The 224,045-nt window shown below is 67.2% G+C and carries 209 protein-coding genes and 4 pseudogenes (2 of these 213 only partly in view); 115 read left to right on the forward strand and 98 right to left on the reverse strand.

Annotated elements, in window-relative coordinates:
- Together CTP10_RS27875 and CTP10_RS27880 are read left to right on the forward strand one after the other, a co-directional pair.
- Window positions 1–927 carry the end of an MMPL family transporter gene (locus tag CTP10_RS27875; protein ID WP_116319410.1) on the forward strand. Its footprint begins 1,716 nt before the window's first position, so 927 of the gene's 2,643 nt are visible here — the last part of the coding sequence; its start codon lies off the left edge, out of view; it ends in the stop codon at window positions 925–927.
- A gap of 32 nt (window positions 928–959) precedes the next feature.
- Window positions 960–1,760 carry an MlaA family lipoprotein gene (locus CTP10_RS27880; protein WP_116319409.1) on the forward strand — a complete coding sequence of 267 codons (801 nt, stop codon included), beginning with the start codon at window positions 960–962 and terminating at the stop codon, window positions 1,758–1,760.
- A gap of 19 nt (window positions 1,761–1,779) precedes the next feature.
- Here CTP10_RS27880 and CTP10_RS27885 read toward each other — a convergent pair whose 3' ends face one another.
- Window positions 1,780–2,220 carry an FKBP-type peptidyl-prolyl cis-trans isomerase gene (locus CTP10_RS27885; protein ID WP_116319408.1) on the reverse strand — a complete coding sequence of 147 codons (441 nt, stop codon included), beginning with the start codon at window positions 2,218–2,220 and terminating at the stop codon, window positions 1,780–1,782.
- 221 nt (window positions 2,221–2,441) lie between these two features.
- Here CTP10_RS27885 and CTP10_RS27890 point away from each other — a divergent pair, with 221 nt between their 5' ends.
- The 3 genes from CTP10_RS27890 to CTP10_RS27900 all read left to right on the forward strand — a co-directional run bounded on the left by CTP10_RS27890 (window position 2,442) and on the right by CTP10_RS27900 (window position 4,752).
- Window positions 2,442–3,767, forward strand: coding sequence for a tetratricopeptide repeat protein (locus CTP10_RS27890; RefSeq protein WP_116319407.1), 1,326 nt, complete (start codon window positions 2,442–2,444; stop codon window positions 3,765–3,767).
- Window positions 3,768–3,861: 94 nt separating this feature from the next.
- Window positions 3,862–4,224: a DUF6152 family protein gene (locus tag CTP10_RS27895; RefSeq protein WP_116319406.1), complete on the forward strand. Its 363-nt coding sequence runs from the start codon at window positions 3,862–3,864 to the stop codon at window positions 4,222–4,224.
- A 15-nt stretch (window positions 4,225–4,239) separates the two neighbouring features.
- Window positions 4,240–4,752 (forward strand): DUF6644 family protein, encoded by a 513-nt coding sequence (locus tag CTP10_RS27900; RefSeq protein ID WP_116319405.1) that lies wholly within the window; start codon window positions 4,240–4,242, stop codon window positions 4,750–4,752.
- 100 nt (window positions 4,753–4,852) lie between these two features.
- Here the strand turns inward: CTP10_RS27900 and copD are convergent, their stop codons facing one another.
- The 4 genes from copD to CTP10_RS27920 are packed head-to-tail and all read right to left on the reverse strand — an operon-like array spanning window position 4,853 to window position 9,113.
- Entirely contained in the window at window positions 4,853–5,788 is a 936-nt protein-coding gene (gene copD, locus CTP10_RS27905) for a copper homeostasis membrane protein CopD (RefSeq protein ID WP_116319404.1), read from the reverse strand.
- A gap of 9 nt (window positions 5,789–5,797) precedes the next feature.
- Window positions 5,798–6,184 (reverse strand): copper homeostasis periplasmic binding protein CopC, encoded by a 387-nt coding sequence (gene copC / locus CTP10_RS27910; protein ID WP_116319403.1) that lies wholly within the window; start codon window positions 6,182–6,184, stop codon window positions 5,798–5,800.
- A 41-nt stretch (window positions 6,185–6,225) separates the two neighbouring features.
- Window positions 6,226–7,245 carry a copper resistance protein B gene (locus tag CTP10_RS27915; protein WP_376790661.1) on the reverse strand — a complete coding sequence of 340 codons (1,020 nt, stop codon included), beginning with the start codon at window positions 7,243–7,245 and terminating at the stop codon, window positions 6,226–6,228.
- Entirely contained in the window at window positions 7,245–9,113 is a 1,869-nt protein-coding gene (locus CTP10_RS27920) for a copper resistance system multicopper oxidase (RefSeq protein WP_116319401.1), read from the reverse strand. Before CTP10_RS27920 ends, CTP10_RS27915 begins: the two co-directional genes overlap by 1 nt.
- 168 nt (window positions 9,114–9,281) lie before the next feature.
- On the opposite strand from CTP10_RS27920, the gene CTP10_RS27925 reads away from it, so the two are divergent.
- Both CTP10_RS27925 and CTP10_RS27930 read left to right on the forward strand, forming a co-directional pair.
- Window positions 9,282–9,974, forward strand: a complete 693-nt coding sequence (locus CTP10_RS27925; protein ID WP_116319400.1) for a heavy metal response regulator transcription factor — start codon at window positions 9,282–9,284, stop codon at window positions 9,972–9,974.
- A complete protein-coding gene (locus tag CTP10_RS27930; RefSeq protein ID WP_116319399.1) occupies window positions 9,971–11,392 on the forward strand; it encodes a heavy metal sensor histidine kinase in 1,422 nt (473 codons plus the stop codon). Before CTP10_RS27925 ends, CTP10_RS27930 begins: the two co-directional genes overlap by 4 nt.
- Window positions 11,393–11,606: 214 nt before the next feature.
- Here CTP10_RS27930 and CTP10_RS27935 read toward each other — a convergent pair whose 3' ends face one another.
- From CTP10_RS27935 to CTP10_RS27945, 3 genes are read right to left on the reverse strand one after another with little or no spacing between them, the layout of a single operon-like run.
- Window positions 11,607–14,060, reverse strand: coding sequence for a CHASE2 domain-containing protein (locus CTP10_RS27935; RefSeq protein WP_116319398.1), 2,454 nt, complete (start codon window positions 14,058–14,060; stop codon window positions 11,607–11,609).
- A complete protein-coding gene (locus CTP10_RS27940; protein ID WP_116319397.1) occupies window positions 14,038–15,714 on the reverse strand; it encodes a FecR domain-containing protein in 1,677 nt (558 codons plus the stop codon). The genes CTP10_RS27935 and CTP10_RS27940 overlap by 23 nt, the downstream gene beginning before the upstream one ends.
- Entirely contained in the window at window positions 15,707–16,435 is a 729-nt protein-coding gene (locus tag CTP10_RS27945; protein WP_116319396.1) for a response regulator transcription factor, read from the reverse strand. The genes CTP10_RS27940 and CTP10_RS27945 overlap by 8 nt, the downstream gene beginning before the upstream one ends.
- A gap of 914 nt (window positions 16,436–17,349) precedes the next feature.
- Between CTP10_RS27945 and CTP10_RS27950 the strand changes: the two genes are divergently transcribed.
- From CTP10_RS27950 to CTP10_RS27965, 4 genes are all read left to right on the forward strand, one after another.
- Window positions 17,350–17,553: a cold-shock protein gene (locus tag CTP10_RS27950; RefSeq protein WP_029045406.1), complete on the forward strand. Its 204-nt coding sequence runs from the start codon at window positions 17,350–17,352 to the stop codon at window positions 17,551–17,553.
- 295 nt (window positions 17,554–17,848) lie between these two features.
- Window positions 17,849–18,721, forward strand: coding sequence for a presqualene diphosphate synthase HpnD (gene hpnD / locus CTP10_RS27955; RefSeq protein ID WP_116319395.1), 873 nt, complete (start codon window positions 17,849–17,851; stop codon window positions 18,719–18,721).
- Between the two features lie 88 nt (window positions 18,722–18,809).
- Window positions 18,810–20,855: a squalene--hopene cyclase gene (shc, locus tag CTP10_RS27960; RefSeq protein WP_233528115.1), complete on the forward strand. Its 2,046-nt coding sequence runs from the start codon at window positions 18,810–18,812 to the stop codon at window positions 20,853–20,855.
- Window positions 20,852–21,532: a phosphorylase gene (locus tag CTP10_RS27965; RefSeq protein WP_116319609.1), complete on the forward strand. Its 681-nt coding sequence runs from the start codon at window positions 20,852–20,854 to the stop codon at window positions 21,530–21,532. The genes shc and CTP10_RS27965 overlap by 4 nt, the downstream gene beginning before the upstream one ends.
- A gap of 15 nt (window positions 21,533–21,547) precedes the next feature.
- On the opposite strand, the gene CTP10_RS27970 is transcribed toward CTP10_RS27965, so the two are convergent.
- Complete coding sequence (locus tag CTP10_RS27970; protein ID WP_116319394.1) at window positions 21,548–22,804, reverse strand: Hsp70 family protein; 1,257 nt, start codon at window positions 22,802–22,804, stop codon at window positions 21,548–21,550.
- Between the two features lie 119 nt (window positions 22,805–22,923).
- A complete protein-coding gene (locus tag CTP10_RS27975; protein WP_116319608.1) occupies window positions 22,924–24,168 on the reverse strand; it encodes a GGDEF domain-containing protein in 1,245 nt (414 codons plus the stop codon).
- A gap of 506 nt (window positions 24,169–24,674) precedes the next feature.
- Between CTP10_RS27975 and CTP10_RS27980 the strand changes: the two genes are divergently transcribed.
- A complete protein-coding gene (locus CTP10_RS27980) occupies window positions 24,675–24,908 on the forward strand; it encodes an IclR family transcriptional regulator (protein WP_199414577.1) in 234 nt (77 codons plus the stop codon).
- 202 nt (window positions 24,909–25,110) lie between these two features.
- On the forward strand, window positions 25,111–25,476 hold the full coding sequence (locus CTP10_RS27985; RefSeq protein WP_116319392.1) for a helix-turn-helix domain-containing protein: 366 nt from the start codon (window positions 25,111–25,113) through the stop codon (window positions 25,474–25,476).
- A gap of 11 nt (window positions 25,477–25,487) precedes the next feature.
- Here CTP10_RS27985 and CTP10_RS27990 read toward each other — a convergent pair whose 3' ends face one another.
- The 7 genes from CTP10_RS27990 to soxC all read right to left on the reverse strand — a co-directional run bounded on the left by CTP10_RS27990 (window position 25,488) and on the right by soxC (window position 32,095).
- Window positions 25,488–26,258 (reverse strand): class I SAM-dependent methyltransferase, encoded by a 771-nt coding sequence (locus CTP10_RS27990; RefSeq protein WP_116319391.1) that lies wholly within the window; start codon window positions 26,256–26,258, stop codon window positions 25,488–25,490.
- A 55-nt stretch (window positions 26,259–26,313) separates the two neighbouring features.
- Window positions 26,314–27,225, reverse strand: a complete 912-nt coding sequence (locus tag CTP10_RS27995) for an ABC transporter permease (protein ID WP_116319390.1) — start codon at window positions 27,223–27,225, stop codon at window positions 26,314–26,316.
- A 27-nt stretch (window positions 27,226–27,252) separates the two neighbouring features.
- Entirely contained in the window at window positions 27,253–28,104 is an 852-nt protein-coding gene (locus CTP10_RS28000) for an ABC transporter ATP-binding protein (protein ID WP_116319389.1), read from the reverse strand.
- Between the two features lie 2 nt (window positions 28,105–28,106).
- Window positions 28,107–29,117 (reverse strand): ABC transporter substrate-binding protein, encoded by a 1,011-nt coding sequence (locus CTP10_RS28005; protein WP_116319388.1) that lies wholly within the window; start codon window positions 29,115–29,117, stop codon window positions 28,107–28,109.
- Window positions 29,118–29,195: 78 nt separating this feature from the next.
- Entirely contained in the window at window positions 29,196–30,122 is a 927-nt protein-coding gene (locus CTP10_RS28010) for a TauD/TfdA dioxygenase family protein (protein ID WP_116319387.1), read from the reverse strand.
- A 160-nt stretch (window positions 30,123–30,282) separates the two neighbouring features.
- Entirely contained in the window at window positions 30,283–30,867 is a 585-nt protein-coding gene (locus CTP10_RS28015) for a c-type cytochrome (protein ID WP_116319386.1), read from the reverse strand.
- Window positions 30,854–32,095 (reverse strand): sulfite dehydrogenase, encoded by a 1,242-nt coding sequence (gene soxC, locus CTP10_RS28020; RefSeq protein ID WP_116319385.1) that lies wholly within the window; start codon window positions 32,093–32,095, stop codon window positions 30,854–30,856. The genes CTP10_RS28015 and soxC overlap by 14 nt, the downstream gene beginning before the upstream one ends.
- Window positions 32,096–32,331: 236 nt before the next feature.
- On the opposite strand from soxC, the gene CTP10_RS28025 reads away from it, so the two are divergent.
- The 6 genes from CTP10_RS28025 to CTP10_RS28050 all read left to right on the forward strand — a co-directional run bounded on the left by CTP10_RS28025 (window position 32,332) and on the right by CTP10_RS28050 (window position 38,447).
- Window positions 32,332–33,486, forward strand: coding sequence for an ABC transporter substrate-binding protein (locus CTP10_RS28025; protein ID WP_233528114.1), 1,155 nt, complete (start codon window positions 32,332–32,334; stop codon window positions 33,484–33,486).
- Between the two features lie 4 nt (window positions 33,487–33,490).
- Window positions 33,491–34,333, forward strand: coding sequence for an ABC transporter permease (locus tag CTP10_RS28030; RefSeq protein WP_116319384.1), 843 nt, complete (start codon window positions 33,491–33,493; stop codon window positions 34,331–34,333).
- A gap of 13 nt (window positions 34,334–34,346) precedes the next feature.
- Window positions 34,347–35,144 carry an ABC transporter permease gene (locus CTP10_RS28035; protein ID WP_116319383.1) on the forward strand — a complete coding sequence of 266 codons (798 nt, stop codon included), beginning with the start codon at window positions 34,347–34,349 and terminating at the stop codon, window positions 35,142–35,144.
- A gap of 36 nt (window positions 35,145–35,180) precedes the next feature.
- A complete protein-coding gene (locus tag CTP10_RS28040) occupies window positions 35,181–35,969 on the forward strand; it encodes an ABC transporter ATP-binding protein (protein ID WP_116319382.1) in 789 nt (262 codons plus the stop codon).
- Window positions 35,970–36,011: 42 nt separating this feature from the next.
- Window positions 36,012–36,968 (forward strand): TauD/TfdA dioxygenase family protein, encoded by a 957-nt coding sequence (locus tag CTP10_RS28045; protein WP_116319381.1) that lies wholly within the window; start codon window positions 36,012–36,014, stop codon window positions 36,966–36,968.
- Between the two features lie 204 nt (window positions 36,969–37,172).
- A complete protein-coding gene (locus CTP10_RS28050) occupies window positions 37,173–38,447 on the forward strand; it encodes an O-acetylhomoserine aminocarboxypropyltransferase/cysteine synthase family protein (RefSeq protein ID WP_116319380.1) in 1,275 nt (424 codons plus the stop codon).
- Window positions 38,448–38,484: 37 nt separating this feature from the next.
- Here the strand turns inward: CTP10_RS28050 and CTP10_RS28055 are convergent, their stop codons facing one another.
- The 3 genes from CTP10_RS28055 to CTP10_RS28065 all read right to left on the reverse strand — a co-directional run bounded on the left by CTP10_RS28055 (window position 38,485) and on the right by CTP10_RS28065 (window position 40,138).
- A complete protein-coding gene (locus tag CTP10_RS28055; RefSeq protein ID WP_116319379.1) occupies window positions 38,485–39,474 on the reverse strand; it encodes a lysylphosphatidylglycerol synthase domain-containing protein in 990 nt (329 codons plus the stop codon).
- A complete protein-coding gene (locus tag CTP10_RS28060) occupies window positions 39,474–39,731 on the reverse strand; it encodes a hypothetical protein (protein ID WP_199414576.1) in 258 nt (85 codons plus the stop codon). Before CTP10_RS28060 ends, CTP10_RS28055 begins: the two co-directional genes overlap by 1 nt.
- Before the next feature lie 65 nt (window positions 39,732–39,796).
- Entirely contained in the window at window positions 39,797–40,138 is a 342-nt protein-coding gene (locus tag CTP10_RS28065) for a hypothetical protein (RefSeq protein WP_116319378.1), read from the reverse strand.
- Between the two features lie 179 nt (window positions 40,139–40,317).
- Between CTP10_RS28065 and CTP10_RS28070 the strand changes: the two genes are divergently transcribed.
- From CTP10_RS28070 to CTP10_RS28090, 5 genes are all read left to right on the forward strand, one after another.
- On the forward strand, window positions 40,318–41,133 hold the full coding sequence (locus tag CTP10_RS28070) for a MetQ/NlpA family ABC transporter substrate-binding protein (protein ID WP_116319377.1): 816 nt from the start codon (window positions 40,318–40,320) through the stop codon (window positions 41,131–41,133).
- Between the two features lie 201 nt (window positions 41,134–41,334).
- Entirely contained in the window at window positions 41,335–42,420 is a 1,086-nt protein-coding gene (gene pdhA / locus CTP10_RS28075; protein WP_116319376.1) for a pyruvate dehydrogenase (acetyl-transferring) E1 component subunit alpha, read from the forward strand.
- Between the two features lie 46 nt (window positions 42,421–42,466).
- Window positions 42,467–43,444 carry an alpha-ketoacid dehydrogenase subunit beta gene (locus CTP10_RS28080; protein WP_116319375.1) on the forward strand — a complete coding sequence of 326 codons (978 nt, stop codon included), beginning with the start codon at window positions 42,467–42,469 and terminating at the stop codon, window positions 43,442–43,444.
- A gap of 35 nt (window positions 43,445–43,479) precedes the next feature.
- On the forward strand, window positions 43,480–44,598 hold the full coding sequence (locus CTP10_RS28085) for a dihydrolipoamide acetyltransferase family protein (protein WP_116319374.1): 1,119 nt from the start codon (window positions 43,480–43,482) through the stop codon (window positions 44,596–44,598).
- A 156-nt stretch (window positions 44,599–44,754) separates the two neighbouring features.
- Window positions 44,755–44,949, forward strand: coding sequence for a ribbon-helix-helix domain-containing protein (locus CTP10_RS28090; protein WP_116319373.1), 195 nt, complete (start codon window positions 44,755–44,757; stop codon window positions 44,947–44,949).
- Between the two features lies 1 nt (window position 44,950).
- On the opposite strand, the gene CTP10_RS28095 is transcribed toward CTP10_RS28090, so the two are convergent.
- Entirely contained in the window at window positions 44,951–46,660 is a 1,710-nt protein-coding gene (locus CTP10_RS28095; RefSeq protein WP_116319372.1) for a SulP family inorganic anion transporter, read from the reverse strand.
- A gap of 299 nt (window positions 46,661–46,959) precedes the next feature.
- Between CTP10_RS28095 and CTP10_RS28100 the strand changes: the two genes are divergently transcribed.
- Together CTP10_RS28100 and CTP10_RS28105 are read left to right on the forward strand one after the other, a co-directional pair.
- Window positions 46,960–47,397 carry a universal stress protein gene (locus CTP10_RS28100; RefSeq protein WP_116319371.1) on the forward strand — a complete coding sequence of 146 codons (438 nt, stop codon included), beginning with the start codon at window positions 46,960–46,962 and terminating at the stop codon, window positions 47,395–47,397.
- An 86-nt stretch (window positions 47,398–47,483) separates the two neighbouring features.
- On the forward strand, window positions 47,484–48,140 hold the full coding sequence (locus tag CTP10_RS28105) for a peroxiredoxin (RefSeq protein ID WP_116319370.1): 657 nt from the start codon (window positions 47,484–47,486) through the stop codon (window positions 48,138–48,140).
- 358 nt (window positions 48,141–48,498) lie between these two features.
- Here the strand turns inward: CTP10_RS28105 and CTP10_RS28110 are convergent, their stop codons facing one another.
- On the reverse strand, window positions 48,499–49,455 hold the full coding sequence (locus CTP10_RS28110; RefSeq protein WP_116319369.1) for a chemotaxis protein: 957 nt from the start codon (window positions 49,453–49,455) through the stop codon (window positions 48,499–48,501).
- 246 nt (window positions 49,456–49,701) lie between these two features.
- Between CTP10_RS28110 and CTP10_RS28115 the strand changes: the two genes are divergently transcribed.
- The 8 genes from CTP10_RS28115 to CTP10_RS28150 are packed head-to-tail and all read left to right on the forward strand — an operon-like array spanning window position 49,702 to window position 57,085.
- Window positions 49,702–50,604, forward strand: a complete 903-nt coding sequence (locus CTP10_RS28115) for a GntR family transcriptional regulator (RefSeq protein ID WP_116319368.1) — start codon at window positions 49,702–49,704, stop codon at window positions 50,602–50,604.
- Window positions 50,601–52,370 carry a fumarate reductase/succinate dehydrogenase flavoprotein subunit gene (locus CTP10_RS28120; RefSeq protein WP_116319367.1) on the forward strand — a complete coding sequence of 590 codons (1,770 nt, stop codon included), beginning with the start codon at window positions 50,601–50,603 and terminating at the stop codon, window positions 52,368–52,370. The genes CTP10_RS28115 and CTP10_RS28120 overlap by 4 nt, the downstream gene beginning before the upstream one ends.
- A gap of 24 nt (window positions 52,371–52,394) precedes the next feature.
- Window positions 52,395–52,640: a 4Fe-4S dicluster domain-containing protein gene (locus CTP10_RS28125; RefSeq protein ID WP_063237363.1), complete on the forward strand. Its 246-nt coding sequence runs from the start codon at window positions 52,395–52,397 to the stop codon at window positions 52,638–52,640.
- 50 nt (window positions 52,641–52,690) lie between these two features.
- On the forward strand, window positions 52,691–54,115 hold the full coding sequence (locus CTP10_RS28130; protein ID WP_116319366.1) for an ABC transporter substrate-binding protein: 1,425 nt from the start codon (window positions 52,691–52,693) through the stop codon (window positions 54,113–54,115).
- Between the two features lie 14 nt (window positions 54,116–54,129).
- Window positions 54,130–54,975 carry an ABC transporter permease gene (locus CTP10_RS28135; RefSeq protein WP_116319365.1) on the forward strand — a complete coding sequence of 282 codons (846 nt, stop codon included), beginning with the start codon at window positions 54,130–54,132 and terminating at the stop codon, window positions 54,973–54,975.
- Window positions 54,972–55,790: an ABC transporter ATP-binding protein gene (locus tag CTP10_RS28140; RefSeq protein WP_116319364.1), complete on the forward strand. Its 819-nt coding sequence runs from the start codon at window positions 54,972–54,974 to the stop codon at window positions 55,788–55,790. Before CTP10_RS28135 ends, CTP10_RS28140 begins: the two co-directional genes overlap by 4 nt.
- A 27-nt stretch (window positions 55,791–55,817) precedes the next feature.
- The gene (locus tag CTP10_RS28145) at window positions 55,818–56,816 is read left to right on the forward strand and encodes a HEAT repeat domain-containing protein (protein ID WP_116319363.1); all 999 of its coding nucleotides are present in this window, start codon (window positions 55,818–55,820) and stop codon (window positions 56,814–56,816) included.
- Window positions 56,813–57,085 (forward strand): gamma-butyrobetaine hydroxylase-like domain-containing protein, encoded by a 273-nt coding sequence (locus tag CTP10_RS28150; protein WP_367395060.1) that lies wholly within the window; start codon window positions 56,813–56,815, stop codon window positions 57,083–57,085. The genes CTP10_RS28145 and CTP10_RS28150 overlap by 4 nt, the downstream gene beginning before the upstream one ends.
- 12 nt (window positions 57,086–57,097) lie before the next feature.
- On the opposite strand, the gene CTP10_RS28155 is transcribed toward CTP10_RS28150, so the two are convergent.
- The 8 genes from CTP10_RS28155 to CTP10_RS28190 all read right to left on the reverse strand — a co-directional run bounded on the left by CTP10_RS28155 (window position 57,098) and on the right by CTP10_RS28190 (window position 69,453).
- Complete coding sequence (locus CTP10_RS28155; RefSeq protein WP_116319361.1) at window positions 57,098–60,667, reverse strand: ImcF-related family protein; 3,570 nt, start codon at window positions 60,665–60,667, stop codon at window positions 57,098–57,100.
- Complete coding sequence (locus CTP10_RS28160; protein ID WP_233528113.1) at window positions 60,648–61,817, reverse strand: hypothetical protein; 1,170 nt, start codon at window positions 61,815–61,817, stop codon at window positions 60,648–60,650. The genes CTP10_RS28155 and CTP10_RS28160 overlap by 20 nt, the downstream gene beginning before the upstream one ends.
- A 119-nt stretch (window positions 61,818–61,936) precedes the next feature.
- On the reverse strand, window positions 61,937–62,203 hold the full coding sequence (locus CTP10_RS28165) for a PAAR domain-containing protein (RefSeq protein ID WP_116319357.1): 267 nt from the start codon (window positions 62,201–62,203) through the stop codon (window positions 61,937–61,939).
- Complete coding sequence (locus CTP10_RS28170; protein WP_147316208.1) at window positions 62,200–62,766, reverse strand: hypothetical protein; 567 nt, start codon at window positions 62,764–62,766, stop codon at window positions 62,200–62,202. The genes CTP10_RS28165 and CTP10_RS28170 overlap by 4 nt, the downstream gene beginning before the upstream one ends.
- Entirely contained in the window at window positions 62,766–65,123 is a 2,358-nt protein-coding gene (locus CTP10_RS28175) for a glycoside hydrolase family 19 protein (RefSeq protein WP_271815855.1), read from the reverse strand. Before CTP10_RS28175 ends, CTP10_RS28170 begins: the two co-directional genes overlap by 1 nt.
- Window positions 65,124–65,125: 2 nt before the next feature.
- Window positions 65,126–67,456 (reverse strand): type VI secretion system Vgr family protein, encoded by a 2,331-nt coding sequence (locus CTP10_RS28180; protein ID WP_271815856.1) that lies wholly within the window; start codon window positions 67,454–67,456, stop codon window positions 65,126–65,128.
- Between the two features lie 574 nt (window positions 67,457–68,030).
- Entirely contained in the window at window positions 68,031–68,291 is a 261-nt protein-coding gene (locus CTP10_RS28185; protein ID WP_116322394.1) for a MoaD/ThiS family protein, read from the reverse strand.
- Window positions 68,292–68,304: 13 nt separating this feature from the next.
- Window positions 68,305–69,453 (reverse strand): glycosyl hydrolase, encoded by a 1,149-nt coding sequence (locus CTP10_RS28190; protein WP_233528322.1) that lies wholly within the window; start codon window positions 69,451–69,453, stop codon window positions 68,305–68,307.
- 223 nt (window positions 69,454–69,676) lie between these two features.
- Here CTP10_RS28190 and CTP10_RS28195 point away from each other — a divergent pair, with 223 nt between their 5' ends.
- Genes CTP10_RS28195 through CTP10_RS28205 form a run of 3 tightly spaced genes read left to right on the forward strand, consistent with a single transcriptional unit; the run spans window position 69,677 to window position 70,647 of the window.
- Window positions 69,677–69,856: a glycosyl hydrolase gene (locus CTP10_RS28195; protein ID WP_116322396.1), complete on the forward strand. Its 180-nt coding sequence runs from the start codon at window positions 69,677–69,679 to the stop codon at window positions 69,854–69,856.
- A 17-nt stretch (window positions 69,857–69,873) separates the two neighbouring features.
- Window positions 69,874–70,005, forward strand: a complete 132-nt coding sequence (locus CTP10_RS28200) for a hypothetical protein (protein ID WP_271815857.1) — start codon at window positions 69,874–69,876, stop codon at window positions 70,003–70,005.
- Between the two features lie 9 nt (window positions 70,006–70,014).
- On the forward strand, window positions 70,015–70,647 hold the full coding sequence (locus tag CTP10_RS28205) for an N-acetyltransferase (protein WP_116322397.1): 633 nt from the start codon (window positions 70,015–70,017) through the stop codon (window positions 70,645–70,647).
- A 26-nt stretch (window positions 70,648–70,673) separates the two neighbouring features.
- Here CTP10_RS28205 and CTP10_RS28210 read toward each other — a convergent pair whose 3' ends face one another.
- Window positions 70,674–70,907, reverse strand: coding sequence for a hypothetical protein (locus CTP10_RS28210; protein WP_116322398.1), 234 nt, complete (start codon window positions 70,905–70,907; stop codon window positions 70,674–70,676).
- A 478-nt stretch (window positions 70,908–71,385) separates the two neighbouring features.
- Between CTP10_RS28210 and CTP10_RS28215 the strand changes: the two genes are divergently transcribed.
- The gene (locus CTP10_RS28215) at window positions 71,386–72,780 is read left to right on the forward strand and encodes an NCS2 family permease (RefSeq protein WP_116322399.1); all 1,395 of its coding nucleotides are present in this window, start codon (window positions 71,386–71,388) and stop codon (window positions 72,778–72,780) included.
- Between the two features lie 127 nt (window positions 72,781–72,907).
- Here CTP10_RS28215 and CTP10_RS28220 read toward each other — a convergent pair whose 3' ends face one another.
- Window positions 72,908–73,318, reverse strand: coding sequence for a VOC family protein (locus CTP10_RS28220; protein ID WP_116322400.1), 411 nt, complete (start codon window positions 73,316–73,318; stop codon window positions 72,908–72,910).
- 276 nt (window positions 73,319–73,594) lie between these two features.
- On the opposite strand from CTP10_RS28220, the gene CTP10_RS28225 reads away from it, so the two are divergent.
- Entirely contained in the window at window positions 73,595–73,909 is a 315-nt protein-coding gene (locus tag CTP10_RS28225; protein WP_116322401.1) for an H-NS histone family protein, read from the forward strand.
- A gap of 90 nt (window positions 73,910–73,999) precedes the next feature.
- On the opposite strand, the gene CTP10_RS28230 is transcribed toward CTP10_RS28225, so the two are convergent.
- Window positions 74,000–74,596, reverse strand: a complete 597-nt coding sequence (locus CTP10_RS28230) for a hypothetical protein (protein ID WP_233528323.1) — start codon at window positions 74,594–74,596, stop codon at window positions 74,000–74,002.
- Window positions 74,597–75,111: 515 nt separating this feature from the next.
- Between CTP10_RS28230 and CTP10_RS28235 the strand changes: the two genes are divergently transcribed.
- Window positions 75,112–76,122, forward strand: a complete 1,011-nt coding sequence (locus CTP10_RS28235) for an AraC family transcriptional regulator (protein ID WP_116322403.1) — start codon at window positions 75,112–75,114, stop codon at window positions 76,120–76,122.
- A gap of 75 nt (window positions 76,123–76,197) precedes the next feature.
- On the opposite strand, the gene CTP10_RS28240 is transcribed toward CTP10_RS28235, so the two are convergent.
- Window positions 76,198–77,118: a LysR family transcriptional regulator gene (locus tag CTP10_RS28240; RefSeq protein ID WP_116322404.1), complete on the reverse strand. Its 921-nt coding sequence runs from the start codon at window positions 77,116–77,118 to the stop codon at window positions 76,198–76,200.
- A gap of 131 nt (window positions 77,119–77,249) precedes the next feature.
- Between CTP10_RS28240 and CTP10_RS28245 the strand changes: the two genes are divergently transcribed.
- A complete protein-coding gene (locus CTP10_RS28245; protein ID WP_116322405.1) occupies window positions 77,250–78,494 on the forward strand; it encodes an MFS transporter in 1,245 nt (414 codons plus the stop codon).
- A gap of 27 nt (window positions 78,495–78,521) precedes the next feature.
- On the opposite strand, the gene CTP10_RS28250 is transcribed toward CTP10_RS28245, so the two are convergent.
- On the reverse strand, window positions 78,522–79,742 hold the full coding sequence (locus CTP10_RS28250; protein WP_116322473.1) for an NnrS family protein: 1,221 nt from the start codon (window positions 79,740–79,742) through the stop codon (window positions 78,522–78,524).
- Window positions 79,743–80,010: 268 nt separating this feature from the next.
- Here CTP10_RS28250 and CTP10_RS28255 point away from each other — a divergent pair, with 268 nt between their 5' ends.
- The 23 genes from CTP10_RS28255 (at window position 80,011) to CTP10_RS28365 (ending at window position 106,556) form a co-directional block, all read left to right on the forward strand.
- Window positions 80,011–81,291: an MFS transporter gene (locus CTP10_RS28255; RefSeq protein ID WP_116322406.1), complete on the forward strand. Its 1,281-nt coding sequence runs from the start codon at window positions 80,011–80,013 to the stop codon at window positions 81,289–81,291.
- 53 nt (window positions 81,292–81,344) lie between these two features.
- Complete coding sequence (locus CTP10_RS28260) at window positions 81,345–82,730, forward strand: NarK family nitrate/nitrite MFS transporter (RefSeq protein WP_116322407.1); 1,386 nt, start codon at window positions 81,345–81,347, stop codon at window positions 82,728–82,730.
- A 187-nt stretch (window positions 82,731–82,917) separates the two neighbouring features.
- Window positions 82,918–86,667 (forward strand): nitrate reductase subunit alpha, encoded by a 3,750-nt coding sequence (locus CTP10_RS28265; protein ID WP_116322408.1) that lies wholly within the window; start codon window positions 82,918–82,920, stop codon window positions 86,665–86,667.
- Window positions 86,664–88,214 (forward strand): nitrate reductase subunit beta, encoded by a 1,551-nt coding sequence (gene narH / locus CTP10_RS28270; protein WP_116322409.1) that lies wholly within the window; start codon window positions 86,664–86,666, stop codon window positions 88,212–88,214. The genes CTP10_RS28265 and narH overlap by 4 nt, the downstream gene beginning before the upstream one ends.
- 27 nt (window positions 88,215–88,241) lie before the next feature.
- A complete protein-coding gene (narJ, locus tag CTP10_RS28275; RefSeq protein ID WP_116322410.1) occupies window positions 88,242–88,907 on the forward strand; it encodes a nitrate reductase molybdenum cofactor assembly chaperone in 666 nt (221 codons plus the stop codon).
- A gap of 46 nt (window positions 88,908–88,953) precedes the next feature.
- Window positions 88,954–89,637, forward strand: coding sequence for a respiratory nitrate reductase subunit gamma (narI, locus tag CTP10_RS28280; RefSeq protein ID WP_116322411.1), 684 nt, complete (start codon window positions 88,954–88,956; stop codon window positions 89,635–89,637).
- A gap of 16 nt (window positions 89,638–89,653) precedes the next feature.
- Window positions 89,654–90,406: a peptidylprolyl isomerase gene (locus CTP10_RS28285; protein ID WP_116322412.1), complete on the forward strand. Its 753-nt coding sequence runs from the start codon at window positions 89,654–89,656 to the stop codon at window positions 90,404–90,406.
- Window positions 90,407–90,435: 29 nt separating this feature from the next.
- Window positions 90,436–91,134, forward strand: coding sequence for a carbonic anhydrase (locus tag CTP10_RS28290; RefSeq protein ID WP_116322413.1), 699 nt, complete (start codon window positions 90,436–90,438; stop codon window positions 91,132–91,134).
- Window positions 91,131–91,706, forward strand: a complete 576-nt coding sequence (mobB, locus tag CTP10_RS28295) for a molybdopterin-guanine dinucleotide biosynthesis protein B (protein ID WP_116322414.1) — start codon at window positions 91,131–91,133, stop codon at window positions 91,704–91,706. The genes CTP10_RS28290 and mobB overlap by 4 nt, the downstream gene beginning before the upstream one ends.
- Before the next feature lie 204 nt (window positions 91,707–91,910).
- Window positions 91,911–94,796 carry an AMP-binding protein gene (locus tag CTP10_RS28300; protein ID WP_116322415.1) on the forward strand — a complete coding sequence of 962 codons (2,886 nt, stop codon included), beginning with the start codon at window positions 91,911–91,913 and terminating at the stop codon, window positions 94,794–94,796.
- Between the two features lie 75 nt (window positions 94,797–94,871).
- A complete protein-coding gene (locus tag CTP10_RS28305) occupies window positions 94,872–95,888 on the forward strand; it encodes a TerC family protein (RefSeq protein ID WP_116322416.1) in 1,017 nt (338 codons plus the stop codon).
- A 10-nt stretch (window positions 95,889–95,898) separates the two neighbouring features.
- Window positions 95,899–96,324 (forward strand): universal stress protein, encoded by a 426-nt coding sequence (locus CTP10_RS28310; RefSeq protein ID WP_116322417.1) that lies wholly within the window; start codon window positions 95,899–95,901, stop codon window positions 96,322–96,324.
- A 275-nt stretch (window positions 96,325–96,599) separates the two neighbouring features.
- Window positions 96,600–98,285, forward strand: a complete 1,686-nt coding sequence (locus CTP10_RS28315) for a nitrite reductase (RefSeq protein ID WP_116322418.1) — start codon at window positions 96,600–96,602, stop codon at window positions 98,283–98,285.
- A 71-nt stretch (window positions 98,286–98,356) separates the two neighbouring features.
- The gene (locus tag CTP10_RS28320) at window positions 98,357–98,698 is read left to right on the forward strand and encodes a c-type cytochrome (protein ID WP_116322419.1); all 342 of its coding nucleotides are present in this window, start codon (window positions 98,357–98,359) and stop codon (window positions 98,696–98,698) included.
- Window positions 98,680–99,072, forward strand: a complete 393-nt coding sequence (locus CTP10_RS28325; RefSeq protein WP_116322420.1) for a c-type cytochrome — start codon at window positions 98,680–98,682, stop codon at window positions 99,070–99,072. The genes CTP10_RS28320 and CTP10_RS28325 overlap by 19 nt, the downstream gene beginning before the upstream one ends.
- Entirely contained in the window at window positions 99,000–100,241 is a 1,242-nt protein-coding gene (locus tag CTP10_RS28330; protein ID WP_271815858.1) for a cytochrome D1 domain-containing protein, read from the forward strand. Before CTP10_RS28325 ends, CTP10_RS28330 begins: the two co-directional genes overlap by 73 nt.
- An 8-nt stretch (window positions 100,242–100,249) precedes the next feature.
- Window positions 100,250–101,236, forward strand: a complete 987-nt coding sequence (gene ahbB, locus CTP10_RS28335) for a siroheme decarboxylase subunit beta (protein ID WP_116322422.1) — start codon at window positions 100,250–100,252, stop codon at window positions 101,234–101,236.
- A 2-nt stretch (window positions 101,237–101,238) separates the two neighbouring features.
- Entirely contained in the window at window positions 101,239–101,721 is a 483-nt protein-coding gene (locus CTP10_RS28340) for an AsnC family transcriptional regulator (protein ID WP_116322474.1), read from the forward strand.
- Complete coding sequence (ahbB, locus tag CTP10_RS28345) at window positions 101,721–102,236, forward strand: siroheme decarboxylase subunit beta (RefSeq protein WP_116322475.1); 516 nt, start codon at window positions 101,721–101,723, stop codon at window positions 102,234–102,236. Before CTP10_RS28340 ends, ahbB (CTP10_RS28345) begins: the two co-directional genes overlap by 1 nt.
- A complete protein-coding gene (gene nirJ / locus CTP10_RS28350; protein WP_116322423.1) occupies window positions 102,236–103,399 on the forward strand; it encodes a heme d1 biosynthesis radical SAM protein NirJ in 1,164 nt (387 codons plus the stop codon). The genes ahbB (CTP10_RS28345) and nirJ overlap by 1 nt, the downstream gene beginning before the upstream one ends.
- Window positions 103,396–104,895: a nitrite reductase gene (locus tag CTP10_RS28355; RefSeq protein ID WP_116322424.1), complete on the forward strand. Its 1,500-nt coding sequence runs from the start codon at window positions 103,396–103,398 to the stop codon at window positions 104,893–104,895. The genes nirJ and CTP10_RS28355 overlap by 4 nt, the downstream gene beginning before the upstream one ends.
- Before the next feature lie 33 nt (window positions 104,896–104,928).
- The gene (gene cobA / locus CTP10_RS28360) at window positions 104,929–105,690 is read left to right on the forward strand and encodes a uroporphyrinogen-III C-methyltransferase (RefSeq protein ID WP_116322425.1); all 762 of its coding nucleotides are present in this window, start codon (window positions 104,929–104,931) and stop codon (window positions 105,688–105,690) included.
- Between the two features lie 92 nt (window positions 105,691–105,782).
- Window positions 105,783–106,556 (forward strand): AraC family transcriptional regulator, encoded by a 774-nt coding sequence (locus CTP10_RS28365; protein WP_116322426.1) that lies wholly within the window; start codon window positions 105,783–105,785, stop codon window positions 106,554–106,556.
- 46 nt (window positions 106,557–106,602) lie between these two features.
- Here CTP10_RS28365 and CTP10_RS28370 read toward each other — a convergent pair whose 3' ends face one another.
- From CTP10_RS28370 to CTP10_RS28380, 3 genes are read right to left on the reverse strand one after another with little or no spacing between them, the layout of a single operon-like run.
- Entirely contained in the window at window positions 106,603–107,070 is a 468-nt protein-coding gene (locus CTP10_RS28370) for a RidA family protein (RefSeq protein WP_116322427.1), read from the reverse strand.
- Entirely contained in the window at window positions 107,067–107,948 is an 882-nt protein-coding gene (locus tag CTP10_RS28375) for a PhzF family phenazine biosynthesis protein (protein WP_116322428.1), read from the reverse strand. The genes CTP10_RS28370 and CTP10_RS28375 overlap by 4 nt, the downstream gene beginning before the upstream one ends.
- 16 nt (window positions 107,949–107,964) lie before the next feature.
- A complete protein-coding gene (locus CTP10_RS28380; protein WP_116322429.1) occupies window positions 107,965–108,951 on the reverse strand; it encodes a Bug family tripartite tricarboxylate transporter substrate binding protein in 987 nt (328 codons plus the stop codon).
- Window positions 108,952–109,120: 169 nt separating this feature from the next.
- On the opposite strand from CTP10_RS28380, the gene CTP10_RS28385 reads away from it, so the two are divergent.
- Entirely contained in the window at window positions 109,121–109,585 is a 465-nt protein-coding gene (locus CTP10_RS28385) for a potassium channel family protein (protein WP_116322430.1), read from the forward strand.
- A 25-nt stretch (window positions 109,586–109,610) separates the two neighbouring features.
- Here the strand turns inward: CTP10_RS28385 and CTP10_RS28390 are convergent, their stop codons facing one another.
- From CTP10_RS28390 to CTP10_RS28405, 4 genes are all read right to left on the reverse strand, one after another.
- The gene (locus CTP10_RS28390; RefSeq protein WP_116322431.1) at window positions 109,611–110,375 is read right to left on the reverse strand and encodes a DUF4410 domain-containing protein; all 765 of its coding nucleotides are present in this window, start codon (window positions 110,373–110,375) and stop codon (window positions 109,611–109,613) included.
- A gap of 232 nt (window positions 110,376–110,607) precedes the next feature.
- Window positions 110,608–111,939: an ATP-binding protein gene (locus tag CTP10_RS28395; protein ID WP_116322432.1), complete on the reverse strand. Its 1,332-nt coding sequence runs from the start codon at window positions 111,937–111,939 to the stop codon at window positions 110,608–110,610.
- Between the two features lie 14 nt (window positions 111,940–111,953).
- Window positions 111,954–112,667, reverse strand: a complete 714-nt coding sequence (locus CTP10_RS28400) for a response regulator (RefSeq protein WP_116322433.1) — start codon at window positions 112,665–112,667, stop codon at window positions 111,954–111,956.
- A 220-nt stretch (window positions 112,668–112,887) separates the two neighbouring features.
- Window positions 112,888–113,886 (reverse strand): hypothetical protein, encoded by a 999-nt coding sequence (locus tag CTP10_RS28405; RefSeq protein WP_116322434.1) that lies wholly within the window; start codon window positions 113,884–113,886, stop codon window positions 112,888–112,890.
- Window positions 113,887–114,138: 252 nt separating this feature from the next.
- On the opposite strand from CTP10_RS28405, the gene CTP10_RS28410 reads away from it, so the two are divergent.
- On the forward strand, window positions 114,139–115,053 hold the full coding sequence (locus tag CTP10_RS28410; protein ID WP_116322435.1) for a sterol desaturase family protein: 915 nt from the start codon (window positions 114,139–114,141) through the stop codon (window positions 115,051–115,053).
- A 90-nt stretch (window positions 115,054–115,143) separates the two neighbouring features.
- On the opposite strand, the gene pobA is transcribed toward CTP10_RS28410, so the two are convergent.
- Complete coding sequence (gene pobA / locus CTP10_RS28415; protein WP_116322436.1) at window positions 115,144–116,313, reverse strand: 4-hydroxybenzoate 3-monooxygenase; 1,170 nt, start codon at window positions 116,311–116,313, stop codon at window positions 115,144–115,146.
- A gap of 127 nt (window positions 116,314–116,440) precedes the next feature.
- On the opposite strand from pobA, the gene CTP10_RS28420 reads away from it, so the two are divergent.
- Entirely contained in the window at window positions 116,441–117,349 is a 909-nt protein-coding gene (locus tag CTP10_RS28420; RefSeq protein WP_116322437.1) for a helix-turn-helix domain-containing protein, read from the forward strand.
- Between the two features lie 4 nt (window positions 117,350–117,353).
- Here the strand turns inward: CTP10_RS28420 and pcaDC are convergent, their stop codons facing one another.
- The 4 genes from pcaDC to pcaH form a co-directional block, all read right to left on the reverse strand.
- Window positions 117,354–118,529 (reverse strand): bifunctional 3-oxoadipate enol-lactonase/4-carboxymuconolactone decarboxylase PcaDC, encoded by a 1,176-nt coding sequence (gene pcaDC, locus CTP10_RS28425; RefSeq protein WP_116322438.1) that lies wholly within the window; start codon window positions 118,527–118,529, stop codon window positions 117,354–117,356.
- 19 nt (window positions 118,530–118,548) lie between these two features.
- Window positions 118,549–119,916 (reverse strand): 3-carboxy-cis,cis-muconate cycloisomerase, encoded by a 1,368-nt coding sequence (locus tag CTP10_RS28430; protein ID WP_233528330.1) that lies wholly within the window; start codon window positions 119,914–119,916, stop codon window positions 118,549–118,551.
- Between the two features lie 127 nt (window positions 119,917–120,043).
- Window positions 120,044–120,613: a protocatechuate 3,4-dioxygenase subunit alpha gene (gene pcaG, locus CTP10_RS28435; RefSeq protein ID WP_116322440.1), complete on the reverse strand. Its 570-nt coding sequence runs from the start codon at window positions 120,611–120,613 to the stop codon at window positions 120,044–120,046.
- 4 nt (window positions 120,614–120,617) lie between these two features.
- Window positions 120,618–121,319 carry a protocatechuate 3,4-dioxygenase subunit beta gene (gene pcaH / locus CTP10_RS28440; protein WP_116322441.1) on the reverse strand — a complete coding sequence of 234 codons (702 nt, stop codon included), beginning with the start codon at window positions 121,317–121,319 and terminating at the stop codon, window positions 120,618–120,620.
- Window positions 121,320–121,414: 95 nt separating this feature from the next.
- On the opposite strand from pcaH, the gene CTP10_RS28445 reads away from it, so the two are divergent.
- A complete protein-coding gene (locus tag CTP10_RS28445; RefSeq protein ID WP_116322442.1) occupies window positions 121,415–122,368 on the forward strand; it encodes a LysR substrate-binding domain-containing protein in 954 nt (317 codons plus the stop codon).
- 4 nt (window positions 122,369–122,372) lie between these two features.
- On the opposite strand, the gene CTP10_RS28450 is transcribed toward CTP10_RS28445, so the two are convergent.
- Entirely contained in the window at window positions 122,373–123,752 is a 1,380-nt protein-coding gene (locus CTP10_RS28450) for an MFS transporter (protein WP_116322443.1), read from the reverse strand.
- 452 nt (window positions 123,753–124,204) lie between these two features.
- Between CTP10_RS28450 and CTP10_RS28455 the strand changes: the two genes are divergently transcribed.
- A complete protein-coding gene (locus CTP10_RS28455) occupies window positions 124,205–124,414 on the forward strand; it encodes a DUF2905 domain-containing protein (RefSeq protein ID WP_063237407.1) in 210 nt (69 codons plus the stop codon).
- 28 nt (window positions 124,415–124,442) lie between these two features.
- Here CTP10_RS28455 and CTP10_RS28460 read toward each other — a convergent pair whose 3' ends face one another.
- Together CTP10_RS28460 and CTP10_RS28465 are read right to left on the reverse strand one after the other, a co-directional pair.
- Window positions 124,443–126,395: a methyl-accepting chemotaxis protein gene (locus CTP10_RS28460; protein ID WP_116322444.1), complete on the reverse strand. Its 1,953-nt coding sequence runs from the start codon at window positions 126,393–126,395 to the stop codon at window positions 124,443–124,445.
- A 237-nt stretch (window positions 126,396–126,632) separates the two neighbouring features.
- Window positions 126,633–127,658 carry a LysR family transcriptional regulator gene (locus tag CTP10_RS28465; protein ID WP_116322445.1) on the reverse strand — a complete coding sequence of 342 codons (1,026 nt, stop codon included), beginning with the start codon at window positions 127,656–127,658 and terminating at the stop codon, window positions 126,633–126,635.
- Between the two features lie 134 nt (window positions 127,659–127,792).
- Between CTP10_RS28465 and CTP10_RS28470 the strand changes: the two genes are divergently transcribed.
- A complete protein-coding gene (locus CTP10_RS28470) occupies window positions 127,793–129,025 on the forward strand; it encodes an MFS transporter (RefSeq protein WP_116322446.1) in 1,233 nt (410 codons plus the stop codon).
- A gap of 12 nt (window positions 129,026–129,037) precedes the next feature.
- Here the strand turns inward: CTP10_RS28470 and CTP10_RS28475 are convergent, their stop codons facing one another.
- Window positions 129,038–130,954 carry a sensor histidine kinase gene (locus CTP10_RS28475; protein WP_116322447.1) on the reverse strand — a complete coding sequence of 639 codons (1,917 nt, stop codon included), beginning with the start codon at window positions 130,952–130,954 and terminating at the stop codon, window positions 129,038–129,040.
- Between the two features lie 11 nt (window positions 130,955–130,965).
- Window positions 130,966–131,649, reverse strand: coding sequence for a response regulator (locus tag CTP10_RS28480; protein WP_116322476.1), 684 nt, complete (start codon window positions 131,647–131,649; stop codon window positions 130,966–130,968).
- Between the two features lie 708 nt (window positions 131,650–132,357).
- Between CTP10_RS28480 and CTP10_RS28485 the strand changes: the two genes are divergently transcribed.
- On the forward strand, window positions 132,358–133,587 hold the full coding sequence (locus CTP10_RS28485; protein WP_116322448.1) for a BON domain-containing protein: 1,230 nt from the start codon (window positions 132,358–132,360) through the stop codon (window positions 133,585–133,587).
- Window positions 133,588–133,700: 113 nt separating this feature from the next.
- The gene (gene xth, locus CTP10_RS28490) at window positions 133,701–134,510 is read left to right on the forward strand and encodes an exodeoxyribonuclease III (protein ID WP_116322477.1); all 810 of its coding nucleotides are present in this window, start codon (window positions 133,701–133,703) and stop codon (window positions 134,508–134,510) included.
- A 13-nt stretch (window positions 134,511–134,523) separates the two neighbouring features.
- Here xth and CTP10_RS28495 read toward each other — a convergent pair.
- Window positions 134,524–135,376, reverse strand: a pseudogene (locus CTP10_RS28495) (LysR substrate-binding domain-containing protein).
- Window positions 135,377–135,571: 195 nt separating this feature from the next.
- On the opposite strand from CTP10_RS28495, the gene CTP10_RS28500 reads away from it, so the two are divergent.
- A complete protein-coding gene (locus CTP10_RS28500) occupies window positions 135,572–137,035 on the forward strand; it encodes an amidase (protein WP_116322449.1) in 1,464 nt (487 codons plus the stop codon).
- A gap of 121 nt (window positions 137,036–137,156) precedes the next feature.
- Window positions 137,157–138,143 carry a Bug family tripartite tricarboxylate transporter substrate binding protein gene (locus tag CTP10_RS28505; protein ID WP_116322450.1) on the forward strand — a complete coding sequence of 329 codons (987 nt, stop codon included), beginning with the start codon at window positions 137,157–137,159 and terminating at the stop codon, window positions 138,141–138,143.
- 54 nt (window positions 138,144–138,197) lie between these two features.
- Here CTP10_RS28505 and CTP10_RS28510 read toward each other — a convergent pair whose 3' ends face one another.
- Window positions 138,198–138,974 carry an NAD(P)H-dependent oxidoreductase gene (locus CTP10_RS28510; protein ID WP_116322451.1) on the reverse strand — a complete coding sequence of 259 codons (777 nt, stop codon included), beginning with the start codon at window positions 138,972–138,974 and terminating at the stop codon, window positions 138,198–138,200.
- Between the two features lie 98 nt (window positions 138,975–139,072).
- On the opposite strand from CTP10_RS28510, the gene CTP10_RS28515 reads away from it, so the two are divergent.
- A complete protein-coding gene (locus CTP10_RS28515; protein ID WP_116322452.1) occupies window positions 139,073–139,966 on the forward strand; it encodes a LysR family transcriptional regulator in 894 nt (297 codons plus the stop codon).
- A gap of 108 nt (window positions 139,967–140,074) precedes the next feature.
- On the forward strand, window positions 140,075–140,470 hold the full coding sequence (locus tag CTP10_RS28520; protein ID WP_116322453.1) for a nuclear transport factor 2 family protein: 396 nt from the start codon (window positions 140,075–140,077) through the stop codon (window positions 140,468–140,470).
- 24 nt (window positions 140,471–140,494) lie between these two features.
- On the opposite strand, the gene CTP10_RS28525 is transcribed toward CTP10_RS28520, so the two are convergent.
- The gene (locus CTP10_RS28525; RefSeq protein WP_367395058.1) at window positions 140,495–140,923 is read right to left on the reverse strand and encodes a RidA family protein; all 429 of its coding nucleotides are present in this window, start codon (window positions 140,921–140,923) and stop codon (window positions 140,495–140,497) included.
- 132 nt (window positions 140,924–141,055) lie between these two features.
- Here CTP10_RS28525 and soxR point away from each other — a divergent pair, with 132 nt between their 5' ends.
- The gene (soxR, locus tag CTP10_RS28530) at window positions 141,056–141,571 is read left to right on the forward strand and encodes a redox-sensitive transcriptional activator SoxR (RefSeq protein ID WP_233528325.1); all 516 of its coding nucleotides are present in this window, start codon (window positions 141,056–141,058) and stop codon (window positions 141,569–141,571) included.
- Between the two features lie 9 nt (window positions 141,572–141,580).
- On the opposite strand, the gene CTP10_RS28535 is transcribed toward soxR, so the two are convergent.
- Window positions 141,581–141,970 (reverse strand): c-type cytochrome, encoded by a 390-nt coding sequence (locus CTP10_RS28535; RefSeq protein WP_116322480.1) that lies wholly within the window; start codon window positions 141,968–141,970, stop codon window positions 141,581–141,583.
- 156 nt (window positions 141,971–142,126) lie between these two features.
- Here CTP10_RS28535 and CTP10_RS28540 point away from each other — a divergent pair, with 156 nt between their 5' ends.
- Together CTP10_RS28540 and CTP10_RS28545 are read left to right on the forward strand one after the other, a co-directional pair.
- Complete coding sequence (locus tag CTP10_RS28540) at window positions 142,127–142,537, forward strand: hypothetical protein (RefSeq protein ID WP_116322454.1); 411 nt, start codon at window positions 142,127–142,129, stop codon at window positions 142,535–142,537.
- Window positions 142,538–142,673: 136 nt separating this feature from the next.
- Complete coding sequence (locus CTP10_RS28545; protein ID WP_116322455.1) at window positions 142,674–143,339, forward strand: DsbA family oxidoreductase; 666 nt, start codon at window positions 142,674–142,676, stop codon at window positions 143,337–143,339.
- Between the two features lie 39 nt (window positions 143,340–143,378).
- Here CTP10_RS28545 and CTP10_RS28550 read toward each other — a convergent pair whose 3' ends face one another.
- The gene (locus CTP10_RS28550; RefSeq protein ID WP_116322456.1) at window positions 143,379–144,521 is read right to left on the reverse strand and encodes a 3-deoxy-7-phosphoheptulonate synthase; all 1,143 of its coding nucleotides are present in this window, start codon (window positions 144,519–144,521) and stop codon (window positions 143,379–143,381) included.
- 148 nt (window positions 144,522–144,669) lie between these two features.
- Window positions 144,670–145,140 (reverse strand): helix-turn-helix domain-containing protein, encoded by a 471-nt coding sequence (locus tag CTP10_RS28555; RefSeq protein ID WP_116322457.1) that lies wholly within the window; start codon window positions 145,138–145,140, stop codon window positions 144,670–144,672.
- A 161-nt stretch (window positions 145,141–145,301) separates the two neighbouring features.
- Here CTP10_RS28555 and CTP10_RS28560 point away from each other — a divergent pair, with 161 nt between their 5' ends.
- Complete coding sequence (locus CTP10_RS28560; RefSeq protein WP_116322458.1) at window positions 145,302–145,517, forward strand: DUF2188 domain-containing protein; 216 nt, start codon at window positions 145,302–145,304, stop codon at window positions 145,515–145,517.
- A gap of 44 nt (window positions 145,518–145,561) precedes the next feature.
- Here CTP10_RS28560 and CTP10_RS28565 read toward each other — a convergent pair.
- The 3 genes and pseudogenes from CTP10_RS28565 to CTP10_RS28575 all read right to left on the reverse strand — a co-directional run.
- Window positions 145,562–146,259: pseudogene (locus CTP10_RS28565) on the reverse strand (TonB-dependent receptor); the annotation flags it as partial.
- Window positions 146,238–147,449, reverse strand: a complete 1,212-nt coding sequence (locus CTP10_RS28570; RefSeq protein ID WP_116322459.1) for an acyl-CoA dehydrogenase family protein — start codon at window positions 147,447–147,449, stop codon at window positions 146,238–146,240. The gene CTP10_RS28570 and the pseudogene CTP10_RS28565, both read right to left, overlap by 22 nt.
- A 13-nt stretch (window positions 147,450–147,462) precedes the next feature.
- Window positions 147,463–148,215, reverse strand: coding sequence for an SDR family NAD(P)-dependent oxidoreductase (locus CTP10_RS28575; protein ID WP_116322460.1), 753 nt, complete (start codon window positions 148,213–148,215; stop codon window positions 147,463–147,465).
- A 135-nt stretch (window positions 148,216–148,350) separates the two neighbouring features.
- Between CTP10_RS28575 and CTP10_RS28580 the strand changes: the two genes are divergently transcribed.
- Window positions 148,351–149,016, forward strand: coding sequence for a GntR family transcriptional regulator (locus CTP10_RS28580; protein WP_116322461.1), 666 nt, complete (start codon window positions 148,351–148,353; stop codon window positions 149,014–149,016).
- Window positions 149,017–149,085: 69 nt separating this feature from the next.
- Here the strand turns inward: CTP10_RS28580 and CTP10_RS28585 are convergent, their stop codons facing one another.
- Window positions 149,086–149,961, reverse strand: a complete 876-nt coding sequence (locus CTP10_RS28585) for a LysR family transcriptional regulator (protein WP_116322462.1) — start codon at window positions 149,959–149,961, stop codon at window positions 149,086–149,088.
- 127 nt (window positions 149,962–150,088) lie between these two features.
- Between CTP10_RS28585 and argH the strand changes: the two genes are divergently transcribed.
- Both argH and CTP10_RS28595 read left to right on the forward strand, forming a co-directional pair.
- Window positions 150,089–151,594: an argininosuccinate lyase gene (gene argH / locus CTP10_RS28590; RefSeq protein ID WP_116322463.1), complete on the forward strand. Its 1,506-nt coding sequence runs from the start codon at window positions 150,089–150,091 to the stop codon at window positions 151,592–151,594.
- Window positions 151,595–151,655: 61 nt separating this feature from the next.
- Window positions 151,656–152,624, forward strand: coding sequence for a Bug family tripartite tricarboxylate transporter substrate binding protein (locus CTP10_RS28595; RefSeq protein ID WP_116322464.1), 969 nt, complete (start codon window positions 151,656–151,658; stop codon window positions 152,622–152,624).
- Window positions 152,625–153,038: 414 nt separating this feature from the next.
- Here CTP10_RS28595 and CTP10_RS28600 read toward each other — a convergent pair whose 3' ends face one another.
- From CTP10_RS28600 to CTP10_RS28615, 4 genes are all read right to left on the reverse strand, one after another.
- Window positions 153,039–153,455 carry a VOC family protein gene (locus CTP10_RS28600; protein ID WP_116322465.1) on the reverse strand — a complete coding sequence of 139 codons (417 nt, stop codon included), beginning with the start codon at window positions 153,453–153,455 and terminating at the stop codon, window positions 153,039–153,041.
- Window positions 153,456–153,668: 213 nt separating this feature from the next.
- Window positions 153,669–153,950, reverse strand: coding sequence for a hypothetical protein (locus CTP10_RS28605; RefSeq protein WP_233528326.1), 282 nt, complete (start codon window positions 153,948–153,950; stop codon window positions 153,669–153,671).
- 182 nt (window positions 153,951–154,132) lie between these two features.
- Window positions 154,133–155,125, reverse strand: a complete 993-nt coding sequence (locus CTP10_RS28610) for a tripartite tricarboxylate transporter substrate-binding protein (protein WP_116322467.1) — start codon at window positions 155,123–155,125, stop codon at window positions 154,133–154,135.
- A gap of 35 nt (window positions 155,126–155,160) precedes the next feature.
- On the reverse strand, window positions 155,161–156,327 hold the full coding sequence (locus tag CTP10_RS28615; RefSeq protein ID WP_116322468.1) for a mandelate racemase/muconate lactonizing enzyme family protein: 1,167 nt from the start codon (window positions 156,325–156,327) through the stop codon (window positions 155,161–155,163).
- 110 nt (window positions 156,328–156,437) lie between these two features.
- Between CTP10_RS28615 and CTP10_RS28620 the strand changes: the two genes are divergently transcribed.
- Window positions 156,438–157,343: a LysR family transcriptional regulator gene (locus CTP10_RS28620; protein ID WP_116322469.1), complete on the forward strand. Its 906-nt coding sequence runs from the start codon at window positions 156,438–156,440 to the stop codon at window positions 157,341–157,343.
- 11 nt (window positions 157,344–157,354) lie between these two features.
- On the opposite strand, the gene CTP10_RS28625 is transcribed toward CTP10_RS28620, so the two are convergent.
- Both CTP10_RS28625 and CTP10_RS28630 read right to left on the reverse strand, forming a co-directional pair.
- Complete coding sequence (locus CTP10_RS28625; RefSeq protein ID WP_233528327.1) at window positions 157,355–158,737, reverse strand: oligosaccharide flippase family protein; 1,383 nt, start codon at window positions 158,735–158,737, stop codon at window positions 157,355–157,357.
- A gap of 36 nt (window positions 158,738–158,773) precedes the next feature.
- Window positions 158,774–159,127, reverse strand: a complete 354-nt coding sequence (locus CTP10_RS28630; protein ID WP_147316281.1) for a hypothetical protein — start codon at window positions 159,125–159,127, stop codon at window positions 158,774–158,776.
- 405 nt (window positions 159,128–159,532) lie between these two features.
- On the opposite strand from CTP10_RS28630, the gene CTP10_RS28635 reads away from it, so the two are divergent.
- Window positions 159,533–160,099, forward strand: a complete 567-nt coding sequence (locus CTP10_RS28635) for a BON domain-containing protein (protein ID WP_233528328.1) — start codon at window positions 159,533–159,535, stop codon at window positions 160,097–160,099.
- A gap of 256 nt (window positions 160,100–160,355) precedes the next feature.
- Window positions 160,356–161,929, forward strand: a protein-coding gene (locus CTP10_RS28640; protein ID WP_271815432.1) for an IS3 family transposase whose coding sequence is annotated in 2 segments (ribosomal slippage) — window positions 160,356–160,785 and window positions 160,785–161,929 — 1,575 coding nt in all. Because the reading frame shifts where the segments join, the coding sequence is not laid out codon by codon here.
- 80 nt (window positions 161,930–162,009) lie between these two features.
- Here CTP10_RS28640 and CTP10_RS28645 read toward each other — a convergent pair.
- From CTP10_RS28645 to CTP10_RS28655, 3 genes and pseudogenes are all read right to left on the reverse strand, one after another.
- Window positions 162,010–162,585 (reverse strand): annotated as a pseudogene (locus CTP10_RS28645) (HD domain-containing protein); the annotation flags it as partial.
- Window positions 162,476–162,835: a hypothetical protein gene (locus CTP10_RS28650; RefSeq protein WP_116323060.1), complete on the reverse strand. Its 360-nt coding sequence runs from the start codon at window positions 162,833–162,835 to the stop codon at window positions 162,476–162,478. The gene CTP10_RS28650 and the pseudogene CTP10_RS28645, both read right to left, overlap by 110 nt.
- A gap of 100 nt (window positions 162,836–162,935) precedes the next feature.
- A complete protein-coding gene (locus tag CTP10_RS28655; RefSeq protein WP_116323061.1) occupies window positions 162,936–163,835 on the reverse strand; it encodes a LysR family transcriptional regulator in 900 nt (299 codons plus the stop codon).
- A gap of 146 nt (window positions 163,836–163,981) precedes the next feature.
- Here CTP10_RS28655 and CTP10_RS28660 point away from each other — a divergent pair, with 146 nt between their 5' ends.
- From CTP10_RS28660 to CTP10_RS28695, 8 genes are all read left to right on the forward strand, one after another.
- Entirely contained in the window at window positions 163,982–164,416 is a 435-nt protein-coding gene (locus tag CTP10_RS28660; RefSeq protein WP_116323062.1) for a VOC family protein, read from the forward strand.
- A 107-nt stretch (window positions 164,417–164,523) separates the two neighbouring features.
- Window positions 164,524–165,897: an acetyl-CoA carboxylase biotin carboxylase subunit gene (locus CTP10_RS28665; RefSeq protein ID WP_199414713.1), complete on the forward strand. Its 1,374-nt coding sequence runs from the start codon at window positions 164,524–164,526 to the stop codon at window positions 165,895–165,897.
- Entirely contained in the window at window positions 165,894–166,679 is a 786-nt protein-coding gene (gene pxpB / locus CTP10_RS28670; protein ID WP_199414714.1) for a 5-oxoprolinase subunit PxpB, read from the forward strand. The genes CTP10_RS28665 and pxpB overlap by 4 nt, the downstream gene beginning before the upstream one ends.
- Window positions 166,679–167,662 carry a biotin-dependent carboxyltransferase family protein gene (locus CTP10_RS28675; protein WP_116323063.1) on the forward strand — a complete coding sequence of 328 codons (984 nt, stop codon included), beginning with the start codon at window positions 166,679–166,681 and terminating at the stop codon, window positions 167,660–167,662. Before pxpB ends, CTP10_RS28675 begins: the two co-directional genes overlap by 1 nt.
- Window positions 167,655–168,428: a LamB/YcsF family protein gene (locus tag CTP10_RS28680; RefSeq protein ID WP_116323064.1), complete on the forward strand. Its 774-nt coding sequence runs from the start codon at window positions 167,655–167,657 to the stop codon at window positions 168,426–168,428. The genes CTP10_RS28675 and CTP10_RS28680 overlap by 8 nt, the downstream gene beginning before the upstream one ends.
- A gap of 41 nt (window positions 168,429–168,469) precedes the next feature.
- Complete coding sequence (locus CTP10_RS28685) at window positions 168,470–168,709, forward strand: acetyl-CoA carboxylase biotin carboxyl carrier protein subunit (protein WP_116323065.1); 240 nt, start codon at window positions 168,470–168,472, stop codon at window positions 168,707–168,709.
- Window positions 168,710–169,229: 520 nt separating this feature from the next.
- Window positions 169,230–170,609 carry an MFS transporter gene (locus CTP10_RS28690; protein ID WP_116323066.1) on the forward strand — a complete coding sequence of 460 codons (1,380 nt, stop codon included), beginning with the start codon at window positions 169,230–169,232 and terminating at the stop codon, window positions 170,607–170,609.
- 26 nt (window positions 170,610–170,635) lie between these two features.
- The gene (locus tag CTP10_RS28695) at window positions 170,636–171,445 is read left to right on the forward strand and encodes a putative hydro-lyase (protein WP_116323067.1); all 810 of its coding nucleotides are present in this window, start codon (window positions 170,636–170,638) and stop codon (window positions 171,443–171,445) included.
- Window positions 171,446–171,449: 4 nt separating this feature from the next.
- On the opposite strand, the gene CTP10_RS28700 is transcribed toward CTP10_RS28695, so the two are convergent.
- Window positions 171,450–172,838 (reverse strand): aminotransferase-like domain-containing protein, encoded by a 1,389-nt coding sequence (locus tag CTP10_RS28700; RefSeq protein WP_116323068.1) that lies wholly within the window; start codon window positions 172,836–172,838, stop codon window positions 171,450–171,452.
- 133 nt (window positions 172,839–172,971) lie between these two features.
- Here CTP10_RS28700 and CTP10_RS28705 point away from each other — a divergent pair, with 133 nt between their 5' ends.
- From CTP10_RS28705 to CTP10_RS28725, 5 genes are all read left to right on the forward strand, one after another.
- Window positions 172,972–174,258, forward strand: coding sequence for a hydroxymethylglutaryl-CoA reductase, degradative (locus tag CTP10_RS28705; protein WP_116323069.1), 1,287 nt, complete (start codon window positions 172,972–172,974; stop codon window positions 174,256–174,258).
- A gap of 100 nt (window positions 174,259–174,358) precedes the next feature.
- On the forward strand, window positions 174,359–174,850 hold the full coding sequence (locus tag CTP10_RS28710; protein WP_233528392.1) for a hypothetical protein: 492 nt from the start codon (window positions 174,359–174,361) through the stop codon (window positions 174,848–174,850).
- Window positions 174,851–174,906: 56 nt separating this feature from the next.
- Window positions 174,907–176,298: a tripartite tricarboxylate transporter permease gene (locus CTP10_RS28715; protein WP_199414715.1), complete on the forward strand. Its 1,392-nt coding sequence runs from the start codon at window positions 174,907–174,909 to the stop codon at window positions 176,296–176,298.
- Window positions 176,299–176,408: 110 nt separating this feature from the next.
- Window positions 176,409–177,296 (forward strand): iron-containing alcohol dehydrogenase, encoded by an 888-nt coding sequence (locus CTP10_RS28720; protein ID WP_233528393.1) that lies wholly within the window; start codon window positions 176,409–176,411, stop codon window positions 177,294–177,296.
- Entirely contained in the window at window positions 177,263–177,550 is a 288-nt protein-coding gene (locus tag CTP10_RS28725) for a LysR substrate-binding domain-containing protein (RefSeq protein WP_334223315.1), read from the forward strand. Before CTP10_RS28720 ends, CTP10_RS28725 begins: the two co-directional genes overlap by 34 nt.
- A 93-nt stretch (window positions 177,551–177,643) precedes the next feature.
- Here CTP10_RS28725 and CTP10_RS28730 read toward each other — a convergent pair whose 3' ends face one another.
- The gene (locus CTP10_RS28730; protein ID WP_116323070.1) at window positions 177,644–178,657 is read right to left on the reverse strand and encodes a substrate-binding domain-containing protein; all 1,014 of its coding nucleotides are present in this window, start codon (window positions 178,655–178,657) and stop codon (window positions 177,644–177,646) included.
- Between the two features lie 209 nt (window positions 178,658–178,866).
- Here CTP10_RS28730 and CTP10_RS28735 point away from each other — a divergent pair, with 209 nt between their 5' ends.
- The 3 genes from CTP10_RS28735 to CTP10_RS28745 are packed head-to-tail and all read left to right on the forward strand — an operon-like array spanning window position 178,867 to window position 181,299.
- Window positions 178,867–179,400 (forward strand): carboxymuconolactone decarboxylase family protein, encoded by a 534-nt coding sequence (locus CTP10_RS28735; protein WP_233528395.1) that lies wholly within the window; start codon window positions 178,867–178,869, stop codon window positions 179,398–179,400.
- Window positions 179,393–180,250: an SDR family NAD(P)-dependent oxidoreductase gene (locus tag CTP10_RS28740; protein ID WP_116323072.1), complete on the forward strand. Its 858-nt coding sequence runs from the start codon at window positions 179,393–179,395 to the stop codon at window positions 180,248–180,250. The genes CTP10_RS28735 and CTP10_RS28740 overlap by 8 nt, the downstream gene beginning before the upstream one ends.
- Before the next feature lie 41 nt (window positions 180,251–180,291).
- Window positions 180,292–181,299, forward strand: coding sequence for a Bug family tripartite tricarboxylate transporter substrate binding protein (locus CTP10_RS28745; RefSeq protein ID WP_116323073.1), 1,008 nt, complete (start codon window positions 180,292–180,294; stop codon window positions 181,297–181,299).
- Between the two features lie 98 nt (window positions 181,300–181,397).
- On the opposite strand, the gene CTP10_RS28750 is transcribed toward CTP10_RS28745, so the two are convergent.
- Window positions 181,398–182,954, reverse strand: coding sequence for a methyl-accepting chemotaxis protein (locus CTP10_RS28750; RefSeq protein ID WP_116323074.1), 1,557 nt, complete (start codon window positions 182,952–182,954; stop codon window positions 181,398–181,400).
- 289 nt (window positions 182,955–183,243) lie between these two features.
- On the reverse strand, window positions 183,244–183,705 hold the full coding sequence (locus CTP10_RS28755; protein ID WP_116323075.1) for a MarR family winged helix-turn-helix transcriptional regulator: 462 nt from the start codon (window positions 183,703–183,705) through the stop codon (window positions 183,244–183,246).
- Between the two features lie 68 nt (window positions 183,706–183,773).
- On the opposite strand from CTP10_RS28755, the gene CTP10_RS28760 reads away from it, so the two are divergent.
- On the forward strand, window positions 183,774–184,250 hold the full coding sequence (locus CTP10_RS28760) for a PaaI family thioesterase (RefSeq protein WP_116323076.1): 477 nt from the start codon (window positions 183,774–183,776) through the stop codon (window positions 184,248–184,250).
- 54 nt (window positions 184,251–184,304) lie between these two features.
- On the opposite strand, the gene CTP10_RS28765 is transcribed toward CTP10_RS28760, so the two are convergent.
- From CTP10_RS28765 to CTP10_RS28780, 4 genes are all read right to left on the reverse strand, one after another.
- On the reverse strand, window positions 184,305–185,069 hold the full coding sequence (locus CTP10_RS28765) for a DUF4410 domain-containing protein (protein WP_116323077.1): 765 nt from the start codon (window positions 185,067–185,069) through the stop codon (window positions 184,305–184,307).
- Between the two features lie 292 nt (window positions 185,070–185,361).
- Complete coding sequence (locus CTP10_RS28770; protein ID WP_116323078.1) at window positions 185,362–186,780, reverse strand: efflux transporter outer membrane subunit; 1,419 nt, start codon at window positions 186,778–186,780, stop codon at window positions 185,362–185,364.
- A 56-nt stretch (window positions 186,781–186,836) separates the two neighbouring features.
- Window positions 186,837–190,028: an efflux RND transporter permease subunit gene (locus CTP10_RS28775; RefSeq protein WP_116323079.1), complete on the reverse strand. Its 3,192-nt coding sequence runs from the start codon at window positions 190,026–190,028 to the stop codon at window positions 186,837–186,839.
- A 13-nt stretch (window positions 190,029–190,041) separates the two neighbouring features.
- Window positions 190,042–191,286 (reverse strand): efflux RND transporter periplasmic adaptor subunit, encoded by a 1,245-nt coding sequence (locus CTP10_RS28780; protein WP_116323080.1) that lies wholly within the window; start codon window positions 191,284–191,286, stop codon window positions 190,042–190,044.
- Between the two features lie 192 nt (window positions 191,287–191,478).
- Here CTP10_RS28780 and baeS point away from each other — a divergent pair, with 192 nt between their 5' ends.
- The 3 genes from baeS (at window position 191,479) to CTP10_RS28795 (ending at window position 193,901) form a co-directional block, all read left to right on the forward strand.
- Window positions 191,479–192,855, forward strand: a complete 1,377-nt coding sequence (baeS, locus tag CTP10_RS28785; RefSeq protein WP_116323081.1) for a sensor histidine kinase efflux regulator BaeS — start codon at window positions 191,479–191,481, stop codon at window positions 192,853–192,855.
- The gene (locus CTP10_RS28790) at window positions 192,852–193,544 is read left to right on the forward strand and encodes a response regulator (RefSeq protein ID WP_116323082.1); all 693 of its coding nucleotides are present in this window, start codon (window positions 192,852–192,854) and stop codon (window positions 193,542–193,544) included. The genes baeS and CTP10_RS28790 overlap by 4 nt, the downstream gene beginning before the upstream one ends.
- Window positions 193,545–193,694: 150 nt before the next feature.
- Window positions 193,695–193,901 carry a hypothetical protein gene (locus CTP10_RS28795; RefSeq protein ID WP_233528397.1) on the forward strand — a complete coding sequence of 69 codons (207 nt, stop codon included), beginning with the start codon at window positions 193,695–193,697 and terminating at the stop codon, window positions 193,899–193,901.
- 70 nt (window positions 193,902–193,971) lie between these two features.
- Here CTP10_RS28795 and CTP10_RS28800 read toward each other — a convergent pair.
- The 7 genes and pseudogenes from CTP10_RS28800 to CTP10_RS28830 form a co-directional block, all read right to left on the reverse strand.
- Window positions 193,972–194,259: pseudogene (locus CTP10_RS28800) on the reverse strand (Crp/Fnr family transcriptional regulator); the annotation flags it as partial.
- 6 nt (window positions 194,260–194,265) lie between these two features.
- Window positions 194,266–195,237: a Bug family tripartite tricarboxylate transporter substrate binding protein gene (locus tag CTP10_RS28805; protein ID WP_116323084.1), complete on the reverse strand. Its 972-nt coding sequence runs from the start codon at window positions 195,235–195,237 to the stop codon at window positions 194,266–194,268.
- Between the two features lie 124 nt (window positions 195,238–195,361).
- A complete protein-coding gene (locus tag CTP10_RS28810) occupies window positions 195,362–195,868 on the reverse strand; it encodes a 2,4'-dihydroxyacetophenone dioxygenase family protein (RefSeq protein WP_116323085.1) in 507 nt (168 codons plus the stop codon).
- Window positions 195,869–195,902: 34 nt separating this feature from the next.
- Window positions 195,903–196,871, reverse strand: coding sequence for a Bug family tripartite tricarboxylate transporter substrate binding protein (locus CTP10_RS28815; protein WP_116323086.1), 969 nt, complete (start codon window positions 196,869–196,871; stop codon window positions 195,903–195,905).
- 184 nt (window positions 196,872–197,055) lie between these two features.
- The gene (locus tag CTP10_RS28820; protein WP_116323087.1) at window positions 197,056–198,033 is read right to left on the reverse strand and encodes a zinc-binding dehydrogenase; all 978 of its coding nucleotides are present in this window, start codon (window positions 198,031–198,033) and stop codon (window positions 197,056–197,058) included.
- A 176-nt stretch (window positions 198,034–198,209) separates the two neighbouring features.
- Complete coding sequence (locus CTP10_RS28825) at window positions 198,210–199,241, reverse strand: LacI family DNA-binding transcriptional regulator (protein ID WP_116323088.1); 1,032 nt, start codon at window positions 199,239–199,241, stop codon at window positions 198,210–198,212.
- Window positions 199,242–199,491: 250 nt separating this feature from the next.
- Window positions 199,492–200,034, reverse strand: coding sequence for a VOC family protein (locus CTP10_RS28830; RefSeq protein WP_116323089.1), 543 nt, complete (start codon window positions 200,032–200,034; stop codon window positions 199,492–199,494).
- Between the two features lie 225 nt (window positions 200,035–200,259).
- Between CTP10_RS28830 and CTP10_RS28835 the strand changes: the two genes are divergently transcribed.
- Together CTP10_RS28835 and CTP10_RS28840 are read left to right on the forward strand one after the other, a co-directional pair.
- On the forward strand, window positions 200,260–201,039 hold the full coding sequence (locus CTP10_RS28835) for an SDR family NAD(P)-dependent oxidoreductase (RefSeq protein ID WP_116323105.1): 780 nt from the start codon (window positions 200,260–200,262) through the stop codon (window positions 201,037–201,039).
- Window positions 201,040–201,125: 86 nt separating this feature from the next.
- Window positions 201,126–201,563 (forward strand): ester cyclase, encoded by a 438-nt coding sequence (locus CTP10_RS28840; RefSeq protein WP_233528396.1) that lies wholly within the window; start codon window positions 201,126–201,128, stop codon window positions 201,561–201,563.
- A 375-nt stretch (window positions 201,564–201,938) separates the two neighbouring features.
- Here the strand turns inward: CTP10_RS28840 and CTP10_RS28845 are convergent, their stop codons facing one another.
- Both CTP10_RS28845 and CTP10_RS28850 read right to left on the reverse strand, forming a co-directional pair.
- Entirely contained in the window at window positions 201,939–204,614 is a 2,676-nt protein-coding gene (locus CTP10_RS28845; protein ID WP_116323091.1) for an excinuclease ABC subunit UvrA, read from the reverse strand.
- 368 nt (window positions 204,615–204,982) lie between these two features.
- Window positions 204,983–206,011, reverse strand: coding sequence for a YeiH family protein (locus tag CTP10_RS28850; protein WP_116323092.1), 1,029 nt, complete (start codon window positions 206,009–206,011; stop codon window positions 204,983–204,985).
- A 366-nt stretch (window positions 206,012–206,377) separates the two neighbouring features.
- Here CTP10_RS28850 and CTP10_RS28855 point away from each other — a divergent pair, with 366 nt between their 5' ends.
- The 4 genes from CTP10_RS28855 (at window position 206,378) to CTP10_RS28870 (ending at window position 210,615) form a co-directional block, all read left to right on the forward strand.
- A complete protein-coding gene (locus CTP10_RS28855; protein WP_116323094.1) occupies window positions 206,378–206,899 on the forward strand; it encodes a hypothetical protein in 522 nt (173 codons plus the stop codon).
- A gap of 200 nt (window positions 206,900–207,099) precedes the next feature.
- Complete coding sequence (locus tag CTP10_RS28860) at window positions 207,100–208,062, forward strand: chromate resistance protein ChrB domain-containing protein (RefSeq protein WP_116323095.1); 963 nt, start codon at window positions 207,100–207,102, stop codon at window positions 208,060–208,062.
- A gap of 36 nt (window positions 208,063–208,098) precedes the next feature.
- On the forward strand, window positions 208,099–209,301 hold the full coding sequence (locus tag CTP10_RS28865; protein WP_116323096.1) for a chromate transporter: 1,203 nt from the start codon (window positions 208,099–208,101) through the stop codon (window positions 209,299–209,301).
- A 57-nt stretch (window positions 209,302–209,358) separates the two neighbouring features.
- Window positions 209,359–210,615: an MFS transporter gene (locus CTP10_RS28870; protein ID WP_116323097.1), complete on the forward strand. Its 1,257-nt coding sequence runs from the start codon at window positions 209,359–209,361 to the stop codon at window positions 210,613–210,615.
- A 78-nt stretch (window positions 210,616–210,693) separates the two neighbouring features.
- Here the strand turns inward: CTP10_RS28870 and CTP10_RS28875 are convergent, their stop codons facing one another.
- The 3 genes from CTP10_RS28875 to CTP10_RS28885 are packed head-to-tail and all read right to left on the reverse strand — an operon-like array spanning window position 210,694 to window position 214,568.
- Complete coding sequence (locus tag CTP10_RS28875) at window positions 210,694–212,904, reverse strand: xanthine dehydrogenase family protein molybdopterin-binding subunit (RefSeq protein ID WP_116323098.1); 2,211 nt, start codon at window positions 212,902–212,904, stop codon at window positions 210,694–210,696.
- Window positions 212,905–212,916: 12 nt separating this feature from the next.
- Entirely contained in the window at window positions 212,917–213,900 is a 984-nt protein-coding gene (locus tag CTP10_RS28880) for an FAD binding domain-containing protein (protein WP_116323099.1), read from the reverse strand.
- On the reverse strand, window positions 213,900–214,568 hold the full coding sequence (locus CTP10_RS28885; RefSeq protein WP_116323100.1) for a (2Fe-2S)-binding protein: 669 nt from the start codon (window positions 214,566–214,568) through the stop codon (window positions 213,900–213,902). The genes CTP10_RS28880 and CTP10_RS28885 overlap by 1 nt, the downstream gene beginning before the upstream one ends.
- A 129-nt stretch (window positions 214,569–214,697) precedes the next feature.
- Here CTP10_RS28885 and CTP10_RS28890 point away from each other — a divergent pair, with 129 nt between their 5' ends.
- The 3 genes from CTP10_RS28890 to CTP10_RS28900 all read left to right on the forward strand — a co-directional run bounded on the left by CTP10_RS28890 (window position 214,698) and on the right by CTP10_RS28900 (window position 217,679).
- A complete protein-coding gene (locus tag CTP10_RS28890; protein WP_147316306.1) occupies window positions 214,698–215,018 on the forward strand; it encodes a hypothetical protein in 321 nt (106 codons plus the stop codon).
- Between the two features lie 395 nt (window positions 215,019–215,413).
- Window positions 215,414–217,168: an FAD-dependent oxidoreductase gene (locus tag CTP10_RS28895; RefSeq protein ID WP_116323101.1), complete on the forward strand. Its 1,755-nt coding sequence runs from the start codon at window positions 215,414–215,416 to the stop codon at window positions 217,166–217,168.
- A gap of 157 nt (window positions 217,169–217,325) precedes the next feature.
- The gene (locus CTP10_RS28900; RefSeq protein WP_116323102.1) at window positions 217,326–217,679 is read left to right on the forward strand and encodes a hypothetical protein; all 354 of its coding nucleotides are present in this window, start codon (window positions 217,326–217,328) and stop codon (window positions 217,677–217,679) included.
- Window positions 217,680–217,805: 126 nt separating this feature from the next.
- Here CTP10_RS28900 and CTP10_RS28905 read toward each other — a convergent pair whose 3' ends face one another.
- The 7 genes from CTP10_RS28905 to CTP10_RS28935 form a co-directional block, all read right to left on the reverse strand.
- Window positions 217,806–218,873 (reverse strand): phosphotransferase family protein, encoded by a 1,068-nt coding sequence (locus CTP10_RS28905; RefSeq protein ID WP_116323103.1) that lies wholly within the window; start codon window positions 218,871–218,873, stop codon window positions 217,806–217,808.
- Between the two features lie 36 nt (window positions 218,874–218,909).
- Window positions 218,910–220,379, reverse strand: coding sequence for an NAD(P)(+) transhydrogenase (Re/Si-specific) subunit beta (locus tag CTP10_RS28910; protein ID WP_271815859.1), 1,470 nt, complete (start codon window positions 220,377–220,379; stop codon window positions 218,910–218,912).
- The gene (locus CTP10_RS28915; protein ID WP_116324099.1) at window positions 220,376–220,726 is read right to left on the reverse strand and encodes an NAD(P) transhydrogenase subunit alpha; all 351 of its coding nucleotides are present in this window, start codon (window positions 220,724–220,726) and stop codon (window positions 220,376–220,378) included. Before CTP10_RS28915 ends, CTP10_RS28910 begins: the two co-directional genes overlap by 4 nt.
- Window positions 220,727–220,748: 22 nt before the next feature.
- Entirely contained in the window at window positions 220,749–221,867 is a 1,119-nt protein-coding gene (locus CTP10_RS28920; RefSeq protein WP_271815860.1) for a Re/Si-specific NAD(P)(+) transhydrogenase subunit alpha, read from the reverse strand.
- 132 nt (window positions 221,868–221,999) lie between these two features.
- Entirely contained in the window at window positions 222,000–222,794 is a 795-nt protein-coding gene (locus CTP10_RS28925) for a TauD/TfdA dioxygenase family protein (RefSeq protein ID WP_116318965.1), read from the reverse strand.
- Between the two features lie 34 nt (window positions 222,795–222,828).
- Window positions 222,829–223,800 carry a zinc-binding dehydrogenase gene (locus CTP10_RS28930; RefSeq protein ID WP_116318966.1) on the reverse strand — a complete coding sequence of 324 codons (972 nt, stop codon included), beginning with the start codon at window positions 223,798–223,800 and terminating at the stop codon, window positions 222,829–222,831.
- 52 nt (window positions 223,801–223,852) lie between these two features.
- Window positions 223,853–224,045, reverse strand: partial view of a hypothetical protein gene (locus CTP10_RS28935; protein WP_116318967.1) — the 3' portion only. The gene runs 173 nt beyond the window's last position; the window shows 193 of its 366 coding nt (coding positions 174–366); its start codon lies off the right edge, out of view; it ends in the stop codon at window positions 223,853–223,855.

Genomic DNA, 224,045 nt, shown 5'->3' on the forward strand with positions numbered 1-224,045 from the left:
GCGAACGACACCGCCCGCGTCAATGCGCTGCGCTATGCGGCGCGCCAGCTCGCCATCGCCGCCGACGAGCATCCCGGCCCCGGCGCGGCCGAAGCCGCGCACCTGTCGGCCACGCTGAAGAAACTCGCCGGCGCCAACGCGGCCACGCGCGACCGCGCCGAACGCGCCATCGCGCTGCCGCTGCAGCTGGCGCTGGCCCGGCTCAGGCTCGCGCTCGGCCCGCAGCCGGTCAGCCGCGAAACGCTGCCGCCGGAACTGGTGCGCGACTGGGTCACACCCGATGGCCGCGCGCTGGTCAGGGTCAGCCCGAAGCTGCCGCCGGCCGGCAGCGCGCAGCGCGAGGTCGCGCTGGACCGCTTTATCGCCGCGGTGCAGCATGTGGAGCCTGCCGCCACCGGCGGGCCCATCGCCGTGCGCGGTTCGGCCGACACCATCATGACGGCGTTCGGGCAGGCCGGCGCCTGGGCGGTGCTGTCGATCACGCTGCTGCTGTGGATCACGCTGCGCCGCTTCGGCGACGTGCTGCGCACGCTGGTGCCGCTGCTGGTGTCGGCCATCGTCACGCTGGAGCTGTGCGTGGTGTTCGGCATTGCGCTGAACTTTGCCAACGTGATCGCGCTGCCGCTGCTGCTGGGCATCGGCGTGGCCTTCAAGATCTACTACGTGATCGCCTGGCGGCATGGCAAGACCAAGCTGCTGCAATCGAGCCTGACCCATGCGGTGCTGTACAGCGCCGCCACCACCGCCACCGCGTTCGGCAGCCTGTGGCTGTCGCACCATCCCGGCACTGCCAGCATGGGCAAGCTGCTGGCGCTGGCGCTGGCGTGCACGCTGGTGGGCGCGGTGTTCTTCCAGCCGATCCTGATGGGCCGCCCGCGCGAAGAGGCGCATCCCGGCCACGACAAATCCGCCGCGCCTTCCCCCTGAGCCTTCACGACTTGCCGCGCCTTCCCCTGACGATGCGTTCACACACCCGCCCGCGTTCGCCTGCCTTGTCGCTTGCCACCGCTGCCGCTGCCGCGACACTGCTCGCCGGCTGCGCCACCGGCCCGCAGGCCAACCCCGACGATCCGCTCGAACCGATGAACCGCGCCGTGTTCACGGTCAACGACAAGCTCGACCAGTACGTGGCCAAGCCGGTCGCGCAGGGCTACAAGGCGGTCACGCCGGAGCCGGTACGCACCGCCGTCACCAACTTCTTTTCGAATCTCGCCGACGTGGGCAACTTCGCCAACAACCTGCTGCAGGGCAAGGGCGTGGCCGCGGCCGAAAGCTTCATGCGGGTCGCGGTCAATTCCGTGCTCGGGCTGGGCGGGCTGATCGATATCGCCACGCCGGCCGGGCTGGAAAAGCGTTCGCAGGATTTCGGGCTGACGCTGGGCACGTGGGGCGTGCCGTCGGGGCCGTACCTGGTGCTGCCGCTGTTCGGGCCCAGCTCGTTTCGCGACGGCGTGGGCCTGTATGTGAATTTCCAGTTCGATCCCATCACCTATGCCGAACCCGCGGTACGGAATTCGCTGTTTGGCGCCAACGTGGTCGACGTGCGCACCAACCTGCTGGGCGCGACCGACCTGCTGGCACTGGCGGCGCTGGACAAGTACTCATTCGTGCGCGACGCGTACCTGCAGCGCAGGCGCTACCTGCTGGGCGAAAACACCGCGCTGCCCGACTACGGCGACGAGGACGAGGACAGCGAGCCGGCCGTGCCGTCAGCACCTGCCGCAACACCGGTCCCCACGCAGCCGGAGGCGCCGCGCTGAAGCGGCGCCCCTGCTCCGGTCAGCTGCCGATACCCAGCAGCACCACCTCGAACGTCAGCGTCGCGTTCGGCGGGATCGTGCCCGGCACGCCGCGCGCGCCGTAGGCGGTCGAGGCCGGGCAGGTCAGCTTGGCCTTGCCGCCCACCTGCATCGCCTGCACGCCTTCGGTCCAGCACGGGATCACGCGGTTGAGCGGGAACGAGATCGGCTGGCCGCGCTTGTACGAGCTGTCGAACTCGGTGCCGTCGGCGAGCGTGCCGCGGTAGTGGACCTGCACCGTATCGGTGGCCTTGGGCGAGGCGCCGGTGCCCTTGACCAGGTGCTGGATGGTCATGCCCGAGGCCAGCGTCTGCGGCGCCGCCGCAACGGCGGGCGCGGAAGCCGCCGGACCCGCCGCCATGGCAGAGGCAGCGGCGCAGGCGAGGGTCAGGGAACCGACAAAAAGCGCGAGAGTTTTCATGGGAAAGGCCGTCGTGTTGTCGTGATTGGGATGCGGCAGTGTAACTTAGGCCGGCGTCCCGCTTTGCCCGCCAGCGCCCGATGGCGCACAGGCGGCCCGCGCCATGCGGCGTATGCGGCGTATGCGGCGGATTGCGACACGGGTCCCGTTGCATGCACCGTTTTGCGGTCTACGATGATTCCAGAGAGTCCCGGCGTCGGCCGGGCCGCATGGAGAATGCCATGGCATTGACGGACTCAAGGGATCTCGCGGTCTCCACCCAAAACGCCCGCTCGGTCGAGTTGTACGAGACGGCCCTGCGCTTGCTGAACGGCTACTACGGCGACCCGCTCGGCGTCATCGACGTCGCGCTCGAAGCCGACCCTGGCTTCGGCATGGGCCATGCCTTGCGCGCCGGCCTGATGCTGACCGCCGGCGACGGCACCGCCGAGCCCATGCTGCGCGACAGCGTGGAAGCCGGCGAGGCGCTGGCCGGGCTGAACGACCGCGAGCAGCGTCACCTCGCCGCCGCGCGTGCCTGGCTGGACGGCGAGTTCGACCGCTCGCTGCGCATGTACGGCGACATCGTGATCGACTATCCACGCGACCTGCTGGCAATCCAGGTGGCACACCTGGGCGACTTCCTGCTGGGGCAATCGTCAATGCTGCGCGACCGGGTCTCGCAGGCGCTGCCGCACTGGGACGACGGCATGCCGGGCTACGGCTACCTGCTTGGCATGCATGCCTTCGGGCTGGAGGAAACCCAGCTCTACGGCCGCGCCGAGGAAAGCGGCCGGCGCGCGCTCGAACTGAACCCGCGCGATCCATGGGCCGTGCATGCCGTGGCGCACGTGATGGAGATGCAGGGCCGGCTGGACGAGGGCATCGCCTGGCTGGATGGGCGCCGCGACGACTGGTCCGAGGACAACATGCTGGCCGTGCACAACTGGTGGCACCTGGCGTTGTTCCAGCTCGAAGCCGGCCGCACCGACGACGTGCTGGCGCTGTACGACCGCGAGATCAGCCGCCCGGCGCCGGCGATCGCGCTGGACCTGGTGGATGCCTCCGCGCTGCTGTGGCGGCTGCACCTGCGCGGCATCGACGTAGGCACGCGCTGGCAGCCCGTGGCGGATGACTGGCTCGGCCGCGGCGCGGCCGGCTACTACGCCTTCAACGACGTCCACGCCGTGATGGCGAGCCTGGGCGCGCACCGGCCAGCGGCCGTGGACCAGCTCCGCGCCGCGCTGGAGCGTGCGGCGCTGGGCAACGGCACCAACGCCATGATGTCGCGCGACGTGGGCCTGCCGGTCGCCGATGCGCTGATCGCGTTCGAACAGCGCGACTACGCCAGCGCAATCGACCTGCTGCTGCCGGTGCGGCTGATCGCCCATCGCTTCGGCGGCAGCCATGCGCAGCGCGACGTGATCGGCCTGACCCTGATCGAGTCAGCGCTGCGTGCCGGCCGCCGCAACCTGGCCATCGCGCTGACCGCCGAGCGTGGCGCGCTCAAGCCCATGAGCCCGAGCCTGCACCGGCTGGTGCAGCGCGCGGACAGCTGCCGGCCGTAGTGTGCGCCATGACGCGGGTCTGCGAGGCAGGCCCGCGCCGCCTATACTGCACCTGATCACGCACCCGACCCAGCACCTGACCGGAGACCGCCCCATGCCGACCCGCTTCCGCTCGCTGATCCTTGCCGCCAGCGCCACGCTGGCGCTGGCCGCCGTGCCCGCCCTGGCCCACCACGGCTGGTCGACCTACGACGAGACCAAACCCCTGACGCTGACCGGCAAGATCGTCGAGAGCCACTACGAGAACCCGCACGCGCATATCCGCATCGATGCGGGCGGCAAGCGCTGGCTGGCCATCCTCGCGCCGGTGTCGCGCATGGAAGCGCGCGGCGCCACCGCTGACAAGGTCGCCGTGGGCCGCGAGGTCACGCTGGTCGGCTACGCCAGCAAGGAAAAGGCCGACGAGTTGCGCGCCGAGCGCATCACCGTGGACGGCAAGACCGTCGAGCTGCGCTGAGCCACCGCGCGCGCCATGGCGGCACTGCTGGCGCAATGGAGCGAATGGGCCGCCGGCCTGGCGCGGCTGCCGTTCGCTGCCGCGCTGCGCTCCTCCGCGTGGGCCTACCCGGCAGTGGAGATCGTCCACCTCGCCGGCATGGCGCTGCTGTTCGGCTCCATCGTCGTGGTCGACATGCGCCTGGCCGGGCTCGGGCGCCGGCTGCCGGTCAGCCTGCTGCTGCGCCATGCACTGCCGTTCACGGTAGCGGCCTTCGTCGCCGTCGCCGCCAGCGGCGTGCTGCTGTTCCTGGCGCATGCGGACGAACTGGCCACCAATCCCGCTTTCCTCGCCAAGCTGTGCCTGGTCGCGCTGGCGCTGCTCAACGTCGCGTGGTTCCATACCGTGCCATACCGGCGGCTGCATGACAGCCGGCTCGGCTGGGACGTGGAGCGCGCGCCGCCGGCCGGCGCGCGCATCAGTGCGATCGTGTCGGTGGTGATGTGGGCGCTGGTGATCTGTGCCGGGCGGCTGATCGCCTATGTGTGAGGGGTGGCCCCGCGCGCCGGCTGGCGCGGTAACGGCACCACCGTTGTCTCCGGTGGCGCCCTGGCCACGGTCTGCAACCGGACGAAAAAGCGTCCGCCGGTCAGCCCGCTTGTCCCGGTACGGGCGACAGCATGCCCAGCATCGCGACCAGCGCCAGCACCGCGGTCCCCGCCGCCGCCTCCAGCGCCACGCTGCGCCGCAGCGCGCGCGCCGCCATGGCTGGCTGCCCTCCTGTGCGCAAGGCCTGCTCCAGCCTTGGCGCATGGCGGAAGCGGTTGGCAGCGGCCAGCGCCAGCATCCCCAGGAACAACGCGAGCTTGGCCGCCAGCAAGCCGCCGTACGCAGTTGCCGACATGTCCGGCAGCGCCGGACCGATGACGAAGCCGTAGTTCACCGCGCCGGTCAGCACCAGCGTGAGGACAATGCCGGTGCCGATACGGGCAAAGCCCTTGGCCGTGCGACTGAGCAGCGCCAGCACCGCGGGATCGGATCCCGGCCGTGTCCGCGACATCAGCACGAAGGCGGCCAGCGCGCCGGCCCAGGCGCCCGCCGCAAGCAAGTGCGCCGCGTCGGCGGCCAGGTGCACGTAATGTCCAATGCCCTCGCTCATCGCGCCGTGGCCGCCCCAGGGCAGCGATGCCAGCGCCACCGCCGACAGCGCCGCCAGCAATACTGCCTGCGCCGCGGGCCGCGCGCGCAACGCCAGCACCCCTGGCAGGCACAGCACCAGCGCGGCGACCCGCACCGACCACGCCACGCCGTACGCCGTGCCGGTCACGATCATGCCGAAGACCTCGCGCTCCAGCGCGGCGTATGTCTGCGCGCCGCTCATCGATCTGGCCATCACGGCCAGCGCAGCAAGCGACAGCACGATGCCGGCCAGCGCGCAACCCAGCGCCATGGCACGGCATTGCGCGGCGAACCGCGCAGCGTGTTCATCGCGCCGCAGCGCGCTCAGGCAGAACAGCGGCAGCCCGAACGCCAGGCCCAGGTCGACGTAGAGCGCCAGGCGCAGCGCAACGGCTAGCCAGTCCATGGCCCGCCATCACTTGACGGTGAAGGAGAAATTGCCGGTAACGGGATGCGTGTCGGCCGACACGGCGCGCCAGTCGACGCGATAGCTGCCCGCAGGCAGCGGCTGCGACGGCGTGATCACCATGGCCTTGGGGTCGCTGCTGGCGGACACACGGGCTGCCATTTTCATCGGTGCGTGGCTGGCCATGCCGGGCATGCCGGTCATCACCAGGTTGGCGGCGGAAAACTGCGTGACGAGGTCTTCCGAGAAGGTCAGCTCGATCTTCTGCGGCGCGGCCACTTCGGCCTTGTCGGCGGGCGAGGACGTGACCAGCTTCGGATGGGCGAGGGCTGCACTGCTGGCCAGCGCGGCGGCCACGGCGGCAAGGCAGGCGATCAGGGGGCGCTTGGTGGACATGGGTCTGCTCCGAGTTGGAAAGGGAAAGTAGGCGTGGCCGCTCAGAACCACAGGCGCACGCCGGCCACGAAACGCGTCTCGCCGGCACGGCCGCCGGCCGTGCGGATCATGTCCGCCGTGTTGCCAAAGGCCTGGTAGCGCTCGACGCCGATATACGGCGCGAACTGTCGGCTGAACTCATAGCGCAGGCGCACGCCCACGGTGCCGCTGGACAGGCCGCTGCCGATGCCGGTCTCGGGATCGTTCTTGCCATACAGGTTGGCTTCGATGCGCGGCTGCAGGATCAGGCGCTGCGTCAGCAGCAGTTCGTACTCGGCGGCAAGCCGCAGCGCGGTGCGGCCGCTGGTGCCGACATAGGCCGTGGCATCGACCTCGAACCAGTACGGCGCCAGCCCCTGGATGCCGAACGCCAGCCAGTTGCGCGCGGGGCGGCCGCTGCCGGCATCGTTGCGCAGGCCCAGCTGGGTGTCCCAGTAGCTGGCCACGGCGTGGCCCCACAGCAGTTCGGTGCGGGCGTCATGCATCCTGCCCTTTGCCGCCTCGCCTTCGGCCTTCAGCACCAGCTTGTCGTAGCTGTTGCCGAACCACGCCTGGACCTCGTAGGCCGCGGCATTTTCACCGCTGGCATGGGCCCACTCCAGGCGGTCGACCAGCACCGATGCGAACAGGTGCTCGTCGGCCATCACCAGCTGGCGCTTGTCGGCCAGCGCGTACTGGCCGACGCCGAGCTGGTAGCCACCGGAATACGCGTGCGGATCGCGCGCATCGGCCGGAGCGCTGCCGCCCTGCATCTTCATGTCGCCGTGATCCATTGCGCCGGAGGGTTGCATGGGTTCCATCGGCTCCATCGGCTGCATCGGCTGCATCCGTTCCATCGGCTGCATTGGCTCCATGCCTTGCATCGCGGAAGCATCCTGCGCCGGCACACCATGCCCCTGTTGGCCGTGCACGTGCGGATCCTGCTGCGCCGACGCGGCGCCCATCGCGGCCAATGCCAGCACGGCGGCAGCGATGCGGCCGGCCGGCCTGGCCAGCGAGCGGGGGGTCTTCATTGCCGTCATCACGCCACCACCACTTCGCGGAACATGCCCGCATCCATATGCATCATCAGGTGGCAATGCCAGGCCCAGCGTCCCAGCGCATCGGCGGTAACCAGGAAGCTGATGCGCTGCGCCGGCTGCACGGGGATAGTGTGGCGCCGCGCCTGGAAGCTGCCGTCCGGCGCTTCCAGTTCGCTCCACATGCCGTGCAGGTGCATGGGGTGGGTCATCATGGTGTCGTTGTGCAGGATCACGCGCAGCCGTTCTCCGTACTTGAAATAGATTGGCGTCGACTTGCCGAACTCCACGCCGTCGAACGACCACGAGTAGCGCTCCATGTTGCCGGTCAGGTGCAGTTCGACTTCGCGGCCCGCGCCGCGCGGATCCATCGGCCCGCCGACGGTGTGCTGGTCGGCCAGCGTCAGCACGCGCCTGCCGTTGTTGCGCAGGCCGATGCCGGGATCGTCGAGGTTGGTGCGCGCCATGTCGACGCGCATGTCGGTGCTGGCGCCGTACTCGGTGCGGGCATGGCGCGCGACCTTGCCCGGCATGTTGAGCGAAGGCTCGGCGGCCATCGCCGCCATGCCGTGCTTGCTGTGGTCCATGCCGTGCTGGCTGTGGTCCATGCCGTGCTGGCTGTGGTCCATGCCGGGCATGGCGCCATGGTCCATCGCCGCCATGCCATGCATGCCGCCGTGGCCCATGCCACCCATGTCGCCCATCATGTCGGTCATGCTCAGCCATTCCGGCTTGTCCGGCGCGGGCACTGGCGCGGACAGTCCTTCGCGCACTGCCAGCGTGCCGCGCGCATAGCCGGTGCGGTCCATTGCCTGCGCGAAGAGGGTGTAGGCGTCCTCCTGCGGCGCGACCACGACGTCGCAGGTCTCGCCGGGACCGAAGCGGAACTCGTCGACGGTGACCGGCTCCAGGTCCTGCCCGTCGGCCTGCACCACGCGCAGCTTCAGGCCGGGGATGCGCACGTCATAGAAGGTATTGCCCGAGCCGTTGATAAAGCGCAGCCGCACGGTCTCGCCACGGCGGAACAGCCCGGTCCAGTTGCCGGCCGGCGTGACGCCGTTGGTCAGGTAGGTCAGCGTGGCGCCCGACAGGTCCGCCAGATCGGTCGGGCTCATCCGCATCTGGTTCCACATGCGGCGCTTGTCTAGCGCCGGCTTCAGCCCGTCGCGCGCCGCGTCGCGGAAGAAATCGACGGCGGTGGGCTGGTTGTAGTTGTAGTAGTCGCTTTGCACCTTGAGCTTGGTCAGCACCCTCATCGGGTCTTCGTCGGTCCAGTCGGACAGCAGCACGGTGTAGTCGCGGTCAGCGTGCCCGTGCGCGCGGCCCTCGGCCGGATCGATGACGATGCCGCCGTAGACGCCGGTCATCTCCTGGAAGCCCGAGTGCGAGTGGTACCAGTAGCTGCCCTGCTGCGCGACCTCGAAGCGATAGGTAAAGGTCTCGCCCGGGGCGATGCCGGCAAAGCTGATGCCGGGCACGCCATCCATCCCGAACGGCAGGATGATGCCGTGCCAGTGGATCGAGGTCGGCTCGCGCAGCCGGTTGGTGACGCGGATGGTGACGGTATCGCCCTCGCGCCAGCGCAGCGTCGGGCCCGGCAGCATGCCATTGATGGTGGTGGCCACCATCGGCTTGCCGGTGAAATTGACCAGCGACTCGCCGATCACGAGGTCGAATTCAGTGCCGCGCAGCACCGGCGCGGTCCCGGCAGCGGCGGTGGCGGGGCCGGGTGCGCTGGCCAGGGCGCTGGCGCCGCCAAACCCCGACAGCCCGGCGACCACGCCGCCGGCCACCAATCCCTGCACGAAGCGCCGACGTGGCAGGTCGGGGGGCGTGGGCAGCAGGAGGCCCGTAGAGCGGTGGCGTCGCATGGCAGTCAGTCTGTTGTGCATGGTTGGAAAGGCATGCCAAGCGTAGCCAGCGCCACCCTACCCTCGCCTGACTGGAACATGACAATCCGGTAATCTTCCGGTCATGTTGGCGCGCACCGCGCGCGCGTACAGTTGCCGGACTGATCGATCACAAGGAAGCCAAGGCCGATGAAACTGCTGGTAGTGGAGGACGAGACCAAGACCGGGGAATACCTGCGCCAGGGCCTGACGGAAGCGGGCTTTGTCGTCGACCTGGTGCACAACGGGCTGGACGGCCAGCACCTGGCCATGACCGAGCCCTACGACCTCGTCATCCTCGACGTGATGCTGCCAGACATGGACGGCTGGCGCATCGTGCAGGCGCTGCGGGCCGCCGAAAACGCCGTGCCGGTGCTGTTCCTGACCGCGCGCGACAGCGTGGCGGACCGCGTCAAGGGCCTGGAGCTGGGCGCCGACGACTACCTGGTCAAGCCCTTCGCCTTCTCCGAACTGCTGGCGCGCGTACGCACCCTGCTGCGGCGCGGCGCGGCGCAGATGGCGCTCGACCGGATCCAGGTGGCCGACCTCGTGCTCGACCTCGGGCGCCGGCGCGCGACCCGCGCCGGGCGCCGCATCACGCTGACCAGCAAGGAATTCGCGCTGCTCGAACTGCTGGCACGGCGCCGCGGCGAAGTGCTGCCGCGCTCGCTGATCGCCTCGCAGGTGTGGGACATGAACTTCGACAGCGACAGCAACGTGATCGACGTAGCCATCCGCCGCCTGCGCGCCAAGATCGACGACGGCTTCGAACCCCGGCTGATCCAGACCGTGCGCGGCATGGGCTATGTGCTGGAGGAGCCGGACCCGGAGGATGCGGCATGAAAGGCCGGCTGTCGCTGACGGCGCGGCTCACGATCCTGTTTTCGCTGTCGTCGGCGGCGGTGCTGCTGGGCCTGGGCGTGCTGATCTGGCTGGCGATGGACAGCCATTTCGCCGACGAGGACTACGCGGTGCTGGACGACAACGTGCGCCTGGTCCGCCAGATCGCGGCCGAAGGCCCGATGGCGTCGCTGCCGCAGCGGCTCGGCCAGGCGCTGGAGCACCACCCCGGCTTTGTCGCCGAGGTGCGCAACGCCGAGGGCCAGCCCGTGTACGCCACGCACGGCTTCGACTTCGGCCCCGCGCTGGGCGTGGCCGCGGCGCTGCCGGCGCAGCGCGATACCTTCGCCTGGGAACAGCGCGGGCAGGCTTACCGCGGCTTGCGCGCCGTGGCGCAGGTGCCGGGCGCCGGCGCGCTGCGCATCGTGGTCGGCATGGACACCGCGCTGCATGCGCATTTCATGCACGCGTTCCGCCGCTCGCTCGCCTTCTACACCGCGCTGGCCGCGCTGGCCAGCGGGTTGCTGGGCTGGTGGGCGGCGCGCCGCGGGCTGGCGCCGCTGCGCACCATGGCCTCGCGCGCGCGCACGGTCACCGCGCACAAGCTCGACGAGCGCATGCCGGTGGCAGCGGTGCCGGTGGAAATGGCCGACCTGGCCGCCACGCTCAACGCCATGCTCGCGCGGCTGCAGGACGACTTCAGGCGCCTGTCGGAATTTTCGTCCGACCTGGCGCACGAGTTGCGCACGCCGATCACCAACCTGATGACGCAGACCGACGTGGTGCTGTCGCAGCCGCGCGATGCGGCCAAGTACCGCGAGGTGCTGGCGTCAAACGCCGAGGAGCTGCAGCGGCTCTCGCGCATGGTGTCCGACATGCTGTTCCTGGCCAAGATGGAACATGGCATCACGCTGCCCAGCGCCGAGCGCATCGCGGTCGAGCAGGAAGTCGCGGCGCTGTTCGACTTCTACGATGCGCTGGCCGAGGACAAGGGCGTGCAACTGCGGCAGCACGGCAGCGGCCGCATCACCGGCGACCGGCTGATGGTGCGGCGCGCGCTCAGCAACGTGCTGTCCAACGCGCTGCGGCACGCCGCCGCGGGCAAGCCCATCGTGGTGACGATCGTGCCGCGCCCCGGCGCGGCGGAGGGTGCGGAGGGGGCGGAAGCCGTGGATATCGTGGTCGAGAACCAAGGCGAAACCATTCCGCCCGAATTCCTGCCGTCGCTGTTCGACCGCTTTTCGCGCGCCGACAAGTCGCGCGCGCGGCCGGATTCGGATGGCACCGGGCTGGGCCTGGCGATCACGCAGGCGATCATGGCCGCGCACGGCGGCGCCATCGCCGCCGAGTCGGCCGCGGGCAGGACGCGCTTCGTGCTCACGTTCCGCGCGCGGCGCGAACCGGACACCGTGCACGCATGATGGCCTGCGGGCTGCACGGCGCGCGAAAAAGCCGCCCGAGCCAGTAAGGCCGTTGGGGGAGCTGGCAAGGGCGCAAAAAAACCGCCGGATGCGGCTCCAGCGGCGGTTCGATGCTACGCAATTCCGCCTTGTTTGAATGGCAACAATTGTGTCGGCGAACACATTGCTGACATGGCCTGCGCTGCCATGGCTCGCGCTGCCATGGCTCGCGCTGTCAGGCGCGCTGACCGGCCGGCAATTCGATCCGGAAGGTGGCGCCGGCACCTGCCGCGCTCTGCACCGTGACTTTGCCACCATGCCGCTCGGCCACCGCGCGCACCAGCACCAGGCCCAGCCCGGTGCCGTCCGGCGCGCCCTGCTGGCCCTCGTGCAGGCGCACGAAGGGCTCGAACAGCCGCGCCTGGTCGGCCTCCTCGATGCCGGGGCCATGGTCCTGCACCGCGATCACGAAATGCTCCCGGTCGCGCGTCAGCGTCACCGCCACCTCGGCACCTTGCGGGCTGAACTTGATCGCGTTGCTGACCACGTTGGCGATGGCCCGCACCAGCAGCGCGGGCTCGCCGCGCAGCACGGCGGGCTCGTCGGGCAGGTCGACCTGCAGCGGCACGCTGCGGGCATTGGCCAGCGCCCACAGCTGGTCGGTGGCATCCAGCACCAGGCCGCCGAGCTCGACCTCGGTAAAGCTCAGCGACTGCGACTCGGCGCGCGCCACGCTGATGAAATCGTCGGCCAGCGTCATGGTGCGGCGCGCGTGGGCGGCGATGCGGTCCAGCACGGCGCTATTGCTGTTGCCATCGCCGGCGCTGCCGGGCTGCGCGGCGCCATGGTGGCCGTGGGCGGCGGCGGCAGCGGCGGCGTCGCGGCGCACGCGGCGCTCGTGCAGCTCGATCAGCGCCAGGATCGATGCCTGCGGCGAGCGCATGTCGTGCGACAGGAAGCGCAGCATCTGTTCGCGCTGGCGCTCGGCCACGCGGATCGCCGTGATGTCGGTGACGCTGACGATCAGCCCCGCCACCGCTCCGGCCTCGCCGTGCAGCGGCGCGCCGTGCAGCAGGTAGCGGCGGTCGCCGCGCCCGGCCACCTCGATGCCGCCTTCGGGCATGGGCTCCTGCCCCGGCCCGACCCCGGCGTGGCGGGCATGCAGCGCGTGCCAGTACGCCAGCGCGGGCGCGGGCGCCGGGAACAGCGCCTCGATCACGTCGCGGATGGGCGGCCGCGGCTGGCCGGTATCGCGTGCCGTGGCCACGCTGCCGAGTACCGCCGGCGCCAGCGCCGCGCAGCGCCGGTTGGCCAGCATCACGCCGCCCGCCAGGTCGCAGATGGCGGTGGCATCGGGCAGGCTTTCGAGCCCGTCCGAAAGGAACCGGCGCATGCCGCGCAGCCTGGCGCTCATGCCGTACACGGCGCGCATGCGGCTGTCCAGCGTGACGCCGGTGTAGTGCGGGGCGGGCATCAGGCCCGGCTCGCGCTCCAGCCGCGCCAGTTCGTCGGTCAGGAAGCGCAGCGCCGCTTCCTGGCGGCGCCATGCCCAGAGCGGGTAGAACAGCACGCAGCCCAGCGCCGCCGCGGCCGGGGCGAACCAGAGCCGTGCCAGCGCCAGCAGCACCAGCGAGCCGCCCAGCAAGGCCGCCAGCAGCAGCCCGGTGGCGACCAGCGCGCCGCGCGGCGGCAGGCGCAGCGGGGCCAGCGCCGCCAGCAGCACCGCCAGCAGCGTTCCCGCCAGCTGCCACGCGTGCGGCACGGCCAGGATCGCATCGCCGTCCGTCAGCGTCTGCAGGGTATTGGCCAGGATTTCGACGCCGCTCATGCCGCGGCCGTCGCGCGACACCGGCGTGGGCAGCACGTCGCCCATGCCGGTGGCCATGGCGCCCACCAGGACCGCCTTGCCGGCAAAGCGCGCGGGATCGATGCGGCCTTCCAGCACGTCGCGCGCCGATACGCGCGCAAAGGTGCCGGGCGGGCCGGCGTAGGGAATGCGCACGCGCCCGCTGCGCTCCCAGCCGTTGCTTTCCGTGAAGCGCACGGCTTCCTGGCGGTAGCTGCCGAGCGAGCGCGGTGCGTGCCCAAACTGGGCCATCACCGTGGCCAGGTGCGGCACGCCGGCGGCCTCGACCGGGTGCGGTCCCTCGCGCAGCCAGACCTGGCGTGCCACGCCATCGGTATCGACCACCATGTTGATATGGCCGACCGCGGCGCCCAGCCCGGCCAGCGGGTAGCGCACCAGCATGCCGTCAGCGCCGGGCTCGGCCACTACCGGCAGCACCACGTTGCCGGCCTGCGCCAGGCTGCGCGCCAGCAGCGCGTCGTCTTGCGGATAGCGCGTGTCGCGTTCGGACAGGATCACGTCGACGCCGATCACGCGCGGGGCGCCGGCGGCAATGCGCTCGACCAGTTGCCCCAGCACCGCGCGGCGCCAGGGCCAGCGGCCGACCGCAGTAATGCTGGCGTCGTCGATGGCGACGATGACGATGTCGTCGCGGGCGGGATGGTGCTGGGCGGCAATGGCGATGTCGTAGGCGGCCAGGTCGGCGCGCTCGGTCCAGCCCTGGCGCGCGGCCAGCACCACCAGGGCCAGCACCGCCGCGACCAGCACGCACCATTCGGCCAGCGTGCGGCGGCCGAAGGCGCGCCCGGGCGCGGCCGGTTCAGTGGAGGCGGATGCCACCACCGTCCGTCCCGCCACCGGTGCCGATGGCCGCGCCGGCGCCGTCGAGCAGGTACGTCAGGATCTCGATGCGCTGCGGCGCCGAGAATGCCGCCGGGTCAAGCACCGTGCGAGGCGCCGCGCGGGCGACCCGCACGTAGTAGACGCCGGGCGCCGGGCGCGGCAACTCGAAGGTGTTGGTTTCGCTGTGCTGGTCCACCAGCGGCGTGGCGAAGCCGGCATCAGCCGACAGCTGGACCCGGAAGCCGGTGCCGCCGCCCGCGTCGGCGGGCCAGCCGAGGTGCAGCGTCTTGCCGTCGTCCTGCATCGACGGCACGGGGCCTGCCGGCTCGACTCGGTAAGCGACCGGCGCCGACCACGGGCCCGGCCGGCCCACGCCGTCAACGCTGCGCACGCGCCACCAGTACTGGCCCGGCGCCTGCGGCTGCGCGCTGGCCGGCTCGGCAGCGGGGTGCTGTGCCACCTCGCTGCTGAAGCCGGCATCGCCGGCCACGGCCAGTTCATAGCTGGCGGCACTAGGTACCGCCGCCCAGGCGAACGCCACCGTCTCGCCATAGCGCACCGCATCGGCGGCGGGCTGCAGCGTGAACGGCGCCGGCGGGTTCAGCCGCACGGCCACCGGCGCCTGCGCGGCAAGGCCGGTCAGCCGGTTGGCGTCGATGGCGCTGACGGCGAGATAGAGCGTGCCTTCCGGCAGGTCCTGCGGACGCGCGCGCGTGTCGGTGGTGGTGCCGCTCCAGGCCAGTTCGGTCAGCGCCGCGTCGCGCGCCACCGTGACGCGGTACGCGCTGGCGCCGGGCACTGGCTGCCAGGCGGCGTCGAAGGCCGGGCCCAGCACGGTATCGGCAGGGGGCAGCAGCATCGGCGCCGGCAGCAGCGCCACCGGTTGCGACAGCTGGCCACGGTCGGACACGCCGACACCGTAGCCTGCACTCACTTGCGCCGCGGCGGTCATGGCGCGCCCCTCAGGCGCGCGCCTGGCCTGGCGCGCCGCGCTGACGCCGACGCGGCCTTCCAGCACCTCGCTGCGGCTGCCTGCGGCGTCGGCCGAAACCCGGTAGCTGGTGCCGCGCACGCCGGTGACCATCATCGGCGTATGCAACTCGAAACGGCCCACGCCGCTGCCCTCGGGTGCCACGCGGGTATCGGCGCCGCCCTTGTCGATGCGGATCACGGTATCGGTCAGGCCGCTGCGCGCGAATGTACGCAGCCGGCGCACCGCCACCGTGGTATTTGGCGGCAGGGTGATGCGGCTGCGATCGGGCAGTTCCAGCGTGACCGAGCCGGCCGCCGGCGTTTCGATCCGTGCCGATTCGTCCAGCGACATGCCGGCCTGCACCGGGCGGCCGTTGGCGCGCACTTCGCCGGTGACATAGACCACGCGCGCCGACGCTGCCTGCTCCGGGATCTGGCTCAGCGGAATGCGCAGGCGCGAGCCGGGCACGAGCCGGTAGGGGTCCGCCACGCCGTTGAGCCGCTGCAGCGTGCGCCAGCCATCGGTCGACGCCATGTAGCGCCCGGCCAGGCCGATCAGGGTATCGCCTGGCTCCACCAGGTAAAGGAAATCGGCGCCCTCGGCGCCCGCCGGCCCGGCCAGGGCCGGACCCGCCACGCCAGCCACCCAGGCCAGCGCGGCCGTGCCAATCCACTTACGCATCCGCCCCGGCCTCGTTCGCTTCCACTTCGGCAGCGGAAATTTCCTCAAAGCGATAGCCGTGCGAGTACACCGAGGTGAGCCGCACGCCGTTCTCGGGGCGCAGCGCCAGCTTCAGCCGCAGCCGCGAGATATGGGTATCGAGCGTGCGCGAGCCGGCGCCCATGGCGCGGCCCCAGACCGCCTGCTCCACCACCTCGCGCGCCAGCAGGCGCCCGGCATTGCGGAACAGGAACAGGGCCAGCTCATACTCGCGCGGCGACAGCTGCACGGGCTGGCCGCCGAGGTTGATGGCGCGGGTATGGGGATCGACCGTGTAGTTGCCGCGCCGGATCTGCTCGACTTCCTGCGCGGCCTCGGGATAGGCCCGGCGCAGCAGCGAGCGCACGCGCGCGATCAGCTCGCCGGCGCGGATGGGCTTGAGCATGTAGTCGTCCGCGCCGACGCTCAGGCCGGCGACGATGTCGGCCTCGCCGGTACGGCTGGTGACAAACAGGATGGGCGGCATGTTGCCGGACTTCTGCCGCACCCAGCTGACCAGTTCGTAGCCGCTGGTGCCGGGCAGCTGCCAGTCGACCATCAGCAGGTCAAACGCCCGTTCGCGCAGCGCTCGCAGGAAATCGGCGCCATTGGCGAACGATTCGCACTCGAAACCGGCCTCGCCCAAAATCTGCCGGATCAGTTCGGCCTGATCCGGATCGTCCTCTACCGAGGCAATTCTCATCCACTACCCCCCTGCCTACTGCGACTCTGCCTACTGCGACTGCCACTGCGACTGCGCCGGGCACTATTGACGGCTGCTCTGGTATCCACCCTGGCGGGCGCGGCCCATGGTCAATCGCAATCGCACGGCAAGCGGGGCCGAAGCAAGCCGGAAGCCGCAATGTTACCTAACCACGACACCCGCCGTCGAGGCTCCCGAGGAGGGGCATGGCGTCGCATGCCAGGACGGGCCATGGATCCGCGGGGCAATATCGGCCGAGCTGCCACGATCGCGGGAGCGAGGCAACGGGAATTCCGGACAACACGAAGCAGGAGGGGAATTCCATTGCTCGCGCATTCGGCAAGTCCGGGCTTCCCCCTATATACGCTGCGCGAGGATCATTCTTAGAAATACGCCCCATGCGGATTTTCTGCCTGCGGGATTTGCACCAGATCGATTCCGGCGGCACCGGAACAGAAAAAACATCCCCCGAATGTGGTAATCCAGGTTTGAAACAAAAAGAAACAATGCACCGAAACCCGCCCCTTCTGCACCAGGAACCGGCAGGCGACGCGCATTCAAGGGGCACACGCCTGAAATTCAGTCGAAACCGCGCAGACAGGCGGACTCAGGGAATTCACTGAATCGAATGCGAAGTAGAAGACGTTAATATCTCCTATCGGAACCTCTCATCATGATTAGGCGCTTCGCCTGATTGACACATCGGGAAAATTCGGCAGAATGATTCCCACTTGTGCAGCGCCCTTTGGGGTGTGTCATTTGGTGTGTTGTTCCGTGACGCTTTCGGTTGTCACGACAGCGACATATCGAGGTCATACGGATGCAGCAGCGGGAACCCAAAAACCGTTGCCTGCGTTGCACACGGTGTATAACGAGCGTTTTCGCTCATTTTGAAATCCAAGGTTGAGATAGATATGGAAACCGGTACCGTTAAGTGGTTCAACGACGCCAAGGGCTTCGGCTTCATCACGCCGGACGCAGGCGGCAACGATCTGTTCGCGCACTTCTCCGCGATCGAAGGCTCGGGCTTCAAGTCGTTGAAGGAAGGCCAGAAGGTGCGCTACGTCAAGGCCATGGGCCAGAAGGGCGAGCAAGCCACCAAGATCCAGGCCGTCTGATACCGGTTTTTTTGAAGACCGGCCCGGTCCCGCGGCGTCTCGCGACGCCGCGCCGGCCAGCAAGCCCCGCAGCTCCGGCGCGGGGCTTTTCTTTTGGGCGTTGGCAGCGCGGCGCCTTCCGCCCGCCGCCCTTCCCGCCGCCCTTCCCGCCGCCCTTCCCGCCGCCCTGCATGCCGCCGCGAGGTCCGGGGGTGATATTGCTATAATCGGCCGACCCACAACCACCGCCCGCGCGTGGGCGCGCACACCGTTGCGTGCGTCGCGCGGGAAGGTATGCAGCGTGTCGAGGAGTTACGTGGCCGGTACTCAAATCGCAACGCAAGACGCCCCCGCCGCCGTGGCCGGCCCCAGCGCAGGTGCTGCCGCCTCTGCCGGCAGCTCCTTCCATGCCGCGCTGCGCATCCTGCCGGCGCACCAGCGCCAGGCCATGTTCGAGATCTACGGGTTTTGCCGCGCGGTCGACGATATCGCCGACGGCAACGCCCCGCATGCCGAGCGCCTGGCCGGGCTCGATGCCTGGCGGCGCGACATCGCTGCCTGCTACGCCGGCGGCCCGCCCGCGGCAATGCAGGCGCTGGCGGCGCAGATCCGCGCCTTCGACCTGCAGCAGCAGGATTTCCTCGCCGTCATCGACGGCATGACCATGGACGTGGTGCAGGACATCCGCGCCCCCGACGCCGCCACCCTCGATCTGTATTGCGACCGCGTGGCCAGCGCGGTGGGCCGGCTGGCAGTGCGCGTGTTCGGCCTGGAAACGTCGTGCGGCATCGTGCTGGCTCACCATCTGGGACGCGCGCTGCAGCTGACCAACATCCTGCGCGACATCGACGAGGACGCAGCCATCGGCCGCCTGTACCTGCCGGCCGAGGCACTGGCCGCAGCCGGCATCGATGCCGCCCACGCCACGCCGCAGGCGGTGGTCGCGCATCCGGCCATCGGCCAGGCCTGCGCAGCGCTGGCCCAGGAAGCGCAGGCGCACTACGACCAGGCCGACGCCATCATGGCGCGCTGCCCGGCACGGCTGGTGCGCTCGCCGCGCATCATGGCCGACGTCTACCACCGCATCCTCGCGCGCCTGCGCATGCAAGGCTGGCAGGCGCCGCGCCAGCGCGTGCGCCTGCCGCGCGCGCAGTTGCTCTGGATCATGCTGCGCCACGCCATTGGTTGAGCGCCGCATGCCGATGTCAGCGATGTAAGCCGATGCAAGCCGCTGCCGGACGCGGATCATCCCGCCCGCGCCGGCACAAGGAGTCCGCATGTCGATGAAGGAGACCGACTTCGCCACGACAGCCACACCAATCCAGTTCGCCGCTGATCCCGCTTTCGGTCCGGCGGCTGGTCCCGCCGCGCCACAATCGGCCGCACAGGCACTCGACCACGGCATCGGTCTCGCGGTCGATGCGCTGCTGCACCAGCAGCGCCCCGATGGCCACTGGGTCTACGAACTGGAAGCCGACGCCACCATCCCGGCCGAATACGTGCTGATGGTGCACTACCTGGGCGAGGCGCCCGACCTGGCGCTGGAAGCGCGCATCGCTCGCTACCTGCGCCGCATCCAGAACCCCGACGGCGGCTGGCCGCTGTTCCATGAAGGCCGGCCGGATCTCAGCGCCAGCGTGAAGGCGTACTTCGCGCTGAAAATGGCCGGCGACGATCCGCAGGCGCCGCATATGGCGCGCGCGCGCCAGGCCATCCATGCCATGGGCGGCGCCGAGGCCAGCAACGTGTTTACGCGCACGCTGCTGGCACTGTACGGCGTGATGTCGTGGTCGGCGGTGCCGATGATGCCGGTGGAAATCATGCTGCTGCCGCGCTGGTTCCCCTTCCACCTGTCCAAGGTTTCTTACTGGGCGCGCACGGTGATCGTGCCGCTGCTGGTGCTGAACAGCCTGCGCCCGCGCGCGCGCAACCCGCGCCACGTCGGCATCGACGAACTCTTCGCCAACCAGCACCACGGCGCGGGCCTGGCGCCGCGCGCGCCGCACCAGCATGCCGGCTGGTACAACGTATTCCGCGGGCTCGACGCGCTGCTGCGCGTGGCCGAGCCGGTGTTCCCGCGTCTGCTGCGCCGGCGCGCCATCGCCGCGGCGCAAACCTTCGTGCGCGAGCGGCTGAACGGCGAGGACGGCCTCGGCGCGATCTTCCCGGCGATGGCCAACAGCGTGATGATGTTCGACGTGCTCGGCGTGCCGGCCGATGATCCCGCGCGCGCGGTGGCGCGGCGCTCGGTCGAGCGGCTGCTGGTGGAGCACGGGGACGAGGCCTACTGCCAGCCCTGCCTGTCGCCGGTGTGGGACACCGCGCTGGCCGCGCACGCGCTGCTCGAGACCGGCGAGGCGCGCGCGGCTGAAGCCGTGGGGCGCGGACTGGAATGGCTCAAGCCGCTGCAGGTGCTGGATGTGCGCGGCGACTGGACCGTGCGCCGCCCGCGGGTGCGCCCGGGCGGCTGGGCTTTCCAGTACGCCAACCCGCATTACCCGGATGTCGACGACACCGCCGTGGTGGTGGCGGCGATGGACCGCTACATGCGCGAACACGCCGCGCCGGGCCGCTACGACGAAGCGGCGGCGCGCGCGGCCGAATGGATCGTCGGCATGCAGAGCGGCAACGGCGGCTGGGGCGCGTTCGAGCCCGAGAACACGCACCTCTACCTGAACAACATCCCCTTCGCCGATCACGGCGCGCTGCTCGACCCGCCCACCGCGGACGTCTCGGCGCGCTGCCTGTCGATGCTGTGCCAGATTGGCGCCACGCCGGCCCGCAGCGAGCCCGCAGCACGCGCCCTGCGCTACCTGCTGGCCGAGCAGATGGCGGATGGCAGCTGGTTCGGCCGCTGGGGCACCAACTACATCTACGGCACCTGGAGCGCACTGTGCGCGCTGAACGCCGCCGGCATGGGATCCGACGCGCCCGCCGTGCGGCGCGCCACCGAGTGGCTGGCCGGGATCCAGAACGAAGACGGCGGCTGGGGCGAAGACGGCAGCAGCTACCGGCTCGACTACCGCGGCTATGAAACGGCGCCCAGCGTGGCATCGCAGACTGCCTGGGCCTTGCTGGCGCTGATGGCGGCCGGCGCCGTGCAGCATCCCGCCGTCGCGCGCGGCATTGGCTACCTGCTGCGCACGCAGCGTCCGCCGCAGGAGGGCGGACTCTGGCAGGAGCCGCGCTTCACTGCGGTCGGCTTCCCGCGCGTGTTCTACCTGCGCTATCACGGCTATGCGCGCTATTTTCCGCTGTGGGCGCTGGCGCGCTACCGCAACCTGCAGCGCGGTGGTGGCGGCCGCGTGACATGGGGCCTGTGAACGCGCCCTTCGTCATGGTCGTCACCGGCATGGATTTCGAGGCCGGCATCGCCGCCGGCCCGCACTGCCGCGTGGTGCACGGGCTGCGCGGCATTGCGCTGGAGCAAGGCGTGTCGGCCATGGCCAGCCGGGAGTGCCGGGGCATCGTCAGCTTCGGTGTCGCCGGCGGCCTGGATCCCGCGCTGGCACCGGGCGACCTGGTCATCGCCGATGAAATCCGCGCGCCCGGCGAACGCTACGACACCGATCCGGACTGGACCCATGCGCTGCACGCTGCGCTGCCGCACGCCCGGGTCGGCCCGATCGCCGGCGCCGACGCGCCGGTGCTCGACGTCGCCGCAAAACTGGCGCTGCGGCAGGCCAGCGGCGCGCTGTGCGTCGACATGGAATCGCACCTGGCGGCGCGCATGGCCGCGGCCTGCCGGCTGCCGTTCGCGGCTTGCCGCGTGGTCATCGACCCGGCGAGCCGCGCCGTGCCGGCCGCCGCGGCGGCGGGGATGGGAGAAGGCGGCAAGACCGATGTGGCAGCGGTGCTGGGCGCGCTGCTGCGCGCGCCGTCGCAATTGCCGGCGCTGCTAAGGCTGGCTGGCGATGCCGCCACGGCGCGTGGCGCCCTGCGGGCGGCCAGGCTGGCCGTGGGCGACGCCTTCGCGTTGCGCGGATTGCCGGACCGGTAAAGCCGCCCTGCTTCCTCAGCCGAACTTCCTCATCGCATCCAGCGCCAGCCCGCTGCCGATGCTGCCGAAAATGTCGCCTTCGACGCAGCGCGCCTGCGGCAGCAGCGCCGCCAGCCGCTGGCGCAGCAACGGCACGCTGCTGGAGCCGCCAGTGAAGAAGATGGTGTCGACGCCGTCGCCGTCCACGCCCGCATCGGCCAGCAGTTGCTGCACGGTCTTTTCGGTCCTGGCCACCAGCTTGTCGATCGACGCATCGAATTCTTCGCGCGTGATCGTCAGTGTCAGTCCCTGCTCCAGCCGGTGCAGGTCGACTTCGGTACTGGCCGCGTCCGACAGCGCGATCTTGGCGCCTTCCACCTGGATCGCCAGCCAGTGGCCAGCGCGCTCGCGGATCAGCCGCACCATGCGGTCGAGGCTGACGGTGTCGGCGGCGTCGCGGTAGTTGTCCATCACCACGGACCAGGCCTTGCGCGTGTAGACGTAGTTGATGGTGTGCCAGCTGGCCAGGTCGAAATACTGGCTTGACGGCATTGCCTTGCCGTTGCGCAGCTGGCTGCCCAGCCCGAGCAGCGGCATGGCGCGCGCCAGGCTGAGCGCGCGGTCGAAGTCGGTGCCGCCGATATGCACGCCGCCATTGGCCAGGATGTCCTCCCGGCGATCGGTCTTGCGGGCGCGCTCGGGCGAGAGGCGCACCAGCGAGAAGTCCGAGGTGCCGCCGCCGATATCGGCCACCAGCACCAGTTCCTCGCGCGCGATGCCGGCTTCGTAGTCGAATGCGGCGGCGATCGGCTCGTACTGGAACGCAATTTCGGCAAAGCCGGCGTCGCGCGCGATCTCGGCCAGCGTCTCTTCGGCGAGCCGGTCCGCGGCCGGGTCTTCGTCGATGAAGAACACCGGGCGCCCCAGCACCGCGTGCGAGAAGGAGGTGCCGGCGGCCTGCTCGGCGCGTGTTTTCAGTTCGCGGATGAAATGCGCCAGCAGCTTGCGGAACGGCATGGCCTGCCCCATCACCTCGGTGCTGTCGTCCATCATCGAGGTGCCGAGCAGGCTCTTGAGCGAGCGCATCAACCGCCCTTCATAGCCGGCCAGGTAGTCGCCGAGCGCGGCACGGCCGTAGCTCACCAGAGGATCCTCGGCATGGAAGAAGATCACCGACGGCAGCGTCACCTTGCCGTCTTCCAGCGGCAGCAGCGCCTCGGGGCGGTCAGGACGGCTCCAGCCGACGGTTGAGTTGGACGTGCCGAAGTCCAGGCCGCATGCGTTTGACATCATTGTTTCCAGGTTTCCTGCAAGACACCACAATCAGTTGCCCGCTGGCCGGGGGTAGCGCTGGTGCAGCGCGAGCGCGGGCGGGGCGACATTGTAGGCCAGGCGCGCGGCGGCCCCCGATTTCAGGCGACGGAGTCGGCAGCAGGTTCCAGCATCGCCGTGGCGTGGCCGGGCACCGGCGCCGGCGCGGCCATCGACGACGCCAGCACATAGCGGTCGCGCCCGTGCTCCTTGGCGTGGTACAGCGCGCGGTCGGCATTGGCGAACAGCGCACGCCACAGGCCTTCCTTGCTGCCGGGGCCGCCGCGCAGCTGCGCCACGCCGATGCTGACGCTGGCAAAGCCCTGCGCACCGGGCAGCCCGATCGCGCGCACCTTGCGCAGGATGCGATTGGCCAGCGCGGTCGCCTGCTGCTCGTCGGTGTGCGGACACAGGATGCAGAACTCCTCGCCGCCATAGCGCCCGGCCACGTCGGAGGCGCGGCGCGAGTTGTCCAGCGCGTGCGCCACTTCGCGCAGCACGGCATCGCCGGCATGGTGGCCGAAGGTATCGTTGACCTGCTTGAAGTAGTCGATGTCGATGACCAGGCAGGACAGCGGCAGCCCGTCGCGCTGCCAGCGCGCCACCAGCTGCAGCGCCGACATCTCCAGCGCGCCGCGGTTGAGCAGGCCGGTCAGCGCATCGACACGGGCGCCGCTCTCGTTGTGCGCGACGATCTGCTCCATCGCCATCACGGTGAAGCCGAACAGGCCCAGCAGCGTCGCGATCAGCGGTGCCAGCATCCAGGCCGAGCCCGCCGGGCCGGCAAAGAACAGGATCAACGGCGGGGCATCCACACCGGCAGGCTGCATGGCATGGCTGAAGCCGGCCAGCTGCGTGGCCAGCTGCACCAGGCTGGCGACCAGCACCAGCGGGGCGCCGATGCTGCGCCGCCCGCGCCCGGCGCGCGCCAGCGTGGCAAAGGTGGCCAGCGACACCAGCGCCAGCACGCCGTAGGCCACGCGCAGCACCAGCTGCGGCCCGTCGGGCAGGCCGCCCGCGGTCACCAGGATGCCCAGCACGATGGCGGCGGCACCGGCCAGCGCGCCGGGGTGCGCCGGCACGCCGTAGTAGACGCGCACGCCACGGTAGATCATCAGCCAGCCGATGACGAAGGCGCCCGCGCCCGGCGTGCCCAGGTGGACCGTGCCGCTGGCCGCGCTCAGCGCCAGCACCAGACCCGCGCCGGATGCCAGCACATGCCCTGACGCCCACAGGCGCCCCGCCTCGCTGGCACGCAGCGCGAACACCAGCCCCGCCGCGATCACCAGCGTGCTGCTGAAAAACACCATCATCACGACCGCAATGGTCTGCGGGTCCAGGTGCACGGAGATCCTCAAGGAAGCCGTCGCCTTGCCGTCAATCCGAGGGGCGGGACTGGGCCAAGGGACGGTCAGGGCACGCCGCGGCCAGCCATCGGCGCACGGCAAACGCGCATGATAGCCCGCGCGCGCCGGCCGGTGGCACCCCCGTCAAGCCGGGGTCCCTCATCGCGGCGCGGTTGTGGTTTCGCCGCCGCTTGCGCTATGTCCTGCGGCTATGTCGCACTGGCGTTTTTATGCAACACCCTGGCCCGCCCTGAAGGATGCCTCTAACGACAACAGGCGCGTGCAAGCGGCTTGCGCGCCCCACCAGCCTCAGCATGCGCCACATTGCCACCACGCAATCGCCACTCGCCCGCATGCAAGCGGAATTGAGGCCAAAGTTGCTCGCATTTGGTTAAGCAGGCACTGCACCGGCTGGATAAAATCATGCGTTGCCTACCGCGCCGACCGCGCAAGAATCTCGCGTCAATACTGCATCAATGACCCGCCCTGCTATCCCCGACCCTGGTATGACCGTTCCCGCCCTCTCGCTTGGCGCCATCCTGGATGACCTGCGCAGCGCACCGCGCCCGCTGACATCCGCGGAGTACGCATATCTGGCGCACCTGCGGCAACGCATCGTCACCGGCGATGCCGACGTGTGGACCACGCTGGAGACCGCCGGCGTGCCATGCCGCGAACGCCGCCTGTCGCCCGAGGTGATGCAGGCGCTGACCGCGATCGGCCACCTGCCGATGCACTGAGCCCCCGCCGGCATCGCCATCTGATCGAGACCATTCCCCAGCTTATCTCGGAAGCTTCCTCGCCCTGCCCCCGTGCGCGCGCCGCTACGATCGGTTCACTTCGATCCACCGGCAACAGGCCGCGCACCCGGGGGCGAACATCCCCCCACCGCGCAACGGTGTCCCGCGCACCGCCAGTGCCCGTCCCGGCAATGGCACACGCATGGCATCCCTCGTTCAGAACAGGCGCGTCAGCTTCCTCTCATTGCGCACCTTCGTCGCACTGATGCAGCACCGCGACACCGCCCGCGCCGCGCAAGCGCTGGGCATCCAGACCCAAAGACTCCATTACCAGATCCGCGCGCTCGAGGCCGCGCTCGGTGCGCCGCTGTTCAGCGCGGGCAGCCCCAACTGGCTGCCGACGCCCACCGGCGTCAGGGCCTTGCCCAAGATCATGGCCATGCTGCACATCTGGGACCAGATCGAGCCGAACCCCTGCGCCAGGCGCAACAGCCGGCCGCCTCCGCCCGAGCCCAGTGACGCCGCGCGCCGCGGCCCGGCGTTCTGGGTCCGGCACGCGACGATGTAGCGCGGCGCGACTCAGTCCAGCCGTTCGCAGCTGTAGGCTTCGGTGCAATAGGGAAAGGCGACCTCCTGCCGCCCGGCGAGCGCCGGGTGGCCATCGACGACAACCTGCAGCGCGGCGCGCACGCGCTCCTGTTCGGCGCCAGGCAGCGAGGCAATGAAGCTCACCGACATCACCCGATCGACGATCACCTGCTGCGGCGGGCCCGCGTGCGTGTACGGCAAGCTGTGCAGCGCCAGCGGGCCGAAGCCCTCGGCCGGAAAGACCCGCTTCCAGTCGCCCTTGTAGAAGCGCGGCGCGTCGCCTTCGTACGGCGTCATGATCGCGGTCAGCTGGGCGACCCAATCCACGCTCTCATCGCGTACGTTCCAGACCAGTCCAAGCCGGCCGCCCGGCCGCAGCACGCGCCGGATCTCGGCCAGGGCACGGTCGTTGGCAAACCAGTGGAACGCCTGCGCGCAGACCACGGCATCGACGCTGGCATCGGGCAAGGGGATGGATTCGGCGCTGCCTGCCAGCGCCTGCACGGCTGGCAGCGCAGTGGCCAGCTGCGCGCGCATCTGGGCCACCGGCTCCACCGCGATCACGGCGGCGCCGGTTTCGGCCAGCCGGCGCGTGAACTTGCCGGTGCCGGCGCCTAGGTCCAGCGCCGTGCGGCCCGGGCCGAGGCCCAGCGAGGCACGGAGCCAGTCAGCGATGGCTGCGGGATATTCGGGGCGTCCGCGCGCGTAGGTATCGGCCTGGCTGGCGAATCCCTGCGCGGCGGCCTGGTGGATGGCGGTCATGGCGGCTCCGGTTGGCTTACCGGTGCCGTAGGCTACGCCTGAAGCCCGCGCGGGGCTAGTGCTGCATGCCCCAGCGGCGCACCGTGAGGCGCTCCAGCGTGGTGAAGACCAGCCCCTCGACCAGCAGCCCGATCAGGATCACCGCCGCCAGCCCCGCGAACACGCGGTCGGTGTAGAGCTCGTTGCGGTTCTGGAAGATAAACCAGCCCAGCCCGCCCTTGCCCGACGACGCGCCGAACACCAGCTCGGCCGCGATCAGCGTGCGCCAGGCAAAGGCCCAGCCGATCTTCAGGCCCGACAGGATTGCAGGCAGCGCGGCGGGCACCAGTACCAGCGCGACAAAGCGCGGCCCGCGCAGGCCATAGTTGCGCCCGGCCATGCGCAGCGTCTGCGGCACCGCCTGGAAACCGGCATACATGTTCAGCGCCAGCGGCCACAGCACCGAGTGGACCAGCACGAACACCAGGCTCTTGGTGCCCAGCCCGAACCACAGCAGCGCCAGCGGCAGCAGCGCGATCGCCGGGAGCGGGTTGAACATGGCGGTGAGCGTGTCCAGCACATCGCGGCCGAAGCGCGTCGATACCGCCAGCGACGTCAGCACGAACGCCAGCACGATGCCAGCGGCATAGCCGCGCAGCAGCACCGACAACGACACCGCCGCCTTACCCGGCAGTTCGCCGCTGGCCACGTCCTGCACGAAGGCGCGCAGGGTCGCCAGGAAGGTCGGCATCAGCAGGTCGTTGTCCTGCACGCGCGCCACGATCTCCCACACCAGGGCCAGCGCCAGCAGGATCACGGCCTTGCGCAGCCAGCCGTGCTGCCACAGCCGTTGCTGCCACGGCAGCGCGCGCGCCAGCGGCGCTTCGGTGAAGGGTTCGATGTCGCGCTCGTATTCCGGGCGCACCGGCGGCCGGAAGTCGGGGCGAAGCTCGGGCGCCTCGGGGAGCGCCAGGGTGGATTGGGTCATGATTTGTCTATTGCGGCAGTCGGCTTGCTAGCGACCAGCGGCGCTGCGCGCGCGCGGCGGCTGCGCCTCGGCGGCCGGCTCGCCGAACAGCATGGTGTGGATGCGTTGCGCGGCGGCCTGGAACTCCGCGCCGCCCTGGCTGGCCAGGCTGAACTGGTGGCTGTTGAGTTCGGCGCGCACGCGGCCCGGGTGCGGCGACAGCAGCAGGATGCGGCTGCCCACCACCAGCGCTTCTTCGATCGAATGCGTGACGAACAGCAGCGTAAAGCCCGCGTCGTCCCACAGCGCCAGCAGCTCTTCCTGCATGCGCCGGCGCGTCAGCGCGTCGAGCGCGGCGAAGGGCTCATCCATCAGCAGCACCTTGGGCCGCATCGCCAACGCCCGTGCGATCGCCACGCGCTGCTTCATGCCGCCAGACAGCGTATGCGGGTAGGCATCGGCAAAATCGGCCAGCCCCACCTTCTCCAGGCTGTCGAGCGCGCGCTCGCGCGCTTCGGCGCGCGACAGGCCGCGCGCCTGCCGCAGCGGGAACATCACGTTCTGCACCACGGTCTTCCACGGCGGCAGCTGGTCGAACTCCTGGAACACCACGATGCGGTCCGGACCGGGCTGCTGCACGCGCTGCCCCTCCAGCCGGATCTCGCCCTCGGCGGGCGCGACGAAGCCGGCCACCGCCTTGAGCAGCGTCGATTTGCCGCAGCCCGACGGCCCCAGCAGCACGAAGCGGTCGCCCGCATGCACGTCAAAGCTGACCTGGTGCGTGGCGCGCACGATGCGCTCGGGCGTGCGGTACTCAAGCGACACGCCGTCAATCTGAAGCAACGGCGGGAGAAGCGGCGTGGCCCGGTCGGGCACCACGCGCAGGCTGTGCGTGGCCATGGTCAGCTCCCCTGCGCGGTGACCGGATCCTGGAAGAAATAATCCTGCCAGGACTTCGGCTGGTTGCGGATCGCGCCGACGCGGTGCATGAACGACGCCAACGCAAAGGTGTTCTGCGGCGCCACCTTGAACTGCACCTGCGGGTTCTTCAGCACGCGCACCAGCAATGCGCGGTCAGTCTTGGCCTTGGTCTGGCGCAGGTAGATGTCGGCGGCGGCCTCAGGATTGGCGGTGGCGTACGCAGCCGCTTCGGCGAGCGCATCGACGAAGGCGCGGTACGTCTTGGGGTTCTCGTTGCGGAACTTCTCGGTCGCGTACAGCACGGTGGACGAACTCGGGCCACCCAGCACGTCATACGAATTCAGCACGATGCGCGCGTTCGGATTGCCGGCCAGTTCCTGCTCCTGGAACGGCGGGTTGCCGAAATGCCCGGTGATTTCCGTGCCGCCCGAGATGATCGCGGCAGCGGCATCGGGATGCGGCACCGCCACGGTCCACTTGTCGAGCCGGTTGTACTCCTTGTCGCCCCACTGCCTGGCCGCAGCAAGTTGCAACACGCGCGACTGCACCGACACGCCCACCGCCGGCAAGGCGATGCGGTCCTTCTCGGTGAAGTCGGCAATGGTCTTCACCCTGGGGTTGTTGCTGACCAGGTAGTACGGGAAGTTGCCCAGCGAGGCCACGCCGCGCACATTCTGCTTGCCATGGGTGCGGTCCCACAGCGTCAGCAGCGGGCCGACACCGGCGCCGGCGATATCGATCGCGCCGGACAGCAGCGCGTCATTGACCGCGGCGCCACCGGACAGCTGGGTCCATTCGACCTTGACGTCGACGCCCTGCTGCTTGCCGTGCTTCTCGATCAGTTGCTGGTCGCGCGCCACATTGAGCAGCAGGTAGACCACGCCGAACTGCTCGGCGATGCGCAGCTTGCCTTCGGCGTGCGCGCCACCGGAAATCGCCAGGCCGGCGCTCAGCGCGAGCAGGCCCAGCTTGCGGGAAAAACGTTGGAACATGAATGAACTCCGGAGAATCGTGGAAGGGACGCACGCGGCTTGCGCGCGCCCGGGATGCATGGCGAAGCGATTGCCGCGTCAGCGCGGCACGTCGCCCTCGATGGTGGTGCGGTACATCACGCGGCGCAGGTGGTCCGGACAGCCCGCGGCCAGGTGCAGCAGCGAGCGGTTGTCCCAGAACACCAGGTCATGCGGCTGCCACTGGTGGCGATAGACGTGTTCGGGCCTGACGCTGTGCGCGAACAGCTGGTCGAGCAGGTCGCGGCTTTCGTCTTCGGGCAGGCCGGTGATGCGCGTGGTGAAGTGCTCGCTGACGAAGAGCGCCTTGCGGCCGGTTTCAGGATGGGTGCGCACCACCGGCTGCAGTTCCGGCTTGACCTGCGCGATCTGCTCGGGCGTCAGGTTGGGGCGCCACGGGCTGCGCTGCTGCAGCTCGGCATAGCGCGCCAGGTAGGTGTGCTCGGCCTGCCGGCCGTCGACGGCCCGCTGCAGTTCGGCGGGCAAGGTGTCCCACGCCAGGTGCATGTTGGCGAACAGCGTATCGCCGCCTTCGGCGGGCAGTTCGCGCGCATGCAGCAGCGAGCCGAGGCTCGGCTTGTCCTTGTACGACAGGTCTGAATGCCAGAAGTGGCCGGCGTCGCCGAGCCCGATCGGCTTGCCGTCCTCGACCACATTGGACACCACCAGCACTTCGGGATGGCCAGCCAGCTGGAACTGGTGCAGCACGTGGATCTGCAAAGGACCGAAGCGGCGGCTGAAGTCGATCTGCTGCGCCGGGGTGATCTGCTGGTCGCGGAACACCACCACGTGGTAGTCGAGGTGGGCACGATGGATGCGCGCGAAATCGCTGCCGGACAGCGGGCGGGACAAATCGAGGCCGAGCACCTCGGCGCCCAGCGGCGCGTCCAGCGCGCGGATCTCGAAATCCTGGCCGGCATCGATGACGGCGGAAGGCGGTGCGCTATGCTGGCGCGAAACTGTGGCGTGGGCGGTGGCGGTCGTCATGGCGAGCTCTGGCAATTCGGGGAGAAGCCTGCGCGGCAGCGGATGCCGCGTACAAGCCCGCACTGTAGAGAGCCGCCCCAAGCACGGTCAACGAATCAAATCGCTGGCGCTTATCCGCTTATCGCATATCCATGTCTGCACATTTGATTCGGGCGCACATTCACGGCTTGCCGGGGCAGCCGCTGCGGCATGGCACGTTGGCGGTGTCCGGCCGCGCGTCGGCGACGAAGCCGTCGCGGTTGGGCATCTTCACCTGTGGCAGCGTGCGCGCGTCCAGCACCGCGTCGGCGGGCACGATGCCGTTCTTGTGCAGCAGCCACGCGGTGACCGCATAGACGTCATCGGCGGCGAGGCTCTGCGGCGCGTTGTAGGGCATGGCGCGCTGGATAAAGTCGAACACCGTTGCCGCATAGGGCCAGAAGCTGCCGATGGTCTTGACCGGCTCCTTGCCCTGCGCGGCGTCCTTGAGCGTGCCCTGCCCGCCCACCAGCCTGTCGGCGGGCTTGCCTTCGCCATTGGCGCCGTGGCATGCGGCACAGTGCTGCGCATAGACCTGCGCGCCCTGCACGACCGTGCCGCGGCCAGGCGGCAGGCCCGCGCCGTCTGGCGTCACATCGATATTCCACGCGGCGAGATCGCGGCCGGTGGCGGCACGGCCCACGCCATAGGTCTGCGCGCCCACCGGCATCGTCGCTGTGGCAAGCGCAACTGCCACGGCCATGCAGAAGACGCTAGGCGCGCGCATTGGCAATACTCCCGTCAGCGGCCACGCGCCAGCGCTGGATCGCGTTGTAGTGGTAGGTAGAAGATACGCCGCGCGCCGCCACCAGTTGGTCAGGCGTCGGTTGCACGTTGCCCGCTTCGTCAATGGCGCGGCTTTCCAGCGAAGCCGCCCCCCCATCCCAGCGCCATGGCAGCCGGAAGCGCACCAGCGCGCGGTCCAGCACCGGCTCCTGCAACTGTGCTTCGCGCCAGCTGCGGCCGCCGTCGACCGATACCTCGACGCGCCGGATGCGTCCGTGGCCGGACCATGCGATGCCGGAGATCTCGTAGAAGCCACGCTCGCGCAGCTTGTGGTCAGGCGCGGGAAAGGTGATCACGGACTTCACGTCCATCAGGAACGTGAACTGCCGCGCGCTGCCGTCGGGCAGCGAATCGGTGTACTTGGAGGTTTCTTCGCGCGACATGAACGGGGCGCGGCCCAGCTTCAGCCGGCGCAGCCACTTGATGCTCATGTTGCCCTCGTAGCCCGGCAGGAACAGCCGCAGCGGATAACCGTGCTCGGGCCGCAGCCGTTCGCCGTTCTGCGCGTACACCAGCAGCGCGTCTTCCATCGCCTTGGCCAGCGGCACGCTGCGCGTCATGGCCGCGCTGTCGGCGCCTTCGGCGAGCACCCATGCGGCATCGGGCGATACGCCTACTTCGTCCAGCACCACCGACAACGGCACGCCGGTCCATTCGCAACACGACAGCAGGCCGTGGCTGATCTGCACGGATCTGGCGGCCGGCGCTTTCCACTCGCGCCCGGTATTGCCCGAGCACTCCAGGAAATGGATGCGCGACACCGACGGCAGGCGCACCAGGTCGTCCATGGTGAAGATGCGTGGCCGCGCCACGAGTCCATGGACGGCAAGCCGGTGCTGCGCGGGATCGATCTGCGGGATGCCGGCGTGGTGGCGCTCGAACACCAGCCCGGTCGGCGTGATGATGCCGTGCAGGTCCTGCAGCGGCGTCATCGATGAATTGGCGCCGGGCAGCGGTGCCGCGCTGCGGCTGCGGCGCACCACGTTCTTCTCGAACGGGGACGGTTCGCCATAGGGATGCCACAGCACCGGCTCGCCGGGCGTGCGCGTCCAGGGGGGCACGGTCAGCGGCTCCGCACGCGCTGCGGTGACGGCCCCCGCAGCGGCGGCTCCGAATACGGCGCCGCGCCGCAGGAAGCGCCGGCGGCCGCCGGCAAGTTGGTCGCTCATGATGAAGGCGTCGCAGGCGAAATGCGCCTGCCGGGGATCGAAAGCGCTGACTGTAGGACACGGGCCTGCCTCGGCAAACGAAGAAGATCGCATGCCGATATGCCGGCGCTGCACGGCCTTGCACCAGGGTGCGCCATATGCGCCGAGCCGATATCCAATGCCGGAATCATTCGTTCAGGTGCGCGCGCGGCGCCGCTTATCGTGGAGCCGTCCTCCACTTCGAGAAGGTCTGCACGATGAAGACCCCGCGCCCCCGTTACGCCGCCGGAATCCACGGTACCGATGCACTGCAAGCCCGATTGAGCCGCCGCGACCTGCTGCGCGGCGCCGCGTGGTCCGGCGTCGGCCTGGCCGCATCGCTGTCGCCGCTATCCGCGTTCAGCGCAAGTCCGTCCGCACGTCCCGACGTGATCCGCATCGGCGTGGCGCAGCCGGCCACCGGCACGCCGCCCAGCTTTGCCGGCAGCTCGCTCGCCATCGCCCATGCACGCGGCTGGCTGGAGGAATCGTTCAAGCCCACCGGCACGCGCGTCGAGTGGTTCTTCTTCAAGGGCGCAGGCCCCGCGGTCAACGAGGCGCTGGCCAACCGCCAGCTCGACTTCGCGCTGCAGGGCGACCTGCCGTCGCTGGTCGGCCGTGCCGCCGGGCTGAAGACGCGGCTGGTGCTTGCTACCGGCGTGCGCGCCAACATCTATGTCGGCGTGCCGCCCGACTCGCCGCTGAAGACGCTGGCCGACCTGCGCGGCAAGCGCGTGTCGCTGTTCAAGGGCACCAACATGCATCTGCCGGCGCTGCGCCTGCTGGAGGCCAACGGCCTCACCGACAAGGATCTGCGCCTGCTCAACCTCGATACCGCGGGCTACCTCGCGGCGCTGTCCACGAAGGACATCGACGCGGCCATCGGCGCCATGGACATCCTGCGCCTGCGCGACAAGGGCGCGGTGCGCATCCTCTATTCGAGCAAGAACCAGTCCCCGGTCTACACGCGCCAGAGCCACGTGCTGGTGACCGACGATTTCGCCAGCCGCTATCCCGAGGCCACCCAGCACCTGGTGAAGACCGCGGTCGAAGCCGCGCGCTGGGCCTCCGATGAAAGCCATCGCGAAGAGGTCCTGCGCACCTGGGCCCGCGCCGGCACGCCGTACGAGCACTGGAAGGAGGACTTCGACGGCGAGCCGTTGCGCGTGCGCCTGAACCCGAACTTCGACCCCTTCCTGGTGAGCCGCTACAAGGACGCCGTGGAGCAGGCCTATCGCTTCCGCCTGAGCCGCGCGCGCTTCGATGTCGACCAGTGGATCGACCAGCGCTTCCTCAAGGCAGCGCTCAACGACCTGAGCCTGCAGACCTACTGGCCCGTGTACCAGCCCAACGGCAAGATCCTGGGAGCCTGATGCCATGTCCGTCGCCGACCTGTCGCTACCCGCCGCCGCACAGCGCGATGCCTCGCGCGCGGCCCCGCCCCGCAAGACCCTGAACTGGCGCCACGCCACGCGCTGGCTGCTGGCCTGGCCAGTGCCGCTGGCACTGCTGCTGGTCTGGTACGTGGCATCGCGCAATGCCTGGATCCCGCCGCAAGTGCTGCCCGCGCCAGAAGAGGTGGCGCACACGCTGGCCGACCTGTGGACCAGTGGCGAACTGCAGGCCAACCTTGCCATCAGCGCGCTGCGCGTGGCGGGCGGCTTCGGCGTGGGCCTGCTCGGCGGCCTCGCGCTGGGCGCGGCGATGGGGCTGTCGCCGACGTTGCGCGACTACGTGTACCCGACCTTCAAGGCCTTCAGCCAGGTGCCGGTGCTGGGCTGGCTGCCGCTGCTGATGCTGCTGGTCGGCATCGACGAGGCGCTCAAGGTGATCCTGATCGCCAAAGCGGCGTTCGTGCCGGTGGCGTTGAACACGTACAAGGGCATCGGCAGCGTGCCGGTGCGCTACCTGGAAGTGGCGCGCGTGCTGCAGCTGTCGCGCTGGCAGACGCTCACGCGCGTGGTGCTGCCCGCGGCGGCGGCGCCGGTGTGGAACGGCGTGCGCTACGGCCTCACGCATGCGTGGCTGGCGCTGGTGGTGGTGGAGCTGCTGGCCTCGTCCGAGGGGCTGGGCTACATGATCGTCTACGGCCGCCAGCTGTTCCAGCTCGACATGGTGCTTGCCGCGGTGGTGGTCGTAGGCGTGATCGGCTTTGCGCTGGACAAGGTGCTGGCGCTGGCCGAAGGCGCGGTGCTGCGCTGGCGCAAGCCGGGATTCTGAGACGGAGGCCACGATGACTGTATCCGCCAGGCGTTCCCGTTTCGTCGTGCCGCGCGTGTTGCGCGGCTGGATCCTGCCGCTGGTGCTGGTGGTGCTGTGGTGGGCTGCGGTGCGCTTCCAATGGACTACCTCGCCACTGCTGGTGCCGGTCTCCGCCGTCTGGGACACCGCGGTGCGCCAGGTGCAGAGCGGCGCGCTCCTGGTCTCGCTGTCAGCCAGCCTGTGGCGCGACGTGGCGGGCTTTGCGATCGGCGCCAGCGCGGGGCTGGTGTTCGGCGCGGCGCTGGGCCTGTCTCGGCTGTTCGAGCGGCTGGTCGGCCCGAGCTTCCATACCGTCAAGCAGATCTCGCTGTTCGCATGGATCCCGCTGATCTCGGTGTGGTTCGGGCTGGGCGACACGGCCAAGGTGGTGTTCCTGTCGCTGGCGGCATTCTTCCCGGTGGTGCTCAACACCTTCGAAGGCATCCGCGCGGTGCCCGCCGACCTGCTCGAAGTGGCCCGCGTGCTGCGTTTCAGCCGCGTCCAGGTGCTGTGGCGCGTGGTGCTGCCGTCGGCTGCGCCGTCGATCTTCGCAGGCATCCACCTGGGGCTGATCTATGCATGGCTGGCGACGCTGGGCGCCGAGTACCTGCTGGTCTCGGGCAAGGGCATCGGCAACACCATGATCGATGGGCGCGAGAACTTCTGGATGGATCTGGTGATCTTCGGCGTGATCGTGGTCGGCCTGGTCGGCTTCACGCTTAACTGGATCGCCAGCCGCATCGAACGACGGCTGCTCGCGTGGCGCGGCAGCTCGGTGGCGGCGGGCTGAACCGACCGCTTCCTCAAAATTTCTGGAGAGAACGACATGGCGCATGCCGGCACGCTCAGCATCGCTCACCTGCACAAGCAGTACGAGGTCAAGGGCCGCACCCTGCCCGTCCTCGAAGACATCACGCTGACCATCGCCCCGGGCGAGTTTGTCAGCATCGTCGGCGCCAGCGGCTGCGGCAAGTCGACCTTGCTGCGGCTGGTGGTGGGGCTGGAAGAAGACTACCGTGGCGAAATCCTGCTCGATGGCAAGCGCGTGGCCGGCACCAGCCTGCAGCGCGGCATCGTGTTCCAGGAGCACCGGCTGTTCCCGTGGCTGACGGTCGAGCAGAACATCCGGCTGGCGCTGCTGAACACCCCGGGCAGCGCGGCCGAAAAGGATAGCAATGTTGCCGAGCATATCGCGCTGGTCGGGCTGCGCGGCTTCGAGCAGGCGTATCCGCACCAGCTCTCCGGCGGCATGTCGCAGCGCGTGGCCATCGCGCGTGCGCTGGTGACGCGCCCCGAGATCCTGCTGCTAGACGAACCGTTCGGCGCACTCGACGCGATGACGCGCGGCTACCTGCAGCAGGAGCTGCACCGCATCTGGCAGGCCGAGGGCATCACCATGATTCTGGTCACGCATGACGTCGAGGAAGCGGTGTATCTCGGCGACCGCGTGGTGGTGATGGAACCCCGGCCCGGCCGCATCCGCCGCATCTTGCCGGTCGACCTGCCGCATCCGCGCGAGCGCGCCGGCCAGCCGTTTTCGCGCGTGCGCGATGCCGTGCTGCAGGAATTTGCCGGGCAGGCCATCGCCGCGGAAGCCATTGCCGAACCCGCCTGACCTGATTCGAACGATCACCCCACCCTCATTCCGGAGCCAGCGATGACCCAAGCAACCCAGCAAGACCAGGCAGTCCAGCTCGACATCCACCAGGTGGCCAGCCGCATCGGCGCTGAAGTGCGCGGCGTCGCCCTGCACGGCGACCTGCCTGCCGAGACCTTCGCCGCCATCCGTGCCGCGCTGCTGCAGCACAAGGTGCTGTTCTTCCGCGACCAGGTCCATCTCGACGACACCGCGCAGCAGCGCTTTGCCGCGCTGTTCGGCGAGCTGGTGCCGCACCCGACCGTGCCCTCGCGCGATGGCACGCAACTGCTCGAACTCGATTCCGAGCATGGCGGCCGCGCGAATTCCTGGCATACCGACGTGACCTTCGACCTGGCCTATCCGGCGGTGTCGGTGCTGCGCGCGGTGACCGTGCCGGCGTTTGGCGGCGACACCGTGTGGGCCAACACCGCCGCGGCGTACCAGGATCTTCCCGAGCCGCTGCGCGAGCTGGCCGACAAGCTGTGGGCGCTGCACACCAACGACTACGACTACGCGGCCACGCGCGTGAACGCCAGCAGCGAGGGCCTGAAGCGCTACCGCGAATTGTTCACCTCCGCGCTCTATGAAACCGAGCACCCGGTGGTGCGCGTGCATCCCGAGTCCGGCGAACGCACGCTGGTGCTGGGGCACTTCGTCAAGAAGCTGCTTGGCTATTCATCAATCGATTCGGCACACCTGGTGTCGGTGCTGCAGGGGCATGTGCACCGGCTCGAGAACACCGTGCGCTGGCGCTGGCGCGCGGGCGACGTCGCCATCTGGGACAACCGCGCCACCCAGCACTACGCCATCAACGACTACGGCGACGCCAAGCGCGTGGTGCGCCGTGCCACCGTGGCCGGCGCGGTGCCGGTCAGCGTGGACGGGCGCCACAGCGTGGCGGTCAAGGCCGCCGTGCGCCGCGACGGCACGGCACCGGCCAACCAGGCGGTCGATCAAGCCGTCGCGGCCGCGTAGCGCGCCGCTTAGGTTGTGCACGCGGCCGGCACGCTCGTGCCGGACGCATATCCAAATGCAATAAGGTTCCTTGCCTCGCTGGGGTGCCGTCGATGACCATAGCGCCCGGACTGCCCGGGCGGTGCGGCGGCCGGCTGGTACCATCGCACAGCCGGTGGCGCGCCGCGCCGCACGGCATGTCCGGCACACAACCCAGAGAAGAACATGAGACTCGAAACCCTGGCCGTCCATGGCGGCTACTCGCCCGATCCGACTACCCGCGCCGTGGCGGTGCCCATCTACCAGACGGTGGCCTACGCCTTCGACAACGCGCAGCACGGCGCCGACCTGTTCGACCTGAAGGTCGCGGGCAATATCTACAGCCGCATCATGAACCCGACCAACGACGTGCTGGAGCAGCGCCTGGCCGCGCTCGAGGGCGGCGTGGGCGCGCTGGCGCTGGCGTCTGGCATGGCCGCGATCACCTACGCGATCCAGACTATCGCGGAAGCCGGCGACAACATCGTTTCGTCGAGCCAGCTCTATGGCGGCACCTACAACCTGCTGGCGCACACGCTGCCGCAGTCGGGGATCGAGACCCGCTTCGCCGATGGCCGCAACCCGTCGAGCTTCGGCGACCTGATCGACGAACGCACCAAGGCCGTGTTCGTCGAGTCGGTGGGCAACCCGCTGGGCAACGTGGTCGACATCGAGGCGATCGCGCGCGTGGCGCATAACCACGGCGTGCCGCTGATCGTCGACAACACCGTGCCCTCGCCGTACCTGTGCCGTCCGTTCGAGCATGGCGCCGACATCGTCGTGCATTCGCTGACCAAGTACCTGGGCGGCCACGGCAACAGCGTCGGCGGCGCCATCATCGACAGCGGCAAGTTCCCGTGGGCGCAGCACAAGGCGCGCTTCAGGCGCCTGAACGAGCCGGACGTGTCGTACCACGGCGTGGTCTATACCGAGGCGCTGGGCGCGGCGGCCTACATCGGCCGCGCGCGCGTGGTGCCGCTGCGCAATACCGGCGCGGCGCTGTCGCCGTTCAACGCGTTCCTGATCCTGCAAGGCATCGAGACGCTGGCGCTGCGGCTGGACCGCATCACCGAGAACGCGCTGGCGATCGCGCGCCACCTGCGGCAGCATCCGAAGGTGGAATGGGTCAACTTTGCCGGCCTGCCCGACCATGCGGACCACGCGCTGGTGCAGAAGTACCTGGGCGGCCGCGGCCCCGGCATCTTGTCGTTCGGGCTGAAGCAAGGCGGCCGCGAAGGCGGGGCGCGCTTCCTGGATGCGTTGCAGTTGTTCACGCGGCTGGTGAATATCGGCGACGCCAAGTCACTGGCGACGCATCCGGCTTCGACCACGCATCGCCAGCTCAATGCCGAAGAACTGAAGGCGGCTGGTGTCAGCGAGGACATGGTGCGGCTGTCGGTGGGCATCGAGCATATCGATGACCTGATCGAGGACCTGGATCGCGCGCTGGCGGCAGCGTAAGGTTTGCTGCCCTCTCCCGCGCGGGAGAGGGCAGCGTTCACACCCGGCGTTGGCCTTCTTCGGCCTCCGTCCCCGCCGCCAGCTTCTTCCCCCGCGCCTCCAGCAGGAAATACCCCACCGTCCCCACCCCCAGCGGTATCAGGTAATACAGCGCCCGGTACGCAATCAACGCCGCCAGCAGCAGCCCGTGCGGCACCTGCCCGCCCAGCATCGTCAGGAACACCGTCTCGACCACGCCGAGCGCGCCCGGCACGCGGATCACCACGCCGGCGAGCCCGGAAGCGAGATACACGCCCAGCACCGTGAAAAAGTCCACATGCGTATGCAGGAAGGCATGCAGGATCGCCGCCACCGCCGCCCAGTTGCCTGCCGACACCAGGATCTGCATCAGGGCGAAGCGCGGCGACGGCACGTAGATGTCATGGTCGCGCACGGTACGGTGCCGTCCCTGCCACGCCGCGCACGCCGCCAGATAACCTGCCGGCGCGGCCAGCATCAGCACGCCGATCAGGCGCGTGGCTGCCGGCAGGATCCCCCACTCGGATGGCAGGACCACCAGTTGCGCGGCCAGGATCGTTCCCGCCAGCAGCGCATAGCCCAGCCAGTTGCTGGTGACCGCCACGGCAAAAACGCTCCAGATCTGTGGCGGGCTCAGCCCGGCGCGCGAGTACAGCCGGTAGCGCACGCCGGCGCCGCCCAGTGTCGCGCCCAGGTTCAGGCTCATCGTGTAGCTGACATAGGCGATCGCCATCACCCGGCGTACCGGCAGCGGATGGCCAGCGTAGCGGCAGCCCAGCACATCGAACTGGGTGTACAGCAGCCCCGTCAGCACCACGAAGCCGGCAGCCGGCAACAGCGAGCGGCGGTCGAAGCCGCGCAGCGCGGCGAGCACCGCATCCCAGTCGATGGTTCCCAGCTTGCGCGCGATCAGCGTCAGCACTGCGGCGATGAACAGGATGCCCAGCGCGCGCCGCCACATCGGCCAGCGCGCGTGGTTCCGGATTGCCGAAAGCGCCTGCGCGACCATCACGTGCCCTCCCCTGGCCCAGGGGGCAAGTGATGCGCGCCGAAGCCATCCACGATGACGGCCACGCGCACGCCACGCCGCGCGGCAGCCAGCGGCGCGGCGTGCAATTTCTTTCCCGCCTCGTCGTCGAACAGGATAAAAGTTTCCATCGGCACGCTTTCCGGCGTGCGCGCAATCGCCTCGAATGCGCGCGGGAAGTACTGTTCTCCCTTCTCCAGCAGGCGGATGCTGTCAGGGGCATACGGCAACGGTGTCATGGCCCGCGATTGCGCCGCAAACACCATGCCAGCGCCGGGGTGTTGCCAGGGGACGCCTGAGCCGCTCAGCCAGGCCCGCGCCGTCGACGGACCACCAGGGCCGTCAGCAGTACCCCGGCCAGCATGCCCGCCGTGCCCACGCCGGCCAGGGTGAGCGGAGGCATCCCGGGATTGGGCGGCGGGCCCGCCTGCTGTGCCAGGGCGCGCCAGTCGGCGGCTGTGATCTGCGTCATCGTGATGGCGTTATCCAGCCCGTAAACGCAGACTTCGCCGCCGGGCAGCTTGCAGAAGCGCTCGCGCGGACAGGCCTTGAGGATCTCCTGCGGTACGCCTTCGCCGCAGCGAGCGCCGGCGCTGCGCAATACCTGCAGCGTGACGTCAGGATGCCGGGTCAGTTGTTCGGGCATGTCGGCCTCCGGGCAAGATGGGCTGGACGTCCTTCAGCGTAGTGCACAGAGCTGCCACGATGCGGTCTATATGCGCTTTGGGTATATCAGCATGATTAAGTACTCGTTCGCCAGATGACTTGGCTTCCATACAATGGGCTCTCCAACGAACGACCAACGAACAACAGGGGAGCGCTTTGATGCGATACGGGAAATTCGGCTTCGCGGTGGCCGCGGCAGTGCTGGCGCTGGGCGTGATGCAGGGCGCAAGCGCCGCCGATCCGGACAAGAAGGAAATCCGCTTCGGCGCCACCGCCGGCCCGTACGCCGACCAGATCCGCTATGGCGTGAAGCCGGTGCTGGAAAAGCGCGGCTACAAGGTCACGATCATCGAGTTCAGCGACTACGTGCAGCCCAACCTGGCGCTGGCCGACGGTGCCATCGACGCCAATGCCTTCCAGCACGTGGCTTACCTGAAGAAGTTCTCGGCCGACCGCAAGCTGCAGCTGACCGACATCATCCAGGTCCCGACCGCGCCGATCGGCATCTACAGCCACAAGCACAAGACCCTGGCCGAGGTAAAGCCGGGCAATACCGTATCGCTGCCGAACGACCCGACCAACCTGGCACGCGCCATCGCCATCCTGCAGCAGGTGGGCTGGGTCACGCTCAAGCCGGGCACCGACCCGATCCGCGCCAGCGAGCGCGACATCGACGCCAACCCGCACAAGCTCAAGCTGATCCAGCTGGAGGCCGCGCAACTGCCGCGCTCGCTCGACGACGTCGACTACGCCTTCGTCAACGGCAATTTCGCGCTGGCCGCGGGGCTGAAGCTGACCACCGCGCTGGCGCTGGAAAAAATCCCCGACTACTACATGAACCTGGTGGCGGTGAAGACGGCCGACCTCAACAAGCCGTTCGTCAAGGACATCAAGGAAGCCTACCAGTCGGCCGAGTTCAAGGCAGTGACGCAGCAGCGCTTCGCGGGCTTCGTGCCGCCGCCGTACCAGCGCTGATCCGGTCCGGAAACCCTGCAAAGGGCTCCCGCATGGGAGCCCCTTTTCGTTGGTCGTGCCTGGACCCGGCTCCCGTTGTGCGCAGCAAGACAATTGGCCCGCTAAGCCGCCGCAAATACCCTACACTCGACTACACATGCCGCGCGCGCCCACAAAGCACGCCCGGGATCACAACACGACACGCGCATCAAGAGACCTGCCATGTCCATGGTTGCGAGCTTCGAGATCGGCTATACGCGTTATCTCGCCCCGCCGGGCGAACCCTCTTCCCCCACTTCCCCGCCCCCGCCCCTTGCCAGCGACCCGGACGCGCTGCTGCCGCTGTACCAGGCCATGGTACTGACGCGCCAGTTCGACCTGAAGGCGATCGCGCTGCAGCGCACCGGCAAGATCGGCACCTTTGCCTCGGCCCTCGGGCAGGAGGCCATCGGCGTCGGCGTGGCCTGCGCGATGCGGCCCGAAGACGTGCTGGTGCCCTCTTACCGCGACCATGCGGCGCAGTTTGTGCGGGGCGTCACGATGACCGAGAGCCTGCTGTACTGGGGCGGAGACGAACGCGGCAGCGGTTTTGCGGCGGCGCCGCATGACTTTGCCAACTGCGTGCCGATCGGCACCCAGGTATGCCATGCCGCCGGCGCTGCCTATGCCTTCCAGCTGCGCAACGAGCCAAGGGTGGCAGTGTGCCTGCTCGGCGACGGCGGCACCTCGAAGGGCGATTTCTACGAAGGCATGAACATGGCCGGCGCGTGGCGCGCGCCGATGGTCATCGTGATCAACAACAACCAGTGGGCAATCTCGATGCCGCGCAGCGGGCAGACCGCGGCGCAGACGCTGGCGCAGAAGGCCATCGCGGCAGGCATACCGGGCGAGCAGATCGACGGCAACGACGTGGTCGCGGTGCGGCACCGCGTGGGCGAGGCCATCGAGCGCGCGCGCGCAGGCGGCGGGCCCGCGCTGATCGAGGCCATCACCTACCGGCTGGGCGACCACACCACCGCGGACGATGCCTCGCGCTACCGCGACGAGGCCAGCGTCAAGGCGCACTGGCAGGAAGAGCCGCTGCTGCGCCTGCGCACGCATCTGCTGTCGCTGAACGCCTGGGACGCGGCCCGCGAAGAGGCGCTGGTCAAGGCCTGCTCGCAGCAGGTGGCGCAGGCGGTGGAAGCCTACCTGGCGCTGCCGCCGCCGGATCCCGCGGCAATGTTCGACTGCCTGTACGCCACCATGCCGCAGGCGCTGCAGGCGCAACTGGAGACGGCGCGGCGCTATCCCGCGCAGCACGGCTAGCGCCCGACCAACCCTGACGGCGTTCAACGACCAAAGCGAGCTAACCATGGCGGAAATCAATCTGGTCGAAGCGGTCAACCTGGCACTGGGCCATGCGCTGGAGAGCGATCCCGACGTATTGCTGCTGGGCGAGGACATCGGCGTCAACGGCGGCGTATTCCGCGCCACCGCCGGCCTGCAGGCGCGCTTCGGCGCGGCGCGGGTCATGGATACGCCGCTGGCCGAGGGCGGCATCGTCGGCGCCGCGATCGGCATGGCGGCGATGGGGCTCAGGCCCGTGGCCGAAATCCAGTTCACCGGCTTTATCTATCCGGCCATCGACCACATCATCAACCACGCCGCGCGCATGCGCCACCGCACGCGCGGGCGGCTGAGCTGCCCGCTGGTGGTGCGCTCGCCGTGCGGCGCGGGCATCCACGCGCCCGAGCATCATTCGGAAAGCCCGGAAGCAATGTTTGCGCACATGCCAGGGCTGCGCGTGGTGGTGCCGTCGTCGCCGGCACGCGCGTACGGGCTGCTGCTGGCCGCGATCGCCGATCCCGATCCGGTGATCTTCCTCGAGCCCACGCGGTTGTACCGGCTGTTCCGCCAAGAAGTGGCCGACGACGGCGCGGTGCTGCCGCTCGATACCTGCTTCACGCTGCGCGAAGGGAGCGACATCACGCTGGTGACCTGGGGCGCGATGGTGCAGGAGACGCTGACCGCCGCCGACGAACTGGCCGCCGAGGGCGTGAGCGCAACTGTGATCGACGTCGCCACGCTCAAGCCGCTCGACATGCAGACTATCCTCGAAGCGGTGGCGCGCACCGGACGCTGCGTGATCGTGCACGAAGCGCCACGCACCGCTGGCTTTGGCGCCGAGATCGCGGCGGAGCTGGCCGATGCCGGGCTGTATTCGCTGGCAGCGCCGGTGCAGCGCGTGGCCGGCTTCGACACCGTGGTGCCGCTGGCGCGGCTGGAATACACCTACCTGCCCAGCGCCGCGCGCATCGCCGACGCGGCACGCAAGGCCATGGCCGCCTGACTGACGCCGAGCAGCACCGAGCCAAGGAAGCGCCGATGAGAGTCTTCAAGCTGCCCGACCTGGGCGAAGGCCTGCAAGAGGCCGAGATCGTGAACTGGCACGTCAAGGTGGGCGATGCGGTCGCCGCGGACCAGCCGCTGCTGTCGGTGGAGACCGCCAAGGCCATCGTCGAAATTCCCTCGCCTTACGCGGGCACGATTGGCAAGTTATACGCGCAGCCCGGCGATATCGTCCATCTGGGCGCGCCGCTGGTGGGCTTCGAGGGCGCGGGCGAGGATGCCGATGCCGGCACCGTGGTCGGCTCGGTCCAGGTCGGCGCGCGCGTGGCCAGCGAAGCCGCGCCGCAAGGTACGGCCGCGCCCGCCACCGGCATGGGCGCGCGCATAAAGGCCACGCCAGCGGTGCGCGCGCTCGCACGGCGCCTTGGCGTCGACCTGGCGATGACCACCGCGTCGGGGCCGGAGGGCACTGTTACCGCCGCAGACGTCGAACGCGTTGCCGCCGCGCTGGCCGAACTTGGCGCGCCCGAAGAACTGCGCGGCGTGCGCCGCGCGATGGCGCAAAACATGGCGCGCGCGCAGAACGAAGTAGCAGCGGCCACGGTGATGGACGATGCCGATATCCACGCCTGGCAGGCGGGCGCCGACGTCACCATCCGGCTGGTGCGCGCGCTGGTGGCCGGCTGCCGAGCCGAGCCGGGCCTGAACGCCTGGTACGAGGGCCAGACCGGCCGCCGCCATGTGCTGAAGAAGATCGACGTCGGCATTGCCGCCGACCTGCCCGAAGGGCTGTTCGTGCCGGTGCTGCGCGACGTGGGCACCCGCGACGCGGCCGACCTGCGCCATGGGCTCGACCGCATGCGCGCCGACATCCGCGCGCGCACCATCGCCCCCGAAGAGATGCGCGGCAACACCATCACGCTGTCCAATTTCGGCATGATCGCGGGGCGCTACGCGGCGCCGATCGTGGTGCCGCCAACGGTGGCGATCCTTGGCGCGGGACGGGTGCGGGACGAGGTGGTCGCGGCTGGCGGTGTGCCGGCGGTGCATCGGGTGATGCCGCTCAGCCTGACGTTTGACCACCGGGTGGTGACGGGGGGTGAGGCGGCGCGTTTTCTGGCGGCGGTGATTGCGGATCTGGAGAAGCCGGCTTAGCGGGACATCGGGGACAGCGCCTGCAAACCCTGCTGCCCGCTTTGTGAACGCTCCCCTCTCCCGCGAAGTGGGAGAGGGGAGCAAACCGGCGCGATTTGGCAGGTTTGCGCTGTATATAATGCCGTCGATCCCCGCCGCCGGACCGCCTGACCGCTCATGGAATCCAAAACCGCCCGCCTGACCATCCTGATCGACCCGGTTAAGAAGAAGGCCTTCGAAACCCTGTGCGCCGCGCAGGACCTGACGCCATCGCAGGTGGTGCGCCAGCTGATCCGCGAATACCTGGCCCAGCATGGCGTGGAGTACGCCACCAAGCCACGGCCCGCCGGCAGCGGACGGCAGAAAAAGTAGCTCAGCGGGGGGCGCCCGTATCCCCGCGATCCCGTTCCACACCGCCCTCGCCCGCCAGCACGCCGCAGCGCTGCACCGCCTGCGCCAGCGCGTCCGCGTAGTTCTCCTCGCCCAGTTCCGCCAGCACCCCGGCCCGCGCCAGCTTGTGCCGCACGCGCGCATTGGCCTCGGCCAGTACCACCGCCACGCCGCGCCGGCGCAGCGTGCGGATCACGGCTTCCAGCGTCTGCAAGCCGGTCATGTCGATGAACGGCACCCGGCCCAGGCGGATCAGCAGCACGCGCGGCTCGGTATGGGTGTGCACCAGCGCCTGCTCGCAGGCCTCGACCGCGCCGAAGAAGAACGGGCCGTCGATGGCGTAGACCAGCACGCCCGGCGGGATGCGGGCAGCCAGAGGATCGGCCGCGCCCGCTTCGAAGCTCAGCTCGCGCTCGATGCCCGTCGCGTCCTGGCGCGTCACTTCCACCGACGCCGACATGCGCCGCAGGAACTGCAGCATGGCCAGGATCACGCCGATATTGACCGCGACCACCAGGTCGGTCAGCACGGTCAGCGTGAAGGTGATCAGCAGGATGACCACGTCGGCGCGCGGCGCGCGCCGCACCATGCGCGCAAACTGGCGCGCCTCGCTCATGTTCCACGCCACCACGAACAGTATCGCCGCGAGCGTAGCCAGCGGCACGCTCGCCGCCAGCGGTGCCAGGAACAGCAGCACCAGCACCAGCGTCAGCGCATGGGTGATGCCGGCCAGCGGGCTGTTGCCGCCGTTGCGGATATTGGTGGCGGTGCGGGCGATGGCGCCGGTCGCGGCAAACCCGCCAAACAGCGGCGCCAGGATATTGGCGATGCCCTGCCCCACCAGTTCCTGGTTGGAATCGTGCCGGGTGCCGGCCATGCCGTCGGCCACCACCGCGGACAGCAGCGATTCGATCGCGCCCAGCATGGCGATGGTGAAGGCGGGCCCCGCCAGTTCGATCAGGCGCGCCAGCGTGACTTCCGGCAACGCCGGCACCGGCAACCCGCGCGGCAGGCCGCCGAAGGCGCTGCCGATGGTGGCTACGCCATCGAAGCGGAACAACGCCTGCACCGCGGTCGCCACCACCAGCGCCACCAGCGGGCCGGGAATGCGGTGCAGCCAGCGGATCCGCGGCGCACCCAGCACCAGCAACAGGCTCCCCAGCGCCAGCGCGGTGGTGGCCGCGTGCCACTGTGGCAGCGCCTGCAGCAGGTGCCACAGCTTTTCATGGAAGTGGGTGCCGGCTACCGGCGGCAGCCCGAAGAAGTCGCGCCATTGCCCGACAAAGATGATCACGCCAATGCCAGCAGTAAAGCCGACGATCACCGGCGCGGGAATGTAGCGGATCACGCCGCCCAGCCGCGCCAGGCCCAGCGCCAGCAGGATCAGCCCGGCCATCAGCGTGGCGAGTTGCAGCCCGCCAATGCCATGGCGCGCGGTGATGGCGGACAGGACCACGATGAACGCGCCGGTGGGGCCGGCAATCTGCAGCCGGCTGCCGCCGAACAGCGACACCGCCAGCCCGGCGACGATGGCCGTGTACAGCCCTTGCTCGGGCTTGGCGCCGGATGCGATCGCAAACGCCATCGCCAGCGGCAGCGCCACCACGCCCACGATCACGCCCGACACCAGGTTGGGCAGCCAGTTGCCGCGGCGGAACAGCCCGGCCTGCCATGCTTCGCGCAGCGCGATCATGCGGAAATTCCTTGCAGTGGGTCAACGTTGGAGGGAGGGGCACAGGTGCATCGAATGATAACAACATGTTAATGAAAGTGACATGTGACACCGGCACTTGCCGCTTGCGCCGGCTCCGCGCTGGCGACTCGGCAAGGGCCAGCGCAAGGGTCTCCGCAAAGGGCCGTGCGAAGGCGTTGTAAAGCCTGCACGCGACCTGTCGCTATCACCGGCCAATTCCTATACTGGAGTGGCTCGTCCGGACGGCCCGGGCGGAAGAGCCCGGCGGACGCGGTCACTCACTGCAATCGGAGGCCATCATGTTCACGCACCTCCTTGTGCCCACCGACGGCTCCGCACGTGCCGAAGCGATGGTGGCCCGCGCCATGGCCTTCGCCAGCCGCATCGGCGCCCGCGCGACCGGCCTGCATGTGATTCCCGAGTACCACGTCATGACATACCGGCTGACCAGCCTGCAGGACACCAAGGAGTCCTTCGCGGCAGAGGCCGCACGCCATGCCGATACCTTCCTGGCCGCGGTCACGCGTGCGGCCAGCCAGGCCGGCGTGCCATGCGACACCGTCACCGCCACCGACGATCACCCCTGGCAGGCCATCGTCCAGTGCGCCGAACAGCGCGGCTGCGACCTCATCGTGATGTCGTCGCACGGGCGGCGCGGATTGCAGGCCTTGCTGATCGGCAGTGAAACGCAAAAAGTCCTGACGCACAGCACGATCCCGGTGCTGGTCCTGCGCTAGGCGGCAGCCAATCGCACGCGGTGCCGGCCGGCACGCCGGCACCGCGCTTTTTCCACCCCCCAATGCCAACCGCAAGGAGCGCAACCATGGCGATTCGACTGGGCGAACAAGCCCCGGATTTCACCGCAGACACCACGGAAGGCAAGCTCAGCTTCCATGAATGGATCGGCGACAACTGGGCGATCCTGTTCTCGCACCCAAAGGACTTCACGCCGGTCTGCACCACCGAACTGGGTTACATGGCGCGGCTCAAGCCCGAATTCGACAAGCGCAATACCAAGATCATCGGCCTGAGCATCGATCCCGTCAGCGACCACCAGCGCTGGGCCAAGGACATCGAGGAAACCCAGGGCGCCGCCGTCAACTATCCGATGATCGGCGACGCCGACCTGACCGTGGCCAAGCTCTACGACATGATCCACCCCGAAGCCAGCGGCAGCGGACCGCGCACGGCGGTGGACAACGCAACCATCCGCTCGGTGTTCATCATCGGCCCGGACAAGAAGGTCAAGGCGATGCTGGTGTATCCGATGAGCGCGGGGCGCAATTTCGATGAAGTGCTGCGCCTGCTGGATTCGCTGCAGCTCAATGCCAAGCACACCGTGGCCACGCCGGTGAACTGGAAGCCGGGCGAGGATGTCATCATCCCGACATCGGTCTCGGACGAAGATGCGAAGAAGAAATACCCGCAGGGGTTCAAGACGCTGAAGCCCTACCTGCGCACGGTGGAGCAGCCCAAGTAAAGGCGCCGGGCAGGCCCGGGCAAGACCAGACAAGGGAGAGAGCGAGCAAGGGAGCGCGGCAGGGCGTGGAGGTCACGCAAGACCGCGGGCAGGCGTCCCGGGCAGTGCCAGCCGGGACGCCTGACTTGTCCACAGGGAACTATCCACAGGTTCAGTGGATATCCCCCCTCTTGACAACCGCCAAGGGCGCGCCGGCCTTGGCTCGTACTGGAGTGCCCGTTTTATAGGCAACCAGTTAACGTAAGGGAATGCTTGCAGCCTGAAGGGTTTTGTGCCTTGTGCTGCCTAAGACCACCCAGGTTGTGCTCTCGGGCACCGAACTCAGGCACTCAACTCAGGCACCCGACTCACGCAGCGCTCATCGCGTCAGCACCTGGCGAATGGTATCGGCCAGTTCCTTGGCGACGAACTTCGCCACATAGGCATCCGCCCCTACCTTGCGCACATGCTCTTCGCTGGCCTCGCCTGACAGTGACGAGTGAATCACCACCGGCAGCTGCTTCAGGCGGCTGTCGGCCTTGATCTTGCGCGTCAGCGTAAAGCCGTCCATTTCGGGCATTTCCAGGTCGGTCAGCACCAGCGCCACCTCGTCCTGCACCGACTTGCCGTGGCTGGCCGCCTCGGCAGCGATGCGGTCGAGCAGCTCCCACGCTTCCTTGCCCGACTTGGTCATCAGCACCGGCGCGCCCAGCGCCTTCAGGCCCTGCTCGATCAGGCCGCGCGCCAGCGCGGAATCGTCGGCGGCGATCACCTTCAGGCCCGGACGCAGGTTCAGCTGCGGGCCGACCGAGCCCGGCTCGACGTCCGGCTGCCGCGTCGGCAGCACATCGCGCAGGATCTGCTCCACGTCGAGTACCTGGACCAGGCGCGCCTGGTCCGTGCCGGCGTCCAGCTTGGCGATGCTGGTGACATGGCCGGTGCGCACGCTGGCCTCTGCCGAGTGCACCTGGTTCCACTCCAGGCGCACGATTTCCTCCACCGCCTCGACCGCGAAGCCTTGCGTCGAGCGCGCGTACTCCGTGACCAGCAGGATGCCGAGTCCGTTGCGCGGGGTGCAGCCCACCAGCCGGGGCAGGTCGATCACCGGGATCACCTGCCCGCGGATATCGGACATGCCCAGGATCGACGGGTCGGCCCCGACCACCGTCGTCACCGGCGGCATCACCAGGATTTCGCGCACCTTGAAGACGTTGATGCCGAACAGCTCGGACTGGCCGGTGTGCTCGGCATCGCCCAGCCGGAACAGCAGCAGTTCGAACTGGTTGTTGTTGGTGAGGTTAGTCCGTTCGTCGATGTCCCTCATGGAACTGCTCATGCGTCGCTCCCGTACCGTGCGTTGAATGATCTGTGGCCGCCGTTTGTGCCTTGCCCTGCTGCCGCGGCGGCTGGCGGACGGCAGGAGTCATGACTGGATATCGGCCCGGGGACTGGAGAGTTGAGGGAGGCCGCCACGGGGGCATGTTCGGATTTCATCGTTGGATATCCGGATTGCTTCGTTCCTTGGCGGCGGGGTCGTCCATATAGTTGTTCCCAACTTGTCATAACAAGATGGATCGATCCGATGACGAACCGGACCCAGCCCCTCCCCGACCTTTCCGCCCTTTCCACCCTTCCCGCCCCCACCGCGCCTGCGGATTCCGCCCCGATCCCGCTGCCGCTCTATACCCAGATCAAGGAGGCCCTGCGCGCACGCATCCTCGACGGCACCTACCCGCCGCACCACCAGATGCCGTCGGAAAACGAGCTGTGCGAGCTGTTTTCCACCAGCCGCATCACCGTGCGCCAGGCGCTGGGCGACCTGCAGAAAGAGGGCCTGATCTTCAAGATCCACGGCAAGGGCACCTTCGTGTCCAAGCCGCGCGCGTTTCAGAACGTGACCTCGCTGCAGGGCTTCGCCGAGGCGATGTCGAGCATGGGCTACGAGATCCTGAACCAGGTGCGCAGCTGCAAGACCGTGCCCGCGACGCGCCAGGTGGCAGCGCAGCTGCGGCTGCGCGAGGGCGATCCGGTGGTGGAGATCCGGCGCGTGCGCCTGCTCAACCGCGAACCGGTATCGCTGGAGCTGACCTGGGTGCCGGAAGCCGTCGGCAAGCGGCTGCTCGGCGCCGACCTGGCCACGCGCGACATCTTCCTGATCCTGGAGAACGACTGCGGCATCCGCCTCGGCCATGCCGACCTGAGTGTCGATGCCATCCTGGCCGACGAAGACCTGACCCAGGCGCTGCGCATCCAGGAGGGCGCGCCGGTGCTGCGCATCGAGCGCCTGACCCACGATGCGCAGGGCACGCCGATCGACTACGAATTCCTCTACTTCCGCGGCGACGCCTTCCAATACCGGCTGCGCGCCGAGCGCCACAAGGCGCAGCCATCTAATTCACCAGCAGCGCCGGCCACGCCCGCACCCAGGCGGACGGGCACCGCGCGGTCCCGCAAACCTGCCAGCAAGGGAAAAACCAACGCATGAACACCCTGACCCACGAATACGACATCGTCGTCGTCGGCGGCGGCACCGCCGGCCCGATGGCCGCGATCAAGGCCAAGGAGCGCAACCCCGCGCTGCGCGTGCTGCTGATCGACAAGGCGCACGTCAAGCGCAGCGGCGCGATCTCGATGGGCATGGACGGCCTGAACAACGCCGTGATCCCCGGCCACGCCACGCCCGAGCAATACACCCGCGAGATCACCGTGGCCAACGACGGCATCGTCGACCAGTCCACCGTCTATGCCTATGCGCGCCACAGCTTCGCCACCATCGAGCAGCTCGACCGCTGGGGCGTGCGCTTCGAGAAGGACGAGACCGGCGACTACGCGGTGAAGAAGGTCCACCACATGGGCTCGTACGTGCTGCCGATGCCGGAGGGCCACAACGTCAAGAAGGTGCTGTACCGCCAGCTCAAGCGCGCCCGCGTGGAGATCACCAACCGCATCGTCGCCACGCGCGTGCTGACCGATGCCACCGGCGCCGCCTGCGGCGTGATGGGCTTCGACTGCCGCAGCGCCGACTTCCACGTAGTACGCGCACGCGCCGTGATCCTGTGCTGCGGCGCCGCCGGCCGCCTGGGCCTGCCCGCGTCCGGCTACCTGATGGGCACCTACGAGAACCCGACCAATGCCGGCGACGGCTATGCCATGGCGTATCACGCCGGCGCGGCGCTGGCCAACCTGGAATGCTTCCAGATCAACCCGCTGATCAAGGACTACAACGGCCCCGCCTGCGCCTACGTGACCGGCCCGCTGGGCGGCTATACCGCCAACGGCAAGGGCGAGCGCTTCATCGAATGCGACTACTGGAGCGGCCAGATGATGTGGGAGTTCTACCAGGAACTGCAGGGCGGCAACGGCCCGGTGTTCCTGAAGCTCGACCACCTCGCCGAAGAAACCATCCAGACCATCGAGACCATCCTGCATACCAACGAACGCCCCAGCCGCGGCCAGTTCCACGCCGGGCGCGGCACGGACTATCGCCGGCAGATGGTGGAGATGCATATCTCGGAGATCGGCTTCTGCAGCGGGCACAGCGCCTCCGGCGTGCATGTCAACGAGCGCGCCGAGACCACCGTGCCGGGCCTCTATGCCGCCGGCGACATGGCCGCGGTGCCGCACAACTACATGCTGGGTGCATTCACCTATGGCTGGTTCGCCGGGCAGAACGCCGCCGACTACGTCGCCGGGCGCGCCCTGCCTGAAGCGGATGCGGCACAGGTCGACGCCGAGCGCGCGCGCGTGTTCGCGCCGCTGGCGCGCGAGCACGGCCTGCCGCCGGCGCAGGTGGAATACAAGCTGCGGCGCATGGTCAACGACTACCTGCAGCCGCCCAAGGTCACGCGCAAGATGGAAATCGGCCTGCAGCGCTTCGATGCCATCGCCGAAGACATCGGCCAGATCCGCGCCGCCAATCCACACGAGCTGATGCGCGCGGTCGAGGTCATGGCGATCCGCGACTGCGCCGAGATGGCGGCGCGCGCCTCGCTGTTCCGCACCGAGAGCCGCTGGGGGCTGTACCACCACCGGGTCGACTACCCGCAGCGCAACGATGCCGAATGGTTCTGCCATACGCACCTGATCAAGGATGCTTCGGGCCGCATGGTCAGCCACAAGCGCGCGATCGAGCCCTACGTGGTGCCGGTGGAAGGCGATGACGCCACCGCCTACCAGCGGCTGCGCGTCAGCCGCGCCGATGCCACCACCGCCCCCACCACAGCTGCCGAACCCACCCTGGCAGCCGCATGAAGCCTGCAACGAGGAAACCGAGCCATGGCCTACACCCCGCATGAGATCGCCCAGCGCAGCAGCGCGCCGGTCACCATCGATGAAGACAAGTGCATTGCCGACAAGGGCTGCACGGTGTGCGTCGATGTCTGCCCGATGGACCTGCTGGCCATCGACGTGAGCAAGGGCAAGGCCTACATGCAGTTCGACGAATGCTGGTACTGCATGCCTTGCGAGAAGGATTGCCCCACCGGCGCGGTACGGGTCGAGATCCCGTATTTGCTGCGCTGACTGCATTGCCTGACGACAACCGCCCTACAGGGACCTACCGGGAACGCCCCATGAAGACTTCTCACAGCATTCGCCTGCTGCTGGCGCTGGCCGCGGCAAGCCTGGCCGGCAGCGCCGGCGCCGAGACCATCCGCATCGCCATCGGCACGCAGGACACCACCATCAACTGCGCCACCGGCGGCCTGCTGATCCGCGAACTGAAGCTGCTCGACAAATACCTGCCGCGCACCGGCAAGTACAAGGACGTCACCTACGACGTGCAGTGGAAGAACTTCACCTCGGGCCCGCCGCTGACCAACGAGATGGTGGCCGACAAGCTCGATCTCGGCGCGATGGCGGATTTTCCCGGCTCGCTGAATGCGGCGGCGTTCCAGAAGGCTGGCAAGAAGAGCCTGTTTATCGCGCCGCTGTCGGGCAATGCCATCGGCACCGGCAACGGCATCGTGGTGCCGGCCGATTCGCCGATCCAGTCGCTGGCCGAGCTCAAGGGCAAGACCATCTCGGTGCCGTTCGGCTCCACCGCGCATGGCATGCTGCTGCGCGCGATCAGGCGGCAAGGCTGGGATCCGGACAAGGACGTGACGCTGGTGTCGCAGTCGCCGGAGGTGGGCGGCTCGGCGCTGCAGGCGCACAAGGTCGACGGGCATGCCAACTTCGTGCCGTTCCCCGAGTTGTTCACCTTCCGTGGCTTCGCCCGCAAGATCTATGACGGCTCCCAGGCCGAGGCGCCAACCTTCCACGGCGCGCTGGTCAATGCGGCCTATGCGCAGAAGTATCCGGAGATCGTGGTCGCCTACCTGCGCGCCGCGATCGAGGCCGACCGCCTGATGGCCGCCGAGCCTGAGAAATACAGCGAGCTGATCGCGAAGGTGACCGGCATCGACGCCGAGGTGGACTACCTGTTCCACGGCCCGCTCGGCCTCCAGAACCGCGACTACACGTGGAAGCCGGAATACCGGCAGGCCTTGCAGACCTCGATCGAGACGCTGAAGCTGCTCAAGCGCACCGATGCCGACCTGAATGCCGACGGCGTGATCGACGACCGCTATATCCGCGAAGCATTCAAGCTGGAAGGTCTCGACTACGACGCCCGGCTGAAGTCGTACGACAAACAGCCGCTGGCGGCCAGGGACGCCACCACCGGCAAACCCATTGCCGATCCGAAGCTGGCCGCGCAGCTGTGGCTGCAGGGCGAACCCACGGTGCGCAACTATGCCTCGCCGGCAGCGGCCTTCGCCGCGCTGCGGCAGGCCGGCAAGGAAGGCAGGAAGGCGCGCGTGCTGTACGTGCATGACCGCAACACCGGCCTGAAGCTGCTGGCCGACAAGGTGTGGTACGTGCAGGACTCCAAGGGGCAGGTGAGCGCCTTCCTGCACAAGGGCTCGGCCGACAGCTATGCGAAGAGCCATGGCGGCAGCGTGCGCAACTACGCCGCGGTCAGCGGCGCCGCCGTAGCCGTCGCCAGCAACCCCTGAAGCGGAGCGCGCCGATGACATCGATCACCCTTGACGTTGGGGCGCCATCCACGGCGCCCGCCTCCACGGCGCCGTCCCGCGCGCGGCTGGCGCGCTGGCTGGTGCGGATTGCCGCGCTGGCGAGCTGCATCGTGCTGTGGCAACTCGCCTCGTCGCACAAGGCGCACCTTGGCATTGTTACCTTCGCCAACGTGCCCGCGCCCAGCGACGTGGTGCCGGCGGCCTGGCAGTTGCTGCAGTCGCCCAAGCTGGTGCTGCACCTGGGCAACAGCCTGGCGCGCGTGTTTGCCGGCTTCGGCGCGGCGGCGCTGGTCGGCATCGTGCTCGGCATGCTGATCGGCCGATCTCGCTGGCTGGAAGACCTGCTGCTGCCGCCGCTGGAAGTACTGCGGCCGATCCCGGGCGTGGCGTGGATTCCGCTGGCGATCCTGATGTTCCCCTCGTCGGAACTGAGCATGATCTTCATCACCTTTATCGGCGCGCTGTTCCCGATCCTGCTCAATACCATCCACGGCGTCGAGCGTACCGATCCGCGGCTGGTCGCCACCGCGCGCAGCCTCGGGGCGCGGCGCTGGTCCGTGTTTCCCGAGGTGCTGCTGCCGGCAGCGCTGCCGAGCATCGTCACGGGGCTGGCGATCGGCATGGGCACGTCGTGGTTCTGCCTGGTCACCGCGGAGATGATCGCCGGCCAGTACGGCATCGGCTACTACACCTGGGAGGCCTACAACCTGCAGAACTACGCCGATATCGTCGTCGGCATGCTGCTGATCGGCGCCTTCGGCATGGGCAGCAGCGCGCTGATCAAGCGCGCCGGCGCGTGGCTGATGCCGTGGACGCAGTTGCAGGAGGTGCGCGCATGACTGCATCCGGCCACACTATCGACGCGGGCCGGCTGCAGGTGCGCGGCGTCGATGTCGCACTGGGCAAGGGCGATGCCGCCTTCACCGCCGTGCACCAGTTTTCCCTCGACATCCCCGCCGGTCAGTTCGTCTGCATCCTCGGGCCGTCGGGCTGCGGCAAGTCGACCCTGCTGGGCGCCATCGCGGGGCACCTGCCGGTTGCGGCGGGAGAGATCCTGCTCGACGGCGTGCCGGTGCGCGGCCCCGCGCCGGAACGCGGCCTGGTGTTCCAGCAGCATTCGCTGTTCCCGTGGAAGCGCGTGCTCGACAACGTCAGCTTCGGCCTGAAGATGCAAGGCATGCCCGCCGCCGAGCGCCAGCGCGAGGCGCAGGCGCTGCTGGACCTGGTCGGGCTCGGCAGCTTCGCGCGGCGCTACCCTGCGCAATTGTCCGGCGGCATGCAGCAGCGCGTGGAAATCGCACGCGTGCTGATCAACCGGCCGCGCGTGCTGCTGATGGACGAGCCGTTCGGCGCGCTCGACGCGCAGACCCGCGCGCATATGCAGGCACTGCTGCTCGACGTCTGGGCGCAGATGCGCACCACCGTGGTCTTCGTCACCCACGATATCGACGAGGCGCTGTTCCTGGCCGACCGCGTGCTGGTGATGTCGCCGCGGCCCGGCCGCATCCTGGACGACATCGATATTCGCTTCGACCGGCCGCGCCACGGCGACCTGCTGACCGACGACGCCTTTATCCAGCTCAAGCGCCGTTGCCGCGCGCTGCTGCACCACGACCACGAAGGTGTGCCCCGCACCGCCGGCGCCACTGCCTGACCGCCCCATTGCCACCAGATTGCTTCCATGCCGCACGTTTCCGCCTTGCCCGACGATTCCCTGTTCACCCTGGACCCAGCCATCGGCGCGATTACGCCGCGCCTCTCCGACCCAGACCCCGCCGTGCGCCGCGTGGCGGTTCTGCAGCTCGCCGACCTTGAAGACGAAGCCGGTGTCCCGCTGCTGCTGCAGCGGCTGCAATCCGACCCGGCCGCGGCCGTGCGCGCCGAAGCCGCGCGCACGCTGGCGAGCTGGGAAGCGGATGCAGTCGTGCGCGCGCTGGCTGCCGCACTGGCCGATGCCGACCGCGAGGTGGCAGAAGCCGCGGCACTTGCGCTGGCGGAACTGAAGGACCCCGGCTCCGGCGCGGCCGTGCTGCCCTGTGTCACGCATGAAGATCCCTTTGTCCGCGCGTCAGCCTGGCGCGGCCTGCGCGAATTGCGCTACGCGCCGGGCTTCGATGCCGCGATGGCGGCGCTGGCCGATAGCGCCGCGCCGGTGCGGCGCGAAGCGGTGACCGTGCTGGGCTGGCTCAGGCGCAGCGAAGCGCTGCCCGCGCTGGCGCGGGTCGCCGCCGGCGATGCCGACACCGAAGTCCGGCGCGCCGCGGCCGGGGCGCTCGGGCTGGCTGCCGACGCGTCGGCGCGCGACGCGCTGCTTGCCGCGCTGGGCGACAGCGCCTGGCAGGTGCGCGAGGAAGCCGCGCAGACGCTCGGCAAGCTGAAATTCGCCGAAGCCGTGCGCCCGCTGATCGCGGCTCTGGAAGACGCCTATTGGCAGGTACGGCTGCAGGCGGCGCGTGCCTTGGGCAAGCTCGGCGACCGGCAGGCACTGGCGCCCCTCACCGTGCAGCTTGCCCATGCGATCAGCAACCTGCGCAAGGAAGCCGCGCTGTCGCTGGGCAGCCTGCGTGATCCCGCGGCTCTTCCGGCACTGTCCGCCGCGGCCAATGATGGGGATCCCGAGGTGCGCAAGGCCGTGCGGATCGCGCTGGCGCAGATCGGCCAACCGCATGGCGAGGCATGAGCATGCTGGTGCCCGCGCGGTTGGAATTGGTCAGCACTGAAGCGACACTGCGCATTCACTGGCCGGATGGGCGTTGCCAGTCGCTCGATCACTCGCGCCTGCGTGCGGCGTGCCGTTGCGCTGCATGCCGGAGCAAGCGTGCGGAGGATGCGCCGGCGCAAGCGGTGCGCGTCGTCGGCGTGGAGGATACGGGCTATGGCATCCAGATCGTGTTTGACGATGGGCACGATCGGGGCATCTATCCGTGGGCTTACTTGCAGACGCTATAGACGCCAGTACTTTCATCGTGCCCCTCCGCGTCTGGCCTTCGCTGCAACAGGCGACGGCGCTTGTACGGCAGCCTCATCTTTGCCGACCAGAAACACGCGCGACGGCATCTTCAGCCCCACCAGGGACAGCATCTCCAGTGGCCCAGGACCGGCCTCGCTACGCATCTGGAACCGAATCATGCGAGGCATGGGCTGTGACGGTGCCGCTCCGTCTTCAGGTGCGGAGCGTGTGTCGGGTTCGGCCGGCCAACCGATCTGGTAGGTGGCGCCGTCGATCTGCTCGATGTGGCCGCTTGCCAGCATGCGCAACAGCGCGAAGCGCCCGCCGAATTCGAAGCTCTTGCTGGTCCCCGCCGTCTCGGTTTGCCATCGCAGAAGTGTTCCCGGCTCCTGGAGGTTGTTCACAGGCCAAGCCATCCGCTGCCAGGTCTCGCGCTGGTTGTAGTAATGCAGCTTCTGCCCGTCGATGGAGAGCACCGTATCGGTAAGTCCCGGGGTGGGAACCGGCTTGAGTTCGAAGCGGTATTGCGGCTCTCCTTGGACCAGCATGTGGGCGCCGATGCGTTGAAGCAAATTGATGGTCTTGAGGAACGCGGGGTCGAAGGTGATGCCGTCAGCACCGGCTGCGGGCACCCACTGGTTGCCCTGCAACTCCAGTACTCCCGCGAGCTGGGTAGCCAGGAAGGTGTTGATCATGCCGCCCTGCGGACGCAGGAACTGCGCGAGTTCGGGTAACGAGGCGTCATTGGTGGTGTCGGCGAACGGATAGCGTCCGGCAAAGGTCCGGTCCCACTCGGCGACAATGAAGCGCTGCCACGCAGCATTCAGGCTGGCCTGCGCGGGCAGCACGATGGCCTGGGTGGCCTGCATGATGGGGCGCACAAACAGGGCATCGCCCATGCCGGCCCATTCCGCGCCAAGACTGGCCGCAATCAACTGCGCATAGGCGTGCGTGTCGGCGAGATCGGAAGTCCTGCCCTGGAAGAGGGCTTGCGCCATCTGGCGGGCCTGCTCATCCGCATCGGCGCTCGTGCTGACCTGCTGCAGGCGCAGCCGCAGCGCCGTGACGCGGTCAAAGTAGCGTTGCAGGCTCAGGTCGCCGCTGGCGCCTTGCCCGGTCTGCCCCACCAGGCGCAGCACCGGCCCGAATGCGGCGCCCAGCGAGCCTGCCGTATTCGGCTTGGCGGTGTCCGGTCCCTGCGCCTTCTTGCCCAGCAGGTCCTGAGCCTTGGCTACCAGTGTGTCGGACAGGGAGTCTTTGCGGGCACCGGCACCACCCTGGTATTCGAGCGACTTCATGAGCGCGATGACGGGTGACTGGCGGGCATCCGCCATCAGCGTGAGCTGGTCGATCGCGGCGGGCAGCGTCGGCGCCGCTTCCCATTGCACGCTGTTCATGAAGCCCTGCCAGCGGTCTGCGTAGTCGGCGAAGTACTGCTCGGTCAGAGCCGCCTGCAGGGCTTCGGCCGAGCGGCCCGTCGTTTGTTGAGCGCCCTGCGCCTTGCCATCGCTCAGCACCCAGTCGCTGGCGATCTCAGTCCGCTTGGCGGCCGCCTCGATCGCGGGGGCGACATATCCCTCGTAGGCCTGGCGGGTGAAGACGCCAGGCACGATCGCCGCGGTGCGTAGCAGCCCGCGGGGATCGGTGCCCGCTGTGAGCGACACCAGGTTCAGGTCGGGGTACTTGTTACTACCGTTGTCGCCGAAGGCGTTGATGATGCCCTGGTAGACCGTGTCCTCGGCGTTGCGCTCCCCGATCGCCGCCAGCAGGGTCTGGCGCGCGCCGGCCACCAGGTCGGACCGAGGCTCGATGCGCCAGGCCGGGTTGGCTTTCAGGTGCTGCGCGTAGAACTTGAGCAAGCGTTCGCCAAGATCCTGCTGCTCGCCCGGCGTGATCCGCGCGTCGGTAGACCAGTGCTGCACCAGTTGCGGTGCCAGGAAGGCGGAGTCGGCCCGCTCGGGCTCGGCCAGCATCAGGTACGTCTTCAGCCCTGCATGGCCGCCCAGCGCCCAGCGGCTGGTTTGCTCGTCCAGCGAGTCGGTCCGCATTTGCGAGAGATCCACCAATGATGCTTCCAGGTCCTGCTGCACGGGCGCGACCAGTAGCAGGCGGCTCGCCTGCGTGTACGACTTCCACAGGGTCGCCAGCACCTCCCGGTCACGGTTCAGGCCAAAGCGGGTTGCGAGAGGCGCATGATGCTGGACGCGATGCTCGTGGCGCTCGATCTGCTGCTGCAGGGCCAGCAGCGCTTTCAGGCAAGCGGCGGCGTTGGAAGCCGTGTGAATGGCCTGAATGGTTTGCCGCGCCGTACTAATGTCCTGCGCATTGCGCAGGCCGGACACCAGCATGCCGGCACTCCACGCGCCGGCGAGCACAACAGCGAGTACCGCCAGCACCACCATCGGATGCATCCCGATGCGGCGAACTCGATGGCGCTTGGCGCCTTCGGCAATCCCTCGCCAGGTGGGCAGCAGCGTGGCTTGATGAAGGCCAAGGCGTTCGGAGGGGAGCATCGCTGTCGCCCGCTTGACCACATCGTCGGGGGCATCCTCGCTGGGGACGGGAATCTGCATCGCAGGCGTGGCGAACACAGGTGCGAACATGACGCCGGCCAGTGGAGAGCGCCGCCATGCCGATGCCTGCCATGCGGTCCACCGGTTCACGATGCCGGCGCGATGCGCGCCGATATAGGCCGAGATGCTGGCGATGAAGCGCGTCGGCTTGGGTGCTATCGCGCACTGCACCCCGAGCACGGCGCTGCGCGTCTCAAGCGAGGCCAGTGCCTCATGTAGGCCGGTGGCTGTGCTGCCGTCCGTCCGGCAATTGGCCGCTGCCGGGAATGTGCCGATAGCGGCAAACTCCTCCGGGTGGATGCCTTTCAATTCGACGGGATGAAGGAATGTCACCGGCGCGGCCCAGCCCAATTCGGTTTGGAGCGCCGCCAGGACACGCAGCGATTCTATGTCCGGTGCCACCGCCTGGTTTCCCGGGACGACTTGCACCATCCCATCGACCGGGCGGCAACGTAACCCGCGGAGTTGCTTGAGCCATAAGGATGCCGCGATGCCATCGGGCGAGGCGTGGACGAGTACGGCTGTGTCCGAACGCCAGACGCCGGCCTGCTTGAGGCCGGGCGCCACCTCGTTGATCCTGGTCTCGTCGCCACACAGCATCAGCCATGGCATGCGGTAGCGCCAACGCCAGCCCAGCAGGCTCCGCAGTTCATTGCACAATTCCTCCAGGCGGGCGTCGCGCTTCAGCTTCTTGAGCGATGGCGATCCGGTCTTACCTGTCTCGCGTGCAAATAACCGAGCTGTGGCCTTGTCGGCGCCAAGTAGTATGGCGATCAGGTACAGCACGATGGCGACAACGGTGATCAGCAGAATCCACAGCAGGACAGTAAGTCTGGCATCGAGCGAGGCTAGCCCAAACAAACCCCGTTCGAGCCATGTCACGAGGGCCGCTGCCGCGCCCATGCCGGTTAGGACCAGGCAGCCACCCCACAGGGCTATGGCACCAGGCTTTTTTGAGGGCGGGGCATCGGAAGCCAGCGCCGCCAGGTCATTGCTCAGATTCGTCATGCGGTGACGGGAGGACGTGCAGGACCGCCGCGTGGGTGTGGTCGAGCACAAGGTGGACGCCGCTCTCGCGGGATTCGATGGCGGCGGCGATGGATAGCCAAGGGTTCATCGTGCCGCTCTCGCCGACTACGCGATCGGGTCGGCGTTGTGCCTCCAACTCGCCAAGCTGCGGCAGGTGCGCCGCCTTCAGCGCGGCAAGCAGTGCGATATCGTGCTCGCCGCCCAGTCGGGTCACCCAGGCTCGCTGCAAGGTCGCCGGCTCGGCGTTGCCCCACAGGACCGCGTTGGCAATGAGGTCGCCCAGGGCACTAATTCCGCCGGCCAGCGGGCGGTGGAGTTTGCCGAGGACCTTGACCGGCGCGGGCAACTGAAAGCAGCCAGGGTCAAGCAACACGGCGACGCAGCCCTCGACGCTGTTGACCGGGGGGTTGGCATCGTGCCATTCGGCGGCCACAAGCAGCATGGGACGCCATTCTTGCTGGTCGAGCCAAGCGTCGACCACCATAAGCCCATCAGACGCCGGCACTGGCTGACAATCCAGGCGCGGCAAGTCCATGCGGCGCAAGGCCTCCTGTACCTGGGCCAGTCGCAGGACGGCCATCTCGGGACCAACCAGCACGTGAACCGCTGGTGCATACCTCTGTCCATACCGGCTGAGCGCGCGCAGGCTCTCGGCCAGCGGCTGCAGTGCCTCGACCAGCTTCAGGACCATCGTGGCCACCGTCTCGGTAGCTGGCTCGACAGGCGCATCGAGATCAGGGACTTTCTCTCGCAAAGTGCCTTCGACGGGGACATCGGACTGTGACTCGCCCTCGAAGCGGTTATGCGGGATCAGTCCTGCGCCTTTCCTCGGGGACTGCTCCGCAATCAGCGGCTTACCCGCTTGCAGCGCTCCGGACAGGCTCTCGTGCCCGGGAAGGGGCAAACAGGAGCCCGCCCCCAGCACCTGCAAGGGACGCTGGGCCTCGCGCACCCGCGCCCCAAGCCATCGCCGTCGATGCCCATTCCAGTGATGGGCGCGATACCACTGCACCTCATAACCCATGCGCGCGACCCCGAGCACAATCACGAATGCGAGATTCGATATGCCGACAATGCGCCACCAGAACAGGATCCCACGTGCCGGCACGCCCTTGGGCCACAGCGACAAGCCAATTGCTGCACCGGCGACGCAGAAAGCGACCCATATGGCGAGCCACGGCAACAAACGCGGACCGCGCTCCGGGTACGGGCTTGCCTCCCCAGCCGGGGATAAATCAATCGGCATGCTCAGGCAATATGGACGTTCTGGAGTGATGAAATCAATCGGCAGCCGCATGCGCAGCGGTGGTGGTGCATGACGACGGCCCTGCCATCCTGATCGGGGAAACCGTCGTGACCTTCTGCAAGCGTCGTCGGGCCGTGACGGGCGCAGAGCGCGGCATCGCCCTCGCGCGCGAGCGGGCGGCCCATGAAGGTCATGGTCGGTGAGGCGCTGGTGACCTGGCCGCCGTTTTCGAGTGCGTCACCGAGACGGATCGGAGAGCGGGCACTCATTCGGCACTCGAAGTTTTCGTCTTCAATATCAGCTTCTTAAAACGCTCTACCTGTGCATCGCCTTTACGGGTATGGGGCGCACAGAACCGCGCTTGCAAAGAGTGTCTTTCGTTACCAATGACTGCTGACAGACATTTTACATTTAACGAATATCCGGAATTTGGCTCTTTATATTCTGAAGCCACCTGAACAAAACCAACCCACTCGCCAATATAAGCAGTTAATCCATTAGTCTTTGTCTGTAAAATGGGTTTGTTTTTGATTGTGTGTTGCGTGAACCTCGGATCATCCACCTCATCAAAGACAAAATATCTAGCGCCGCTGCCCATGTATGTAGTGGATTCGTTTGCAATTCTGCTTTTCACGGAATCATTAAAAATGTAGGCGTAATTCAGCCCCGCATAATTTTTATAATTCTTTATCTCAAATACGCATTTTTCACCCTCTGCAAAGACAATTTTTTCGTCTTTTGGAACTATCAATCCGCAATCTGTTGATGCAAATCCAGACAAGGGAAATATGAGAAAATAAAAAATCACTGAGGCTGAGTGAAATTTCATCATTAATTTTTCATTGGCTTGTAATCAGGAAGAAAATCTTGCGCCATATCGGAAATGTATGAGTAAGCGTGAATGAAATACTTCACCCGATTACCTAGCCCATCTCTAGCAGCATTAACACACACCGTGACATCGCTCACCACTGTTTTGGCAACAGTTGTAACCGTTAGTTTCCCAAGATTGCCTTGATCGGCCCAGTAGTTGATTCCCTGTTTCCCTAAAGGGATGAGTTTTTTGTTTTGCATTGTGTATCGTTGTTTGCTTGCCCAATAATATCCGCCGGTATCGCAGGCATTGTTAGCATTCGTTATGATGGTCTCCGGCGCAGGATCAATTGTGAAATTCTCTCCGCCTCGATAGGCTTCGTACTTCCTGTAATTATCCCCACCAGTTAACTGAATCATTCCTTTTCCAGAAAATCTCGCACCGTCGCCAGGATTGCAATTTCCAAGAGGGCTTAGTTTTTGTAACACCCCCCCAATTATGCGCTCCACTTTCTCCTTGCAGCGGCCTTCATAGTAATTTTTGAAATACTCGAAATCACCTAGCTCTCGCATGCAGGAAAATAGCCCAGTCTCTTGGAGGATTTGTCCAAACCAATGGGCTGCGCGTTCAGCATTGTTGATGCCATATTTTCTCATGGCTTTCGGCAGCGATGGATACAAGTTCGCTGGACGCAGCACACGATTATGTTTGTCTCGCAATTCATTAGCAAATAGATCGCAGACGAACTTGATTGTCCTTTTGCCCTCAGCGGGCACTGCTTGCGAAAACTCCCGTATATCTAGCCATCCGCACTTCCTAAAATGCCGCAAGAACGCCAGCGGATGGAAGAACCAGAATTTCTTGCCACCGCCCAGCGGCGTTTTCTCCAGAAACTGAAGTTGCGTGTGGAACTTGAGAAAATTGGCGTACCCATTCGGATCGGTTTCCTTGCGCTTGCCGAAGAACCCATCCGGGTCATTCAGACGCTTGAAGCGCTCTTCATTGCCGGAGGCATCCCATTCGCTCGGGGCATGACAAATAAAGCCTCTGAGCTTCTGTCGCACCTCGGCGTGGGTCGAGATAAAGTCAGCCAGCTTGTCTTCCTGCACCCACTCCGAGCGCAGCCGCTCGGCTGGCGCTTCCATATCCTCAACCACATCGACAATCTTGCGCAATTCGTCGTGGTCGCACAGGCCGTCCTGGCTGAACGGCGTATTGCCTTCGTCGAGCTTCTGCCAACCCATAAAGAACGGAAAATCCGCATCCGAGAGTTTTTGGATGGCACTCTGGCTAATATCAACATAGCCCTGCTTGCCCGCATCGAAGGTCACCGCCACCCACGTCTTTGGCGGGGCAGCAGGCGGAGTCAGATCTTTGCTTAAAATCCGCCCGAACCGGAGCATCTCGTAGCCGTCGCTCGGGCATGACGGATAGAGCGCGGTGGCGCGCGCGTACATCTTGTACTCGTAGTCGGCATAGGCGTCCCGTTCTGGGGCAGGCGTCAGCGGCGTAATGGTGTCGACCTTTTCCAGCCAGGAACGTGTGTAGCGTTGGCCCTTGTGAAAATAGGCTTCGACATACAGCTTGGTGCCGGCGTCCAGTGTGCCCGCCTGCAGCGCTGGAAAGTACTCGGCGGCTGCTCCGACCGCATGGGGAGTACTGACGAACGCTTGAGGGCCTGTGATGACGAAGTAGCTATGCCCCCAGTAGTCTTTTGACGCTGGGGTAATGGGAGCCGCATTTCCAAGCTGCACCGTGTGGCCAGCCTGTTCGAACCATGCCCCGAAGTCGACTTCGGTCATGAAGATCTCGAAGTGAAGGTGCGATTGCCCGTGGCAGGCTCCGGGATATCCGAGCATGTCCTTGCGGTAGACCTTCAGGTTTTTCGGCACCTTTACGCCATCGCTCGGATAGCAAAGCCATTTCGGAAGCACCGTGGATGATCCGACCGCCGGTGGGTTAGCCGGCAACGGCTTGATGTTCGTGCGCGTGCTTTCGAGATCCAGCAGGTGCATGTACAACGAATAAAAGGTAATGGTTCTGCCATCCCCTGTCTCGGTGGTGTGCTTGAGCAGTACAAAGCCGGTGTTCGAGTTCAGTGCATCGCTGCCGTCGTTCTTCTTTTGCCCATCTCCAAGGGCTTTCTGGCTGACGCGATAGGCAACGACTTCACCATCCGCGATGGCGCGGACCGCCTCATTCTGGAGGCTTGGCTGCAGATGCGCACCGCAATGCCAGCGGCGGTCAAACGCGATGGGGTAGACGCCGTGATGGGGCAATTCGAGCTTGTCCACGACATCCATCATCGGGTCAATCCTGGCCGGATCGCTGGATTCCATGCCGTTGGCCGGCAGGAAGGGGGGGCTGATGATCATGATCAGTGGGATGATGGATACAGGTTGCTGAGCTGCAATTGGCTATTCGGCAGGGTCGGCAAGGCAAAGTCCTTCCCGTCCGGACCTTCGAACGTAAAGGACGCGGCTTTCACCTTGAAGGCGCCGGAGCAATGGAAGGTGGCGCTGTGATTGTCGAAGACGAGGTAAGCACCGCTGCTGCCTATCACAGCCTTCTTGGCAGCATTGATCACCACGTCCTCGCTGGCGCTGGCGATATGGACCTGCTTGTGGGCGAACACATCCATCGCATCGGCCTGCGCCTGGATCTCGACCTTGCCTTTCGCGGCGAAAACCTTGATGCCGCACCTTGAGGCGAACAGGGACAGCGCTTCACCGGCGGCAATGGCGATTTTCGCCAGGGCGCTGACATTGAAGCCCGCCTTGGTGGCGACGTTGACATCCCGCCCGGCTGCGACCGATACCCGGTCCGGCGTGGTGACGGCCACCCCGTTTGGGGCGGCTAGCATCATGACGGCCTGCTTGAGGTCGTTCAGGCTGTCACGCAACCATCCGTTCTCGGCTTTCAGGTCCGCGATTTCGGCCTTCGACTGACTGGCCGCGTTCATCAGTCCCTGTGCTTGAGCAAGGATCGAGCGCATTTCGTTCATGGCTGCAGTCATGTCAAGCTGCTGGCCGTTGGCCTGCTGCTGTGTCCACGCCGTAACCAGAATGCCCCGACCGCCGCGCACCGCACCTTTGAGGTCGGTGCGTAGTTCGAACCCTTCGCCGCGCTTCTTCTTAGTGTGGTCAACCAGGCAGCCCAGGTTGAGCTGGGTCTTGCCACCGTATTCGGTCGACAGCTTGATTCCTTCCTGCCCCTCCCAGTCCTCGAAGCGCAGCTTGTTGTTGCTCTGCGTACGGATCACGTTGCGCGACAACCACCGGTCCTGGTTGGTGATCAGGTCCGTGTGCTGGCTGTTGTGCTGTACGTGCGCGATATACGGCTTGTTCGGATTGCCGTCACGGAAGGCCACGTCCACATAGGTGCCGTCGATCAGCGGGAAATGGAAGCCCGTCTGGTTCGCCCCCGCGAACGGCTTGGCAAACGCCAGCGGCACGCTCTCTCCGCCGTTGGGCCATTCCTCGAAATCCAGATCGAAGCGGACCACGTAGCGGCCATCCTGCGTGAGGTAGGCATACTTGTACTCGCCCGGCGAGGTGATGCGCGCGCTGAGCGTGCCGGCAATGCGCGGCCAGTTGGCCTCGTCCAGAGGCAGGCGGAAGCGCCGGTCCGAGGGGATCGCCCGATAGGTGTTGCGGTAGGCCGCATCGCGCGCGCCGCTGTGGATGACCTCGGTGACGACCTGTCCGTTGGGCGCGTCAGGCAGCGCGTAGTCCATGCGCAGGATGCGCGCCGGGCACAGCGCCAGCACATTACTCTCGCCCGCGTAGACCAACTGTTCGGCAAACTCCGCCTCGTGGCGCAGCAGCGCCTCCCACTTTCCCCCCTCGAAGTCCAGGTGGTGCGTGCCGTAGACGTAGGACTGGCCGTAGGTTGTCTTCTCCTTGCGCGCGACGTTGGCCTCGCCGGTGGGTCGCTCCCACGCCTTGTCGGGGTTGAAGTCCGCGACCCGGAACGACTCGGGGATGGTCCTGGCATGGGTCGTGAGCGAGAACACTGTTTCCTGCCCGGACTCCAGTCCTGCCGTCTCGCGGTATGGCACGCGCAGTTCAGGCTGGTAGAGGTAGTGGTCGATGTCGTCGGCGAACACGATCATCTCGCCGAACTTGCCGGGGGTGAAGTAGCAATACAGGCCCTCCTGCACCATCAGCAGCCGGATATAGTCCCAATCCGACATCTGGTATTGCATGCGGAAGGCGTGCGGCGGGTATTTGCGGCGTGTCTTGAAGACGAACCGGTGGCCCTTGAGGTCGTGCCGGCGCAGGATCGCCTCGATGATTTGCGGAGCGGTCTGCTGCTGGTAGATGCGGCTGGCGCGTGTGAGCCGCAACCGCGCGACCAGCGGCTCGACCACGATCTCGTAGCCACAGAAATCGCGGGTCTGGCGGGTCTGGCTGAAGTGGGTGATGCACCCCGCGAACTTGCGCGGCTCGCTGCCATCGGCGGGAGCGATCAGGAAGGTGGCTTCCTTGCCCAGGTAGTCGGCACGGTCGAGCGCAAGCGGGTGCGTGAGTTGGATGGTGACGACATAGGGGGCGCCCATCCGTTCCACCGCTTCGAAGGACACCACCGACAGCGCGGCGGCGCTGGCCGTGCCGGGTACTTCGAGGAAGTAAGCCTGCCGCCCGGTGGTCAGCTCGTTGAGTGCGCGGGCGCCGGGAGCCTTGAGTTCGTCAAATCCTTCCGCCATTCTTGTTCACTCCGCTTTCGCCATACCGTTACGCTTGGTACTTCGTGCCAGGTTGGACATTCGCTGCCGCAGGCAGCCAGGGATTGGCAATTTTGCGGAGCAATCGCTGCGCCCGCATTTGAGACGCGTCAATACATGGCGAATGGTATGGAAGGGAGCGCGCTGCGGAATATCGGACGTTTCCTAAAAATCATTCGATCATGCGGAAATCAGGTTCTAGAGAATCTGAATTCCCCAGAATGATTTTTTTTTCGTGCATGCAGACGAACGAATGCCGGCGCGCCGGAATCTCCCCGCGACGTCGTGACAATTATTTGCAAGACGATTAAACGCTCAGTGCGCGCGGAAATCGCGCCGACAGCCCCGCACGTCCCAGGTCTCGATGTTGACGGAACCGCCTTCGAGGGTGACGTGAATGTAGGCGCTCATCGCATCGGCGGCGCAGGCCGGAGGGGATGGGAGAGATGGCCGACGTGGCCGGTCTTTGGAAAACGGCACACAGGATCCTTGAAAGCCCGCCGCTCATTGTCACGGGAGGGTGGCCGGCCCGACGACGAGGGGAGCAAACCAGCCGCTAGCCCCCCGCCAGCGCCTGCAGGATATGCACCTCATCCGTTTCCCGCAGCGGCGCATCCAGCCGCATTAACTGGGTCCGATTCACGAACACCCGGATATACGGCCGCAACTTCCCCTGCTCATCGACAATGCGAAACCGCATACCCGGAAACTGCCGGTCGAGGTCGTCCAGCAGCGCGCCGATGCTCTCTCCTTGGGCTTCCACGTACTCGCGCTGTCCGGTATAGGAAAACAACGGCGTGGCGATGCGGACTTGCATGGCTGCGCTCCGCTCAGGCCGGCCGCGCCACGCTGACGGCGTAGACCTGCGGCAGGTGGCTGGCGATGCAGCGCCAGTGCTCGCCCTCATCGACACTGGCCCAGATCTCGCCGCCGGTGGTGCCGAAGTACACGCCCACCGGCCCATGGCTGTCAGTGGCCATGGCCTGCCGCTTTACCGTGAACCAGCCCTGCTCGGGCGGCAGGCCGCGGTCCTGGCGCTGCCAGGTTTCGCCGGCGTCGTGGGTGACATAGGCCGCTGGCTGGCCGCCCGGACTGACACGCGGCCAGACATCGCTGCCGTCCATCGGGAACACCCACACCGTGCGCGCATCCCGCGGGTGCGCGACGATCGGGAAGCCGATGTCGCCCACCTCGGCGGGCATTGCCTCGCCAATGCGCTTCCATACGCCTTCGCGCCGGTCCATGCGATAGATGCCGCAATGGTTCTGCTGGTAGAGGATGTCGGGATTGGCCGGGTGCTGCAGCACGCAGTGCGGGTCCTGGCCGTATTCCGGATTGGGGTCGGGCAGGAAGAGGGCCAGGCTGCCGCGGTTCAACGGCTGCCAGTTGGCGCCCGCGTCGGTGCTCTCGAACACGCCGCCGCTGGACATGCCGATGTAGAGATGGCGCTTGTCGCGCGGGTCGACCAGCACGGAATGCATCTTGGGGCCGTCGGGCGTGCCGTCCTGCTCGCCGCCGGTCCAGTTGCGCCACATCGGGTTGTCGTTGAAGCCCGACACGGGCTCCCACGAGGCGCCGTGGTCGGTGCTGCGGAACAGCCCCTGCGGCGAAGTGCCGGCATACCAGGCGCCGGGTTCGCTGGCGTGGCCGGGGGTAAGCCAGAACACATGGTCGACCACGCGGCCGGACTCGCCTTCTGGCGCCTTGTCGAACGCGGGCGGACGCGCGGCTTCGGTCCAGTTGCGCCCGCCGTCCGCGGAGCGGAATACCGTCGGGCCAAGGTGGCCGGTACGCGCGGCCATCAGCATCCGCGACGGCTCGCGGGGATCCTGCACGATGTGGTGGATGGTGTGGCCAAGGAAAGTAGGACCTGCCACCTGCCAGTGGCCGCGGCCAGCGTCGCTGGTCAAAGTCCACGCACCCTTGGTGGTGGCGACCAGCAGCGTGATCGGGCCGGTTTCGGGGGACGTCGTCATCATGGCTCCTGCGGGAAGGCCGTTGAACGATGCTTCCGAGTCTAGTACATGTAGACAGTGTTCACAATTGAGATTCGTGCTGACGCTATCGGCGAGGGCACGTCGCAACTGCATTCCACCAGTGGGTAGGCAGCAGATAAAAGCGGATATCTGCACGTTAGCTGGACATCGCCGCGCAAATATGGCATAAGCGTGGTTCCCTCTTATTCCCGACTCACCGCGCCCCATGTCTCGCATCGTCCGCTTCGCCGCATCGAACCGCCCGGCCCTGCCGGCGGCGGCGTTCGCCATGACCGCGCAGCAACCGGGCTACGCCATTGACCACGCCGCCTCCGGCGTGGTCCGCAGCGCCGTGCTTTTCCTGGCCGTGCGGGCAGCTCGGGACACTACCCTCCAGCAGACCTGAGCTTCCCCGCACGGCACATGGCGCGGATTGCCATCCGGCATCCGCTTGATCATGCAGCCAGGAGAAAGCCAGCCATGCCTCAGCTCTACCGCCAAACCCTTCTTGCCATGGCGGCGCTCGCCGCCCTTTATCTGCTCCTCGAAGCCTGAGGCGCAGCCATGGTCCCGTTTCCTTCACTGGGCCCGATGTTGGCCCCGACGCCGGCCCTGACGCGTCCGCTGGCTTTGCGCATCGACGTGGAACTCGCCCCGGGTGAGATCGAGCGCGAACTGGACGCGCTCCACGATCGCATCCACCGGCCCGGCGACCGCCTGCACGGCATGCCCGCACTACCGGCGGGCACGCCGGCGCTACGGCTACGCTACCGCGAAGCCGACGGCGAGTACTACGTGTATGTGGAAGACGTGATCCAGAAGCGTCTGGCCGGCTATACCGTGTTCAACCGCCTGATCGAGGTGGGCCGGCGCGCCGACCCATGGGTGCGCGCACCGCATACGAAGTTTGCGCCCGCTTACCAGCGCCGCGGCCTGGCCAAAGCGCTGTACCGCTGGGCGCTGGACGGGGGGCTATGCCTGCTGAGCGGCGCCCGCCAGTCGGCCGGCGCGCATGCGCTGTGGCAAGTCCTTGGCGCGGATTACGCCGGCGGCTACGTCGACCTACGGCAGAAGACGCTGACATGGCTGGGCGAGACGGTCAGCCCACCGGAGCGCGAAGGCCTGCATACGCGCCGGCTGCTGCTGGGCCGTGGCTGCACCCTGCAGGCGTTCATGGCGCGTACCGGCATGTACTGAGCGCCGGCTGTACCACGACAACAGCTTTACAGGTGGACCAGCGGCGCCACGGCGCGGGCGTTGTCGAGGTAGAGCGTCCAGCCGCGGGCGAAGTACTCGCGGACACGGGCCGACAGCGAGCGGCCGCTGCCCATGCGGGCGTAGTAGTCGACCTCGCGCGCCGCTTCGGCGGCAGGTCGGACGCTGGACTTGGCCTGCGGTTTAGCCTGCGATTTGGCTTGGGCGGGTTGACGATAAAGGGTATCGGCGAGCACTTGCATGGCAATGTTTCCTTTTCCGGATCGGAGGAATGTTTAGTGCCTCGCAATGCACATCCGACCGGATTCCAGTCAGCCGTGCGAGGCAGTTCAGGGTTATCCCTAGTATAACGAAGTACCTCGGGCGGCATCCGGGTCAGTACCTATAGGCCGTATATGGCTCGCGTGATAATGCCAGGCGCCCAAAACGCCACCTGGCAACGTTCTTCGACCCCAAGATAACAATCCTCCACTTCCGGTATTCCCCACAACGCATGCCGCGCATTTTGCTGCGGTTATGACGACTCCCTCGCGCTCACCTAGCCTTCAGCCTTGCCCAGATCACGCCCGCACAAGAAGGCAACGACAAGCCGGCACACCGATAACAGCGGGTTGGCGAGGCTCCATGCCCCCAACCGAAAACAGCCAGAACCACGTGAGACAAGCCTGACGACGCGCCGTACGACGGACGTTGCAGCGCCCTGCAAGGAGACAGTTCATCATGATCGAGCAGCCCTATCCGTCGTCAGCGACGGAAGCCGATGCGGCACGCCCCAACGTCCCCGAGGTCCGAAACCGGCTCGACGCCTATTTTGAGATCACCGCACGCGGCAGCACCCAGCGCAAGGAAGTGGTGGCGGGTATCACCACCTTCATGGCAATGGTCTACGCGGTCTTCGTCGTGCCCGGCATGCTGGGCAAGGCCGGCTTCGACACCAGCGCGGTTTTTGTCGCGGTGTGCCTGACCACAGCCTTCGGCTCGCTGCTGATGGGCCTGTGGGCCAAGCTGCCGATCGCGATCGGATGCGCCATTTCGCTGACTGCGTTCATGGCCTTCGGCCTGGTGCTCGGCCAGGGCCTGTCGCCGGCAGTCGCGCTTGGCGCCGTGTTCCTGATGGGCCTGATCTTCACCGCGATCTCGGTGACCGGGGTGCGTTCCTGGATCCTGCGCAACCTGCCGGCAGGCGTGGCGCATGGCACGGGCATCGGCATCGGCCTGTTCCTGCTGCTGATCGCCTCCAATGAAGTCGGTTTGGTGGTCAAGAACGCCCACGCCGGCCTGCCGGTCTCGCTGGGCAAGATCACTTCGTTCCCGGTGGTGATGTCGGTGCTCGGCCTGGCCGCAATCTTCGGCCTGGAGCGACGCAAGGTGCCGGGCGGCATCCTGCTGGTGATCATCGCGATCTCGGCGTTGGGCCTGGCCTTCGATCCGGCGGTGAAGTTCACCGGAGTGTTCGCGCTGCCGTCGCTGAGCGCACCGGGTCACGCCTCGCTGATCGGCGCCATGGACGTGCGCGGCGCGCTGTCCGCGGCGGTGCTGCCGAGCGTGCTGGCGCTGGTGATGACTGCCGTGTTCGACGCCACCGGCACCATCCGCGCCGTGGCCGGACAGGCCGGGCAGCTCAATGCCGCCGGCCATATCCACAATGGCGGGCGGGCGCTGACGGCGGACTCGGTCAGCTCGATCTTCTCGGGCTTCTTTGGCGGCGCACCGGCAGCGGCCTATATCGAATCGACCGTCGGCGTGGCCGCGGGCGCCAAGACCGGCCTGACCGCCGTGGTGGTGGGCCTGCTGTTCGTGGCGGTGATGTTCTTCTCGCCGCTGGCGGCGCTGGTGCCGTCGTACGCCACCGCGCCGGCGCTGATGTACGTGGGCCTGCTGATGCTGTCCAGCGTCAGCCGCCTGCATATGGACGACATGGTCGACGCCATGGCCGGCCTGGTCTGCGCGGTGTTTATCGTGCTGACCTGCAATATCGTCACCGGCATCATGCTGGGATTCTGCACCCTGGTGGTGGGCCGCGTAATCGCCGGCGAATGGCGCAAGCTCAATGTCGGAACCGTCGCCATCGCGGCGGTACTGGCTGCGTTCTATGCCGGCGGCTGGGCGATCTGATCCTGCCTGACGCATCCCGGGCAAACTGCCCGGGACGTCCACGACAAGTTGTCTCCTCCACCGCGATCCAGGTGGATTTCAAGCCCGGGCTTCCTGCTTTCCCGGGCTGTTTTTTTTGGTGCGCGCCTTACTGCGCCCCCTGCATTGCCGCCATATCCATGTAGACCAGTTCCCAGACATGGCCATCGAGGTCCTGGAACCCATGCCCGTACATAAATCCCAGGTCCATCGGCGGCTTGTAGATATTGCCGCCCGCGATCACTGCGGCATTCACCATTTCATCGACACGCGCACGGGTATCCATCGACAGGCAGACCAGCACTTCGGTGAATTTGCGCGCATCGCAGATGTCGTTAGGCGAAAAGCTGCGGAACTTGGCTTCGGTCAGCAGCATCACGAAAATGTTCTCGCCAACGATCATGCAGGTGGCGGTGTCATCGGTAAATTGCGGATTGAAGGCAAAGCCGAGACTGGTAAAGAACTCGATCGACTTTTGCAGGTCGCTTACTGGCAAATTGACAAAGATCTGCTGGCTCATGGCGTCTCCGGAAACGTTGTGCAACGCAGAGAACCAGTCTAGGTGCAAAAGGCGGCAGCGCCAGCCTTTTCCATTTCCCGAAAATCGATGGCGGTATTGCCATTGCAGCAAGACCAACACCGCAATGGCGCGCCGTGGTGCGCTATAAAACAGTCCGGCTACGGGCCACGACAATCAGTTCGTGCAATCGCCGTTATTTTTTGTAAAATTTTTATGTCAACCGACGCCTGATGTTCTAGTACCATGCAGCCGCCTAAATGCAGAAAGGGGATATAAATGGCGACATACAAGCAACTCCTGGCTGAGAAGGAAGCGCTGGAAGCCAAGCTGAATGAAGTGCGCGCGACGGAAGTGGCCAGCGTGATCGACAAAATCCGCGAATTGATGACCGAATATGGCCTGACCGCGGAAGACATCATGCCCCGGCGCAAGCGCGGCCGCCCCGCAGGTGCCGCCAGCAAGAAGGCGGCTTCGGGCTCGGCATTGCCGCCCAAATACATGGATCCCAAGACCGGCAAGACCTGGTCCGGCCGTGGCCGCGCCCCGGCATGGCTGGGCAAGCGCCCCGAGCGCTTCCTGATCGAGCAGTAACCCCGCGCCACGGGCGGGCGGGGGCCTGCCCGGACGGATCCGCCCGATGCCCGCATCAGGCGCTATCGTCCCGACATCGCCCGGGCGCGGTCACAGCGCCTGGCAGACATACTCCTTGCGCAGCGCGCGAAAGCCTTGCTGCGTCGGCTCGGCGGTCAGGCGCGCGCCGCCACCTTCCAGCGACTGCATCCGCAATACCTGCGCCGAGCACTGGCTCGCGTCCTCATCACGCTGATACCGGATTTCATACAAGCCGCCAGGGGCGGGCACGAACGACACGCCGGCCGCACAACGCTGCTCGGGCAACGGCGGCTCGGCTTTGGACGTCACGGCCACGTAGATGCGCCGGCCCGCCTCGACCAGCCGTTCGCGCGTGCGCGCCGGCGGCTCCGGCGAGCGGCCCGGCAAGCCCAGTTCACGATCCCGGCCGATTGCCGACAACTGCTTGCCAGTGCCGGCCAGTACCAGCGGGCGTGCCGGCACCGGGCACTTGGCCGGATCGACCACGGCGAAGGAGGTGATTTCGTCGGTATTGGTCAGCAGGCGCACGCTGGCTGTGGGGGCGCCCGACGGCACCCGGTATTGCGCCACGCAGCCGCATAACGCCGCTGTGGCAGCCAACGTGACGACCGAGATCAGGCGAGAGGGCACTGCGGACGACCGGTCATGGCGCATGGCGGCAGGCAATCTGGAGTTGCGGTTATGCCAGCCGGACGATCGCTGGCAGTGGGATAGCAGCAATTGACGGCGGAATAGCCTGCGAATCACGCGCGATATCGGCATGCACCGCAACCGGCAGGTAACTTCGTCGCAGCTGGCGCAGCGTAGCCTGGTCCCAAAGCTGTGCAGCATACCGGTTTCCGGGACATTGCGGCAGCCGCACAAACCCATGTTGAAAATCCCGGCGTGATATCCACAGAATCTGTGGATATCCTGCCTCCTCCCTCCCCGGAAGCCTTGGTCTGTGCGGCAACGCACCGGACCGCACAAATTTTAGGCAACGCGTTGCATCGAACCGTGTTAACGCCGTCGATGCCCTCCCGCAAGGCCGCTCCCCCACCCTGGCCCAGTCCCCTGGTTGCGCTGCCTTGGCCACACATCCACCCCCCACGTGCCCTTGAAGGCGCCGCCGGCACCGCGTAATCTCAGTCTTACCGGGGGCTAGCACGGGCGCCTTGCGCCAATTTGCCAGTCCAATAACAATGCCACTACAAGAGCCAATCCAGGCCAGGCCGTTTCCTCGTGACCTGCTGCACGCGCTGCGTGAAGGCGGTTACGATGTGTCGGCGCTCGTGCCTGCTCCTGAATCCGATCCTGAAACCCTTCCCAGCCCGGACATGCCCGAGGCCGGGCCCCAGCAGGCGAGCCACCTGCTGTGCACCGTCTACCAGGCCACCGGCGATCCCGCCATCGGCCTGTGGCTGGCCAGCCGGATGCAGCCCGACCTGCTTGGCCTGGCGGGCATGCCGGCCATGGCGGGTCCCTCGCTGGGCACGGCGCTGCGGCGTATCGCGCGCTACCAGAAGCTGATGATGGGCGACCGCATCGAGCTGCGCCGCCAGGGCGAGGAGGCCTGGGTCTGCATCCGCCCGAGCGAACCGGAGGCGCCCGACACCCGCCCGCGCATCGACATGGAGTTGTGCTCGCTGCTGGCCTTCGGGCGCCAGTTCACGCGCAAGCCGCTGCATCCGCTGCGAGTTTCGCTGCGCATCGGCCAGCCCGACTGGCACCTGCGCTATACCGAAGCCTTCGATTGCCCGGTGCGCTTCGGCGAGCCGGAAGACGCGATCGTGTTCGGACGCCGCGACCTGGCGCTGCGCCTGGTCGCCCGCGCCCACAGCCGTCCGCCGGCGCCCGCCGCCACGCACGATGCGCGGCACGCGGCGGCATCGCTGGACGACGTGCGCGCCGCCCTGCACCAGCTGGCCGGCGAGCGCGCGTTGAGCCTGGCCGCGGTGGCGCGCCACCTCGACATCAGCGAGCGCACGCTGCAGCGCCGGCTGATGGCGGCGGGCACGGGATTCCGCGCGCTGTGCGAAGATGTGCGTCGCGAACTGGCCGGCCGATACCTGACCGAAGGCAATATGTCGTTGGGAGAAATCGCTTTCCGGCTCGGCTTCGACGATGCCAATTCGTTCTTCCGCGCCTTCCGCCGCTGGACCGGCATGACGCCGGGCGATTACCGGCGCTCGGCGGCGCACCCGCCGGGCTAAGGCGTCGCGCCCCGGGGCCGGCCTTCCGACCCCGCCTCCCGGTCCCGCCTTCCGGGCCCGCTTCCCCGGCCGGCTTCATGCGCCGGTCGGCGCTTCCCACGGCGGGTTGCCGCCGTACTGCTGCGCCAGGTAATCGACAAAGGCGCGCACCCGCGGCGGCACCAGCCGCCGTTGCGGCATCACCGCGTAGATGCCGGTGTCGGCGATCGGGAAGTCCGGCAGCACCTGCACCAGCCTGCCGGCGCGCAGGTCGCCGGCGACATGCCAGGTCGAATGCAGCGCGATGCCGAACCCGGCCAGCGCCGCGTCCGACAGCAGCTCGCCGGTATTGGCCTCGATGCGCCCACGCACCCGTACCGCGATTTCCCCGCCCTGGCCATCACCCAGCCGCCAGACGTCCTGCCGCCCCTGGCTGCCCACCAGCACCAGGCAGTCGTGCCGCGCCAGGTCTTGCGGCGTGCGCGGCGTGCCGCGCCGGCGCAGGTAATCCGGCGCGGCGCACAGCACGCGCCGGTTGACGGCCAGGCGGCGCGCCACCAGCGTGGAATCGTCGAGCCCACCGATGCGGATGGCCAGGTCAAAGCCGGCGCTGACGAGGTCGAGCACGTTATCGGTCAGGTTGACGCTGACCGATAGCCCGGGATGCTGCTCCAGGAACCGCGGCAGCAGCGGCGACACATAGAGCCGGCCGAATGATGACGATGTCGTCACCCGCAGCGTGCCCGATATCCCGGTGCCGGCCTGCCGCAGCGACGCCCCCAGCGCTTCCAGGTCATCGACCAGCGCACGCCCCTGCTCGGCCAGCACCGCGCCCTCGGGCGTGGCATGCAACCGGCGCGTGGTCCGGTGCAGCAGGCGCACGCCAAGGTCGCGCTCCAGCCGCTGAAGGCGCTGGCTGGCGACCGCCACCGACAGGTCCAGGCTGCGCGCCGCGGCGCTGATCGAGCCCAGGTCGAGCACGCGCAGGAACAAGCCGATATCCCCGATGCGATCCATGATTATCAAGATTCTGTTGAAACTGATTATGGATCATGCCGGTTTTTGCAAAAGACAGGAAGGTGCAGACTGCGGCCTTCCTGCCTCGCTCCCATCTTCTTTTCTTAACTTCTCTCCCTGAGCTTCCAACCATGGCCGCCCCACTTTCCCCTCCCGCCCCCGCTGGCGCCGCCCCCGCGCACGGCGGCCGGCTGCCCCTGGCGCTCTATGCGCTGACCGCCGGCTCGTTCGGCATCGGCTGTGCCGAGTTCGTCATCATGGGCCTGCTGCTGCAGGTCGCCGCCGACCTGCAGGTGACCATCGCCGCCGCCGGCATGCTGGTTTCCGGCTACGCGCTCGGCGTGTTCGCCGGCGCACCGGTATTGACGCTGCTGACCCGGCGCATGCCGCGCAAGGCCGTACTGCTGGCGCTGATGGTGATCTACACCGTCGGCAACGCCGCCTGCGCGCTGGCGCCCGACTACACCACGCTGATGGTCGCGCGCGTGCTGACGTCGCTGACCCACGGCACGTTTTTCGGTGTCGGCGCAGTGGTGGCCACCGGCCTGGTGCCGCCCCACCGGCGCGCCTCGGCAATTTCGGTGATGTTTTCCGGCCTGACGCTGGCCACGCTGCTGGGCATGCCAGCGGGTGCCTGGCTCGGCCTGCACCTGGGCTGGCGCGCGACCTTCTGGGCCATGACGCTGATCGGGCTGGTGTCGCTGGCCGTGATCGCGCTGCTGGTGCAGAAGAGCCGCGACCAGGGCGCCCCGGTGGCGCTGCGCGACGAGCTGGCCACCGTGGGCCGCCCGCAGGTGCTGCTGGGCCTGCTGATGACGGTGCTGCAGTCGATGGGCACCTTTGCCGTGATCACCTACGTGCAGCCGCTGCTGACGCGCGTCTCGGGCTTTGGCGAGGGGGCGGTGTCGCCGATCCTGTTGCTGTTCGGCGGCGGCATGATCGTTGGCAATATCCTTGGCGGCCGCCTCGCCGACCGTGCGCCGGCGCGCGCGGTGCTTGGATCGCTCGCCACGCTGACGCTGGTGCTGGCGGCCATGACGCTGGCCATCCACAACCAGGTGATGGTGGTGGCGTTCGTGGGCATCCTGGGTATCGCCGCATTCGCCACCGTGTCGCCACTGCAGCTGCGCGTGCTGCGGCATGCCAGCGGCGCGGGCGAGAACCTGGCCTCGAGCTTCAATATCGCGGCGTTCAACCTCGGCAATGGCATCGGTGCCTGGATGGGCGGCGTGGTGACCGACCACGGCCCCGGACTGACGGCGTTGCCGTGGATCGCGGCCCTGGCGCCGCTGGCCGCGCTGGCGGTGGCCTGGATCAGCGTCAGGCTCGAGCAGGGCCGCGGCGCCGCCGCACCGGTAGCGCAAGCTTGCCCCTGACTTGCTTGCCTCGCTCTCCCCGCTAGCTCAGCCCGGCTTGCCGTCCACCCGTGGGCGCGCAAGCCGCGGCGCATAGGTCAGCGCATAAAGGCCAAATCCAGCCACCCAGCAAGCCCCAGCGCCCCAGATCCAGTGCAGGTAGCCGGCCGGCCACACCATCGGACCGAACACGCGCAATACCGCGGCCAGGGCAATGAGCCAGTACGCCACCGTTTCCGCACGGCCGGCCACCAGCATGCGCCCGGTATGGCCCAGCGCGGTGCGGGTGATCATGGCGATGATGGCCACGCCGAGCACGCCCACCGTGAACGCATGGGTCGCCAGCCCGGCCATTACCAGGCCAAGCGCACCCAGTGCCTGCAGCAGCAGCGCCACTGGCAGCCACGCATAGGCGAGGTGCAGCACCCACAGCAGCGGCCGGTTGCCCACCGCATAGCCGCGCCATCCGGCCACGCGCACCGCCAGCACGCCGGCGCCGAGCAGGGACAGCGCCGCGGCCAGCCATCCCGGCAAGGGCAGCAATGCCGACGCCAGCCCCAGCACCGTCGCCGGGATCACCATGCGATCGATCTGCTTGTACTGCCGCAGGCGGAAACCGGGAATCGCGTTGGTGGTGAACATCGGGATCACGCGGCCGCCGATCACCACCACGAACAGCGTCACCAGCGCCACGCCGGCGCGGCAGGCATGCAGCGCCGCGGCGTCGTGTCCGCCGGCCTGCAGCGACAGGGCCGCAATATTGGCCACGGCGAGGAGCCATAGCGCCAGAGCGAGCGGGTAGTTGCGCCGGTTGCCGGCCCTGGCCAGCGTGCGGGTGAAGGCCAGCGCCGCCAGCGGCAGGAATGCGCCTTCCACGGCGAAGGCAGCGGTGCCCGGCGCCACCCACATGCCCACCCGCCCCGCCAGCCATAGCAGGAACAGCACGGCAAGCGCCGCGCCGGTCGGCGTGGGCTGGCCAGTCCAGGCGCGCCCCGCCGTGAACAGGAAACCCACCACGATCGCCGCGGCAAAGCCGAACACCATCTCGTGCGCGTGCCAGAACATCCCCGGCAGCACCGGCGCCGGCCCGGCCGACTGCATCCCCGCGAGCATTGCCGACCATGCCGCGATCGCCAGCGCGGCAAAGACCGCGCCACCCAGGTAGAACGGCCTGAACCCCAGCGCGAACAGGGCGAAGCCGCGCGGCGGCGGCCCGGCAGGCGTCTTGCCTGAGGGCGGCCGGGCGGGAAGGATGGGAATGGTTTCCATGGCAGCAAAATAAGTGTAGCGGGCAGGGCCGATGCGGCCTGCAGCCTGATTCTTGATCTGGCGCAGGATTGCCGCAAGCACGCAAACGGGTGCCATGCGTGCCGCAATCACGATAGCACCAGCGCCGCGCCACCAACCTCCGCCGGTAGAACTACTTCCAACGACAGATCGCTCCATGTGGCGCGCTGTGCTGCCGGCGAATAGGCAGCACCAGTGGCCGCCCCTACTCTGGCATCACCCCCGCCAAAGTTGACACAGGAGCATGGCCATGGCCACCCAAACACGCGCGCCGGAACCCGTTCCGGCCGGCGCGGCAATAACGCTGGCGTCCAGTACCTTCGCATTCACTATCTGCTTTGCCGTGTGGATGCTGTTCGCCGTCCTCGGCATCCCGCTCAAGCAGGAGCTCGGCCTCAACGACACGGAATTCGGCCTGCTTGCCGCCACGCCGGTGCTGAGCGGGTCACTGATCCGCGTGCCCCTGGGCATCTGGACCGACCGCTTCGGCGGCCGCATCGTCTTCTTCGTGCTGATGCTGGCGACGGTGATCCCGATCTGGCTGATCTCCTACGCGCACAGCCTGTGGCAACTGCTGGTGCTGGGCCTGTTCGTCGGCCTGGCGGGCGGGTCGTTCTCGGTCGGCACGCCCTACGTGGCACGCTGGTTCCCGCGCTCGCGCCAGGGGCTGGCGATGGGCATCTTCGGCGCCGGCAACTCGGGCGCGGCGCTTACCAAGTTCGTCGCGCCGGCGATGATCCTGGCAGCCGGCACCTGGACCGTCGTGCCGCGCGTGTATTCGGTGGCGATGCTCGTCACCGCCCTGCTGTTCTGGGTGTTCTCGCGCAGCAACCCGGCGCACATGGTCAAGTCCAGCGTGGGCTGGCGCGAACAGCTGGCGGTGATGCGCGATCCGCGCGTGTGGCGCTATTCCCAGTACTACTCGGTGGTGTTCGGCGGCTATGTCGGCCTGTCGCTGTGGATGACTAAGTACTACATCGGCGAATACGGCTTCGACATCAAGACCGCCGCCTTCCTGGCCGCTTGCTTCTCGCTGCCCGGCGGCGTGCTGCGCGCCATCGGCGGCTGGATCTCCGACCGCTACGGCGCGCATCGCACCACCTGGTGGGTGATGTGGGTGAGCTGGGTCGGCTTTTTCCTGCTGAGCTATCCGCAAACCGATTTCATCATCCAGACCACCGGCGGCCCGCAGGCCTTCCGCATCGCGCTGACGCCCACGGTGTTCACCATCCTGCTGTTCGTGGTCGGCATCGCCTTCGCCGTCGGCAAGGCCTCGGTGTTCAAGTTCATCTCCAACGACTTCTCGCACAACATCGGCGCGGTGTCCGGCGTTGTCGGCCTGGCCGGCGGCCTGGGCGGCTTCATCCTGCCAATCCTGTTCGGCATGCTGGCCGACCTGACCGGCGTGCGCAGCAGCTGCTTCATGCTGATGTACGGCACGGTGTGCGTGAGCCTGGTGTGGATGCACTACAGCCACCGCGCTGAACGCCAGCGCAAGGCACAGGCCGTTGGCCTCACGCAGGCAGCCTGATCGCTCATCTCCCAAGCGCGCCTCCGCGCTTTCATCACCAAGGCACACCTATCATGACCTCATCCGTACTCACCCGCTGGGAGCCCGAGAACGCGGCGTTCTGGCAAAGCGAGGGCGAGCGCATCGCCTATCGCAACCTGTGGATCTCGATCCCGGCGCTGATGCTGGCGTTCGTGGTCTGGATGTTGTGGAGCGTGGTCGCGGTCAACCTCGACCGCGCCGGCTTCCAGTTCACCAAGAACCAGCTGTTCTGGCTGACCGCGCTGCCGGCGCTTTCCGGCGCGACGCTGCGCATCTTCTACTCCTTCCTGGTGCCGGTATTCGGCGGGCGCCGCTTCACCGCGATCTCCACCGCGCTGCTGCTGATCCCGGCACTGGGCATGGGCTTCGCGCTGCGCGACCCGTCCACGGGCTATCCTACGCTGCTGGTGCTGGCGCTGCTGTGCGGGCTGGGCGGCGCCAACTTCAGCTCGTCGATGGCCAATATCAGCTTCTTCTTCCCCAAGGCGAAGAAGGGTCTGGCTACCGGGCTGAATGCCGGCATCGGCAACCTGGGCGTGTCGGTGGTGCAGTTCGTCACGCCGCTGGTGGTGTCGCTGGCGGTGTTCGGCGCGCTCGGCGGCGACCCGCAGCAGTACCAGGCCAATGGCGCCACGCAGGACCTGTGGCTCCAGAACGCGGGCTTTATCTGGGTGCCGTTCATCGTGGTGTCGGCACTGGCCGCGTGGTTCGGCATGCATGACATCGCCGATGCCAGGGCATCGTTCGCCGAACAGGCCGTGATCTTCAAGCGCAAGCACAACTGGCTGATGTGCTGGCTGTACGTGGGCACCTTCGGCTCGTTCATCGGCTTCTCGGCCGGGCTGGCGTTGCTGACCAAGTCGCAGTTCCCGGGCGTGAACCCCACCGCCTATGCCTTCCTGGGGCCGCTGGTCGGCGCGCTGACGCGTCCCGTGGGCGGCTGGATCTCTGACAAGCTCGGCGGTGCGCGCGTCACGCTGTGGACCTTCGTCGGCATGATCGCGGCGGTGTTCGCGGTGCTGGCCGCGCTGCCGCATGACGGCGCCGGCGGCAACTTCACCAACTTCCTCGCAGCCTTCATTGCATTGTTCGCACTGACCGGCATCGGCAACGGTTCGACCTTCCGCATGATCCCGGTGATCTTCCTGACCGAGCGCCAGCGCGCCGCCAGGGGCAAGGGCGACGCCGCCCAACGCCAGGCGCTGCAGGAAGCCGGCAAGGAATCCGCGGCGGTGCTGGGCTTCTCCGGCGCGATCGGCGCGTACGGCGGCTTCTTCATCCCCAAGAGCTTCGGCACCTCGCTGGAGCTGACCGGCGCACCGGACACCGCGTTGTACTGCTTCATCGCCTTCTATGTCAGCTGCCTGCTGGTGACCTGGTGGTACTACGCGCGCCGCAACGCGCCCATGCCCTGCTGACCCCCTTGCCGGCCGGGCTAGTTCTTCAGAACTAGTCCCGCGCCCGGCACCTCCCCCGATCGCCATGCGGCGGCTGTTCCACCAGCGAATTGGCTGCCGCCCCGCTCCCCCATAAGCTCAAGGTGTCCCTGCAAACGCTCCCGCAAGCCCCGGAGCGCCGCAGAAAAGCCTCGCGGAGAACAAGCAAATGAGTCATTTCCTGGATCGACTGAAGTTCATGTCGCGCGTCAAGTCCACCTACGCGGACGGCCACGGCGCGGTGGTGAACGAAGACCGCAAGTGGGAAGACGGCTACCGCAGCCGCTGGCAGCACGACAAGATCGTGCGCTCCACCCACGGCGTGAACTGCACCGGCTCCTGCTCCTGGAAGGTCTACGTGAAGAACGGCCTGATCACCTGGGAAACGCAGCAGACCGACTACCCGCGCACGCGCCCGGACCTGCCCAACCACGAGCCCCGCGGCTGCCCGCGCGGCGCGTCGTACAGCTGGTACGTCTACTCCGCGCAGCGCGTCAAGTATCCGATGATCCGCGGCCGCCTGATGGAGATGTGGCGCGAGGCCCGCAAGACCATGGACCCGATCGCCGCCTGGGAATCGATCAGCCAGGACCCGAAGAAGGCGGCGCGCTACAAGAGCGTGCGCGGCCAGGGCGGCTTCGTGCGCGCCGACTGGAACACCGCCACCGAGATGATCGCCGCGGCCAACGCTTTCACCGTGAAGAAGTTCGGCCCGGACCGCGTGGTCGGCTTCTCGCCGATCCCGGCGATGTCGATGGTCTCGTACGCGGCCGGCGCGCGCTACCTGAGCCTGCTCGGCGGCGCCTGCCTGTCGTTCTACGACTGGTACTGCGACCTGCCGCCGGCCAGCCCGCAGATCTGGGGCGAACAGACCGACGTGCCCGAATCGGCCGACTGGTACAACTCCACCTACCTCATGGTGTGGGGCTCCAACGTCCCGCAAACGCGCACGCCCGACGCGCACTTCTACACCGAGGTCCGCTACAAGGGCACCAAGACCGTTGCCGTCTCCTCCGACTTCGGCGAGATGGTCAAGTTCGGCGATATCTGGCTGGCGCCGAAGCAAGGCACCGATGCCGCGCTGGCGATGGCCATGGGCCACGTAGTTCTGAAGGAGTTCCACGCCAGCGGCAAGTCCGCCTACTTCCGCGATTACATCAGGCAGTATACCGACATGCCGATGCTGGTGCTGCTGCGCGAGAACCAGGACAACGCAGGCACGCTGGTGCCCGACCACTTCCTGCGTGCCTCGCACCTGGCCGACAACCTCGGCGAAGCCAACCATCCCGAGTGGAAGACGCTGCAAATCGACGATGCCACCGGCGAGATCGTCGCGCCGAACGGCTCGATCGGCTTCCGCTGGGGCGAGGCTGCCCACAACGGCGGCGAGAAGGTGGGCCGCTGGAACCTGGAAATGAAGGATGGCGGCAGCGGCCGCGCGGTCGAGCCGCGCCTGTCGCTGGTCGGCAATGGCGACGAAGTGGTGGAAGTGGGCTTCCCCTATTTCGGCGGCGAGCACGACGAACTGCTGCGCCGCCGCGTGCCGGCGCGCCGCATCACGCTGGCCGACGGCAGCACCGCGCTGGTGGCAACCGTGTATGACCTGCAGATGGCCAACTACGGTGTCGACCAGGGCCTGGGCGGCCCCAACGTAGCGTCGTCGTATGAAGACGACGTGCCCTACACCCCGGCCTGGCAGGAAAAGCACACCTCCGTCCCGGCCCGCCTGGTGACCCAGGTGGCGCGCGAGTTCGCCGATAACGCCGACCGCACGCAGGGCAAGAGCATGGTGATCGTCGGTGCCGCGCTGAACCACTGGTACCACAACGACATGATCTACCGCGGCATCGTCAACCTGCTGATGATGTGCGGCTGCATCGGCAAGAGCGGCGGCGGCTGGGCCCACTACGTCGGGCAAGAGAAGCTGCGTCCGCAGTTCGGGTGGGCTCCGCTGGCATTCGGCCTGGACTGGTCGCGCCCGCCGCGCCAGATGAACGGCACCTCGTTCTTCTACAACCACACCAGCCAGTGGCGCCACGAGAAGCTGGCCGTCGACGAGATCCTGTCGCCGACCGCCGACCGCAAGCGCTATGACGGCATGTCGCTGCTCGATCTGAACGCGAAGTCCGAGCGCATGGGCTGGCTGCCGTCGGCGCCGCAGCTGGGCGCCAACCCGCTGGACGTGGTCGATGCGGCCGAACAATCCGGCAAGGACCCGGTGGCCTACACCGTCGAGCAACTGAAGTCGGGGGCGCTGCAGTTCGCCTGCGACGATCCGGACAATCCCGCCAACTTCCCGCGCAATATGTTCGTGTGGCGCTCCAATATCCTGGGCAGCTCGGGCAAGGGGCATGAGTATTTCCTGAAGTACCTGCTCGGCACCCAGAACGCCGTGTTCGGCGACGAGGCCGACGCGATCACGCCGAGCGAAGTCAACGTGCGTCCGGCCGCCGAAGGCAAGCTGGACCTGCTGACCGTGCTGGACTTCCGCATGAGCACAACCTGCCTGTACGGCGACATCGTGCTGCCGACGGCAACCTGGTACGAGAAGGACGACCTCAACACGTCCGACATGCACCCCTTTATCCACCCGCTGTCCGAAGCCGTGCAGCCGCTGTGGGAAAGCAAGACCGACTGGGAAATCTACAAGGTCATCGCGAAGAAGTTCAGCGAGATCGCCGGCCCGTACCTGGGCACGCGCAAGGACCTGGTGTGCACGCCGCTGCTGCACGACACCCCGGGCGAACTGGGCCAGCCGTTCGAGCCGAAGGACTGGAAGGCCGGCGAGTGCGACCTGATCCCCGGCAAGACCGCGCCGTCGATGACGGTGGTCGAGCGCAACTACGCGGACATCTACAAGAAATTCACTTCGATCGGCCCGCTGCTCGACAAGCTCGGCAACGGCGGCAAGGGCATCAACTGGAACACCCGGCATGAGGTGAAGGAAATCGGCGACCTGAGCCACACGGTGACGGAACCCGGCGTGAGCCAGGGCCGGCCGAAGCTCGAAACGGCGATCGACGCCGCCGAGATGATCCTGACCTTTGCGCCCGAAACCAACGGCCACGTTGCCGTCAAGGCATGGGAAGCGCTGTCGAAGATCACCGGGCGCGACCACACCCACCTCGCCGAAGGGCGCGAGCACGACAAGATCCGCTTCCGCGACGTGCAGGCGCAGCCGCGCAAGATCATTTCCGCGCCGACGTGGTCGGGGCTGGAATCGGAAGAGGTCAGCTACAACGCCGGCTACACCAACGTGCACGAGCTGATCCCCTGGCGCACGCTGACCGGCCGCCAGCAGTTCTACCAGGACCACCGCTGGATGCTGGACTTCGGCGAAGGCGCCTGCGTGTACAAGCCGGCAATCGATACCAAGACCGTGGCGCCGATGCTGGGCAAGAAGCCCAATGGCAACCCGGAGCTGGTGCTGAACTGGATCACGCCGCACCAGAAGTGGGGCATCCACTCCACTTATTCCGACAACCTGCGCATGCTGACGCTGTCGCGCGGCGGCCCGCACGTGTGGATCTCGGAAGCCGAGGCCAAGGCCAACGGCATCCGCGACAACGACTGGGTCGAGGTGTTCAACGTGAACGGCACGCTGACCGCACGCGTGGTGGTGTCGCAGCGCGTGCCCAAGGGCATGTGCCTGATGTACCACGCCCAGGAAAAGATCGTGAACGTGCCTGGCGCCGAGACCAGCGGCATGCGCGGCGGCATCCATAACTCGGTCACGCGCGCCGTGACCAAGCCCACGCACATGATCGGCGGCTACGCGCAGCTGGCCTACGGCTTCAACTACTACGGCACCGTGGGCAGCAACCGCGATGAATTCGTGATCCTGCGCAAGATGAAGAAGGTCGACTGGCTGGAAGGCCCGCTCGTGGAAAAGACTGAGAAGGAAGGAGCCTCGCAATGAAGATCCGTGCCCAGGTGGCCATGGTGCTGAACCTCGACAAGTGCATCGGCTGCCATACCTGCTCCGTGACCTGCAAGAACGTGTGGACCAGCCGCGACGGTGTCGAGTACGCGTGGTTCAACAACGTCGAGACCAAGCCCGGCATCGGCTATCCCAAGGAATGGGAGAACCAGGACAAGTGGCAGGGCGGCTGGAAGCGCAACGCCGACGGCACGCTCGAGCCGCGCCAGGGCGGCAAGCTGAAGATCCTGGCGAACCTGTTCGCCAACCCCAACCTGCCGCAGATCGACGAGTACTACGAGCCCTTCACCTACGACTACGAGCACCTGCAGAAGGCGCCGCTGTCGCAGACCCCGCCCACCGCGCGCCCGGTGTCCGTGCTGACCGGCCGCAAGATGGAAAAGATCGAGTGGGGCCCGAACTGGGAAGACGACCTCGGCGGCGAGTTCAGCTCGCGCGGACGCGACAAGCTCTTTGACGACGTGCAGAAGGAGATGTACTCGACCTTCGAGAACACCTTCATGATGTACCTGCCGCGCCTGTGCGAGCACTGCCTGAACCCGGCCTGCGTGGCCTCGTGCCCGTCGGGCTCGATCTACAAGCGCGAGGACGACGGCATCGTGCTGGTCGACCAGGACAAGTGCCGCGGCTGGCGCATGTGCATCTCGGGCTGCCCGTACAAGAAGATCTACTTCAACTGGCAGAGCGGCAAGGCCGAGAAATGCCTGTTCTGCTATCCACGCATCGAGGCCGGCCAGCCCACGGTCTGCTCCGAGACCTGCGTCGGCCGCATCCGCTACCTCGGCGTGATGCTGTACGACGCCGACCGCATCGAGCAAGCCGCGTCGGTGGCCGATGAGCGCGACCTGTACCAGTCGCAGCTCGACGTCTTCCTCGACCCGCATGATCCCAAGGTACAGGCCGAGGCACTGCGCCAGGGCATCCCGCAAAGCTGGCTCGACGCCGCGCGCAAATCGCCGGTCTACAAGATGGCGTGCGAGTGGAAGATCGCCTTCCCGCTGCACCCGGAGTACCGCACGCTGCCGATGGTCTGGTACATCCCGCCGCTGTCGCCGATCCAGTCGGCGGCGGAAGCGGGCCACATGGGCATGAACGGCATCATCCCCGACGTCAAGAGCCTGCGCATCCCGGCCAAGTACCTGGCCAACCTGCTGACCGCGGGCGATGTGATGCCGGTGCTGTCGGCGCTGGACCGCATGCTGGCGATGCGCGCGTACAAGCGCTCGCAGGTCGTGGACGGCGTGCAGGACCTGGATGTGCTCAAGCAAGTGGGGCTGACGCCCGCGCAGGTCGAGGACATGTACAAGACCATGGCCATCGCCAACTACGAGGACCGCTTCGTGATCCCGTCCTCGCACAAGGAAATGGTCGAGGACAGCTTCAACGACAAGGCCAGTTGCGGCTTCACCTTCGGCAACGGCTGCTCGGGCGGCACCTCGGATGGCGCGCTGTTCGGCAAGAAGCCGCAGGGCAGCGTCCACTTTGTCGACATGCCCAGGTCGCGCAAGAATGCCGTGACGAGCTGAGCGCTCGCGAACGAACCGGAGAAGAACATGCCCCTCTACCCCATCCTCAGCGCGCTGCTCGGCTATCCCGAGCAGGACCTGCTCGACGCGCTGCCCGAGATCGACACTGCCCTGGCCGAATGGCCGCAGGCGCACGGACTGCTGGCACCGGTTACCGGAATGCTGCGCGGCGAGACGCTGATCACGCTGCAGGAAAACTATGTCGCCACCTTCGACCGCAATCCGTCGCACTCGCTGCACCTGTTCGAGCATGTGCACGGCGAAAGCCGCGACCGCGGCCAGGCCATGGTGGACCTGATCGACGAATACCGGCGCGACGGCTTCGAGCCGGCCGCGTCGGAGCTGCCGGACTATGTGCCGCTGTTCCTGGAGTTCCTCGGCGCACTGAGCGCCGATGGCAAGGAAGCGCGCGCCGAGCACCTGCTGGGCGAGGCGATCCACGTGCTGGCCGCGATCGGCGACCGGCTCGCACGCAACCAGAGCCCGTACGCCGGCGTGTTCGCCGTGCTGCGAACGCTGACCGACGTGCAGCCGCAACCGCAGCAGGAGCCACCGGTGCGGGACATGGACGAGGCGCTGGAGACCTTCGGTCCGGGCGCCGATGGCGTGGAACCGCTGCTGGCGCCGCAGACCGGGCCGCAGGCCGTGAAGTTCTATCCGCGTGGCACAGCGCCGGTTCCTGCGCATTGCTGACCACACCTGGCAAGGCAATCCGAACACCAGACATTGGGCTAACACCATGGCAACGCTTCACCAATTCCTCTACGGCATCTACCCCTACATCGCTGCCGCCATCTTCCTGTTCGGCAGCCTGGCCCGCTTCGAGCGCGAGCAGTACACCTGGAAGACCGACAGCTCGCAGGTGCTCTACCGCGGCAACCTGCGCATGGGCAACATCCTGTTCCACGTCGGCATCTTGGGACTGTTCTTCGGCCACCTGCTCGGCCTGCTGACGCCGGTCGCGGTGTGGGACGCGCTGGGCGTCTCGCACGGCTTCAAGCAGGGCGTGGCGATGGCCGCCGGCGGCGTGATGGGCACCATGTGCCTGGCTGGCCTGCTGATCCTGCTGCACCGCCGCCTGACCAACGCACGCGTGTCCGCGGTGACCCGCACCGGCGACAAGGTGCTGCTGCTGTGGCTGCTGGTGACGCTGCTGCTGGGCCTGTCCACCATTTTTGAATCGGCCAGCCACATGGACGGCCACATGATGGTGCAGCTGATGACCTGGGCCCAGCACCTCGTCACGCTGCGCGGCGACGCCGCCAGCTATATCGCCGACGCGCCGCTGCTGTTCAAGGCACACCTGTTCATGGGCATCACGCTGTTCGCGATCTTCCCGTTCACGCGGCTGGTGCACGTGTGGAGCGGCTTTGCCTCGGTCGGCTACGTCGGCCGTGCCTGGCAGCTGGTACGCGGCCGCTAACCCCACGGAGAACGACATGCCTGTCACCGTCAACGGCGTAGAACTGCGCGACGCCGATATCGAACGCGAGCTTGACCATCATCACGACGCGGCCAATCCCGCCAGGATGGCGACGATCTCTGCCATCCTGCGACTGCTGGTACGCGAAGAGGCCGGCCGCATCGGCCTGAGCGTGCCCGGCCAGGACGACGACGCGCTCGCCATGGCGCTGCTGGAGCAAGAGGCCGGCATCCCCGAGCCGGACGAAGCCAGCTGCCGCCGCCACTACGACAGCCGCCCGGAACGCTTCCGCGACGGCGAGTGGGTCGAGGCCGACCACATCCTGTTCCAGGTGACGCCGCGCGTGCCGCTGGACGCGCTGCGGGAGATCGCCGCGCAGACGCTGGCACTGGTGCGCGGCGATCCGTCGAGCTTCGCACAGCATGCCCGCGCGCTGTCGAACTGCCCGAGCGGCAACAACGGCGGCCGCCTGGGCCGCGTATTCCGCGGCGAAACCGCGCCGGAGTTCGAGCGCGCGCTGTTTGCCGCGCAGCATGACGGCGTGCTGCCGCAGCTGGTCGAGACCCGCTTCGGGCTGCATATCGTGCGCGTCCTGGAGCGCTGCACCGGCACCCGCCTGCCCTTCGACGCCGTGCGCGGCGACATCGCCGGTGCGCTGGCCACGGCGGCGCGCGACCGCGCCTGGAAGCAGTACGCCAGCCTGCTGATCGGCCGCGCCCGCATCGAAGGCATCGAACTGGAAGGCGCCGACAGCCCGCTGGTGCAGTAGCGCCGCCACCCTGACCAACGGAAACCGCCATGCATCAGATCGAACATCTACTGAAGGGCTTCGAGCGGTTCCAGCAACGCTATTTCGACGACGCGCCAAGCCTGTTCGACGCGCTGCGTACCGGGCAGCAACCGCCCACGCTGCTGATCGGCTGCTGCGACTCGCGCGTGGACCCGGCCCTGCTGCTGGGTTGCGACCCGGGCGATCTCTTTACCGTGCGCAATATCGGCAACCTGGTGCCGCCCTGCACCGGGCGTCATGAAGGTAGCCTGCACGGCGTGTCCGCGGCGATCCAGTTTGCCGTCGAGCAGCTGCACGTCGACCGCATCATCGTGATGGGCCATGGCGGCTGCGGCGGCATCCGCGCGTTGCTGGCACAGCCGGCCGATGCCGGCGACCATCCCCCCGATAAGGGCGAAGAAGCCGACTACCTGGGTGCCTGGGTGCGCATCGCCGCGCCCGCGCGCCGGCAGGTGGAGCAAACGCTTGCCGACGCCAGCCCGGCGCAGCGCCAGCGCGCCTGCGAACAGGCGGCGATCCTGGTATCGCTGCGCAACCTGCAGACCTTCCCGTTCGTGCGGCGCGCGCTGGCAGCAGGAAAGCTGACGCTGCACGGCTGGTATTTCGACCTGCAGGCCGGTGCGCTGCTGGCCTACTCGCAGCGCGCCGATGCCTTCCTGCCGCTGGTATGCCCGTTGCCCGCACAACCTGAATCCGTCACACCATGAATCCCTTTATCTTTGGCATCGCCGGCACCTCGGGCAGCGGCAAGACCACGCTGATTACCGCACTGCTGCCCTGGTTTCGCGCGCAAGGCCTGACCGTCAACGTGATCAAGCACAGCCACCATCCGCTGGAACTCGAGCCTCCCGGCAAGGACAGCGCGCGCTTTCGCGCGGCCGGTGCAACCGAGGTGATGGTGGCCTCGCCCTATCGCTACGCCATCGTGCGCGAGCTGGCCGACGAAGCGGAGCCGACGCTCGCCGAACAGGTGGCGCGGCTGCGGCCCGCGGACCTCACGCTGGTCGAAGGCTTCCGCCAGGAGGATATTCCGCGCATCGAGGTGTATCGGCCAGCGCATGGGCGTGCGCCGTACTACCCCTGCGATCCTTCGATCGTCGCAGTGGCCACCGATGCGCGGCTCGACACTTTGCTGCCATGCCTGCCGCTGGGCGATGCCACGCAGGTCGGGCGGTTCATTATTGCCATGCGGAGCCAGAACCATCTGGATCCGCTACGGGATCCGCTAAGCCAGGGGGCAGTCGCCTTCCCGAAGTCGACGGGCATGGTCGCCGCCTGACCGCAGCCTCCCGGCGGCATGTGCGCAATCGTGCGTCTGTGTGTCACCGGAACACCCCCGCTTGTGCCCGCCTCGCCACCCGCCTCGACAATTTCCGCACGCCGCCTATCTTAAGGGTGTCAGTACCGTCGCCGTCGGTGCTGCCGCCTTGCGCATGTGCGAGAGGCGGCGGTCGCCGTCTTGCCCGGACACAGCACTAAGCGAATGAACGAGGACTCGCCCCCGCGGCAGAACTACGAGGATGCCTTGCTCGGCATCGTGGGGGAGATGTCTACCGCCATGCGGCCGCAGACGGAATCCGGCGCAGCGGCCTCGCCCTCGCTGGACAGCGCGCTCGAAGCCGAACTGGGATTCGACAGCCTGACGCGCGCCGAGCTGCTGGCCCGTATCGAGCAGCGTTTCAACGTAAGCCTGCCGGAGCAGGTACTGGCCCAGGCCGACACGCCACGCGCGCTGCTGCGTGCCGTGCTCGCCGCCAGGGACTTGCCCCCCGGCGCCGCTGATGCGCCGGCTCGGCTGGCCCGTCCGGCACCCGCGGACGAGGCAGCGCAGGCGCCCGAGGGCGCCGCCACCGTCACCGACGTGCTGCGCTGGCACCTGCACCGCCACCCGGAACGTACCCACATCATCCTGCACGGCGGCGACGGCGAAGATACGCCGATCACCTTTGCGCAACTGCACCGGCACGCCTGCGCCGTTGCCGCGGGCCTGGCCGCGCGCGGTGTGCGCGCCGGTACGACCGTGGCGCTGATGCTGCCAACCGGCGCGGAGTACTTCTACTGCTTTACCGGCATCCTGCTGGCAGGCGGGATCCCCGTGCCGCTCTACCCGCCCGCGCGGCTGGCGCAGATTGGCGACCACTTGCAGCGCCACGCCGGCATCCTCGCCAACGCGCAGGCGCCGATCCTTGTCACGGTGGCCGAGGCCCGGCCGCTGGCCGCGCTGCTCAAGGCCAGCACCGGCACGCTGCAAAGCGTGCTGACGCCGCAAGAGGTGGAGGACACCACCGCGGCGCCGGTCCAGGCGATGCTGCGCGCGCACGACATCGCGCTGCTCCAGTACACCTCCGGCAGCACCGGATCGCCCAAGGGCGTGGTGCTGACGCATGCCAACCTGCTGGCCAACCTGCGCGCCATGGGCAAGGCGCTGTCGGTCGACTCGCGCGACGTCTTTGTCAGCTGGCTGCCGCTGTATCACGACATGGGCCTGATCGGCGCCTGGCTGGGCAGCCTGTACTACGCTTTCCCGCTGGTGGTGATGTCGCCGCTCACGTTCCTGGCTCGGCCCGAGCGCTGGCTTTGGGCGATACACAAATATCGTGGCACGCTTTCCGGAGGGCCCAATTTCGCCTATGAGCTGTGCCTGCACAGGCTCGCGCAGGCGGACCTGTCGGGGCTGGACCTGTCGAGCTGGCGCTTCGCGTTCAACGGCGCCGAGCCGGTCAGCCTGCAGACCATGCGCAAATTCACGGCGCGCTTCGCCCGCCACGGACTGCGCGCGCAAGCCGCAGCCCCGGTCTACGGGCTGGCGGAAGCATCGGTGGGCCTGACGTTCCCGACGCCCGGGCAGAGTCTTACCGCCGACCGCATCGACCGCGCCGCATTCGTACGCACATCGCGGGCCGTTCCCGCCGATGGGAACGCAGGCCGGTCGGCAGGCGAACGGGACCAGATGGAAATCCCCTCGTGCGGCCGGCCCCTCCCCGGACACGAAATCCGCATCGTAGACGTCAGCGGCCGCGAGCTGCCCGAGCGGCAGGAAGGCCTGCTGCAGTTCCGCGGGCCGTCGGCCACCACTGGCTATTTCCGCAACCCGGCACAAACGCGCCAGCTCTTCGACGGCGGCTGGCTCAACACCGGCGACTACGCCTATATCGCCGACGGCGAGCTCTTTATCACCGGACGCGCCAAGGAGACCATCGTCCGCGGCGGCCGCAATCTCTATCCCTACGAAGTGGAGCAGGCCATCGGCGCCATACCCGGCATCCGCAAAGGGTGTGTCGCGGTGTTCGGCAGTCCCGATCCGGACAGCGGCACCGAGCGCATCGTGGTAATGGCGGAAACCGCCGCAACCGAGGAACCGGCGCGCCGCGCGCTGCAACAGCAGGCGCTGAAAACCGCGCTCGATGTACTCGGCATGCCGCCCGACCATGTCGTGCTGGTGCCGCCGCACACCATCCTGAAGACGTCGAGCGGCAAGATCCGGCGCGCCGCTTGCCGCGAGCGGTTCGAGCATGGCGGCACCGGCCTCGGCGATGCCGCCCCCTGGCTGCAGATTGCGCGTTTCGGCTGGCAGGCGCTGCTGCCGCAGCTGCGGCGCGGCCGGCATGCCGCCGCCGGGCTGTCCTATTCGTTGTACACCTGGCTGTTGTTCGCCGCGATGGCGCCGGTGACGTGCCTGGCCTCGGTGGCGATGCACCGGCCCGCCATGGGCTGGGCGCTCAGCCACCATGCCGCCCGGCTGCTGCTGCGGCTGGCCGCGGTGCCATGGTTCGTGCAGGGGCTGGAGCAGCTGCCGCGCAACCGCGCCTGCGTGCTGGTATCGAACCATGCCAGCTACCTGGACGGCATCGTGCTGATCGCCGCACTGCCCATGCCGGTGTGCGTAGTGGCCAAACGCGAACTGCAAGCGCAACGCATTCCGGGCGCCTACCTGTCCAGCATCGGCGCCGACTTCATCGACCGCTTCGACAACGTGCGCGAATCCGAGGCCATCGCGCGCCTGGTCGCGGCGGTGCGTGACGGACGATCCGCCCTGCTGTTCCCGGAAGGCACCTTTGGCCGCGAGCCGGGGCTGCAACGTTTCCGCTCGGGCGCCTTCCTCGCCGCCGCCCGTGCCGGCGCGCCGGTGGTTCCCATTGCGCTGCGGGGCACCCGCTCGGTACTGCGAGACGGCCAGTGGCTGCCGCGCCGCGGCCCGATCAGCGTCGTCATCGGCCGGCCCGTGCCGCCTGACGGGCAGGACTGGCCGGCGGCAATGCGGCTGCGCAACGCGGCCCGCGCCGAGATCCTGCACTACTGCGGCGAACCCGATGCACTGCGCGTGAAGGCCCAGCCTGCGCGGCCCCACCTCGCGCGGCAGCTGCCATGATCCCGGTTGGCCGGACCGGGCGCCGGCCTCCGGCAGTTGCACCGGCAGTTACCCCTGCAGTTACCCCATAAGGCAATGGACACCTTTGCAACCGCCCCGATGTGGGCCGGATTCTTCATCCTGGTGCTGGGCACGCTGCTCGTGGATATCTTCGTCCTCGGCGGGCGGCATGCGCACCGCGTCTCCACGCGCGAGGCGCTGGGGTGGACCCTCGTCTGGATGACCCTGGCCGCGCTTTTTGGGCTGGCACTCTGGTATGTGGTGGCCGAGGACGCCGGCCGGGATACAGCCTCTCGCAAGGTGCTGGAGTTCTACACCGGCTACCTGATCGAGCTGTCGCTGTCGGTCGACAACATGTTCGTGTTCGCGATGATCTTCAGCTACTTCGCCGTGCCGCCGGAGCTGCAGCGCAGGGTGCTGCTGCTCGGCGTACTCGGCGCAATCCTGATGCGCGCCGCCATGATCCTGGTGGGAGTGTGGCTGATCAGCCAGTTCGCCTGGATCCTCTACGTGTTCGGCGTGTTCCTCGTCATCACTGGCATCAGGATGCTGTTCATGTCCCGGCATGCCCCCGACCTCTCGCGCAATCCCATCGTCCGCTTCCTCTGCGCCCACATGCGGATCACCTCGGACTATCACGGCGAACGCTTCTTCGTGCGCATCGACGGCCTGCGCTATGCGACCCCGATGTTCGTGGTAGTGCTGATGGTGGAAGCGACCGACCTGGTGTTCGCCGTCGACAGCATCCCGGCGATCTTTGCCGTGACCACGGATCCCTTCATCGTATTCACCTCGAACATCTTCGCGATCATGGGGCTGCGAGCCCTGTATTTCCTGCTGGCCAACCTGGCGGCGCATTTCCAGTACCTGAAGTACGGCCTCGCCATCGTGCTCGCTTTCATCGGCGCCAAGATGCTGGTCGAGCCGTGGTTCCATATACCGGTGCACTGGTCCCTGGGCGCGGTCGCGATGACGCTGTTCGTCTCCGTCCTGCTCAGCCAGGCCAGGACCAGGCGAGCCGCCGCAGCGGGCGATCAGCCGGGCCGCAGCGGCGCACCGCGCGAACGCGGTGCCGGTAACCGGCGCACATGAGGAGCAAGCCATGAACAAGATCCTGCTGGCGACCGACGGGTCGTCCTATAGCGACGCGGCTGCGCGCTACCTCGCGCAAAGCCCGTTGCTGACCCGCGACTTCGTCGTGCACGTAGTGCATTGCGAACCGGATGTGCCGGGCGACATCAAGTCCTTCATCGACCGCGGCACGCTCGACGACTGGCATCGCGAGCAGAACGAGAAGGCGATGGGCTCGGTGGCCACCATCCTCGGCGAAGCCGGGATCCCGTTCGAGCGCCATGGCTTCACAGGCTTTGCGCCGACCCGCATCGTCGAGTATGCAAGCCAGATAGGGGCCAGCCTGATCGTGATGGGCTCGCATGGCCGCGGCGGCTTTCTCGATGCCATCGTCGGATCGGTAGCCAGGCGGGTCCTTGCCCATGCGCACTGCCCGGTGCTGTTGATCAAGGATTAGCAGCGCGTCGGTCCACTTCTCCACGCCATGCCGTGAGGGCGCTGCGCTATCCCGCGGGATAGCGCAGCGCCCCGTGCATGCATGCGCCTGCGCGGCACGCACGCAACCATCTTCGGCTCCGCGCACAAACCGTTGCGTGTCATCCATCCCGGTTTGATGCCAGTCAATCCCCTACTCGCAGTGTGTCCGCATCATCACTGCAAGCGCCTGGTGCCAGTTCGCGCCCCACAAGCACCGCGACAACAGCTTTCCACAACCCGCTGAACCACGGCACCATGAAAGCAAGAAGATGGCTTTACCCCGCATTCGCGGCACTGCCGCTCTCACTCTGGCTGGGACTTCCCCAGGCAGCCACCAACCCCGCCAAGGCCGCACAGAAGCCTGAAACCAAGGCAGAGCAAAAGGCGACGATCCCCACGCTGACCACGGCCGAGTTCGATCACGCCAGGCAGATCTACTTCGAGCGCTGCGCCGGCTGCCACGGCGTGCTGCGCAAGGGCGCGACCGGCAAGCCGCTGACGCCAGACATCACACGCGCGCGCGGCTCGGAATACCTGAAGACCTTCATCAAGTACGGCAGCCCGGCCGGCATGCCGAACTGGGGCACATCCGGTGACCTCTCCGACAAGGAAGTCGACCTGATGGCCCGTTATATACAGCTCGATCCGCCGACGCCGCCGGAATTTTCACTGGCTGACATCGAGAAAAGCCGCAAGGACATCCTGCCCGTCGCGCAACGGCCGTCGAAGAAGATGAACCAGTACAACCTGGACAATCTCTTCTCGGTCACGCTGCGCGATGCCGGCGAGGTCGCGCTGATCGACGGCGACAGCAAGCAGATCATCAGCATCGTCAAGACCGGCTATGCGGTGCATATCTCGCGCATGTCGGCATCGGGCCGCTACCTGTACGTGATCGGGCGCGATGCGCGGCTGGACCTGATCGACCTGTGGCTGCCCAAGCCCGACATCGTCGCCGAGGTCAAGATCGGCATGGAGGCGCGCTCGGTCGAAACCTCCAAGTACAAGGGCTATGAAGACAAGTACGCGGTGGCGGGCTCGTACTGGCCGCCGCAGTACGTGATCATGGAAGGCGATACGCTCAAGCCGCTGAAGGTGGTGTCCACGCGCGGCATGACCGTTGACAACGAGTACCACCCCGAGCCGCGCGTCGCCTCGATCGTCGCCAGCCACTACCACCCCGAGTTTGTGATCAACGCCAAGGAGACCGGCAAGATCCTGATGGTCAACTACTCGGACCTGTCCAACCTGAAGACCACCACCATCGATTCGGCCAAGTTCCTGCATGATGGCGGCTTCGATTCCACCGGGCGCTACTTCCTGGTCGCGGCCAATGCGTCCGACAAGATCGCCGTGGTCGACACCAAGGAAGACAAGCTCGCCGCGCTGATCGAGGTGGGCAAGACCCCGCACCCGGGGCGCGGCGCCAACTTCACGCATCCGAAGTTCGGCCCGGTCTGGGCCACCAGCCACCTCGGCGACGAAACCATCAGCCTGATCGGCACCGATCCCGCCGGCCATGCGGCGCAGGCCTGGAAGGTGGTGCAGACGCTCAAGGGCCAGGGCGGCGGCTCGCTGTTCATCAAGACGCATCCCAAGTCCTCGAACCTGTGGGTCGATACACCGCTCAATCCCGATGCCAAGCTGAACCAGTCAGTGGCGGTGTTCGATACGCGCAACCTGGAAGACGGCTTCAAGGTGCTGCCGATCGCCGATTGGGCCGGCCTGAAAGGAGCCGGCGCCAAGCGCGTGGTGCAGGCCGAATACAACCAGGCCGGCGACGAGGTCTGGTTCTCGGTCTGGGGCACCAAGGACGGCGAGTCCGCACTGGTGGTGGTCGATGACAAGACCCGCACGCTCAAGACCGTGATCAAGGACAAGCGCCTGATCACGCCAACCGGCAAGTTCAACGCCTACAACACACAACACGACGTCTACTAACAACCCGCGGCACCGCACCGCTCTGTCGGTTGCGGTGCCCGGTTCCATTCCCCCCAAACGGAGAAATCAAGATGAAGCACCCCGTCCAACTGCCTGCTCGCCTGCCCGCGCTGCTCGCAGCCGCCGCCTGTGTCCTGTCGTTCGGTGCCGCCATGCCCGGCGTGGCCCACGCGAACCAGCAGCTTGCATCCAGCAAGGCCTGCCTGTCCTGCCACGGCGTCGACAAGAAGGTGATCGGACCGGCCTTCAAGGACATCAAGGCCAAATACGCGGGCAAGAAGGACGGGCAACCGCATATGGTCCAGTCGATCCTCAAGGGCAGCAATGGCCAGTGGGGCGCGATGCCGATGCCGGCCAACGCCGTCAGCGAGGCCGAGGCCAATACGCTGGCCAAATGGATCCTCTCGCTCTGATTACCCGGGCATGGCGTGGCGCCACGGTGAACGTACTCGCCGCGACGCTGCTGGCCGCGCCGGCCACTGCGCCAGCGCAGTCAGCGCCCCCTCCCGTTCGGCAGGCGCAACTGGCGCACTGGCTGCGCGATGACTGCGGCGCCTGCCACGGCATGACGCTGCGCGGCGGGCTGGGTCCGCCGCTGACGCACGAGGCGCTGGCGGACAAGCCGCCGGAAAGCCTGGTGGCCACCGTGCTGTACGGGCGGCCCGGCACCGCCATGCCGCCCTGGCAACCCTTCATGACGCAGGATGAAGCCCAATGGCTGATCGAACGACTCCGGGCCGGCGACCCGCCGGCCGTCATGCCAACCAACGCGGCGCCGGCACGCTGATGCGCGGCCTGGCCGCCGCGCTCGGCTGCGCCGCGGCACTGTTGGCCGGCTGCGCCGGCGCGGTGCGCGGCACCGGCGATCTCGGCGTGGTGGTGGAACGTGCCGCCGGCCGGCTGCAGATCGTGGAAACCACCGGCATGACGCGGCTGGCCACGGTCGACGGGCTGGGCGACCTGTCGCACGCCAGCGTGGTGTTCTCGCGCGATGCGCGCTACGCCTACGTGTTCGGCCGCGATGGCGGGTTGACGCGCGTAGACCTGCTGGACGCGCGCATCACGCACCGCATCCTGCAGGCCGGTAACAGCATCGGCGGCGCGATCTCGCAGGATGGCCGCGTGGTGGCCGCGCAGAACTACGCGCCTGGCGGGATCCGGCTGTTCGATGCCCAGACGCTCGAGCCGCTGGCGGACCTGCCAGCCATCGGCCAGGACGGGCGCCGCGCCAAGGTGGTGGGCCTGGCCGACCTGCCGGGCCGGCGCTTCGCCGCCAGCCTGTTCGAGTCCGGCGAGATCTGGATCATCGATGCCGCCGATCCGCGCCAGCCGCAAGTGGCGCGCCTGCCGGCCGGGCGCGAGCCCTACGACGGCCTGGTCACGCCCGACGGCCGCTGGTATCTGGCCGGGCTGTTCGGCGAGGACGGCCTGGCGCTGGTCGACCTGTGGCAGGCGCCGCCGCAGGCACGCCGCATCCTCGCTGGCTACGGCCGCGGCGGCCAGCCGCTGCCGGTCTACAAGATGCCGCACCTGCGCGGCTGGGCGATGGCGCAGGGCCAGGCATGGCTGCCGGCCATCGGCCGCCACGAAGTGCTGGTCGCCGACCCGGCGCGCGGCTGGCAGCAGACCGCGCGCGTGGCGCTGGCCGGCCAGCCGGTCTTTGTCATGGCACGCCCGGACGGCCGGCAGGTCTGGGTCAACTTCGCCTTCCCCCACAACGACGCCGTGCAGGTCATCGACACCGCCACACGCGAGGTGGTGCGCACGCTGCGCCCGTGCCGCGGCGTGCTGCACATGGAATTCACGCCCAAGGGAGAGGCACTGTGGCTGTCCTGCCGCGACGACAATCGCGTCGAGGTCTACGACACCGCCACGCTGGCGCGCATCGCCACGCTGCCTGCCGACAACCCCAGCGGCATCTTCTTCACCGCGCGGGCACAGCGCTTTGGCATGTAAGGGGCAGCATGCTAGACGAACGCACCCTGTACGACACGCTGCAGCGCGACTTCCCGCTGCAGCCCCGCCCCTACCAGGCGCTCGCGGAAGGACTGGGCCTGTGCGAGCACACACTGCTGTCGCTGCTGGCGCGCGACCTGGGAGCGGGCCGGATCAGCCGCGTCGGCGCCGTGTTCGCGCCCAACGTGATCGGCGTCAGCACGCTGGCCGCGCTGAGCGTGCCGACGGGGCACCTGGATCGCGTCGCCGCGCGCATCAGCACCTGCGCGTCGGTCAGCCACAACTACGCACGCAGCGGCCACGCCTACAACCTGTGGTTCGTCGCGGGTGCGCGCGAGCGCGGCACGCTGGATGGCACGCTGGCCGCCATTGCCGACATGGCCGGGCAAGTGCCGCTGGATCTGCCGATGGCGCGCGAGTACCACATCGACCTGGGCTTTGCGCTCGGTACCGGCAAGCGCGGCACGCCGGCCCGGCGCCGGACCGCCGCACCCGTGCCGCCGATCTCGCTGGATGCGGATGACTGGCGCCTGGTGGCGGCGCTGGAGGCGGGCCTGCCGCTGACGCCGCGCCCGTTCCAGGAACTGGCGTCGCGCACGCGGCTGCCGCTGCCGCGGGTGCTGGAGCGGATTGCACAATGGTCGGCACTGGGCGTCATCCGGCGGCTGGGCGTGGTGCTGCGCCATGGGCGCTTCGGCTATGGGCACAACGCCATGTGCGTGTGGGACGTGCCGGACGCCCGTGTCGACGCGATCGGCCTGCGCCTGGCACGCCAGCCGCGCGTGACGCTGTGCTACCGGCGCGAGCGGCGCCTGCCGGCCTGGCCCTTCAACCTGTTCGCGATGATCCATGCCCGCGATGCGCACGACCTGCGGCCGGCGCTCGACCACATCCGCGCCACCGCCGGGCTGGACCAGACACCCGGCGCGGTGCTGGTCGGCACCCGTTGCTACAAGCAGCGCGGCACGCGCTACGCCACGCAGGAGGCGGCATGAGCATGGCCGCCGATGCCTCCTGCGCCGTGCTTCCCGACACCATCGACGCCACCGACCGCCGCATCGTCAACGCGCTGCAGCGTGGCCTGCCGCTGGTGCCGCGGCCGTATGCCGAGGCTGCCGCCGCGCTCGGCATCGAGGAAGACGAACTGCTGGCGCGGCTGCGCCGGCTGCTCGACCGCGGCGTGCTGACACGCTTCGGCCCGCTCTACCAGATCGAGCGCGCGGGCGGCCGCTTCGTGCTGTGCGCCTGCCACGCGCCGGCACAACAGCTCGCCGCCGTGGCCGGCGCGATCAACGCCTTTCCGGAGGTCGCGCACCACTACCAGCGCACCCACCACCTGAACCTGTGGTTCGTGCTGGCGGTCGCGCGGGCCGAAGACGTGGCCCCGGCGCTCGATCGCATCGCCGCCGCGGCTGGCGTCGAGATCCTGCCGTTTCCCAAGGAACGCGAGTTCTTCGTCAACCTCTACCTTCCCGCATGATGTCCGCCGACGCCCACGATGCCATCGACCTAGCCTTGATCCGCGCCACCCAGGCGGGCCTGCCGCTGGAGCCGGCGCCGTTCGCGGCCGTCGCCGCCACGCTGGGACTCGACGAAGCCGAAGTCATCGCCCGGCTGGCGGCAATGCATGCGCGCGGCACGCTGCGCCGCATCGGCGCGGTGCCCAACCACTACCGGCTGGGCTGGCGCGCCAACGGCATGACCGTGTGGGATGTGGACGATGCCTGCGTCGATGCGCTCGGCGAACTTGTCGGTGCGCTGCCCTTTGTCAGCCACTGCTACCTGCGCCCGCGCCGGCTGCCGCACTGGCCTTACAACCTGTTCGCGATGGTCCACGCGCGTGCCCGCGCCGACGCGGCGCCGCAGATCGAACGCATCACGGCACTGCTGGGCGACGCCTGCCGCGCGCATGACGTGCTGTGGTCCACCCGCATCCTGAAGAAAACCGGCCTGCGCCTGCCGCCGGCCGGACCTGCCCCACAGGAGCCACGCTGATGTTCCGCCTGTCCCGTTTCATGGAAGCCCTGCGCGACGCCGGGCCGGTGCCGCCCGCCCGCAAGGCCGCCGGCCCGGTCGTGATCTGGAACCTGATCCGCCGCTGCAACCTCAATTGCCGCCATTGCTATGCCACTTCGGCCGATACCGACTTCAAGGGCGAACTGGATACCAACGAGGCGCTGCGCGTGCTGCCGCAGTTGCATGACGCGCGCGTGCCGGCGCTGATCCTGTCTGGCGGCGAGCCACTGCTGCGGCCGGACCTGTATGACATTGCCGCGCATGCGCGCGCGCTTGGCTTCCATTTGTCGCTGTCGTCGAACGGCACGCTGCTCGATGCCGGTCACGCTGCGCGGCTGGCCGCGGCAGGCTTTGACTATGTCGGCGTCAGCCTGGATGGGCTGCCCGCCACGCACGACCGCTTCCGCCGCAGCAACGGTGCCTTCTCGCAGGCACTGGCGGGATTGCGGGTCGCGCGCGCCGTCGGCCTGCGCGTCGGCGTGCGCATGACGCTGACCGAAGCCAACGCCGCGCAGTTGCCCGACCTCGTCGCGCTGGCCGAACGCGAAGGCATCGACAAGTTCTACCTGTCCCACTTCAACTACGCCGGCCGCGCGCGCAGCCATCGCGCCGAGGATGCCCGGCATGCGCGCACGCGCGCCGCGCTGGACTGGCTGTTCGACCATGTCTGGCAGCGCGCTTGCGCGGGCCATGCCGGTGACTTCGTCACCGGCAACAACGATGCCGACGGGGTCTACCTGCTGTACTGGATCGCGCAGCGCTTCCCGCACCGCGTCGCCGACATGCGCCGGCGGCTGGAACAGTGGGGCGGCAACGCCACCGGCGTGGGCGTCGCCAATATCGACAATCTCGGCAACGTACATCCCGACACGATGTGGTGGCACGTCACGCTGGGCAACGTGCGCGAACGGCCCTTCGGAGAGATCTGGGCGAGCCGCACCGACCCGCTGATGGCGGGACTGGCCAGCCGGCCGCGCCCGCTGCAGGGACGCTGCGCTGTCTGCGCGCACCGTGCCATCTGCAACGGCAACACGCGCGTGCGCGCATTCACGCTGACCGGCAACGCGTGGGCGGAGGATCCGGGCTGCTACCTCAGCGATACCGAGATCGCCGCCGCGCCCGGCTCGGAGGTGGCGGCATGACGCGCATTGCCCGATGGCTCCTGTCCCTGGCTCTGGTTGGCGGGATGCAATCCGCGTTCGCGCTCGATCCCGCCGCGCTCTATGGCCAGCACTGCGCCGCCTGCCATGGCGCCGACCGCCTCGGCGCCATGGGCCCCGCGCTGCTGCCGGAAAGCCTGGAGCGCCTGCGCGCCAGCGAACTCGACACCGTGCTGCGCGACGGCCGCGCCGCGACGCAGATGCCGGCCTTCGGCGCCACGCTGGCCGCCCGGGAATTGCAGGCGCTGGCGCGCTGGCTGCGCACGGCGCCCGCCGCCGCGCCGCAGTGGAGCACCGACGCGATCCGCGCCAGCCACGTCGTCACGCACGCGCCCGGCACGCTGCCCGCGCGTCCCGTCTTCAGCGCCGATCCGCAGAACCTGTTCGTGGTCGTCGAGGCGGGCAGCCATCACATGACCGTGCTCGACGGCGACCGGCTGGCACCGATCCATCGCTTTGCCACGCGCTTCGCCCTGCACGGCGGCCCCAAGTTCAGCCGCGACGGCCGCTATGTCTACATGGCCAGCCGCGACGGCTGGGTCAGCAAGTACGACCTGTGGAACCTGGCCTACGTCGCCGAGATCCGCGTCGGCATCAATACGCGCAACGTTGCCGTCAGCGACGACGGGCGCTGGGTGCTGGCCGGCAATACGCTGCCACGCACGCTGGTGCTGCTGCACGCCGACGACCTGTCGCTGGCGCGGGTGATCGACGTCAAGGGCCGCAGTGGCGATGCCTCGCGGGTATCTGCGGTCTACGACGCGGCGCCGCGCCGCAGCTTTATCGCAGCGCTGAAGGACATTGCCGAGGTCTGGGAAATCCCGTATGCCGACGCCGCCGGCAAGCCCCTGGCATCGCTGGCGCCGCGCGCCATCGTGCTGGACGATGTGCTCGACGATTTCTTCTTCGACCAGCCCTACCGCCACATCCTCGGCGCGTCGCGCAGCGGGGGCGGGCAGGTGATCGACCTCGACCAGGGCCGCAAGGTGGCCTCGCTGGCGCTTGGCGGCATGCCTCACCTCGGCAGCGGCATCACGTGGCAACGGGACGGCCATGAAGTGATGGCGTCGCCCGACCTCGGGCAGGGGCGCATTTCGGTAATCGACATGCAGGACTGGCACACCGTCGCCGCCATCCCGACCAACGGCCCGGGTTTCTTCCTACGCAGCCACGAGAACAGCCGCTACGCCTGGGCCGACGCGATGATGAGCCCGCGGCGCGACACGCTGCAGGTGATCGACAAGCTGACCCTCCAGGTCGCCGGCAACGTCACGCCCAGCCCGGGCCGCACCGCCGCGCATGTGGAATTCACGCGCGACGGGCGCTATGCGCTGGTCAGCCTGATGGAGCGCGACGGCGCGATCGTGGTCTACGACGCCGCCACGCTGCAGGAAGTGAAGCGCATCCCGATGGACAAGCCCATCGGCAAGTACAACGTCTTCAACAAGACCACGCGTTCGGCTGGCACCAGTCATTGACGCGCTGCCGCCGCGCGCGCAGGAGTCCTACACATGAACTCTCCCCTCAAGCCCGGCAAGGTCTGGCTGGTCGGCGTCGGCCCCGGCAGCCCAGACCTGGTCACGGTGCGCGCGATGCGCGCGCTCGCGTCCGCCGACGTATGGCTGGTCGATGACCTGGTCTCGCCGGAAATGTCCTGCTATGCCCGGCCCGGCACGCATGTCGAGTGGGTCGGCAAGCGCGGCGGCCGCTGCTCGGTCACGCAGGCGCGCATCCAGCAGCTGACGCTGCAGCATGCGCTGGCCGGCCGCACCGTGGCGCGTGTCAAGGGCGGCGATCCGCTGCTGTTCGGCCGCGGCGGCGAAGAGGCCGCCTTCCTGCGCGCGCACGGCGTGCCGGTGGAAGTGGTCAACGGCATCAGCAGCGGCATGGCGGCGGCGCAGGCCCTGGGCGTGGCGCTGACCCACCGCGCCCACTGCCACGGCGTGACCTTCGTCACCGCGCATACCAGCGAACACGGTTCGCCCGACTGGAACGCGCTGGTGCGCGGCGGCACCACGCTGGTGATCTACATGGGCATGAGCCGGCTCGCGGCGATCCGCGACGGGCTGCTGGCGGCCGGCATGCGCGCCGACATGGCGGCGGCGGTCGTGATGCATGCCGGCGGCGCGGAAGAGCGTTCGTGGACCGGCACGGTGCAAACGCTGGCCGAAGCATTGTCCGCCGGGATGGCCAGCCCGGCGGTGGTGCTGGTGGGAGGCGTGGTGGCAGAGGCGATGCCGCGGATGATGGCGATGTCGTCCGCCGCCCAGTAGCGCCCGCCGGCGGGGCTCCCCCTCCCGCCCGGGATATGGCACCATCGTTGGCACGCCCCACCTGCCCCGCAATCGCCCCGCAATCGCCAAAAGTGGCTGCCCTGACACATCACTCCCCCAAGCTGCACCTGACCGCCGGTCGTGGCTTTGCCTTGCACGAAAGCCGCCACGCGGGATTCCGGCGCGAATGGCATACGCACGACTGCAGCATGCTGCTGTGGACGCGCGCCGGCCGCCTGCGCAGCGTGTGGGAAAACCAGCCCGACGCGCAGCATCCCGGCCCGGTGGCGACCACGCTGGTACGCGGCGGCGCCGTCCTGCTGCCGGCGTCGACGCGCCATTTCACCACGGCGGAAGCCGGCCGCCAGCATCACGGCGAACTCTACCTGGCCCCCGACAGGCTGCACGGCCCCGCACCGTACGGCGCGCTGCGGCTCGACGGCGCTGCGCTGGCGATGCTCGAAGCGCTGCTGACGCCCGGCCTTGCGCCTGCCAGCGCGGAACTGCTGGTGCGCGCCATCGTCGGCCAGGTCATGGCCAGCCCGCTGCTAGCGCTGCCGCAGGAGCCCGCCTCGCTCGCGCTCCGGCTGGTGCGATGCTTCAGCGCGGCGCTGGAGCGCGACCAGGCGCTTCCGTCGATCGATGCCGCGGCCTGCACCCTGGGCGTCTCGGCGCGGCAGCTGCAGCGCGCCTGCCAGCTGGAGTTCGGCGCCAGCCCGGTCGCGGTCCGCCGGCGCGTGCTCGCGGCGCATGCGCGCAGCCTGCTGGCCGCAGGGTTGCCGTTGTCCCGCGTCAGCGAGCGCCTGGGCTTTGCCAGCAGTGGCCATCTCGCACGCCTGCTGCGCGAGGTGCCGCCAGCCGGCTGAGCACACTGGCCGGGGGCTTACCTGCCATTCAGGCCAGGGAGGCCATTCAGGCCAGGCAGGCTTCCAGTTCGATCTCGATCCAGGCACAGTCCGGCAGGCTTGCCACACCCACCGCGGTGCGAGCGGGGAGCGCCTGCGCGGGGAAGGCCAGTGCCAGCACGGCGGAGGCGCTGTCGACCACCAACGAATGCCGGGTGAAATCGCCGTGCGCGCGCACGAAGCCGCGCAGCCGCGTAACCTGCCGCACTGCCGCCAGCTGGCCGCCGGCGGCTGTACGCAACGCGGCCAGCGCGTTCAGCATCGCCACCTCGGCGGCCCGGCGAGCGCCCGGGATATCGGCTTCAGTGGCGCAGCAGCCGGCCAAGGCAACGCCGTCGCGTCGCGGCGTCTGGCCGCTGATGCTGATGCGCCCGTCGATCACGCAGGCCGGGGCGTAGCTGCCGCGCGGCACGGGCGCGGGCGGCAGCACAAAGCCCGCGGCCGCGAGCCGGCCTTCCGGCGTCGTGGCACTCATGGCTGGCTCCATTGCACCGCGCCGCTGAGCCAGCAGCCCTGCGCGGTGCCGTCGGCGGCCACGCGCGGTGCCACCACGATCTCCGACGGGCGGCCCATGGTTTCACCCTGCCGTACCGCCAGCACTGGCGCGACACCCCGAGAATTGCCGGCAAGGTGACCCCACAGCGCAGCCGCGGCAATACCGGTGGCGGCATCCTCCGGGTAGCCGGAAGAGCGGGGAAACTGCCGTGCATGCACCGCCCGCGTGGCCGGCGGCGTTGCCGGGTCGCCCGTTGCCGCGTCCGCGTACGGATACAGCCCGGTGGACCCGATCGCATCGCACAACGCCGCCATCCGTGCGAAGTCCGGCCGCAACGCGGCCAGCGCCGCCACGTCCGGCATCGCCACCAGTGTCTTGACGCGGCTGGTGCAGGCGTTGGTCATGGCAATGCCTGCACCATCGCCGGGCAGGCCCAGCACCGCGGCGACCGCCCGGCGCTGGGCCGCATCCAGCGCGCTCGCCTGCACCGGCGGCTGCGAAATCCACACCCGTTGCGCCGCGTCGTCCCAGCGCGCCGTCACGCTGCCGCTCAGCGTCTCGATGCGCGCGGCCGGCGTGGTCCAGCGGCCCCACTGCCGCAACGCCCACAACGCGCCCACCGTGGCATGGCCGCACATTTCCATCTCGTGCCGCGGCACGAAAAAGCGCAGGCGCAGGTCCGCCCCATCGGCCGACGGCGGCAGCACAAAGGCGGATTCATGGCCGTGGCGCGCCGCAACCTGCTGCATGTCCGTCTCGGACATGCCTTGCGCATCGGCCACCAGCGGCACCGGATTGCCGCCGCCGGGGCCGCGCACGAATACGTCGATCAGCGCGACGCGGCCGCGCGCTGGCATGGTGTGTCGCTGTGGCTTATTCAATCGTCGCTCCCACGGACCGGGCAGTCGCGCCCCAGTAAGACAGGTCGTGCTGCACGGCGGCCAGCATCTCGGCAGGTGTGCCCGGCCGCGCCGTCACGCCCTTGTCCGCAAGTTCGCGGATAGTGTCCTTGTCCGCCAGCACCTGGTTGAGCACGTGGTTCATGCGCGCGATCACCGGCGCCGGCGTCCCGCGCGGAAACGCCAGTCCATACCAGAGCTGTTGCGCGAAGCCCGGCACCCCCTGGCTGGCGAAGGTCGGCACGTTGGGCAGCAGCGGCGTTGGCGCGGTCGTCGCGACGGCAACCAGCTTGTTGGCGCGGAGGTACGGCACAAGTCCCGCCGGGTTGTCGAACATCAGCTGCACCTGGCCGCCGATGAGGTCGGTATAGGCGGGCGCTGCGCCGCGATACGGCACATGCGTGAGCGGCACTTTGGACAACGCCTGGAATTGCACCCCGATCAGGTGCGATACCGTGCCCACGCCAACCGAGGCAAAGCTGTGCTGCGCGAGCTTGTCGTGGCGCAGCCGGTCGAGCAGCGTCTTCACGTCAGGTGCCTGCAGTGCGCGATTGACTGCGAGCACATAAGGCGACGTGCCGATAAAGCCAGCGTAGGCAAAGTCGGTGGCGGGCTTGTACGGCAGCCTGGGATAGACGCTGGCGCTGACAGCGTGCGTGCTGGTCGTCGCCACGCCCACCACGTAGCCGTCCGGCGCGGCACGCGCCACGAACGTCGAGCCGATGGTGCCGCCCGCGCCACCGCGGTTGTCGATCACCACAGGCTGGCCAAGCGCCGCCTGCAGCTTGGGCTGGATGGTGCGGACCAGCAGGTCGGTGCCGCCGCCGGCCGGAAACGGCACCACCAGCGTGACCGGCTTGGTGGGCCAGTCCTGGGCGACGGCGGCGCCGGCTGGAACCAGGCAAAGCGCCCCGAGGATGCAGGCGGACAGATGGGGCACGAAGGGTGGCAGGGTTGCCATGGCGCGTTCTCCTTGACTCGAACGGCTTGAGTCTAGGGACGGGGCACCCTGCGGCCAAACCGGCAGGCGACAGGTCTTGATCCGAAATCGGACAACGGCAATTGCCGCCCCGCCATGCCGCCGCGCCACTGGGGTAGCATGGGACCGCCCGATACCCACGGACACGACCATGCTGACCAAGGCTCTCCTCGCATTCCTCCTGATGGCGCTTTGCGTATCGATCCACGCGATCGGCATCATGGCGGCGTTTCACTGGCTCAAGTGGCGGATCCCGGCGGGGCCACGCTACTTCTGGCGCGCCACGCACGCGCTGATCAGCCTGGCGGCGTGCACGATCCTGCTGCACCTGCTGCAGATCGTGGCATGGGGCCTGTTCTACTACTGGCGCGCAGGGTTGCCCGACCTGCATACGGCGCTCTACTTCAGCGCCGTGACGTACACCACCACCGGCTATGGCGACGTGGTGCTGCCGCAGGAATGGCGGCTGGTGGGAGGCGTCGAAGCGCTGACCGGGATCCTGATGTGCGGCCTGTCGACCGGCCTGTACTTTGCGTTCTTTTCCAGGGTGGTGAGCAAGGTGCTGCGCAAGGGGGACGACGAAGGCCCCGCACAAGGCGGGGCCGCACAGGGCTGACCAAGCCCACCGGTGGGCGTGTGGCTCAGCGGGCCGCCGAGGCGGTCAGCCAGCCTTCTTCGGTGCTCGCGGCCGCGACCTGACTGGCGATCGAATTGCCCAGGCGCGTCGCATCGGCGGAGATCGAGTCATGCGTCATTTCCGTGGCGCCGTGCACACCGGCACCACCGGCAGCCGCCATCGCCACGTGCCCGGCCGCGGCACCGATGCCGGCGGTTTCGGCCACGCCCGGGATATGGCCGCTGTCGGCGTTGGCGACAAAGCTCTGCAGCGGGACCGGGGCGCCATTGGCGGGCTTGTACGAGATGCGCACGTCGGCGCCGACTTCGCTCTTGCCGGCACCCAGGCCGATGAGCAGACGGCGGCGGCCGCTGCCTTCGTCGATCTTGCGGAAATCGCCTTCGACGATCAGTGCGTTGGCACCCGCCGGCGCCGGGGCATCGGAACGCACGGCGTTGAGGCCCATGCCGCGCAGTTGGCGGACGATCTCGTTGGCGACCTGATCGCGCGCTTCGGCTGCGGTCTGGCCTTGCGCATTGGCCGACGAGCCGCCGGCGGCCATCATCTTGACCTTCTGCGCCAGGCCACCGTCAAGCTTCACCTGCCCGGCATCGGCGTCGAACGCGTGGACATAGATCACGTCGGCGTGCACGGCCTGCGTCAGGCCCATCTGGTTGATGCCGGTGACAGCGGCGTTGGCGTAGCCGGCGCCGAGCATGGCGGTGGCGGCGAGTGCGGCGATGGTCAGGCGCTTGGTTTGCTTGGCGATGGTCTGGAGAGCGTTGCGCATATTCGGTTCCTTCAGGTTGGCAGGTCGTTGCCGGTCGGTAGTGGAAAGCTGTCGCCGACATCGTTGCACCAGGAGATCGCAAACCATCGGGAGCTTCTTGTCGCGCTGCCTGCTTCGGTGTTTCCGTGTCTGGCCTCGCGGTGACGGAAGTATGGAAAAAACCCGCGCGCAGCGCCATCTGGGAATTATTTCGCGCCATGTCACGGCGCCGGGGGACGAGGTGGTGCCCGCGCTACGCCGCCGGTGCCTGCAGCGGCAGCGCCACCACTGCTTCGAGCCCGCCGCCATCGCGCGGGCGGAACTGCAGCGAGCCGCCGTGCAGCCGCGCGATGCGGTCGACGATGGCCAGCCCGAGCCCGGTGCCACCAGCGTGGCCGCGCGCGTTGGCGCCGCGGCTGAAAGGCGCCTTGAGCTGCTCCAGCTCGTGCGCGGCGATGCCGGTGCCGCGATCGCCAACGGCCACATAAGCGCACGCGGCATCGCGCCACGTGCGCACGCTGAAGCCCGACTTGCCGTAGACGACAGCGTTCTGCATCAGGTTCATCAGCAGCCGCATCAGGCTGACCGGGCGATAGGGAACCGGCGGCAATTCCGCCAGCGACAGCTCGAACTCATGGCCCAGGCCGGCGAAGTCGGCGGCCAGTTGCGACACCAGGGCGTTGACGTCGCCGGGCTGGGGCTGCTCTTTCTCGCCGCTGCCGGCGTAGTCCATGAACTGCTGCAGGATGGTCTCGATGTGGTCCAGGTAGCCCTCGGCCGAGGCGACGAAGGCATCGTCGGCGCCGCGCGGGATCGACATGGCCATGGCCAGGCGCAATTTGGTCAGCGGCGTGCGGATGTCGTGCGAGACACCCGCGAGCATCAGCGCCCGGGTCTGCTCGGCCTGCTGCAATGCCTGCGTCATCTGGTTGAAGGCGCTGCTGACCTGGGCGATCTCGGTCGGGCCGTCGGTCGGCAGCGGCGGCGGTGTCGAGCCCCCGCAAATGTCCTGCGCTGCACGCGCCAGGTCCTGCAGCGGCCGGTTCAGGTGGCGCTGGATCAGGTAGCCGGTCAGCGCCGCCAGCAGCGCCAGCGCGGTCGACAGCGCCAGCGCCGTGGCAATGCCGCCGGCGCGCACGTCATCGCTGATCGGCAGCCCGATCCAGCGGGGCGCGCCGCCCACATGCATGCGGATCCACAGCTGCTCGGCCTCGCCGGCCTGCCATCGCACCGGCATGTCGGCGGGAAGATGGCGGCGCAGGGCTTCCATGAAGACGTCGCGCTGCCAGGTGCGCAGCAGGTGTTGCAGGTCTGGCGCCGGCTTCTCGGCGGCGTGCGCGGGCTCCTGCGCCTGCGCGCCCATGCGCGTGGCCGTGGCACCGCTGGGATCAAGCGGCATTGCCGCCACCACGCGGTCGAGCGTGCGCACGTAATCGGCAAAGACGATGGCGGCGCGCTCGATGCGCGGGCGCTGGACGTAGTGCAGCAGCACCGTCAGCGAACACGCCTGGGTGATGGCCACCAGCGCCACCAGCAGCAGGATATTGCGCGCCAGCAGCGAGCGTGGCAGCAGGCGCCTGAGCATGGGCGACGACCGCGTCACGAATCCACGCCGGCGACCAGCATGTAGCCGACGCCCCACACGGTCTTGATAAAGCGCGGCTTGGACGGATCGTCTTCGACGATCTGGCGCAGCCGGAGGATCTGCACGTCGATGCTGCGGTCGAGCGCGTCATGGTCGCGCCCACGCGCCCGCGCGAGCAGGTTCTCGCGGCTGACCGCACGGTTCGGCGACGAACCCAGCGCGTGCAGCAGCAGCATCTGCGCCGAATGAACTTCGACCGGCTCGCCACCGCGCATCAGCGTCTGCTGGCCGACATCGAAGGTAAAGTCGCCAAAGCGCAGCCGCTGCGTAGTCACGGTGGGATCGCCGGCCGACATTTTCTGCCGCCGCAACAGCGCGCGGATGCGCGCCACCAGCTCGTCCGGCACGAAGGGCTTGGCAAGGTAGTCGTCGGCGCCCGTTTCCAGGCCGGCGACGCGGTCCATCGGGTCGCCCTTGGCCGTCAGCATCAGGATCGGCAGCGTGTGGCCCTCGGCCCGCAGGCGCTTGCAGATGGTGAGGCCATCCTCGGGCTCCATCATCAGGTCGAGCACCAGCAGGTCATGCGGCTCGCGCTGCAAGTACTTGTCGAGCTGCTTGCCGTCGGCCACCGCGCGCACGCGGAAGCCGTGCCCGGTCAGGAAGCGTTGCAGCATGTTGCGCAGCTCGGCTTCATCGTCGAGCACGACAATCCTGTTCACCTGTTCCATCACGGGTCTCCGGCGATGCCGGCGTGCCGGCTTGCTGTCCCAAACTCGGCGCCAGGCTTGAGCGCATGGCCTCAGCGCGACTGCATCCCGGCACTTTGTGCATAGGCGCCTGCAGAAACAATACACAACATAAGCACTGCAATCATCTTCCTCATGATGGACTCGGTGGGCTGGCCGGTCTTTTTCCGGCGCTCTGCAATGGGTAACCGCCTCGTGGCGCTCAGACCACATGGGCGGGTACCCACACGCCGCCGGCCCAGTGGCCGGGGATCATGACGGCCGGACGGGCCACGTAGACCGCGCGCGGCGCGACATAGATCGTGCGCGGCACCGGTGCGGCGACCACGACGCGGACCGGCGGCGGCGGGGCAACCACGACCTTGGCGGGCGGCGGCACGTACACCGTGGCGGGCGCCGGGGCCGGCACATAGACAGGCACCGGCGGCGGGGGCGGCGGCGTGACCACCACCGGCGGCGTGCTGACCGCCACCGTCGTACCCACCGTACCCACCGTACCGACGGCAGCGACCGTTCCAACCGTTCCGACCGTGGTGACGGTAGTGCCGCCGGTCGTCACCGCCGCGCCGTGGACCACGGTAGTGCCGCCGCCGGTGGTCACGACTCCCGGCGCCACGCTGGTGGCGCTGCCCGAGTGCGTAACGGTGCCGCCCTGCGCGCCGGTCCCGGTGCCGGAGCGGTAGCAGGTCGAGCCGGCGCAGTTGGTGGAAGCGGCGTGCCCGTAGCTATTGCCGTTTGCGCCAGTGACCGTGCCCGACGACGAATACTGGCCCACGCCTTCGCGGGTCACGCTGCCTGAAGTGGTGGCGGTCTGGCCATTGGGGCCGGTCAGGTCGCCACTGTGCGAACAGGTGCCGCCGGCGCAACTGGTGCTGCCGTCGTGCTGCACCGAGCGCCCGTTGGGACCGACGGCGGTGCCGCTGTTGCTGAACTGTCCCGGCGCGGTGCGCGTCACGGTGCCGGTGTTGGTGGCCAGGCCACCATGCGGCCCCTCGATGCCACCGGCGTGCGAGCAGCTGCCGCCGCCGCAGGCGCCGATATGCCCGCTGCTGAACGTGCCGCGCGGCGTATAAGCCGTGCTGTGGCCACCGAATGCGGCAAAAGCGGGCGTGCTGGCCAGGATCACCAGTGCGCCACTGGCGATACCGAGCAGGCGGGGCAGGCGCAGGGAAGAGGCAAGATTGCTGAGGCGTTTCGTCATGGCAGGTCCTTCCGGTTCGTTTCATGCCGCGCTCCGTTGCGCGGCGACGGTCGAACTATAGGAAAGGGGCTGCAGCTTTTCGCGGTAAGAAAAATGTCGCGGTGTTACACCGCCCGCGGCCCGCCGGGCATGACATACGGCGAAATAATTGCCGCATGGCGCCGCACGGGTCCAGCCACTACATTTGCCTCACCGACGCAGCAAGCAGCAACCCGCAAGCCAAGCGTCCCACCTCACCGCACTGGACCCGACATGCACAACCTCGGCAAATTCACCCTCTACGTCACGGCGTTTATCGTGGCGGTCTCCCTGGTCGAAGCCTTCGTGCTGGCACGCAAGGCGAACCGTCAGGGCAAGGCCTATCCCTGGCATGAAGTCGCCCTGTCGCTCGCCGACCTGGTTGGCCGCAAGCTGCTGGCGCTGCTGCCGCTGTCGCTGGCCACGCCGGTGTTCGCGTTTGCCTGGCAGCACCGCCTCTTCACCGTCGAGATCAACAGCGCGCTGGCCGTGCTGCTGCTATTCCTCGGACAAGAGTTCTGCTACTACTGGTACCACCGCGCCTCGCACCGCATCCGCTTCTTCTGGGCGACGCACGCGGTGCACCACTCGCCGAACGAACTGACGCTGGGCACCGCCTATCGCCTTGGCTGGACCGGCAAGATCACGGGCACCGCCATCTTCTTCGCGCCGCTGGTCTTCCTGGGCGTTCGTCCTGAAGTGGTGCTGGCCACGGTGAGCCTGAACCTGCTGTACCAGTTCTGGCTGCACACCACCTGGATCCCCAAGCTGGGCTGGCTCGAATACGTGTTCAACACCCCGTCGGCGCACCGCGTGCACCATGCCTCGAACATCGACTACCTCGATGCGAACTTCGGCGGCGTGCTGATCATCTTCGACCGCCTGTTCGGCACCTATGTGGCAGAGCGTGAAGACGAACCGTGCCGCTACGGCCTGGTCCACCCGACCACCACGCACAACCCGCTGGTCAACCAGTTCGAACACTGGATCGGCCTGGGCAAGGACATGGCCAATGCCGGCAGCCTGCTGAATGCGATTGGCTATCTGGTGATGCCCCCGGGCTGGACGCCGGATGGGTCGGGGGATACCACGGAAAGCCTGCGGCTGCAGGCGCAGGCTGGGGGGAAGGTGGCGGTGGAGATCAGGTAATACCTGATGGATGCAGGTTAAAAAGCGCGGCAAATGCCGCGCTTTGTCTTTGCTACCATCTACGCCCCGCGCGCCGCCGGTTTTGGCCGTTCAGTAAGGCAACCCCACATAATTCTCCGCCAGCACCCGGCACGCCGCTTCCGAACCCACCAGGTAATCGAGCTCGGCCCGCTGCATGCGCAGCGCAAACGGATCCGCATCCGGGAAGCGATGCATCAGCGAAGTCAGCCACCATGAAAAGCGCTCGGCCTTCCAGATGCGGCGCAGGCAGCGCGCCGAATAGGCATCCAGCTCGCGCTTGTCGTCATGCCGGTAGGCGGCGATCAGTCCGTCGGCCAGGGTCAGCACGTCGCTGGCCGCCAGGTTCAGCCCCTTGGCGCCGGTGGGCGGCACGATATGCGCGGCATCGCCGGCCAGGAACAGGTTGCCGAAGCGCATCGGCTCGCTGACAAAGCTGCGCAGCGGCGCGATGCTTTTCTCGATGCTCGCGCCCGTCACCAGCGACTGGGCCGACTGCGGATCGAGGCGGCGGCGCAGTTCGTCCCAGAAGCGTTCATCGGACCAGTCCTCCACACGCTCGCTCGACGGCACCTGCACGTAGTAGCGGCTGCGCGTGCGCGTGCGCATGCTGCACAGCGCAAAGCCGCGTTCGTGGCTGGCGTAGATCAGTTCGTCCGCGACCGGCGGCGTGTCGGAGAGGATGCCAAGCCAGCCGAACGGATAGACGCGCTCGAACAACTGCGTGGCGGTCTGCGGCACGCTCTGGCGGCTGACGCCATGAAAGCCGTCGCAGCCGGCGATGTAGTCGCAGTGGATCTCGTGCGCCACGCCATCCTTGCGGTAACGGACCACCGGCCTCGCGCCATCGAAGTCATGCAGGCTGACCTCCTGCGCGTCATAGACCGTGGTGATGCCCGCTTCCTGCCGTGCCGCCATCAGGTCGCGGGTGACCTCGGTCTGGCCGTAGACGGTCACGCTGCGGCCGACCAGCGCGTGCAGGTCGATGCGATGCCGCTGGCCATCGAATGACAGCTCGATGCCGTCGTGCACCAGCCCTTCCTCATGCAGCCGCGCCGCCACACCCGCGCGCTGCAGCGCATCGACGGTCACGCTCTCGAGGATGCCGGCGCGGATGCGCCCCAGCACGTATTCCGGACTGCGTTGCTCGACGATTATGTTGTCGATGCCCGCCTTGCTGAGCAACTGCCCGAGCAGCAGGCCGGCGGGGCCGGCGCCGATGATGGCAACCTGGGTGCGCATGTCTTGTCTCCTTGTGCATATCGATCTACTGGCGCTAACGATAGTGGCAGCACGCCCGCTACGGAATGGACAGACCGAACCAATGAAAGGACAATCGGAACATCGCTGGTAAACACTGACGCCCCCCGTGAGACCTGTCCCGACCTACTCCCTGTACGGCGTGAATTCTTCCGAGCCGCTGTCCGACCAGCTGCATTTCGAGTCCATTGCCGCGCGCAGCCGCCTGCACGGGTGGGAGATCAAGCCCCACCGGCATGAGCGATTCCTGCAAATTCTGTACATTCATGCGGGTGGCGGCGAAGCCCTGCTCGAAGAGCGCCGCGAGCCGCTGCGCGGCGGCTCGCTGGTGACGATGCCGCCGCGGCACATCCACGGCTTCGTGTTTACGCCAGACACCGATGGCATGGTGGTCACCATGACCGACAGCCACCTGCGCACGCTGCTGGCGGGGGTGCCGGATGCTCTGCCGCTGTTTGAACACCCGCGCCATGACCGCGTGCGGCGCGGCCACGCGCTGGCGGATGCGCTGGCGCTGTTTCGTGGGGAGATGGAGGCAGTGTCCGCCTGGCGCGGGGCGTCGCTGTCGGCGCTGCTGACGCTGGTGCTGATCGGCATTGCGCGGCTGGCCAATGCCGCGGCGCCGGCGGCCGCGCGCAGCAGCAGCCGGCCGGCGCGGCATTTCCAGCACTTCCAGCAACTGCTGGAATCGGATTACCGCGAGCAGAAGGAGATCGGCCACTACGCCGGCGCGATCGGCATCACGCCCACGCAACTCAACCGCGTGTGCCGGCAGGCGTCGGGGCAGTCCGCCCTGCAGATGATCCACGCGCGCGTGCTCGCCGAGGCGCAGCGCGACCTGCTCTTCAGCGACCTGGAGATCAAGCACATCGCGTTGTCGCTCGGCTTCTCCGATGCGGCGTACTTCTCCCGCTTCTTCGCGCGGCTGGTGGGCCAGGCGCCCACGGAGTTCCGGCAATCGGGGCGGGCGCGGCTGCCGACGTTTGCGGTGCAGCCGGCCCGGGAGCCGGCCGGCTGATTGCTCAGGCTGGCCTATCCATCTCGGCGAAGACCTCTTCGGCCAGGTGGAACGCCGAATTCGCCGCCGGCACACCGCAATAGATCGCGGTTTGCAGCAGCACTTCCTTGATCTCGTCGCGCGTGACGCCATTGTTGGCCGCGGCGCGCAGATGCAGCTTCAGTTCTTCCGAACGGTTCAGCGCCACCATCATGGCGATGGTCAGCAGGCTGCGGGTGTGGCGCGGCAGGCCTTCTCGCGTCCAGATCTCACCCCAGGCGTAGCGCGTGATCAGGTTCTGGAACTCCTCGTTGAGCGGCGTCAGCCGCGCCAGCGAGCGATCGACATGCGCGCTGCCGAGCACCTCGCGCCGCACCGAAAGGCCGGCGTCGTAGCGCGCGTGGTCGTCGGTCACGGGCAGGCGGCCTTGCACGAAGTCCACCAGTGCAGCGGTAAAGCGGCCGGGCTGCTCGAAGCTGGAAATATGCGCGGCAGGCAGTTCGACGAAGCGCGCACCGGGAATCGCATCGGCCAGTGCGCGGCCCTCCTGCGCGGTGGTCGACGGGTCCTGGCTGCCGGCGATGACCAGCACCGGCACCGGAATCGACGACAGCGCCTCGCGGAAGTCGGCGTCGCGCACCGCCGCGCAGCTGGCCGCATAGCCGCGTGGGTCTAGTCCTGCCAGCACGCTGCGCAGGCCGTCCAGGGCTCGGTCGGCCGTGGCGGCAAACCCGGGAGTGAACCAGCGCTCGACCGAAGGCGCGACCATCACGCCCATGCCGTCGCGCAGCACGGTATCGATGCGCGAATTCCATCCCTCGGCGTTGCCGATCTTCGCGGCGGTATTGGCCAGAACGATGCGGGAGAAGCGCTCGGGCGCATGGATGCCGAGCCACATCCCGGTCAGGCCGCCCATCGACAGGCCACAGAACACGGCCTGGCCGATACTCAATGCATCCAGGATAGCGATCACGTCCTGGCCGAGTTGTTCAGCTGTGAAGGCATCGCCGGGTGCGGTCGAGCGGCCGTGGCCGCGCGTGTCGTAGCGCACCACGCGAAAGCGCCCGGCCAGCGCGGCGGCCTGTGGCTCCCACATGGTGTAGTCGGTGCCAAGCGAGTTGGAGAAGACGATGGCCGGTGCGGATGCGGGGCCGTCGACGGTGTAGAAAAGCCGGGCACCGGCGTGATCGAGATAGGGCAATGCAGTCTCCTGAGAATCTTCAGGCCGGTCGGCGTGCGGCACGTCCGGCGAGCGCGGATTTCCACGCCTGCACGGCAGCGTCGGCAAAGGCTGCTGACTGGCCCGCGTAGTTGGCGGGGTTGGCGAGGCGGTCGAGCGTGGCGTCGTCGAGCAGGCCCGCATGGGCAGGCTCCTCCTGCAGCGTGCGGGCCAGAGCATCGCACAGGCTGGTGCCATCGGCCACGGCACGCCGCGAGGCGCGCTCCACCACGTGATGCGCCTGCAGCCGGCCGATCCTGCCGCCGAGCTCCAGCATCGCGGCTTCGCCGAGAATCAGCCCATGCGTGAGATCAAGGTTGGCACGCATGCGCGCCGCATCGACCTGCAGCCCCGCCACCACCTCGCCCATCTGGCGCAACGCGCCCGCGGCCAGCGTGACGATCTGCGGCAGCGTGTCCCATTCCGCCTGCCAGCCGCCAAGCGCGCGCTCGTGTTCCTGCACCATGCCCGACAGCATGGTGGCCACCAGCGGCGGCACGCGCACCGATGCCGTCAGCACCGCCGCGCAGCCGACCGGATTGCGCTTGTGCGGCATGGTGCTGGAACCGCCGCGGCCAGGCCCGGTGGGCTCGGCCACTTCCGCCACCTCGGTCTGCATCAGCAGGGAGATGTCGCGCGCCATCTTGCCGAGCGTACCGGTCAGCATGCCGAGCGTGGTGGCAACTTCGACCATGCGGTCACGATGCGCATGCCACGGCAGCACGGGTGCGGCCAGGCCCAGCTCGCGGGCCAGTGCGGCAGCTACGCCGGGCGCGGCGTCGCCGAGACTGGCGAGCGTGCCCGCTGCGCCGCCAAACTGCAGCGTGCGGGCCTGCGCGCGCGCTGCATCAAGGCGGGGGAGGTCGCGGCGCAGCGCGTCGAGCCAGCCGGCGGCCTTGCAGCCAAAGGTGGTCGGCAGCGCATGCTGCAGCCAGGTGCGCGCCACCATCGGCGTGGCGCGATGCATGCTGGCCAGCGCGGCGCTGGCATCGCCCAGGCGGACCAGGTCGGCATCGAGCGCGCGCAGCGCGTCGCCGAGCTGGAGGACCAGCGCGGTGTCGATGATGTCCTGGCTGGTGGCGCCCCAGTGCACGAAGCGCGCCGCATCGGCATCGCGCGCGGCCACGGCGGCGGTCAGTTGCCTGACGAAGGGAATGGCGAGATTGCCGGCGGCGACCGCGGCCTGTGCCAGCGCATCGCGGTCGATGGCGCCGATGTCGCTGCAGACTTCGGTGATGACGGTCGCGGCAGCGGCCGGGATCACGCCGCATTGCGCTTCGGCGCGCGCAAGCGCGGCCTCGACGGCAAGCATGCGTTGCACGGTGCCGGCGTCGGAGAAGATGTCCAGCACAGCGGGGCTGCCGAACATGAAATCGGTGAGACGCGTGACGGTTGGCATGGGGGCGATCGGTAGGGGGTCGTGGCGATGACGACCACCTGATTATGCGTCTGTCGCCGGCGGCCTGGGGAGAGTCCCCGGCCGCCGGCGCGGCGTGTCAGATATCGAAGAACACTGTCTCGCCCGGGCCTTGCAGCACGATATCCCAGCGCAGCGTGCCGCTGCCGGCATCGTTGCCGACCAGCGTGCCGCGCCGCCCGGCCGGCACCAGCGCCAGCACCGGATCGGCGCCATTGGCCGCGGCCTCGTCCGGGAAGTACATGCGCGTGGCAACGTGCTTGACCAGTCCGCGCATGAACACCGACACCATGATGTGCGGCGCCTGCGGCCGGCCGTCGGCCCCGGGCACGGCACCCGGCTTGACGGTGACGAAGCGGAACGACCCATCGGCCTCGGTCGGCACGCGGCCGAAGCCGGTAAAGCCGGGCACCAGCGGCAGCTCGCGCGTGTCTTCGGCGTGGCGGTAGCGGCCAGCGGGATTGGCCTGCCAGATCTCGACCATGCCGTCCGGCACGGGCTCGCCGTTGCCGTCGATGACGCGGCCTTCGATCACGATGCGCTGGCCGGCCAGTGCCGGCGCGCTGGCGGTCAGGTCGGCGCAGTTCAGCCCGCTCAGGCCGATATGAAGGTAGGGACCGACGGTCTGGGATGCGGTGGCGTAAAGCATGGTCTTACTCCATCGGCGTGGCATCGCGGCCACGCAGCACGATATCGAAACGGTAGCCGAGCGCGTATTCGGGCTGGGTGGTTTCCCAGTCGAGGCTGGCGATGAGCCGGTCGCGCGCCTTCTCGTCCGGCACGCAGTTGAAGATCGGATCGAACGGCAGCAGCGGATCGCCGGGGAAATACATCTGCGTCACCAGCCGCGTGGCGTAGGCGTTGCCGAACAGCGAGAAGTGGATATGCTGCGGCCGCCAGGCATTGTGGTGGTTGCGCCAGGGATAGGCGCCGGGCCTGATGGTCTTGAACCGGTAGTGCCCGTTGGCGTCGGTGACGGTGCGGCCCTCGCCGGAGAAATGCGGGTCCAGCGGTGCGTCATGCTGGTCGCGCTTGTGCACGTAGCGGCCGGCCGCGTTGGCCTGCCACACCTCGATCAGCGCATTCGGCACCGGGCGGCCATTCTCGTCCAGCACGCGGCCGGTCACGAGGATGCGCTCGCCAATGGGTTCGCCGCCGTTGCCGACGGTGAGGTCGTTATCGCCTTCGCGGACGAACTCGGCGCCGAAGGTGGGACCGGTCACTTCGGACAGCGACTGCGGCAGCGCAATCAGCGGCTGATCCGGCGAGCGCTTCTGCGTGGAGGCGTAGGGATCGAAGCGGTATTCGGGCTGGGTGTCCCAGTAGGGACGGCGATACTGGGCAAGGCGGGTCATTTGCGCAGTCTCCTTGTCGTTGGAATGGTATGACTTTAAGCAACACATAAAGTCATGTAAATTAAGATTTTTGAGAATTAAGATAACTTTTAGGCATGAAAACCGCCGCTTCGCCCGTGCTCGAAATCTTCCGCAACCGCGTGCGGCTGCGGCATCTCTATTGCTTCGTGGCGGTGTCGCAGACCCAGCACCTGGGCCGCGCCGCCGACCGGCTGGGGCTGACACAGCCTGCCGTGTCCAAGACCCTGAGCGAGCTGGAGGAGTTGACCGGCACACGCCTGCTGGTGCGCCAGCGCGCGGGTACGGAGCTGACCACCGCCGGCACGCGCTTCCTGCGCCACGCGCTGCGTATCCTCGCGGACATCGATGCCGCCGCCGACAGCATGGCCGGCGAGCAGACCCAGCCACAGGAGCGCATCCGGCTGGGCGCATTGCCCAGCGTCGTGCCGGCGGTGCTCACCGATGCCTTGCTGCGCTTCCGTGCCGCGCACCCCGAGGTCGGGCTGGCCGTCCAGACCGGCATGAACCGCAGCCTGATCGACCAGCTCAAGGCCGACGTGCTGGACCTTGTCATTGGCCGGATGGATGACCCGGTGGCCATGGAAAGCCTGTGGTTCGAGTCGCTGGGCCCGGACTCGCTGGCGCTGGCGGTGCGTCCCGGGCATCCTCTTGCCGCCGTCTCGCGGCCGACCTTGCTTGACGTGCTGGCGTGGCCGCTGGTGATCCCCGCCGCGGGCTCGATCCCCCGCCACAACACGGAAAGCCTGCTCGCCCGACACGGCCTGCCCCTGCCGGGCGGATGCGTGGAAACGTCGGACGCCTACCTCGGACGGCTGCTGGCCCGCGACAGCGACTGCGTGTGGGCGGCGCCGCTGTCCGCCGCGCAGCGCGCGGTGGCCGAGGATGGGCTGGTCCTGCTGCCGCTCGATACGCAGGGCACGGAGGAGCCGATCGGCCTGCTACGGCACGGCGACCGCACGCTCAGCCCGATGGCCGAAGCGCTGGCGGACTGCATCCGCGCCGCGGCCCGGCCGCTTGGCGCTCAGTGAATGTTCAGTGAGCGGCCACGCCGGCGCCGCTGCCGGCGTCGGCACCCGGCGCGCGGCTGCCGCTGACATGCTTGACCACCAGCGCACCGGCGGCCAGGAATGCCGGCACGGCGAGCAGCGTAAAGATGGTGTCGAAGCCCAGGTGCAGGCGCAGCAGTTCGGCACCGAGCAACGCGCCGGTGATGCCGCCGAAGCGGCCGATGCCAAGCATCCACGCCACTCCGGTGGCACGGCCCTGCGTCGGATAGAACGCGGCGGCCAGCGAAGGCATCGACGACTGCGCGCCGTTCATGGCGGTGCCGGCGAGGAAGATCAGCACGCCAAGCAGCACCTGGCTGCCGGTCCCCTGCCCCACGGCGTAGATCAGCACGCCGGTGGCCGCATAGGTGATCGCAATCACCTTGTTCGGATTGAAGCGGTCCATGAACCAGCCGGCCGCGATGGTGCCGATGCCGCCGCCGAGCGGGAACAGCGCCGTCAGGAATGACGCGTGCTGGATCGAGAAGCCGGCATCCTTCATCAGCGTGGGCATCCAGCTCGTCAGCAGATAGAAGATGACCAGGCCCATGAAGTAGGTGCACCACAGCATCGCCGAGCCCAGGCGATAGCCGGGCGCCAGCACGGTGCCGACGGCGGAGCGGGTCGCGGGCGCCTGCTCGCCGATGCTGAAGGCGTTCGCGCCGGCCACGTCCGCGCCGGTCACGCGCCGCAGCAGCTGGCGGATCTGGCCGGCCGGATAGTTGCGCAACACCATGTAGCGCACCGACTCAGGCAGCAGCACCACCAGCAGCAGCGCGAGCGCAAGCGGCACGATGCCGCCCAGCAGCAACACGCTGTGCCAGCCGAAGTGCGGGATCATCGCGGCGGCGACAAAGCCGCCGGCGGCGGAGCCGAGCGGAAAGCCGCAGAACATGGTGTTCACCAGCACGGCCCGGCGGCGTTGCGGCGCGAACTCGGCGGTCAGCGTCACGGCATTGGGCATGGCCGCGCCAAGGCCGAGGCCGGTCAGGAAGCGCAGCACCGTCAGCCAGCCCAGCGTGGGCGCGAAGGCCGTGGCCAGGCTGCAGGCGCCAAAGAAGAAGACCGACAGCACCAGCACCTTCTTGCGGCCGATGCGGTCAGCCAGCGGGCCGGCAAAGATCGCGCCGAAGGCGAGGCCGAACAGGGCCGCGCTCATGACGGGACCGAGGGCCGATTTTTCGATCCCCCAGTCCTGCACCAGCGCCGGCGCGATATAGCCGATGGCGGCGGTATCGAAGCCGTCGACGGCAACCACCAGGAAGCAAAGCACAAGGATGAGCCACTGGTAACCAGTGAATCGCTGGCCGTCGATCAGGGCCTGGACGTCCACGACGCCAGCCTTGGATTGGAGGGATTGGTGCACTGTTGTCTCCGTCTGCCTTGGAAATCGCGCGGTTCGCCTGCAAGCAGGCGCTACTGGGCGCTACGATTTTGTTCTAATAGCGAACTCACGTTCTCTAATTGAACGAATCTTAGGCAACGGGGATCGGGGCCAAAAATTAGCGTTAACCCGGCAAAAACGCGCGGCCAGATGAGCACGGATTCACCGTGATTTCTGGGGTTATAGCCTTTCTAACTATCTTGTGACGACTTTCTTGATATTTTCTTCCGAAAATCTTCATCATTGAGAAATTTTCACTACGACGCAAGAATTTGATTAAGAAAATTTCATATAAAAAGCGCCAGCCTTCAATTTACATTCCATAAATCTCTGGAAATCGAGGAATTCCGACCAACTGGCGCTCGTGGCACGCTGGAATCAATGCATCAACCCGCCGGTCAAATGCTTCAAGATCGCCTCGCCCCGCCTATTCCATGCAACGCGTGCTCCTCATCCTCGGCTGCCTGCTGATCGCCGCCGCCGCGGCCTGGCCCTGGCTGTCCAGGCTTCCCTTTGACCGCCTTGGCCGCCTGCCCGGCGACATCCATATCGTGCGCGACGGCTTCAGCTTCTACCTGCCGATCACCACCTGCATCCTGGTGTCGGTGGTGGTATCGGTCGTGATCTGGCTGCTGCGGCGCTGACCGCGCGCCGCGTGGCGTAGTACCGGAATCAGGCGGCCTGCGCCTCGGTGCGGAACACCGCCATCGCGTGCTGCATCTGCTGCGCCTGCGCCTGCAGCGACTGCGCCGCGGCGGCGGCCTCCTCCACCAGCGCGGCGTTCTGCTGCGTGACCTGATCCATCTGCGCCACCGCCTGGTTGACCTGGGCGATGCCTGTGCTCTGCTCGCGCGAGGCGTGGCTGATCTCGTCCATCATCGCCGTCACGCGCCGGATCGCGGCCACGGTGCTGTCCATGCTGGCGGCAGCATCCACCGCCAGCGACGTGCCCGAGGCCACGCGCTGCGCCGACTGCGAGATCAGCGTGCCGATTTCCCTGGCCGCGCTGCCGGCGCGCTGCGCCAGCCCGCGCACCTCGGTCGCCACCACGGCAAAGCCGCGCCCGGCCTCGCCCGCGCGCGCCGCTTCCACCGCCGCGTTCAGCGCCAGGATATTGGTCTGGAAGGCAATGGCATCGATCACCGCGATGATGTCGACGATGCGGCGCGAATCGGCCTCGATGTCCTGCATGGTCTGCCGCATGCGCCCCACCGCGGCGCCGCCGGCCAGCGCGATGTCCGACGCCTCGCGCGCCAGCTCGCTGGCCTGCCCGGCGCTGCCCGCGTTCTGCTGCACGGTGGCGGTGAGCTGCTCCATGCTGGCCGCGGTCTGCTCCAGCGACGAAGCCTGTTCCTCGGTGCGCCGCGACAGGTCGATATTGCCCTGCGCGATCTCGCCGGCGGCGGCCAGCACGTTGTGCGCGCCGGCCTTGGTATCGCCGATCAGCCCGCGCCAGCTATCCACCAGCGACAGCAGGTGGCGCTTGACCTCGCTGAACTCGTCGCGCCCGTGCACGGCCGTGTGCAGGCTCAGGTCGCCGGCGTTGATGCGTTCCACCATGTCGCCCACGGTACGCACGTCGCTGCGCATACCGCGGCTGAAGCCGGTGAACAGATAGAAGGCAAGGGCCAGCGTGACCACGCCCAGCGCGGCCAGCAGCGCGAACTGGCGCTGCTGCGCCGCGATGCGTTGCGCCAGCATGGCGCCGGCGATCGCCGAAAACTCCTTGTTGGCGGCCAGCACGCCGTTGATTGCCGCGCTGGCCTCGTCGAAATAGCTCTTGGCGTCAATGCCGATGCCGCTGGCACCGAGCATGCGCACCTTGAGCGTGCGGTGGAAGTTGTCCATCGCGGCCAGCCGCTGCATGGCCGCGTCGACCTGCGGCTGGTAGGCCGGCGCGTTCTCGCGCACGCGCGCGGCATCGCGCCGGATGGCTTCCAGTCCATCCTGGATCTGCTCGGCCAGCGCGCCCAGGTCGGCCTGCTGCGCGGCATCGGCATAGCCGCCCTGCGCGATGATGCCGGCGCCGCGTCCGCGCGCCAGCGCGCTCTGCTCAGCCAGCCGCGGCATCGGGCCAACCACCAGGCTGATCAGGTAATAGGCGCCGGCTTCGCCATCGAGCGCCAGCTCGGAGCGGTCGGCCACGTCGCCGATGAACAGCTGCGTCTGCCTGACCAGCGCGCTGTGCCGCTCGAACAGCGGCCCCGGCGTCGTGTTCAGGCCGAGGCCGCGGACGTGCTGCCAGTCCTGCTCCAGCTTGCGCGCCGCGGTCTCCAGCGCAAAGCCGGGATTGTCTGCAGTGGCGCGCAGCAGTTCGGCGAGGTTGGCCGCGGCCTTGCCGTCGGCCGCGTCGAAAGTCGGACGGAAACCGGCGTTGCCGGCCAGCACGGTATTCGCGGCGCCGCGCCGCACCTGCGTCTCGCGCATGAAGTCGAGCGCATGGCCGACGATGACCAGGCCGCGCCGTTCGCTGTCGGTGGTGCGGATCGACTGCGCCGAGCCATGCAGCACGACATACATCGCGCCGCACAGCGGCACGAGGAACAGCACCGCGATCAGGGTCAGTTTCTGGTTGATGTTGAGGCGCGCCATCAGGCGCTCGGCAGGGCGGAAAAAGGCGGTCATCGGCTCGGTGGGACTGGCAAAAAATGGACTGCAAGGGGTTGGCTGTCCCCCCGGCTATCGGCCACGTTTTCCACGCCTGAAGCAAGAAATCCGATCGTTTTGACGATGCGCAAACGGGGTGCAGGAAATGCCCTGCCGCGGGGCAAAATGCACGCACAGAGGGCAGGAAATTCGCGCTTGCACACGCAGCGACCGCTATGCCGCCGGAGCCCTTCGCGAGGCCGCCCACTCGCGTTCTTATCGCTTCGCCGTTCCCGCTTTACCCGCCGACCGTGCCTGCGCCTGCCTGCGCCGCGCACGCGGCGGCTGCACGCCGGCCATGAATGGCACCGCTTCGCGCATGGCTTCGATGAACAACCTGAGCCGGGCCGGGTAGAAGCTCGCGCGGGGATAGACCAGGTAGACCGGCAGCGGCTCGGCGTGCCAGTCGGGCAACAGGTGCAGCAGGTCGCCACGGGCAATGTCGTCGGCAAAGATCCACGCCGAGCCCACGCCGACGCCAAGCCCCTGCAGCACAGCCGCGCGCAGCGCATAGAGGCTGTCGGTGCTCAGGCGCGGCCGGAACCGGAGTTCGCGGCTGGCGCCGCTGACCGCGTGCGACAACGCCATCGCCTGGCGGTAGAAGGTGTGCAGTGCCAGCCAGGGCAGCGCCTCCAGGTCCTCGGGCTGGCGCGGCAGCCGCCGGCCCTCGAACAGCGCCGGCGCGGCGACGGCCACGCGCGGCACTTCGGCCAGCCTGACGGCGACCAGCCCGGGCTCGCGCACCTCGCCGACATGGATGGCGCAATCGATAGCCTCGGCGATGAAATCCGGGGTGCGGTCATGCAGCAGCCATTCCACCGCGACCTGGTCGTGCCGGCGCATGTAGGCGGCCAGCGGGGGCACCATCAGGTCCTGGCCGAAGGCATGCGGCACCACCACGCGCAGCGTGCCTCCGGGTGCATGGCCGGCGCCGCGCAGGTCGGCCTCCAGCGTCGCCCAGTCGCCAACCAGCGCCTTGGCGCGCTCGTAGCAGCGCCCGCCGTCTTCAGTCAGCTTCATCGCATGCGTGGAGCGCTGCAGCAGGCGCACGCCCAGTTGCCGCTCCAGTGCCTGCAGGCGGCGGCTGACGGTGGGCTGGGTGGTCTGCAGCTGCGCGGCGGCTTGCGACAGGCTGCCCGCCTCGACGATGCGCACGAAGGTCTGCAGCAGCTCGATGCGGTCGGCGCCGGCCGGGGCCGCCTCACGGCTGCTGGCCTGCGCCTTGGTCGGCGATTTGGTCATACGCGCCTCGTATAGCCGTTGTTCACCGCACACCTCTACCAGAAAAGGCGGTGGCCGGACAACATTTGCATCTGTCGCGTCCATCGCGGATCCGCGCTATTTCCATCGACTCGCCAGATTCAGGAACACCAACCATGTCTTGCCTTTCCGCCTCGCCCGCCGCTGCCATCGCGGCGCCCTTGCCCGCGCCGGCGTTGCCGGCGCGCCTGGTATTGATGCTTGCCACCGCCGCGGGCCTCGCCGTCGCCTCGCTGTACTACAGCCAGCCCATGCTCGGCATCATGGCGCCCGACCTGCACGCCTCCGGCACGGCGGTCGGCGCCATCCCGACGTTGACGCAGCTTGGCTATGCGCTGGGCATCCTGCTGCTGGCCCCGCTCGGCGACCGCTTCGACCGCCGCCGCATCATCCTGGCCAAGTCGGCGGCGCTGGTGGCCGCCCTGCTGCTGGCCGGGCTGGCGCCCGGCATCGGCATGCTGCTGGCGGCGAGCCTGGCCATCGGCCTGTCCGCTACGCTGGCGCAGGACATCGTGCCCGCCGCGGCGACGCTGGCGCCCGACGCGCAACGCGGCAAAGTGGTGGGCACGGTCATGACCGGGCTGCTGCTCGGCATCCTGCTGTCGCGCGTGGTCAGCGGCTTTGTCGCCGCGCATTTCGGCTGGCGCGGGATGTTCATCGCCGCGGCCGGCAGCATCGCCGCGATGGCGCTGGTGGCGCAGCGCGGCCTGCCGCGATTTGCACCGACCGCGGTGATGCCCTACCGCGCGCTGCTGGGCTCGCTGCTGACGCTGTGGCGCCGGCATGGCGAGCTGCGCCGCGCGGCGCTGGCGCAGGCGTTGCAGTCGGTCGGCTTCAGCGCGTTCTGGTCGACGCTGGCGGTGATGCTGCATGGCGCCCCGTTCCACCTTGGCAGCGAAGCTGCCGGAGCGTTCGGGCTGGCCGGTGCGGCGGGCGCGCTGGGCGCCCCCATCGCCGGCCGCATTGCCGACCGCCGCGGCCCGCAGGCGGTGACCCGGCTCGGCGCCGCGCTGGCCGCGCTGTCCTTTGCCGCCATGCTGCTGGCGCCATGGCTGTCGCCGCAGGCGCAGCTCGGCCTGCTGGTGGCGGCCGCCGTCGGCTTCGACCTGGGCGCGCAGGTGACGCTGGTCGCGCACCAGACCATCGTCTATGGCATCGACCCGGGCGCGCGCAGCCGGCTGAACGCGGTGCTGTTTGTCTGCATGTTTGCCGGCATGGCCGCCGGGGCGGCGCTCGGCAGCCTTGCACTGGCGCATGCCGGCTGGGCGGGCGTGGCCACGCTGGCCACGATCACGTCGCTGGCCGCGCTGGCGGTGCGGCTGCTGCCGTCCGGGCAGGGTGTTCGGTGAGCCGCGGCAGGACTACGCCGCCGGTGCCAGCCCCTCCCCTTCCCCGCCGTCCTCCTCTTCCCCTGCCGGCGCCGCCAGCGGCACCTCGATCGTCAGCGTGGTCCGGCCCGGCACCGATCGCAGTTCCAGCCGCCCGCCGATGGCTGCCGCGCGCACCTGCATATTGCGCAGCCCGCGCCCGCCGCGCGTGGCGTCGGCGTCGAAGCCGCGCCCGTCATCGGCCAGCGTGATGCGGATCACCTCCGGGTCGGCATGCGCCGCCAGCGTGATCGAACTAGCGCCAGCGTGTTGCAGCACGTTGGTAATGCCCTCGAGCAGCAGGTACTGCAGTTCCTGCACCTTGCGCGCGGTGAAGTGGGGCAGCACCGGCAGCCGCTCGACCTGCCAGTGGATGGCGATGCCGGCCTCTTCGATGCGCGGCCCCAGCCGGTAGCGCAGGTTGCCCAGCACCGCCGCGAGGTCGCCGCCGGTGTCCTGCATGGCATCGATGGAAAGCTTGAGCGAGTCCAGCGCCTGCCGCACCTGCCCGGCGATTTCCGCGCGGCTGGGCTTTCCGGATTCCAGCATCGACAGCGTGGTCACCAGCTGGCTGCCGAGGCCGTCGTGCATGTCGCGCAGGATGCGGCTGCGCTCGCGCAGCGCGGTCTGCTCGGCGGCGATCTTCTGCGCGCGCGCGAACACGGCGTGCAGCTCGGCCTCGCGCTGCGCCACGCGCTCGCTCAGCACCTGGTTGGCGCGCTGCAGGCTGCGCACCGCGCTGGTGTAGCGCTCCACCAGCATCCACGCCATGACCACGCTGAACGGCACCGAGACATAGCGGGTCATCGAGCGCACCCAGTAATAGTCGCCGGTCAGCCAGACGCGCAGCCAGTCGCCCAGGAACAGCACCGCCGACACGCCCACGGTGGCCGCCAGCAGCCTGGCCTCGCGGCTCGGGTGCCGCAGCGCGGCCCATACCAGCGCAACCGCCACCGTCAGGATGATGCCGACCTTGGCCAGCCAGCTCAGCGGGAACACCAGCGGATGGCTCGACAACGCGGCCAGCGGCGCCAGCACCGGCAGCGCCAGCCACAGGTAGGCGTTGAGCGTGCGGTGGAGCCAGCGCCAGGGCACGCGGATCACCAGCAGGCAGAACTTGCCGATGGCGCCGAGGAAGACCTCGCGCGCTGCCGCGACGATATAGCCGCGCAGTTCCGGCGGCAGCGCCAGGTCGTCGACGAAATAGTCGAGCAACCGGATGCTCCAGGCGATCTCCGCCAGGCCGTACAGGCCGAACAGCGGGTCGCGCTGGCGCCACCAGATCAGCAGCGCGATGGTGCCGAGCACGGCGCTGAGCACCGCGACGATGAAGGGCCCGGCCACGCGCACCAGGAACGCGTCCTGGTAGCGTGCGCGCACCGCCTTGGCCGGCCCCACCGTGACCGGCAGCAAACCCGCCCGTGAAAACGCGCGCGCCGCCACCGTGATGCGCAGCGTGTTGCCGTGCTCGTGCAGCAGCTCCGGCGGCAAGGGCACGTAGTAAGGGCGCTTGGCCAGCGCGGACGAGGGCGCGGCCAGGCTGCCGCCCGTGGCCACCAGTATGCCGTTCAGGCGCACCTCGTAGCTGCCGCCGGCCCACGGCACGAACAGCCCCGCCGTTGCCGCCGCCGGCCAGCCGCGATCGAAGCGCAGGTCGTACACCGCGGTGCCCGACTTGCCCGGCAACGCGCGGTCCCAGTAGTCGGGCAGCGTCAGCGGCTGCGCCGGCAACACGGTGCCGTCGCGCAGCGTGGCGCTGCGCACCGCCTGCGCCAGCTCTGCCAGCCCGTCGCCGGGGGCCGGCGCGGCGGGCGTGGCGCCGCGGGCCGGCGACGCGAGCCACGCCAGTGCCAGCAGCACCGACAGCACGGCAACCAGGGTCCGGGTGAGTCGCAGCCAGGCTGGCGGCATGGCGCGGGAAGCTACAGGGATTTGAGCAGGCCGAGCTTGGCGGCCTCGAACACGGCTTCGCCACGCGAGCGTACCGCCAGCTTGCCGTAGATGTTCTTGATGTGGGACTGCACGGTATGCACGCTCAGGCCGACATAGCGCGCGGTCTCGGCATAGGTGTAGCCGCGCGAGATCAGGTCGAGGATCTCGCTCTCGCGCGCAGACAACGCCACGCTGCGCTGGGCGGCGTTGTCGCGGCCGGCGCCGTCGGTGGACTCGGCGGGCTCGCCGCGCAGGCGGTTGACCACCTGGCGCGCGATCAGCGGGCTCATCGGCGAGCCGCCGGCGCGCAGCTCGCCGATCGAAGCGGCGATGCGATCGGTAGTCTCGTCCTTGAGCAGGTAGCCGATGGCGCCGGCCTCGATGCTGGCCAGCACGTGCTGGTCATCGCCGAATACCGTGACCACCATGCATTCGCACGCGGGGTAGCGCTCGCGCGCCTGGCGTATCACGGCGATGCCGCTGCCATCAGGCAGGCCCAGGTCGCACAGCAACACGTCGGGCTGGTGCCGCGCCAGCCAGGCCATCGCCTCGGCAACGCTGGCGGCGCAGCCGGCCACGATGGTAGCTGGCGCATGCATTTCGACGGCCTGCACCAGGCGGCTTTGCGCCGCCGGGTCATCCTCGACGATCAGGACTCTTGTTGTGCTTGTCATGCCAGTGTGTTCAGGCCGGGCCTTGCGCCGCCGCGACGGGTTGCCGGCGGATTCTGACATATCCACCGGGTCGCGCGCGTGGCACGTGCCGGATTTCAGGGTAAACACAAGCGCCGCCGCGGCGCGCCTGCACCAGCCCTACCCATCGCACAGTGGCCTGTACTTGCCCATCCCATGTTTTAGGGAGGCGCCGCCGCGCACGCGCTCCTATCATCGCCACAAACGAGCCCGGCGGGCGTCCTGGCAAGGGGCGCGAACGCACGCGGCAGACAACGCGAAACACGGGGAGCCGCTCGCGCGGACGCAGGGGCCAAAGCAGCCAACGCACGCGCAACGGAGTTGCAGGGAAGGCAGAGGGGGGGAGCCCGCGGGCGCCATCCCGGCAGGCGCGGCGGCTTGCCGGGATGGCCGGCTGCGGGCTGGGGCCGCGAGCGTGCCAATGCCGCGCTGCGCAACCAGTTGCCGTCACTGCGGTTTCGGTCGTTGGCCCGCGGCCTCCCGCTGTGGACGCTCCGCCATTTTTCCCATTTCGCACCCTGCATCCCTTACAAGGTCTGCAAGGCTTGCACGGCCTGCGGCGTCATCGGCGCCACAGGCGGGCGGCTGCCGCACGGTACGAATCTTGCCGTTCCTGATAACCCGCCAGCGGATCGAGGGCGCAATTGTGCCCGCCCGCGTACGGCGCCATTCACATATCAGGAAACCAGCATGAGTGACTACTACGACGAACGCCAACGCCGCCAGGCGTCGGACGACGACGACTGGCAACCGGAATCCGAACGTGACCGCTGGCAGACGCAGCGCCGTCGCCAGCAACTGACACCGGGGCAGACCAGCTACGGTGGCCCGGCACGCCGCGCAAGCGGCTACAGTGACGAGTACGGCGCCGGCCGCTACCCAGAGCGGCCCACCCAGGGTGACTATGGCGGCCGCGGCGACTCCAGCGGTGACTTCGGCGGCGGCTACAGCCGCGGTTCTGGCGGCGATTACGGCGGCGGCGGCGGCGGCGGCGGTTACAGCGGCGACGACCGCAGCCGTGACCAGGAGCGCTATCGCAGCGCACAGCGGGGTGCCCAGGACTACCAAGGCCAGCAAGGCTACCAGGGCGATGAACGAAGCCGGTATCAGCAGCGCAACGAGCGCAACGAGCGCGGCCAGCGAGACGAGCGCGACCAGCGCAACCAGCGCTATGGCCGCCGCGCCGGCAGCAGCCTGCGCTATGGCCTGAACGGCGGCTATGGCTGGGAACGCGCTGGCGAATGGCGCAATCCGCAAGCCTGGCAGCGCGATGACGACTACGCCGAGCGCCAGTGGCGCGAAAGCGCCGACCGCGCCCGTGACCCCTATGAGTCGGCCGGCGAGCGCGACCGCGACACCTACTTCAGCGACCTGCGCAGCGACACCCGCTACTGGACCGAGGGCCGCGACGAGCGCGAGGACGAACAGCGGTACGGCCAGCGCTACAGCCGCGAGGCGGCACGCCAGCGTGGCTGGGAAACCGATGACCGGGAAGGCTATCGCGACGATGGCCGTGAAGACCATGGCGTGCTCTATAACCTCGGCCGCCGCATCGGCGAAGCGGTCGGCGACCTGTTCGGCACGGACCACCGCGAGCACCAGGCCGGCCCGCGCGGCTACCAGCGCAGCGACGACCGCATCCGCGACCAGATCTGCGAGCGGCTCAGCTATGCGCGCGGCGTAGACGTCAGCGATGTCAGCGTCGACGTCAGCGACGGCGTGGTATCGCTGACCGGAACGGTGCGCGAACGCGGGCAGAAGTACTATATCGAAGACCTGGCCGATGGCACCTACGGCGTGAAGGAGGTCAACAACGACATCCGGGTGCGCCGCGAGGGCCAGGGCAGCGGCGGCGATAGCACCGGCAGCACCGGCAGCACCAGCGCCGCTGCCGCGACCGGCAGCACGTGGCGCGCGTAGGTAGCCTCGCAAGTCGCCCCTGCAGCAGCGCACCGGCGTAGCGCCGTTGCGCGCAGCAGATGTTCCGGCCGGCACTTGTGCCGGCCGGCCTCGTTACCGATCGGCCAGCTGCCATGCCCGCCATCAAGATCGCCACGTTCAACATCAACGGCATCCGCAGCCGGATCGGCGCGCTTTGCCACTGGCTGGAGCGCGAGGCGCCCGACGTGGCCTGCCTGCAGGAACTGAAGACCGCCGACGAGAGCTTTCCCGCGCGCGAACTGCGCGAAGCCGGCTACGGCGCCATCTGGCACGGCCAGAAGTCATGGAACGGCGTTGCCATCCTGGCACGCGGCACCGACCCGGTGGAAGTGCGCCGCGGCCTGCCCGGCGATCCCGACGACAGCCACAGCCGCTACCTGGAGGCCGCCGTGCACGGGATCCTGGTCGGCTGCCTTTACCTGCCCAACGGCAATCCCCAGCCCGGCCCCAAATTCGACTACAAGCTGGCATGGTTCGAGCGGCTGATCGCACATGCGCAGACGCTGTTCGACAGCGGCCACCCGGTGGTGCTGGCGGGCGACTACAACGTCGTTCCCACCGACGAAGACATCTACAACCCGCGCTCGTGGCGCAAGGACGCGCTGCTGCAGCCGGCAAGCCGCGACGCCTACGCACGCCTGCTGGCGCAAGGCTGGACCGACGCGCTGCGCGAGCACTATGGCGACGAACGCATCTACACCTTCTGGGACTACTTCCGCCAGCACTGGCAGACCAACTCGGGCCTGCGCATCGACCACCTGCTGCTGAGCCCCGACCTGTCCCCGCGGCTGCGCGATGCCGGCGTCGACCGCTGGGTGCGCGGCGAAGACCATCCCAGCGATCACGCCCCCGCCTGGGTGGTGCTGAACCGGCCCGCCGCCCGGCGCAAGCGAGCGGCGTAATCCAGCGGCAAGTTCAGGAGCCGGCTGCCATCTCCGCCGCCAGGCGCTCCCGGGCAAAGCCCAGGAAAGCGCGTACCCCTTCGGGCAGCGTGCGTCCCGCCAGCGTCTGCAGTTCGACCGCACGGCTCTTCATGCCGCGTTCGCGGATGGCCGCGGCATGCAGTTCGCCGCGGCGCAGGCGGTCGCCCACCGTCACCGCCCCCGAGATCGACAAGCCGCCGCCATGCAGCACGAAGCTGGTCAGCGTCTCGAAATGGTTGGTCAACAGCACCGGCTCGAACACGATGCCGCGCTCGCCGCAGGCAATGTCGAACAGCTGGCGCACGGTGTTGTCGCCTTCCGGCAGCGCCAGCGGGTACGGCTGCATCTGCGCCAGCGTGATGCTGCGGAAGCATGATGGCGATGACCGGCGCGGGCTGGCGATGTTCGACGCGGATGCCTTGCTCGGCCGCGCGGCTGTAGGTGATGCCGATGTCGGCGTCGCCATGCAGCACGATGCCGGTCACCTCCGCCGGCGCCGCCACGCGCACGTGGAAATGCAGCCCCGGATAGCGCTGGCGGAACTCGGCGATGATGCGCGGCAGGAACTCGATGGCAAACCCGGCGGAACTGGCGACGCGCACGCGGCCACGGCGCAGCCCCTGAAGCGCGGCGATCTCTGCCACCACGCGGTCCGCTTCGAGGGCGCCGCGCAGCGCATAGGCGGCGAGCACTTCGCCGGCCGCGCTCGCGACCATGCCGCGCGGGCGCCGGTCGAACAGCGGCACGCCCAGCAGCGCCTCCAGCGCCGCGACCTGCCGGCTCACCGCCGACACGGTCACGCTCAGGCGCTGCGCCGCCTCGGTCAGCGAGCCCGCGCGCACCACCTCCAGGAAGTAGCGCAGCGAGGTGTCCCTGCAGGCGGTGCGACAACATGGGGCGGCTCCTTGGGTGGCGGCGGCACGGCGGGGGTCCGCGCTTTGCGTTTTACGCAAGGATATTTGAAAAAATCATCGATTGCGGGAAACCCCGCCGGGCCCGTATGCTTTTTCCCGAAACCAAAGGAGACACCGGGAGAAACCATGGCGAATACGCTTTCCACCGACCCGATCACCGAACTCGACGCCGTCGCCCTCTCGCGCGCCATCCATGCCCGCGAGGTCTCCTGCGTGGAGGTGCTGGAGGCGTTCCTCGGCCAGGTCGAGCGCCACAACCCGCGCGTCAATGCCATCGTCGCCCCCGTCGACCGCGATGCGCTGCGCACCCAGTCACGAGCGCTCGATGCCGAACTGGCGCGCGGCCACAGCCGCGGCCCGCTACACGGCTTTCCGCAGGCGCCCAAGGACATCAGCCCGGCGGCGGGCATGGTCACCACCAAGGGCTCGCCGATCTTTGCCGGGCAGGTCACCCAGAGCGATGCCGCGATCTTCGAGCGCATGCGCGCCGCGGGCTCGGTCTTTATCGGCCGCACCAACTCCCCTGAGTTCGGCCTGGGCGGCCATACCTACAACCCGGTCTACGGCACCACCCGGAACGCCTTCGACCCGGCGCGCTCGGCCGGCGGCAGCTCTGGCGGCGCCGCGGTGGCAGTGGCGCTGCACATGTTGCCGGTGGCGGACGGCTCGGACATGATGGGCTCGCTGCGCACCCCGGCGGCGTTCAACCATGTGTACGGGCTGCGCACCTCGGTCGGCTGCGTGCCGCACGGGCCCGCCGACGAGGTCTTCTTCCAGCAGTTCAGCGTGGCCGGGCCGATGGCGCGCAACGTGCCCGACCTGGCGTTGCTGCTGTCTGTGCAGGCCGGCTTCGATGCGCGCATGCCGCTGACGCGCCGCACCGAGGCGCCCGGCAACTTCACGCTGCCGCCCGCGCGCGACTGGAACGGCGTGCGCGTGGGCTGGCTCGGCGACCTGGGCGGCCACCTGCCAACCGAACCGGGCATGCTCGAGACTTGCGAACAAGCGCTCGACCACCTGCGCGCGCTCGGCTGCGACGTCGACGCCGCCCTGCCCGATTTCGACCTGGAGCGCCTCTGGCAGGCCTGGATCGACCTGCGCAGCTTCTCGGTGGCCGGCGCCAATGCCGCGCTGTACCACGATCCGGCCACGCGCGCGTTGCTCAAGCCCGAGGCGGCCTGGGAAATCGAGCGCGGACTGGCACTGCCCGGCACGCGCGTCTATGAGGCCCTGCGCGAGCGCAGTGCGTGGTACCAGGCGCTGTGCGCGCTGTTCGAGCGCTTCGACTACCTCGTGTTGCCGGCCGCGCAGGTGGCTCCGTTCGACGCGGATTGGGACTGGCCGCGCACCGTCGGCGGCCGCGACATGGACACCTACCACCGCTGGATGCAGGCCGTGGTGCCGGCCACCATGGCCGGGCTGCCGGCGCTGGCCGCGCCCGCCGGCTTCGGGCCGCAGGGGCTGCCGGCCGGCATCCAGATCATCGGGCCGGCGCAGGCCGACGCGGCGGTGCTGCAGCTTGGCAATGCCTACGACCAGGCCGGCGGCTTCTCGCGCGTGCGCAGCCCGTGGCTGGACCGGGCGGCCTAGTCCGGCACCATTTCCCCTAACCAAGCGACACCACACGACACCACGGACCGGCCTGTCTCGACCCTGGCCGGGCCGACGCCCACGCTTCGCTTTCCTACAACTGCCGGCAGGAGTGATTCCGATGACCGCATTGCCCCCGAAGCTGTTTTTCGCCTGTGCCGCATTCAGCGCGGCAATGGCCACGGCGCCCGCCATGGCGCAAGCCCCGGCCTGGCCCGAGCGCCCGCTGCGGCTGGTGGTGCCGTTCGCCGCCGGCGGCGCCACCGACTTGCTCGGCCGGCTGCTCGCCGTCGGCCTGGGCGAAAAGCTGGGCCAGCCGGTGGTGGTCGAGAACAAGCCCGGCGCCAGCACGGTGGTCGGCGCCACCCAGGTCGCCAAGACCGCGCCCGACGGCTACACCCTGCTGCTGGCGGCCAGCACCACGCTGACGCTGAACCCGGCGATCCGTCAGCAGCTGGGCTACGACCCCATCAAGAGCTTCACGCCGCTGGGCCTGGTCGCCGACATGAGCCTGGTGCTGGTTGCCAATCCCGATGCGCAGGTCGGCTCGGTCAAGGACCTGGTGACGCAGGCCAAGGCCCATCCCGACAAGTTCTCCTACGGCTCGTTCGGCACGGGCTCGTCGGTGCATTTCGGCGGGGAGATGCTCAAATCCGCCACCGGCATCCGCATGGTCCACGTGCCGTTCAACGGCAGCGCACCGAGCCTGACCGCGCTCGCCGGCGGGCAGGTGCAAGTGGCGGTCGATACCGTGGTGGCCAGCCTGCCCCTGATCAAGGGCGGCAAGATCCGGCCGGTGGCGGTGCTGTCGCCGCAGCGCCTGCCCGCGCTGCCGCAGGTGCCGACGGTGGCGGAGAGCGGCTATCCGGGCTTCCAGATGGGCACGTGGTTCGCGCTGCTGGCGCCCGCCGGGCTGCCCGCGCCGGTGCAGCAAAAGCTGGAAAAGGCGCTGGCCGAGGTCGCCAATGCGCCCGCCACGCGCGCGCGCATGGTTGAACTGGCGCTGACGCCGGCCTACGGCAACGGCGCCGCGGTACGGGCACGGGTCGAGAAAGAACTGCCTGAAATGCGCGCGGTGGCGGCGCGCGCGGATATCCGGGCGGAATGACGGCGGCAGGCGTCGCCTCTGCGGCGCGCCTGCCTGGCAACGCAGCGCGCGTCCTCAGGCGACGTGCGCTGCAAACCCTTCCAAGCCGGGCGCCACGTCTTCACGCAGCGTCAGCGCGGGGATCTGATAGTCGCCGGCGTTCTGCGGCCGGAACGGAATCGGCGCCGTGGTCGCCAGCGTATCGAGCCGCTGGCCCAGTTCTTCGCGGATCGCGGCGAAGCGCGCATGGTCGACCCGGCTGGTCCGGTACACCACATACGGCGGCAGCACGTCGAAGCCGGGGTAGTACAGCACGCCGTGATGGATCGGGAACAGGATGTCGCCGATCGGGCCGTTGATGCCGCGCGCGCTGTAGTGCGATTCCCAGCCACCGGTGGTAACCAGAAGCATCGCGCGCTTGCCGGCCAGCATGCCTTCGCCGTAGCGGTCGCCCCAGCGTTCGTCCGAGTGCTCGCCCACGCCGTAGGCAAAGCCATAGGCATAGACGCGCTCGATCCAGCCTTTCAGGATCGCCGGCATCGAGAACCACCATAGCGGGAATTGCAGGATCACCGTATCGGCCCAGCGCAGCTTGTCCTGCTCGCACGCGATATCGTCGCTTTGCAGGCCGTTTTCGAACGCGTGCTTGGAATCCAGCGACGGATGGAACGGCGCGTCGCCCCGACGCGCCTTGCTGTCGGCGGCATCGAGCCGGGCTTTCCATTGCATCGCGTACAAATCGGAGACCTGCACCTGGTGGCCGGCATCGCGCAGCCGCTGCACCGCGAAATCGCGGATGGCGCCGTTGAGCGAGGTGGGTTCGGGGTGGGCGTAGACGAGAAGGACGTTCATGACAGCGGCTTCCATTGCGTAAGCATTGATCGGGAGAAGCCAGCTTAGGCCGCCGCACGGTATATTGGAAATGAATATCCAATATCACAGGTATTGTCATGACTAATCTCAGGCGCCTCGACCTCAACCTGCTGGTCACGCTCGATGTGCTGCTGTCCGAGCACAACGTGACCCGCACTGCGCAACGCCTGCACTTCTCGCAGCCCTCCGTCAGCGTCCACCTTGCCAGGCTGCGCGACTATTTCGGCGATCCGTTGCTGCTGCCCGGGCCGCGCGGCATGCGGCCCACCGCCAAGGCCGAATCCCTGCGCGAGCCGCTGCGCGAGGCACTGGCCGCGCTGGAGCACGCGGTGTCGCCGGACAGCCCGTTCGATCCCGCCGCCTCGACGCATACCTGGCGCGTGGCGGCGACCGACTACGGCGAATCGACCATCGTGCTGCCGGCCATGCAGGCGCTGCGCATCGCCGCACCGAACGCGCGGCTGGCGGTGCTGGAGATGGTGCCGTCGCGCATCGCCCGCCAGTGCGAGCAGGCTGAACTGGACCTGGCCTTCCACACGACCGAAGGCTCGCCGCCCGCGCTGCACCGGCGTGCGCTGTTTACCGAACGCTATGTACTGGCGGGCCGCGCCGGGCATCCGCGGCTGAAGCGACGGCCCACGCTGGCGCAGTTCTGCGCGCTCGAGCATGTGATGGTGTCGCCCGACGGCGGCGGCTTCTCCGGCGTCACCGACGAGGCGCTGGCGCTGGCCGGCATGCAGCGCCGCGTGGTGCTGTCGGTGCCCCACTTCCTCTTCGTCACCGCCGTGCTGGCGAGCACCGACCTGGTGGCCATGGTGCCGGAGCGGCTGGTGCGCCAGGCGCCGGCACTGCGCGTGGTGGCGCCGCCGGTCGAGGTGCCGGGCTACGAGATGTCGATGCTGTGGCACGAGCGTGTCCATCGAGACCCGGCACACCGGTGGCTGCGGGAGCGGATCGTGGCGTCGCTGTGAGGCACAGCAATCCCAGCTCTTTTTGCATACAAAACTAGAATACAATCAGCGTTTTCAACGCCGCGGCCGGGTGCGTTCCGCGCCGCCCCAGTTTTGGAGGAGAGACTTATGACTTACTGTGCAACCGGCCTGACTTCCAGCCACACCGCCGCGCTGGCCCCGATCGAGGACTACCTGCAGGGTCACGCCACCGGCAACCCCGAGGTGATGCGCCGCGCCTTCCATGCCGACGCCCGCATCGTCTCGTTCCGCGACGGCAAGCTGCATTCGCTGACGGTGGAAGACTTCATCGCCGCGCGCTGCCCCGGCCATCCGGCGGCCGACGAAGCGCAGCGCAAGCGCGCCATCACCCAGTTCGACGTGGTCGGCAATGCCGGCGAGGCCAAGGTCGTGCTGGAGCATCCGGACGTGGTCTTTACCGACTACATGACGCTGCTGCAGATCGACGGCGCGTGGAAGATCGTCAACAAGACCTTCAGCGCGGCCCCGCGCGCGCCGCAGTAACGCCCCGGCGGCTGGCCGCGCGGCTCAGCCCGGCAGCACCGCGGTGGCTTCGATCTCGAACAGCATGTTGTCGAGCGCCAGCCGCGGCACCGGGATCAGCGTGCAGGCCGGCGCCGGCCGGTCGCCCCACATCTCGCGCAGCGCGGCGCCGAAGGTGCGCAGGCGGTCGTGCGAGTGGTCGACCACCAGCACGGTGAGCTTGGCGACATCGCCCACGTCGGCGCCCGCCGCCTGCAGCGCGGTGCGCAGGTTCTGCATGGCCCTCGCCACCTGCCGCGGGAAATCCGCCGCCAGGCAGCCGGCGGCATCCTCGCCGCCCTGCCCGGCCACGTAGACGATGCGGGCGGGCCCTTCCACCACGGCCACGTGCGAATAGCCATTGGGACGCGGGTCGTACAGCGCGGGGGGATTGATCAGGTTCAGCGAAGCATTGGGGCGGGCAAGCGTCAGCATGGTCATCAACTCTGTGTTGGGCAATGGCGAGGCGAACAATGGAGCCGCAAGTATCAAACCTCAAGTTAGGTTAAGGTCAAGCGCGGCCATGGTGTTAGCATGGGCATTCCCGCGGCCGCCTGTTCCCCTGCCATGCCCAAGACTTCCAAGCCTGCTTCCGCCGCGCCAGCCACGGCCAGTGCGCCGCGCCGGCGCCGGCCTAAACCCGCCGAAGAACTGCTGTCGGTCGGCCAGGTGGCCGAGCGCACCGGCATCGCGGTATCGGCGCTGCATTTCTATGAATCGCGGGGGTTGATCGCCAGCACGCGCAGCGGTGGCAACCAGCGCCGCTATGCGCGCGCCGTGCTCCGGCGGCTGGCAGTGATCCGGGTGGCGCAGCGCATGGGACTGCCGCTGGCGGTGATCGCCGGGGCGATGCAGAAGCTGCCCGATGGGCGCGCGCCTACGGTGGCGGACTGGCGACGGCTGTCGGCCAGCTGGCGCGATGACCTGGACGAACGCATCCGCACGCTGACGCTGCTGCGCGACCAGCTCGATGGCTGTATTGGCTGCGGCTGTCTGTCGCTGAAGGCGTGCCCGTTGCGCAATCCGCAGGATGCGCTGGCCGGAGAAGGGCCGGGGCCGCATTTCCCCGGCGAAGGGGAATAGGCGGGCGCTTTACCGGAAGGTCTGCAGGTAGCCGAGCAGGTCTTCAAGCTGCTTGTCGTTGCCCATGCCCCAGAACCGCATCCTGGTGCCCGGCACGACCTTGGCCGGGGCACGCAGGAAGGCGCTCAGCGTGTCTTGCGACCACACCACCTTCGACGCGCGCATCGCCTCCGAATACTGGAAATCCGCCGTGGTGCCCGCCTGCCGCCCGAAAAGTCCGTTCAACTGCGGCCCGAACGCCCCGCGCGCATTGCGGCCGACGTGATGGCAAGACGCGCAGCGCGTGGCAAACAGCGCCTTGCCCGCCTGCAGGTCAGGCTCGGCACGCGCCACGGCGGGCGTTGCGGCGAGGATGGACAAGGCAAGCGCGGAGGCTGCGGACAAGACGGTACGGCGCATGGACAACATCGGGCAAGAACTGCGAAGCCGCATGATACAGGCCCGCGGGCTGGTGGTCAGGTTACACGGCGTCACACTTGCAACACTTCGAGCGCCCAATATTACGGACCCTGCCCCTACAGTGAGCCCATGTCCAACGCCCCTTGGGAGGCAGCCATGAAACGAATCCTTGCAATGGCAGTAGCAGGTGGTGCATTGCTGGCGGCCAGCGCCGCAGCCCATGCCGGCGTCAGCGTCGGTATCAATATCGGCGCGCCCGCCGTCGTGGTGGCCGAGCCCGCGCCGGTCTACCGCCCGGCCCCGGTCTATGCGCCGGCGCCCGTTGCCTATGCCCCGGCCCCCGTCGCCTATGTCCCGGCGCGCCCGGTGGTGGTAGCCCCGGTGCCGGTGCGCTATCGCCCCGACTATCGGGGTGACTATCGGGGTGACTACCGAGGTGACTATCGCCCCGGCTATCACCGCGCCGAATACCGTGAAGCGCGCCGCGAATGGCGCGAGCGCGAATGGGCCCATCGCCACGGCGACGGCCACGGCGATCGCCGCGGCCCGGGACGTCACTGGGACTGACGCGCCGCTGGCGGCCGGGCCTGCGGGCCCGGCTCCGGCAAAGACCCTTCCTGCAAAGATCCGCAAGTCAGGCTACCCTGTCGGCCAACGTCCCACTTGAGCCGCCGGCTGCACCGCGGCCGGCCAGGAAACCGCCATGCCCCAACCCCTCAGAATCGACTTCGTCTCCGACATTGCCTGCCCGTGGTGCGCCATCGGCCTGTCTTCACTGCAACTGGCGCTGCAGCGGCTGGGCGACAGCGTCGACGCCGAGATCGTGCTGCACCCCTTCGAGCTGAACCCTGACATGGGCCCCGAAGGACAGGCAATCGTCGACTATCTCGGCAAGAAATACGGCCGCACGCCCGCGCAGATCGCCGAAACCCAGGCCATGATCCGCGAGCGCGGCGCCGGCGTGGGCTTCACCTTCGGCGAGCGCGCCTTCGTCTACAACACCTTCGACGCGCACCGGCTGCTGCACTGGGCCGGCCTGGAAGGCAAGCAGGTGCCGCTGAAGCTGGCGCTGCTGCGCGCCTACCATACCGAAGGCAACGATCCGAGCAACCATGCCGTGCTGCTTGCGGCAGCGGTGTCGGTCGGCCTCGATGCGGACGCAGCGCGCCGGGTGCTGGAAAGCGGCCAGTACGCCGACGAGGTGCGCGCCGAAGAGCGCCAGTATCAGCAGATGGGCATCCAGTCCGTCCCGTCGGTGGTTTTCAACAACCGCTACCTGGTGACGGGCGGCCAGCCGGTCGAGGCCTTCGAGCAGGCGATCCGCGAGATCGTGGCCGAAGCGCAGGCGCAGGCGGCTGCGCCGCGCTAACCGGCTGAAGGCATGGCCTGCGGGCCGGCTGCTTGCAGGCTAGGAATTGTGCCTGAGTCCGCGGCGTACATTGACCGCTTCGCTGAGCAGGTCCAGCATTGCCACCGAATCGTCCCAGCCAATGCAGGCATCGGTAATGCTTTGTCCGTATGTCAGTGCGGACGGACTGTGCTGCCCGGGGGTGAACTTCTGCGCCCCGGCAACCAGATTGCTTTCGACCATGACGCCGAAAATGGACCGGCTGCCGCTGCGGATCTGCTGCGCCACGTCTCGCGCCACATCAAGCTGCCGCTCATGCTGCTTGCTGCTGTTGGCGTGACTGAAATCCACCATCAGCGCGTCGCCGAGCCCTGCCGCCTGTAGCTCCCTGCAGGCCGAAGCCACGGCATCCGCATCGTAGTTGGGCACTTTGCCGCCGCGGAGAATGACGTGGCAATCCGGATTGCCCTTGGTGTGCACCGTTGCGACCTGGCCGTTCTTGTGCACGCCCAGGAAGTGGTGCGGCCGCGATGCGGCCTGGATCGCGTCAATCGCAATCTTGATGTTCCCGTCGGTGCCATTCTTGAAGCCGATCGGCGCCGAAATACCTGACGCCAGCTCGCGATGCACCTGGCTTTCCGTGGTGCGGGCGCCGATCGCGCCCCAGCAGATCAGATCGCCGATGTACTGTGGCGAGATCACGTCCAGCAGCTCGCCAGCCGCCGGCAGCCCCAGACGATTGATGTCGACCAGCAGGCTGCGCGCAATGCGCAGGCCCTCGTCGATACGATAGCTCTCGTCCAGATAAGGGTCGTTGATCAGTCCCTTCCAGCCGACCGTGGTACGGGGCTTCTCAAAGTACACCCGCATCACGATCTCAAGCGCCCCGGCATACCACTCCCGCTGCGCCAGCAACAGCCGCGCGTACTCAAGTGCCGCCTGCGGGTCGTGGATCGAGCAAGGCCCCATGATCACCAGCAACCGGTCGTCCTGGCCATGCTGGATCCGCGCGATGCGCTGGCGCGTCTGGGAGATCAGAGACTCGACGGCCGTGTTCCGGATCGGGAAGAAGCGGATCAGGTGTTCCGGCGGCGGCAGCGGGATGATGTCTTCGACATGCGCGTCGTCGGTCACGCTGGTGCGGTCCGGCGGTGACTGCCACTCATCGGCGATGGTGGACGAAGATTTTTGGGGATCATTCATGGCGAGGTCGACCAGGTTTTGCTAGCAAACGATGGTGCTACACCAATGCCGGGCGCGTCAAGGCACGCGGAAGCCCGGCTGATTTTTGCTTTGTGTCGACGGGCACATACGCCCCCTTTTTGCTGGCCACGGACAGCGGTGACGCGCGCTAGGCCCGTTTGGAGCGCATCCCGGAATCCCGGTGCTCGCCTGGAACCGGATCGACCAACACCGCCAGGGCATCGATGAGCGCCCGCATTCGCTTCGGCGTAAATCGCCTGGGTTCGATGGGGTACATCATCATCCACCCATCCCCCATGGCGACAAGCTGATCGGTGAGTATATCGGCCGGAATATCGTTGCGGATCGCCCCGCTTTCCCGGGCGGACTCCAGCATCGTCCCGAAACGGTCGAATGCGCTTTCCATCAGGGCAACGACCAGTTCCTCCTTGTTCGCAAAGTAGTACGTCACCGCACCGGTGGTGTAGCCCGCGTGCCTGGCCACCTTCCGCAGCGATGCGTTGGCATATCCTTCGTCCGCAATCACCGATGATGCTGCCCTCAACAATGCCTTCCGTTTCGCTTCACTGTCGCCGATCGGACGACCCCGGGTCGAGACCTGCTCGATATTGACGGGCACAACAAACCATCACTTGATGATGCTTTGTTACCACGTACCCTCAAAAAGAGGGATATGCCAGGAATAACATAGGTGGGCAATATGTCTCTTGCCGAGTGTTTTGACGCATTCGGTCTTCGCGACGCCCTCTCTGCGCAGCGGGCATTTTCTTGGGAATTACTATGCAAACGCGAATTGTTCGCGTTATGCCTGCGGAAATTGGTTGGGCGCTCGAACTGGCCAGCCTCGACATGGCGCCCCAGAAATTCCCAACGATGGAGGCAGCGATCGCCGCGGGCTGGTCGCTGGCTACACGTGAGAAGGCAGAACTGCATATACATCGCCACGATGGTGGTGTCGTTCTGCGCAGTGCGTGGAGCGACATAGAGCCGGGGTGACTTCCGGGCCGGCCCGCCAGCATGTGGCGCCGCTTCCCTGCCTTTCAGAATTTGTATTTGACCCCCGCGTAGAACGCGCGCCCGACACCCGGATAGAACACCGAGGTATTGGCCGTACGCGCATCGGCGACGGTGCTGAAATCGCTGATATAGCGTTTGTCAGCCAGGTTGCGCGCATCCAGGAACAAGGTCACGCCGCGCTCGAATTCGTAGCTGGCTTCAATCCCGAACAGCACATAGGACGGCACCTTCAACGTGTTGGCGTAATCTCGCGCCGGTTGCGATAGGCCTTCACGCCAGCCATCAGGGCAACCGTCGGCGCTACGTACAGCCGGTCTTCCAGGTAGGCCTCATAGTTGTAGGCGTCTTGCCTGGCATTCAGCGTCTGCGCGCCGCGGGTACCATTGACGTTGATGTACTGGCGGGCGTCATTATTGCCGCCGAAGAAACGCAGCCCGGCGATCACCTCGTTGCGCATGCCGCCGAGCGTGAACCGGCCCGTGTAGCGCGGCGCGAACCCGTATGTCCAGCTGTCCTGGTCGATGACCTGGAAAATGGGGTGGTACAGGTCCTTGTGGATGCCCCATGTGGTGAAGTCGACTTGCCCGTTGTCCAGCTTGACGCTGGTGACATTGGCCAGGCGCACGGTCCGCGTGTTGCGGGCCTGGTCTCCGGCGAGTGCGCTCGCGGAGGCCATGCGCGAGTTGTTCAGCGCATCGTTCAGCGACAATGCGCCGGGCAGCCCTGCTGCGACGCCCCCAGCGTATCGCGCTTGATCTTCTTCGCCAGCGACCACTTGTGGACCTCGGTCGGGCCGTCGTAGATCCGGAACGCACGCAGCTCCCGGAACGCCTGCTCGACGATGGTGTCGCGCGACACGCCGTTGCCGCCCAGAATCTGCACGCAACGGTCCGCGACGCGGAACAATGCTTCGGAGACCGCAACCTTGGCCATCGAGCTTTCGGCGGTGCCCGCCGAACCTGTGTCGAGCACGCCGGCGCACCAGTCGATCATCAGCGCAGCCTGCTGCAGGTCGATCAGGTTTTCTGCCAGCATGAAGCCGACGCCTTCATGGTCGATCAGCAGCTTGCCGAACGCCTTGCGCGTCGTGGCGTAGGCCCGTGCGATCTCATCGGCGCGCGTGACCGTGCCGAACCAGCGCATGCAATGGGAAAGCCGCGCCGGCGACAGCCGTACCTGGGCATAGCGAAAGCCTTCGTTCACCTCGCCCAGTACCTGGTCGGCAGGCACGCGCAGGCCGTCAATGAGGACCAGCGCATGCCCGCCCGGCATGGAGCTGTCGATCGTGTCGAGCACGCGCTCGGTCCGGATGGCCGGGTGCGGCAGGTCGACGAGGAACATCGTGGCCTGCGCGCGCTCGCCCTCGCCGGTTCGTGCCATCACGATGCCCACGCTGGCACCTTCGGCGCCGGTGATGAACTTCTTGCGGCCGTTGAGCACCCAGTCATCGCCATCGCGAACCGCCGTGGTGCGCAGCATCGACGGGTCCGACCCTGCGCCGTCCTCTTCCGCGGGCTCGGTCATGAAGAACGCCGAGCGGGCGTCCCCACGGATCAGCGGATCAAGGAACCGCGCCTTCTGCGCCGCGGATGCCACCTTGCCCAGCAGGAACATGTTGCCTTCGTCGGGCGCCATGGTATTGACGGCGACCGGACCAAGCGGAGACAAGCCCGAGCGCTTGAGCACGGCGGCCGTTTCGCGCTGGTTCAGGTGGCTGCCATCGGCAAGGATATGCGGCGTCATGACGCCCGCCTCGCGCGCCCTGGCGCGAAGCTCCTCGACCAGCTCGGCCGAAGGGCCATGCGCAGTGCAGCGCGGATCCTGTTCGTACGGCGCCACGACATCGCGCACAAAGCGCTCGACGCGGTCCGCGATCTCCCGGCTTCTTTCGGTGGGACAGGGGGTGAACATGGGTCTCATTCCCTCAGAGTGTGTTGACCAGATGGCCGCCGTCAACGGCGAGCACGGTGCCCGTCATGTAGCGCGAAGCATCGGACGCCAGCAACAGCAGCGGCCCGTCCAGATCCTCGAGCTGCCCCAGGCGGCGCTGCGGAATGCGCTGAATGAGCGCCTTGCCGGCATCGGTCTGCCAGAAGTCGCGGTTCAGCTCGGTATCGATGTAGCCGGGCGCAAGGGCGTTCACGCGAATGCCATGGCGCGCCCATTCCAGGGCGAGCGTCTTGGTCAGCTGCACGACGCCCGCCTTGGAAACAGCATAGGACACCACGCCACCCGCCTGCCGCAGGCCCAGGATCGACGCCACGTTGATGATGCTGCCGCCACCGCGCTCGCGCATGCCGGGGGCCAGTGCCTGCGCCATGAAGAACAGGCCCTTGAGATTGGTGTCCAGCACCTGATCCCAGTCTTCCTCTGAATGCGCAAGCGCCGGCCCTTCGCGTACCAGCCCGGCGTTGTTGACCAGGATGTCGATGGGCCCGGCTTCTTCCACCAGCGCCGCGCGCGACGCGGCGCTGGTCACATCGAGCGCCACGCAGCGGGCACGCCCGAATTGCTCCACCTGTTTCGCCACCGACTGCAGCGCATCCAAGCGGCGTGCCGCCAGCACCACTTCAGCGCCGTGGGCCGCCAGCAGTCGCGAAAAGTGCGCGCCAAGCCCGCTCGATGCGCCCGTAACCAGCGCCCGCTTGCCGGCAAGGCCGAGCAACGTATCCCCCATGAGTGTCTCCGTTCGTTTGCATGATAGGATCGAATTGTAGGATGATTTCATCCCATGTCAATGACTCGGGAATTGATGTCCGGGCAATCCATTAGAATGGCGCCCGTGCCACGACCGACCTCTCCTTCCTCCGCCATGTCCATCGATACCCCCGTTGCGCCCCCCCGGGCGGACAGCAGCGCGTCTGACACGGTGTTCTTCGGGATCATGAATGGCCTGGAGCTGGGCAGCTTCGTGCCCGGCCAGCGGCTCGTGGAAACAGATCTCGTCGCCCAGTTTGGCGTGGGCCGCAATTCGGTGCGCGAGGCGCTGCAGCGGCTGGCCGCCGAGGGCATTGTCGACCTGCCGCGCCATCGCGGCGCGATCATCCGCCGGCTGACCTTGCAGGAAACCCTCGATGTCCTCGATGTCGCCGAGCGCATGACCGGCCTGCTTGCGCGCGCGGCCACGCGCGGCAGCGGTAACCGGGCACTGGCCCAGGCGCTGCGCGCTTCGGTACAGGCGTTCGTCGCCGCGGAGAAGGCGCATGACGACGAGGCCTTCTCCAGCGCCAGGCGGAATTTCTATCGCACGCTGCTGGAAATGGGCGACAACCGGGAACTGCGCCGGCTGTTCCCGACCATCCATATGCCGATCGTGCACGCGCAGCATCGACTGTCTTCATTGCGACAGATGCGGCTGGACGACTACCGGCACATCGCCATGGCCGTGCTGGCTGGCGACCCTCAGACGGCCGAGGCTGCCGGCACTGCGCACGTGCAGAACGTCCGCCGTGCGATCGTGGAGCGGCAGCCGGCCTGAGGTGACTGAGGGCCCGGCACTACACCGTTGCGATCGCTGGCAGCGGCTGAACCGTCGGTTCAGGCCTGCTTATCCGGTGACACGCCGCAGGCACGCAAGAAACCATTGCGCCAGCGCCGGCACCGGCCGCTGCGGATTCAACAGGATGTGGCTCTGGAACACGACCACCGGATCGAACGGCATCGCCTTGACGCCGGCGGGTTTCAGGCTGCGTACCACCAGCGGATTGACCACGCTCACGCCCAGTCCCATGCCGACCATCGTGCAGATGGTTGCGGCGTAGGGTGTTTCCAGCGTCAGCACGCGCCGGTCATCCGGCACGAACGCCGCGTCGACGGTCGTGCGCGTGCCATCGCCGTGGGTCAGCGAGATAAAGGGCTCGCCGACGAGGTCGCTGGCATGGATACGCCGCTTGCGCGCCAGCCGGTGCGTGGCCGGCACGATGCACACACCGTCCTCGCGCCGCAGCAGTTCACTGCGGATACCGGTGGTCTCCGCCATGTACGACACCAGGCCGATGTCGCAAAAGCGGGCAGCGGTCCATTTGGCCACCGTCGGCGAGTCGTTGGTGTGCACGGCGATCGGCACGTCCGGATAGCGCGCGCGGAACGCGAGGATTGCCTGGGGCATCACGCTCATCGCGATCGACGGCACCGTGCCGATGCGCAAGGTCCCCACGCCGGACTCACGGATGGAGCGCGCGGAGGCGCGCAGGCTGTCGAGCCCCACGAAGGAACGCTCGACGTCAAGGAACAGCGCATCGGCCTCGTCCGTGGGCACGAGCCGGTGGCCGACACGCTCGAACAGCCGGAAGCCTGCCTCCCGTTCCAGCAGGCTGATCAGGCGGCTGATATTCGGCTGCGAGGTATGCAGCTGCGCCGCCGCTTCCGTCATGGAGCGCGTCAGCATGACGGCGCGAAAAGCTTCGATCTGCTTGTAGTTCATGGCGGCAACATGCTGGCGAAGGCAGGTCGAGCATATCAAATCCTTATAGTCGCGTCCAAATTACTGATTTGACGTTATATGACGCGCATTTCCATACTGTCTCCAACCTTTCCGGAGATCGAACAGCATGGAATCCAAAGTCAGCCGCCGCCTGACGCAGCCCACTGCCGCCGAGGTTTGCGAGCATATCTACCTGCCCCGCCTGATGCGCGAGTTCGGCAGCGGTTTCCGTTATCTCACCGACATCAACCAGGCGCACCTGCTGATGCTGCACGGCAGCGCGCTGATCCCGGCCGACGTGGCCGCGGTGCTGGCACAGGCATTGCTGCGCATCGAGACCGAAGGCGCGCAGGCCGTGGCGCTGGATCCGGCCCGCGAGGACGCGTATTTCAACTACGAGGCCCACCTGATGCAGATTGCCGGCGCAGACGCCGGCGGACGCCTGCATGTCGCGCGCAGCCGCAACGACATCCTGGCCACGCATGACCGCCTGCGCGCGCGCGACCTTGCGCTCGACCTGCTGGAAGCGATGCTGGCCGTGCGCACGGTCGCGCTGGACAAGGCCGAGGCCTACGCCGATGTGGTAATGCCCGGCTATACCCACCTGCAGGCCGCGCAGCCGATCACGTATGGCTACTACCTGGCCGGCGTGGCCGAAGCGCTCGGCCGCGATATCACGCGCATGCAACACGCGCTGGCGGCGCTGGACGCATGCCCGCTGGGTGCCGGCGCGCTGGCGGGCACGGCGTTTGCCATCGACCGGGAAGCGACCGCGCGCTGGCTGGGATTCAGCACCTTTGCGCCCAATTCGCTCGACGCGGTGGCGTCGCGCGACTTTGCCTGGGAGATGCTGTCGGCGATCACGATCGGCGCGGTGAGCTGGGGCCGCGTCGCGCAGGACCTCTATATCTGGGCGACGCCGGAGTTTGGCCTGATCGACTTCCCGGACAGCGTGGCCGGCACCTCCAGCATCATGCCGCAGAAGAAGAACCCGGTCGTGCTCGAATACCTGAAAGGCAAGGGCGGCCATATGCTTGGCCTGCTGACGGGAGCGCTGGCCGCGCTCAAGGGCAGCCACTTTACCCATTCCGGCGACGGCAACCGCGAGAGCATGCGCGGCTTCTGGGAAGCCGGCGATGAATGCCTGCGCTGCCTGTCGCTGCTGCGCCTGGTGATCGACACCGCGACCCCGCAGCAGACTGGCATGCTGACGCGCGCCAGCCGCGACTTCTCCACGGCCACCGATCTCGCCGATGCGCTGGTGCGCGACGCCGCAATGTCGTTCCGGCAGGCGCACCACGTCGTCGGCGCCGTGGTGCGCGATGCGCTCGACCAGCATCTGCCCGCCAGCGAGATCAGCGCCGCCATGGTCGACGAGGCCGCCATGCGCGTGGCAGGCCGCCCCGCCGGCCTGGACGCCGCCGCGGTCGCCCGCTGCCTGGATCCCAGGCAAGGGGTCGCGGCGCGCATGGCCGCAGGTGGTCCTGCGCCGGCTCTGGTGCGCGCAAACGTCACCGCGCAACGCGCCGCGACTACGCAGGCACAGCAGGCCCGCGACGCCACTTGCGCGCGCCTGGATACGGCCCGCGACGCGCTCAAGCGCTCGCTCGGACACCTCGCCTCGTTGCACTGACGGACGCCGCGCACCGCAGCCGGCATTGCCTATATCCTTGCCCCACGGAGAACCTGCCCCCATGAAAACCCTCGCCAATGCCCTGGTTGCCACGTGCGTGACGCTCGCGACAAGTCTTGCCCTGGCCGGCCCCTACCCCGACAAGCCGATCCGCATGGTCGTGCCCTTTCCGCCCGGCGGCACCACCGACCTGCTCGGCCGCGTGCTCGCGACCCGGCTGTCCGAAACGCTGGGCCAGCAGGTCGTGGTCGACAACCGTCCGGGCGCAGGCGGCACCATCGGCTCCGACGTGGTGGCCAAGGCGCCGGCAGATGGCTACACGCTGCTGTTCGGCACGGTGGGCACGCAGTCCATCAACGCGTCGCTGTACAAGAAGCTGCCGTTCGATACGCAGAAGGACTTCACGCCAGTCGCGCTGTTCGCCGGCGTGCCCAACATCCTGGTGGTCAATCCCAATGTGCCGGCAAAGACCGTGCAGGAACTGATGAGCTACGCCAGGAGCCATCCCGGCGCGCTCAATATGGGTTCGGCCGGCAATGGCACCACCAACCACCTGTCCGGCGAGTTGTTCAAATCGATGGCAAAGGTGAAGATCGTCCACGTACCCTATAAGGGTAGCGGCCCGGCCATGGCCGACCTGCTCGCCAACCAGGTCCAGTTGATGTTCGACAACCTGCCCGGCTCGCTGCCGCACGTGAAGGCCGGGCGCCTGCGCGCGCTGGCCGTGACCAGCGCCACGCGCTCCCCCGCGCTGCCCGACGTTCCGACCATGGCCGAGGCCGGCGTGACCGGCTACGAAGCCGATGTATGGTTCGGCGTGGTGGGACCGCGCAACTTGCCGCCCGAGGTGGTCACCCGCCTGTCGCAGGAAATCACGCGCATCGCGCAGGACAAGTCCATGCGCGACAAGCTGGTGCAGGCGGGAGCGTCGCCGCTGACGTCGACGCAGGACCAGTTCTCGCTGCGGATCCGCAAGGATATGGAGAAGTGGGCCAGGCTGGTGAAGGAATCGGGCGCGAGTATCGACTGAGCTGGCCGAGGGACCGAGGCTGAGGGATCTGCCCGCACCATGCGCCTATGGCGCGCGCGTCGCAGGCCGCGTGTCGCGCACGGTGGTAGGAGCCGGGTACACATCGTCACCGCTCGCGATCGGCTCGCGCGGCGGAGGCGGTGTTGCCCTGGTATCCCTCGGCACGCCCTCGCATCCCGCCAGGCCAGCCGACAGCACGGCAATGACAGCGCCTCCGGCCAGCGCGCAGCGCATGGAGTCGCCTATGTGTGAGATAAAGGTGCGGAATGGCATTTGACGGCCCTTCGAGACAACATTTTGTCTCCTAGCTTAGTCCATTGGCGCACAAGCAGGCACAGGAACTCAACGCACCGCCCACGCTTGCGCGGTTGGGCCGCCTGATCCGGGAGGCATTCCATGCAAGGTGCGTACGCGCTAGTGCGCGTACACGGCCTCCCAGGTCTTGAACCCCTTCACTTCAATCGGGTTACCGAAGGGGTCGATGAAAAACATCGTCCACTGCTCGCCCGCCTCGCCTTCGAATCGCACTTGCGGCGCCAGTACGAATTCCGTACCGGCCGCCGTCAGGCGGTCGGCCAGTGCGCGCCATTCAGGCAGCAGCAAGATAATGCCGAAGTGCGGCATCGGTACGAGGGCATTGCCCACGCGCCCGGTGCGCGCGGTCTCGAACGGCTTGCCGAGGTGAAGCGAAATCTGGTGGCCAAAGAAATCGAAATCGACCCAGGTGTCGGTGCTGCGGCCTTCCTTGCAGCCAAGCACGCCGCCGTAGAAGCGGCGCGCCTCCCCGAGATCGGTGATATTGAACGCCAGGTGAAAAACGGACTGCGTCATGGTTCGTCAGGTGCCGGTTTAGGGGAAAGTGGGATTATGCGCGATCCCGCGCCGAAGTGACGCTACCCCGAATGACGCTACCGGCACGCGTGGGCACGCGTGCCGGTGGTCGCCCGGCCCGGAGAGAGACGGGACTCGCTGGCTGAAGGAAGTTGTCAAACAATGCGCCAGCGCAAAGACGCTCTGTTACCAGGCGTCTCGCGTTTGTCAGGATCAGGATGCCGCCGACTGCAAGAGATCGTCGACGCCTGGCTGCTCTTTCGTCCGGCTTTGACTGGTTTTGTTGACGTAGCCCTCCTGCGCGCAGGCGCTTGGCGTAACGCCCTGGTTGCGGAGATGGGCCGCGACCGTCTCGCACCATTCGAGCAACTGGTGCTTGTCAAGATCCGCAACCACGTCTTCGCCGAATATGTTCGAAAGCTCAAGCGCGACCCCTGAAAATGCGGCCCCGTCGTCTCGAATGGTCAATACTCCGTCACCATCGTGGTCGTACATCTCGATCCTTGTGGCAGACATACCGTTACCTCCTGAAGCTTCGTAACTGTCACTTGATTCGTCACCGTCATCTCAGGCGCTCCTGCCTTGCCGGTCGCTTGGCTAGCGTATCTATCCTAGAAGATCGGCTTCCCTGCCCCAAGGGGATACGGCGTGCGCATTGTGCTCAGAATCCGGCGAAATCACTCCGGCTGAATGCCAGCGTCCTTGATGACCTTCGTCCACCGGTTAGCTTCGTCGTCGAAGAACTTCTTGTGGCCTGCCGGTGAGAGACGGTCGTCCGCGACAACCGTAATGCCCAATGCCTCTTCACGTTTGATTAGCGCCGGATCCTTCAGCGCTGCGCGCAGGGCCTTGTTGATTTTCTCGAGTACGGCTGGCGGAGTACCGCGCGGCGCATACAACCCATGCCAGACGGTAAAGTTGAATCCCGGCAGGCCGGCTTCGCTGAGAGTCGGAATGCCGGCCAAGGCTGGCACCGTCGATCGTTGGGCGCTCGTCACCCCAAACGCCTTGACCTTCCTGGCTTCGATCTGCGGCGTACTGTTGGTGGCCTGCTCGCACATCAGATCGACTTGCCCACCCATGATGTCGGACATCGCGGGCGCCGTTCCCTTGTACGGTACGAAGGTCATGTTGCTCTTCAGCGTGCTTTGCAGCAGCAGGCTGCAGAGGTGCGACGCCGAGCCCACGCCTGCATTGGCCAGGTTCAACTTTCCGCCATTCGCGGCAATAAACTTCTGCAGTTCAGGCAGGTTGTCTGGCGGCAGGCCGGTCTTGCCGATCAGTGTCGACGGGGCCTCGTTAATCAAGCCCAGGAACTCCAGGTCCGAGGTCTTGTAACCGAGCTTCCTGTACAGTGCGGGCGCGGTCGCCAGGCCGATATGGTGTACCAGCAGCGTATAGCCATCCGGGGTCGCACGGGCGACACGTGCGGTGCCGATGGTACCGCCGGCGCCGGCGGTATTCTCCACCACGACCGTCGTGCCGAGTGTCTTGCGCAGCGATTCGGCGACGTCTCGCGCGATCTTGTCGCTCGGGCCACCAGCCACGAACGGGACAACCAGGGTGACAGGCTTCTCCGGGTATTCGGCACGGGCGTAGCCGGATGCGACGAAGAGGCCGCTAACAATGCACAGGGTTGCGGCGCGGGCAGCCGCTTGCTTGATCCACATGGTTGTCTCCGATTATGTTTTTGGGATGCTGCGGCTTAGGCCGACAGTTGCTGCATCACGCTATACAGGTCTGATTTGCCTTCGAAGCCAATACCGGGCAGGTCCGGCATCGTGAGGTAGCCCTTCTCGACCTTGATGCCATCGGGGAATCCACCGAATGGCTGGAACAAGTCGGGGTAGGTCTCATTGCCCCCCAGGCCCAGTCCCGCGGCAATGTTCAGCGACATCTGGTGACCGCCGTGCGGAATGCAGCGGCTGGCCGACCAGCCGTGCTCCCTGAGCATGTCGAGCGTTCGAAGGTATTCCACCAGGCCATAGCTGAGGGCGCAGTCAAATTGCAGGTAGTCGCGATCCGGGCGCATGCCGCCGTAGCGGATCAGGTTGCGGGCGTCCTGCATCGAGAAGAGGTCTTCGCCGGTGGCCATCGGCTTGTCGTAGTAGTTGCGCAGCGTGGCTTGCAGTTCGAAGTCCAGCGGATCGCCCGGCTCCTCGTACCAGAACAGATCGTATTGGGACAGCGCCTTGGCGTACTGGATGGCAGTGTCGAGATCGAAGCGCCCGTTGGCATCGACGGCAAGCTTCTGGCCATCCTGCAGCACGCTCAGGATCGAGTCGATGCGGCGCAGATCCTCGTCCAGCGACGCGCCGCCAATCTTCTTCTTGACCACGGTGTAGCCGCGGTCGATGTAGCTGCGCATCTCGTCCTTGAGCTTGCCGTGGTCCTGGCCGGGGTAGTAGTAGCCGCCGGCGGCATAGACGAACACCTTGCGGTCGGGCTTGCCATTGCCGTAGCGGTCGGCCAGCAACTGGAACAGCGGCTTGCCTTCGATCTTGGCGACAGCATCCCAGACCGCCATGTCGATGGTGCCGATGGCCACGGAACGCTCGCCATGGCCACCCGGCTTCTCGTTCTTGAACATCGTGTCCCAGATCTTGTGCGGATCGAGGTTGTCGCCGGTGGCGTCGACCAGCGACTCAGCATCGGCTTCCAGGATGCGCGGAATGAAGCGCTCGCGCATCAGGGTTCCCTGGCCATACCGGCCGTTGGAATTAAAGCCGTACCCGACTACGGGCTTGCCGTCGCGGATCACGTCGGTGATCACTGCGACCAGGCTCAGCGTCATCTTGCTGAAATCGATGTAGGCGTTGCGGATGGGCGAGCTGATCGGGAAGGTCTTTTCGCGGATTTCTACGATTTTCACTATGTATCTCCTGACTCACATGTGATGAACGCCGGAGCGTCGGAGTACGTAGCTTAGGTGCGGAAAGGCGTACTACAATTGAATCACTTTCATTTCATTATTTTCTTAAGGTGAAGACTGAGATCGCGTCCGAACTGGAGTTCTTCGTCCTGATCGCTCGGCACGGCACTCTGGCGGCCGCGGCGCGCGAAATGGATCTGACACCCCCGGCAGCGACCAAGAGGCTCGCCCTGATGGAAAGCCGGCTTGGCGTTCGCCTGGTGAATCGCACCACGCGGCGCATCAGCCTGACGAACGAAGGCGAAACCTACCTGGCATATGCCCAAAGGATCCTGGCCGACCTCCGCGAGATGGAAAGCGTCGTGGCGAGCAGCGGTGCCGAACCGCGCGGACTGCTCCGCGTCAATGCAACACTCGGCTTCGGACGGACCACCATTGCGCCTCTGGTTTCCGAGTTTGCAAAGCGCTTTACGCAGGTGGAGGTGCAGCTTGAGGTCACGGATCGCCCTGTAGACCTGGTGGACAGTGGAGTCGACCTGGCGATCCGCTTCGGGACGCTTCCGGATAATCGGTTGAGTGCAAGGCGGATCATGTCGAATCGCCGCTTTCTCTGCGCTTCCCCGGTCTACCTGGACAAGTTCGGCTCTCCTGAATCATTGTCCGAACTTCACCAGCATCGCTGCATCATTCACAGGCAGAACGACGAAGCCCACGCCATCTGGCGCTTCGAGCAGGAGGGTCATCACGAAAGCGTGAAGGTCGCCGGGGCGCTATCCAGCAACGATGGGGACATCGTTCTCGGCTGGGCCCTTGATGGGCACGGCATCCTGATCCGTTCCGAGTGGGACCTGGCAAAGTATCTGGAGAGCGGCCGGCTGCGAGTCGTCTTGCCGCAGTTCAGACTGCCGTCGGCCGATCTCTTTGTTTACTACTCGCAGCGCCGTAATCAGACAGCACGCGCGCGCGCCTTCATTGACTTCCTGGTAGCAAGATTTCAGAATTCCGCGACTGCCTGAGGGCAGCCTGTTCACACCGCCCGCTGCCCTGCCGCCATCGGTTCGCGCGATCTGATGAAGAAGCCGATGCCCGCCATCACCGCCACTGCATTGCCGGCGACATAACCATAGACAGCGCCACGTGCCCCGAACATCGGGATAACGATGAGGTCCACCACGATCATGGTGGTCAGCACCAGAAACCACTTTTCCACCAGCCAGCGTGGTTTGCCCAGGTAGACCACCAGCAGCGTCAGTGCGCCGTCCAGGAACACCAGCCCGGATGCCATCGCCGACAGCCTTAGCAGGTCGGCCGCCGCCTCATAGTGGTCACCGTAGATCAGCGAAATAATCCAGGGTGCGCAGAAAGCGAGCACTGCGCCCCCGACGATGCCAGCCGCCAGCATGCCGGCGGCGACGTACAGCACATTGCGGCGTACCCGCGCAAAAGTCGGCTGGGCATAGATCATCAGCGGTGCAACGGAGCTTGCCACGATCGAGCCGAGCAGCATGAAATTATCCAGCACCTGCATGGAAGCGGCATAGCCGCCAAGCTCGAACAGGCTGATATGCGGCTTGAGCAGCAGTTGATCGATACGCTTCGCCAGCAGCATCAACATCAGGCTTACCCAGAATACCGTCCCGTCACGCAGCAGCCTCTTGGCAAGACTGACATCGATGCTGACCGCCACGCGAGGGCTGCGCTTCCGGTAGTGGCGGGCAAGCAGGGACGCGCATATCAGGGCCTCGCCAGCGAACACCCATGCGAACGTCGGCGCCGCGTGGGATCCCGCCAGGTAGAGTCCCCCGATGGCCGCCACCCGGAAAGCCAGGCCGATCATGCCGAACACAACAGCGGGCCGGCTGTTGGTGCTCGCCTGTAGCCAGGCCCGGATGGTTCCGAAGGGCTCATAGAACAGGATGGGTATGCCTATGATGATGGCAGTCAGGACGATGACCTCGTCCTCCTCGGTCAGCGCCACCACCGCCATCACGATCAGGTAGCCCGCGATGGCGGCAGCTTCGCGCAGGGCAAACACATGGATAAGCAACCTGTGCTGGGCTGCGGGGACACGGTCGGCAACCAGTCGCGGGACGACCACTTCGGCCCCACAGATCAGTGCCACCGATGAAGCAATCAGTACCAGCGATTGTGCATACTGGAACTCGGCAAAGCCTTCTGGCCCGATGGCGCGCGCAATCATGCCGATACTGGCGATTCCGAACACTACCTGCAGGCCGCGCTCCAGCACCAGCCAGAGAACGTTCCGGGCAATCTGCATACGCATTGCTAAGCTCTCCTGGGCAACCTCCACAACAATAGGGTAATCGGCGTGACCACAGGGTGCAGGAGCCAGGGCGCTATCACTAGCCCGGCTCCGACATGCGAGCCTTTTCGCGCAGGTCTTGAACATCCAGTTGCGCCACCGCAGCCGGATGCCGTCCCGGGGTCATCGGACCCGACGCGGGGGCCGATGCGGGAGGTCCAGGAAGGGATCTGGTAGCGCGGACGCGAGGAACATCGGCTCCGTATGGCTATGCCCGGAAGCGGGCTGCTCCAGAACGGCTGGCAACGCCGCGCTCAGGCTGGTGCCGTAGTCAAACTCCAGTTGGTGCCCGAGCGAGTCGCCACCGCCGCCATGGTGGATGGTCCCGTCTTCGTCATGGTGATGCAGGACATGCTGTGCATGTTCCACCATGTGCTCGAGCATACGATCCGGAGCGTGCGTGAGATGCCGCCACGGTGCAGAAAGCACCTGCAGGGGCAAGAACAGCACGAGAAGAAAGACCACAATGCGGGACATAGGGGAGATTCTAGGCAAGCGCCGGCCGGTGCTGTGGCGTGTTTTGCGAGGTAGCGCACCAATTTGCCGGCGCTGGGTGAGTCCTCCCTCTTCTCTCGCCGGGTGCCTGCCCTCCAAATGCAAATGCTTCGCCGGGACGTGCGCCCCCCATTGTAAAAAGAACGCCAGGTTGGGCCGAGGCCTCATGTCGGGTGTCATCGAGGCGGCGAGTGAACCGCGGGCGACTTTCATGAAGACACCTCTCTGGCTCTTTGCCTTCGCGGGGTCCGGTTCATGCATTGCCAACTATGCGGACAGGCCGTTCTCCGCTGGGTACAGAATTTGCGGCAATACCGAAGTCCGTGTCGCCTTTCGTCGCAATCCGGCGAGGCCGCACCACAGTCCGTCCACGATTTGGAGATAGACATGAACCAGGGCATGAACCGACGCAACCAGCCAGACTACCGGGGCGGCTTCTCCGACGAAGAGGTCTATGCCGGCGGCTTCGGCGAAAGCAACTTCGGTGTCCTCGACGCCGACCGCAACCGTGGCGGCGGCACCTCCGGCGGCAAGCGTGCCGGGCCGAAGGGCTACCAGCGCTCAGACGAGCGCATCCGCGAGGATGTCTGCGAGCGCCTGATCGAATGCCGCTACCCGGTGCACGATGTGGAAGTCAACGTCGCAGCCGGCGTCGTGACCCTGACAGGTTCGGTGCGCGACCGCGGACTGAAATACCGCATAGAGGAAATCGTCGATGACACCTTCGGGGTGAAGGAAGTCGACAACCGCCTGCGCGCAGACGCGGAATCCGGCACGGCCTCTTCGCAGGGCTCCGCAAGGCCTGGCAGCACCGGAGGCGGGAGAATCAGCGGGCTGAGCACCTCCAGCGCGACGACCGAAGGGTCTTCCGGGGGCAGCGGCGCGGTGTCCCCGGACAAGGCCGGCACGCTCGCGAGCGGGACAGATACAGTAGGGGGATCGACAAAGGGCTAAGGAACAAAGGCCTAAGGAAAGAATCTGACGTCCCACCCTTCAAAGACCAGCTTTCTCGGCCGGTGGCTTGCTGAAGTGTTCTTGTACGAGCCTGGCGGCCGCCTCCCAGAGAGCCGGCGCGCCACGCTGTATGGGCGGCCCGTAACGCGCGAAGACCTGTTCTTCGTTGACCTGATGCGCGGCCCAGGTCCCCCCCCGCGGCAGAATAGATGTCGCCCCTATAGAATTTGAACCCTGGGGGCGATGAGAGAGAGAAGTGGCTCGTTACGGGAAGGATTTCAAGGACCGGGCGGTAGCGCGGTTGTTACCGCCGGAGAGTGCGGCGGTGGAAGTGGTTGCAAGGGAACTGGGTGTGGCAGTGGCCACGCTGGAGCGCTGGCGTGCGGACGCTATGTCCATGCCCGCTCGCGAGCGGGCATGGACAGCGGCGGCCAGGTTTGAGGCGGTGCTGGCGACGGCTGCGATGGACGAGGCCAGCAAGAACGCCTGGTGCCGTGAGAACGGTGTGTATCCGCAGGAGTTGGAGCAGTGGCGTGCTGCCGCCACGCAGGCGCTGGCGGAGCCCGAGGATGCGCGCGCCACCCCTCGCGAGACGAAGGCCGATCGGCGCCGCATCAAGGAACTCGAACGCGAGCTGCGCCGCAAGGAGAAGGCGCTGGCTGAAGCCGCCGCCCTGCTGATACTCTCAAAAAAGCTAGAGGGCATCTTCCCGAAGGACAAGGACGAGGACGCATGATCGGCCTGGAAGATCGCCACACGATGGTCCGCCATATCGAAACCGCGCATGCAGGCGGCGCTCGCCTGCGCCTGGCGTGCGAGGTAGCTGGCATAACCGTGCGCACTCTGCAACGCTGGAAGGCCCACGATGGCCTGGTGGTCGGCGACCGCCGCCCCGGGGCCGAACGGCCCACGCCCGCGCATGCGCTGAGCATTGAGGAGCGCGAACGCATTCTGGCCGTTGCCAACGAGCCGCGCTTCGCCGACATGCCGCCGGCGCGCATCGTACCGATGCTGGCCGACGAGGGTGTCTACCTGGCCAGCGAATCGAGCTTCGGTCGGGTGCTGCGCGCCCATGGGCAGACCCGGCATCGAGGACGCGCTAAGGCGCCGCGCCAGCGCCGTCCGCCCACCACGCACGTGGCCACGGGGCCGCGCCAACTGTGGTGCTGGGACATGACGTATTTGCCGGCCGAGGTCGCCGGGCGCTGGTTTTATCTGTACCTCATCCTGGACGTGTACAGCCGCAAAATCGTGGGCTTCGAGGTCCACGACCGCGACGACGCCGACCACGCGGCGCATCTGGTCAAACGCACAGCGCTGGCCGAGGGCATTCACGCCATGGCGGCCAAGCCGGTGCTGCACGGTGACAACGGCGCCACGCTCAAGGCCACCACGGTGTTGGCGATGTTGCACTGGCTGGGCGTCAAGCCCTCGTACTCGCGTCCGCGGGTGAGCGACGATAACGCCTTCGTGGAAAGCCTGTTCCGCACGGCCAAGTACCGGCCGGAGTTCCCGTCTACAGGCTTTGCCGATCTGGTCACGGCACGTACGTGGGCGGCCCACTTCGTCCACTGGTACAACCATGAGCACCGGCACAGCGGCATCCGCTACGTGAGCCCGGCACAGCGCCATGCCGGAGAGGACAACAAGATTCTGGCCGCGCGCCACGCGCTCTATGTTCAGGCTCGTGACTGCAACCCGCGTCGCTGGTCACGACACACGCGCGACTGGTCGCCAATCGACACGGTCACGCTCAATCCGGAGCGCGAGATTGCCGTGCCCACCGGTGGTATCAAGCCAGGAGCCGAAAACCAGCGTTTGGCTGCATGAATGAGGCGACATCTACCTTGACGCGCGCCGGTCCCACCGTCCGTGGCGACGTTATGGAGCAACGGCTGGAAGCGGTCCAACGCTTTGGCGAACTTTGCATCGTCGCTCTCCGCCGCTTCGAATTCGGACCAAAGACTGCGAAACTCCAAGGCCTGCGCATCCGGCAGCAAAGAAAAGATCCGCTCCGCCGCCAGCTGCTCCCGCTCCGCCTGGCCGACTTGCATCGAGGGATCATGGAACGGCGTATCGCCGGCATCGATCTCCACGATATCGTGGAGGAGCAGCATCTTCACGACGCGGACCACGTCGATGGGCGCTGCCGCATGCTCTGAAAGTACGAGCGCATACATGGCGAGATGCCAGGAATGTTCGGCACTATTTTCCCGACGCGACTGATCGATAAGCGGCGACATTCGTACGACGCTCTTCAGCCGATCAATCTCTCGGAGGAAGACGAGCTGGCGCTCCAGGTGGGAAAGGTTCACGGTGAAGACAAAAAGACCACGATCACTGGAAGAAGTCTGGCAGCCACCATGCGAGCCTTGGTCAGGCAGTCTCGTCGTCCTTCGGTTCGTCGAGCAAGTGCCCATAGGCATCGATTTCCGCTTTCGTCCTTGCCTCGCTCGCAGCGATTTTCTCGGGGGTGACTTCCCCATCAATGAACTCGACCGACACTCTTTTTACCCTCGGGTCTCTGTCGACAATGCCTTGCAGGACCTTGTCGAACAGCTTTTCCCCGGCTTTAAGGCCCAGCGCTTGCGGCACCAGGACCTTGACCAGCAAGATTTCATCGTCGCTACCTTCAGCCACACCAGCGATTGCCGCCCTCAGGTAGCTCTTCAGCTTGAGGACACTGAGGTCGCCAGGTACTCCCACATACGATACCCGAATCGATTTCTTGTCCATGCCGTCCTTACCTGGGTGTGATGTCAAGCGGCTGAATATACCGCACTGATGCGGCCAACTCACGCGGCCCGCCACCGCACGCTCTCCCCCCACGCCCGGATCAAGGATGAGCGCCTTGATCCGACACGACCAGCGCCTGCGCCGCTCTATCGATATGGTCGGCAAGCCGGCTCGCCACTGGCTGCCGGCTGTGCCTTGCGCGCTCGACCAGACCCACCTCGCGATAAAACGTGTCCTCACCAAGCGACAGTGCCGTCACACCGCCCGGCCGGGGGCCGCCTGCAAGCATGCGGGGCAGCAAGCCAACGCCGAGCCCGCGCGCCACCAGTTGCTCGATGCCTTCGAGTTCGTCGAGCTCGATGGCTTCCTGCGGCGCGATCCGCTGCTTGCGCAGGAACTGGTCGACCTGCCTGCCGCCAAACGAGGCCCGGTCATAGCGGATAAAGGGCGCCCTGGCGATTGCGTCGCGCCAGTCCGAGCCGGCCAGCGCGCTGGGCGCCAGCAGTTCGAAGGGCTCCTGCAGCAGCGGGCGCCATTCCAGTTCCGCGGGCAATGCATAGGGCGGCCGGATCATGACGGCGATGTCAATCTCGCCGGCGTCGACCTGGCCGAGCAGGTTGAGCGAGACGCCGGGCACCATGCGCACACGGCAGCCAGGCAGCTCCGCCCGGAACGCGGCAATGGCATTGGCCAGGAAGGTGGCTTGCGCGGAGGCGATGGCCCCGATGCGTACCATGCCCGAGCCCTGGATATCGAGGCCCTGGTGGCCGATCCGCTCGTACAGCACTACCAGTTCCTCGGCCAGCGCCAGCGTTTCGCGCCCGGCGGTGTTCAGGCGGGCTGAACGGCCGGTGCGGTCGAACAGTGCAAACCCTAGCTCCGACTCCAGCCGCTGGATCTGCGCACTGACCGCCGACTGCGTCAGGCCAATGTGTGCACCGGCGTTGGCGAACGTGCCGTGGCGGGCGACGGCGATAAAGGTGCGCAGTTCTCGCAACATGGCGATTCATCAAATTTCATGGAGCTAAGGTCAAAAATATATCGCTTTTATTAATTTTTGACCATGCATAGACTTTGGTTCCAGGGCGGCGCGTGATGCGCGCCGCACGACCTGACCACAAATCCATTGCCCAGAGTCCCCACACCATGAGCGAAACCACCGCAGTCCTGCCCCCGTTCCACCTGGCCTTCCCGGTCCACAGCATCGCCAGCGCGCGCGAATTCTACGGCGAGTTGCTGGGCTGCCCGGAAGGCCGCAGTTCGGAAGACTGGGTCGACTTCAACTTCTACGGCCACCAGATCGTGGCCCACCTGGCACCGGAAGAATGCGGCCACCGCAAGACCAGCGCGGTAGACGGCGACGCCGTGCCGGTGCGCCATTTCGGCGTGGTGCTGCCGATGAGCGACTGGCAAGCGGCTGCCGACAAGCTGAAGGCCGCGGGCCTTGAATTCATCATCGAGCCGCATATCCGCTTCAAGGGCGAAGTCGGCGAGCAGGCCACCATGTTCTTCCTGGATCCGTCGGGCAATGCGCTGGAGCTGAAGGCGTTTGCCAATATCGCCTCGCTGTTCGCCAGGTAAGTCTTAAAAGCGCGGCCACGCCGCGATCCGACCGGCCCGCAGGCCGGCATTGCACGCGGCGCCCAAGCCAGCGCCGCGTGTCCGCCCCCAAGCAGCAAGAGCCTGACATGCAAAGAATCCTGGTAGCCAACCGCGGCGAGATTGCCTGTCGCATCATCCGCGCCGCAAAGGCGCTTGGCATCGAGACCGTGGCCGTGCATTCCGAGGCCGACGCCGGTGCCATGCATTGCCAGATGGCCGACGTGGCCGTGCCCATCGGTGCCGCCCCCGCGGCACAAAGCTATCTGAATACCGAAGCCGTCCTGGCTGCCGGACTGGCGCATGGTGCCGACGGCGTGCATCCGGGTTATGGCTTCCTCTCCGAGAACACTGCCTTTGCCCAGGCCGCCGAGGCCGCCGGCATGCGCTGGATCGGGCCGTCGGTCGAATCGATCGAGAACATGGGCGACAAGAACCGCGCACGCGAGATTGCTGCCGCCTGTGGGGTGCCGGTGCTGCCGGGCAGCATCCGCTTCCTGCCTGGCGAGCTGTCCGGGCTGGAAAGCGCCGCCGCGCAAGTGGGCTATCCGCTGCTGGTCAAGGCCGCGGGCGGTGGCGGCGGCATCGGCATGAAATGCGTCGAGGGCCCCGACGCGCTGGCCGCGACCGTGGCCTCCACGCAGGCGCTTGCGCTCAAGGCCTTCGGCGACGGCAGCATCTACCTGGAGCGCTACGTCGCGCGCGCACGCCATATCGAAGTGCAGGTATTCGGCTATGGCGACGGCACGGCGGTGCATCTGTTCGAACGGGAATGCTCCGTGCAGCGCCGCTTCCAGAAGATCATCGAAGAAAGCCCGGCACCCGGCCTGCCGCCCGAAGTGCTGGCACGCATGACCGCCGCCGCCGTCGCGCTGGCCGAGTCGCAACGCTATCGCGGGGCCGGCACGGTCGAATTCATCGTCGATGCGGACAGCGGCGAGTTCTTCTTCCTCGAAATGAATACCCGCATCCAGGTCGAGCACGGTGTCACCGAAGCGGTCACCGGCTGGGACCTGGTGCAGGCGCAGATCCGGCTGGCCGCCGGCACCCTTGAGCGTGTCGCGCAAGCCGACATCCGCCGACAGGGCGCGGCGATCGAATGCCGCCTGTATGCCGAGAACCCGGCCCGCCACTTCATGCCCTCGCCGGGCAGGCTGTCGGCCTTCGCGCTGCCGGCGATGCCGGCGTTGCGCGTCGACACCGGCGTGCGCGCGGGCGACACCATCACGCCCTACTACGATCCGATGATCGCCAAGCTCATCACGCACGGCACGGGGCGCGAGGCGGCGCGGCAGGCGATGCTGGCCGCGCTGGCGGACACGCATATTGAAGGGATCCGCCATAACGTCGAGTTCCTGGGCAATGTACTGGCGCATCGCGATTTCCGCGCGGGGCAGGTCGATACCGGCTTCGTCACGCGCGAAATCGCGCAACTGACCGGTGCGAGCGAGGTGCAGGCATGAGCGCGCTGCCTGTCGACATGCCCGCTGCCGCGGCCAAATCGTGGCGCATCGAGCCATCAGGCGATCGCCTGCTCATCATTGAATTCGACGTGGGCAGTGATGCCAACGCCTTGAGCGCCGCCAACCGGCAAGCCTGCGCTGCGGCAGCGCGCATTGTTGCCGCCGCGCTGCCGGGGGTAACCGATGTCGTGCCTGCGCTGACCACGGTGGGCATTCACTACCGCCCGTCCGCAGTCGGCGCGGCGGCAGCTTCGGCACCGTTCCAGGCGCTGGCCACGGCGCTCTCCCGCTTGCTGGCCGAGCCACTCGACACCTCGGCCGCCACCTCCCGCGTGGTCGACATCCCGGTCTGCTACGGCGGCGACCACGGGCCGGATCTCGAGGAAGTGGCCGCAAGCTGCGGGGTCTCGCCCGCAGCGGTGATCGCGCTGCACAGTGCGGCGCCGGTCGATGTGCTGATGCTCGGATTCGCGCCCGGCCACCCATACGTGGGCAAGTTCGACGCACGGCTCGCGCCGCCACGGCGCAGCACGCCGCGCACGGCCGTGCCCGCTGGCTCGATCGGGCTGGCCAACTGCCAGTCCGTGATCTATCCGATGGTGCTGCCCGGCGGCTGGAACCTGATCGGGCGCACGCCGCTGGTTTTGTTCGATCCGCACCGCGATGCGCCCTGCCTGCTCAACGCGGGCGACCAGGTACGCTTCGTGCCGGTCTCGGCCGCACAGTTCGATGACATCGCCGCGTCGCAAGGCACCGCCTCACCGGCTCAGGGAGCGCTCTGATGACCACGACACCGACTACACCGGCGCAACCGATCGGGGCCGTCATCGAGGTGATCAAACCCGGCGCGCTGAGCACGTTCCAGGACCTCGGCCGCGTCGGCTACCAGCAGCTCGGCGTACCCGCCAACGGCGTGATGGACGAGCGCGCGCATCGCCTGGCCAATGCACTGGTCGGCAATCCGCAGGACACCGCGACGCTGGAGATCACGCTGATGGGGCCGACGCTGCGCTTCGGCACGACCACGGCCGTGGCAGTCTGCGGCGCGGATCTTGACGCCAGCATCGACGGCACGCCGTTGCCCACCGCGCAGGCGTGCGTCGTGCCAGCCGGCGCGACGCTGAGCTTCGGCAAACGCAAGAGCGGGCTGCGCGCCTACCTGGCCGTTGCAGGCGGCTTTGCGCTGGATCCGGTCATGGGGAGCGACAGTACCTTCGTGCGTGGCGGATATGGCGGCATGCAGGGCAAGCCGCTGCGCAAGGCCGATGTGATCGGCTTGCGCGCACCGCGTGCCGCGTTGCCCGGCGCGCCAATGCAGGCGCGCTTCGCCGCCGGCGTCATGGCGGCGCCCGAAGCCCCATTGCGCGTGGTACGCGGGCGCGAGTGGGATGCGTTCAGCACCGACGCGCACGCGGCATTCACCAGCGCCGGGTTCCGTATCGGTGCGCAGTCCGACCGCATGGGCTACCGGCTCGAGGGGCCCGCGCTGACGCTGTCTTCGCCGCGCGAGATGTGGTCCGAAGCGGTGGCCTTCGGCACGATCCAGGTGCCGCCCGACGGCCAGCCGATCGTGCTGATGGCAGACCGCCAGACCACCGGCGGCTATCCCAGGATCGCCCACGTCTGCACCGTGGACCTGCCGCGGCTGGCGCAGCGCATGCCCGGTGAGAGCGTGCGCTTTATCGAGGTCGGGCTGGAGGAAGCGCAACGGCTCGCGCAGTTGCAGGATGCGGCCTTCGCGGCGCTGGAGCGTGACCATGGCTGAGATCGATTTCAACAGCGACCTTGGGGAGAGCTTCGGCATCTACCGCCTTGGCGACGATGCCGCGGTGCTGCCGCATATCAGCTCCGCCAACATCGCCTGCGGCCTGCACGCCGGCGATCCGCAGACCATTGCCGCGACCGTGCGCGCCGCGGTGGCGCAAGGCGTGGCGGTTGGCGCGCATCCGGGCTTCGCTGACCTGCAAGGCTTCGGGCGCCGCGCCATGACGCTGTCGCATGGCGAGATCTACAACCTGACCGTCTACCAGGTCGGCGCGGTGCTGGCCTTTGCCCGCGCCGCCGGCTGCCGCCTGGCCCATGTCAAACCCCATGGCGCGCTGTACAACATGGCAGCGCGCGATGACAGCATGGCGCGAGCCCTGTGCGAGGCCGTGCGCGATGTGGATCCTTCCCTGGTGTTCTTTGGCCTGGCCGGCTCCGCGTTGGTGCGTGCCGCGCGAGAGACCGGCCTGGCAGTCGCCGAAGAGGTCTTCGCCGACCGCAGCTACCAGGCGGACGGATCGCTGACGCCCCGCGGACAGCCAGGCGCCATGATCACCGACGTCGGCACTGCGGTTGCCCAGGTGCTGCGCATGGTTCGTGACGGCGTCGTGCGCTCGCAGCAAGGCACCGACGTGCCGGTGCGCGCCGACACGCTGTGCATTCACGGCGACCAGCCGGGCGCCGCCGGCTTTGCGCGCGACATTCGCGCCGCGCTTGCGGCCGAAGGCATCACGATCCGCGCCCCGCGTACCGGGCCGGGTCGCTGACAGTCACCACCCCATCCAGATCAACAACACAAGACGCCCCCATGCCAGACCAACCGAATGCCTTGCCCATCGTCGCCGAGACCACCGGCACCTTGTGGAAGATCGTGGCCGCGCCCAATGTCGCGCAAGCGCGCGATGCCACGCTGGTGATTATCGAATCGATGAAGATGGAAATTCCCGTGGAAGCGCCCGCTGACGGTTATGTGGCCGAGTATCTGGTCGGTGAAGGCGAGCCGGTCGAAGAAGGCCAGGTATTGGGTGCTTTTATTCTGGCCGCCTGAATTTCCGGACCAGTCATCGCTTGCCATGGCTTGATTTTTTCAGGCCTCATCCTCGCCGGCCATCTACAGGTCGGATTATCAGAAGAAAATAATCGGCCGGCCCACGCTTCAAAAAAAGAACGGGCAGCAATACGACGACAATAGTGCATGCCATGCCCCGCAAGGGAACACGGCATGCACCCGGTCAGTTCATTGCCGGGCAGCCGAATAAACGGAGACAGAAAAATGCATGGTCATCACCGACCAGGACCCGTTGCGTTTATTTTCACGGATTTTCGCAGTTGATTTTTACTGGCACGCTTGTTGCTGAATAGAAAATCAGAGCTTCCAGGCGTGCATTAACGCTGTGAATGCGGTGAGGACTGACCTGATAAATCCGGCAGTCCATTAACAACAACAGGTACGCAGCCGCGAAGATGGCGGCGCAGCGTACCGGGTATTCATGCTCAGACCCCGGGACCCGCGGGCTGCCACCGGCAGCCCGCGCGGCTTCTTTTACCCTGCTTCTGGAAACGTGATCATGTCCAACGCCCCCACTTCCACGCTGCCGCTGGCGGATGCCCCCGCTTCCGCCCCGGCTTCGACCCCGGCTTCGACCCCAGCTTCGGCTCACACCTCTGCCCCGGCGAGCGGCGATGTCGCCGTGGCCCGCAAGGCCGCGGTGGCCGCCGCTGCCGGCACTGCCATCGAGTACTACGAGTTCGGCATCTATGGCTACCTGGCCGCCACCATCGGGCCGCTGTTCTTTCCGAGCAACAACGCCACCGCGTCGCTGCTGGCGATCCTCGCGGTATTCGGCAGTGCCTTCCTGATGCGCCCGATCGGCGGCATCGTGCTGGGCCGCCTCGGCGACCGCATCGGCCGTCGCGCCGTGCTGCTGGTCACCGTGATCGGCATGGGTGTGGCCACCGCCGCCATCGGCGTACTGCCCGTTGCCGCGACCGCGGGCCTCGTGGCTCCGCTGTTGCTCTTGCTGATCCGGCTGGTGCAAGGGTTCTTCGCCGGCGGCGAAGTCACCGGCGCGGCCGCGTACGTGGCCGAATCGGCGCCACACGGCAGGCGCGGCTTCTTTGGCGCGTTCACGCCGGTGGGCGTGGCCATCGGCGGCGCGCTGGCGGCAACCGTGTGCGGCCTGACCAGTTCCATCCTCGGCAGCGAAGCCATGACCGCATGGGGCTGGCGCATCCCGTTCCTGAGCGCGATCCCGATGGTGATGATCTCGTTCCTGGTGCGCAAGCGCGTGGAAGAATCGGTGGCGTTCCAGCAGTTCCAGCAGCACAGCGAACCGCCCAAGGCACCGCTGAAGGAAGTATTCAGCCTGCACACGCCTGCCGTGCTCAAGGTGCTGGTACTGTCCTTCGGGCAAAACGTGGGCTACTGGGTGGGCCTGGTGTTCATGAATATCTACATGACCACCTACCTCAAGTACGACAAGACCACCGTCTACTGGATCATGGCCTTCGTCAGCCTCACCATGGCGGTGCTGATGCCATTCTGGGGCGGCCTGTCCGACCGCCTGGGCCGGCGCAAGGTGCTCGCCATCGGCTTTGTGGGCTACACCGTGCTGGTGGTGCCGATGATGATGCTGATGGACCAGCAGAGCATCGGCCTGGCCTTCCTCGCCATGCTGATCGTGGCGCTGCCGATGCCGATCGTACAGTCCGTCGGCTACCCCACCTACGCCGAGCAGTTCCCGACCCGCGTGCGCTATTCCGGGATGGCCTTCAGCTTCAACCTGGGCGCGATCCTCGGCGGCGGCGTGACACCATACGTGGCCACCGCACTGATCGGCGCCACCGGCAACCTGCTCTCCCCCGCATACCTGCTGATGGGCGGATCGGTCATCGCATTGCTTGGGCTGCTGGGCGTCAGGGAAACCGCGCGCGAGGCCCTGCGGTAATGCGACACCAGCCTGGAGCGACCAATATGCATGACGCTACCGTTGCGCTGCCCGGCTGGGCAGCCAGCCCCGCCGGCGCGCGCGCCGCCATCCGCAGCGGCGCGTGGCGCGGGCACACCGCCGGCATGGCGCCCGGCCGCGTGCAGGGCAACCTGATGATCCTGCCACGCCAGTGGGCCGATGATTTCCTCGCCTACTGCCGTGCCAATCCCGTGCCCTGCCCGCTGATCGGCATGACCGGGCCGGGCTCGCCGCTGGTGCCGGGGCTGGGCGAGGATATCGACCTGCGCACCGACCTGCCGCGCTACCGCGTCTGGCGCGATGGCAAGCTGGCTGAAGAGTGCGACGACATCAGCGCCTTGTGGCGCGACGACTTTGTCGGCTTCGTGCTGGGATGCTCGCTGTCCTTCGAAGATGCGCTGCAGCGCGCCGGCCTGGCGGTGCGGCATGTCGATGAAGGCAAGGTCGTGCCGATGTACCGCACCAGCATCGAAACCACGCCGGCAGGGCCGTTCCGGGGGCCGATGGTGGTGTCGATGCGGCCCTATACGCCCGGGCAGGCCGCGCACGCCAGCGAAATCTGCGCCGCGTTGCCGGCGGCGCACGGCAAGCCAGTGCACGCCGGCGATCCGTCTGCCATTGGCATTGCGGACATCAACCGTCCCGACGAAGGCGAGCCCACCGCCATCCTGCCAGGCGAGATCCCGGTCTTCTGGGGTTGCGGCGTGACACCCCAGGCCGCGGCCGTGCAGGCGCGACTGCCGCTGTGTATCACGCATGCGCCGGGCTACATGCTGGTGGGTGACGTGGCGATCGAGGACGTCAGGCTTATTTGAGCCGCTATCGCTGCAGCAAGTCCCGCACCGCCAGCTCGAATCGCGGATCCAGCACGGCGCCCACGTTGAAGCGCGACCAGGGCGAGACCGCCTCGGAGTCGACGCGAAATACCCGCCCGGGCGCCATCATGACTTTTCTTGCGAGCAACGCCTGGGCGATCGGCAGGGAATCCGTCACGCCAGGCAGCGTGCCCCACAGGTACAGGCTTTGCCCGGTCCGTGCGAAGACGCTGGCATCAAGCCGGTCGAACAGCGCCAGCGCCTGCTCCGTGGCATGCGCCAGGCGCGCGCGCAACCTGGCGATGTAGCGCTGGTAGTGTCCCTCGCTCAGGATGACGTCGACGGTACGCTCGCAGTATTCCGAACTGCTGACATGGATCAGTGCCTTCAGGTCCGCGAGATCGCTGGCAAGATCGGCGCCGCAGGCGATGTACCCCACTCGCAGGGCGGCAGAGAACGACTTGGAAAAACTGCCGACATAGATCGTGCGCTCCAGCTGGTCCAGCGCAGCCAGCCTGGGCAAGGTGGCAGGCTTGAAATCCGTGAGGGCGTCGTTCTCGACAATCAGCAAGTTGAAGCGCTGGGCCAGTTGCAGCACGCGGTAGGCCTTGGCAGCCGACAAATCCGATCCGGTCGGGTTGTGCGCCAATGATTGCGTGAAGAACAGGCGCGGGCGCTCTGTCAGCAGCAGGCGTTCGAGCGCTTCCAGGTCCGGACCGTCGGCTAGCCTCGGCACGCCGATGATGCGCGCGTTCGCCAGCTTCAGTTTGCCGAACAAGGGATAGTAGCCGGGGTCGTCTACAAGGACAGGGGCGCCGGCCGGCACGAAGTAGCGGATCACGAGGTCCAACGCGTCGTTGGCGCCGTGCGTCAATACGATCTGACGGGGATCGGCGCCAACGCCGATGTCGGCGAGCTTGCGTACAAGGTGGGTGCGCAGCGGCTCATAGCCGAAGCGGTGGCCGTACCGGAATAGCGATCCCAGTCCGGTCCGCACCACCTTGTGGTGGTATTTGTCGAGCCGCGCTTCCGACAGCCATTCGACGGGAGGAAAACCGTCTCCCACCGCCAGCACATCCGGCCGGCTCTTCAGCTGTTCCCGCATGAGCCAGACGATATCCATCGCGCGCCCGAGCGAACCGGCCTCCTCGGCTTGCGTCGATTTCGGCGGTCCCGCCAGCACGAAGTATCCCGCGCCTCGGCGCGGCTCCACCAGGCCGCGCGCCACCAGCATCTCGAACGCCGCCACCACCGTGTTCTTGCTGTAGCCATGCATCTGTGCCACGTCGCGCAGCGACGGCAGCCGCTCTCCCGGGCGGTAGGCGCCTTCGGCGACTTGCCTGGCGAGCGAGTCGGCCAGCGTGGTGGCGATCGTGGGGCGTTTGCGGGGCATTGGGGACGGCGATGCGCAAAAGGACTCGCCGGGGGTGGGCGGCCACTGTCCCGAAAAATTGTACCTTTATTCACTGGTACAGTGTCCCTAAGCTGTGTCCCATTCCACATGCCCCGAAAGGATGGAGACACCGATGGCTACCAGTTCCGTATTGCCCAATTTCCGCGCGCTGACGCCGGCGCAGCGCCTCGATCACATCGTGGGTGCCGCGTCGCTCACGCCGGAGGAAGCCCGTCTCGTGGCGCAGCCCGGTGCGCTGGGGGCAGGCCTTGCTGACGGCATGATCGAGAACGTCGTCGGCACCTTCGAATTGCCGTTCGGCATCGCCGGCTACTTCCAGGTCAACCGCCGCGACGTGCTGGTGCCGATGGTCGTCGAGGAGCCCTCGGTGGTGGCCGCCGCCTCATACATGGCAAAACTCGCACGCGAGTGCGGCGGCTTCGAGGCATCGAGCACGGGGCCGCTGATGCGCGCCCAGGTCCAGGTGCTGGGCATCGGCGATCCCTATGGCGCACGGCTGGCGCTGCTGAAGCGCCGCGACGAGATCCTTGCCGTGGCGAACAGCCGCGACAAGGTGCTGATCGGCCTTGGCGGCGGTTGCCGCGACATCGAGGTCCATGTCTTTCCCGACACCCCCCGCGGCCCCATGATCGTGCTGCACCTGATCGTGGACGTGCGCGACGCGATGGGTGCGAACACCGTCAACACGATGGCCGAGGCCGTGTCGCCGCTGGTGGAGACACTGACAGGCGGCTCGGTGCGGCTGCGCATCCTGTCCAACCTTGCCGACCTGCGGCTGGCACGGGCGCGCGTGCGGCTGACCGAGGCGGCGCTTGCCACCCCCGAGCGCAGCGGCGCCGAGATCATCGACGGCGTGATCGACGCGTACACCTTTGCCGCCATCGACCCGTACCGGGCCGCCACGCACAACAAGGGCATCATGAACGGGATCGACCCGCTCATCGTCGCCACCGGCAACGACTGGCGCGCGGTCGAGGCTGGCGCGCATGCCTACGCATGCCGTGGCGGGAGGTACACCTCGCTCACCCATTGGGAGAAGGACGCCGCCGGTGCGCTGGTGGGCACGATCGAGATGCCGATGCCGGTCGGGCTTGTCGGCGGCGCCACCAAGACGCACCCGCTGGCACGCGTGGCACTGAAAATCCTCGATGTCAGGTCGGCCCAGGAGCTTGGCGAAGTCGCGGTGGCGGTCGGGCTGGCGCAGAATCTCGGCGCGCTGCGCGCGCTGGCCACCGAGGGCATCCAGCGCGGCCACATGGCCCTGCACGCCCGCAACATCGCGCTGGTCGCCGGCGCGGTGGGCGGCGAGATCGAAGCCATCGCGAAGCGGATGGCGACCGAAAAGGATGTGCGTACCGATCGCGCGGTGGCCCTGCTGGCAGAGCTGCGCACGCGCTGATTTCACCCCGCCGCACCGCCGCTTGACTACATACACACGACAGATGGAGCCGGGCCGCAGACGTCGACCCGGCGCAGACCATCGGGACAGGAGACAACCCATGCACACCAACGAAGCTTCGGCGCCACTGCGCCTGATCGAAGTCTGGGGCGACACCGCAGATACCCGACACCTCGCCTGGTCGATCGTGATCGGCGCGGTTGTCAGCCTTGGCGGATTCCTTGTCGCGGCGCGCCTGCTGGCTGGCCTGGCCAGTTCGCCCGAGTTGGCCAGGGCCTACGCAATGCTGGCGGGGCTGGGCGGTTGCCTGCTGGCCGGCGTAATCTGCGCGGTGCTGTTCCGTCCCAAGCGGCAAGTGATCGAGGGCGAGCCTGGCGATCCGCGCTGGCGCGACGACGTCCTCGCCACGCTCGCCGGCCAGCCCGGCGGGCTCGGATCGATCGCCGATCTGCCTGCCGCCGTCCGCCAGGAGATGAAGGAGCTGCAGCTCTACGATCTCTTCGCCTCCCATGAGCACAACCATACGGCGGGCAATGGTCCGCCGCGCCTGGCCACGCCACGGACCGCCGTGCTGGCGGATCCGAGCGCCTGACGCGGCCTGACACCGCCTGACGCCGCCTGACACCATTCCTTGCCGGAGACGCCATCATGATCGAATCCGTATTGCTGACCCATCTCCTCGTCGCGGCCGCCTGGGGGCTGGCCGGTGCCATCGCGTTCGCCGCCATCGGCCTGATTTCCGGGACGGACGAAACCACCACGCTGGCGCCGCTGACGCTGCTGGTGGTGCTTCTGGGCGCGCCGCCCGAAGGTGTGTTCACCTTCTTCCTCGCCGGCGCCGTGGCCAAGCACATGACCCACGCCATCCCTACCGCGCTGCTCGGCATCCCGGGCGACACGATGGCCACGCCGCTGCTGGAGGACGCCAATCACCTGCGCAACCTCGGGGTGCCGCATATTGCCCTGCGCAAGATGATTTCCGGTGCCATCATCGCGGCCTTCGTCTCGGTGCCGCTGGCAGTGCTGTTCGCCGTCATGCTCGCGCCGTTCGGTGCAACGATTACCAAGGCAGCGCCGTGGATCTTCGTCGCGGCAGCGGTGGCCATCGCCTACTGCTCGTCCGGAAAATGGGCCTCGGTGGCAACGCTGGTGCCGTTCGTGATCGTCATCGTGGCGCTGCAGGCCATGACTGCCAAGTTCGGCAGCAAGCTGAGCATCAGCTACTTCCTGGGTATTGCCATCGGACCGCTGATCGCGGACCTGTTCTCCATGCTCTCGCCCAAGGAGCGTGAACGTATGCGCCGGGATAAGGTCCGCGCGTTCGCATTGGCGCCCGACGTCAAGGGCTGGTCCGGCTATTTCCCCAATCCGGCGCGCGTGCTCGACAAAAGCCAGGTGAAATGGACGATCGGCGCCGCCGCCGTGTCCAGCGCGACGTTCGTCTTCAGTCCGGTCGCCATGACGGTGGTGCTGGGCGAAGTGGTCGGGACGCGCATCCGGCACGCGTATCACCGCCTGACCACCGTGCTGAGCGTGCGCAACGGCGTCACCGAGGCCACCTACATCGCTGAGGCGCTCATCCCGCTCATCGCGTTTGGCTTGCCGCTCAGCCCGGTCGCCGCCGGTCCCGCCGCACCGCTGTTCAACGCACCGCCGGTCTTCACCGTCGATGCCGGAACCGGCCAGACGCACAACCTGCACAACTTGCTGAGCCACTGGGAGTTCCTTGGCTATGGCCTGCTTGCGGTGGCGCTCGCCGCGCTGGTCGCCTACCCGTTCGCCATGAACTTCGCCCGCCGCTCGGCGCTGTTCGTCTCGCGCAGGATTTCGCACGAGGCCATCATCGGGACGTTCGTCGGACTGATCCTGGTAATCAGCGTCTGGGAGGGCGGCCTGGTCGGGCTGCTGGTCATCCTGACGATGGGCCTGCTGGGCGGCTTGCTCTCGCGGGTTATCGGCTTCAATACCGGCGTGCAGTTCATGGGGTATTACACGGCGGTGCTGACGGTGCCGGCATTGCTGAAGCTGATCGGCCTGTGACGGGTTCTGCCATCGCAATCCGCGATGGCGGATTCTCGATTCACTGATTTGCCGACGGCAAGCGCGGCGCGATCATCTGGCAACCTTTCCACACTTTGCAAGGATGTCAGATGCAGCACACCGAACCCAGGCGCTACCGCTTTACCGGGCATGAGCGCGTCTTCCACAACGTTTCGGCCATCGACGCCCTGCCGGACGTGCTGGCGTTATTCGGGTATCGCCGCGTCTTCGTCGTGTGCTCGCGCTCGATCCGGACGAAGACGACATGGATCGACCGCTTGCAGGCGCGGCTTGGCGAGCTGATCGTCGGCCTCACCGATGAAGTGGGGGAGCATTCGCCCCTGTCCAATGTGCTGAAGGCAGCCAGGCAGGTGCGCGAGGCCCGCGCGGACGTGATCGTGTCGGTTGGTGGCGGGTCGGTCATGGACATGTGCAAGGCGATGCAACTCTGCATCTCCGAAAACGCCTGCGACCGCGAGTCCCTGCTCAGGCTGCAGTTCGTCTTGTCCGCCGACGGCACCGAGATGCTGACCACCTCGCACGCCCCCGCGGCGATCCGGCAGATTGCGATTCCGACGACGCTGGCCACGTCGGAGTGGACCCCGGTCAGCACGCCGGTCGACGACCAAACCCGGCTGAAGGCCCGCTTCGTGGTTCCCGACGGCTCGCCGCAGGCAATCCTCTACGACCCAGCGCTGCTGCGGCAGACACCGGTTCGGCTGCTGTGGTCAACCGGCGTCCGTGGCCTGGACCATGCGATCAACACGGCCTGCTCGTCTTCGCCCCATCCTTTTGCCAGCCTGTTGGCCGAGCAAGCCATTGCGTTGTACCTCCGACACCTGCCGCAACTGGCGGACGCCAGCGCCCCGGAAGCGCTGGCTGCCTTCACGCAGTGCCCGCTGGCTACATCAATATGCAATTGCTGCGCCATGCCAGCGAGCATGGCGTGCCGGCTAAATTCCGCATGCAAGTCAACAGCTACGATGCCGTCTGCCTGATGGTGGAATCCGACATGGGCATCGGCATCCTGCCGGTCAGCCTGGCGCAGCGCTATGCCCGGACCATGGCTATCCGCGTGGTCAGGCTTGATGCGCCCTGGGCACACCGCAAGCTGAACCTTTGCATCCGATCCTACGAAGCCTTGCCCGTCGCTGCGCGCAAGCTGGTCGACCACCTGTGCCCATCGGCACAGGCGATCATCGCTGCCGCTTCCGATCTGGCGCCTAGTCCACGGTTGCGCCGGCGGTCCTGACGATGTCCGCCATCGCACCATCGCCGATGGAGATGGCAGGCCTGCGCGCTGCCATCGCCCTGCAAAGCTCGCCGTCGGCTACTCCCAACGCCGTCACTTTCGCATCGCACAGGACTCGCCGAGCACGAGATCCAACGGCAGATTTACCTGGCGTGCGGGGACATCGACCACGCCCTCCAGTCTGTCCAGCATCAACTGCGCCGCTGCTTGCGCCGCCGCTTCGATATTGAAGCGCAGCGTTGTCAGCGGGGGATACATCAGCTCCAGTGTTTCCGGGGTACCAATGCCTATCACGGAAAGGTCTCGCGGAATATCCAACCCGGCTTTCCGCGCCGCATAGATGGCACCCGAGAGCAAGCGGGTGCCAAGCCCGATCATTGCGGTGGGTGGCTCTTTAAGGGCAAGCATCGCGCTCATCTGCGCTCGCGAGGAATCCACCGCAGACCGTGACATGAATACCAGTGCCGGGTCATAAGGGATCCCCGCTGCCTGAAGGCCATCCTGGTACCCCAACAATTTCTCGCGCCCCGGCCGAATGTGCTCACCGGGGCCGAACAAGGCAATGCGGCGATGGCCAAGGGAAACCAGGTAGTCCACTGACTGCCGCACGCCGGCGCGATGGTCGAGCATGACCGCATCCATCGGCGTTGGTGTCTCCCTGTCAAGAATGACAACGGGCAGGCCACATGCACGGAACACAAAGTCCGCGGGCGACTCGCTCTCCACACTGGGCGCGGCAATGATGCCCTCAAGCCGCCGCGTCTCGAAGAGTGTGACCAGTTCACGATCGCGGTGAGGCTGGTCCAGCGTATTTCCCACAATGACCGAATAGCCGGCCGCCTGCAGGTGACGCTCCACCTCGCTGAAATGGGCAGCCAGCAGCGGATTGCGAATGTTCGAGACCAGGTATCCGACCGTGTGGCTGCGACCTGTGCGCAGGTGTTTCGCGGCAAAGCTTGGCGCATACCCCAGCTTGTCCACGGCAGCCAGGACCCGTGCGCGCAGTGCAGCGCTTGCGTAACCCGTTTCATTCAACACACGCGACACGCTGCCGATTGAAACGCCCGCAGCCTCAGCTACATCCCTCACCGATACGCGTTGCGTCATGGTCTTCCCTAATGAAAACGTTCCACAGTTGGACGCCATTTTTTCCGACTGCTAATTTACCACCACGCCGTTTTTCAGTGTTTTGCCGCTCTGAAAACGTTTTCCGAATTCTGTATAGAGGCGCCGCCGGTGCCCGCACCGGAGACCCACCGCTTTACCCATCAACCATGCGCCGCGCCAACGCGGCCAGAGGAGACCCTATGGCTCGCATGCCATATTTTGACGTCAACGAAGTGACCGGCCCGCTCGGCGAGCTGGTGCGCGGCCGTCCGCCGCTCAACCTGTACCGGATCCTTCCCAACGCGCCCGAGACCGCTATCGGCTTCCTGTCGCTGGGGCGCGCCATTCTCACCAGATCCGCGCTGCCCGCAACGCTGCGCGAACTGGCCATCCTCAGGGTGGGCGCACTGTGCAGGGCTACCTACGAGATCCACCAACATCGCCGGGTGGCGCGCGCCGCCGGCTTGCCCCAGGCAAAGATCGAAGCTGTCCTCAGGCCGGAGTCCACCGACGGCCTCGACCCGCGCGAGGCGCTGGTGGTCGCGTTCACCGATGCCGTGGTGCGGGACGTCAAGGCGCCCGAGGAACTCTATGCGCGCATAGCGAAGGAACTTGGAGACCAGCAGACCATGGAACTGCTGGTGACCATCGGCTACTACATGCTGGTGTCACGCCTGCTGGAAAACCTGGAAGTCGATATTGAGAACCCGCCGATTGAACATCTGGAGATGCCCCGTGACTGATACCCTGCAACCGCGTCCTGACCAACAACTTTTCGCGCCCGCGCTGGGCACTGTCCGGCGCGAGGGGCGCCTTGCCGGCCGTCGTATCCTGGTGGTCGGCGCTGGCCAGCGCCAGACCGTGGATCAGGTCCCTTCCGTCGGAAACGGCCGGGCCATGTCCGTGCTGTTTGCGCGCGAGGGTGCGGCAGTGACTTGCGCCGACATCGACCCCGGTGCCGCCCAAGGCACAGCTGACTGGATCGCTCGCGAAGGGGGCCGGGGCTTCGTCGTGCAAGCTGACGTTTCCGACCCTGCCCAGATTGCGCGGATGGTGCGCGAAGCCGTCTCGGCCATGGATGGCCTGGACGGGCTGGTCGTCAATGTCGGCATCGGCAACCAGAACCGCTTCGGCAGCGAGAATCCTGCCGACTGGGATCGTGTACAAGACCTGAACCTGCGGGCGCCAATGTTCTGCGCGCAAGAGGCGGCGGCGGTCATGCCACCGGGCAGCGCGGTCGTTTTCGTCGCCTCCACTGCGGCGATTTCGCCTCTGAGCGGCCTGCCGGCCTATGAATCGTCCAAGGCCGGGCTGATGGCGCTCGGTCGCGCCGTCGCCTTTGCCGGGCAAGGCACAGGCCTGCGCGCCAACGTGCTCGCGCCTGGCTTGATCGACACGCCAATGGGACGCGACGCCTCCCGCGCCCGACCGTCGCGCGCGGCGCGCCCGCTGCCGTTTGGCAGGCAGGGAACGGGCTGGGAAGTCGCCAACGCCGCGCTCTTCCTGATCAGCGCCGAGTCCTCCTACGTCAACGGGCAGATGCTGGTCGTGGATGGCGGACTGTCCATCGGTGCCGTGCGCGCCGCAGCCTGAGCCACCCGGCGCCGACCGGGCATACCAAGGAGGAGACACGAATGAAAATCTGGAATCCACACGCCGGCCTGGCTGCCGTGGCGTCACGATACTTAGCGTGGTGTGCATGGCTCGCCTTAGCCTGCACGACCAGCACAGCGCTCGCAGACACCTGGCCCGCGCGGCCAGTGCGGCTGATTCTTCCGAGCGCAGGTGGCAGCGGCCCTGACACGATCGCGCGAATTTTTGCGGAACGGCTGAGTCGGGCACTGAAGCAACCTGTGGTCGTGGACAACCGCCCCGGCGCCAACGGCGTCATTGGCGTCGACGCCGTGGCAAAGGCTGCTCCCGATGGCTACACGCTGCTGTTTGCCAGTTCGTCATCGACCGTCATCAGCCAGGCGTTGCTGAACAAACTTCCATTCGACGTGACGCGTGACCTGGTGCCGGTGGCACAGATCTTCTCCGGCGGCATCCACCTGGTGGTTTCCAACGACTTCCCGGCGCAGGATCTCAAGACCTTCGTGACGCTGGTGAAGGCAAACCCCGGCAAATACGACTACGCAACCTGGGGGCCAGGATCGACGGGGCAACTGGTCATGGAGTCCCTGAAGCGCCGGAACGGCCTCGATATCCGCCACGTTCCCTACAAGACAATCAGTCAGATTTACCAGGACATGCAGGGCGGGCGGATCCAGGTCGCCTTCGTCGATGCCACCAGTTCGGTGCCCCTGATCCAAAGCGGAAAGCTGCGCGGCATTGCCATCACCGGCTCTCACCGGGGACCGGCGCTGCCAGCGTTGCGAACCATGACGGAACAAGGCTACCCCTTCGATACCGATGCCTGGTATGGGGTCTTCGCTCCCAAAGGAACACCCCAATCCGTGGTGGCGGCGGTACACCGCGAGATTCTGGGTACGCTTTCAGCGCCTGAACTGCGCGAGCGGTTCCTGCAACTCAACCTTGTCGACCCACCGCTGAAGACGCCGGAGCAATTCGCGCAGACGGTGCGAGCCGACCTGCTGGTATGGCAGGACATCGCAAGAGCCAACCAGATCCACCTGGACTGAGGCCCGTTCCATAGGCCACCTCGGCTGTCTTCCGCCACCCGAGTGGGAAAGCCCGGAAAGCCGATTGTCTCTCCGGGCTTCTTGCCGCCCGGCGCCACCTAGCTCGCAAGGACGTTCACCGCGTCTTCCAGCGCCTGGGCCTGCTGCTTCAGCCCCAACGCCGCCGCGGCGGACTCCTCGACCAGTGACGCGTTCATCTGCGTGATCTGCGTCAGTTGCTCGACCGCCGCGCTGGTCTGCTCGATCTCGACGCTCTGGCCCCTGCTGGCATTGGCAATCGCCGAAATCGTCCCGATCAGCGCCGAGACGGATTGTTCGACACGGTCCATTTCGCTGCCGGCACTGGCCGCAGCCGCAGTGCTGGCCTCTACCACTTCGAGCGAGTTCTCGATCAGCGCCTTGATCTGCTTGGCGGCCGCCTCGGAGCGCTGGGCCAGCATGCGCACCTCACCCGCCACCACCGAGAAGCCGCGCCCGTGCTGTCCCGCGCGTGCCGCCTCCACCGCGGCGTTCAGGGCCAGCAGGTTGGTCTGCATGGCGATGTCGTCGATGACCGAGGTGATTTCGGCAATCTTGCGCGACTGTGTGCTGAGCTGTTCCATCATCGTGGCCGCGCGGCGCACCCCACCTGCGGCTGCGCAAGCTGCCTCGGCCGTACGGCGCCCTGCCTGGTGGGCCTGTTCGGCATCGCTCGCATTCTGCCAGGCGGTCTCCGTGATCTGCGCGAGCGTGGCGGTCGTTTCTTCAATGGCGCTGGCCTGTTGCTCGGTCCGCCCGGACAGGTCGGCATTGCCGCTTGCCAGTCCGACGGAAGACTGCCATACGCCGGCGATCGACGTCCGCGTATCCAGCAGCACGCCGACCAGACGCGCATTCATCTGGTTCAGGAAGCGGCCAAGCCGATGCGTCTGCGCGTCGCCGCACTCGGGAAAGCGGTGCTGCAACTGCCCGGACAGCACGGCCAGCGCGCTGCGGTTCAAGCCCATCAACGGCCTGAGTATGTTCAGCACCAGATAGCAGGCGGCCGCGCCGCACAGCGCAGCGGCCGCCCCGGCCAGCGTCCAGGTGACGGCAGGCGCAGCCGACCAGAACGTCGCACCCGCCGCCGCCATCAGGATCAGCACGATCTGCGCGAACTGGACCGCGAGCAGGCGCGCCACCACAGGCAGCCGCAGCATGCGCTGGATGACACCTGCGGCGCCCCCGCGGAAAGCTTCGCCGCCCGACAAACGCCAGCGGGAATGCGCCCCGCGCTGCAGATCGGCGTAAAGGCGCGTTGCCGCGGCAATCTGGGCCCGCGCCGGCTTGGTCCGCACCGACAGGTAGCCCGCGGGCTTGCCGTCCTGGAAGACCGGCGTGACATTGGCCAGCACCCAATAAAAGCCGCCATCCTTGCGGCGGTTCTTCACCACCCCGGTCCACGGTGTGCCTGCGCGGATGGTGTCCCACATATCGGCAAACGCGGCCGCTGGCATGTCGGGGTGGCGGATGATGTTCTGCGGCTGGCCGATGACCTCGGCACGCTCGTAGCCGCTGCTGCGGAAGAACGCCTGGTTGGCGTATTCGATATTGCCCCGCACATCGGTCCTGGTGATGATGACCTCGCCCGATGGCAATTCGTACTCTTTGTCTGTGACCGGCAGATTCACTCTCATATGGCTGGTTGTCTGTCTTGATGCAACCTCGCTCCGACTTTGCCTGAAAGTCGCCCCTTGTTTCCCGGCCCAGCTCCGGATCGCCGGGCCGCGCGGAAGTATTCCCGATGCGCTTCACCATGAGGAGGTCGTTCGCGGCGAACATCGCTGCCGCTTGACCTGGCGCAATTGCAATGCACCCTTACCCCTTCGGACGGATTGCATCAGGGCGCAAAGGGCACCGCTGCACCAAGAGCTCGACGGACCAGGCAAGCTGCGGCCTCGAGCAAGCCGACAGGCTCCGCTCAAGCTACTCTGCCAGCCTTGCTGTGACGTCGCCCAGCATGTTGCACGACGCCAGCCCCAGCTTTTTATGCAAGGCGCGGTGGGCGGGTTCCCACAGCGCCAGAGCCCGTTGCAAGCCAAAGGCACCCGCCTCCGTCAACCACACCGCGCGGCGACGGCGATCGGCCTCGGACATGACGACTTCCACCAGTCCCGCGCTGGCAAGCTGATCCACATTCCTTGACATGGTCGATTGATTCAGCCCGGCGCGTTGCGCCAATGCGCCAAGCGTGTCGTCTGTTGCTGACGCGATCAGGCACATCAATCCAAATTGCGTGCTGGACAGCCCCGATGGCGCCAATGCCTCATCCAGTTCCGCGGTGATCCTGCGCGCCAGCAGGCGTGACGACCAGCCGAGGTCGACATCGAGAACCCCGGCGGCGTCGGCGCGCAGCGTCCTGGCTTCTCCTTGCTTTCGCTTTTTCATGACGTTAGCATATGCAGATGCATTGTTTGTATCTGCATATATTATCAACGACGAGGAGATCTGACGAGATGGAATACCGATATGGCCTGGCCTCACCCGCCGACGTCGCAAACATGAACGGCAGGGCAATTCTTCAAGCCATTGTGGACGGACATCTTCCGCAGCCGCCCATCTCGCAGGTCCTCGACTTCTGGCTGGTCGAGGTCGGCGACGGCTTCGCCGCGTTCGAAGGCGAGCCGTCTTCCCGACTGCTCAATCCGATGGGCACCGTGCACGGCGGATGGCCGCTGACGCTGATTGACAGTGCGACCGGTTGCGCAGCCAGCTCCCTGCTTCCCGCTGGCGTCGGTTACACCACTGTCGAGACGAAAGGAAATTTCTCCCGACCGATCAAGCCTGACACAGGCAGGGTTCGCGTCGAAGGCCGCGTGATCACCCAGGGCCGCCAGATCATTACCGCGGAAGCCCGCGTGCTGGCGAAGGACGGGCGCGTCCTGGGCCATGGTACGTCGACCCTGCTGGTGCTATCGGCCGCGCGGGAATAACCGGCGAGCGAGGCGAACGCCAGGGGAAGTCGCCCGCCAGCCGCCGCCCTGCCATCAGTTGATCGGCCGCGCCGCCATCCACCCTTCCTCCTGGCTGGCGGCTGCCACCTGCTTGCCGATCGAATCGCCCAGGCGCGTGGCATCGGCGTAGATGGTGTCGTGCTTCACTTCGGACACGCCATGCACCCCCGTGCCGGCCGCGGCGGCGACAGCCACGTGACCGGCCACGGCGCCGACGCCTGCGGTCTCGGCAACGCCCGGGATATGACCGCTGTCGGCATCGGCGACAAAGCTCTGCAGCGGCACCGGCGCACCGTTGGCCGGCTGGTACGAGATGCGTACTTGCGCCCCGACCTCGCTCTTGCCGGCACCGAGGCCGACCAGCAGGCGGCGGCGGCTGGTGCCTTCGTCGATCTTGCGGAAGTCGCCCTCGACCACCAGGGCGTTGGCGTTTGCCGGCGCCGGCGCGTCCGAGCGGACCGCGTTCAGGCCCTGCGCCCGCAGGGTACGCACGATCTCGTTGGCCACCTGCTCGCGCGCCTCGGTGGCGGCCTGCGCTTGTGCGCCGGCAGTCGAGCCACCAGCAACCATCGTCTTCACCTTCTGCATCAGGCCCCCGTCAAGCTGCACCTGCCCGGCATCGGCGCTGAAGGCATGCACGTAGATGACGTCGGCCTGCACCGTCTGCATCAGGCCCGTCTGATCGATGCCGGTGACGCCGGCGCTGGCGCAGCCAGCCGTCAGCATCGCGCCGGCCGCGAGAGCGGCGATGGCCACGCGCCTGGTCTTGGTGGCAATGGCCTGGAAAGTGTTCTGCATCTTGAATCCTTCATTGGCACCCGCGTGCCGTCGGTGGTCTGAAGCGCTGTCACCGACAATCGCTGGATCCGGGACAGGATCACAAACCATCGGAGAGCATGTCATCGCGCCGGGGCTCAGTGTGGCTGTGCGTTGCGGCGCGGTGACCAGAGTATGGAAAACGCTGCCGCTGTATGCCAGGCGGGAATTATTTCGTCCGATGTCATGGCACTTGCAGAGAGGGAGCGATGTGGCGCAGACGGTACGCACCAGTGGCGCGCGCCGTCTGTCCGGCACCTTGAAGGCGGACTACTCAAGCGCCGGCATCGGCACCCCCGCCGAGCACCTTGAACAGGGCCACGCGGTTGCTGCGCTCGGTCAGCTGCAGCGTGATCAGGTTCTGCTGGGCGCTGTACAGCGAGCGCTGCGCGTCGAGAGCGTTCAGGTAGCTGTCGGCGCCACTGCGATAGCGGGCGTCGGCCAGCTTGTAGCTGCGCGAAGTGGCGTCGACCAGGGCCTGCTGCGCCGCCAGCCGCTGCTGAACCGTGGCGCGCACCGCCAGGGCATCAGCGACCTCACGGAACGCGGTCTGGATGGCCTTCTCGTACTGCGCCACGGTGATCTCGCGCTGGATCTTCGCAGCATCCAGCGAGGCGCGCAGGCTGCCGGCATTGAAGATCGGCACGCTGATGCTCGGCGCGAACGACCACGCGTAATTGACGCCCGAGAACAGCCCGGCGAGCTGGGTGCTGCTCTGCCCGGCCGCGGCGGTCAGCGTGACGGTGGGGAAGAACGCCGCGCGCGCCGCACCGATATCGGCGTTGGCGGCCTTGAGCGAATGCTCGGCCGACAGCACATCCGGGCGCTGCAGCAGCACGGTGGAATCCAGGCCGGCCGGGACCGGCGCCAGTGCCACCGGCGTGTCCAGCGTATCGCCCGGCAGCATCGCATCGGGCACCGCCGCGCCGACCACAAGCTCCAGTGCATTGCGATCCTGTGCGACCTGCGCCTGGTAGGTCGCCACGTCGACACGCGCGCTTTCCACGCTGGTCTGCACCTGCGCCAGATCCAGCCCTGACGCAATGCCCTGTGCGTGCTGGTATTCGGTCAGCTTCAGCGTTTCCTGCTGGCTCGCCAGCGTCTGCTGCGCGAGCGCCAGGCGCTGGCGGTCCGCCGCCAGTGTCAGCCAGTCGGTCGCGACCTCCGCCACCAGCGCCAGGCGCGTGCTGCGCTGGGTCTCGTCGATCGCCAGCCAGTTTTCCAGTGCCTCGTCCTTCAGGCTGCGGATGCGGCCGAACAGGTCGAGCTCCCAGCTGGTCATGCCGACGTCGGCCGACACCTGCCGGCTGACCGCTGCAGTGCCGGTACCGCTGACGGAAGCCGTCGCGCGCGATGCGCTGTAGCCGCCGCCGGCGCTGACCGCCGGGAACAACTCGGCGCGCTGGATCCGGTACTGCGCGCGTGCCTTGTCGATGTTGAGCATGGCTACGCGCAGGTCGCGGTTCTGCTGCAGCGACAGTGCGATCACCCGCTGCAGGCGTTCGTCCTGGAACACCTCGCGCCAGTCGATCTCCGCGACGGCCCGTGCATCGGCACCGGCCGGCGACGATGCGGCACCGGTGTCGCGCCAGCCGCTGGCCACCGGCGCGTCCGGCCGCTCGTACTGCGGCGCCATGCTGACGCAACCGGCCAGCATCAGTGCTGCCAGCAAGCCGGCAACCTTCGTCACCACGCCAGAGCGTCCCAGTCGCCGGCCTGCTTCCCGGCGATTCAATGTATTGCCCCACTTCACGACTTCACCTCCTCAATGCCACCCTGCGTCGGTTGCGCCGATTGCGCCGATTGCGCCGATTCGTCGGCATGGCGCTTGCCCGGGAACAGCGAGCGCACGATCACATAGAACAGCGGCACGAAGACAATGCCCAGCACCGTCGACAGCAGCGTGCCACCCAGCACCCCGGTGCCCAGCGAATGGCGTCCGCCCGAACCGGCACCGCGGCTGATGACCAGCGGCAGCACGCCCAGCATGAACGCCAGCGACGTCATCAGGATCGGCCGCAGCCGCATCCGGGCTGCGTGCAGCGTGGCGGCGACCAGCGAACGGCCCTGCGCTTCCAGCTCGCGCGCGAACTCGACGATCAGGATGCCGTTCTTGGCTGCCAGCCCGACCGTGGTCAGCAGCCCCACCTGGAAATAGACGTCATTCGACAGCCCGCGCAAGGTGGTCGCGACCAATGCCCCGGCAATCCCGACCGGCACCGCCAGCATCACCGAGAACGGGATCGACCAGCTTTCATACAGCGCCGCCAGGCACAGGAACACGAACAGCAGCGAGACCGCATACAGCAGTGGCGCCTGAGCGCCCGAGAGCTGCTCCTGGTATGACTGGCCGGCCCATGCGTAGCCAAAACCTCCCGGGAGTTGCGCCACCAGCCGCACCATCTCCTGCATGGCCGCGCCGGAACTGACGCCCGGCGCCGCCTCGCCGGTGATCTCCATCGACGCCGAGCCGTTGAAGCGCGACAGCGATTGCGGCGCATAGGTCCAGTCGCTGGTGGCGAAAGCCGAGAACGGCACCATCTCGCCCGCGCTGTTGCGCACGTACCAGCGGCCGATATCCTCCGGCGTCATCCGCGCGGAGGCGTCGCCCTGGACGTAGACCTTCTTGATGCGGCTGCGGTCGACAAAGTCATTGACGTAGTTGCCGCCCATCACGGCCGACAGCGTGCTGTTGATGTCCGTGGCCGACAGCGAGAGCGCACCGGCCTTGCGGTCGTCCACCTTGACTTCGAGCGTGGGCGCGTCTTCCAGGCCGTTGTAGCGCACGTTGCGCAGCAGCTTGCTTTCTGCGGCCAGTTTCAGCAGCCGGGTGCGCGCCGCCACCAGCCCTTCGTGGCCGGCGCCGCCAAGGTCCTGCAGGCGCATCTCGAAGCCAGCGGTCTGGCCCAGCCCCGGAATGCCGGCGGGCGCCAGCGCAAAGACGCGCGCGTCGCGCTCGGTGCCGGCCATCGCCGCGGTAATGCGGCCGGCAATCTCCTGCGCGCTCGCCTTGCGTTCGCTCCAGTCCTTGAGCCGGATAAAGCCCATCCCCGCGTTCTGGCCGCTGCCCGCGGTACTGAAGCCGGCCACGGTGAACACCGAGCTGATCTCGGCCTGCCCGCGCGCATAGCTGCCGAGACGGTCCATCACCTGCAGCGTGCGCTGCTGGGTGGCGCCGGGCGGCAGCGTCACCATGACCATCAGCGTGCCCTGGTCTTCCTCGGGCAGGAAGGAGGTCGGCAGGCGCCAGAACAGCAGCGCCATCGCCACCAGCAGCAGCGCGTAGATGGCCATGCCGAGCTTGCGCCGGCCCGTCACCAGACGCGCCACGCCATTGCGATACAGATCGGCCCCGCGGTCGAAGCGCTGGTTGAAGCGGTGGAAGAATCGTCCCAGCAAGCGCCCCGGCACGCCCCGCTCCGACACCGCGCCGCCGTGCGCCACCGGCTTGAGCAGGCTCGCGCACAGCGCCGGCGTGAGCGTCATCGCCACCAGCACCGACAGGATCATCGAGGCCGCGATGGTCACCGAGAACTGGCGGTAGATCATGCCGGTCGAGCCGCCGAAGAACGCCATCGGGATGAACACCGCGGTCAGCACCATGGCGATGCCGACCAGCGCGCCCTGGATCTGACCCATCGACTTGCGCGTGGCTTCGCGCGGCGACAGGCCCTCTTCGCTCATCACCCGCTCGACGTTCTCGACCACGACGATGGCATCGTCCACCAGCAACCCGATCGCCAGCACCATGGCAAACATGGTCAGCGTGTTGATCGAATAGCCGAACGCCGCCAGCACGCCGAACGTTCCCATCAACACCACCGGCACCGCGATCGCCGGGATCAGCGTGGCGCGCCAGTTCTGCAGGAACAGGAACATGATCAGCACCACCAGCACGATCGCCTCGGCCAGCGTCTCGACCACTTCCCTGATGGAGATCTTGACGAACGGCGTGGTGTCGTAGGCCACCTGGTACTTCATGCCCGCGGGGAAATATGGCTTGAGCTGCTCCAGCCGCGCATTGACCGCCCTGGAAACATCCAGCGCATTGGCGCCGCTGGCCAGTTCGATGCCCATGCCGGCGGACGGCTTGCCGTTGAAGCGGCCGGTGGCGTTGTAGCTCTCGCTACCCAGCTCCACGCGCGCCACGTCGCGCAGGTAGACCGCGGCGCCGGCACTGTCGGTCTTGAGCACGATCGCGCCGAACTGCTCCGGCGTCTTCAGCCGGCTGCGCGCCTTGACGGTGGCGGTGATCTGCTGGCCGTCGACGGCCGGCAGGCCGCCGATCGAACCGGAAGACACGTCGGCGTTCTGCGCCGAGATCGCGCTGGCGATGTCGGACGGCATCAGCGCATAGTGGCGCAGGCGCTCGGCATCGAGCCAGATCCGCATCGCGTACTTGGCGCCCATCACCTGCACATTGCCGACGCCGTTGACGCGACTGACCGGATCCTGCAGCGACGATGCCATGAAGTCGGCAATGTCGGTGCTGGTCATGCTGACGTCGTCCGAGGTGAACGACAGCACCATGAACATGCTGCCGCTCGACTTCGACACGGTCACGCCGGTATTGCGCACGGCGTCGGGCAGCATGGCCTCGGCCTGCTGCAGCTTGTTCTGGACCTGCACCTGCGCGGTATCCGGGTCGGTGCCCGACTCGAACGTCAGCGAGACCTGCGCGCTGCCCGACGAGGTGCTGCTCGACGACATATACATCAGGTGGTCGAGCCCGTTCATCTGCTGCTCGATGACCTGCGTGACCGAGTTCTCGACGGTCTCGGCCGAGGCGCCGGTATAGGTGGCGCGGATCGAGACCGAAGGCGGCGCGATGCTCGGGTATTGTTCCAGCGACAGCGTGGTGACGGACAGCAGGCCCGCCAGCGTGATCACGATGGCGATGACCCAGGCGAAGATGGGGCGGTCGATAAAGAAACGTGCCATGGCTGCGGTTTCCTCAGGCCTGCTTGCCGGCAGCAGCCGTTGCGCTGGCAGGTCCCGCCGTGGCAGATGCACGGGCGCCGGCCTCGACGGTCTTTACCGCCTGCCCGATCACCACGTTCTGCGTGCCTTCGACGATGACCTTGTCGCCCGCCTGCAAACCCGAGGTCACCACCCAGCGGTCGCCGTGGGTCTGGCTCACGCCCAGCACTTGCTGCGCGACCTTGCCGTCGGCGCCCACCACCAGTGCGGTAGCCTCGCCCTTCGTGTTGCGGCTGACCGCCTGTTGCGGCACCAGGATCGCCTGCTCGTCCACGGCCATCGGCAGCACCGCCTTGACATACATGCCGGGCAACAGCAGGTGGTCGGGGTTCGGCACCACCGCGCGCAGCGTCACGCTGCCGGTGGTCTCGTCGACCGAGGCGCCGACGAACTCCAGCGTGCCGGTGCGCGCGTAGGCGCTGCCGTCTTCCAGCTGGATGTGCACCTCGGCCTTGCCGTCGACGGCTTTGAGCTTGCCCGCGTCGAACTGGCGGCGCAGCCTGAGCATCTGCGCGCTCGACTGCGTGACATCGACGTAGATGGGGTCGAGCTGCTGGATCTTCGTCAGCGCGGTTTCCTGCTGCGCGGTCACCAGCGCGCCCGGCGTGGAGGCCGAGGTGCCGATGCGGCCCGAGATCGGCGCGGTGATACGCGTATAGCCCAGGTTGATGCGCGCGCTGCGCAGCGTCGCTTTTGCCGCGACCACGGCGGCCTCGGCCTTGCGCAGCGTCGCGACGGTGTCGTCGCCATCCTGCTTCGACACGGCGTCGAGCGCCACCAGGTTGCGGTAGCGCTCGGCCTTGGGGCGCGCGGCCAGCACATCGGCCTCGGCCTGCGCCAGTTCGCCCTTCGCGGTGTCGTAGGCGGCCTGGTAGGTGGCCGGGTCGATCTCATACAGCGCCTGGCCGGCCTTTACGTCAGCGCCTTCGGTGAACAGCCGCCGCAGCAGGATGCCGCCGACCTGCGGGCGCACGTCGGAGGCCTGGTAGGCGCGGGTTCGGCCCGGCAGCGCGTTGTCGAGCACCAGGCGTTCGGTCTTGACGGTCACCACGCCGACTTCGGACTGCGGCCGGGGCGGCGCGGCGGGCTTCGAGCAGGCCGACAGGGCGAACGCGGCGGCGCATGCAATCGCCAGGACCAGCGCAGCACGGCGTGGCAGGGCGCGCGGGCCGCGCGATGTGGCGCCGGCGCTGGCGGCGAGGGGGCGGGATTGCGGCATCTGGATCGTCTGGCTTTTTTGGGATGACGCCATCCTCGTCCAGCAATGTGCAGCAAATATGGAGATTGCGCAGGATCGGCGGAAAGGCCTTGATCTGGCCCCGCAGGCCGGGGTTAAGATGCTGCATCGTGCCCATTGCCGCATTGCCGCCATTGCTGCCATTGCCACAGCGCGGCCGCCCGCCCCCGCTCCATGAAGATCAGCATCACCGCCAAGCTCTTCGCCGCCATCCTGGCGGCGTGCATTACCGTGCTCGTCGTGCAGTCCACCGCCATGCGCGTGAGCTTCCAGCACGGCTTTGTCGACTACCTGGATGGCGAAGGCGTGGAGCGCATGGAGCAGGCCATGCCGCGCGTGGTGGCCGCCTATCGCGAGCACGGCAACTGGGACTTCCTGCGCACCGATTTCCGCGCATGGTTCCGCCTGCTGGTGCCGCACCCGGACGCCGGCCCGCCGCCGGCGCCCACCACCGCCGACGAAACCGGCGTGATCCCGCGCATCGGCCTGTTGGACGCCGCGCAGCGCCGCGTCGCCGGCAATCCCAATGTCGACACCGCCGCGATCCGGCGCCCGGTCATCGTCGATGGCCGGCTGGTGGGATGGATCGGCATGGTGTCGTTCGAGCAGGTCATGTCCTCGCGCGAGACCGCGTTCCTGGGCGAGCAGCGCAAGGCCCTGTGGCTGATCGGGCTGGCTTCGGTGCTGGTCGCGATCGCGCTTACGCTGGTGGCGACACGCGCGCTGCTGCGCCGGCTGCGCGCCGTGGCGCAGGGCACGCATGCGCTGGCCGCGGGCAACTACGCCTCGCGCATCGACCCGGGCGCGCCCGACGAACTCGGCACGCTGGCGCGCGACTTCAACCACATGGCGCAGGCGCTGGAGAACAACGAACGCACGCGCCGCGCCTTCATGGCCGACATTTCGCATGAGTTGCGCACGCCGCTTGCCGTGATCCGCGCCGAGGTCGAGGCCATCCAGGACGGCATCCGCCCGCCCACGCCGCAATCGCTGGATGCCATGCACCAGGAGGTCGGCCGGCTCGGCAAGCTGATCGACGACCTGCACGACCTGTCGCTGACCGATGTCGGCGCCTTTGCCTACCGCCGCGCGCCGATCGACCTCGGCACGGTGCTGCGCGCGGCGGCAGACGGCATGCGCGCGCGCTTTGCCGCCGCCAGCCTGCGCCTGGAAGAAGAACCCGCGGCGCAGGCGCTGATCGTGCTGGGCGACGAGCGCCGGCTGCACCAGTTGTTCGCCAACCTGCTGGAGAACGCGCTGCGCTACACCGATGCCGGCGGCGTGGTGCGCGTGCATTGGACGCGCCAGGCCGACAACGTAGTGGTGCGGGTCGAGGACAGCGCCCCCGGCGTGCCCGCCGACAAGCGCAAACAACTGTTCGAGCGCTTCTACCGCGTCGAAGCGTCGCGCAACCGCGCCAGCGGCGGCAGCGGCCTGGGCCTGGCCATCTGCCGCAACATCGCCGAGGCGCACCAGGGCGCCATCCGCGCTGACGCTTCGCCGCTGGGCGGGCTGCGCATCACCATCGAACTGCCGCTGGACGCAGCATGACCGAAGACAACCAGGCCAGACCACCTGGCCACATCCTGATCGTCGAAGACGAACCGCGGCTCGCCGCCGTGCTTGGCGACTACCTGCGCGCGGCCGGCTACACCCACCACTGGGTCGCCGACGGCGATGGGGCGCTGCCGGCCTGGCGCGCGCAGCGGCCCGACCTGGTGCTGCTCGACCTGATGCTGCCGGGCCGCGACGGCATCGACATCTGCCGGGCGTTGCGAGCGGAGAGCGCGGTGCCGGTGATCATGGTCACCGCGCGCGTCGAGGAGATCGACCGGCTGCTCGGGCTTGAAGTCGGCGCTGACGACTACATCTGCAAGCCGTTCAGTCCGCGCGAGGTCGTTGCACGCGTGGGCGCGGTGCTGCGCCGCCATCGCCTGGTGCCCGGCACACAAGCCGCCGGCCCGTTGCAGCTGGACGAGGCGGCAGGCCGCGCCAGCGTGAACGGCGGGGTGCTGGACCTGACGCCGGTGGAATTCCGGCTGCTGCGGATGCTGTACCGCGCGCAAGGACGCGTGTTTTCGCGCGACCAGCTGCTCGACGGGCTGTATGACGACCACCGCGTGGTGGCCGACCGTACCGTTGACAGCCACGTCAAGAACCTGCGCCGCAAGCTGGCCGACGCGGGCGGCGAGGACTGGATCAAGTCGATCTACGGGGTGGGATACCGCATGGAGTTGTAGTGGACCGGGCTGTGGCGGGCATGCCAATACCTCAGCACTGAAATGCCAATCCGCGACAGTCTTCTTCGGTTCACCTGCCGATAATCGTCTCCAGCACTGCCGTTCCAAACCGGCCTGGCAGCGCCTCACAAAAGCGCGACGGAGACTTCCATGACGACAACAACCCCTGGCGCAGCCCTGCGCACGCTTCGCGAACGCGTGGTTCGCGATCACTTTGCCGACGAGATCCGGAGGATCTACTACGACAGCCTGACCATGATGCAGCAGCTGCTGGCCGGCTTGCCAGCCGGGCAGAAGGCGCAGGCCATTGCCGGCCTGCTGCAGGACAAGGCGGCGGACGTAGCCGCCGCGGCGTAATTCCGCGGTGGTCGACGATGGCGTGGAACGCCTGCGCGGGGACCATCAGCACCTCGCAATCGACCACCGCACGCGCGTCATAGACACGGGGCGCATCCATGACCAGCCAGACCTCGCCGAACCATTGCCCGGGCTCCAGCACACTGAGCACGGCCTCGCGGCCGTTGGCCGCCGTGACGCTGAAGCGCATCCGCCCACGCTCCACGCAGAACAGCGCCTCCGGCGACGAGCCATATGTGAACAGCACTTCGTTCTTCGCCAGGCGCCGGCGCATGACTCGGGCGCGCAACGCCGCCTCCAGTTCGGGAGACAGCAGTTCCGGACCCGGATCGCGGCCGGCTTGCGCTAAGCCTGGCATGGGTGGTCAGTCCAGTGTGATGTTGGCCTCTCGGGCCACACCCTTCCAGACCTCGATCTCGCGCACGTTGATGGCAGCCTGCTCTGCGCCACCGAGATAGTCGGGCGTGATGCCCCAGTCGGTCATCCTTGCCTTGACGGTGGGGTCCTGCAGCGTATCTTTCAGCGCCGTCGCGATCTTGTCGACGATCGGCTTCGGCAGGCCTGCTGGCGCGTACATCGCCCAGCCCGTCCATTGGTCGAAGTCGACGCCCTGCTCCTTGTACGTGGCAACGTTCGGGAAGTTGGAAGTCCGCCGGGTGCACATCGCCAGCGGCTTGATCTTGCCTGTCTTCACCGCGGTCGTGCCGGACCCGATATCGAGCCAGCCAACCTTGATCACATCGCCCATCATGGCCGTCATGACTGCGGCACCGCCCTTGAACGGAATATGGTCAAGCTTGATGCCCGTTTTCTGCGCCAGTACTTCAGCGCAGAAGTGCCCCGTCGAGCCCGGGCCCCAGGTGCCGAACTGGATAGGCTTCTGGCTGCGCCTGGCGAGTTCGACGAACTCCTTGAGATTGTTGGCAGGCAGGTCTGCATTGGCGACCAGAATGATCGGCGAGGTGCCGACCCTTGCCAGCGTCGTCAGGCCCTTGACCGGATCGTAGGGCAACTGGCGATAAACCGCCGGCGCCAGCGTGGTCGTGGTCATCGTGCCCAGGGCGATCGTGTAGCCATCGGGCCTGGAATGCGCCAGTTGACCGATCGCAATCGTGCCAGCCGCGCCGGCGACGTTCTCCACGACGAACGGCTGCCTGAGGCGCTTGCTCAGATGACCGCCCAGCAAACGGCCAAAGGCATCCGCGCCGCCCCCAGGGGCAGAGGGCACGATCAGCTTGACCGGGCGGCTGGGGTAGTCGACCGGGGGCTGGGCCAGGGCGACGGTTGGGACCGACAGGCAGATCGCCACGACACCGCTGAGGAGGGAATGCTTCATCACTGTTGTCTCCGGAGTTTCTTGTTGTGGCCACGTTGATGCATGGATGAGCATGGACACCGCTTCATCGATGCCTGCTGTTCGGGGCAGCCGGCCTGTGCAGCCCGCCGGCGCCTGCTCCGCCTCAGCCCACGGAGAACTCCGCGCCGCCTTTCGGGCGGATATAGCGCGGGACGGGAATCCCGGCCTTGCGCGCTGCGGCGAGGAGGCCTTCTTCAATGGCGCCGGCATCGCGCACCTGCTGGAATTCGTCTTCCGAGAATATGATGTTGGCGCCGTACACGACCATGAAGCCTTCGGCTGGCTCCGTAGCATCCGCCGGCACGGAGAACGTATGCACCGAGCCGCCGGGCTCATACAGGTAGCTGCCCGCGGTTTGCGGATCCTCGGGATATTCGACGTAGTTCCACTGCCCTTTGGTCGTGAAGAAGTGCACGGTACCGGTGTGGAAATGCGGCGGGAGCGTCGTGCCCGGCTCGAACTTCCCGTACAGCACCCAGACGCCGTTTTCCCGATCGAGGAACAGCGGGATGATGGTAGAGCCCGGCTCGGATCCGGGGAACTCGCGCGATTCATGAATGTTGACCGTCAGCAGCCGGTCCTGGTGCGTGACAACCTTTGGCAATGGCATTGCTATCTCCAAGAACGTGGGATATGGGGAATGTTTAGTCCAGCTTGATATTGGCTTCGCGCGCGACGCGCTTCCACACCTCGATGTCGCGCGCATTGATCGCGGCCTGTTCGCTTCCGGGAACATAGTCCGGCGTGATGCCGAGGTCGGCCATCTTGCTCGTCACCGCCGGATCCTTGAGCGCGTCCTGCACTGCAGCCGCAAGCTTTTCCGTGACCGGCTTTGGCAGGCCCGCCGGCGCGAACATGGCCCATCCCGTCCATTGGTCGAAATCGACCCCCTGCTCCTTGTAAGTCGGAACATTGGGAAAGTTCGCCGTGCGACGCGTGCACATGGCCAGCGCCTTGATCTTGCCGGTCTTGACCGCCGACGTGCCGCTGCCGATATCCAGCCAGCCCAGCTTCACCACGCCTCCCAGCATGGCAGTCACCACGGGCGACGTGCCCTTGAACGGGATGTGGTCCAGCTTGATTCCGGTCTTCTGCGCCAGCACCTCCGCGCAGAAGTGACCGGTGGAGCCAGCCCCCCAGGTGCCGAACTGCAGCGGCGAAGCACTCTTCTTTGCCAGGGCCACGAGTTCCTTCAGGTTGTTGGCGGGGAAGTCCTTGGTGGCAACCAGGATGATCGGTGACGTTCCCACGCGGGCGATGGTCGTCAGGTCCTTGACCGGGTCGTATGGCAGCGCCTGGTAGACGGCCGGCGCCAGCGTGGTGGTCGTCATCGTGCCAAGGCCGATCGTGTAGCCATCCGGCGTGGCACGCGCGAGCTGCCCGATCGCGATGGTGCCGGCCGCGCCGGCATTGTTCTCGACGACCAGCGGCTGCTTCAGGCGCCGGCCGAGCTGGTCCGCGAGGATCCTGGCGAACACGTCGCCGCCACCGCCCGGTGCGGTCGGGACAATCAGGCGGATCGGCCGGGTCGGATAGCTGGCTTCGCCCTGCGCCTGCGCGCCAAATGACAGCGCGGCGGCGGCGAGGAAAGCGAGGGCGGCGTACTTCTTCATCTTTGTCTCCAGCTTCTGTGTTTCACGCGTTGATGGCGCCGTGTTCCGTTGCCGTTCAACGTGGCATCTCATGGAACATGGTGAAACGTTTCCACAAATTGTGCGACGGTGCCCGCTCGAATCAAATGGTGGTAAACCCGTGAGAGTCTTGCGAGGTTTTGCTGGCGCCAGCGGCGCGGATGTCTTATGCGTCCTGCGTCAGGACGATCTTTCCAAAATGCGTATTCCTGCGCATCAGCTCGCAGGCTTCCGCGACACGCTCCAGCGGCAACCTGGCATCGATGGGCAGGCGAAGCTGTCCTTGCCGGAGCGCCGGCCAGAAATCTCGCTGCACCCGTTCCGCAATGACGCCGAACTCCTCGACGGTACGCGTCCGGAAGGTCATGCCGAGGTACCGGATCTGCCGCAATGAATGGAGGTCGAAGTCGAATTCACCGCTCTCCCCCGCCATCCGGCCGATATTGACGATGCGGCCGCCAATCTTCACTGCGCGCATGCTGTCGTTGATATAAGGGCCGGCCAGGAAATCGACCAGCAGGTCCACGCCGCGGCCACCGGTGTGTTCCAGCACGGCGTCCAGCCAGTGCGGATCGTTGCTGTCGAGCGCGATGTCGGCGCCGAACTCCGCCAGGCGCGCCCGGCGGTCGGGCTTGGTCGAGGTGCCGATGACCACGCTGGCGCCGAAGTGCTTTGCCACCTGCAGCGCCATCAGGCCAACGCCGGAAGACGCACCGAGCACCATTACGCTTTGCCCGGTTTCAAGCCCGGCCAGATGCCGCATCGCCGTATGGGTGGTGCGCAGCGCGACGGACAGGCAGGCGCCGGTCTCGTAATCCATCTCCGGGTCAGGAAACGGAAAGGCGCGCCGCCAATCGGTGACGGCATACTCCGCAAAGCCGCCGAGGCCCGAGCACATCACCTTGTCGCCAACCTTGTACACCGTGACCTCCGCGCCGACCGCGACGACATCCCCGGACCACTCCAGGCCCAGCGGCGTGCCGGTCCCGCCAGCCGCCCCATGTGCTTTCCCGTCGACCAGCGACAGATCGGCGCGATTCAGGGAACTGGCCCGGACCTTCACGAGGATCTCGGTGGCCTTGGGTCGAGGGATCTCCAGCTCTGCAAAAACAAGTCCCGTCTCACCGCGAATCGCAGCTTTCATTGCGCGTATCTCCTGTCGAATAATTCTGGGTACGTGTGCACCGCATCACTGCCGCGGTCACGTGGGGCGCATTCATTGTAGAAACGTTTTCGCATTTTACGCAAGAACTGCCGGACAAAAAAATGCCGCCTCGAACAGGGGCGGCATCGGTGATCAGGGAAGCGCTTGTGGCGCGGCTACGCGGTGGCTTTCTTGCGCGCCGTAGCGGGACCGCATGACTCGCGGAGCACGAGTTGCGTGGTGATGACAATGGTTTCGGGCTCGACGTCTGCGCCGCGCTCCAGTTGCTTGAGCATGAGCTGGGCGAGCACTGTACCGACGATCTCAAGATCCCATGTCAGCGATGTGATGGATGGGCTGAACAGTTGCGACAGGTCGGTATCGCCGATGCTGATGACGCTGACATCGCCGGGAGCCGTGCGGCCGGTATGCCGCATCGCTTGCAACACCCCGGCCAGGATGCGCGTACCAAGACACATGAACGCCGTGGGCGCTTCAGACCCCGACAGCAGCGACAGTGCTTCGGTGAACGCGAAGTCCATTGCTGATTTCTCGCAGCGGATCAGCTTGGGCACCGGCTTGAGACCCTCCTCCTTGTACGCCTCCTTGAATCCGGCGATACGTTCCCGCCCCGGGCGCAGGACGCTGCCCGGGGTCAGCAGCGCAATGCGCGTGTGGCCCAGGTTGAGCAGGTAACGGGTAGCCTGCAGCGCGCCGTTGTAGTGGTCGACATAGACGCCGGTGCCGGTCGGACCGAAATCGCGGTCAAGCGCGATGACCGGCATCTCCTGCGAGAGTTGCTCCAGCAGCCTTGGGTTCTCCGTCTCGCAGGGGCCGAGGATCAGGCCGTCCACGCGCCGGCGGCGGAACAGGTCGATCAGGTTCTTCTCGCGCTTGCCATCGTTATGCGTGCTGGCGATCAGCAACGCATATCCGGCGGCCTGCAGCGCGGCCTCCACGGAGGTGATGATCCTGGCGTACAGCGGGTTGGACAGATCCGAAACGATCAGGCCGATGGCTCCGGACGAGCGCGTACGCATGCTCTGTGCGATCGCGTCGGGCTCGTACCCCAGCCGCCTGGCCGCCTTGGAAACGGCGGCAATCGCCGCTTCGCTGACGCGACCGGCACGATTGAGCGCACGGGACGCCGTGCCAATCGAGACGCCGGCCTCCTTGGCAACTTCCCGGATCGTGATGCGTGGCTTCATCAACGTTTCACGCCAGGTTGAGCCGCCACGGGCTTCGCACAAGACTGCAACATCAACTCCCTCCCCTGTTCTTTTACCGCCGGCCGCCACGGCAGGCGCGGCGATCCGGCGGCGAGTTATGCGTCATTTCCCGGATGCCAAGCATTCTAGCTCACCGGATGACGCGGACTCCCCGGGGTCCGCGGCCGGCACGGCGGCCGGCGGGGATTGCGGGCGATGGCAGCCGGAAAGGCCTGCCTGCCGCGCCTCGCTATCGCGGCGCGCCGATATGGTGGATCGCCTGCCCCTTGCCGTCCCAGGCCAGCCCGGCACGCCTGACCTCGGCAAAGTACTCGCCCTTGCCACCGGTCAGCTCGGAAATCTCGAACATGCCGCTGGGCAGTCCCGGATGCACAAAGTAGGCAAAACGTCCACGCGGACCCATCCGGCCGCCGTGCCCCTCAACGTAGCCGGCCTCCAGCAGGTGGGCCACGATTTCGTCAAAACGGTCTTCCGTCCAGTAGGCAATATGCTGCGCACCTTCGCCGCTGCGCTTGAGCGAGTCCAGGTAGAGCGACGGCGCGTCGTCCCGCTGCTGGATCAGCTCGATCTGCAGGTCGCCCGAGTTGGCCAGCGCGATCGACAGCTTCGGCGGCGTCGCGGGCTTGCCGTAGTAGCGGTACTCCGTGGTGCCCACGTCTTCCTTGTAGAACCACGGTCCGACGCCGAGCTTCTCCGTCCAGTGAGCCATCGCCTTCTCGATGTCGCTCACCACGTAGCCAAGCTGCCGGACGCCGCCGAACAAATAACTCATTGCTGTCTCCTTGTCGTCTCAGGGTTGCCGTCCCGCTAGTGCGGAAACGTTTTAACAATATACGCGTAGCGGCCCGGTTCAGGTGGGTAGTGTTTACCATGATTGTCCAGATTTTAAGCCGAACAAACAATCCTGAATCGTTGTGGAAACGTTTCTTCATTTGCGTAACACAAGGTGATATGCAGGAAGCTGCGCTTGCAGGACAACTCACAGGAGACCATCGAGATGACTCAGTTCAAGGACCAGGTAGCGCTGGTGACCGGCGGTGCAAGCGGCATCGGCGCCGCAACCGCGCGCCTGCTGGCAGAACGCGGCGCGCGTGTCGTCATTGCCGATCTTGCGAGCGGCAACGGCGCCGCTGCGGCGGACCGGATCGGCGCCGCGTTCATGGCGCTGGACGTGACCAGCGAGGCGGGCTGGAAGGCCACGATCGCAGCGATCCTCGAGCGTCACGGGCGGCTCGACGTGCTGGTCAATGCGGCGGGTATCGTCGGCGATGTGGTCAACGGCACGCTCGCCAACACTACCCTCGCTGACTTCCGGCGCGTCATGTCGGTGAACCTGGACGGCACCTTCCTGGGATGCCGGGAAGGCGTCGAGGCCATGCGCAAGACCGGCAAGGGCGCCATCATCAACCTCGCCTCCGTCGGCGCGTATTACCCGACGCTTCAAAGCGTTGCCTACGGCGCCAGCAAGGGCGCGGTGACCCAACTGACCAAGACCGTGGCGCTGGCCGGGGCCGAGAACGGCCACCAGATCCGCTGCAACTCCGTCCACCCCGGCAAGATCGCCACGCCGATGCTCGAAACGATCTTCGACCAGTACAAGCAACGCCAGGCGGCCGGCGGCGTCGATCCCCGAACGGCTGGCCGGCGCATTCCGCTCGCCGATGAAGGCAAGCCCGAGGATGTCGCCAACCTGATCGCCTTCCTGGCGTCGGACGATGCCGGCTACATCACGGGCGGCGAGTTCACCGTGGACGGCGGCTGGCGGCTGCTGCGCTGACACCGCATTCCAATCCCATATGGCGACTGGCGCAGCGCGGGTCGATGCCAGTCGCCGGTCCTTCCCGCAAAAACCTGATGGAGAACATGATGTCCGAATCCCTGAACGCCGCACGCATCCAGACCGTGCGTGATCACATGGCCCTCGAGTGCACGCACGAATGGGATGCCGTGATCGACACCTTTGCGCATCCCCGGTACGAAATGCACGCCACCGGCACGGTGTTCGATGGCGAAGAAGAGGTGCGCGGCTACTTCGATTCCTCGCGCGCTGCCTTCCCGGACCTGGCCAACGAGATCATCGCCATCGCCGCCGCGGACGACACCGTGCTGGTCGAGTTCTGGCTCTCGGGCACGCACCTTGGCGATCTGAAGGCGAATGGGAAGACCTTCCCGCCCACCGGCCGCAAGTTCCGCGTGCGCATGGCCGCGACGTTTGAATTCGCGGCGGATTCGGACAAGATCATTTGCGAGCGCCCCTACTCCGCCACCGACGCCAAGCTGCGGGCCCTCGGACTGCTCTGACGCGCCGCGGCGAATCCGGCAAGAGGCGAGCGCCTGGGGCCCCGCCTCTTTTCATGGGTCAGGCGGCCGACGTGTGGCTGGCCGGGCGCGCGACCCGATCCTTGCGGGAACATCGACGCGCAGAGCATCCAGACGCGCGCATCGAAGATCGCGTCACGCATGCGCGCGTGGCCAGGGCCCGCGCGGTCCTGGCTCAGCATCTGCGCCAGGTCGCTTCGCTCGCGCTCGGTCAGCCAGCGTGCTTCCTTCGGGCTCTCGGAACATGCTGCCACGCTTGCGCAGCGCACCGAGACGATGCGGAGTACGGCGCAGCAGCAGGCGGACGACTTCTACGCGACCATGGACGCGCTACGCCATCCGTTGCCGCCGGCGCGATCAGCTTAGTTCCGTTGCCAGATATTGCGCCGTGCGGCTGGCCACCACGCCCGTGATCTCCGGAGGCCGACCGCAAGCCACGACGCGACCGCCCTCCTCGCCAGCGCCGGGACCCATGTCGATCACCCAGTCCGCCTGGGCCACGACACGCATGTCGTGTTCGACGACTACGACGGTATTTCCCGCATCGACCAGTTCCTGCAGTTGCACGAGCAAGCGGTCAACATCGGCCGGATGCAGTCCGTTGGTGGGTTCGTCCAGCACGTAGAGCGTGTCGCCGCGCTGCGAACGTTGCAGTTCAGTGGCCAGCTTGATGCGTTGCGCCTCACCGCCCGACAGTTCGGTGGCAGGTTGCCCCAATCGGAGATAACCCAGACCGATATCGCGCAACGCCTTCAACGATCGCATCGGCGCGGGTTCGTCCGCAAAGACCTTGCAGGCAGCATCGACGGTCAGGTCGAGGACTTCCGCGATATTCCTGCCCTGCCACAGGATTTCCAGCGTCTGCGGCTGATAACGCGTGCCATGGCAGACGGAGCAGGGTGCATAGACGCTCGGCAGAAACAGCAGCTCCACGCTGACGAAGCCCTCGCCTTCGCACGTCGGGCAACGACCCTGCGCCACGTTGAAGGAAAAGCGTCCGGGCGTATAGCGTCGCCTGCGCGCTGCGGGGGTGTCGGCAAACAGCTTGCGCACGTGATCAAACAGCCCGGTATAGGTGGCGAGGTTCGATCGCGGCGTGCGGCCAATGGGCTTCTGGTCGACACGCACCAGGCGGCGCACAGCCTCCATGCCGCCCGCGACGCGCCCCTCGGTAGGGGCATCCGTCACCGCGAACAGCGGATCGCGCTCCTCGTCGGCGTCGCTATCGTTCACGCGGCCCAGATACCGGTTCACCAGTTCCGGCAGGGCCTGGCTGATGAGGCTCGATTTCCCCGATCCCGAAACCCCCGTTACCGCCGTGAAGCAGCCCAGCGGTATTGCCGCATCGACCTTGTGCAGATTGTTGCGCGAGACATGCGCGAGCTTGAGCCAGCCCGCCGGATCGCGAGCGTTTCGCAGCGGCACCTGGCGCTCGCCAAACAGGTAAGTTGCGGTGCGCGATGCCTGCACCGCGGCGAGTCCGTCGGGTGGCCCGCTGTAGAGCACACGCCCGCCGCCCTCGCCGGCGGCAGGGCCCACGTCCACGATCCAGTCCGCGTGGCGCATGGTCTGCGTGTCATGCTCGACCACGAACAGCGAGTTGCCCGCCGCCTTCAGTCGTCGCAGCGCCAGCAGCAGCGCCTCGCCATCGGCCGGATGCAGCCCGGCCGAGGGTTCGTCCAGGACATAGACGACGCCGAACAGTTGGGAAGACAACTGCGTGGCCAGCCGCAGCCGCTGCAATTCGCCCGACGACAGCGTTGGCGTGCTGCGGTCCAGCGACAGATAACCCAAGCCGAGGTCGATGAGCGTGGACAAGCGCTCCATCAGCTCTTCCGCGATGCGCTGCGCGGCCAACCGCTTTTCGTCGGAGAGGTTGGGCGTGCGCCGCACGTCGGGCGCCCCCTTGTGCGCGGATCCCCCCGCAGCGACGCGCCGCGCCGTGGCAGCGCGCCTCGCTCTCGTGCCCAGTACCGCGCCGGATGCATCCCCTGCGTCCGTCCACGCGCCGTGAGCAATCGGGCGCATGATCTCCGCGACGCGGGCAAGCGGAAGACTCGCAAACTCACCGATATCCATGCCAGCGAACGTCACCGATAACGCTTCTTTCTTCAGTCGCTTGCCGTGACACGCCGGGCATTCGCGTCCGAGCATGTACTGCGCGACCCGTTTCTTCATCAACGCGCTCTGCGTCGTGGCAAAGGTATGCAGGACATAGCGACGGGCGCCCGTGAACGTGCCCTGGTAGCTGGGCTCCATCTTGCGCTTGAGCGCGGCGCGTACTTCCCTGGGGGTAAATCCGGCATATACCGGCACCGTGGGCTGTTCCTCGGTAAACAGGATCCAGTCACGATCCTTCTTCGGCAGTTCGCGCCACGGCTTGTCCACGTCGTAACCAAGCGTGACCAGGATGTCGCGCAGGTTCTGCCCGTGCCATGCTGGCGGCCATGCGGCGACCGCGCGCTCGCGGATCGACAACGAATCGTCGGGGACCATCGACTGCTCGGTGACATCGTAGATGCGGCCCAGACCATGACAGGTCGGGCATGCGCCCTCCACCGTGTTGGGCGAGAAATCCTCCGCATACAGCATTGGCTGCCGGGCCGGATAGGTGCCGGCGCGCGAGTAGAGCATGCGCACAAGGCTCGCCAGCGTGGTGACGCTTCCCACCGTGGAGCGCGCATTGGGCGCGCCGCGCTGCTGCTGGAGCGCGACGGCGGGCGGCAGCCCCTCGATGGCATCGACCTCCGGTACGCCCACCTGATCGATCAGCCGCCTGGCATACGGTGCCACCGACTCGAAGTAGCGCCGCTGCGCTTCGGCGTAGAGCGTGCCGAATGCCAGCGAAGACTTGCCGGAACCCGATACCCCGGTAAACACGACCAGCGCGTTGCGCGGGATATCGACATCCACGTTCTTGAGGTTGTGCTCGCGCGCGCCGCGCACGCGGACGAAGTTGTCTGCCACGCCGCAGGCCGCGGCCTGCAACGCGTCGTCCGGTGTCAACTGGCTCTGGAGTTTTTCATCGTCCATACGAATTGGTGCTGGTTTCGTATCCGCGTCGCGTATTCGGCCGCCCCCTTGCACAAATTTCCGACCGGATCTACGTCCTTCCAGCTACTTCTTACGCCTGGTGGGTGCGCCGCTTCCTCCGCGAGGCTGGCGTCAACGCCGCAATCCAGACGCCTGCAGCGCCGTTCGGCAAGGCCGCAGCCGTGAGCGAGGTCTGCCGCTTCCCTCCGCCGTCGCAAGGCCGCGCGGCAACTTCCAGCCCCCAACAGGCAGGAAGCATGCCAGAGCCCCTCGGGATGAGGGTTGGTTGCCTTGGCGGTTGGCGCACGCATGGCGGCTTTTGCGGACGATGCGGGGATGGGCGGCGCCAGAGCCTGCGCGTGGACGAACTAGTGTTGCACCATCACCAGCATGCCGTAGAACAGCACAGCGAGGAAAAGCGTCTCCAGCACCATTAGCGCCACCGGCTTCCAGCCGACAGACAAGATGTCCTTGAGGTGAGTCTTCATGCCAATTGCCACCATCGCCATGACCAGGCACCACTGCGAAGCGAACTGCCCCGCCTTGACCAGTCCTGAGGGCAACCAGCCGGTGCTGTTGATCGCCACCAGCACCGCAAACGCCACGGCAAACCACGGCAGCAGCGGCGGGCGCGGCCCCTTGCCGGCTTCCCCTTGTGCGCGCTGATGGCGCTGCGACAACCATGCAGCCAGCGCGATCACCGGCAGCAGCATGGCCACCCGCATCAGCTTGACCAGCGTCGCCGCATCCCCGGCTTCGTGTGAGATGCTATAGCCGGCCCCCACTACCTGGGCCACGTCATGGATGGTCCCGCCGATAAAGGTTCCGGCCTGTACTGAAGGCAGAGCCAGCAGTTGCGCGAGCATCGGGTATAGCACCATCGCCACCGTGGATAGCGTGCTGACGGAGATCACCGTGAACAGCGTCGCGCGCTCCTTCAGCGGATGCTGCGGCATGGCCGCGGACAGGGCCAGCGCCGCGGAAGCACCGCAGATTGCCACTGCGCCCCCGGTGAGCAGGCCGAAGAACGTCTGGAACCCCATCAACCGGGCCAGCACGATGCCGCACACGATGGTCAGGGCGACTGCCAGCACGACCATGGCAACGGAGTGCCAGCCCAGCGCCACCACCTGCGAGGCCGTAATGCGCAATCCCAGCAAGGCCACACCCAGCCGGAGCACCTGCTTGGCGCTGAAGTCGATGCCGGCAGCGCTGGAGGATTCCCGCGACAGGAAGTTCAGCGCCATCCCCAGCAGCAAGGCGAACAGCATGACCGGCGCATGATAATGCGAGGCGAGCGACATGGCTGCGACGGTTACCACCGCGCTGATGACCATGCCAGGGAGATTGCCCCGAAAGGTGCTTAGCAAGCTCGGATTCAGAAATCTTTCGGACATGAATGTCTCTCCGATGCATCGATGAAGGTCGCCACTCCTCTCGAAATAAAGCCCGCCATCTTCGCAAACCGGGAAAACGCCGGCGGACACACTATGCAATCTCCCACCTGTCAAGCATGCTGCAAGGCGCGCAGTTCGGCCATGCAAAGGATGCCAACGACTTTGCATTACATGCCACCGGCAATAATTAGCGTTCCCTGCGGCACCGCCTTGAGGGTAGGCTTTGAGTGAGCGTTCGTGCGAATCCGGTCAGGCATTGCCGCCTGCGCAACGGTGGGCGTGACGCCAGTTTCTCCGCCAGCGCCATTGGACGCTGCGTGGGCTATGCTGAACTGGCACACCCCGTCGCCCGACTGGAGAACGATCATGCGTTATCGCCTGCCCGCCTGCGTGGCCGCCATCGTGGCGACCCTCGTGCTGGCCGCCTGCGCCACCCTTCGGCCCCTCGAAACCGCGGAGGGTATGCTTGGCAGCCCACAAAATGCCGTGCGCGATACGTTCGGCACTCCCACGGAAACCTACCGGCTTGCTGACGGCACCACTCGGTGGATCTATTCGAAGCAACCGCTCGGCTTCGAAGTCTATGCGGCGGACTTTGACGTGAACGGCAAGCTGACAAAGTTTCGGCAGATGCTGACCGAGAAGGAAATCTACGAGGCACGCCCCGGCGTCTGGACCAAGCAGGATATTGCCGAGCGCTTCGGCCGTCCGCGCGAGCCCATTCAGTACTATCCGCTGATGAAGCGCGAAGCCTGGTCGTACCGGCTCTACGCAGGTGCCTACATGCCAGCGCATTTCAGCGCCTACTTTGACGAACGCGGCGTGCTCGACCGGACCATGATCATCGTCGACGCGATCGGCGGCGACGCGCGGGACGCCAGCAAGTAGGTCTGGCGTTGCCGCCGGCGGCCAGCAGTTGGCGCACCATGGCGCCGCTGCCAAACGTCAACAGACTGGCGCCGTCCGGCAACGCAATAAGCGGCGCATAATGCACCGCCCAGATCGAAATTCGCATTTAAGCAGAGAGGCAGGATGTAGAGATCTCTACAACGTTGAAATGTCAGCTATGGGCTTCTAAGATCCGAGCCATGACTGCTTTCATCGGCCCCTGGGCCCTGCTCATCGTCAGTCTTCCGACATCCGGCGCCACCACGCGCATGCGAATCTGGCGCTCAACCAAGGCACTTGGATGCGTCGCGCTGCGCGATGGCGCCTACCTGTTGCCGGCTGGGGACGAACACCTGGCGGAACTTCAGGATCTGGCGGAAACCACCAGGCAGGAGAATGGCGATGCGTGGCTACTCAACGTCAGTCCACACAGCCAGGATGAGGTCGCAACACTCCGTGCGTTGTTCGACCGCAGCGCCGGCTACGCAGAATTCCTGGCCGATCTGGACGACTCCCGCCCGACGCTTTCCACACTGAGCGGTGCCGAGCTCAGTCGCCTGCTGCGTCGGCACGCGCGAACGTACGACGCCATCCGCAAAGTCGATTTCTTTCCCAACGAGGCATCGAGCCGCGCTGAAGCGCAGTGGAGAGAATTCAAGCGCACGGTAGCGCTGCTCCAGTCACCAGATGAGCCACAGGCACGCACGCAGGCGATTGCGCGCCGTGATCCCGCCCGGTATCAGGGCCGGCTCTGGGCTACCCGACGGCATCTGTGGGTGGACCGGGTGGCTTGCGCCTGGCTGATCCAGCGCTTCATTGATACCCATGCGAGATTCCTGTGGCTGGAGTCTCCGGCGCATTGCCCTGACGATGCGCTGGGCTTCGATTTCGACGGCGCCACCTTTACGCACGTCGGCGAGCGGGTGACGTTCGAGGTGCTGTTGGCCAGTTTTGGCCTCGATGGCAACCGGGGACTGGCGCGGCTCGGCGCGATGGTCCATGCACTCGACATCGGCGGCACGTCGGTACCGGAAGCCAGCGGCTTCGAGGCCATGCTATCTGGCGCACGGTCGCGCGTGGGCGACGACAATGCCTTGCTTGCTGAAATCGGCACCGTGCTGGATTCGCTGTACGCGCATTTCTCGACCAGCAAGAAAGCCTGACAACCCATTCTTGCAAAGAGCCTCACCATGACTCGCATGCAACAACCCGGCATGGCGTCGCCGGGCACGGCGCAACGTTCGGCCTGCACGCTTTGGCAACTGGTGCTGTATTTCCTTCGCCTTGGCACCTTTGGCTTTGGCGGGCCGGTGGCGCTGGCCGGCTATATGCATCGCGACCTGGTGGAGCGACGGGGATGGATCAGCGACAGCGACTATAAGGAAGGCATTGCCCTGGCCCAGCTCGCGCCTGGCCCGATGGCCGCGCAACTGGCGATCTACCTGGGCTACGTCCACTATCGCGTGGCAGGGGCCACGCTGGTCGGGCTGGCCTTCGTGCTGCCATCGTTCCTGATGGTGCTGGCGCTCGGCTGGGCCTATGTCAGCTTCGGTGGCTTGACCTGGATGCAATCCGTTTTCTATGGCGTGGGTGCCGCCGTCATCGGCATCATTGCCATCAGTGCCTACAAGCTGACCAACAAGAGCATAGGCAAGGACAAGCTGCTGTGGGCCATCTACCTCATCGTCGCCGCAGTGACCATTTTCACTGAGTCCGAAATCGCCTGGCTGTTCCTGGCGGCCGGCATGCTTGCCTGGTTCTGCCGCGCCCCGCCGAAATGGTTGCGCCAGGGTGGCGCCAATGCGCTCGCCGCGACACAGGTTCCCGCCACGATGAGCCTGTTCAGCACGCTGGACTGGCCCTTGCTGACCCAGGTCGCGGTGTTCTTTGCCAAGGCCGGCGCCTTCGTCTTTGGCTCTGGGCTCGCCATCGTGCCATTCCTCTACGGCGGTGTCGTGACAGAGCACCAGTGGCTCAATGAAAGGCAGTTTGTCGATGCGGTAGCCGTTGCCATGATCACGCCAGGTCCCGTGGTGATTACGGTCGGCTTTATCGGCTACCTGGTAGCGGGGCTTCCCGGCGCCTGCGTGGCGGCTTTGGCAACGTTTCTTCCCTGCTACTTGTTTACCGTGTTGCCGGCCCCATACTTCAAGAAGTACGGAAAGGTGCCTGCCATCCTTGCCTTTGTCGATGGCGTTACGGCGGCCGCAATCGGCGCCATTTCCGGCGCGGTCTTCGTCCTGGCCAAGCGCTCGATTGTCGACGTTCCCACGATCCTGCTCGCCCTTGGAACGGTCGCGCTGTTGCTAAGGTTCAAGAAACTGCCCGAGCCCGTCGTCATTACCGGTGCCGCGCTGATCGGGCTCATTATCTATCCGCTTCTTCACGCGCATTCCGGCTAGACCGGGATCCGTTTCCAGGCACCGGTGCAGAAGGGCAACGTCGGATTGGCCATAACTGTGCACGAAGATCACCCGCCAGACGCTGCCCCGGACGGCCTCGCGCGCATCGTCCTGCCATCCGGCGTGGATCGCGATGCCATCCCATTGCTTGCCGGCCGCGGGCTGCGGGGCATTTGCGATGGGTACATCGCGGTGCTTTTGCCTTCTTACCTGCTGGCCCTTGGCTTTGACGCGATGGCGGTGGGATTCATCAGCAGCACGACGCTGGTCGGCTCTGCCGTGGCGACCATCCTGGTCGGGGTCGTCGGGCACCGCTTTGCGCAACGCCGCTTGCTGATGGCCGCGGCGGCGCTGATGTTTGCGACAGGCCTCGGCTTTTCGGGAATTTCCGCACTCTGGCCACTTCTGATCGTCGCCTTTGTCGGCACGCTGAATCCGGGCGCTGGCGATGTCAGCGTGTTCCTGCCGCTGGAACACGCAAGGCTGGCCGAGTCGGCGGTGCCGGAGGCACGGACGGCACTCTTCGCCCGCTATGGGCTGGTTGGCGCCTTTTCCTCTGCATTGGGTGCGCTGGCAGCGGCAATTCCGGCTTCGCTGGTCGCGCGCTTTCCGGTATCGGCACTGGACGCGATGCGCCTGATGTTCATCCTCTACGCATTGGTCGGCGTACTGCTGTGGCGCATCTATGCGCGGTTGCCGGCCACACCACAGGCCGGCCCGGCAACGCCACCGACAACACCATTGGGGCCGTCCCGCCCGATCGTATTGCGCCTTGCCATGCTGTTCAGCGTGGACGCGTTTGCAGGCGGACTGGTCGTGAATTCGCTGTTGTCGCTGTGGTTGATGCAGCGCTTCGGACTGAGTCCGGCCGCCACGGGCCAGTTCTTCTTTGCCGCAGGCATGCTGACGACGTTCTCCCAGCTTGCCGCAGTGCCGCTCGCGCGAAAAATTGGCCTGCTCAATACGATGGTGTTCACGCACATCCCCTCCAGCCTGTGCCTGATTGCGGCCGCCTTTGCACCCACCCTCGAAACGAGCCTGGCCTTGCTTCTGGTCCGCAGTGCACTGTCGCAGATGGATGTGCCCACCCGGACGGCTTATGTCATGGCGGTTGTCACGCCCCCCGAACGGGCTGCCGCGGCAAGCCTGACGTCGGTGCCTCGCAGCCTCGCCGCAGCGCTCAGTCCCGCGCTCGCTGCCGCATTGATGGCCTACGGCTATGCCAGCGCGCCACTGGTAGCCTGCGGACTGTTGAAGATTGCCTACGACCTGGCGATGCTGGGCGGATTCCGCAGGGTCAGGCTCCTGCATTGAGTTCCGGACCCGCACGTGGCCGGTGCTGCGCTGAAAACCCGCTGCATCCGGCAGCGGGGTTCCCCTTTTGGATCAGGCTCACCCCATCAACTTCTCCTTCGTGATGGGAAGATTCCGAATCCGCTTGCCCGTGGCGTGGTAGACGGCGTTTGCAACCGCGGCGGCAAAACCGGTTATGCCGATCTCCCCGATGCCGCGCGCGCCGAATTCATTGAATTCCAGGTCGGGGTGGTTGAGCAGGATCACGTCGATCTCCGGCTGGTCTGCGTGGACGGGGACCGCATATTCGGCGTAGTTGTTGTTGCCCGGCATGCCATCGCGTTCGTCATACTCGGTGGCTTCGAACAAGGCCATGCCGACGCCCATCACGATCGCGCCTTCCACCTGGTTGCGGGCAGTGACCGGGTTGATGACCCGCCCCACATCGATCGCGCTCACGACCCTGGCGACGCGCAGCCGTGAAATGCCGGGATCCCAGCGCACCTCGACAAAGTGGGCGCCGAAAGACATGAAGGACAGCTTGTCGGTCGGTGTGCCGCCGGTCCGGGCGAAGCCCTCCGCGCTGGCAAAGCGCTGGGCATCGAGGACCGAGGCATAGTCGACGGCGCGCTTGCCGTCGGTCAGGCGGCCATTCTGCATCTTCAGTGTTTCGGGCCTGGCACCCGCGAAGGCGGCGCCGTCCTGCGTCGCGAATGTGCGCAGCTGGCCGATCGCGTTGCGCGTGGCTTCGGCCACGGCGGGCAGGACGCTGGCCGTGGCCCAGGAGCCACCGGCTACCGGTGCCGCCGGAAAAGTCGAATCGCCCAGCCTGACATCGATCTTCTCGAATGGCAGGCCGGTCAGCTCGCTGACCGTTTGCGCGACGATCGTGTACATGCCCGTGCCAATGTCCTGGATCGCGCAGGTCACCGCCGCGGTGCCATCGCTGCGCAGGAGGACACGGGCCTCGGCTGGCGTGCGCCAGGCGTCCCAGTTGCATACGGCCAGGCCGTAGCCGACGATCTCGTTGCCGGCCTTCATCGACCCCGTGCGCGGATCGCGCCGGTCCCAGCCGAACTTGCGGCTGCCCTGCTCGATGGCCTCGCGCAGGTGATTGCTGGACCACGGCAGGTTAAGGCTTTCGTCGCGCGTGGACAGGTTGGCAAGCCGGAACTGCAAGGGATCGATGCGGCAGGCAAGCGCCAGTTCGTCGATGGCGGATTCAAGCGCAAACAAACCCGGCGCGGCCCCCGGGGCGCGCATCGACGTCGGCGCGCCACGGTGCACGTTGGTGGTGTGATGGCTCACCATGAGGTTCGGGCACGAATACACGCTCTGCGTCATCCCGCCGCAATTCTCCACGTACTGTTCGATGAACGAGGTGGTGTTGACCGATTCGTGCCGGATCGACGTGAGCTTCCCATCGGCCCCTGCCGACAGGCGCACGCGCTGCCGCGTTTCAGGCCGCTGGCCGGTGGTCGTGAACATGTAGGCGCGCGGCACCACCAGCTTCACCGGACGGCCGGTCATTCGCGCTGCCGCGCTGGCCGCGACGGAATGCGGCCACAGGAACAGCTTGGAGCCGAATCCCGAGCCGATAAAGGGCGCGTCGACGGTGACATGCTCGGGAGTGAGGCCGAAGATCTGCGCAATGGTATTGCGATGGACGGTGGCGCCCTGGGTGGCTTCGTAGAGATGCAGGTCGCCGCCCTCCCACCACGCGAGCGTGGCGTGCATTTCCATCGGGTTGTGGGTTTCGACCGGGGTACGGTAAATGGCGTCGACCTTGACCGCCGACTGGTCGAATGCCGGTGCCGGCGTGCCGCGCGCATGCCCTCTTCCGCCGTCGCGCAGGCCGTTCGCCTTGATGCCGTGTTCCAGGTCCGTGACCGGCCTGGTGCGGGCGTACGACACCTTGACGCGGTACGCCGCCTCACGGGCGTGCTCGAACGTATCGGCCACGACCAGCGCCACCATCTGGCCGCCGTAGTGGATGGTGTTGTCCTCGAACGGCAAACGGTGCTCGTCGGTGATCGACGCAGTCAGGATGGTCGCGCCCGAGATCGGGCTCTTCGGCGTCCGGTACAGGCGGGGGAAGTTGCCGTTGTGCAGGATGTCGACCACACCGGGAACGCGGCGCGCGTCGGCCGTCTCGATCCCGGTGATGCGGCCGCTCGCCACGGTGCTGTACACGCCGTAGGCGTGCAGCATGCCGGGCAGCGTGCGGTCCGCCGTATAGAGGGCGGTGCCGGTCACCTTGAGCCGGCCATCGATGCGGCGCGGCGACGCGCCGATAGCAGTGTTGTTCACGCTAACCCCCCTTCAGGCCATGAGAAGCGACAGGTTCCGCATGACGGCCTGCTGGCCGAGCATGAGCTTGAAGCCGTTCTGTCCGTAAGACTGCGCGCCAGCCATTGCCGTTGCGGCGGCCTCGCGGATCAACGCTTCCGACGCGGGCTTGCCGCGCATCACGGCCTCGGCGTTGGCCGCGCGCCACGGCTTGGTCGTGACGCCGCCCAGCGCGATGCGGATATCGCGAACGACGCTGCCATCGAGCGCGACCACCACGGCGCTGGAGGCCAGCGCGAACTGGTACGAGCCGCGGTCGCGCAGCTTCAGGTATGCCGAGCGGCTGCCGGGCATCGGCGCATCGAGCGTGATATGGGTAATCATCTCGCCGGCTTCCAGCGCATGTTCCTTCCACGGCGTGTCACCGGGCAGCAGATGGAAATCCGCAAACGGAATATCGCGCTTGCCTTTCGGCCCCTGCACGTGGACCGTCGCGCCAATGGCCACCATGGCGACGCACATGTCGGACGGATGCGCGGCAATGCAGTGCGGGCTGCCGCCAAGCACCGCGTGCACATTGCGGTTGAGGCCTTCGATGGCGGCGCAGCCCGAACCCGGGTTGCGCTTGTTGCACGCCGAGACCCCGTCACGGAAATAGCCGCACCGCACCCGCTGCATCACGTTGCCGGCGGTCGTGGCCTTGTTGCGCAGCTGGGTGCTGGCACCGGACAGCAATGCCTGCGACAGCGCGGGATAGTGCGTGCGGATATGTTCGTGGCGGGCCAGGTCGGTGTTGCTGACCATGGCACCGATGCGCACCCGGCCATCGCCGAGCGGCTCGACCTGGTCGAGCTTGAGCTTGTGGATGTCCACCACGCGGGCGGGCTGCATGATGTCGAGCTTCATCAGGTCCAGCAGCGTCGTGCCGCCGGCCAGGAAGACCGTGTCGCCGCCGTGCGCATGCAGCGTGATCGCCTGCTCGACATCGGCGGCGCGCGCGTATTCGAAGTTCCGCATCAGACGTTCCTCCGCATCTTGCCGCGCGCGTCCTGGATGGCCGTGACGATGTTCTTGTACGCGCCGCAGCGGCAGATGTTGCCGCTCATCGCTTCCCGGACCGAAGCGTCGTCGGCCGGAATCCGCTTGTCCTGCAGGATGCCCACCGCGCTCATCATCTGACCCGCCGTGCAGTAGCCGCACTGGTAGGCGTCGTGGTCCCAGAACGCCTGCTGCACCGGGTGCAGCTTGCCAGCGGGGGCCAGCCCTTCGATGGTGGTGATCTCGTCGCCGTCGTGCATCACCGTCACCGACAGGCACGCATTGACCGTGACACCGTTCACGATCAGCGTGCACGCGCCGCACTGGCCGTGATCGCACCCCTTCTTCGTCCCGGTCAGGTGCAGCTGGTCGCGCAGTGTGTCGAGCAGGATGGCATTGGCCGCCACCGTCAGCCGGTGCGTGGTGCCGTTGACCTTCAGCGTGACGGGATATCCCGCGGCGGCGCCGGCTTGCGCGGGCACCTGCGGCGCGGGCTCGCCGGATGCGCCAGGCGACCAGGCCACGTTCGTAATCCCCGCGCCGGAGGTGCAGACGGTTTGCAGGAACCGGCGGCGCGTGAGCGTGACGGCTTCGCCATCAGGAGCAGGGCCATAGCCTGCCGCGGGCGCAGTGGTGTGGTCTTCCATATTCATTCTCCGTTTCGGAGCGTGGGGAACGCTGACGCAGACGCACCGCACGGCCATCGTGCCGGCTGCCTCGCCCATGGGCACGCCTGACATTGCAGGCTTGTCATCTGCGCATGCGCAGCGCGGAAGATGACAGGATTGAAAGAAAAGCGGCGCAGAGAATCGGGGCAGAGAATCGAGGCCAAGAAGCGGGGCCAAGAAGCGGGTACGGCGCGCTCTAACTTTATTCACAACGTTGGCTTTTTCAAGGAGGCGCTGAAATGCGCGCGGAGCCTGGCAATGTCTGCATTTGTCTTATCGTGCCTTGACTTGTCCTATCGCTGGGGTGGTTTTCGGTTGCGAGCCGCAGGGCGCGCCTGGCTGGCTGGCCATTGCATGGTTGTTGCCGCAGCGCTCGCTGACAAACGATTTTTTTGCCCGCTTCGCTTGCGATTTCCTCAAGCGTTCTAAAGCAAGATGCCCCGCTGCCGGAATGGTCGGCGGGGCGGGGGATGGCGGTTCAGGAGGGGGTAGCACCAGGCTAAACAATGGGGATTCATACGCAACTGCGAGTTGCTGATATGGCGGGCGCGGTCAGCGGCTGCTTGCTGGCCACGGGGACAGGCGACAAGCGCAAAAAAATGCAGAAGCATGCACAGGTGAAATCGGCAATGACGGAGGGCGCAGGCTGAACCCAGTGTGTCGACTAACGCATGGCGCGATGTGACCGAATGCGCTCAAGTGCGCTGGGCGAGCCTGGTACACCCCGAACTCATTCCGGTTTGCCCTATATTTGACGTGGCCAAGTCCGCGAACCCTGCCCCGGAAGCAGCGAGCGTTGGCGAGGAGGCCATGGAGGATTGGCGATGAACAATGACCCGGACGAAGCACGCGAAGCGCCGTCGCCAGATCCCGCAGCGAGTGCAGACCATCGCGAAGGCGACGATACCCTCGAGGAAGATTCGGTCCTGCGCGACCATCCTCGTTTCGAGCAGATGTTTCCGGTCCTCAGCGATACCGAGGTGGAAAGGGTGTGCCGCTTTGGCAAGCTGCGCCACTACCCGGCAGGCGATTTCCTCTATCGTGCGGGAAGCCTCTGCCCCGGTGTATTCGTGATCCTGTCGGGACAGGTTCGGATCATCATCCGCGACCGCCTGAATCGCCGGAAGATCATCCACACCTATTCGCGGCACGGCGAATTCACGTCGGATATCACGCAGCTTTCCAACAAGCCTGCCATCGTCGACGCGCAGGTCATCGAAGAGGTCAAGGCCGTGCTGCTGCGGCCCGATGAACTGAGTGCGCTGGTGATCAAGGAAGCCGATATTGGCGAGAAAATCATGCGCGCCCTGATCCTGAGGCGCGTCGTGGCAGTCGAACGTGGACGCGGGGCCGTCATTGTCGGCGCACCCGGCAATGCACGTTTCCTTGAACTGCAGAATTTCCTGCGCCGCAATAACTATCCCAATGTTGCGCTGGACGCCGAGCAGGACGCGGACGCCATTGCCTTTCTCAAGCGCCTTGCGCCGCAGCCCGACGATTTTCCGCTCGTCGTCTGTCCAAGCGGCACCGTGCTGCGCAATCCCGATGTCGGCCAGCTCGCATCTTGCCTGGGGCTGATCCCCGAATTCGATCCGAAGCATGTTTATGACGTGGCGATCATCGGCGCCGGCCCTGCCGGGCTTGCCGCGGCCGTCTATGCGGCATCGGATGGCTTGTCTGTCGCTGTCTTCGACTGCCGCGCGCCCGGCGGCCAGGCGGGCACCAGCGCGCGCATCGAGAACTACCTGGGCTTCCCCACCGGCATCACGGGCCAGGAACTCGCGGGCCGCGCGTTCGTGCAGGCCCAGAAGTTCGGCGCCCATATCGCGATCCCATGCGAAGTCAAGGCCTTGTATTGCGACAAGTACCCGCGCGTCCTCGAACTATCCGATGGGAAGCGCATCCTTGCCCGGACTGCGGTCATTGCGACGGGCGCGGAATATCGGCGCCCTGTCCTCGATGGACTTGAGCGTTTCGAGGGCTCCGGTGTCTATTATTGGGCGACCCCGGTCGAGGCCAGGCTGTGCCGCAAGGAACCGGTGGTGCTGGTCGGCGGGGGCAATTCCGCGGGACAGGCCGCGGTATTCCTTTCATCGCACGCCGAGCATGTGCACCTGTTCATCCGTGGCCCAAGCCTCGAACAAACGATGTCACGCTACCTGGTCGAGCGGGTTCGGTCGCTGCCAAACCTGACGCTGCATACCCGCATCGAACTCCAGGGGCTCGAGGGCGACGTGCAGCTCAGGCGCGTGCACTACCGCGGGGCCGGCGGTACCGAAGGCAGCATGACCACCCGTCACCTGTTCGTATTTATCGGCGCCGAACCGAATACCGGCTGGCTGAAGTCTTGCGGGGTTTCGCTGGACAGCAAGGGCTTTGTATTGACCGGCACCGACACCGCCGCAGTGCAGACCTTGCCCTTGCAGACAAGTGTCAAGGGCGTCTTCGCAATCGGCGACGTACGTTCTGCGTCCACCAAGCGCGTAGCCGCCGCGGTGGGTGAAGGTGCAGCCGTGGTGGCACAGATCCATAGTCTGCTGGCCGAAGAGCGGAGCATGGTGCACCCCGGACCGGCCTGACCGCAGTCGGCCGTGCAATATCTGAATGGTTTGACAATACGACCTATTATGTGGAGGCACCCCATTGCAGACGCGCCTGGCGATGCCACCCTGGCTGTGTCGCTGGCGTCCGCCGGGTTCTACGATTGAGCGAGGTTGATAATCTCGGGAGAAAGAAATGAGAGCGATTGTTATCGCGGTAATTGCGGCCTTCGGAGCATCGCTAGCTCTGCCCGGCTACGCGCAAAAAGCTGTGGATCCATACACGCAGGGGGCCAAGGGAAAGGCGGATCCCTATACGGACGGTGCAAAAGCCGGGAAATTCGACACCTATACGGACGGTGCAAAAGCCGGGAAATTCGACGCGTATACGGATGGCGCCAAGTCCTCGACACGCACTGACCTGGCTCCGACAGTGAAGCCTGACCCGTATACCGATGGCGCAAGGGCTGGCAAGGCTGATCCATATACCGACGGGGCAAAAGCGGGCAAGGCTGATCCATACACCGACGGAGCCAAGAGCAAGCAGTAGCGGAAGTCTTTCGCTACGTGGCCTTCCCGGTTTGCCCGGGATGGCCGACAACGAAAGTCAAGGCCCGTCGCACACAGCGACGGGCCATTTTTGCTTAAGGCGTCATGCGCGATCCCGCTGCCGACGCTAGCGCCCCGCCGCGCTGTAGCGCATGGCAAATTGCCAACCAAGCTCTGCTAGCGGCACCGCCTTCCTGCCGGTGTCGACGGCATCCGCCGCGGCGGCGCTGCCGCTCCTGGCACGCTGGCCGATGCCGTGCATGATCGCCGCCAGCCGGAAGAAGTTGTAGGCGAGATAGAAGTCCCAGTGCTCGAGCGCATGCGTGCCGTTGGACTCGCCATACCAGCGCAGGTAAGTCGCCTCGTCGGGAATGCCCAGCGCCTGCAGGTCGAGCCCGCCGATGCCACGCCACAGGTCGGCCGGGATATGCCAGCTCATGCAGTGGTAGGCCAGGTCCGCAAGCGGGTGGCCGAGCGTGGACAGCTCCCAGTCGAGCACGCCGATGACGCGGGGCTCGGTGGGATGGAAGACGAGGTTGTCCATGCGGTAGTCGCCATGCACCACGCTGGTCTGCTCCGCGTCCGGGACGTGCTGCGGCAGCCAGTCCGCCAGCGCGGCCAGCGCCCGGTTATCGTCCATGCCGGCATCGCGGCACTGGCCGGCCCAGCGGGCGACCTGGCGCGCCACATAGCCGCCGCTCCGGCCATAGTCCGCCAGGCCGGCGGCGCGGTAGTCCACCCGGTGCAAGGCGCCGATCACCCGGTTCATCTCGCGATAGATCGCGGCACGCTGTCGCGGGGACTGGCCTGGCAGGGACTGGTCGTAGATCACGCGGCCCTGGAGGAATTCCATCACGTAGAACGGCGTGCCAAGGATCTCGGTGTCTTCGCTGTACAGGCAGACCCGAGGCACCGGCACCTCGCTGTCGCGCAGGGCCTGCATCACGCGGTACTCGCGGTCGATGGCGTGGGCAGACGACAGCAACTGGCCCGGCGGCTTCGTGCGCAGCACGTACTGCCGCGCGTCGCAGGCCAGCCGGTAGGTCGGATTGGACTGGCCGCCGGCCAGGCGCTCCACGGTCAGTTCGGGCCGTTCGGTCAGGCCTTCCGCGTGCAGCAGCGCCGCCAGGGCAGCGCTATTGAAAGCCGACGCGCCGACGGCGGGAACGCCGGGGTTGCGTCCTTGCTGGATCATGACTTGTCTCCTCCCATTTGCTGCCGATGCCTCGCCTCAGGCGGCCTTGAGCATGTCCTCGACCACCTTCTTGGCGTCGCCGAACACCATCATGGTCTTGTCCATGTAGAACAGTTCGTTGTCCAGGCCGGCGTAGCCGGCCGCCATCGAGCGCTTGTTGACGATGATGGTCTTGGCCTTGTACGCCTCCAGGATCGGCATGCCGGCGATCGGCGACTTGGGATCGGTTTTGGCCGCCGGGTTGACCACGTCGTTGGCGCCCAGCACCAGCACCACGTCGGCCTGGCCGAACTCGCTGTTGATGTCTTCCATCTCGAAGACCTGGTCGTACGGCACTTCGGCCTCGGCCAGCAGCACGTTCATGTGGCCCGGCATGCGGCCCGCCACCGGGTGGATCGCGTATTTCACGGTCACGCCCTTTTCCGTAAGCGCTTCGGTCAGTTCCTTGAGCGCATGCTGGGCCCGCGCGACCGCCAGGCCGTAGCCCGGGACGATAATGACCGTCTCCGCATTGCCCATCAGGAAGGCGGCGTCATCGGCCGAACCCGATTTCACGTTGCGCTGGGCCTGCCCTGCCGGGCCGCTCGCGGCGGCGGCGTCGCTGCCGAAGCCCCCGAGGATCACGTTGAAGAACGAGCGGTTCATCGCCCGGCACATGATGTACGAGAGGATGGCACCGGACGATCCCACCAGCGAGCCGGCGATGATCAGCATCGGGTTGTTCAGCGAGAAGCCGATGCCCGCCGCCGCCCAGCCCGAGTACGAGTTCAGCATCGACACCACCACCGGCATGTCGGCGCCGCCGATCGGGATGATGATCAGCACGCCCAGCACGAAGGCAATCGCCAGCATGACCAGGAACGGCATCCATGCCTGCGTCAGGAAGAACGCGATGCCGAAGCCCACCATCGCCACCGCCAGCAGCAGGTTCAGCCAGTGCTGGCCGGCGAACACCACCGGCGCGCCCTGGAACAGGCGGAACTTGTAGCGCCCGGCCAATTTGCCGAAGGCGATCACCGAGCCCGAGAAGGTGATGGCACCAACGAAGCAGCCGATGAACAGCTCGATCCGGTTGCCCAGCGGGATGTCATGCGAACCGGCAGCCGTGATGCCGAACGCCGCGGGCTCCGCCACTGCCGCGACCGAAATAAACACCGCCGCCAGGCCGATCAGCGAGTGCATCGCCGCCACCAGTTCCGGCATCTTGGTCATCTGGACTTTCTTTGCCACATAGGCGCCGATGCCGCCGCCCACCACCAGCGCGGCCAGGATCAGCGCCAGGCCGGTGCCCGGCGCGGACGGGTCCGCCCCGCCGGACAGCAGTTCGCCCTTCAGCTTGAAGATCAGCGCCACCGTGGTAAGCGCCGCGACCACCATGCCGGCCATGCCGAAGGCATTGCCGCGCCGCGCCGTGGTCGGGTGTGACAGCCCCTTGAGCGCCTGGATAAAGCAGACCGACGCGCCCAGGTAAGACAGCGTCACCATATTCATCGACAGGCCATTCATTGCGCCACCGCCGCCAGTTTGCCGCCAGGCTGCCCCTTGGCTTCAGCCTGCGCCCTGGGTGCCTTCTTCCTGAACATCTCCAGCATGCGTTGCGTGACCAGGAAGCCGCCGAACACATTGACCGCCGCCAGCGCTACCGCCAGCGTGCCCATGGCGCGGCCAACGTAGCCCTCGGTCAGGCCGGCCGCCAGCATGGCACCGACGATGATGATGGCCGAGATCGCGTTGGTCACCGCCATCAACGGCGTGTGCAGCGCGGGGGTGACCGTCCAGACCACGTGGTAGCCCACGTAGATCGCCAGTACAAAGATGATCAGGTTGATCACCGTGTGGCTAACCATTTCCATCGATATCTCCTAGATTGCCGGTTCAGCTGGCCAGCGCCAGTTGCTCGCGCCGCGTCATCAGGCAGGCCGCGACGATGTCGTCGTCGGGGTTGATCGCGAGCTTGCCGTCCTTGTCGATCAGCAGCTTGAGGAAGTCGAGCACGTTGCGCGCGTAGAGCGCCGAGGCGTCGGCCGCCACCATGCTGGCCAGGTTGGTATGGCCGATGAGGATGACGCCGTGGCGCTCGACCACTTCGTCGGCCACCGTCAGTGGGCAGTTGCCGCCCTGCGCGGCGGCCAGGTCGACCACCACCGAGCCCGGCTTCATCTGCTGCACGGTAGCTTCCTGCAGCAGCACCGGGGCCTTGCGGCCCGGGATCAGCGCGGTGGTGATGACGATGTCGGCCTGGATCGCGCGCTGGTGCACCAGCTCGGCCTGGCGCTTCATCCAGTCCGGCGGCATCGGGCGCGCATAGCCGCCCACGCCCTGCGCGATCTCGCGCTCTTCGTCGGTCAGGAACGGCACGTCGAGGAACTTGCCGCCGAGCGATTCGATCTGTTCCTTGACCGCGGGGCGCACGTCGGACGCTTCGATCACCGCGCCCAGCCGCTTGGCGGTGGCGATCGCCTGCAGGCCGGCCACGCCGGCGCCGAGGATCAGCACGCGCGCGGCCTTGACGGTGCCGGCGGCGGTCATCAGCATCGGCATGAAGCGCTGGTAGTGGTGCGCGGCCACCAGCACGGCCTTGTAGCCGGCGATATTGGCCTGCGACGAGAGCACGTCCATGCTCTGCGCGCGCGTGGTGCGCGGCGCGGCCTCGAGCGCGAAGGCGGTCACGTTGGCCGCCGCCATGCGCGCGTTGTTCTCGGCATCGAAGGGGTTGAGCATGCCCACCAGCACGGACCCCGGCTTCATCTGTGCCAGTTCCGCGTCGTCCGGGGCGCGCACCTTGAGCACCACCTGTGCGCCCAGCGCTTCGGCGGCAGTGCCAATGGTGGCGCCGACCGCCTCGTACGCGCCATCGGGCTGGCTGGCACTCAAGCCGGCGCCTGCCTGGACGACTACCTTGTGGCCCTGGGCGACGTACTTCCTGACGGTCTCCGGTGTCGCGGCAACACGCGCCTCTCCCGCCCGCGTCTCAGTCGGGATCCCAATCTGCATATCCATCTCCGTGTGGTCCATCCGCGAGCGGGACGAACACCTTTGGTGCCGGGCGCCACCTGCCGGATCTGCGGCAAGGGGGCGCCGGATTGGCGGTACCACTCAGGGCGGTACAACTCAGGGCGGTACTACTCAGCGGGGCACGTCCCCTTCCAGCGTGACGCGGTTCAGTACCCGCTCGGCATTGCCGTAGTCATGCACGGCGTAGTGCATGGTGCAGCGGTTGTCCCACATCAGCACATCGCCCTCTTGCCACATATGGCGGTAGACGTTGTCCGGCGTCACCGAGTGCTCGTACAGGAAGTCGAGCAGCGGACGGCTCTCGGCCTCGGTCATGCCTTCGATGCACTGCGCGGTGTCGGGGTGGCCGACATAGAGCGCCTTGCGCCCGGTCTCCGGGTGCGTGCGCACAATCGGGTGCACGGCTGTCGGCACCCTGTCCGAACCGGTCATCCTGGCCAGCCGCGCGCCCGAGAAGCGGGCCCGCAGCCCTTCGATCATGCGCTGCATCGCCGGCGACAGGCGGTCATACGAGACGTACTGGTTGCACCACATGGTGTCGCCGCCGACCGGGATGGTCACCGCCGACAGGATCGAGATCTTCGGCGGCACCTCGGTATAGATCGAGTCGGAATGCCAGGCCTCGGTCGAGGCGGTTTCCTTGGGGATCTTGGTGACCTGGGCCAGTTCGGGGAACTCGGTCAGGCCCTTGAGCAGCGGGTTGCCCTGTACCGGCGTGCCCCAGCGCCGGGCGAACGCAACCTGGGCGGCAGGCTGCAGGTGCTGGCCGCGGAACACCAGCACGCCATGCTCCAGAAACGCCCGGTGCAGGATCCCGAAGCTGGCGTCGTCGAGCGGCTGGTTCAGGTCGACACCGGTCACGGCTGCTGCCACGGAGCCGGTCAGCGGCTTGATCTGGATTGTCATCATGTCTCCTCTTGTCTAAGGCTTTTCGGTGAAATCAGTCGACCAGCAGCACGATCTTGCCAACGTGCTGGTCTTGCTTCATGTAGGCATGCGCGGCGTCGATGTCGGTCATGGCAAAGGTCCGGTCGATCGGCAGCCGCACACGGCCCGCGCGCAGGAATGGCAGCATGTCCCGGGCGCAGGCCTGGATGCACTCCAGCCGCTCCTGTTCCGTGCGGGTACGGAAGGTCACGCCGATCAGCTGCAGGCGCTTGAGCCAGAGTTGCGCCAGGTCGATCTCGGCGGTCGCCGAGCCCAGCCGCGCGATATTCACCAGGCGGCCCTTGACCGCCAGGCTTTTCATGTTGGCTTCGAACACCGGGCCGCCGACCGTGTCGATGATGATGTCGACGCCCTTGCTGCCGGTGGCCTGCATGACCGCCTCGACCTGGTCGTCCCGCGAGGCGTCGATGCCGACATCCACGCCGTACTGGCTGATCTTGTCCAGCTTGGCCGCCGAGCGCGACGACGCAATCACCGGCCGCGCACCCATCAACGAGGCGATCTGGATCGCCGCCATGGCCACGCCGCCCGAGGCGCCGTTGACCAGCACCGACTCGCCCGCCACCAGGCGGCCGTTGGTGACCAGTGCGTCATGCGCGGTGATAAAGACGTTGGGGAAGGCCGCGGCATCGATCCACGACAGGCCATCCGGCACCGGGATCAGCGCCGTCGGGTCGGCCACCACGTACTCCGCCTGGCAGCCGCGGCCATGGCCCATCACGCGGTCGCCCTTGCGCCAGCCGCTGACACCCTCGCCCACTTCCGCCACCTCGCCGGCGAATTCGACGCCGGTCGTGATCGTATTGCCGGTACGCAACTCCTTCGCCTGGTTGATCTCGCCACGGTTCAGGCCGGCGGCGCGCACCCTCACCAGTACCTGCCCCGCTGCCGCTACCGGCACGGGGATATCCTGCACTTCTACCTTGCCGCCCTCGGGGCCCGGCACTACACGGACTGCCTTCACTGCTGTCTCCTTTACCTGTCTGTCGACTTGTCTCTTGCTGTGTCTGTATCGGCTATGTGCCGCCCAGTGCCGTCGCACGGATCAGCGACAGCAGTTCCAGCGCGCGTTCGGCGGCGGCTTCGCCACCCGGGTAGTTGCCGCGTACGAACGGCGCCCGCATGTCCTCGATGGCGGCCAGGGTCTGCAGCGGCTTCTCCGCCGCCACCGCCAGCCGCCGGAATTCGTTGACCGTCAGCAGGTAGGTG

Origin of the sequence: Cupriavidus sp. P-10, from assembly GCF_003402535.2 — a bacterium.
Taxonomy (GTDB): domain Bacteria; phylum Pseudomonadota; class Gammaproteobacteria; order Burkholderiales; family Burkholderiaceae; genus Cupriavidus.

What these genes read in the sequence shown, in the direction of transcription:
- CTP10_RS28340 (WP_116322474.1), top strand. Translation starts at nt 101,239, where the DNA reads ATGGCCGCCGATGCCTCCTGCGCCGTGCTTCCCGACACCATCGACGCC.
- CTP10_RS28030 (WP_116319384.1), top strand. Translation starts at nt 33,491, where the DNA reads ATGTCCGTCGCCGACCTGTCGCTACCCGCCGCCGCACAGCGCGATGCC.
- CTP10_RS28250 (WP_116322473.1), bottom strand. Translation starts at nt 79,742, where the DNA reads ATGGAAACCATTCCCATCCTTCCCGCCCGGCCGCCCTCAGGCAAGACG.
- CTP10_RS28920 (WP_271815860.1), bottom strand. Translation starts at nt 221,867, where the DNA reads ATGCAGATTGGGATCCCGACTGAGACGCGGGCGGGAGAGGCGCGTGTT.
- CTP10_RS28720 (WP_233528393.1), top strand. Translation starts at nt 176,409, where the DNA reads ATGCAGCACACCGAACCCAGGCGCTACCGCTTTACCGGGCATGAGCGC.
- CTP10_RS28780 (WP_116323080.1), bottom strand. Translation starts at nt 191,286, where the DNA reads ATGCCGCAATCCCGCCCCCTCGCCGCCAGCGCCGGCGCCACATCGCGC.
- CTP10_RS28680 (WP_116323064.1), top strand. Translation starts at nt 167,655, where the DNA reads ATGGCTGAGATCGATTTCAACAGCGACCTTGGGGAGAGCTTCGGCATC.
- CTP10_RS28090 (WP_116319373.1), top strand. Translation starts at nt 44,755, where the DNA reads ATGGAATCCAAAACCGCCCGCCTGACCATCCTGATCGACCCGGTTAAG.
- ahbB (WP_116322475.1), top strand. Translation starts at nt 101,721, where the DNA reads ATGTCCGCCGACGCCCACGATGCCATCGACCTAGCCTTGATCCGCGCC.
- CTP10_RS28155 (WP_116319361.1), bottom strand. Translation starts at nt 60,667, where the DNA reads ATGACGAATCTGAGCAATGACCTGGCGGCGCTGGCTTCCGATGCCCCG.
- CTP10_RS28535 (WP_116322480.1), bottom strand. Translation starts at nt 141,970, where the DNA reads ATGCGCCGTACCGTCTTGTCCGCAGCCTCCGCGCTTGCCTTGTCCATC.
- CTP10_RS28900 (WP_116323102.1), top strand. Translation starts at nt 217,326, where the DNA reads ATGAGAGCGATTGTTATCGCGGTAATTGCGGCCTTCGGAGCATCGCTA.
- CTP10_RS28045 (WP_116319381.1), top strand. Translation starts at nt 36,012, where the DNA reads ATGACCCAAGCAACCCAGCAAGACCAGGCAGTCCAGCTCGACATCCAC.
- pcaH (WP_116322441.1), bottom strand. Translation starts at nt 121,319, where the DNA reads ATGACCCGCCTTGCCCAGTATCGCCGTCCCTACTGGGACACCCAGCCC.
- CTP10_RS28330 (WP_271815858.1), top strand. Translation starts at nt 99,000, where the DNA reads ATGGCTGATCGAACGACTCCGGGCCGGCGACCCGCCGGCCGTCATGCC.
- CTP10_RS28400 (WP_116322433.1), bottom strand. Translation starts at nt 112,667, where the DNA reads ATGGAACAGGTGAACAGGATTGTCGTGCTCGACGATGAAGCCGAGCTG.
- xth (WP_116322477.1), top strand. Translation starts at nt 133,701, where the DNA reads ATGCCCGCCATCAAGATCGCCACGTTCAACATCAACGGCATCCGCAGC.
- CTP10_RS27980 (WP_199414577.1), top strand. Translation starts at nt 24,675, where the DNA reads ATGACCGTTCCCGCCCTCTCGCTTGGCGCCATCCTGGATGACCTGCGC.
- CTP10_RS28100 (WP_116319371.1), top strand. Translation starts at nt 46,960, where the DNA reads ATGTTCACGCACCTCCTTGTGCCCACCGACGGCTCCGCACGTGCCGAA.
- CTP10_RS28695 (WP_116323067.1), top strand. Translation starts at nt 170,636, where the DNA reads ATGCATGACGCTACCGTTGCGCTGCCCGGCTGGGCAGCCAGCCCCGCC.
- CTP10_RS28510 (WP_116322451.1), bottom strand. Translation starts at nt 138,974, where the DNA reads ATGAACGTCCTTCTCGTCTACGCCCACCCCGAACCCACCTCGCTCAAC.
- CTP10_RS28225 (WP_116322401.1), top strand. Translation starts at nt 73,595, where the DNA reads ATGGCGACATACAAGCAACTCCTGGCTGAGAAGGAAGCGCTGGAAGCC.
- CTP10_RS28845 (WP_116323091.1), bottom strand. Translation starts at nt 204,614, where the DNA reads ATGGACGATGAAAAACTCCAGAGCCAGTTGACACCGGACGACGCGTTG.
- pdhA (WP_116319376.1), top strand. Translation starts at nt 41,335, where the DNA reads ATGTCCATGGTTGCGAGCTTCGAGATCGGCTATACGCGTTATCTCGCC.
- CTP10_RS28260 (WP_116322407.1), top strand. Translation starts at nt 81,345, where the DNA reads ATGACCTCATCCGTACTCACCCGCTGGGAGCCCGAGAACGCGGCGTTC.
- CTP10_RS28040 (WP_116319382.1), top strand. Translation starts at nt 35,181, where the DNA reads ATGGCGCATGCCGGCACGCTCAGCATCGCTCACCTGCACAAGCAGTAC.
- CTP10_RS28430 (WP_233528330.1), bottom strand. Translation starts at nt 119,916, where the DNA reads ATGTTCGGCAGCCCCGCTGTGCTGGACATCTTCTCCGACGCCGGCACC.
- CTP10_RS28185 (WP_116322394.1), bottom strand. Translation starts at nt 68,291, where the DNA reads ATGCAAGTCCGCATCGCCACGCCGTTGTTTTCCTATACCGGACAGCGC.
- CTP10_RS27895 (WP_116319406.1), top strand. Translation starts at nt 3,862, where the DNA reads ATGCCGACCCGCTTCCGCTCGCTGATCCTTGCCGCCAGCGCCACGCTG.
- CTP10_RS28135 (WP_116319365.1), top strand. Translation starts at nt 54,130, where the DNA reads ATGACATCGATCACCCTTGACGTTGGGGCGCCATCCACGGCGCCCGCC.
- CTP10_RS28830 (WP_116323089.1), bottom strand. Translation starts at nt 200,034, where the DNA reads ATGAGTTATTTGTTCGGCGGCGTCCGGCAGCTTGGCTACGTGGTGAGC.
- CTP10_RS27915 (WP_376790661.1), bottom strand. Translation starts at nt 7,245, where the DNA reads ATGACGGCAATGAAGACCCCCCGCTCGCTGGCCAGGCCGGCCGGCCGC.
- CTP10_RS28885 (WP_116323100.1), bottom strand. Translation starts at nt 214,568, where the DNA reads ATGGAAGACCACACCACTGCGCCCGCGGCAGGCTATGGCCCTGCTCCT.
- CTP10_RS28790 (WP_116323082.1), top strand. Translation starts at nt 192,852, where the DNA reads ATGACCGAAGACAACCAGGCCAGACCACCTGGCCACATCCTGATCGTC.
- shc (WP_233528115.1), top strand. Translation starts at nt 18,810, where the DNA reads ATGTCGATGAAGGAGACCGACTTCGCCACGACAGCCACACCAATCCAG.
- CTP10_RS28375 (WP_116322428.1), bottom strand. Translation starts at nt 107,948, where the DNA reads ATGCCAGCGCGCGGCCGCGTCGCGCTGATCGACGTATTCGTGCGCGGC.
- CTP10_RS28600 (WP_116322465.1), bottom strand. Translation starts at nt 153,455, where the DNA reads ATGACGCAGTCCGTTTTTCACCTGGCGTTCAATATCACCGATCTCGGG.
- baeS (WP_116323081.1), top strand. Translation starts at nt 191,479, where the DNA reads ATGAAGATCAGCATCACCGCCAAGCTCTTCGCCGCCATCCTGGCGGCG.
- CTP10_RS28455 (WP_063237407.1), top strand. Translation starts at nt 124,205, where the DNA reads ATGCAACGCGTGCTCCTCATCCTCGGCTGCCTGCTGATCGCCGCCGCC.
- CTP10_RS28515 (WP_116322452.1), top strand. Translation starts at nt 139,073, where the DNA reads ATGACTAATCTCAGGCGCCTCGACCTCAACCTGCTGGTCACGCTCGAT.
- CTP10_RS28325 (WP_116322420.1), top strand. Translation starts at nt 98,680, where the DNA reads ATGGATCCTCTCGCTCTGATTACCCGGGCATGGCGTGGCGCCACGGTG.
- CTP10_RS28140 (WP_116319364.1), top strand. Translation starts at nt 54,972, where the DNA reads ATGACTGCATCCGGCCACACTATCGACGCGGGCCGGCTGCAGGTGCGC.
- CTP10_RS28410 (WP_116322435.1), top strand. Translation starts at nt 114,139, where the DNA reads ATGCACAACCTCGGCAAATTCACCCTCTACGTCACGGCGTTTATCGTG.
- CTP10_RS28105 (WP_116319370.1), top strand. Translation starts at nt 47,484, where the DNA reads ATGGCGATTCGACTGGGCGAACAAGCCCCGGATTTCACCGCAGACACC.
- CTP10_RS28300 (WP_116322415.1), top strand. Translation starts at nt 91,911, where the DNA reads ATGAACGAGGACTCGCCCCCGCGGCAGAACTACGAGGATGCCTTGCTC.
- CTP10_RS28245 (WP_116322405.1), top strand. Translation starts at nt 77,250, where the DNA reads ATGGCCGCCCCACTTTCCCCTCCCGCCCCCGCTGGCGCCGCCCCCGCG.
- CTP10_RS28760 (WP_116323076.1), top strand. Translation starts at nt 183,774, where the DNA reads ATGGAATACCGATATGGCCTGGCCTCACCCGCCGACGTCGCAAACATG.
- CTP10_RS28310 (WP_116322417.1), top strand. Translation starts at nt 95,899, where the DNA reads ATGAACAAGATCCTGCTGGCGACCGACGGGTCGTCCTATAGCGACGCG.
- CTP10_RS28235 (WP_116322403.1), top strand. Translation starts at nt 75,112, where the DNA reads ATGCCACTACAAGAGCCAATCCAGGCCAGGCCGTTTCCTCGTGACCTG.
- CTP10_RS28035 (WP_116319383.1), top strand. Translation starts at nt 34,347, where the DNA reads ATGACTGTATCCGCCAGGCGTTCCCGTTTCGTCGTGCCGCGCGTGTTG.
- CTP10_RS28910 (WP_271815859.1), bottom strand. Translation starts at nt 220,379, where the DNA reads ATGAATGGCCTGTCGATGAATATGGTGACGCTGTCTTACCTGGGCGCG.
- CTP10_RS28195 (WP_116322396.1), top strand. Translation starts at nt 69,677, where the DNA reads ATGTCTCGCATCGTCCGCTTCGCCGCATCGAACCGCCCGGCCCTGCCG.
- CTP10_RS28545 (WP_116322455.1), top strand. Translation starts at nt 142,674, where the DNA reads ATGCCCCAACCCCTCAGAATCGACTTCGTCTCCGACATTGCCTGCCCG.
- argH (WP_116322463.1), top strand. Translation starts at nt 150,089, where the DNA reads ATGGAATCCAAAGTCAGCCGCCGCCTGACGCAGCCCACTGCCGCCGAG.
- CTP10_RS28500 (WP_116322449.1), top strand. Translation starts at nt 135,572, where the DNA reads ATGGCGAATACGCTTTCCACCGACCCGATCACCGAACTCGACGCCGTC.
- mobB (WP_116322414.1), top strand. Translation starts at nt 91,131, where the DNA reads ATGAATCCCTTTATCTTTGGCATCGCCGGCACCTCGGGCAGCGGCAAG.
- pcaG (WP_116322440.1), bottom strand. Translation starts at nt 120,613, where the DNA reads ATGCTTTACGCCACCGCATCCCAGACCGTCGGTCCCTACCTTCATATC.
- CTP10_RS28175 (WP_271815855.1), bottom strand. Translation starts at nt 65,123, where the DNA reads ATGATCATCAGCCCCCCCTTCCTGCCGGCCAACGGCATGGAATCCAGC.
- CTP10_RS28765 (WP_116323077.1), bottom strand. Translation starts at nt 185,069, where the DNA reads ATGCAGAACACTTTCCAGGCCATTGCCACCAAGACCAGGCGCGTGGCC.
- CTP10_RS28255 (WP_116322406.1), top strand. Translation starts at nt 80,011, where the DNA reads ATGGCCACCCAAACACGCGCGCCGGAACCCGTTCCGGCCGGCGCGGCA.
- CTP10_RS28165 (WP_116319357.1), bottom strand. Translation starts at nt 62,203, where the DNA reads ATGAGTGCCCGCTCTCCGATCCGTCTCGGTGACGCACTCGAAAACGGC.
- CTP10_RS28285 (WP_116322412.1), top strand. Translation starts at nt 89,654, where the DNA reads ATGCCTGTCACCGTCAACGGCGTAGAACTGCGCGACGCCGATATCGAA.
- CTP10_RS28660 (WP_116323062.1), top strand. Translation starts at nt 163,982, where the DNA reads ATGAGCGAAACCACCGCAGTCCTGCCCCCGTTCCACCTGGCCTTCCCG.
- CTP10_RS28625 (WP_233528327.1), bottom strand. Translation starts at nt 158,737, where the DNA reads ATGTTCAAGACCTGCGCGAAAAGGCTCGCATGTCGGAGCCGGGCTAGT.
- CTP10_RS28710 (WP_233528392.1), top strand. Translation starts at nt 174,359, where the DNA reads ATGCACACCAACGAAGCTTCGGCGCCACTGCGCCTGATCGAAGTCTGG.
- CTP10_RS28130 (WP_116319366.1), top strand. Translation starts at nt 52,691, where the DNA reads ATGAAGACTTCTCACAGCATTCGCCTGCTGCTGGCGCTGGCCGCGGCA.
- CTP10_RS28210 (WP_116322398.1), bottom strand. Translation starts at nt 70,907, where the DNA reads ATGCAAGTGCTCGCCGATACCCTTTATCGTCAACCCGCCCAAGCCAAA.
- CTP10_RS27930 (WP_116319399.1), top strand. Translation starts at nt 9,971, where the DNA reads ATGAAAGGCCGGCTGTCGCTGACGGCGCGGCTCACGATCCTGTTTTCG.
- CTP10_RS28000 (WP_116319389.1), bottom strand. Translation starts at nt 28,104, where the DNA reads ATGGCCACGCACAGCCTGCGCGTGGTGCCCGACCGGGCCACGCCGCTT.
- CTP10_RS28735 (WP_233528395.1), top strand. Translation starts at nt 178,867, where the DNA reads ATGCCATATTTTGACGTCAACGAAGTGACCGGCCCGCTCGGCGAGCTG.
- CTP10_RS28315 (WP_116322418.1), top strand. Translation starts at nt 96,600, where the DNA reads ATGAAAGCAAGAAGATGGCTTTACCCCGCATTCGCGGCACTGCCGCTC.
- copD (WP_116319404.1), bottom strand. Translation starts at nt 5,788, where the DNA reads ATGGACTGGCTAGCCGTTGCGCTGCGCCTGGCGCTCTACGTCGACCTG.
- CTP10_RS28675 (WP_116323063.1), top strand. Translation starts at nt 166,679, where the DNA reads ATGACCACGACACCGACTACACCGGCGCAACCGATCGGGGCCGTCATC.
- CTP10_RS28805 (WP_116323084.1), bottom strand. Translation starts at nt 195,237, where the DNA reads ATGAAGCATTCCCTCCTCAGCGGTGTCGTGGCGATCTGCCTGTCGGTC.
- CTP10_RS28120 (WP_116319367.1), top strand. Translation starts at nt 50,601, where the DNA reads ATGAACACCCTGACCCACGAATACGACATCGTCGTCGTCGGCGGCGGC.
- soxR (WP_233528325.1), top strand. Translation starts at nt 141,056, where the DNA reads ATGCCCAAGACTTCCAAGCCTGCTTCCGCCGCGCCAGCCACGGCCAGT.
- CTP10_RS28180 (WP_271815856.1), bottom strand. Translation starts at nt 67,456, where the DNA reads ATGGCGGAAGGATTTGACGAACTCAAGGCTCCCGGCGCCCGCGCACTC.
- CTP10_RS28840 (WP_233528396.1), top strand. Translation starts at nt 201,126, where the DNA reads ATGATGTCCGAATCCCTGAACGCCGCACGCATCCAGACCGTGCGTGAT.
- CTP10_RS28445 (WP_116322442.1), top strand. Translation starts at nt 121,415, where the DNA reads ATGAAAACCGCCGCTTCGCCCGTGCTCGAAATCTTCCGCAACCGCGTG.
- CTP10_RS28850 (WP_116323092.1), bottom strand. Translation starts at nt 206,011, where the DNA reads ATGTCCGAAAGATTTCTGAATCCGAGCTTGCTAAGCACCTTTCGGGGC.
- CTP10_RS28060 (WP_199414576.1), bottom strand. Translation starts at nt 39,731, where the DNA reads ATGACACCGTTGCCGTATGCCCCTGACAGCATCCGCCTGCTGGAGAAG.
- CTP10_RS28685 (WP_116323065.1), top strand. Translation starts at nt 168,470, where the DNA reads ATGCCAGACCAACCGAATGCCTTGCCCATCGTCGCCGAGACCACCGGC.
- nirJ (WP_116322423.1), top strand. Translation starts at nt 102,236, where the DNA reads ATGTTCCGCCTGTCCCGTTTCATGGAAGCCCTGCGCGACGCCGGGCCG.
- soxC (WP_116319385.1), bottom strand. Translation starts at nt 32,095, where the DNA reads ATGAGCGACCAACTTGCCGGCGGCCGCCGGCGCTTCCTGCGGCGCGGC.
- ahbB (WP_116322422.1), top strand. Translation starts at nt 100,250, where the DNA reads ATGCTAGACGAACGCACCCTGTACGACACGCTGCAGCGCGACTTCCCG.
- CTP10_RS28610 (WP_116322467.1), bottom strand. Translation starts at nt 155,125, where the DNA reads ATGTGGATCAAGCAAGCGGCTGCCCGCGCCGCAACCCTGTGCATTGTT.
- CTP10_RS28775 (WP_116323079.1), bottom strand. Translation starts at nt 190,028, where the DNA reads ATGGCACGTTTCTTTATCGACCGCCCCATCTTCGCCTGGGTCATCGCC.
- CTP10_RS28125 (WP_063237363.1), top strand. Translation starts at nt 52,395, where the DNA reads ATGGCCTACACCCCGCATGAGATCGCCCAGCGCAGCAGCGCGCCGGTC.
- CTP10_RS28025 (WP_233528114.1), top strand. Translation starts at nt 32,332, where the DNA reads ATGAAGACCCCGCGCCCCCGTTACGCCGCCGGAATCCACGGTACCGAT.
- CTP10_RS28080 (WP_116319375.1), top strand. Translation starts at nt 42,467, where the DNA reads ATGGCGGAAATCAATCTGGTCGAAGCGGTCAACCTGGCACTGGGCCAT.
- CTP10_RS28585 (WP_116322462.1), bottom strand. Translation starts at nt 149,961, where the DNA reads ATGAACTACAAGCAGATCGAAGCTTTTCGCGCCGTCATGCTGACGCGC.
- CTP10_RS28395 (WP_116322432.1), bottom strand. Translation starts at nt 111,939, where the DNA reads ATGCTCAGGCGCCTGCTGCCACGCTCGCTGCTGGCGCGCAATATCCTG.
- CTP10_RS28570 (WP_116322459.1), bottom strand. Translation starts at nt 147,449, where the DNA reads ATGTTCACCCCCTGTCCCACCGAAAGAAGCCGGGAGATCGCGGACCGC.
- CTP10_RS28905 (WP_116323103.1), bottom strand. Translation starts at nt 218,873, where the DNA reads ATGATCCAGCAAGGACGCAACCCCGGCGTTCCCGCCGTCGGCGCGTCG.
- CTP10_RS28240 (WP_116322404.1), bottom strand. Translation starts at nt 77,118, where the DNA reads ATGGATCGCATCGGGGATATCGGCTTGTTCCTGCGCGTGCTCGACCTG.
- CTP10_RS28650 (WP_116323060.1), bottom strand. Translation starts at nt 162,835, where the DNA reads ATGGACAAGAAATCGATTCGGGTATCGTATGTGGGAGTACCTGGCGAC.
- CTP10_RS28755 (WP_116323075.1), bottom strand. Translation starts at nt 183,705, where the DNA reads ATGAAAAAGCGAAAGCAAGGAGAAGCCAGGACGCTGCGCGCCGACGCC.
- CTP10_RS27995 (WP_116319390.1), bottom strand. Translation starts at nt 27,225, where the DNA reads ATGACCCAATCCACCCTGGCGCTCCCCGAGGCGCCCGAGCTTCGCCCC.
- CTP10_RS27945 (WP_116319396.1), bottom strand. Translation starts at nt 16,435, where the DNA reads ATGAGAATTGCCTCGGTAGAGGACGATCCGGATCAGGCCGAACTGATC.
- CTP10_RS28050 (WP_116319380.1), top strand. Translation starts at nt 37,173, where the DNA reads ATGAGACTCGAAACCCTGGCCGTCCATGGCGGCTACTCGCCCGATCCG.
- CTP10_RS28855 (WP_116323094.1), top strand. Translation starts at nt 206,378, where the DNA reads ATGCGTTATCGCCTGCCCGCCTGCGTGGCCGCCATCGTGGCGACCCTC.
- CTP10_RS28715 (WP_199414715.1), top strand. Translation starts at nt 174,907, where the DNA reads ATGATCGAATCCGTATTGCTGACCCATCTCCTCGTCGCGGCCGCCTGG.
- CTP10_RS28560 (WP_116322458.1), top strand. Translation starts at nt 145,302, where the DNA reads ATGCAAACGCGAATTGTTCGCGTTATGCCTGCGGAAATTGGTTGGGCG.
- CTP10_RS28550 (WP_116322456.1), bottom strand. Translation starts at nt 144,521, where the DNA reads ATGAATGATCCCCAAAAATCTTCGTCCACCATCGCCGATGAGTGGCAG.
- CTP10_RS28320 (WP_116322419.1), top strand. Translation starts at nt 98,357, where the DNA reads ATGAAGCACCCCGTCCAACTGCCTGCTCGCCTGCCCGCGCTGCTCGCA.
- CTP10_RS28835 (WP_116323105.1), top strand. Translation starts at nt 200,260, where the DNA reads ATGACTCAGTTCAAGGACCAGGTAGCGCTGGTGACCGGCGGTGCAAGC.
- CTP10_RS28070 (WP_116319377.1), top strand. Translation starts at nt 40,318, where the DNA reads ATGCGATACGGGAAATTCGGCTTCGCGGTGGCCGCGGCAGTGCTGGCG.
- CTP10_RS28205 (WP_116322397.1), top strand. Translation starts at nt 70,015, where the DNA reads ATGGTCCCGTTTCCTTCACTGGGCCCGATGTTGGCCCCGACGCCGGCC.
- CTP10_RS28215 (WP_116322399.1), top strand. Translation starts at nt 71,386, where the DNA reads ATGATCGAGCAGCCCTATCCGTCGTCAGCGACGGAAGCCGATGCGGCA.
- CTP10_RS28265 (WP_116322408.1), top strand. Translation starts at nt 82,918, where the DNA reads ATGAGTCATTTCCTGGATCGACTGAAGTTCATGTCGCGCGTCAAGTCC.
- CTP10_RS28355 (WP_116322424.1), top strand. Translation starts at nt 103,396, where the DNA reads ATGACGCGCATTGCCCGATGGCTCCTGTCCCTGGCTCTGGTTGGCGGG.
- CTP10_RS28655 (WP_116323061.1), bottom strand. Translation starts at nt 163,835, where the DNA reads ATGTTGCGAGAACTGCGCACCTTTATCGCCGTCGCCCGCCACGGCACG.
- CTP10_RS28465 (WP_116322445.1), bottom strand. Translation starts at nt 127,658, where the DNA reads ATGACCAAATCGCCGACCAAGGCGCAGGCCAGCAGCCGTGAGGCGGCC.
- CTP10_RS28170 (WP_147316208.1), bottom strand. Translation starts at nt 62,766, where the DNA reads ATGATGAAATTTCACTCAGCCTCAGTGATTTTTTATTTTCTCATATTT.
- CTP10_RS27925 (WP_116319400.1), top strand. Translation starts at nt 9,282, where the DNA reads ATGAAACTGCTGGTAGTGGAGGACGAGACCAAGACCGGGGAATACCTG.
- CTP10_RS28010 (WP_116319387.1), bottom strand. Translation starts at nt 30,122, where the DNA reads ATGACGACCGCCACCGCCCACGCCACAGTTTCGCGCCAGCATAGCGCA.
- CTP10_RS28630 (WP_147316281.1), bottom strand. Translation starts at nt 159,127, where the DNA reads ATGTCCCGCATTGTGGTCTTTCTTCTCGTGCTGTTCTTGCCCCTGCAG.
- CTP10_RS28115 (WP_116319368.1), top strand. Translation starts at nt 49,702, where the DNA reads ATGACGAACCGGACCCAGCCCCTCCCCGACCTTTCCGCCCTTTCCACC.
- CTP10_RS28470 (WP_116322446.1), top strand. Translation starts at nt 127,793, where the DNA reads ATGTCTTGCCTTTCCGCCTCGCCCGCCGCTGCCATCGCGGCGCCCTTG.
- CTP10_RS28575 (WP_116322460.1), bottom strand. Translation starts at nt 148,215, where the DNA reads ATGGGGGATACGTTGCTCGGCCTTGCCGGCAAGCGGGCGCTGGTTACG.
- CTP10_RS27990 (WP_116319391.1), bottom strand. Translation starts at nt 26,258, where the DNA reads ATGACCGCCATCCACCAGGCCGCCGCGCAGGGATTCGCCAGCCAGGCC.
- CTP10_RS28380 (WP_116322429.1), bottom strand. Translation starts at nt 108,951, where the DNA reads ATGGCAACCCTGCCACCCTTCGTGCCCCATCTGTCCGCCTGCATCCTC.
- CTP10_RS28095 (WP_116319372.1), bottom strand. Translation starts at nt 46,660, where the DNA reads ATGATCGCGCTGCGCGAAGCATGGCAGGCCGGGCTGTTCCGCCGCGGC.
- CTP10_RS28635 (WP_233528328.1), top strand. Translation starts at nt 159,533, where the DNA reads ATGAACCAGGGCATGAACCGACGCAACCAGCCAGACTACCGGGGCGGC.
- CTP10_RS28690 (WP_116323066.1), top strand. Translation starts at nt 169,230, where the DNA reads ATGTCCAACGCCCCCACTTCCACGCTGCCGCTGGCGGATGCCCCCGCT.
- CTP10_RS28305 (WP_116322416.1), top strand. Translation starts at nt 94,872, where the DNA reads ATGGACACCTTTGCAACCGCCCCGATGTGGGCCGGATTCTTCATCCTG.
- CTP10_RS28145 (WP_116319363.1), top strand. Translation starts at nt 55,818, where the DNA reads ATGCCGCACGTTTCCGCCTTGCCCGACGATTCCCTGTTCACCCTGGAC.
- CTP10_RS28825 (WP_116323088.1), bottom strand. Translation starts at nt 199,241, where the DNA reads ATGAAGCCACGCATCACGATCCGGGAAGTTGCCAAGGAGGCCGGCGTC.
- CTP10_RS28540 (WP_116322454.1), top strand. Translation starts at nt 142,127, where the DNA reads ATGAAACGAATCCTTGCAATGGCAGTAGCAGGTGGTGCATTGCTGGCG.
- CTP10_RS28605 (WP_233528326.1), bottom strand. Translation starts at nt 153,950, where the DNA reads ATGTACGACCACGATGGTGACGGAGTATTGACCATTCGAGACGACGGG.
- CTP10_RS28485 (WP_116322448.1), top strand. Translation starts at nt 132,358, where the DNA reads ATGAGTGACTACTACGACGAACGCCAACGCCGCCAGGCGTCGGACGAC.
- narI (WP_116322411.1), top strand. Translation starts at nt 88,954, where the DNA reads ATGGCAACGCTTCACCAATTCCTCTACGGCATCTACCCCTACATCGCT.
- CTP10_RS28925 (WP_116318965.1), bottom strand. Translation starts at nt 222,794, where the DNA reads ATGACAATCCAGATCAAGCCGCTGACCGGCTCCGTGGCAGCAGCCGTG.
- CTP10_RS28110 (WP_116319369.1), bottom strand. Translation starts at nt 49,455, where the DNA reads ATGAGCAGTTCCATGAGGGACATCGACGAACGGACTAACCTCACCAAC.
- CTP10_RS28520 (WP_116322453.1), top strand. Translation starts at nt 140,075, where the DNA reads ATGACTTACTGTGCAACCGGCCTGACTTCCAGCCACACCGCCGCGCTG.
- CTP10_RS28580 (WP_116322461.1), top strand. Translation starts at nt 148,351, where the DNA reads ATGTCCATCGATACCCCCGTTGCGCCCCCCCGGGCGGACAGCAGCGCG.
- CTP10_RS28085 (WP_116319374.1), top strand. Translation starts at nt 43,480, where the DNA reads ATGAGAGTCTTCAAGCTGCCCGACCTGGGCGAAGGCCTGCAAGAGGCC.
- CTP10_RS28895 (WP_116323101.1), top strand. Translation starts at nt 215,414, where the DNA reads ATGAACAATGACCCGGACGAAGCACGCGAAGCGCCGTCGCCAGATCCC.
- CTP10_RS28385 (WP_116322430.1), top strand. Translation starts at nt 109,121, where the DNA reads ATGCTGACCAAGGCTCTCCTCGCATTCCTCCTGATGGCGCTTTGCGTA.
- CTP10_RS28525 (WP_367395058.1), bottom strand. Translation starts at nt 140,923, where the DNA reads ATGCTGACGCTTGCCCGCCCCAATGCTTCGCTGAACCTGATCAATCCC.
- narJ (WP_116322410.1), top strand. Translation starts at nt 88,242, where the DNA reads ATGCCCCTCTACCCCATCCTCAGCGCGCTGCTCGGCTATCCCGAGCAG.
- CTP10_RS28200 (WP_271815857.1), top strand. Translation starts at nt 69,874, where the DNA reads ATGGCGCGGATTGCCATCCGGCATCCGCTTGATCATGCAGCCAGGAGA.
- CTP10_RS27900 (WP_116319405.1), top strand. Translation starts at nt 4,240, where the DNA reads ATGGCGGCACTGCTGGCGCAATGGAGCGAATGGGCCGCCGGCCTGGCG.
- CTP10_RS27970 (WP_116319394.1), bottom strand. Translation starts at nt 22,804, where the DNA reads ATGATGTCAAACGCATGCGGCCTGGACTTCGGCACGTCCAACTCAACC.
- CTP10_RS28865 (WP_116323096.1), top strand. Translation starts at nt 208,099, where the DNA reads ATGCAACAACCCGGCATGGCGTCGCCGGGCACGGCGCAACGTTCGGCC.
- CTP10_RS28795 (WP_233528397.1), top strand. Translation starts at nt 193,695, where the DNA reads ATGACGACAACAACCCCTGGCGCAGCCCTGCGCACGCTTCGCGAACGC.
- CTP10_RS28820 (WP_116323087.1), bottom strand. Translation starts at nt 198,033, where the DNA reads ATGAAAGCTGCGATTCGCGGTGAGACGGGACTTGTTTTTGCAGAGCTG.
- CTP10_RS28700 (WP_116323068.1), bottom strand. Translation starts at nt 172,838, where the DNA reads ATGCCCCGCAAACGCCCCACGATCGCCACCACGCTGGCCGACTCGCTC.
- CTP10_RS28290 (WP_116322413.1), top strand. Translation starts at nt 90,436, where the DNA reads ATGCATCAGATCGAACATCTACTGAAGGGCTTCGAGCGGTTCCAGCAA.
- CTP10_RS28860 (WP_116323095.1), top strand. Translation starts at nt 207,100, where the DNA reads ATGACTGCTTTCATCGGCCCCTGGGCCCTGCTCATCGTCAGTCTTCCG.
- CTP10_RS27940 (WP_116319397.1), bottom strand. Translation starts at nt 15,714, where the DNA reads ATGCGTAAGTGGATTGGCACGGCCGCGCTGGCCTGGGTGGCTGGCGTG.
- CTP10_RS28015 (WP_116319386.1), bottom strand. Translation starts at nt 30,867, where the DNA reads ATGCGCGCGCCTAGCGTCTTCTGCATGGCCGTGGCAGTTGCGCTTGCC.
- CTP10_RS28705 (WP_116323069.1), top strand. Translation starts at nt 172,972, where the DNA reads ATGGCTACCAGTTCCGTATTGCCCAATTTCCGCGCGCTGACGCCGGCG.
- CTP10_RS28815 (WP_116323086.1), bottom strand. Translation starts at nt 196,871, where the DNA reads ATGAAGAAGTACGCCGCCCTCGCTTTCCTCGCCGCCGCCGCGCTGTCA.
- CTP10_RS27890 (WP_116319407.1), top strand. Translation starts at nt 2,442, where the DNA reads ATGGCATTGACGGACTCAAGGGATCTCGCGGTCTCCACCCAAAACGCC.
- CTP10_RS27880 (WP_116319409.1), top strand. Translation starts at nt 960, where the DNA reads ATGCGTTCACACACCCGCCCGCGTTCGCCTGCCTTGTCGCTTGCCACC.
- CTP10_RS27885 (WP_116319408.1), bottom strand. Translation starts at nt 2,220, where the DNA reads ATGAAAACTCTCGCGCTTTTTGTCGGTTCCCTGACCCTCGCCTGCGCC.
- CTP10_RS28665 (WP_199414713.1), top strand. Translation starts at nt 164,524, where the DNA reads ATGCAAAGAATCCTGGTAGCCAACCGCGGCGAGATTGCCTGTCGCATC.
- CTP10_RS28405 (WP_116322434.1), bottom strand. Translation starts at nt 113,886, where the DNA reads ATGACGAAACGCCTCAGCAATCTTGCCTCTTCCCTGCGCCTGCCCCGC.
- CTP10_RS27920 (WP_116319401.1), bottom strand. Translation starts at nt 9,113, where the DNA reads ATGCGACGCCACCGCTCTACGGGCCTCCTGCTGCCCACGCCCCCCGAC.
- CTP10_RS28390 (WP_116322431.1), bottom strand. Translation starts at nt 110,375, where the DNA reads ATGCGCAACGCTCTCCAGACCATCGCCAAGCAAACCAAGCGCCTGACC.
- CTP10_RS28915 (WP_116324099.1), bottom strand. Translation starts at nt 220,726, where the DNA reads ATGGAAATGGTTAGCCACACGGTGATCAACCTGATCATCTTTGTACTG.
- pxpB (WP_199414714.1), top strand. Translation starts at nt 165,894, where the DNA reads ATGAGCGCGCTGCCTGTCGACATGCCCGCTGCCGCGGCCAAATCGTGG.
- cobA (WP_116322425.1), top strand. Translation starts at nt 104,929, where the DNA reads ATGAACTCTCCCCTCAAGCCCGGCAAGGTCTGGCTGGTCGGCGTCGGC.
- pobA (WP_116322436.1), bottom strand. Translation starts at nt 116,313, where the DNA reads ATGCGCACCCAGGTTGCCATCATCGGCGCCGGCCCCGCCGGCCTGCTG.
- CTP10_RS28220 (WP_116322400.1), bottom strand. Translation starts at nt 73,318, where the DNA reads ATGAGCCAGCAGATCTTTGTCAATTTGCCAGTAAGCGACCTGCAAAAG.
- CTP10_RS28730 (WP_116323070.1), bottom strand. Translation starts at nt 178,657, where the DNA reads ATGACGCAACGCGTATCGGTGAGGGATGTAGCTGAGGCTGCGGGCGTT.
- CTP10_RS28505 (WP_116322450.1), top strand. Translation starts at nt 137,157, where the DNA reads ATGACCGCATTGCCCCCGAAGCTGTTTTTCGCCTGTGCCGCATTCAGC.
- CTP10_RS27985 (WP_116319392.1), top strand. Translation starts at nt 25,111, where the DNA reads ATGGCATCCCTCGTTCAGAACAGGCGCGTCAGCTTCCTCTCATTGCGC.
- CTP10_RS28480 (WP_116322476.1), bottom strand. Translation starts at nt 131,649, where the DNA reads ATGACAAGCACAACAAGAGTCCTGATCGTCGAGGATGACCCGGCGGCG.
- CTP10_RS28725 (WP_334223315.1), top strand. Translation starts at nt 177,263, where the DNA reads ATGCAAGTCAACAGCTACGATGCCGTCTGCCTGATGGTGGAATCCGAC.
- CTP10_RS28065 (WP_116319378.1), bottom strand. Translation starts at nt 40,138, where the DNA reads ATGCCCGAACAACTGACCCGGCATCCTGACGTCACGCTGCAGGTATTG.
- CTP10_RS28370 (WP_116322427.1), bottom strand. Translation starts at nt 107,070, where the DNA reads ATGAGTGCCACGACGCCGGAAGGCCGGCTCGCGGCCGCGGGCTTTGTG.
- narH (WP_116322409.1), top strand. Translation starts at nt 86,664, where the DNA reads ATGAAGATCCGTGCCCAGGTGGCCATGGTGCTGAACCTCGACAAGTGC.
- CTP10_RS28055 (WP_116319379.1), bottom strand. Translation starts at nt 39,474, where the DNA reads ATGGTCGCGCAGGCGCTTTCGGCAATCCGGAACCACGCGCGCTGGCCG.
- copC (WP_116319403.1), bottom strand. Translation starts at nt 6,184, where the DNA reads ATGTCCACCAAGCGCCCCCTGATCGCCTGCCTTGCCGCCGTGGCCGCC.
- CTP10_RS28880 (WP_116323099.1), bottom strand. Translation starts at nt 213,900, where the DNA reads ATGCGGAACTTCGAATACGCGCGCGCCGCCGATGTCGAGCAGGCGATC.
- CTP10_RS28150 (WP_367395060.1), top strand. Translation starts at nt 56,813, where the DNA reads ATGAGCATGCTGGTGCCCGCGCGGTTGGAATTGGTCAGCACTGAAGCG.
- CTP10_RS28475 (WP_116322447.1), bottom strand. Translation starts at nt 130,954, where the DNA reads ATGCCGCCAGCCTGGCTGCGACTCACCCGGACCCTGGTTGCCGTGCTG.
- CTP10_RS28190 (WP_233528322.1), bottom strand. Translation starts at nt 69,453, where the DNA reads ATGATGACGACGTCCCCCGAAACCGGCCCGATCACGCTGCTGGTCGCC.
- CTP10_RS28745 (WP_116323073.1), top strand. Translation starts at nt 180,292, where the DNA reads ATGAAAATCTGGAATCCACACGCCGGCCTGGCTGCCGTGGCGTCACGA.
- CTP10_RS28005 (WP_116319388.1), bottom strand. Translation starts at nt 29,117, where the DNA reads ATGTTCCAACGTTTTTCCCGCAAGCTGGGCCTGCTCGCGCTGAGCGCC.
- CTP10_RS28460 (WP_116322444.1), bottom strand. Translation starts at nt 126,395, where the DNA reads ATGACCGCCTTTTTCCGCCCTGCCGAGCGCCTGATGGCGCGCCTCAAC.
- CTP10_RS28890 (WP_147316306.1), top strand. Translation starts at nt 214,698, where the DNA reads ATGACAGGATTGAAAGAAAAGCGGCGCAGAGAATCGGGGCAGAGAATC.
- CTP10_RS27950 (WP_029045406.1), top strand. Translation starts at nt 17,350, where the DNA reads ATGGAAACCGGTACCGTTAAGTGGTTCAACGACGCCAAGGGCTTCGGC.
- CTP10_RS28750 (WP_116323074.1), bottom strand. Translation starts at nt 182,954, where the DNA reads ATGAGAGTGAATCTGCCGGTCACAGACAAAGAGTACGAATTGCCATCG.
- CTP10_RS28810 (WP_116323085.1), bottom strand. Translation starts at nt 195,868, where the DNA reads ATGCCATTGCCAAAGGTTGTCACGCACCAGGACCGGCTGCTGACGGTC.
- CTP10_RS28595 (WP_116322464.1), top strand. Translation starts at nt 151,656, where the DNA reads ATGAAAACCCTCGCCAATGCCCTGGTTGCCACGTGCGTGACGCTCGCG.